158 protein-coding genes, 3 tRNA genes, 6 pseudogenes and 1 other annotated feature (1 of these 168 cut by a window edge) are annotated in these 175,828 nt (G+C 51.2%); of the genes and pseudogenes, 72 read left to right on the forward strand and 95 right to left on the reverse strand.

Going from position 1 to position 175,828, the window contains the following annotated elements:
- The 5 genes in view from surA to apaH are tightly spaced (at most 10 nt apart) and all read left to right on the forward strand, a layout consistent with a single transcriptional unit that may run on beyond the window.
- Nucleotides 1-976 carry the 3' portion of a peptidylprolyl isomerase SurA gene (gene surA / locus OGV75_RS05650; protein WP_016155672.1) on the forward strand. 311 nt of this gene lie to the left of the window's left edge, so the window shows 976 of its 1,287 coding nt (coding positions 312-1,287); the start codon falls outside the window, past its left edge; it ends in the stop codon at nucleotides 974-976.
- Nucleotides 976-1,968 (forward strand): 4-hydroxythreonine-4-phosphate dehydrogenase PdxA, encoded by a 993-nt coding sequence (pdxA, locus tag OGV75_RS05655; protein WP_053388876.1) that lies wholly within the window; start codon nucleotides 976-978, stop codon nucleotides 1,966-1,968. Before surA ends, pdxA begins: the two co-directional genes overlap by 1 nt.
- The gene (rsmA, locus tag OGV75_RS05660) at nucleotides 1,961-2,782 is read left to right on the forward strand and encodes a 16S rRNA (adenine(1518)-N(6)/adenine(1519)-N(6))-dimethyltransferase RsmA (RefSeq protein WP_003018865.1); all 822 of its coding nucleotides are present in this window, start codon (nucleotides 1,961-1,963) and stop codon (nucleotides 2,780-2,782) included. Before pdxA ends, rsmA begins: the two co-directional genes overlap by 8 nt.
- A 2-nt stretch (nucleotides 2,783-2,784) precedes the next feature.
- Nucleotides 2,785-3,162, forward strand: a complete 378-nt coding sequence (gene apaG / locus OGV75_RS05665; RefSeq protein WP_003018867.1) for a Co2+/Mg2+ efflux facilitator ApaG/CorD — start codon at nucleotides 2,785-2,787, stop codon at nucleotides 3,160-3,162.
- A gap of 10 nt (nucleotides 3,163-3,172) precedes the next feature.
- Nucleotides 3,173-4,021, forward strand: a complete 849-nt coding sequence (gene apaH / locus OGV75_RS05670; RefSeq protein ID WP_016151663.1) for a bis(5'-nucleosyl)-tetraphosphatase (symmetrical) ApaH — start codon at nucleotides 3,173-3,175, stop codon at nucleotides 4,019-4,021.
- 94 nt (nucleotides 4,022-4,115) lie between these two features.
- On the opposite strand, the gene folA is transcribed toward apaH, so the two are convergent.
- The 9 genes from folA to OGV75_RS05715 all read right to left on the reverse strand — a co-directional run bounded on the left by folA (nucleotide 4,116) and on the right by OGV75_RS05715 (nucleotide 12,407).
- Nucleotides 4,116-4,595: a type 3 dihydrofolate reductase gene (gene folA / locus OGV75_RS05675; protein WP_016151662.1), complete on the reverse strand. Its 480-nt coding sequence runs from the start codon at nucleotides 4,593-4,595 to the stop codon at nucleotides 4,116-4,118.
- Nucleotides 4,596-4,793: 198 nt separating this feature from the next.
- Nucleotides 4,794-6,656, reverse strand: coding sequence for a glutathione-regulated potassium-efflux system protein KefC (gene kefC / locus OGV75_RS05680; protein ID WP_094760780.1), 1,863 nt, complete (start codon nucleotides 6,654-6,656; stop codon nucleotides 4,794-4,796).
- Complete coding sequence (gene kefF / locus OGV75_RS05685; protein ID WP_016151660.1) at nucleotides 6,649-7,179, reverse strand: glutathione-regulated potassium-efflux system oxidoreductase KefF; 531 nt, start codon at nucleotides 7,177-7,179, stop codon at nucleotides 6,649-6,651. The genes kefC and kefF overlap by 8 nt, the downstream gene beginning before the upstream one ends.
- Nucleotides 7,180-7,282: 103 nt before the next feature.
- Nucleotides 7,283-7,516: a YgdI/YgdR family lipoprotein gene (locus tag OGV75_RS05690; protein WP_003018880.1), complete on the reverse strand. Its 234-nt coding sequence runs from the start codon at nucleotides 7,514-7,516 to the stop codon at nucleotides 7,283-7,285.
- A 90-nt stretch (nucleotides 7,517-7,606) separates the two neighbouring features.
- A complete protein-coding gene (locus tag OGV75_RS05695; protein WP_286480423.1) occupies nucleotides 7,607-8,950 on the reverse strand; it encodes an MFS transporter in 1,344 nt (447 codons plus the stop codon).
- Between the two features lie 109 nt (nucleotides 8,951-9,059).
- Nucleotides 9,060-9,347, reverse strand: coding sequence for a ferredoxin-like protein FixX (gene fixX / locus OGV75_RS05700; RefSeq protein ID WP_000203738.1), 288 nt, complete (start codon nucleotides 9,345-9,347; stop codon nucleotides 9,060-9,062).
- Entirely contained in the window at nucleotides 9,344-10,630 is a 1,287-nt protein-coding gene (locus tag OGV75_RS05705) for an FAD-dependent oxidoreductase (RefSeq protein WP_047358345.1), read from the reverse strand. Before OGV75_RS05705 ends, fixX begins: the two co-directional genes overlap by 4 nt.
- A gap of 49 nt (nucleotides 10,631-10,679) precedes the next feature.
- Nucleotides 10,680-11,621 (reverse strand): electron transfer flavoprotein subunit alpha/FixB family protein, encoded by a 942-nt coding sequence (locus tag OGV75_RS05710; RefSeq protein WP_075847944.1) that lies wholly within the window; start codon nucleotides 11,619-11,621, stop codon nucleotides 10,680-10,682.
- Nucleotides 11,622-11,636: 15 nt separating this feature from the next.
- A complete protein-coding gene (locus OGV75_RS05715) occupies nucleotides 11,637-12,407 on the reverse strand; it encodes an electron transfer flavoprotein FixA (protein WP_101700367.1) in 771 nt (256 codons plus the stop codon).
- Nucleotides 12,408-12,888: 481 nt separating this feature from the next.
- Between OGV75_RS05715 and caiT the strand changes: the two genes are divergently transcribed.
- The 6 genes from caiT (at nucleotide 12,889) to caiE (ending at nucleotide 20,019) form a co-directional block, all read left to right on the forward strand.
- Nucleotides 12,889-14,406: an L-carnitine/gamma-butyrobetaine antiporter gene (caiT, locus tag OGV75_RS05720; RefSeq protein ID WP_047417243.1), complete on the forward strand. Its 1,518-nt coding sequence runs from the start codon at nucleotides 12,889-12,891 to the stop codon at nucleotides 14,404-14,406.
- A 34-nt stretch (nucleotides 14,407-14,440) separates the two neighbouring features.
- Nucleotides 14,441-15,583: a crotonobetainyl-CoA dehydrogenase gene (gene caiA, locus OGV75_RS05725; RefSeq protein ID WP_003018898.1), complete on the forward strand. Its 1,143-nt coding sequence runs from the start codon at nucleotides 14,441-14,443 to the stop codon at nucleotides 15,581-15,583.
- Nucleotides 15,584-15,688: 105 nt separating this feature from the next.
- Entirely contained in the window at nucleotides 15,689-16,906 is a 1,218-nt protein-coding gene (caiB, locus tag OGV75_RS05730; protein WP_019078349.1) for an L-carnitine CoA-transferase, read from the forward strand.
- A gap of 62 nt (nucleotides 16,907-16,968) precedes the next feature.
- The gene (gene caiC / locus OGV75_RS05735; protein WP_286480424.1) at nucleotides 16,969-18,522 is read left to right on the forward strand and encodes a crotonobetaine/carnitine-CoA ligase; all 1,554 of its coding nucleotides are present in this window, start codon (nucleotides 16,969-16,971) and stop codon (nucleotides 18,520-18,522) included.
- Between the two features lie 54 nt (nucleotides 18,523-18,576).
- A complete protein-coding gene (gene caiD / locus OGV75_RS05740) occupies nucleotides 18,577-19,362 on the forward strand; it encodes a crotonobetainyl-CoA hydratase (protein ID WP_204566260.1) in 786 nt (261 codons plus the stop codon).
- Between the two features lie 60 nt (nucleotides 19,363-19,422).
- A complete protein-coding gene (caiE, locus tag OGV75_RS05745) occupies nucleotides 19,423-20,019 on the forward strand; it encodes a carnitine operon protein CaiE (RefSeq protein WP_095715620.1) in 597 nt (198 codons plus the stop codon).
- A gap of 42 nt (nucleotides 20,020-20,061) precedes the next feature.
- On the opposite strand, the gene caiF is transcribed toward caiE, so the two are convergent.
- The 5 genes from caiF to OGV75_RS05770 form a co-directional block, all read right to left on the reverse strand.
- Entirely contained in the window at nucleotides 20,062-20,457 is a 396-nt protein-coding gene (caiF, locus tag OGV75_RS05750; RefSeq protein WP_286480426.1) for a carnitine metabolism transcriptional regulator CaiF, read from the reverse strand.
- 273 nt (nucleotides 20,458-20,730) lie between these two features.
- Nucleotides 20,731-23,958, reverse strand: a complete 3,228-nt coding sequence (gene carB, locus OGV75_RS05755) for a carbamoyl-phosphate synthase large subunit (protein WP_047498316.1) — start codon at nucleotides 23,956-23,958, stop codon at nucleotides 20,731-20,733.
- Between the two features lie 17 nt (nucleotides 23,959-23,975).
- Nucleotides 23,976-25,124: a glutamine-hydrolyzing carbamoyl-phosphate synthase small subunit gene (gene carA, locus OGV75_RS05760; RefSeq protein WP_095715619.1), complete on the reverse strand. Its 1,149-nt coding sequence runs from the start codon at nucleotides 25,122-25,124 to the stop codon at nucleotides 23,976-23,978.
- A gap of 456 nt (nucleotides 25,125-25,580) precedes the next feature.
- A complete protein-coding gene (gene dapB / locus OGV75_RS05765; RefSeq protein ID WP_016151648.1) occupies nucleotides 25,581-26,402 on the reverse strand; it encodes a 4-hydroxy-tetrahydrodipicolinate reductase in 822 nt (273 codons plus the stop codon).
- 133 nt (nucleotides 26,403-26,535) lie between these two features.
- Nucleotides 26,536-27,543: a LacI family DNA-binding transcriptional regulator gene (locus OGV75_RS05770; protein WP_016151647.1), complete on the reverse strand. Its 1,008-nt coding sequence runs from the start codon at nucleotides 27,541-27,543 to the stop codon at nucleotides 26,536-26,538.
- Between the two features lie 187 nt (nucleotides 27,544-27,730).
- On the opposite strand from OGV75_RS05770, the gene OGV75_RS05775 reads away from it, so the two are divergent.
- From OGV75_RS05775 to OGV75_RS05795, 5 genes are read left to right on the forward strand one after another with little or no spacing between them, the layout of a single operon-like run.
- Nucleotides 27,731-29,476 (forward strand): class I mannose-6-phosphate isomerase, encoded by a 1,746-nt coding sequence (locus tag OGV75_RS05775; protein WP_286480427.1) that lies wholly within the window; start codon nucleotides 27,731-27,733, stop codon nucleotides 29,474-29,476.
- 4 nt (nucleotides 29,477-29,480) lie between these two features.
- The gene (locus OGV75_RS05780; protein WP_286480428.1) at nucleotides 29,481-29,909 is read left to right on the forward strand and encodes a PTS sugar transporter subunit IIA; all 429 of its coding nucleotides are present in this window, start codon (nucleotides 29,481-29,483) and stop codon (nucleotides 29,907-29,909) included.
- Between the two features lie 11 nt (nucleotides 29,910-29,920).
- The gene (locus tag OGV75_RS05785; RefSeq protein WP_003837349.1) at nucleotides 29,921-30,415 is read left to right on the forward strand and encodes a PTS sugar transporter subunit IIB; all 495 of its coding nucleotides are present in this window, start codon (nucleotides 29,921-29,923) and stop codon (nucleotides 30,413-30,415) included.
- A 10-nt stretch (nucleotides 30,416-30,425) separates the two neighbouring features.
- Nucleotides 30,426-31,226, forward strand: a complete 801-nt coding sequence (locus tag OGV75_RS05790; RefSeq protein WP_016151644.1) for a PTS mannose/fructose/sorbose/N-acetylgalactosamine transporter subunit IIC — start codon at nucleotides 30,426-30,428, stop codon at nucleotides 31,224-31,226.
- Nucleotides 31,226-32,044, forward strand: coding sequence for a PTS system mannose/fructose/sorbose family transporter subunit IID (locus OGV75_RS05795; RefSeq protein WP_016151643.1), 819 nt, complete (start codon nucleotides 31,226-31,228; stop codon nucleotides 32,042-32,044). The genes OGV75_RS05790 and OGV75_RS05795 overlap by 1 nt, the downstream gene beginning before the upstream one ends.
- Nucleotides 32,045-32,085: 41 nt before the next feature.
- On the opposite strand, the gene OGV75_RS05800 is transcribed toward OGV75_RS05795, so the two are convergent.
- The 9 genes and pseudogenes from OGV75_RS05800 to OGV75_RS05840 form a co-directional block, all read right to left on the reverse strand.
- Entirely contained in the window at nucleotides 32,086-32,868 is a 783-nt protein-coding gene (locus OGV75_RS05800) for a glucose-6-phosphate isomerase family protein (protein ID WP_047414458.1), read from the reverse strand.
- Entirely contained in the window at nucleotides 32,861-33,424 is a 564-nt protein-coding gene (locus tag OGV75_RS05805) for a glucose-6-phosphate isomerase family protein (protein ID WP_016151641.1), read from the reverse strand. The genes OGV75_RS05800 and OGV75_RS05805 overlap by 8 nt, the downstream gene beginning before the upstream one ends.
- A gap of 97 nt (nucleotides 33,425-33,521) precedes the next feature.
- Nucleotides 33,522-34,436: a ribonucleoside hydrolase RihC gene (gene rihC, locus OGV75_RS05810; RefSeq protein ID WP_047358352.1), complete on the reverse strand. Its 915-nt coding sequence runs from the start codon at nucleotides 34,434-34,436 to the stop codon at nucleotides 33,522-33,524.
- A gap of 66 nt (nucleotides 34,437-34,502) precedes the next feature.
- On the reverse strand, nucleotides 34,503-35,453 hold the full coding sequence (gene ispH, locus OGV75_RS05815) for a 4-hydroxy-3-methylbut-2-enyl diphosphate reductase (protein WP_286480429.1): 951 nt from the start codon (nucleotides 35,451-35,453) through the stop codon (nucleotides 34,503-34,505).
- A 1-nt stretch (nucleotide 35,454) separates the two neighbouring features.
- Nucleotides 35,455-35,904: an FKBP-type peptidyl-prolyl cis-trans isomerase gene (gene fkpB / locus OGV75_RS05820; protein ID WP_003018929.1), complete on the reverse strand. Its 450-nt coding sequence runs from the start codon at nucleotides 35,902-35,904 to the stop codon at nucleotides 35,455-35,457.
- A gap of 117 nt (nucleotides 35,905-36,021) precedes the next feature.
- Entirely contained in the window at nucleotides 36,022-36,519 is a 498-nt protein-coding gene (gene lspA / locus OGV75_RS05825) for a signal peptidase II (protein WP_003018932.1), read from the reverse strand.
- The gene (gene ileS, locus OGV75_RS05830) at nucleotides 36,519-39,335 is read right to left on the reverse strand and encodes an isoleucine--tRNA ligase (protein ID WP_286480430.1); all 2,817 of its coding nucleotides are present in this window, start codon (nucleotides 39,333-39,335) and stop codon (nucleotides 36,519-36,521) included. Before ileS ends, lspA begins: the two co-directional genes overlap by 1 nt.
- A gap of 37 nt (nucleotides 39,336-39,372) precedes the next feature.
- Nucleotides 39,373-40,311 (reverse strand): bifunctional riboflavin kinase/FAD synthetase, encoded by a 939-nt coding sequence (gene ribF, locus OGV75_RS05835; protein ID WP_016155656.1) that lies wholly within the window; start codon nucleotides 40,309-40,311, stop codon nucleotides 39,373-39,375.
- Between the two features lie 7 nt (nucleotides 40,312-40,318).
- Nucleotides 40,319-40,534 (reverse strand): annotated as a pseudogene (locus OGV75_RS05840) (DUF2575 domain-containing protein).
- Nucleotides 40,535-40,639: 105 nt separating this feature from the next.
- Between OGV75_RS05840 and rpsT the strand changes: the two are divergent.
- Together rpsT and OGV75_RS23625 are read left to right on the forward strand one after the other, a co-directional pair.
- Nucleotides 40,640-40,903, forward strand: coding sequence for a 30S ribosomal protein S20 (rpsT, locus tag OGV75_RS05845; RefSeq protein WP_003018940.1), 264 nt, complete (start codon nucleotides 40,640-40,642; stop codon nucleotides 40,901-40,903).
- A gap of 91 nt (nucleotides 40,904-40,994) precedes the next feature.
- A pseudogene (locus OGV75_RS23625) lies at nucleotides 40,995-41,081 on the forward strand (hypothetical protein); the annotation flags it as partial.
- Between the two features lie 114 nt (nucleotides 41,082-41,195).
- Here OGV75_RS23625 and nhaR read toward each other — a convergent pair.
- From nhaR to OGV75_RS05875, 6 genes are all read right to left on the reverse strand, one after another.
- On the reverse strand, nucleotides 41,196-42,095 hold the full coding sequence (gene nhaR, locus OGV75_RS05850) for a transcriptional activator NhaR (protein ID WP_016151636.1): 900 nt from the start codon (nucleotides 42,093-42,095) through the stop codon (nucleotides 41,196-41,198).
- Nucleotides 42,096-42,133: 38 nt separating this feature from the next.
- On the reverse strand, nucleotides 42,134-43,300 hold the full coding sequence (gene nhaA / locus OGV75_RS05855) for a Na+/H+ antiporter NhaA (RefSeq protein WP_049042495.1): 1,167 nt from the start codon (nucleotides 43,298-43,300) through the stop codon (nucleotides 42,134-42,136).
- A 156-nt stretch (nucleotides 43,301-43,456) separates the two neighbouring features.
- Entirely contained in the window at nucleotides 43,457-45,172 is a 1,716-nt protein-coding gene (locus OGV75_RS05860; RefSeq protein WP_046274470.1) for an aryl-sulfate sulfotransferase, read from the reverse strand.
- A 118-nt stretch (nucleotides 45,173-45,290) separates the two neighbouring features.
- Nucleotides 45,291-46,541 (reverse strand): IS1/IS1595 family N-terminal zinc-binding domain-containing protein, encoded by a 1,251-nt coding sequence (locus OGV75_RS05865; protein WP_286480432.1) that lies wholly within the window; start codon nucleotides 46,539-46,541, stop codon nucleotides 45,291-45,293.
- 24 nt (nucleotides 46,542-46,565) lie between these two features.
- Nucleotides 46,566-47,765, reverse strand: coding sequence for an anaerobic sulfatase maturase (locus OGV75_RS05870; protein ID WP_100250040.1), 1,200 nt, complete (start codon nucleotides 47,763-47,765; stop codon nucleotides 46,566-46,568).
- Between the two features lie 98 nt (nucleotides 47,766-47,863).
- Nucleotides 47,864-49,357 carry a sulfatase family protein gene (locus OGV75_RS05875; RefSeq protein WP_046275515.1) on the reverse strand — a complete coding sequence of 498 codons (1,494 nt, stop codon included), beginning with the start codon at nucleotides 49,355-49,357 and terminating at the stop codon, nucleotides 47,864-47,866.
- A 572-nt stretch (nucleotides 49,358-49,929) separates the two neighbouring features.
- Between OGV75_RS05875 and OGV75_RS05880 the strand changes: the two genes are divergently transcribed.
- Both OGV75_RS05880 and OGV75_RS05885 read left to right on the forward strand, forming a co-directional pair.
- Nucleotides 49,930-50,688 carry an outer membrane protein OmpK gene (locus OGV75_RS05880; protein WP_047414475.1) on the forward strand — a complete coding sequence of 253 codons (759 nt, stop codon included), beginning with the start codon at nucleotides 49,930-49,932 and terminating at the stop codon, nucleotides 50,686-50,688.
- Between the two features lie 110 nt (nucleotides 50,689-50,798).
- Nucleotides 50,799-52,370, forward strand: a complete 1,572-nt coding sequence (locus tag OGV75_RS05885) for a bifunctional metallophosphatase/5'-nucleotidase (RefSeq protein ID WP_103928890.1) — start codon at nucleotides 50,799-50,801, stop codon at nucleotides 52,368-52,370.
- A 64-nt stretch (nucleotides 52,371-52,434) separates the two neighbouring features.
- On the opposite strand, the gene OGV75_RS05890 is transcribed toward OGV75_RS05885, so the two are convergent.
- The 5 genes from OGV75_RS05890 to dnaK all read right to left on the reverse strand — a co-directional run bounded on the left by OGV75_RS05890 (nucleotide 52,435) and on the right by dnaK (nucleotide 59,649).
- Complete coding sequence (locus OGV75_RS05890; RefSeq protein ID WP_286480433.1) at nucleotides 52,435-54,147, reverse strand: aryl-sulfate sulfotransferase; 1,713 nt, start codon at nucleotides 54,145-54,147, stop codon at nucleotides 52,435-52,437.
- Between the two features lie 902 nt (nucleotides 54,148-55,049).
- Entirely contained in the window at nucleotides 55,050-55,373 is a 324-nt protein-coding gene (locus OGV75_RS05895) for a phage holin family protein (RefSeq protein WP_046275510.1), read from the reverse strand.
- On the reverse strand, nucleotides 55,364-56,317 hold the full coding sequence (locus OGV75_RS05900) for a LysR family transcriptional regulator (protein WP_052134130.1): 954 nt from the start codon (nucleotides 56,315-56,317) through the stop codon (nucleotides 55,364-55,366). The genes OGV75_RS05895 and OGV75_RS05900 overlap by 10 nt, the downstream gene beginning before the upstream one ends.
- A 190-nt stretch (nucleotides 56,318-56,507) precedes the next feature.
- The gene (gene dnaJ / locus OGV75_RS05905) at nucleotides 56,508-57,641 is read right to left on the reverse strand and encodes a molecular chaperone DnaJ (RefSeq protein WP_008786151.1); all 1,134 of its coding nucleotides are present in this window, start codon (nucleotides 57,639-57,641) and stop codon (nucleotides 56,508-56,510) included.
- An 85-nt stretch (nucleotides 57,642-57,726) separates the two neighbouring features.
- Nucleotides 57,727-59,649, reverse strand: a complete 1,923-nt coding sequence (gene dnaK / locus OGV75_RS05910) for a molecular chaperone DnaK (RefSeq protein ID WP_016151634.1) — start codon at nucleotides 59,647-59,649, stop codon at nucleotides 57,727-57,729.
- Between the two features lie 611 nt (nucleotides 59,650-60,260).
- On the opposite strand from dnaK, the gene satP reads away from it, so the two are divergent.
- Complete coding sequence (gene satP, locus OGV75_RS05915; protein WP_047358362.1) at nucleotides 60,261-60,827, forward strand: acetate uptake transporter; 567 nt, start codon at nucleotides 60,261-60,263, stop codon at nucleotides 60,825-60,827.
- Nucleotides 60,828-60,861: 34 nt separating this feature from the next.
- Here the strand turns inward: satP and OGV75_RS05920 are convergent, their stop codons facing one another.
- From OGV75_RS05920 to tal, 3 genes are all read right to left on the reverse strand, one after another.
- Nucleotides 60,862-62,169 carry an MFS transporter gene (locus tag OGV75_RS05920; RefSeq protein WP_016151633.1) on the reverse strand — a complete coding sequence of 436 codons (1,308 nt, stop codon included), beginning with the start codon at nucleotides 62,167-62,169 and terminating at the stop codon, nucleotides 60,862-60,864.
- Between the two features lie 124 nt (nucleotides 62,170-62,293).
- Nucleotides 62,294-62,881, reverse strand: coding sequence for a molybdopterin adenylyltransferase (gene mog, locus OGV75_RS05925; protein WP_200013939.1), 588 nt, complete (start codon nucleotides 62,879-62,881; stop codon nucleotides 62,294-62,296).
- 110 nt (nucleotides 62,882-62,991) lie between these two features.
- Nucleotides 62,992-63,945, reverse strand: coding sequence for a transaldolase (gene tal, locus OGV75_RS05930; RefSeq protein ID WP_016151631.1), 954 nt, complete (start codon nucleotides 63,943-63,945; stop codon nucleotides 62,992-62,994).
- Nucleotides 63,946-64,219: 274 nt separating this feature from the next.
- On the opposite strand from tal, the gene OGV75_RS05935 reads away from it, so the two are divergent.
- Both OGV75_RS05935 and yaaA read left to right on the forward strand, forming a co-directional pair.
- The gene (locus OGV75_RS05935) at nucleotides 64,220-65,650 is read left to right on the forward strand and encodes an alanine/glycine:cation symporter family protein (RefSeq protein ID WP_046275507.1); all 1,431 of its coding nucleotides are present in this window, start codon (nucleotides 64,220-64,222) and stop codon (nucleotides 65,648-65,650) included.
- A gap of 77 nt (nucleotides 65,651-65,727) precedes the next feature.
- The gene (yaaA, locus tag OGV75_RS05940; RefSeq protein ID WP_016155647.1) at nucleotides 65,728-66,501 is read left to right on the forward strand and encodes a peroxide stress protein YaaA; all 774 of its coding nucleotides are present in this window, start codon (nucleotides 65,728-65,730) and stop codon (nucleotides 66,499-66,501) included.
- 84 nt (nucleotides 66,502-66,585) lie between these two features.
- On the opposite strand, the gene thrC is transcribed toward yaaA, so the two are convergent.
- The 6 genes from thrC to yjjY form a co-directional block, all read right to left on the reverse strand.
- Nucleotides 66,586-67,872, reverse strand: a complete 1,287-nt coding sequence (gene thrC, locus OGV75_RS05945) for a threonine synthase (protein ID WP_019078326.1) — start codon at nucleotides 67,870-67,872, stop codon at nucleotides 66,586-66,588.
- A gap of 3 nt (nucleotides 67,873-67,875) precedes the next feature.
- A complete protein-coding gene (gene thrB, locus OGV75_RS05950; protein WP_053389003.1) occupies nucleotides 67,876-68,805 on the reverse strand; it encodes a homoserine kinase in 930 nt (309 codons plus the stop codon).
- Between the two features lies 1 nt (nucleotide 68,806).
- Nucleotides 68,807-71,269 (reverse strand): bifunctional aspartate kinase/homoserine dehydrogenase I, encoded by a 2,463-nt coding sequence (thrA, locus tag OGV75_RS05955; protein ID WP_049268609.1) that lies wholly within the window; start codon nucleotides 71,267-71,269, stop codon nucleotides 68,807-68,809.
- 23 nt (nucleotides 71,270-71,292) lie between these two features.
- Nucleotides 71,293-71,419 (reverse strand) — a sequence feature (Thr leader region).
- The gene (thrL, locus tag OGV75_RS05960) at nucleotides 71,349-71,414 is read right to left on the reverse strand and encodes a thr operon leader peptide (protein WP_032337689.1); all 66 of its coding nucleotides are present in this window, start codon (nucleotides 71,412-71,414) and stop codon (nucleotides 71,349-71,351) included. It overlaps the preceding feature by 66 nt.
- 206 nt (nucleotides 71,420-71,625) lie before the next feature.
- Nucleotides 71,626-72,312, reverse strand: a complete 687-nt coding sequence (locus OGV75_RS05965) for a tRNA/rRNA methyltransferase (RefSeq protein WP_016155643.1) — start codon at nucleotides 72,310-72,312, stop codon at nucleotides 71,626-71,628.
- A 399-nt stretch (nucleotides 72,313-72,711) separates the two neighbouring features.
- The gene (gene yjjY / locus OGV75_RS05970; RefSeq protein ID WP_042998021.1) at nucleotides 72,712-72,852 is read right to left on the reverse strand and encodes a YjjY family protein; all 141 of its coding nucleotides are present in this window, start codon (nucleotides 72,850-72,852) and stop codon (nucleotides 72,712-72,714) included.
- Nucleotides 72,853-72,947: 95 nt separating this feature from the next.
- Here yjjY and arcA point away from each other — a divergent pair, with 95 nt between their 5' ends.
- The gene (arcA, locus tag OGV75_RS05975) at nucleotides 72,948-73,664 is read left to right on the forward strand and encodes a two-component system response regulator ArcA (protein WP_001194359.1); all 717 of its coding nucleotides are present in this window, start codon (nucleotides 72,948-72,950) and stop codon (nucleotides 73,662-73,664) included.
- Nucleotides 73,665-73,724: 60 nt separating this feature from the next.
- On the opposite strand, the gene creD is transcribed toward arcA, so the two are convergent.
- From creD to creA, 4 genes are read right to left on the reverse strand one after another with little or no spacing between them, the layout of a single operon-like run.
- Nucleotides 73,725-75,092: a cell envelope integrity protein CreD gene (creD, locus tag OGV75_RS05980; RefSeq protein ID WP_047358367.1), complete on the reverse strand. Its 1,368-nt coding sequence runs from the start codon at nucleotides 75,090-75,092 to the stop codon at nucleotides 73,725-73,727.
- A 57-nt stretch (nucleotides 75,093-75,149) separates the two neighbouring features.
- Entirely contained in the window at nucleotides 75,150-76,574 is a 1,425-nt protein-coding gene (creC, locus tag OGV75_RS05985; RefSeq protein WP_019078322.1) for a two-component system sensor histidine kinase CreC, read from the reverse strand.
- Nucleotides 76,574-77,263, reverse strand: a complete 690-nt coding sequence (gene creB, locus OGV75_RS05990; RefSeq protein WP_080859397.1) for a two-component system response regulator CreB — start codon at nucleotides 77,261-77,263, stop codon at nucleotides 76,574-76,576. Before creB ends, creC begins: the two co-directional genes overlap by 1 nt.
- Nucleotides 77,264-77,275: 12 nt before the next feature.
- Nucleotides 77,276-77,749: a protein CreA gene (gene creA, locus OGV75_RS05995; protein WP_016151621.1), complete on the reverse strand. Its 474-nt coding sequence runs from the start codon at nucleotides 77,747-77,749 to the stop codon at nucleotides 77,276-77,278.
- Between the two features lie 211 nt (nucleotides 77,750-77,960).
- On the opposite strand from creA, the gene robA reads away from it, so the two are divergent.
- Nucleotides 77,961-78,830, forward strand: a complete 870-nt coding sequence (robA, locus tag OGV75_RS06000) for an MDR efflux pump AcrAB transcriptional activator RobA (protein WP_003837295.1) — start codon at nucleotides 77,961-77,963, stop codon at nucleotides 78,828-78,830.
- Here the strand turns inward: robA and gpmB are convergent.
- Nucleotides 78,827-79,474, reverse strand: coding sequence for a 2,3-diphosphoglycerate-dependent phosphoglycerate mutase GpmB (gene gpmB / locus OGV75_RS06005; RefSeq protein ID WP_016151619.1), 648 nt, complete (start codon nucleotides 79,472-79,474; stop codon nucleotides 78,827-78,829). The genes robA and gpmB overlap by 4 nt on opposite strands.
- Before the next feature lie 52 nt (nucleotides 79,475-79,526).
- Between gpmB and yjjX the strand changes: the two genes are divergently transcribed.
- On the forward strand, nucleotides 79,527-80,042 hold the full coding sequence (gene yjjX / locus OGV75_RS06010; RefSeq protein ID WP_016151618.1) for an inosine/xanthosine triphosphatase: 516 nt from the start codon (nucleotides 79,527-79,529) through the stop codon (nucleotides 80,040-80,042).
- Nucleotides 80,043-80,117: 75 nt separating this feature from the next.
- Here the strand turns inward: yjjX and trpR are convergent, their stop codons facing one another.
- Entirely contained in the window at nucleotides 80,118-80,444 is a 327-nt protein-coding gene (gene trpR / locus OGV75_RS06015) for a trp operon repressor (protein WP_019078321.1), read from the reverse strand.
- A 90-nt stretch (nucleotides 80,445-80,534) separates the two neighbouring features.
- A complete protein-coding gene (gene sltY, locus OGV75_RS06020) occupies nucleotides 80,535-82,472 on the reverse strand; it encodes a murein transglycosylase (RefSeq protein ID WP_286480434.1) in 1,938 nt (645 codons plus the stop codon).
- 408 nt (nucleotides 82,473-82,880) lie between these two features.
- Between sltY and ettA the strand changes: the two genes are divergently transcribed.
- Nucleotides 82,881-84,548, forward strand: a complete 1,668-nt coding sequence (gene ettA, locus OGV75_RS06025; RefSeq protein ID WP_003019019.1) for an energy-dependent translational throttle protein EttA — start codon at nucleotides 82,881-82,883, stop codon at nucleotides 84,546-84,548.
- Nucleotides 84,549-84,647: 99 nt separating this feature from the next.
- Here the strand turns inward: ettA and nadR are convergent, their stop codons facing one another.
- The 3 genes from nadR to serB form a co-directional block, all read right to left on the reverse strand.
- Nucleotides 84,648-85,877, reverse strand: coding sequence for a multifunctional transcriptional regulator/nicotinamide-nucleotide adenylyltransferase/ribosylnicotinamide kinase NadR (nadR, locus tag OGV75_RS06030; protein ID WP_016151614.1), 1,230 nt, complete (start codon nucleotides 85,875-85,877; stop codon nucleotides 84,648-84,650).
- Between the two features lie 65 nt (nucleotides 85,878-85,942).
- Nucleotides 85,943-87,325: a DNA repair protein RadA gene (radA, locus tag OGV75_RS06035; RefSeq protein WP_016151613.1), complete on the reverse strand. Its 1,383-nt coding sequence runs from the start codon at nucleotides 87,323-87,325 to the stop codon at nucleotides 85,943-85,945.
- Between the two features lie 83 nt (nucleotides 87,326-87,408).
- Nucleotides 87,409-88,377, reverse strand: a complete 969-nt coding sequence (gene serB / locus OGV75_RS06040) for a phosphoserine phosphatase (RefSeq protein WP_131347584.1) — start codon at nucleotides 88,375-88,377, stop codon at nucleotides 87,409-87,411.
- Between the two features lie 115 nt (nucleotides 88,378-88,492).
- On the opposite strand from serB, the gene OGV75_RS06045 reads away from it, so the two are divergent.
- Together OGV75_RS06045 and lplA are read left to right on the forward strand one after the other, a co-directional pair.
- Nucleotides 88,493-89,134 (forward strand): YtjB family periplasmic protein, encoded by a 642-nt coding sequence (locus OGV75_RS06045; protein WP_016151612.1) that lies wholly within the window; start codon nucleotides 88,493-88,495, stop codon nucleotides 89,132-89,134.
- A 20-nt stretch (nucleotides 89,135-89,154) separates the two neighbouring features.
- The gene (lplA, locus tag OGV75_RS06050) at nucleotides 89,155-90,171 is read left to right on the forward strand and encodes a lipoate--protein ligase (RefSeq protein WP_016155635.1); all 1,017 of its coding nucleotides are present in this window, start codon (nucleotides 89,155-89,157) and stop codon (nucleotides 90,169-90,171) included.
- Between the two features lie 84 nt (nucleotides 90,172-90,255).
- Here the strand turns inward: lplA and deoD are convergent, their stop codons facing one another.
- From deoD to deoC, 4 genes are all read right to left on the reverse strand, one after another.
- Entirely contained in the window at nucleotides 90,256-90,975 is a 720-nt protein-coding gene (gene deoD, locus OGV75_RS06055; protein WP_000224864.1) for a purine-nucleoside phosphorylase, read from the reverse strand.
- Nucleotides 90,976-91,174: 199 nt separating this feature from the next.
- On the reverse strand, nucleotides 91,175-92,398 hold the full coding sequence (gene deoB / locus OGV75_RS06060; protein WP_016151610.1) for a phosphopentomutase: 1,224 nt from the start codon (nucleotides 92,396-92,398) through the stop codon (nucleotides 91,175-91,177).
- Nucleotides 92,399-92,448: 50 nt separating this feature from the next.
- Nucleotides 92,449-93,771 (reverse strand): thymidine phosphorylase, encoded by a 1,323-nt coding sequence (deoA, locus tag OGV75_RS06065; protein ID WP_016151609.1) that lies wholly within the window; start codon nucleotides 93,769-93,771, stop codon nucleotides 92,449-92,451.
- Nucleotides 93,772-93,950: 179 nt separating this feature from the next.
- Nucleotides 93,951-94,730: a deoxyribose-phosphate aldolase gene (gene deoC, locus OGV75_RS06070; protein ID WP_016155634.1), complete on the reverse strand. Its 780-nt coding sequence runs from the start codon at nucleotides 94,728-94,730 to the stop codon at nucleotides 93,951-93,953.
- Nucleotides 94,731-94,991: 261 nt separating this feature from the next.
- Between deoC and OGV75_RS06075 the strand changes: the two genes are divergently transcribed.
- Nucleotides 94,992-96,542: a YjjI family glycine radical enzyme gene (locus OGV75_RS06075; RefSeq protein WP_095715613.1), complete on the forward strand. Its 1,551-nt coding sequence runs from the start codon at nucleotides 94,992-94,994 to the stop codon at nucleotides 96,540-96,542.
- Nucleotides 96,514-97,377 (forward strand): YjjW family glycine radical enzyme activase, encoded by an 864-nt coding sequence (locus tag OGV75_RS06080; RefSeq protein WP_286480436.1) that lies wholly within the window; start codon nucleotides 96,514-96,516, stop codon nucleotides 97,375-97,377. The genes OGV75_RS06075 and OGV75_RS06080 overlap by 29 nt, the downstream gene beginning before the upstream one ends.
- A 32-nt stretch (nucleotides 97,378-97,409) precedes the next feature.
- On the opposite strand, the gene OGV75_RS06085 is transcribed toward OGV75_RS06080, so the two are convergent.
- The 8 genes from OGV75_RS06085 to holD all read right to left on the reverse strand — a co-directional run bounded on the left by OGV75_RS06085 (nucleotide 97,410) and on the right by holD (nucleotide 103,920).
- Nucleotides 97,410-98,186: a metal-dependent hydrolase gene (locus tag OGV75_RS06085; protein ID WP_016155630.1), complete on the reverse strand. Its 777-nt coding sequence runs from the start codon at nucleotides 98,184-98,186 to the stop codon at nucleotides 97,410-97,412.
- Entirely contained in the window at nucleotides 98,183-99,256 is a 1,074-nt protein-coding gene (locus OGV75_RS06090) for a patatin-like phospholipase family protein (RefSeq protein ID WP_019078315.1), read from the reverse strand. Before OGV75_RS06090 ends, OGV75_RS06085 begins: the two co-directional genes overlap by 4 nt.
- A gap of 245 nt (nucleotides 99,257-99,501) precedes the next feature.
- Nucleotides 99,502-99,663, reverse strand: coding sequence for a DUF1328 domain-containing protein (locus tag OGV75_RS06095; RefSeq protein WP_003019081.1), 162 nt, complete (start codon nucleotides 99,661-99,663; stop codon nucleotides 99,502-99,504).
- Between the two features lie 127 nt (nucleotides 99,664-99,790).
- The gene (gene osmY, locus OGV75_RS06100) at nucleotides 99,791-100,408 is read right to left on the reverse strand and encodes a molecular chaperone OsmY (RefSeq protein ID WP_286480437.1); all 618 of its coding nucleotides are present in this window, start codon (nucleotides 100,406-100,408) and stop codon (nucleotides 99,791-99,793) included.
- Between the two features lie 306 nt (nucleotides 100,409-100,714).
- Nucleotides 100,715-102,304: a peptide chain release factor 3 gene (prfC, locus tag OGV75_RS06105; RefSeq protein WP_016151601.1), complete on the reverse strand. Its 1,590-nt coding sequence runs from the start codon at nucleotides 102,302-102,304 to the stop codon at nucleotides 100,715-100,717.
- A 92-nt stretch (nucleotides 102,305-102,396) separates the two neighbouring features.
- Complete coding sequence (yjjG, locus tag OGV75_RS06110; protein ID WP_286480456.1) at nucleotides 102,397-103,077, reverse strand: pyrimidine 5'-nucleotidase; 681 nt, start codon at nucleotides 103,075-103,077, stop codon at nucleotides 102,397-102,399.
- Nucleotides 103,078-103,091: 14 nt separating this feature from the next.
- Nucleotides 103,092-103,538: a ribosomal protein S18-alanine N-acetyltransferase gene (gene rimI / locus OGV75_RS06115; RefSeq protein ID WP_046275497.1), complete on the reverse strand. Its 447-nt coding sequence runs from the start codon at nucleotides 103,536-103,538 to the stop codon at nucleotides 103,092-103,094.
- The gene (gene holD / locus OGV75_RS06120) at nucleotides 103,507-103,920 is read right to left on the reverse strand and encodes a DNA polymerase III subunit psi (protein ID WP_046275496.1); all 414 of its coding nucleotides are present in this window, start codon (nucleotides 103,918-103,920) and stop codon (nucleotides 103,507-103,509) included. The genes rimI and holD overlap by 32 nt, the downstream gene beginning before the upstream one ends.
- Nucleotides 103,921-104,023: 103 nt before the next feature.
- On the opposite strand from holD, the gene rsmC reads away from it, so the two are divergent.
- From rsmC to OGV75_RS06140, 4 genes are all read left to right on the forward strand, one after another.
- A complete protein-coding gene (gene rsmC / locus OGV75_RS06125; RefSeq protein WP_047358379.1) occupies nucleotides 104,024-105,052 on the forward strand; it encodes a 16S rRNA (guanine(1207)-N(2))-methyltransferase RsmC in 1,029 nt (342 codons plus the stop codon).
- A 209-nt stretch (nucleotides 105,053-105,261) separates the two neighbouring features.
- A tRNA-Leu gene (locus OGV75_RS06130) sits at nucleotides 105,262-105,348 on the forward strand.
- Between the two features lie 28 nt (nucleotides 105,349-105,376).
- A tRNA-Leu gene (locus OGV75_RS06135) sits at nucleotides 105,377-105,462 on the forward strand.
- 31 nt (nucleotides 105,463-105,493) lie between these two features.
- Nucleotides 105,494-105,579 (forward strand) — tRNA-Leu (locus OGV75_RS06140).
- Nucleotides 105,580-105,618: 39 nt separating this feature from the next.
- On the opposite strand, the gene OGV75_RS06145 is transcribed toward OGV75_RS06140, so the two are convergent.
- Entirely contained in the window at nucleotides 105,619-105,894 is a 276-nt protein-coding gene (locus OGV75_RS06145; RefSeq protein ID WP_019078313.1) for a DUF1435 domain-containing protein, read from the reverse strand.
- Nucleotides 105,895-106,110: 216 nt separating this feature from the next.
- On the opposite strand from OGV75_RS06145, the pseudogene OGV75_RS06150 reads away from it, so the two are divergent.
- Nucleotides 106,111-107,186: pseudogene (locus tag OGV75_RS06150) on the forward strand (GGDEF domain-containing protein).
- A gap of 108 nt (nucleotides 107,187-107,294) precedes the next feature.
- Complete coding sequence (gene fhuF / locus OGV75_RS06155; RefSeq protein WP_047414505.1) at nucleotides 107,295-108,083, forward strand: siderophore-iron reductase FhuF; 789 nt, start codon at nucleotides 107,295-107,297, stop codon at nucleotides 108,081-108,083.
- A gap of 29 nt (nucleotides 108,084-108,112) precedes the next feature.
- On the opposite strand, the gene OGV75_RS06160 is transcribed toward fhuF, so the two are convergent.
- A complete protein-coding gene (locus OGV75_RS06160) occupies nucleotides 108,113-109,456 on the reverse strand; it encodes a PTS sugar transporter subunit IIC (protein ID WP_016151595.1) in 1,344 nt (447 codons plus the stop codon).
- A gap of 365 nt (nucleotides 109,457-109,821) precedes the next feature.
- Between OGV75_RS06160 and OGV75_RS06165 the strand changes: the two genes are divergently transcribed.
- A complete protein-coding gene (locus OGV75_RS06165) occupies nucleotides 109,822-110,280 on the forward strand; it encodes a YbaK/EbsC family protein (RefSeq protein WP_101700350.1) in 459 nt (152 codons plus the stop codon).
- A gap of 57 nt (nucleotides 110,281-110,337) precedes the next feature.
- Here OGV75_RS06165 and bglJ read toward each other — a convergent pair whose 3' ends face one another.
- Both bglJ and OGV75_RS06175 read right to left on the reverse strand, forming a co-directional pair.
- Nucleotides 110,338-111,015, reverse strand: coding sequence for a DNA-binding transcriptional activator BglJ (gene bglJ / locus OGV75_RS06170; protein WP_131405578.1), 678 nt, complete (start codon nucleotides 111,013-111,015; stop codon nucleotides 110,338-110,340).
- Nucleotides 110,976-111,701, reverse strand: a complete 726-nt coding sequence (locus tag OGV75_RS06175; protein WP_131405577.1) for a response regulator transcription factor — start codon at nucleotides 111,699-111,701, stop codon at nucleotides 110,976-110,978. Before OGV75_RS06175 ends, bglJ begins: the two co-directional genes overlap by 40 nt.
- Nucleotides 111,702-112,159: 458 nt before the next feature.
- Here OGV75_RS06175 and OGV75_RS06180 point away from each other — a divergent pair, with 458 nt between their 5' ends.
- From OGV75_RS06180 to opgB, 6 genes are all read left to right on the forward strand, one after another.
- A complete protein-coding gene (locus OGV75_RS06180; RefSeq protein ID WP_016155624.1) occupies nucleotides 112,160-112,936 on the forward strand; it encodes a threonine/serine exporter family protein in 777 nt (258 codons plus the stop codon).
- Nucleotides 112,927-113,400, forward strand: coding sequence for a threonine/serine exporter (locus OGV75_RS06185; RefSeq protein ID WP_016151589.1), 474 nt, complete (start codon nucleotides 112,927-112,929; stop codon nucleotides 113,398-113,400). Before OGV75_RS06180 ends, OGV75_RS06185 begins: the two co-directional genes overlap by 10 nt.
- A gap of 123 nt (nucleotides 113,401-113,523) precedes the next feature.
- Nucleotides 113,524-114,063: a primosomal protein DnaT gene (gene dnaT, locus OGV75_RS06190; RefSeq protein ID WP_016151588.1), complete on the forward strand. Its 540-nt coding sequence runs from the start codon at nucleotides 113,524-113,526 to the stop codon at nucleotides 114,061-114,063.
- A 2-nt stretch (nucleotides 114,064-114,065) separates the two neighbouring features.
- Nucleotides 114,066-114,803 carry a replicative helicase loader DnaC gene (gene dnaC / locus OGV75_RS06195; RefSeq protein ID WP_101700348.1) on the forward strand — a complete coding sequence of 246 codons (738 nt, stop codon included), beginning with the start codon at nucleotides 114,066-114,068 and terminating at the stop codon, nucleotides 114,801-114,803.
- A gap of 70 nt (nucleotides 114,804-114,873) precedes the next feature.
- Nucleotides 114,874-115,365 (forward strand): YjjA family protein, encoded by a 492-nt coding sequence (locus OGV75_RS06200; RefSeq protein WP_016151586.1) that lies wholly within the window; start codon nucleotides 114,874-114,876, stop codon nucleotides 115,363-115,365.
- 230 nt (nucleotides 115,366-115,595) lie between these two features.
- A complete protein-coding gene (gene opgB, locus OGV75_RS06205; protein ID WP_200013931.1) occupies nucleotides 115,596-117,887 on the forward strand; it encodes a phosphatidylglycerol--membrane-oligosaccharide glycerophosphotransferase in 2,292 nt (763 codons plus the stop codon).
- A gap of 105 nt (nucleotides 117,888-117,992) precedes the next feature.
- Here the strand turns inward: opgB and OGV75_RS06210 are convergent, their stop codons facing one another.
- Nucleotides 117,993-119,438, reverse strand: coding sequence for a tagaturonate reductase (locus OGV75_RS06210; RefSeq protein ID WP_286480439.1), 1,446 nt, complete (start codon nucleotides 119,436-119,438; stop codon nucleotides 117,993-117,995).
- Between the two features lie 13 nt (nucleotides 119,439-119,451).
- Nucleotides 119,452-120,474: a zinc-binding alcohol dehydrogenase family protein gene (locus OGV75_RS06215; protein WP_019078308.1), complete on the reverse strand. Its 1,023-nt coding sequence runs from the start codon at nucleotides 120,472-120,474 to the stop codon at nucleotides 119,452-119,454.
- 137 nt (nucleotides 120,475-120,611) lie between these two features.
- Between OGV75_RS06215 and OGV75_RS06220 the strand changes: the two genes are divergently transcribed.
- From OGV75_RS06220 to OGV75_RS06230, 3 genes are all read left to right on the forward strand, one after another.
- Entirely contained in the window at nucleotides 120,612-121,526 is a 915-nt protein-coding gene (locus tag OGV75_RS06220) for a GntR family transcriptional regulator (RefSeq protein WP_016151582.1), read from the forward strand.
- Nucleotides 121,527-121,738: 212 nt separating this feature from the next.
- Nucleotides 121,739-123,100 carry an MFS transporter gene (locus OGV75_RS06225; RefSeq protein ID WP_016155619.1) on the forward strand — a complete coding sequence of 454 codons (1,362 nt, stop codon included), beginning with the start codon at nucleotides 121,739-121,741 and terminating at the stop codon, nucleotides 123,098-123,100.
- A gap of 52 nt (nucleotides 123,101-123,152) precedes the next feature.
- Nucleotides 123,153-123,668 carry a GNAT family N-acetyltransferase gene (locus tag OGV75_RS06230; RefSeq protein ID WP_047358387.1) on the forward strand — a complete coding sequence of 172 codons (516 nt, stop codon included), beginning with the start codon at nucleotides 123,153-123,155 and terminating at the stop codon, nucleotides 123,666-123,668.
- Between the two features lie 39 nt (nucleotides 123,669-123,707).
- Here OGV75_RS06230 and tsr read toward each other — a convergent pair whose 3' ends face one another.
- Nucleotides 123,708-125,369, reverse strand: a complete 1,662-nt coding sequence (gene tsr, locus OGV75_RS06235; RefSeq protein WP_016155617.1) for a methyl-accepting chemotaxis protein — start codon at nucleotides 125,367-125,369, stop codon at nucleotides 123,708-123,710.
- A gap of 365 nt (nucleotides 125,370-125,734) precedes the next feature.
- Between tsr and btsT the strand changes: the two genes are divergently transcribed.
- Genes btsT through yjiA form a run of 3 tightly spaced genes read left to right on the forward strand, consistent with a single transcriptional unit; the run spans nucleotide 125,735 to nucleotide 129,098 of the window.
- Nucleotides 125,735-127,885, forward strand: a complete 2,151-nt coding sequence (gene btsT / locus OGV75_RS06240) for a pyruvate/proton symporter BtsT (RefSeq protein ID WP_003830033.1) — start codon at nucleotides 125,735-125,737, stop codon at nucleotides 127,883-127,885.
- Between the two features lie 49 nt (nucleotides 127,886-127,934).
- A complete protein-coding gene (locus OGV75_RS06245) occupies nucleotides 127,935-128,129 on the forward strand; it encodes a YbdD/YjiX family protein (RefSeq protein WP_003830038.1) in 195 nt (64 codons plus the stop codon).
- Nucleotides 128,130-128,141: 12 nt separating this feature from the next.
- Complete coding sequence (gene yjiA / locus OGV75_RS06250) at nucleotides 128,142-129,098, forward strand: GTPase (RefSeq protein ID WP_206165038.1); 957 nt, start codon at nucleotides 128,142-128,144, stop codon at nucleotides 129,096-129,098.
- A 253-nt stretch (nucleotides 129,099-129,351) separates the two neighbouring features.
- Here the strand turns inward: yjiA and OGV75_RS06255 are convergent, their stop codons facing one another.
- Nucleotides 129,352-130,722 carry a hypothetical protein gene (locus tag OGV75_RS06255; RefSeq protein ID WP_065554586.1) on the reverse strand — a complete coding sequence of 457 codons (1,371 nt, stop codon included), beginning with the start codon at nucleotides 130,720-130,722 and terminating at the stop codon, nucleotides 129,352-129,354.
- A 170-nt stretch (nucleotides 130,723-130,892) separates the two neighbouring features.
- Nucleotides 130,893-131,057 (reverse strand): DUF1127 domain-containing protein, encoded by a 165-nt coding sequence (locus tag OGV75_RS06260; protein ID WP_080859414.1) that lies wholly within the window; start codon nucleotides 131,055-131,057, stop codon nucleotides 130,893-130,895.
- A 177-nt stretch (nucleotides 131,058-131,234) separates the two neighbouring features.
- Between OGV75_RS06260 and OGV75_RS06265 the strand changes: the two genes are divergently transcribed.
- Nucleotides 131,235-132,647 (forward strand): aminotransferase-like domain-containing protein, encoded by a 1,413-nt coding sequence (locus tag OGV75_RS06265; RefSeq protein ID WP_047414541.1) that lies wholly within the window; start codon nucleotides 131,235-131,237, stop codon nucleotides 132,645-132,647.
- A 51-nt stretch (nucleotides 132,648-132,698) separates the two neighbouring features.
- On the opposite strand, the gene OGV75_RS06270 is transcribed toward OGV75_RS06265, so the two are convergent.
- A complete protein-coding gene (locus OGV75_RS06270) occupies nucleotides 132,699-133,190 on the reverse strand; it encodes an Rpn/YhgA-type helix-turn-helix domain-containing protein (protein ID WP_286480440.1) in 492 nt (163 codons plus the stop codon).
- 214 nt (nucleotides 133,191-133,404) lie between these two features.
- On the opposite strand from OGV75_RS06270, the gene OGV75_RS06275 reads away from it, so the two are divergent.
- The 3 genes from OGV75_RS06275 to mdtM all read left to right on the forward strand — a co-directional run bounded on the left by OGV75_RS06275 (nucleotide 133,405) and on the right by mdtM (nucleotide 136,484).
- A complete protein-coding gene (locus tag OGV75_RS06275) occupies nucleotides 133,405-134,220 on the forward strand; it encodes a helix-turn-helix transcriptional regulator (RefSeq protein WP_284201710.1) in 816 nt (271 codons plus the stop codon).
- A gap of 48 nt (nucleotides 134,221-134,268) precedes the next feature.
- Nucleotides 134,269-134,919: a LysE family translocator gene (locus OGV75_RS06280; RefSeq protein WP_103283450.1), complete on the forward strand. Its 651-nt coding sequence runs from the start codon at nucleotides 134,269-134,271 to the stop codon at nucleotides 134,917-134,919.
- A 323-nt stretch (nucleotides 134,920-135,242) separates the two neighbouring features.
- Nucleotides 135,243-136,484: a multidrug efflux MFS transporter MdtM gene (gene mdtM / locus OGV75_RS06285; protein WP_016151565.1), complete on the forward strand. Its 1,242-nt coding sequence runs from the start codon at nucleotides 135,243-135,245 to the stop codon at nucleotides 136,482-136,484.
- A gap of 92 nt (nucleotides 136,485-136,576) precedes the next feature.
- Here the strand turns inward: mdtM and metC are convergent, their stop codons facing one another.
- Nucleotides 136,577-137,767, reverse strand: coding sequence for a cystathionine beta-lyase (gene metC, locus OGV75_RS06290; protein ID WP_016155600.1), 1,191 nt, complete (start codon nucleotides 137,765-137,767; stop codon nucleotides 136,577-136,579).
- 30 nt (nucleotides 137,768-137,797) lie between these two features.
- Complete coding sequence (locus OGV75_RS06295; RefSeq protein WP_003019196.1) at nucleotides 137,798-139,030, reverse strand: dicarboxylate/amino acid:cation symporter; 1,233 nt, start codon at nucleotides 139,028-139,030, stop codon at nucleotides 137,798-137,800.
- Between the two features lie 219 nt (nucleotides 139,031-139,249).
- Here OGV75_RS06295 and OGV75_RS06300 point away from each other — a divergent pair, with 219 nt between their 5' ends.
- The 4 genes and pseudogenes from OGV75_RS06300 to OGV75_RS06315 all read left to right on the forward strand — a co-directional run bounded on the left by OGV75_RS06300 (nucleotide 139,250) and on the right by OGV75_RS06315 (nucleotide 143,408).
- The gene (locus OGV75_RS06300) at nucleotides 139,250-140,176 is read left to right on the forward strand and encodes a LysR family transcriptional regulator (RefSeq protein ID WP_016151563.1); all 927 of its coding nucleotides are present in this window, start codon (nucleotides 139,250-139,252) and stop codon (nucleotides 140,174-140,176) included.
- A 75-nt stretch (nucleotides 140,177-140,251) separates the two neighbouring features.
- Complete coding sequence (locus tag OGV75_RS06305; RefSeq protein ID WP_095715655.1) at nucleotides 140,252-141,532, forward strand: DUF445 domain-containing protein; 1,281 nt, start codon at nucleotides 140,252-140,254, stop codon at nucleotides 141,530-141,532.
- 97 nt (nucleotides 141,533-141,629) lie between these two features.
- A pseudogene (locus OGV75_RS06310) lies at nucleotides 141,630-142,816 on the forward strand (MFS transporter).
- A 190-nt stretch (nucleotides 142,817-143,006) separates the two neighbouring features.
- On the forward strand, nucleotides 143,007-143,408 hold the full coding sequence (locus tag OGV75_RS06315) for a hypothetical protein (RefSeq protein ID WP_286480442.1): 402 nt from the start codon (nucleotides 143,007-143,009) through the stop codon (nucleotides 143,406-143,408).
- 61 nt (nucleotides 143,409-143,469) lie between these two features.
- On the opposite strand, the gene OGV75_RS06320 is transcribed toward OGV75_RS06315, so the two are convergent.
- From OGV75_RS06320 to uxuA, 5 genes are all read right to left on the reverse strand, one after another.
- The gene (locus tag OGV75_RS06320) at nucleotides 143,470-144,507 is read right to left on the reverse strand and encodes a porin (protein ID WP_286480443.1); all 1,038 of its coding nucleotides are present in this window, start codon (nucleotides 144,505-144,507) and stop codon (nucleotides 143,470-143,472) included.
- Nucleotides 144,508-144,683: 176 nt separating this feature from the next.
- On the reverse strand, nucleotides 144,684-144,893 hold the full coding sequence (locus tag OGV75_RS06325; protein ID WP_016151558.1) for a hypothetical protein: 210 nt from the start codon (nucleotides 144,891-144,893) through the stop codon (nucleotides 144,684-144,686).
- Nucleotides 144,894-145,540: 647 nt separating this feature from the next.
- Nucleotides 145,541-146,314, reverse strand: coding sequence for a Uxu operon transcriptional regulator (uxuR, locus tag OGV75_RS06330; protein WP_029139754.1), 774 nt, complete (start codon nucleotides 146,312-146,314; stop codon nucleotides 145,541-145,543).
- Nucleotides 146,315-146,535: 221 nt separating this feature from the next.
- Complete coding sequence (locus OGV75_RS06335) at nucleotides 146,536-148,011, reverse strand: fructuronate reductase (protein WP_286480444.1); 1,476 nt, start codon at nucleotides 148,009-148,011, stop codon at nucleotides 146,536-146,538.
- A 78-nt stretch (nucleotides 148,012-148,089) separates the two neighbouring features.
- Nucleotides 148,090-149,274: a mannonate dehydratase gene (gene uxuA, locus OGV75_RS06340; protein ID WP_286480445.1), complete on the reverse strand. Its 1,185-nt coding sequence runs from the start codon at nucleotides 149,272-149,274 to the stop codon at nucleotides 148,090-148,092.
- 260 nt (nucleotides 149,275-149,534) lie between these two features.
- Between uxuA and gntP the strand changes: the two genes are divergently transcribed.
- The gene (gene gntP / locus OGV75_RS06345) at nucleotides 149,535-150,878 is read left to right on the forward strand and encodes a gluconate permease GntP (protein ID WP_046275099.1); all 1,344 of its coding nucleotides are present in this window, start codon (nucleotides 149,535-149,537) and stop codon (nucleotides 150,876-150,878) included.
- Between the two features lie 48 nt (nucleotides 150,879-150,926).
- On the opposite strand, the gene OGV75_RS06350 is transcribed toward gntP, so the two are convergent.
- Genes OGV75_RS06350 through OGV75_RS06360 form a run of 3 tightly spaced genes read right to left on the reverse strand, consistent with a single transcriptional unit; the run spans nucleotide 150,927 to nucleotide 153,769 of the window.
- Nucleotides 150,927-151,619, reverse strand: coding sequence for a LutC/YkgG family protein (locus tag OGV75_RS06350; protein ID WP_016151553.1), 693 nt, complete (start codon nucleotides 151,617-151,619; stop codon nucleotides 150,927-150,929).
- Entirely contained in the window at nucleotides 151,612-153,039 is a 1,428-nt protein-coding gene (locus OGV75_RS06355) for a LutB/LldF family L-lactate oxidation iron-sulfur protein (RefSeq protein ID WP_016151552.1), read from the reverse strand. Before OGV75_RS06355 ends, OGV75_RS06350 begins: the two co-directional genes overlap by 8 nt.
- 10 nt (nucleotides 153,040-153,049) lie before the next feature.
- Complete coding sequence (locus OGV75_RS06360) at nucleotides 153,050-153,769, reverse strand: (Fe-S)-binding protein (RefSeq protein ID WP_016155592.1); 720 nt, start codon at nucleotides 153,767-153,769, stop codon at nucleotides 153,050-153,052.
- A gap of 580 nt (nucleotides 153,770-154,349) precedes the next feature.
- On the opposite strand from OGV75_RS06360, the gene OGV75_RS06365 reads away from it, so the two are divergent.
- Nucleotides 154,350-155,903 carry an L-lactate permease gene (locus OGV75_RS06365; RefSeq protein ID WP_016151550.1) on the forward strand — a complete coding sequence of 518 codons (1,554 nt, stop codon included), beginning with the start codon at nucleotides 154,350-154,352 and terminating at the stop codon, nucleotides 155,901-155,903.
- Nucleotides 155,904-156,373: 470 nt separating this feature from the next.
- Here the strand turns inward: OGV75_RS06365 and pdxY are convergent, their stop codons facing one another.
- The 3 genes from pdxY to OGV75_RS06380 form a co-directional block, all read right to left on the reverse strand.
- Nucleotides 156,374-157,231, reverse strand: a complete 858-nt coding sequence (gene pdxY, locus OGV75_RS06370) for a pyridoxal kinase PdxY (RefSeq protein WP_115191035.1) — start codon at nucleotides 157,229-157,231, stop codon at nucleotides 156,374-156,376.
- A gap of 11 nt (nucleotides 157,232-157,242) precedes the next feature.
- On the reverse strand, nucleotides 157,243-158,508 hold the full coding sequence (locus OGV75_RS06375) for an aromatic amino acid transporter (protein WP_016151548.1): 1,266 nt from the start codon (nucleotides 158,506-158,508) through the stop codon (nucleotides 157,243-157,245).
- A gap of 188 nt (nucleotides 158,509-158,696) precedes the next feature.
- A complete protein-coding gene (locus OGV75_RS06380; RefSeq protein ID WP_016155590.1) occupies nucleotides 158,697-160,067 on the reverse strand; it encodes a tyrosine phenol-lyase in 1,371 nt (456 codons plus the stop codon).
- A 778-nt stretch (nucleotides 160,068-160,845) separates the two neighbouring features.
- Between OGV75_RS06380 and symE the strand changes: the two genes are divergently transcribed.
- Complete coding sequence (gene symE, locus OGV75_RS06385; RefSeq protein WP_286480446.1) at nucleotides 160,846-161,208, forward strand: endoribonuclease SymE; 363 nt, start codon at nucleotides 160,846-160,848, stop codon at nucleotides 161,206-161,208.
- A 57-nt stretch (nucleotides 161,209-161,265) separates the two neighbouring features.
- Here symE and OGV75_RS06390 read toward each other — a convergent pair.
- Nucleotides 161,266-161,484: pseudogene (locus tag OGV75_RS06390) on the reverse strand (type VI secretion system tube protein Hcp); the annotation flags it as partial.
- 304 nt (nucleotides 161,485-161,788) lie between these two features.
- Between OGV75_RS06390 and OGV75_RS06395 the strand changes: the two are divergent.
- Both OGV75_RS06395 and OGV75_RS06400 read left to right on the forward strand, forming a co-directional pair.
- On the forward strand, nucleotides 161,789-162,820 hold the full coding sequence (locus OGV75_RS06395; protein ID WP_286480447.1) for a DpnII family type II restriction endonuclease: 1,032 nt from the start codon (nucleotides 161,789-161,791) through the stop codon (nucleotides 162,818-162,820).
- Nucleotides 162,813-164,081, forward strand: coding sequence for a DNA cytosine methyltransferase (locus OGV75_RS06400; protein WP_286480448.1), 1,269 nt, complete (start codon nucleotides 162,813-162,815; stop codon nucleotides 164,079-164,081). The genes OGV75_RS06395 and OGV75_RS06400 overlap by 8 nt, the downstream gene beginning before the upstream one ends.
- Nucleotides 164,082-164,604: 523 nt before the next feature.
- Here the strand turns inward: OGV75_RS06400 and OGV75_RS06405 are convergent.
- From OGV75_RS06405 to OGV75_RS06415, 3 genes and pseudogenes are all read right to left on the reverse strand, one after another.
- Entirely contained in the window at nucleotides 164,605-165,552 is a 948-nt protein-coding gene (locus OGV75_RS06405; RefSeq protein ID WP_286480449.1) for a sce7725 family protein, read from the reverse strand.
- A gap of 18 nt (nucleotides 165,553-165,570) precedes the next feature.
- Entirely contained in the window at nucleotides 165,571-166,419 is an 849-nt protein-coding gene (locus OGV75_RS06410) for a sce7726 family protein (RefSeq protein WP_286480450.1), read from the reverse strand.
- Between the two features lie 224 nt (nucleotides 166,420-166,643).
- Nucleotides 166,644-167,718: pseudogene (locus tag OGV75_RS06415) on the reverse strand (tyrosine-type recombinase/integrase).
- Between the two features lie 399 nt (nucleotides 167,719-168,117).
- Between OGV75_RS06415 and OGV75_RS06420 the strand changes: the two are divergent.
- On the forward strand, nucleotides 168,118-169,557 hold the full coding sequence (locus OGV75_RS06420) for a DUF8370 family protein (protein WP_284882479.1): 1,440 nt from the start codon (nucleotides 168,118-168,120) through the stop codon (nucleotides 169,555-169,557).
- Between the two features lie 301 nt (nucleotides 169,558-169,858).
- Entirely contained in the window at nucleotides 169,859-170,464 is a 606-nt protein-coding gene (locus OGV75_RS06425; protein ID WP_286480451.1) for a hypothetical protein, read from the forward strand.
- 300 nt (nucleotides 170,465-170,764) lie between these two features.
- Here the strand turns inward: OGV75_RS06425 and OGV75_RS06430 are convergent, their stop codons facing one another.
- Genes OGV75_RS06430 through sid form a run of 3 tightly spaced genes read right to left on the reverse strand, consistent with a single transcriptional unit; the run spans nucleotide 170,765 to nucleotide 172,308 of the window.
- A complete protein-coding gene (locus tag OGV75_RS06430; RefSeq protein WP_284882476.1) occupies nucleotides 170,765-171,331 on the reverse strand; it encodes a phage polarity suppression protein in 567 nt (188 codons plus the stop codon).
- 18 nt (nucleotides 171,332-171,349) lie between these two features.
- Nucleotides 171,350-171,577 carry an ogr/Delta-like zinc finger family protein gene (locus OGV75_RS06435; RefSeq protein ID WP_135912512.1) on the reverse strand — a complete coding sequence of 76 codons (228 nt, stop codon included), beginning with the start codon at nucleotides 171,575-171,577 and terminating at the stop codon, nucleotides 171,350-171,352.
- Nucleotides 171,574-172,308 (reverse strand): capsid size-determining scaffold Sid, encoded by a 735-nt coding sequence (sid, locus tag OGV75_RS06440; protein ID WP_284882475.1) that lies wholly within the window; start codon nucleotides 172,306-172,308, stop codon nucleotides 171,574-171,576. Before sid ends, OGV75_RS06435 begins: the two co-directional genes overlap by 4 nt.
- Before the next feature lie 550 nt (nucleotides 172,309-172,858).
- Between sid and OGV75_RS06445 the strand changes: the two genes are divergently transcribed.
- The 7 genes from OGV75_RS06445 to OGV75_RS06475 all read left to right on the forward strand — a co-directional run.
- On the forward strand, nucleotides 172,859-173,125 hold the full coding sequence (locus tag OGV75_RS06445; protein WP_181509430.1) for a helix-turn-helix transcriptional regulator: 267 nt from the start codon (nucleotides 172,859-172,861) through the stop codon (nucleotides 173,123-173,125).
- Nucleotides 173,122-173,682, forward strand: a complete 561-nt coding sequence (locus tag OGV75_RS06450; protein WP_286480453.1) for a host cell division inhibitor Icd-like protein — start codon at nucleotides 173,122-173,124, stop codon at nucleotides 173,680-173,682. Before OGV75_RS06445 ends, OGV75_RS06450 begins: the two co-directional genes overlap by 4 nt.
- The gene (locus tag OGV75_RS06455) at nucleotides 173,675-173,974 is read left to right on the forward strand and encodes a derepression protein (protein WP_096879244.1); all 300 of its coding nucleotides are present in this window, start codon (nucleotides 173,675-173,677) and stop codon (nucleotides 173,972-173,974) included. Before OGV75_RS06450 ends, OGV75_RS06455 begins: the two co-directional genes overlap by 8 nt.
- Nucleotides 173,967-174,416 (forward strand): hypothetical protein, encoded by a 450-nt coding sequence (locus tag OGV75_RS06460; protein WP_155107262.1) that lies wholly within the window; start codon nucleotides 173,967-173,969, stop codon nucleotides 174,414-174,416. The genes OGV75_RS06455 and OGV75_RS06460 overlap by 8 nt, the downstream gene beginning before the upstream one ends.
- Before the next feature lie 72 nt (nucleotides 174,417-174,488).
- The gene (locus OGV75_RS06465; protein WP_052160487.1) at nucleotides 174,489-174,749 is read left to right on the forward strand and encodes a hypothetical protein; all 261 of its coding nucleotides are present in this window, start codon (nucleotides 174,489-174,491) and stop codon (nucleotides 174,747-174,749) included.
- Nucleotides 174,746-175,066 (forward strand): DUF5375 domain-containing protein, encoded by a 321-nt coding sequence (locus OGV75_RS06470; RefSeq protein WP_016151192.1) that lies wholly within the window; start codon nucleotides 174,746-174,748, stop codon nucleotides 175,064-175,066. Before OGV75_RS06465 ends, OGV75_RS06470 begins: the two co-directional genes overlap by 4 nt.
- Before the next feature lie 14 nt (nucleotides 175,067-175,080).
- Nucleotides 175,081-175,828: primase-helicase zinc-binding domain-containing protein (locus OGV75_RS06475; RefSeq protein ID WP_286480454.1), on the forward strand; the 748-nt coding region annotated here is incomplete at its 3' end.

Consider the following 175,828-nt stretch of genomic DNA (forward strand, 5'->3'; position numbering starts at 1 on the left):
CAAGCAAAACAACATGACGCTGGATCAGATGCGCAGCCGTCTGGCACAGGATGGCTTAAGCTATTCGACCTATCGTAGCCAGATCCGCAAAGAGATGACCATCTCTGAAGTGCGTAACAACGAAGTTCGCCGTCGCGTTACTATCCTGCCTCAGGAAGTGGATGCTCTGGCGCAGCAGGTCGGCAACCAAAACGATGCCAGCACCGAGCTGAACCTGAGCCACATTCTGATCCCATTACCGGAAAACCCAACTTCTGACCAGGTTAACGCGGCTGAAAGTCAGGCGCGCTCTGTTGTTGATGAAGCACGTAACGGTAGCGATTTCGGCAAACTGGCTATCACCTATTCCGCTGATCAGCAGGCGCTGAAAGGCGGCCAGATGGGTTGGGGACGTATTCAGGAGCTGCCGGGTATCTTTGCCCAGGCGCTAAGCACCGCGAAAAAAGGCGATATCATTGGCCCAATTCGTTCTGGTGTCGGCTTCCACATCCTGAAAGTCAACGATATGCGTGGTCAAAGCCAGAGCATCTCCGTGACTGAAGTTCATGCCCGCCATATTCTGCTCAAGCCATCGCCGATCATGACCGATCAACAGGCGCGTCTGAAGCTGGAACAAATCGCAGCTGATATTAAGAGCGGTAAAACAACCTTCGCGGCAGCGGCTAAAGAGTTTTCTCAGGATCCGGGTTCTGCCAACCAGGGCGGCGATCTGGGCTGGGCTGCAGCGGATATTTTCGATCCCGCTTTCCGCGATGCGCTGACCAAACTTCACAAAGGCCAGATGAGTACCCCGGTGCACTCCTCTTTCGGGTGGCATCTGATCGAGCTGTTGGACACGCGTAACGTTGATAAAACTGATGCGGCGCAGAAAGACAGAGCTTATCGTATGCTGATGAACCGTAAATTCTCGGAAGAAGCGGCAACCTGGATGCAGGAACAGCGCGCCAGCGCCTACGTTAAAGTTCTGAGCAACTAATGACTCGTATTCAACGCGTTGTGATCACTCCCGGCGAACCCGCCGGGATTGGCCCGGACCTGGTGGTTCAGCTCGCCCAGCGTGAGTGGCCTGTAGAACTCGTTGTCTGTGCGGATGCCGCACTCCTCAGTGACCGGGCAGCAATGCTCGGTTTACCGCTTTCACTCCTCCCATACTCTCCAGATACCCCAGCCAGACCGCAATCAGCAGGTACGTTGACGCTGTTGCCGATTGCTCTGCGGGCGCCTGTTATCGCGGGTCAGTTGGCGGTAGAGAACGGACAATATGTGGTGGATACGCTGGCTCGCGCCTGCGATGGTTGTCTGCAAGGTGAGTTTGCGGCGCTGATTACCGGTCCGGTACACAAGGGAGTAATCAATGACGCAGGCATCCCGTTTACCGGACATACCGAGTTTTTTGAAGAGCGCTCACAGGCGAAGAAAGTCGTCATGATGCTGGCGACTGAAGCGCTGCGCGTTGCCCTGGCAACCACTCATTTGCCGCTCAGAGCCGTTGCCGACGCCATTACGCCTGCTCTGCTTAAAGAAGTGATCGGTATTTTGCATCATGATTTGCGCACCAAGTTTGGCATTGCCGATCCGCATATTCTGGTGTGCGGTCTTAACCCGCATGCCGGTGAAGGTGGTCATATGGGAACGGAAGAGATAGACACCCTCATTCCGGTCCTTGATGAACTGCGTGCGCAGGGGATGAAATTAAACGGCCCGCTGCCCGCAGATACGCTGTTTCAGCCCAAATATCTCGACCACGCGGATGCCGTGCTGGCAATGTACCACGATCAGGGTCTCCCCGTGCTAAAATACCAGGGATTTGGTCGCGGTGTGAATATCACGCTGGGCCTGCCCTTTATTCGCACATCCGTCGATCACGGCACCGCGCTTGAACTTGCGGGTCGTGGGCAAGCAGATGTCGGCAGTTTTATTACGGCGCTTAATCTCGCCATCAAAATGATTGTTAATACCAATGAATAATCGAGTCCATCAGGGCCACTTAGCCCGTAAACGTTTCGGGCAAAACTTCCTCAACGATCAGTTTGTGATCGAAAGTATTGTCTCTGCTATCAACCCGCAGAAAGGTCAGGCTATGGTCGAAATCGGCCCGGGCCTGGCAGCGTTGACCGAACCTGTAGGCGAACGCCTGGACAAGCTCACGGTCATAGAGCTGGACCGCGATCTCGCCGCCCGCCTGCAAACACACCCGTTTTTAGGGCCGAAGCTGACTATTTATCAGCAAGATGCCATGACCATGAACTTCGGCGAACTCGCACAAACGATGGGTCAGCCGCTGCGCGTATTCGGCAACCTGCCGTATAACATTTCCACGCCGCTCATGTTCCATCTTTTTTCCTATACTGATGCCATCGCCGACATGCATTTCATGTTGCAAAAAGAGGTGGTCAACCGTCTGGTTGCAGGGCCAAACAGTAAAGCGTATGGTCGATTAAGCGTCATGGCGCAGTATTACTGCAATGTGATCCCGGTACTTGAAGTGCCGCCATCCGCATTTACGCCTGCGCCTAAAGTCGATTCCGCCGTGGTGCGTCTGGTCCCTCACGCGACAATGCCGTACCCCGTTAAAGATGTTCGTGTGCTGAGCCGTATTACCACTGAAGCGTTTAATCAGCGTCGCAAAACGGTACGTAATAGTCTTGGTAACCTGTTTAGCGTTGAAGTACTAACAGAGCTGGGCGTTGATCCGGCGATGCGAGCGGAAAATATCTCTGTCGCGCAATACTGCCGGATGGCTAACTATCTGTCAGAAAACGCGCCATCGAAGGAGAGTTAAACATGATCAATTCGCCCCGAGTGTGCATTCAGGTACAAAGCGTCTACATTGAGGCGCAATCCTCACCTGATGATGAACGTTACGTTTTTGCTTATACCGTGACTATCCGCAATTTGGGGCGAGCGCCTGTGCAGCTGTTGGGGCGTTATTGGTTGATCACCAATGGTCATGGCCGTGAAACCGAAGTTCAGGGCGAAGGCGTGGTTGGCGTTCAGCCCCACATCGAACCTGGCGAAGAGTACCAGTACACCAGCGGTGCGGTGATTGAAACACCGCTGGGCACCATGCAGGGTCATTACGAAATGATCGATGAACAAGGGATCGCCTTTACCATCGACATTCCCGTGTTCCGACTCGCCGTTCCTACACTCATTCATTAAAACAATAGCTATGGCAACATACCTCATTGGCGACGTTCACGGTTGTTACGATGAACTGGTAGCCTTGCTGCACCAGGTTGACTTTAATCCAGAACAAGACACCTTATGGCTCACCGGCGATCTGGTCGCGCGTGGGCCAGGGTCGTTAGACGTTTTGCGCTACGTTAAATCGCTGGGCGACAGCGTACGGTTAGTCCTCGGTAATCACGATTTACACCTGTTGGCCGTGTTTGCTGGCATCAGCCGTAATAAACCGAAAGACCGGCTCACGCCGCTGCTTGAGGCACCGGATGCTGACACGCTGCTTAACTGGCTACGTCGTCAGCCGCTGTTGCAGGTTGATGAAGAGAAGAAACTGGTCATGGCGCATGCAGGGATTACCCCACAGTGGGATCTGCAGACGGCGAAGGACTGTGCTCGCGATGTTGAAGCCGTGCTGTCGAGCGACTCTTATCCATTCTTTCTTGATGCCATGTACGGCGACATGCCAAATAACTGGACCCCGGAACTGACGGGGCTGGCGCGCCTGCGTTTTATTACCAACGCGTTTACCCGCATGCGTTACTGCTTCCCCAACGGTCAGTTGGACATGTACAGCAAAGAGTCGCCAGAAGATGCGCCTGCCCCGCTGAAGCCGTGGTTTGCCATTCCTGGACCTGTCAGTGAAGCCTATAGCATTGCATTCGGGCACTGGGCATCGCTGGAGGGCAAAGGCACGCCAGAAGGTATTTACGCGTTAGATACGGGGTGTTGCTGGGGCGGGGATCTCACCTGTCTGCGCTGGGAAGACAAACAGTACTTTGTACAGCCATCAAATCGCCATCTGAATCTGGATCCCGGCGAGGCCGTCAACGCCTGATAGTCGTCTGCCGGATGGCGGTGCTTACACCTTATCCGGCAAACGAATGTGCAATCTGTAGGCCTGATTAGCGCAACGCCATCAGGCATCCACATTAACGACGTTCCAAAATCTCGAAGCAGTAGCTGTGGGAGTTTTGCGCGTCAGCATCGTGGAATTCACTGAACACCGATTCCCAGTCATCCGGTTCGTAGTCCGGGAAATGCGTATCCCCTTCAACTTCCGCATCAATGTGTGTCAGATACAGTTTCTGCGCTTTCGGCAGGAACTGCTCATACACACGCCCACCGCCAATAACCATAATTTCAGGTTCATCGCCACAGGCCGCGATCGCTTCCTCAACAGACTTCACCCACTGCACGCGATCGTCGGTGCCAGGCTTGCTGCTGATGACGATATTTTTACGCCCTGGCAACGGTCGCCCGATGGATTCCCACGTGTGGCGTCCCATGACAACCGGCTTGTTTAAGGTATTACGTTTAAACCAGGCGAGATCGGCAGGTAGGTTCCATGGCATGGCATTTTCCATACCGATGACGCGATCTACCGCTAACGCCGCAATCAGACTGATCATTGAATGTTTCCCGGATACAAAAAAATTGTCGCCACTATACGGAAAGCGCAATCTTTCGTCGACTGGCGGAAAGAGGATGAGCATGAAAATTTTCCGTTCTGCTGGCGAACCGACCTATTTAAGGTGGTACGCCAGCATTACAGTAGTTCAAAAACAGCCAATTAGCAGTAAAGTTTGCAGAACATCACATTTTTTACCCTATACTGACGGTTTCACTTCCGGCTCATCGGCGACGTCGCCCGTATGCTTACCTTCATCCGTGCCTTGCCAGCCATGGCGTTGAATTAATGATAAGTGCTGACGATCTTCCGCAATAATTTCACTCAGCATTTCGCTGGTGCGTTTATATACCGCCGCGCGGGACGTTGCGTCATTTTCCCCTTTCACCATCTCCTCAACCATCAGCGTGTTGAAGCGGCGGAATACATCGGCCCGCTCACGCGCTTCATAGCGTCCAAGTCCAAGACCTTCCAGTGCCAAACGTCCGGTCTTCAGCGCGCCCTCAAAGGTTTCACGTTCCGGCATCTCCACTCCAGCCTGGCGCAGGCGGATGTAATGATCCACGTCGCGCGCACGGGCAATAATTTGCAGATGCGGGAAATACTGTTTCACCATTTCGGTCAGTTGCAGGCTGGTTTGCGGATCGTCAATGGCGTTAATAATAACTTCAGCTTTAGCCGCCCCGGCAGACTCCAGCAGATCCATCCGCGTCGCATCGCCATAGAAAACCTTCATGCCGAATTTACGCAGCGTTTCGATATGGTCCGGGTCATGATCAAGAACCACCATTTTGACCCCGCTCGACAACAACAGACGACCGGTTATCTGACCAAATCGCCCAAACCCGGCGATGATCACCCGAGGTTGTTCCTCGTCGATTTCATCTGCTTCCCGCTCTTCACCGGTCGCCGATTTTTCCAGACGCGTCAGAATTACCAGTAAAATCGGCGTCGCCGCCATCGACAGCGCCACCGCCAGCGTCAGAGATTTCGCCCAATCAGGATCAAGCACGTTTGCCATTTGCGCCGCGCCAAACACCACGAAGGCAAACTCACTGCCCTGCCCTAATAACACGGCAAACCATCTGCGCTGCTTGTTCGGCACCTGTAAGGGTTTCGCTATCAGCCACAGCATGACGGTTTTGATAACCAGGAAACCGACCAACAGAATGATAATGCGCAAGGGATTATCAATCAGCGTACCAAAGTCGATAGACATCCCGACGCCAATGAAAAACAGTCCCAGCAGCAGCCCTTTAAATGGCTCGATATCGCTTTCCAGCGCGTGACGATACTCAGAGCTTGCCAGCAGCACGCCAGCCAGGAACGCCCCCATCGCCATCGACAGTCCAACCTCTTCCAACAGCAGACCGAAGCCAAAAACGAGGAACAGCGCAACGGCACTGAATACTTCCCGCAGGCCAGAACGAGCGACAAAACGCAAGGCCGGACGCGTCACATAACGCCCCAGCAACACCACCAGCACCAGGGCGCTCGCCACCTTAAGGGCGGAGAGCGCAAACGCCCCAAGCGTTGTCGATGCGCCGCTCGCCGCAAGTAATGGGATCATCGCCACCAGAGGAATAGCGGCGATATCCTGGAACAACAGCACGGCAAACGCGCTGCGTCCCATTTGCGAAACCATCAGGTTTCGCTCATTCATCGCCTGCATAGCAATAGCCGTGGAGGAAAGCGCCAGCGTCATGCCGATCAGTTCCGCTACCTGCCAGCGCAGGCCGAGGAACATACAGAACAAACCAATCAGACCGCCGCAAACCACCATCTGCAGCGCACCACCACCGAACACCGAGGCCCGCAGTTTCCACAAACGTTGCGGATCCAGCTCCAGACCGATGACAAACAGCATCAACACCACGCCAATCTCGGCAAAATGCAGGATTGATTCAGCGTCGGTCACCATCCTCAGACCCCATGGTCCAATAATGCACCCTGCGATGAGATACCCCAGCACTGACCCTAGCCCCAGTCGCACGGCAATGGGGACAATCAGCGCCGCCGATCCGAGATAAATCAGCGCCTGTATTAGCGTATGGTTATCCATGATGAACCTCCTGCCACTCCAACAGACGCTGTTTGTAATGACGCGCCTGCGCCTGCAGAGTTTCATCATCACAGATAAACGTACAGTGCATCGCAAACGGCGGCAGCCATTTGAGGCCACAGTAGAGCGCCGTTGCCTGTAAGGGCTGGGAAAGCACATCAAATCCGGGATGGGAGCCAATATCAAAGTGGTTTTCGCCGCCGCCGGTCGTCACTGCCCACAGCAGATGTTTACCGTGGAGCGCAGTCCCGCCGTGGCCATATGCCCAACCGTGCGAAAGGACCTTATCCATCCACAGCTTGAGTAAGGGAGGAGTGCTATACCATTGCATAGGATGCTGCCAGATAATCAAATCAGCGCGCGCCAGCGCATCCTGTTCAGCGGCAATATCGATATTGAAGTCGGGGTAGAGCTGGTAGAGCGAGCGGATCTCCACGCCCTCCAGCATCCTTGCCTGTTCAAGCATCCGCTTATTCGCATGCGAGTGCTGCGGATAGGGATGCGCATAAATGATGAGGATCATGATTAGCCTGTTTCACTGCATTATTGTAATAACAGTGAGTTTAGTCAGTTAATCCGCAGGCTAACAGTCAATATTATTGAGTGGTTGAATGGAGAAAACTGAACTAGTTATCCAGTTCGCTCATATCTTTAACCTGATCGCGGTTAATTTGTTCCGTCTTACCCGTTTGCGCATTTTTGTACGACACCAGGCCTGTATCATCATCGACTTGCGGTTTGCCGTCGGTCACGATTGTTTTGCCATCGGTCGTTTTAACCGCCTGGTTCGAGGAGCAACCGGCAACGGTGAACAGTGCTGCTGCGGTAAAAATAGAGGTGATCAGAATATGTTTTTGCATGGTGTTCTCCCTGCTTTTCAGTCGTTTTCAGTGATATACCCGTTAACTGTAGGCTAACTGACTGAGTTGCAGGGAAAATACAGAACACTCCTAAAAACCCGTCCTGGTCACGGGTTTACTGCGGATCGTCATTTGGCTGGTTTGCGCCAGCGTCAGACCTCGCGTTTCCGGGGCGAAAGCGATGGACACGAGCAGGCCGATCAGCGAAATTCCCGCCCCCATCAACATGACATTACTGATCCCGTATTTGGTGATGAACACCGGCAGCGCCCAAGTTGAAACAATGGTGCCGATACGGCTTAAGGACATAATCACCCCGACGGCAGACGCACGAATATCGGTGGGAAACAGTTCGTTAGGGTATAGCCATTGCAGGTTTCCAGGTCCCCCAGAGAAAAACGCGTATACGGCAAACGCCAGCACCACCAGCCACGCGCCCATATCAGGGATTAACCCTAGCACGGCCAGCGCCAGCGTCATCATAATGAAGCTGCCAATTAACAGCGGTCGTCGGCCCGCGCTATTGAGCCAGAACATGGGAGGAATGCATCCCAACATAAAGCACAAGCTGATTACCACATTTCCCAACGCGGCGCTTTTCCCGGCACCAAGCCCCAGCAGCCCCACAATCTGCGGACCAAAGGTATAAATGGCAAACATCGGGATCACCTGACAAGTCCAGATAGCGGCGACAAACAGCACAAACGGGAAATGACGGCGATTAAATAGCTGAAGAAAGCGCGTCTCCTGCGGCGCTTCTTCGTCGAACACCACCGGTTCACCGAACAGTTTGATCATCATCTCCTCACACTCTTTCACCCGACCTTTACGCAGCAGCCAGCGCGGCGATTCAGGAAGATCGAAACGCCCAATCAGGATCAAAATGCAGGGGATCACCGCGCTGCCCAACATCCAGCGCCATCCGCCCTCAACATCATACAACCAGTAGCCGACCAGATCGGCACAGGTGGCGCCGACATACCACATAGCAGCGATAAAACCGATGGAGAAAGCGCGCTGGCGGGTATTGGAAAACTCGGTGATCATCGAGGTGGCGATCGGGTAGTCAGCACCAATCACAATGCCGATCAGCACGCGCATTACCAACAACTCAACGGGCGAGGAGACAAACATGGTTGCCGCCGATATCACGCCAATGGCGATAATATCGATAATGAACATTTTGCGCCGCCCGACCTTGTCGGAGATGTAGCCAAACAGCGACGTCCCCACAAACAGCCCCGCGAGCGTACCGGCGCCCAGCAGACCAATCCACTGCGCATCCAGTTTCAATGCTGGCGTGAGCTGTTCCAATGCCACGCCAATCATCACCAGCACATAACCATCCAGAAACGGCCCACCGCTTCCCCACAGCATTATCCGGCGGTGAATAGAGGTGAATTTGATGTCATCAAAGTTCCTGGGCTGCTGCATGGTTATGTCCTGTTTTATTTTAACTTAATGCCTGATGACGTTACGCTTATCAGGCCTACGCATTGTTCCTGTAGGCCGGATAAGGCGAAGCCGCCATCCGGCACCAGGTTTAGCCGTAGCGGAACTCCACGCCAAACGTCCCACGCGGGTATTCCCATTTTTCCAGCGCTGTATCCAGTCCGAGAATGCGGCACGTTCCGCATTCCAGGCATCCGGCATAATCAAAACGTACGCTACCGTCATCCTGCTTTTTATACAGGCCAGCCGGACAGGCCTTAATCAGCACCTCCAGCACCTGTTTATCAGGATCGGTTTTGAGAATGATATGCGGACTGTCTTCATCCACATTGAACTTATTGACGCCCAGTTTGACGTCCACGTTGACGGGAGATGTCATAATACGGTCACTCCTTTCAGGCCATCTTTCATCAGGTTGATGAAGCCCACTTTCTTCGCATGGCGCAGGATTTTTTTACGCATTGGCACCGGTGCCGAACCATCCACGGTGAACAGGTCGCGCGCAATACTGACCGCCATTTCCGGATAAGCGGTAAACATGCGTGGGTTATCAAGAAAAGCGGGTAGCTTTTGATACATGCGCATATCGCGCATCGGGCCTTCGTCCAGATGCTGACGGTATTCCCCCAGCGACTGCTTGCTAAAATCGTCGCGCTTCATTGCGGAAAGCACCGTTTTTGCCGCCGCTTCACCTGCGGATATGGCGAGATCCATACCGCGAATGGTAAAGCCGAGGTTCATACACATTCCAGCAGCGTCACCAGCAATCAATACGCCGTCCCCCACCAGTTCTGGCTGCATGTTGATACCGGCTTCCGGTACGACGTGCGCGGCATATTCCACCAGCTTGCCACCGGCGATCAGCGGGGCAACCGCCGGATGCTGTTTGAAATCTTCCAGCATTTGCGGAACCGATTTTTTCGCATCTTTCAGATGATGAAGGCCGCAGACCAGTCCCAGAGAAAGGGTCGTTTCATTCGTATAGAGAAAGCCACCGCCCATCAACCCATCGGTGGGCGATCCGGCAAACAGACAGGCAGCCCCTTCGTTCCCTTGTAACTGGAAACGATCTTCAATTACCGATTTCGGCAACTCGATCAGCTCTTTTACGCCGACGGCAACATGCGATGCCTCGACGCGCTTTGCCATACCTAGCTTTTCAGCCAACAGAGAATTCACTCCGTCGGCAAGGATCACCACTTTGGCTTCCAGAATATCGCCATCGGCTTCCACGCCCACGACTTTGCCCTCGCGCTGCACAACGTTATCCACGCGGATACCGGTGATGAGCTGAGCGCCCGCCTCTTCGGCCTGTTCCATCAGCCAGGCGTCAAATTTACTGCGTAAGACAGAGTAAGAAACCTGCGACGATTTGGCGTCTTCGCCGTTGCAATAGTCGATGGTCATCGCCCCTTTGTCGGTCATAAAGGCGAGTTTTTCGTGGGTGATGATGCGTTCAATGGGGGCCTGCTCAGCAAAACCGGGAATGATATTCTCCAGGCTATGCGCATACATGCGCCCACCGGTGACATTCTTCGCGCCAGCAGAATTGCCGCGCTCGATAACCAGCACCTGTGCGCCCTCCCGAGCCAGCACCAGCGCCGCAACCGAACCCGCCAGACCTGCACCCACGATGATGGCATCAAAGATATCTTCGGACATACGTACTCCTGTCAGCGGCAGGACACCTTCGCATCCTGCCCGAAATGGTTTAACGCGCTAAAGCAGCCGTCAGCGCAGGCAGGATCTTCAGTGCATCGCCAACGATGCCAAAATCCGCATACTGGAAAATCGGCGCATTTTTATCTTTGTTGATGGCGAAAATCGTCTGCGCGCCGTTGGCGCCGACCATATGTTGGATCTGCCCGGAGATCCCCACGGCCAGATACAGTTCCGGCTTGAGCATCAGGTTGGAGATGCCGACGTAGCGTTCGTGTTCCATCCACTTCTCGTTTTCCGCCACCGGACGGGAGCACGCCAGCTCGGCACCAATCGTCTGGCACAGCGCCTCCGCCAGCGAGATATTTTCTTTGCTGCCGATCCCGCGTCCCACGCTAACCACCAGACGGGCTTTGTCGAGGTCGACGCTGTTGCTCTGACGTGCCTGAGTTGCCGTACGAGTAACGGCTATAGCTGGAGCCTGCCATGACACGGTGTGCACCTCGCCGCTGCGGGCGGTATCCGGTTGCTGCGCGTCAAACGTTCCACTGCTGAGCGTTATCACGGCGAACGGTGAAGCGATTGTTTCTGCCCCCATCGCCAGGCCGCCATAGACCATATGTTTTACCGCCGCTTTTCCGTCCTGCACGGCGACTGCACTGGCGTCGTTGGAGACCGCTGCCGACAAGCGAAAACCCAGTTTTGCCGCTAACAGCTTGCCGCGACGCGTATTCGGCAGCAGCACCGCCCCGCCCTCGCTGTGCTGACGAATAGTTTCGGCCATCACATCAGCGTAGTCCTCAATCATACGGTCTTCTGGTTTACCGCTGAGTAACCAGACATCATCTGCGCCTAAATGGCATGCCGTCGCGCAGTCCGCTTCACTCAGCACAAACGTGTTAACTTTTTCACCTAAAGCCTGCGCACCATTCATCAGTTCCGGCAGACGAGAAGGGGTATCGCTGAATACCCAGATACTGGAAAATTTGTTCATAACATCCCCTGATAATTAAATGATTTTGCGAAGATTCTCGACAAACGCGGCAATCTGTTCTTCACCGTCACCTTCAATTACAACGCGCTGACGCTCGCGCTGCTTCGGTGCAGCAACGTGTTGTTCGGAATATGCCTGCGCGCTGTTCAGGCCAATGTCTGCCGGCGACCAGACCTGAACCGGTTTTTTCGCCGCGCCAAGAATGGCTTTCATGGAAGGGATTTGTGGGGTGTTGATGTCCGTTGAGACCGCGATCACCGCCGGAAGCGGAATGCTCAGAGTTTCGACTTCATCTTCCAGTTCACGCTCTACCGTCAAAGTGCTGTCGGTAAGAGAGAGGATTTTACTCACGCCGTTAATCGCCGGAATGTTCAGCGCTTCGCCCACCAGCAGACCAACCTGCTGAGCATAAAGATCGGAAGAACCGTCACCACAAATAAGCAGATCGAAACCTGCTTTTTGCGCGGCGGCAGCCAGCGCGCTGGCAGTTTGTTGCGGCAGCGCCTGCTCAAATTGCTCGTCAATAACAACAATCAGTTCATCTGGGCCACGGGAAAGCACATCTTTTCGCCCTTTTGCATTGGTCAGCGCTTTGCCGCCGACGCTCATGGCCACAACCAGGGCCTCTCCTGACTGTTGTTTCAACTGACAAGCCGCTTCGATCGCATTCAGATCATACTGGCTTATTTTGCCATCCGCTTTGCTGAAATCGAGTGAGCCATCAGCATTATTAATCGCAATATCCTGTTCATCAGGTACGCATTTGTAGCAAGTAATTATCTTCATTGCATCTCCAGAAATCATGAAGGAAACGTATTTATATCGGCAGTGTTAAATACAGATATCACGCTCTTTAATTCGGAAATAAAACCTTAATCACCAATATTGAAAATGTCACACATTGAAATTCGTAACTTTCAATAGTGTTATGCACCTCACCAATATTGAAAGAATCACGTCAAATATGAAAATTTTCAATATTGTCTGCGGGTTCAACAATATTGAACGCCAGTCACTTAAAAAAGTTAAAAAACCACAGCCAACAAATTGATTATAAACAAATAATATCAAATTTTTGAGCGAATTACTCAGCATAAAAAAGTGTGACGAAGATAACAGAACCACCCGATATGAATACTCATTATGGGTTACTCACTGAGGCGCTCCCAGAGGTTAAAAAGTTATCAACAAATCATTAATAATAAATAAACAAACGATCATGCACGGGCACGCTAAATAAGTTTCGTTTTCACACTGGAATTCACTTATGAAAAATGAAAAGAGAAAATCGGGAATTGAACCGAAGGTTTTTTTTCCGCCATTAATAATAGTTGGGATACTTTGTTGGCTAACTGTAAGAGATCTCGATGCCGCTAACGTCGTTATTAATGCGGTATTCAGTTATGTCACCAATGTCTGGGGCTGGGCATTTGAATGGTATATGGTCGTCATGCTCTTCGGCTGGTTCTGGTTGGTCTTTGGCCCGTATGCCAAAAAGAAATTAGGCGACGAAAAACCAGAGTTTAGTACCGCCAGCTGGATTTTTATGATGTTCGCTTCCTGTACATCCGCCGCGGTGCTGTTCTGGGGTTCCATCGAGATCTACTACTACATCTCCACCCCGCCGTTTGCTCTCGCGCCTAACTCTACGGCTGCGAAAGAGCTGGGCCTGGCGTACAGCCTGTTCCACTGGGGACCGTTGCCGTGGGCAACCTACAGTTTCCTTTCTGTGGCTTTCGCCTACTTCTTCTTTGTGCGCAAGATGGACGTCATCCGTCCCAGCTCCACGCTGGTACCGTTAGTGGGCGAGAAGCATGCGAAAGGGCTGTTCGGCACCATCGTCGATAACTTCTATCTGGTGGCGCTGATCTTCGCGATGGGTACCAGCCTCGGTCTGGCCACTCCGCTGGTAACCGAGTGCATGCAGTATCTGTTCGGTATTCCGCATACGCTGCAACTCGACGCAATCATCATTACCTGCTGGATCATATTGAACGCCATTTGCGTGGCCTGCGGCCTGCAAAAAGGGGTCAAGATCGCCAGCGACGTGCGTAGCTATCTGAGCTTCCTGATGCTGGGCTGGGTGTTTATCGTCAGCGGCGCCAGCTTCATCATGAACTACTTCACCGACTCCGTCGGCATGCTGTTGATGTATCTGCCGCGCATGCTGTTCTATACCGATGCCATCGGTAAAGGCGGCTTCCCACAGGGCTGGACCGTCTTCTACTGGGCGTGGTGGGTCATTTACGCCATCCAGATGAGTATCTTCCTGGCCCGTATTTCTCGTGGTCGTACCGTCCGTGAACTGTGCTTCGGGATGGTGCTGGGCCTGACCGCGTCGACCTGGATCCTGTGGACAGTCCTTGGCAGCAACACGCTGCTGCTGATGGATAAAAACGTTCTCAATATCCCGCAGCTGATTGAACAACACGGTGTGGCGCGCGCCATTATCGAAACCTGGGCTGCTCTACCGCTCAGCACCGCCACCATGTGGGGATTCTTCATCCTCTGCTTTATTGCCACCGTGACGCTGATTAACGCCTGCTCTTACACCCTGGCGATGTCCACCTGTCGTGAAGTCCGCGATGGTGAAGAACCGCCGCTGTTAGTGCGTATCGGCTGGTCCGTTCTGGTCGGCATCATCGGTATCGTTCTGCTGGCGCTGGGTGGGCTGAAGCCGATTCAGACCGCGATTATCGCCGGAGGATGTCCGCTGTTCTTCGTCAACATCATGGTGACGCTGTCCTTTATTAAAGACGCCAAAGTGCACTGGAAAGACAAGTAATTCTTATTAACCCAATTGATCAAGAGGCTGAAAGATGGATTTCAACTTAAATGACGAGCAGGAGCTGTTTGTCGCCGGTATTCGTGAACTGATGGCCAGTGAGAACTGGGAAGCTTATTTTGCCGAGTGCGATCGCGACAGCGTCTACCCTGAGCGTTTTGTAAAAGCGCTGGCGGATATGGGCATTGATAGCCTGTTGATTCCTGAAGAACACGGTGGTCTGGAAGCGGGTTTTGTTACCGTCGCTGCAGTCTGGATGGAACTCGGACGCCTGGGCGCACCAACCTATGTGCTGTACCAGTTACCGGGCGGTTTTAACACGTTCCTGCGTGAAGGGACTCAGGAACAAATCGATAAAATCATGGCGTTCCAGGGAACCGGTAAGCAGATGTGGAACTCTGCCATCACCGAACCGGGAGCGGGATCGGATGTTGGCAGCCTGAAAACCACTTATACACGTAAAAATGGTAAGGTTTATCTTAATGGCAGTAAGTGCTTTATCACCAGTAGCGCCTATACCCCGTACATCGTGGTTATGGCGAGAGATGGTGCATCGCCGGATAAACCTGTTTACACCGAGTGGTTCGTTGACATGAGCAAAGCGGGTATCAAGGTCAACAAGCTGGAGAAACTCGGTCTGCGCATGGATAGCTGCTGTGAAATCACCTTTGACGACGTTGAACTGGACGAGAAAGACATGTTCGGTCGGGAAGGTAATGGTTTCAACCGCGTGAAAGAAGAGTTCGATCATGAACGTTTCCTCGTCGCGCTGACCAACTACGGTACGGCAATGTGCGCTTTTGAAGACGCCGCGCGCTACGCCAATCAGCGCGTGCAGTTTGGCGAAACGATCGGCCGCTTCCAGCTGATTCAGGAGAAGTTCGCGCATATGGCGATCAAACTAAATTCCATGAAAAACATGCTGCTTGAAGCGGCATGGAAAGCGGATAACGGCACCATTACTTCGGGCGATGCAGCAATGTGCAAATACTTCTGCGCCAACGCTGCGTTTGAAGTGGTCGATACCGCCATGCAGGTGCTGGGCGGTGTAGGTATCGCGGGTAACCATCGCATCACGCGTTTCTGGCGCGATCTGCGCGTTGACCGTGTTTCTGGTGGCTCTGATGAAATGCAGATCCTGACGTTGGGTCGTGCGGTACTCAAGCAATACCGCTAATTCAGCACGATTCGTAGGCCGGATAAGGCGTTTACGCCGCCATCCGGCAACATGCCCGGTGGCGCTGCGCCTACCGGGCCTACAAAAAATGCCAGGAGCAAAATTATGAATCATTTACCAATGCCAACCTTTGGCCCACTTGCCGGGGTACGCGTGGTTTTTTCAGGGATCGAAATTGCCGGCCCGTTCGCCGGACAGATGTTCGCCGAATGGGGTGCTGAGGTTATCTGGATTGAAAACGTCGCATGGGCCGATACCATCCGCGTGCAACCTAACTATCCACAGCTCTCACGCCGCAACCTGCACGCCCTGTCGCTGAATATTTTCAAAGATGAAGGCCGGGAAGCGTTTCTGAAGCTCATGGAAACCACCGATATTTTCATTGAAGCCAGTAAAGGCCCCGCCTTTGCTCGCCGCGGTATTACCGATGACGTGCTGTGGGAACATAACCCGAAACTGGTTATCGCCCACCTTTCCGGCTTCGGCCAGTTTGGTACCGAGGAGTACACCAATCTTCCGGCATATAACACCATCGCGCAGGCGTTCAGCGGCTATTTGATCCAAAACGGTGATGTTGATCAGCCGATGCCGGCCTTCCCGTACACCGCCGATTATTTCTCCGGGATGACCGCGACGACAGCAGCGCTGGCTGCCCTGCACAAAGTACGCGAAACGGGTAAGGGTGAAAGCATTGATATCGCCATGTACGAAGTGATGCTGCGCATGGGTCAGTACTTCATGATGGACTACTTCAACGGCGGCGAAATTTGTCCACGCATGACCAAAGGCAAAGACCCGTATTACGCTGGCTGCGGTCTCTATAAATGCGCCGATGGCTATATCGTCATGGAGCTGGTCGGCATCACGCAAATCAACGAGTGCTTCAAGGATATTGGCCTCGCCCACATTCTTGGCACACCGGAAGTCCCGGAAGGCACTCAGCTTATCCATCGCGTGGAATGCCCTTACGGCCCGCTCGTGGAAGAGAAACTGGATGCCTGGCTGGCAACGCACACCATCGCCGAAGTCCAGGCGCGCTTTGCTGAGCTGAATATCGCCTGCGCGAAGGTACTGACCATTCCTGAACTGGAAGGCAACCCGCAGTACGTTGCCCGTGAATCCATTACTCAGTGGCAAACGATGGACGGCCGCACCTGCAAAGGGCCGAACATCATGCCGAAATTTAAAAACAACCCAGGGAAAATCTGGCGTGGCATGCCGTCACACGGCATGGATACCGCCGCCATTCTGAAAAACATTGGTTATAGCGAAGCAGACATAAATGAGCTGGTCGGCAAAGGCCTGGCCAGAGTTGAGGAATAAACGCGACGCGCTGACCCGCTGGTTGGTTAGCGCTCACGCCTGATTTCAGTGGATAAAGCATTATGGATATCGTTGGCGGACAAAACTTACGTCAGATGTGGGACGACCTGGCCGGGGTGTACGGAGATAAAACGGCGTTAATTTTCGAATCCTGCGAAGGAATCGTTCGGCAGTATAGCTATGCCTCGCTCAATGAAGAGATAAACCGCACGGCGAACCTTTTCCATTCCTTAGGGATCCGCAAGGGCGACAAGGTCGCATTGCATCTGGATAACTGTCCGGAATTTATCTTTTGCTGGTTTGGACTGGCAAAAATTGGCGCCATTATGGTGCCGATTAATGCCCGCTTGCTGGGCGAAGAGAGCGCCTGGATCCTGCAAAACAGCCAGGTGAGCCTGCTGGTCACCAGTGCCGAGTTTTATCCTATGTACCGCCAGATACGGCTGGAAAATACCACTCCGCTTAATCATATCTGTCTGATTGGCGAGCAGCTTCCGGTTGACGACGGCGTGAGCCACTTTACCCAACTACAAGCCCACCAGTCGACTAATCTGTGCTATACGCCTGCGTTATCCACTGACGATACGGCGGAAATTCTGTTTACCTCAGGCACCACCTCGCGGCCTAAAGGGGTGGTGATTACCCACTACAACCTGCGCTTTGCGGGCTACTACACCTCCTGGCAAATCGCTCTGCGCGATGATGACGTCTATATGACGGTGATGCCCGCTTTCCATATAGACTGTCAGTGTACGGCTGCCATGGCTGCCTTCTCCGCAGGCAGCACCTTTGTGCTGGTGGAGAAGTACAGCGCCAGGGCGTTCTGGGATCAGGTGCGTAGATATCAGGCGACGGTCACCGAATGCATCCCGATGATGATCAGAACGCTGATGGTCCAACCCGCAGCCCCAACGGACAGACAGCATCACCTGCGCGAAGTGATGTTCTATCTCAATTTATCCGAACAGGAAAAAGATGCCTTTATCGACCGCTTTGGCGTCAGACTGCTGACCTCCTACGGCATGACCGAAACCATCGTGGGCATTATTGGCGATCGCCCTGGAGACAAACGGCGCTGGCCCTCTATTGGTCGCGTGGGTTTTAGCTATGAAGCCGAAATCCGTGACGATCACAACCGTCCCCTGCCCGCCGGAGAAATTGGCGAAATCTGCATTAAAGGCGTGCCGGGAAAAACAATCTTCAAAGAGTACTACGCGCAACCCGACGCTACTGCCAAAGCGCTGGAACCTGAAGGGTGGTTACATACCGGTGATTCGGGTTACCAGGATGCGGACGGTTTTTTTTATTTCGTCGACAGACGCTGCAACATGATTAAACGCGGTGGGGAAAATGTCTCCTGCGTCGAGCTGGAAAATATTATTTCTGCGCATCCGAAAATTCAGGACATTGTGATTGTCGGTATTAAAGACTCGATCCGTGATGAAGCCATTAAAGCTTTTGTCGTCCTTAATGAGGGTGAAACATTAAGCGAAGCTGAGTTCTTCAGCTTCTGCGAAAACAATATGGCGAAATTCAAGGTTCCTTCTTTTATGGAGATAAGAACCGACCTGCCGCGCAATTGTTCAGGAAAAATAATCAAAAAAAATCTGAAATAACCCTTCCGGTCGGAATTCCTCCGGCCGGGAAACCTAATTATCTGGAGATGAACTATGAGTGAATCATTACATCTGACCCGTAACGGCCAGATCCTGGAAATTACCCTTGACCGGCCTAAAGCCAATGCCATTGACGCTAAAACCAGCTTTGCAATGGGGGAAGCTTTTCTTAATTTTCGTGATGACCCGGAATTACGCGTAGCAATTATCACCGGCGGCGGAGAGAAATTCTTTTCTGCGGGCTGGGACTTAAAAGCGGCGGCCGAAGGTGAAGCGCCAGATGCCGATTTTGGCCCAGGCGGCTTCGCTGGTTTAACCGAAATTTTCGACCTCGATAAGCCGGTCATCGCCGCGGTAAACGGCTACGCGTTTGGCGGCGGTTTTGAGCTGGCGCTGGCGGCGGATTTTATCGTCTGTGCGGAAAATGCCAGCTTCGCGCTGCCGGAAGCAAAACTCGGGATCGTGCCTGACAGCGGCGGCGTACTGCGTCTACCTAAACTGCTGCCACCAGCAATCGTCAACGAAATGGTGATGACCGGCAGACGAATGAGCGCCGAAGAAGCACTGCGCTGGGGCATCGTCAACCGCGTTGTCAGCCAGAGCGAACTGATGGATAGCGCGCGCGAACTGGCGCAGCAGCTGGTAAATAGCGCCCCGCTGGCTATCGCCGCGCTGAAAGAGATTTACCGTGCGACCAGCGAAATGCCGGTGGAAGAAGGCTACCGGTACATCCGCAGCGGTGTGCTGAAGCACTATCCATCGGTGCTGCACTCGGAAGATGCGCTCGAAGGACCACAGGCATTTGCAGAAAAACGCGATCCTGTATGGAAAGGTCGTTAATGTGCCTATGCCGGATAAGGTATTTACGCCGCAATCCGGCAATAAAACCGAGATAAGACAATGAGCTATTACGCCTTTGAGGGCCTGATTCCGGTGGTACATCCGGATGCCTATGTCCATCCCAGCGCTGTGCTGATTGGCGATGTCATTGTGGGGGCCGGGGTTTATATTGGTCCACACGCCTCATTGCGCGGTGACTATGGTCGCCTGATTCTGGAAGCCGGTTCTAACCTGCAGGATAGCTGCATCATGCACGGCTACTGCGACACCGACACTATCGTGCATGAGAATGGACACATCGGCCATGGCGCGATCCTGCACGGCTGCGTGGTGGGCAGAGATGCACTGATTGGCATGAACAGCGTGATTATGGACGGTGCGGTGATTGGCGAAGAGAGCATTGTCGCTGCCATGAGCTTTGTCAAAGCCGGATTTCAGGGTGAGGCAAGGCAGATGCTGGTTGGTTCACCGGTTCGCGTACTGCGTGAAGTCACGGACCAGGAGCTGCACTGGAAACGGCTGAACACCAAAGAGTATCAGGACCTTGCAATCCGCTGCCAAACAGGACTACACGAAACCTTGCCATTAACGCAGGTCGAAAAAAATCGGCCGCGCCTGAAAGGCACGACGGACGTAAAGCCAAAATCAGCACGGTAATTTATGCCGGAGAAGCGCTCACGCCGATCCGGCAAATCACCATTATCGACGCATGCTCTTGGAGAGCATCATCTGCCATTTCTGCTCACGGTTAAGCTCTGTTGGGGGAACCGCTGGCAGTCGCGGCGTTTTCGCCACCCTCACCTTTTTTTCCTGCAAATTGTGATTCAAGCGTCTGTAGAGATGAGAATCAATACTGATGACTTTCACCAAACGCTGGCACTGGCAGCCGCGGCCTGCAATTTGATTAGGGATCATCTTAACTTCACAAACAATTTCTCCCACTTCCGACAGAATATAAGAGAGCGTATTAATTGCTTTGCAGTGTTCAATATCAAAATGGCGGGAAATTTCCTTTGCTGTGATCCAACGATCTTCAGCCATCATCCAGTCAGCAATTAACAAATAAAGCGGTCTTTCAACATATTTTTCACACATAAGCACACCATTTCACAAATTAAAAATCTGGCTACGGCCTGTCCAAATTAATAAAAACTAAGCCATATTAAAATTGTGGATATAATGGATAGTATGCGACTTGAATGTTGATTAGTGTGAGCAACATCGTGCTTATTACATTGAAAATGTGGTTATGAAAGCGCGGTTGGCCAGGAATGACCTTATGAGAGATAAAAAAAGGGTTTCTTTACAGAAACCCTTTCCCAATTATATTGCAGGCCCGGTTAGCGCAATTATCACCGGGCCTTTTTTTTATGACTTTTTGATCTGCGCGTGCATTTCCTGAACCGAGGTCACCTTCTCGGTAGCATCGGCATTCAGTGCCATCGCCGTTGCGAAACCACCGTTCAGGGTGGTGTCATAATGCACTTTGTACTGCAGTGCGCTGCGGCGAATCAGCTTGGAGTCTTCAATCGCCTGACGGCCTTCGGTAGTGTTGATGATGTAAGTGTACTCGCCATTCTTGATACGGTCCTGAATGTGCGGACGGCCTTCATGCACCTTGTTCACCAGACGTGGATTGATACCGGCTTCGCCCAGCACAATCGCGGTGCCGTGCGTCGCATCCAACTCGAAACCAAACTTCAGCAGCTTCGCCGCCAGGTCAACCACGCGCTCTTTATCGCCTTCGCGAACGGAGAGCAGTGCACGACCCTGTTTTTTCATGGTGGAGCTGCTGCCGAGCTGTGCCTTGGCGAACGCTTCCGCGAAGGTACGGCCCACGCCCATCACCTCACCAGTAGAGCGCATTTCTGGCCCTAATAGCGGATCAACGCCCGGGAACTTGTTGAACGGCAGCACCACTTCTTTTACCGAGTAGTACGGCGGGATAACTTCTTTGGTGACGCCCTGCTGTGCCAGCGTTTTCCCGGCCATCACGCGCGCTGCAACTTTCGCCAGCGGTACGCCCGTTGCCTTGGAGACGAACGGAACGGTACGCGCCGCACGCGGGTTCACTTCAATCAGGTAAACTTCGTTATTCTTCACCGCAAACTGGACGTTCATCAGACCGCGAACCTGCAGTTCGAAGGCCAGTTTCTGCACCTGCTGGCGCATCACATCCTGAATTTCCTGGCTCAGGGTATACGCAGGCAGAGAACATGCGGAGTCACCGGAGTGCACGCCCGCCTGTTCGATGTGCTCCATGATACCGCCAATCAGCACCATTTCGCCGTCGCAGATGGCGTCCACGTCCACTTCTACCGCGTCATCAAGGAAACGGTCCAGCAGTACCGGCGCATCGTTAGAAACGCTGACCGCGGTCTGGAAGTAGCGACGCAGGTCGGCTTCGTCGTAGACGATTTCCATCGCGCGGCCGCCGAGAACGTAGGACGGACGCACCACCAGCGGGTAACCAATCTCTTTCGCCTTCTCAACCGCCATTTCAATGGCGGTCACGGTGGCGTTCGCCGGTTGTTTCAGCTTCAGACGGTCAACCGCCTGCTGGAAGCGTTCACGGTCTTCCGCACGGTCGATAGCATCCGGGCTGGTGCCGATAACCGGCACGCCTGCCGCTTCCAGCGCGCGCGCCAGCTTCAGCGGAGTCTGGCCGCCGTACTGCACGATAACGCCTTTCGGCTTCTCGATGCGCACGATTTCCAGCACGTCTTCCAGCGTTACCGGCTCGAAGTACAGACGGTCGGAGGTATCGTAGTCGGTAGAAACGGTTTCTGGGTTACAGTTGACCATGATGGTCTCGTAACCGTCTTCGCGCAGCGCCAGCGAGGCGTGTACGCAGCAGTAGTCGAATTCAATGCCCTGACCGATACGGTTTGGACCACCGCCCAGCACCATAATCTTGTCACGATCCTGAGTTGGATTCGCTTCGCACTCGTCTTCATAAGTGGAGTACATGTAAGCGGTGTCGGTGGCAAATTCTGCCGCGCAGGTATCCACGCGCTTGTAGACCGGGTGCAGGTTATATTGGTCACGCAGCTTGCGGATTTCCGCTTCGCGTACGCCGGCCAGTTTCGCCAGACGCGCATCGGCGAAACCTTTGCGCTTCAGTACGCGCAAGAAGTCAGCGTCGAGGCCGTTGATGCCAAGGTCTGTGACTTTTTCTTCCAGGCGCACCAGTTCTTCAATCTGCACCAGGAACCAGCGGTCGATGTTGGTCAGGTTGAACACGCCATCGACGGACAGGCCAGCACGGAAAGCATCGGCGATGTACCAGATACGCTCGGCGCCTGCGTCTTTCAGCTCGCGGCGGATTTTGGTCAGCGCTTCCGGGTCATCCAGACTTACTTTCGGGTCGAAGCCGGTCGCGCCCACTTCCAGACCGCGCAGCGCTTTTTGCAGAGACTCCTGCTGGGTGCGGCCAATCGCCATCACTTCACCGACAGATTTCATCTGGGTGGTCAGACGGTCGTTAGCGCCAACAAATTTCTCGAAGTTGAAGCGTGGAATTTTCGTCACAACGTAGTCGATGGACGGCTCAAACGAAGCCGGAGTCCGCCCGCCGGTGATGTCGTTCATCAGTTCGTCGAGGGTGTAACCTACCGCCAGCTTGGCTGCGACTTTAGCAATCGGGAAGCCGGTTGCTTTGGACGCCAGCGCCGAGGAGCGGGAGACGCGCGGGTTCATCTCGATAACAATCAGACGGCCGTTTTTCGGGTTTACCGCAAACTGGACGTTAGAACCACCGGTTTCAACGCCGATTTCACGCAGTACCGCCATCGAGGCGTTACGCATAATTTGATATTCTTTGTCGGTCAGCGTCTGGGCTGGCGCAACGGTGATGGAGTCACCGGTATGGATGCCCATCGCGTCGAAGTTTTCGATGGAGCAGACGATGATGCAGTTGTCGTTTTTATCACGCACCACTTCCATCTCGTACTCTTTCCAGCCAATCAGCGATTCATCAATCAGCAGTTCGTTGGTTGGGGAAAGATCCAGACCGCGTTCGCAAATTTCTTCAAACTCTTCGCGGTTGTAGGCGATACCGCCGCCGGTGCCACCCATGGTGAAAGACGGACGGATAATGCACGGGAAGCCGACGTCAGCGGCAACCGCCAGCGCTTCTTCCATGGTGTGAGCGATGCCTGAACGTGCGGTATCAAGACCGATTTTTTTCATCGCGATGTCGAAGCGACGACGGTCTTCCGCTTTATCAATAGCATCCGCCGTCGCGCCAATCATGGTCACACCGAACTCAGCCAGTACGCCCTGACGTTCCAGCTCCAGCGCACAGTTCAGCGCCGTCTGACCGCCCATGGTTGGCAGCACCGCATCCGGGCGCTCTTTCTCAATGATTTTGCGTACCACTTCCCAGTGAATCGGCTCGATGTAGGTGGCATCGGCCATTTCCGGGTCGGTCATGATGGTCGCCGGGTTGGAGTTCACCAGAATAACGCGGTAACCCTCTTCACGCAGGGCTTTACACGCCTGCGCGCCGGAATAGTCAAACTCACACGCCTGACCGATAACGATCGGACCCGCGCCCAGAATCAGGATACTTTTTATGTCTGTACGTTTTGGCATGGCTCTTTTACTCCTGATTATTTCGCGGACTGACGGTATTGCTCAATTAACTCGATAAAGTGGTCGAACAGCGGCGCAGCGTCGTGTGGACCCGGGCTTGCTTCAGGGTGCCCCTGGAAGCTGAACGCCGGTTTGTCGGTACGATGAATCCCCTGCAGGGTGCCGTCGAACAGCGACTTGTGGGTCACGCGCAGGTTGGCAGGCATGGAGGCCTCATCGACCGCAAAACCGTGGTTCTGAGCGGTGATCATCACGGTGTTGTTATCAATATCTTTTACCGGATGGTTGCCGCCGTGGTGGCCGAACTTCATCTTAATGGTCTTCGCACCGCTTGCCAGCGCCAGCAGCTGATGGCCGAGGCAGATGCCAAATACCGGAATATCGGTTTCGAGGAATTTCTGAATCGCGGTAATCGCGTAGTCGCACGGCGCCGGATCGCCAGGGCCGTTGGACAGGAAGATACCGTCCGGATTCATCTTCAGCACATCTTCAGCAGAGGTTTTCGCCGGCACAACCGTCAGGCGGCAGCCGCGATCCGCTAACATACGCAGAATGTTACGTTTAGCGCCGAAATCGTAGGCCACTACGTGGAACGGCAGTTCATCGGCGGATTTAGCTTCCGGCAGGTCACCGGCCAGAGTCCAGCTACCTTGCGTCCAGCTATAAGGCTCCGCGGTGGTCACTTCTTTCGCCAGATCCATGCCGTTCAGACCCGGGAAGGCTTTCGCTTTTTCCAGCGCCAGCGCCGCATCCGGGTTATCACCCGCGATAATGCAGCCGTTCTGTGCGCCCTTTTCACGCAGCAAACGCGTCAGCTTACGGGTATCGATATCGGCAATTGCCACAATATTATTGCGTTTGAGGTAAGAAGAGAGGTCTTCGGTATCGCGGAAGTTGCTGGCAATCAGCGGCAGGTCGCGGATGACCAGGCCTTGCGCATGTACTTGAGAAGATTCTGCATCGGCTTCATTGGTGCCGACATTACCGATATGAGGATAAGTAAGAGTGACGATTTGGCGGGAATAGGAAGGATCAGTGAGGATTTCTTGATAACCGGTCATTGAAGTATTGAAAACGACTTCCCCAACCGCCGAACCTGTTGCCCCTATGGCCCGACCGTGAAACTGGGTTCCGTCTTCCAGAACCAATAGCGCTGACTTAATCAAAACACCCTCCAGAGAATATTCACTCACTTTATTTGCATATTAATTCATTAACACCTCATGAATCAATGCAAATTTGCTTACCTATGGATTTCTGGCAAACGGCGGCATTCTAGAGATAGCCCACGTAAAAGTCTACCCAAAAGGGCATTTTTTATTATTATTTTACGCCACTGGGATAAAACACACGATTTAACAGGCAAAAAGATCAGCTAACTTGGGGTGGAAAACGCTTGCGGAAGATAAAGAGTGTAAAAACAGGAAGCGCGATTGATAAAAGTGGACCATTTGGTCAAAATTTACATTGAAATAACAAAATAACCCTGCAAAACACCAACAAACAGGCCATTAAATAAAAAATCAAATTAAAAAGCGAAAAAATAAAAGGGCAATAAAATATTGCCCTATGTAATCAAATAGTTATGATTACAATAACCACATCACGAAGGGTAATAAAAGTTATAAGCTGCGTAAATCAAGCACATCTTTCATATCAAAAAGACCGTTTGACTTTGATTTCAGCCAAATTGCCGATCGTACTGCGCCATTGGCAAAGGTCATGCGGCTGGAGGCTTTATGCGTGATCTCAATGCGCTCGCCAATATCGGCAAACATCGCGGTATGCTCACCAACGATATCTCCCGCCCGCACCGTGGCAAAACCGATCGTACCGGGTACGCGCTCACCGGTGTAACCTTCACGCGAATAGACGGCACACTCTTTTAAATCTTTATCCAGCGCCCCGGCAATCGCCTCCCCCATCGCCAGCGCAGTGCCTGACGGCGCATCCACTTTATGACGGTGATGGGCTTCAATAATCTCAATATCGGTGTAATCACCCATCACTTTCGCCGCCTTCTCCAGCAGCTTAAGCATGACGTTAACGCCAACGCTAAAGTTCGCGGCGAAAACGATAGCAATGTCCTGCGCAGCATCACGAATAGCCTGTTTGCCCGCGTCATCAAAACCGGTGGTGCCAATCACCATCCCTTTACCGTGCTGGCGGCAAAACGCCAGATGCGCCAGCGTGCCTTCCGGGCGAGTAAAATCGATGAAAACATCAAAATCATCTTTCACCGCCTCAAGACTACTTTGCACGGTAACGCCCGTTTTACCGGCTCCCGCTAATTCTCCGGCATCGCTTCCCAGCAAAGAAGAACCTTCGCGCTCCAGCGCCGCGCCGAGCTGTACGCCATCCATGCCAAGAGTGGCCTGAATCAACTGACGCCCCATGCGCCCTCCGGCTCCCGCGATGGCAACGCGGATTTGTGCATCATGCATAGCTATTCTCTTTTGTTAATTTTACGTAAATCGTTTTCAGATTAACCAGCACATCGCTGCGCCGCCAGCCGAAAACGTCGATAATTAGAATTTAATGATAAACAGGGAGAGATATCAGTAAAAGGCATGACGATCAGCGAAAACCACATGATTCTCTGACCACCAGCGCAGGTGGCAGAATAATGCGTTTCGGAGGTTCGTCATTTCCCTGAATGCGACTATAAAGTAGCTCCCCAGCCTTGCGACCTATCTCTTTTGCGGCCACCGACACGGTGGTGAGCGCAGGTTGTACCAGCGCCGCTTCGGTGATGTCATCGAACCCCACCAGCGCAAAATCGCGCCCTGGTTCACGCCCCATTTTACGTAATGCCTGCATAACCCCAAGCGCCACAATATCCTGATAACAAACGGCGGCGGTAATTTCCGGGAACCGCATAAGAAGCGACTCTGCCACTTTTGCGCCGTCAATCTGGCTGGCCTGCGTCGCCACTATCCATTGCGGATTCGGCGATATTCCCTGCTCCAGCAACGTGCTGGTGAATCCACCGATACGCTGTGCCCGGCTCCCGGAACTTGGGCTACCACCGATAAACGCAATATTCTTATGCCCCATTTTGACTAAATGGGTGGTGGCCATTTGCGTACCGAGAAAGTTATCGGTTCCCACAAAATCAAAATCAGGATCGCTAAGAGGGCGAACCACCATGATGGCGGGAATATTGCGCCTTTTCAGCGCCTCGAAGAAGGAGGTCGGTGTTTCGCGCGCCGCGCAGAGCACCATGCCGCAGGCATTATTGCGCATCAACGAGTCGACAAATTTTTGCTGCCGCTCCCCTGACTCTTCACTGTTTGCCAGAAACAGAAGCAGGTCATGCCGCTCCATCTCATGGCTTAGCCCTGCAGTCATCTCACCGTAAAAAGGGTTAGTGATATCGTGTAACAACAATCCGACCTGATTACTGCTCCGGTTACGCAGGTTGGCGGCGGTTTGATTATAAACATAGCCGGCATCGTCCAGCGCTTTGAGCACCCTGTCACGTGTGGCCTGAGAAATGCGCCCCCGGTTACGCAACACCATTGAAACGGTTGCCGTGGAGACTCCCGCGCGTTCAGCAACCTGCGCCAGCGTGACTGTAGTCATGATCTCTCCTGTTTATTTCAAAGGTTAATCGAATAACCGAAACATTGCCTTTTTACGTGTGATTCACATCACGCTAACGTGCTTTTTACCGCACTGGATTCTGATTATGGCGGGTTAATCGCGTTAACCACACTATGAAAATAAGGTTAATCGATTAATCTTAAATAAGCCAACACGGAGACAGAATATGCGTACAACCTATAATAAATTCCCTGAGGTTAACGTTCAGGGCTATGACAACCAGGCCTGGCAGGGTTGGTCGTCGATTCATTCAGTGCTTAACACCAGGGTTTCTACCGCCGCCAAAACCGTATTGATCGTGGATTGCTATCCGGGCGTGCGGCTAGACGAGCTGGAGCAACAGCTCGTTACGACATTAGATACCGCACTGGTGCTGAATATTGAATCCGCCCGCCGCGATGAGCAGGCCCTGCATGATTTACTGGCGCGTAACCTTACCGACGATCGCGTATTCGGCGTTCTCTCCTGTCATCACCTGGATGAATTTTTTGATAGCGACAAACTCAGCCAACTCCGCCAACAGATTGATGCCGTTACCGCAGGGCTGGTTGTGGTGTACGGCTCGGGCGCTGCGTTGGCACACCCTAGTGACGTACTGGTTTATGCCGATCTTCCGCGCTGGGAAATTCAACAGCGTATGCGTCATAACGGGCTGGGTAACTGGGGTGCAGAAAACCAGGATGAAGATATTCTTCGTCGTTACAAACGTGCTTTTTTCATTGAATGGCGGGTATTCGACAAACATAAAACGCCGTTACTCAAACGCGCCGATTATTTGCTCGATACCACGGTAGAAAATAGTCCCGCGATGGTCAGCGGGAACGCGTTACGCGCCGGTCTGCAACAAACCACCGAACAACCGTTTCGCGTTGCCCCTTTCTTTGACCCAGGCGTCTGGGGCGGGCAATGGATGAAACAACGCTTCGATCTCGATCCCTCAGCTCCCAATTACGCGTGGTGTTTTGATTGCGTGCCCGAGGAAAACAGCCTGTTACTGCGTTTTGGCAACGTGCGGATCGAGATCCCCTCTCAGGATCTGGTGCTGACCTGTCCCCGCCCCCTGCTGGGTGAAAAAGTTCACGCGCGCTTTGGCGCGGAATTCCCGATCCGTTTTGACTTCCTCGACACTATTGGCGGCCAGAATTTGAGTTTTCAGGTTCATCCGCTCACTGAGTACATTCAACAGCAGTTTGGTATGCACTATACCCAGGATGAGAGCTATTACATTCTCGAAGCCGAGCCGGACGCCGTGGTGTATCTCGGGACCAAAACCGGGATCGCACCGCAGGATATGCTCGACGACCTCCGGGCCGCGGGTCGTGGCGAAAAAACCTTTGATGATGAACGATTCGTTAACCAGATCCCTGCACATAAACACGATCACTTCCTGATCCCTGCCGGAACCGTACACTGCTCGGGTGCAGGAACCATGGTGCTGGAGATCAGCGCAACGCCCTATATCTTCACCTTCAAGCTGTGGGATTGGGGCCGCTTAGGGTTAGACGGCTTACCGCGTCCGGTGCATCTGGATCACGGTAAGCAGGTTATTGACTGGCAGCGCGACACGCAATGGGTGCACGACAACCTCGTCAACCGTATTGAACCCCTTGCTGAAGGGGAGGGTTGGCGGGAAGAAAGAACCGGAATGCACGAACGCGAATTTATCGAAACGCGTCGCCATTGGTTTACGGCACCGGTCACTCACCATACCCATGGCGGCGTCAACGTCCTGAACCTAGTCGAAGGAGCGCAGGCCGTTGTTGAAAGCCCGAGCGGTGCGTTTCCCCCGTTTGTCGTCAACTATGCAGAGACCTTTATCATCCCTGCCGCCGTCGGAGAATATCGTATTTCGCCGTTTGGCAAAGGCGTCGGTCAACAGCTCGCCACGATTAAAGCCTGGGTTAGAGGATAAGCGCATGATTAACGTAATTGTTGCCACCCATGGTCCCCTGGCGGACGCGCTTCTCGCCAGCGGTCGTATGGTTTATGGAGAATTACCGCATGTTTACCCCGTCACGCTGAGTGAACAGGCAGGTATCGAAGGGTTTAAAGCGACATTCTCTCAGGTTCTCACCAGTGCCGGAAAAGACACTGACGGCGTACTGGTGCTGTGTGACATGCAAAGCGGTACGCCGTGGAATGTCGCCTGCCATCATGCTTTTTCTTCACAAACGGTTCCTCCCGTTGCCGTCGTAGCGGGGGTCAATTTCCCGATGCTGTTACAAAGCGAGGAGATTTGCCATTTAACGGATGTTCACGCCGCAGCCGTCGAGCTGTTGGCGCTGACGATACCCACGCTGATTAAAGCCGCCCCGGTTTTATCCGTTCAGTCCGACGATTTTTAAAGGAAACCACTATGAGTATTTCTTTTGTACGTATCGATGACCGCGTAATCCATGGGCAGCTCGTGACACGTTGGGCCAAAGAGCTGCCCTGTGATGGGATCGTCGCTATAGACGACGCCGTCGCGGCCGACCCTTTGCTCTCTTCGGTGATGAAAGGCGCCGTACAGGACACCAAAGTTTGGTTGTTTGATACGGCCACCGCGATTGAAAAATTGCCAAAAGTCATTGCCAGCGAGAAACGTTATTTCGTCATTGGCAAATCACCCGTCACGCTCAAACGCATTGAAGAAGCAGGTATCAGCCTGAAAAATGCCAACGGCAAGATTAATGTGGGTCCGATGAGCGCGCGTGCTGATACCACCACCATCGGCCCGAATCAGTCGGTCAACGGGGATGAAATTGCCGCCTTTGACTGGCTGACGCAACATGGACATCTGGTTGAGTTTCGCCTGGTTCCTGATGCCAGTTGCTACAGCTGGCAGGACGCACGTCAGAAGCTGAAATAAGGAGCGCACGATGATTATCGAAGCTACGTTGATTGGCATACTTTGCTATCTCGGCGCCCTCAGCAGTCCCTGGCTTCTGGGACTGACCGGCGGCTGGTATCTGATCACCCGCCCGCTGATTTCCGGAATGCTGGTCGGGATTATTCTCGGCGACATTAAAACCGGGATCATGATTGGCGTCGCGGTTCAGGCGGTATATATCGCGATGGTAACGCCTGGCGGTTCGATGCCGGCCGATCTCAACTTTGTCGCTTACCCCGCAATCGCTTTAGGGATCCTTTCAGGAAAAGGCCCCGAGGTCGCGGTCGCGCTGGCTGCGACCATCGGTATCGCTGGAACCATTTTGTTTAACGCGATGATGGTACTGAACTCTTTCTGGAATCACCGGGCAGATGTGGCGCTGGAACGGGGCGACGAACGCGGTATTTACCTGAACAGCGCCATCTGGCCACAGGTGACAAACTTTGTCCTGCGTTTTGTGCCAACTTTTATTGCGGTTTACTTCGGCGCGCAATACATCAGCGGTTTTATGGACAGCTTGCCGAAAATAGTTCTGTCAACGATGAACGTACTGGGCGGCATTTTACCCGCCGTCGGGATCGCGATTTTGCTAAAGCAGATCATCAAAAACTACACCATGCTGATCTACTTCCTCGTCGGTTTTGTCTGCATCGTATTTTTAAAACTCAACATGGTCGCGCTGGTGATCGTCGGTTCGCTGTTGGCGTTGATCCATTACAACTACAAACCGGAACCGCCGCAGGCCGCGAATGCAAAGTCGGTAGCCGATGATGATGAGGATGAATTCTGATGGAAGAACGTACACTTACGCGTAAAGATCTTCGCCGCTGCTGGCGCGCATGGATGATGCACAACTTGTCATCGATGAGTTTTGAACGTCTGGAATCTTTTGGCTTTTGTCTGAGTATGCTTCCGGTGGCGAAAAAGCTCTATCCCGACGCAGCCCAACGTACTGAAATGCTGCGCCGTCATGCCTCGTTCTATAATACGGAACCCCAGATAGGCGCGATCGTAAACGGCATGGTGCTGGGGCTGGAGGAGAAAAAAGCGAACGGTGAACCGATCGATGGGGAGACCATCAATACCCTGAAGGTTGGCCTGATGGGCCCTATTGCCGGGATCGGCGATTCAATGATCCCTGGCATGCTGATCCCTATCCTGCTCAGCATCGGCATGGCCCTGGCGGCCGGCGGTAACATTCTCGGGCCGCTGTTTTATACCGTTGCCTGGCTGGCCATCATCATTCCCGGCTCGTGGTTCTTGTTCCTGAAAGGCTACAAAATGGGTTCTGGCTCGGTGGAAATGCTGGTGAGCAGCAAGTCTGCCCGTCTGCGTGAAGCGTTATCGCTGCTGGGTGTGTTTGTCATGGGGGGCGTGGCGGCCAGCTACGTTAAGCTTGGCACCGGGCTGGAGTTTATTACCAAAGATGGGGTGAATATCCATGTTCAACAGATGCTGGACGGTATCTTCCCACAGTTACTGCCGCTGATTGTGGTGCTTGGTACCTGGTATCTGATGGCCAAGCGCGGTGTATCACCAGTGAAAGCGATGATTTTACTGTTGATACTGGCCGCCCTCGGCGTCGCCACGGGCCTGTTTGCGGGATAACACACAGAAAACGGTACAACCGGGGCTATGCCCCGGTTTTTTTATGGATGAAAGTTTTGCCATAGCTCGGGGTGCTTGTCCGGGCGTGAGATAAATTGGAAACGCGCCGGGTCCTCGATGAATTGCTGATAAACAGGTGCGGAGGTAATCGAGAATTCCGTATATTGTCTGGGCGTAACGGCCTGCAGTCGTCCAGGGATGTAACGCGGATTATGCTGCCAGATAACGTTGTTGCCCTGCAGCAGCGGATACCATGCCAGTCCTTTATGCGCACGCACGGCGTCGTACTCAAAACCATATTCACGATCGCACCACGCGCCAAAGGTTAACGGTACATCCGGGTCTGCGGATATAGTCGCATGCCCCCAACCGGGTGGTACCAACACTTTCTCACCGGGTCCGGCAATTACAGCAAAACAGCGGCCTGGGTCGTCCTCAACATATTCCTGCATATAAATGATCGCTTTTCCCTGCCAGATTTCATAAAGCTCCGGCGGAGACCAGCCGCTGTGCTGACTAATACGATGAATATGTCCCTGACTACGCACCGGCTCTTCTCCCAGCCGTCCCGCCGCATAGGTCACCACGCCAAACAACAGCATCCGCTTTTTCAACTCTTCGCGATCCTGCATTCGCGCCACATCCATCGCTATGGCATACACCTCTTGCGGCCCTTCACAGTGCGGATCGCGCAGCGAGGCGCGAATCTGGTCAAGTTGACGAATCTCCGGCATCGGCCCGGTAACCTCATCCCCATAGCTAAAACCAAGCGGATGATGATGAACCGTCATATCCAGGCCGTAAGAATGCGCTAAGTCACCCATTCTGTACCTCCTTCGCCTGAACCGTCTTATTTTCCTCAAAGACCCTTATTCTGAAGCCGCTGGCGAGCGCTGCATAATCATGACCCGCAATCCCTGGCCATACGGCGAGCGCCGACAGAACCTCTTCCCCGGTGTTGATTAACCGATGCGCGGTAAAGCCGGGGATAATGTGGACAGATCCCGCGAACACTTTTTCCAGCCTCGCGTCGCCCTGCTCAGTTTGCAACAGCAGCAAACCGGTGCCACGCAGACCAAAATAGACTTCCCCCTGTTCGCGGCGCGCATGGAAATGCCCGCGGGTCATAAAATACTCACAGCCGACCCGGCCAGGGTAAAGATGGGTAACACCGGTGTAGAGTTCACCTTCAGCGGGAGAGGTATCCAGCATCTCGACGTCATACACGACCTGCTCGCCAGCCAGCTGTTGACGGGCGTGTTCATCGGCAAAAACGTCTGGAAGATCCTCAATACGGGTGGATTTACGCAATAACAGGCCATCAGCTAAAGCGCCGCTTGCCCACGCCACCTGCGGTGGCTGGATAAAAGAAAGGTTCATATGTGTCTCCGGCCCGAGGAGAACAACAGGATCAGAATAGCAGATTAATCGATTAACCTGCTATCGCTATCTGCATATTGCGGGCCGGATCACAGCCTCAAGGTGCCAGCGTCAGTACCTCTGCCACCCACTGCTGGAACCCCTCAACGTCCAGCCCCAGCGCGACCAGGGCATTTGCCGGATGCCCTAAACGCCCTTCAATGTCCACCACCGTCGTACCCGAGGTATATTCACCCTGGGTTTCAACCGCCACGAAGCACGGCTGCAGGGTAAACAGTTCCGGGCGCACCAGCCAGGCAATAGCGCACAGGTCGTGCATTCGTAGCCCCGTATTCATACTGCCGCTACGGTAATGGCTAAACAGCGCGTGCAGCATTTTTCCCGTCTGGTTAAGCTGCGGCAACGTCGCCAGATAGTCAGGGGTGAGCATGGCCTGATTAGTGACATCCAGCCCACACATCACAATCTCCAGCCCGCTCTGGAAGACTTTTGCGGCGGCCTCGGGATCAATAGCAATATTAAACTCCGCGTTTGGCGTGAAGTTCCCGCGCCCGGCAGAACCGCCCATAATCACCAGACGGTGAATGTTGAATATGCATTCAGGATAATGAGTCAGCAGCAGCGCAATGTTGGTCAGGGGGCCAATTGCCACCAGCGTCACAGGCTGCGGGGCATGCATCAACGCATCGCGAATGGCCTGGAAGGCAGGTTTTGCCATCACCTGGCGGTCATGTTCGACAAATTCATACCCTTCCATACCTGATTCACCGTGTACGGAAGCGGCATCTCGTAGCGGTCTCACCAGCGGCATCGATGCCCCCTGCGCCAGTGGAATATCCGCATTCCAGAAGTGCAGCAGTTGCAATGCATTACGGGTGGTTTTTTCCACCGACACATTACCTGCTACCGTGGTCATCAGTTGCAGATCCAGCTCAGGGGCAAACAGCGCGGCGGCAATAGCGGCAGCATCATCAATGCCGGGATCGGTATCAAGAATGATCGGTAAGCGCATGGTTTCTCCATAAAAAAATGCCAGACGTTAAGTCTGGCATCTTCTCATAATCGTAACCGGAAAGACTTACTCTACTTCACGAACATCCACACGCAGCTCTTTCGGTACTTCGAAAACGATGTTTTCTTCACGCCCTGCCAGCGGAATAGCTTCCCCACCGCCAAGCTCCTGCAGGCGAGCAATCACGTTTTGCACCAGGATATCAGGCGCCGAGGCACCGGCCGTCACGCCCACGCACCTGGCTTCTTTCACCCACGCTTCCTGGATATCGGTCGCATCGTCAATCAGATACGCCGCTTTCCCCATTCGTTGGGCCAGTTCAGCCAGACGGTTGGAGTTAGAAGAGTTTTTCGAGCCGACCACCAGCACAACATCGGCCTGCTCCGCCAGCGCACGGACCGCTTCCTGACGGTTGGTCGTGGCATAACAGATATCGTCTTTGCGCGGCCCGACAATTTTCGGGAAACGGCTTCGTAACGCGTCAATGACGTCAGAGGTGTCATCAACGGAGAGAGTGGTCTGCGTCATGAAGGACAATTTGCCTTCATTTTTTACATTCAGTTTCAGCACATCTTCAGGTGATTCGACCAGATACATTCCCCCCTGCAGGTTACTGTACTGGCCCATCGTGCCTTCAACTTCCGGATGCCCGGCGTGACCAATTAAAATTGACTCTTCACCGCGACGGCTGGCGCGGGCAACTTCCATATGCACTTTCGTTACCAGCGGGCAGGTCGCATCAAAAACCGTGAGGTCGCGGCCTTTGGCTTCGTTACGCACCGCCTGAGACACGCCATGAGCGGAGAAAATCAGGATCGCGCCATCCGGTACTTCGCTGATTTGCTCAATAAAAATAGCGCCGCGCTCGCGCAGGCTATCCACCACATAGCGGTTATGCACCACTTCATGACGGACATAAATCGGTGCGCCGTAAATAGCCAGCGCGTTTTCCACAATGCTGATAGCGCGGTCTACGCCAGCGCAAAAACCGCGCGGGTTGGCCAACAGGATCTGCATTTTACGCCTCCAGTGCCGGTTCGACTTCCAGCACTTCAATATCAAAATGAACGGTATGCCCGGCCAGCGGATGGTTGAAATCAACCGTGATCGAGTCACCATTGATTTCGCGGATCACACCAGGCATCTCACTGCCGTCCATTGCGGTAAAGAGCATGATAGCGCCAATTTCTGGCTCGCCCGCGTCCATAAATTCCCGACGCGAGAAATACTGAATTAAGTCCGGGCTGGACACGCCGAAGGCGGCATCCGGCTCCAGAGCAAAAGTGGTTTTATCACCTTCTTTTAACCCCAGCAGGTGTTGTTCCAGTCCTTCAGACAGAGAACCGTCGCCCAGGCGAAACAGCGCAGGCTTGCCGTTATTGCGGGTTGACTCTGCGGTGGAGCCATCGTCGAGCTTAAGGGTGAAGTGCACCAGCACCGCACTGTTACTCTGTACTGATTTAGACATGCAGGTTGCTCTTTAAAATTGCTGCCGCCTGTTTGCCCGATAGCGCTACGCTTACCGGGCCCACAAGAATCGCAGTATATTGTAAGCCGGATTAGCATAGCGCCATCCGGCATTTTTTTATGCGGCTTTTTTCTCTTTCGACGGTAAGAAGCCTTCAAGGACAATCAATGCCGCACCGATACAGATCGCCGTATCGGCAAGATTGAATGTCGCGAAATGCCAGTCACCGACGTAAAAGTCAATCATATCAACCACGAAGCCGTGCCACAGGCGGTCGAACAGGTTGCCCAGCGCACCGCCAATGATTAACGCATACGCGATGTTGTTTAGCTTCTGCGTCGCCTTCGAGCGATACATCATCACCATCAGGATAACGCAGATACCAATGGCGATACCGGCAAAGAACCAACGTTGCCAACCACCGCTATCGGCTAAGAAGCTAAACGCCGCACCATAGTTACGCGCGTAGTGCAGATTAAGCGACGGGAACAGCGACACCGTATCCCCCAGAGCAAAGTTCTGGAGGATCAGGTATTTGCTGCCTAAATCGATAATCAGCACGACTACCACCAGCCACAGCCAGCGTAGTCCTGTTGAACAAAGAGGCTTACTCATCAGGCAAACTTACGTTGTTCGCCATCACCGGCGATGTTGCTGACACAGCGTCCGCAGATATCTGCATGTTCCGCCACCTGGCCGACATCGGTAGTGTAATGCCAGCAGCGCGGACATTTCTCACCTTCGGCTTTGCTCAGTACGATTTTCAGACCTTTAAGCAGTTCGCTCTGCTGAGCGTCAGCAGGAGCCGCTGCATAATCCGCAACCGTCGCACCGGAGGTCAGCAGAACAAAGCGCAACTCTTCGCCCAGCGCGGTCAGTTTCGCCGCCAGTTCTGGTTCAGCGTACAGAGTAACCGCCGCTTCCAGCGAACCACCGACTTTCTTATCCGCACGTGCCTGCTCGATGACCTTGTTCACTTCGCCGCGCACTTTCAGCAACTCGTCCCAGTAGGCATCGTTCATCGCTTCGGTTTCGCCTAAGCCAAACAGACCTTCGTACCATTCACCGGTAAAGACGTACTTCTCACGATCGCCCGGCAGGTAACCCCAGATTTCATCAGCGGTGAAGGACATGATCGGCGCCATCCAGCGTACCAGCGCTTCTGCAATATGGAACAGCGCAGTCTGGCAACTACGACGCGCCACACTGTCCGCTTTCGCGGTGTACTGACGGTCTTTGATGATGTCGAGGTAGAACGAACCCATTTCTACGGAGCAGAAGCGCATCAGGCGCTGTACTACTTCGTGGAAGTCATAGGCTTCATAAGCTTTCAGGATCTCTTCCTGCGCCGCTTGTGCACAACCTACCGCCCAGCGATCCAGCACCACCATCTCTTCCGGTTTCACCATATCTTTTACCGGATCGAACCCGTTCAGGTTCGCCAGCAGGAAGCGTGCGGTGTTACGGATACGACGATAGCTGTCGGCAGCACGTTTCAGGATTTCGTCAGAAACGGCCATTTCGCCGGTATAGTCGGTAGAAGCGACCCACAGACGCAGAATATCCGCGCCCAGTTTGTTCATTACGTCCTGCGGGCTTACGGTGTTACCGATAGACTTGGACATTTTGCGACCCTGACCATCAACGGTGAAACCGTGGGTCAGTACCTGACGGTATGGCGCTTTGCCCTTCATTGCAGTGGAGATCATCAGAGAAGACATGAACCAGCCGCGGTGCTGGTCAGAACCTTCCAGATACATATCTGCCGCATGGCCTGCAAACTCAGGACGCACGTCCACAACGGATGAGTGGGTTGAACCGGAGTCGAACCACACGTCCAGCGTATCCGGGACTTTGACATACTGGTCAGCTTCATCGCCGAGGATATCTTTCGGGTCGAGATCCCACCACGCCTGGATGCCGTCAACTTCAACGCGTTTGGCCACTTCTTCCATCAGTTCGATAGCACGCGGATGCAGCTCTTCGGTGTCTTTGTGAACAAACAGAGACATCGGCACACCCCACGTACGCTGACGGGAGATACACCAGTCAGGACGGTTGGCAACCATCGATTCAATACGTGCCTGGCCCCAATCCGGGATCCATTGCACGCCTTTGATCTCTTTTAGCGACTGCGCGCGCAGACCTTTCTGATCCATGCTGACGAACCACTGCGGAGTCGCACGGAAGATGATCGGCGATTTGTGGCGCCAGCAGCACGGGTAGCTGTGCTGCATCTTCTCAACGTGCAGCAGAGCGCCTTTATCGTTCAGCAGCGCAACGATTTTGTCGTTGGCTTTAAAGACGTTCACACCGTCCAGATCCGGATAGGTACCCGCCAGATATGCGCCGTCCGGGCCAACCGGGTTAGCGATTTCCAGACCGTATTTCTGGCTAATGACGTAGTCATCCGGACCGTGGCCGCCGGCGGTATGGACCGCACCGGTACCCGCATCCAGCGTAACGTGATCGCCAAGAATAGCCGGCACGTCAAAGCCCATAAACGGATGGGTAAAGCGCAGCAGTTCCAGCTCGGCGCCTTTTACGGTGCCCAGAATAGTGTATTCAGCCGCACCAATACGCTGCATGACGCTTTCAACCAGATCCTTCGCCAGAATCACAGCCTGCCCGTCAATCTGCACCAGCGCATAGTCAAAATCAGGCGCCAGAGAGATTGCGCGGTTCGCCGGTAACGTCCACGGGGTGGTAGTCCAGATAACCAGTGAGATCGGGCCATTGACGTCAGAAACGCTAAATTTCGCTTTTACCGCGTCCTGATCGGCGGCGTGGAACGCAACGTCGATGGACGGGGAGGTTTTGTCATAATACTCAACTTCCGCTTCCGCCAGCGCGGAACGGCAATCAACGCACCAGTGCACCGGCTTCGCACCTTTGTGCAGGTGACCGTTACCGATGATTTTACCCAGCGCACGAATGATGTTGGCTTCAGTTTTGAAGTCCATGGTCAGGTACGGATGCGACCAGTCGCCCAGCACGCCAAGACGGATAAAGTCTTTACGCTGACCGTCAACCTGCGTCGCTGCATATTCACGGCATTTGGCGCGGAACTCAGCGGCGGTGAACTTCTCGCCCGGCTTGCCGTATTCCTGCTCTACTTTCAGCTCGATAGGCAGACCGTGGCAGTCCCAGCCCGGAACGTAAGGCGAGTCGAATCCCGTGAGTCCTTTGGACTTCACGATAATGTCTTTCAGAATCTTGTTAACCGAGTGACCAATATGAATGCTGCCATTCGCATAAGGAGGGCCATCATGCAGAATGAAGGTTTTTTTGCCTTTTTTGGCCGCACGAATGATGCCGTACAGGTCATCATCAGTCCAACGCGCCAGCATTCCCGGTTCACGCTTGGCGAGATCGCCGCGCATCGGGAACCCTGTTTCCGGCAAATTCAGGGTTGATTTATAGTCACTCATCAGATTCTCGGTTCCGTATTTAAAACTCGTATAGGCATTAAGCCGGTTTTGTTAGCCCAAAAAATTCACGGGCAGTCAACTCATCACGCGCAATCTGCGCTTTTAGTTCATCCAGCGAGGCAAATCGCTGTTCGCTGCGTATTTTTTTACGCAGTACTACATCTATATGGCGACCATACAGGTCCATTACAACGTCCAATAGATGCACTTCCAACTGTTGGCGTACGCCTGCTACCGTCGGGCGTGTGCCGATGTTGGCGACGCCGGGGAAAGGTTTATCACCCAGCCCCATTACTTCAACCGCATAAACCCCTTTCACCGGAGAGACCTGGCGACGAAGCGGTAAGTTTGCCGTCGGAAAACCGATAGTGCGCCCTAACTCGTCACCGTGAACTACGCGTCCTGAGATAGTAAAAGGATGCCCAAGCAGGCTTTCGGCCAGTTGCAGGTTATCTTCCGCCAGCGCCTGACGTACCGCGGTACTGCTGATGCGCACACCGCCTTCACAGAAGGTTTGAGTGCTGGTGATATCAAAACCATACTCAGCGCCCGCTTCCTGTAATAACAAGAAATCGCCCGCACGGCTAGCGCCAAAGCGGAAATCATCACCAACGGCAAGAAATTGTACACCAAGGCGCTTCACCAGCAGATCGCTGATGAAGGTCTGCGCCGTTAATGCCGCGAAGCGCCTGTCAAAACGCACGCACAGCACGTAATCAACGCCGCACTCCGCCAGATAACGCAGTTTTTCCCGCAGACGGGTGAGGCGCGCAGGTGACTTGTCCGTCGCAAACAGCTCCAGCGGCTGCGGCTCGAAAATCATCACCATCACCGGTAAATTGCGTTTGCGCCCTTCTTCCCGTAAGCCTTGCAGCAACGCACGATGGCCACGGTGCACGCCGTCGAAATTACCAATAGTCAGCACACACCCATGCGGGGCCTGACTGAGATTATGTATGCCTCGTATCAGCTTCATGTCTGGCTCAAAACAGTGAAAATCGTGAAAGTATACCCTGTACCGCGTTCAACGTTAACCGGCGATTGTTTCTACGAAACAGAAAGAGGATGGTTTTCATCGTTATGAAACAAATTGACGCCCTTCACGGGCACACCAATGCAATTTTTCTCGTGGAAAGGCTGTATTCACGCCCCGCAAGCTGGTAGAATCCTGCGCCATCACTACGCAACGAGTGCTGCAATTTAAACGGCGCTTATTTGCACAAATCCATTGACAAAAGAAGGCTAAAAGGGCATATTCCTCGGCCTTTGAATTGTCCATATAGAACACATTTGGGAGTTGGACCTTGGCTAATATCAAATCAGCTAAGAAGCGCGCCGTTCAGTCTGAAAAGGCCCGCAAGCACAACGCTAGCCGTCGCTCTATGATGCGTACTTTCATCAAGAAAGTATACGCAGCTATCGAAGCTGGCGACAAAGCTACTGCACTGAAAGCATTTAACGAAATGCAACCGATCGTGGACCGTCAGGCTGCTAAAGGTCTGATCCACAAAAACAAAGCTGCACGTCATAAAGCAAACCTGACTGCACAGATCAACAAACTGGCTTAATCGCCTGCTTGTTGTCGCTTTGTGAAAAAACCCGCGTAAGCGGGTTTTTTTATGCCCGTCGTTTGCAGCCGGATTCGACAGCAACCGTCATTCACTAGGCATTGAGCTGATAGTCTCTGTCTGGCCGAAGGTGGATAACCGCCCCAAGAGATATCGAGAGATGCGTGAAAACGGCTGGCCACGGAACAGAATTCCGGTATTTATCCGCGAAGGTGGTCAGTACCGGAATTTATTAAAGCAGTGGAATCCTTCCGGCTGTAGGCAACCACCGCAGCCGGAAGCATTACGACGATCAGGCTGATTGCAGCTTAAATAATGCCGAGTAGTCCGCATTGCAAATACGCTGCACCGCTGGATGCTGGATCATTCTTTCCGCAAATATGGCGTGATACTCCTCCATCACATTCTCTACGCGTCCAATTTCAACAATTGAATCATCGGCATAGAAATTGTGGGAATAAAGCGTAGGCGCAACAAAAATAGCGTTATGCGTTGCGCCGAACGCTTTCATCAGCGCGGCATCATCAAACTCGCCAAGGATTTCAACGTTCAGCCCTTGTGAGTTAATCCAGTTCAACAGCTTACGCCCGAGCATCGAACGGCGCCCTGGGATCAGCAATCGACGCTCTTCGAGGCAGGCCGGAAATGGTTTCTCAGGCAATGGCTGGGTGCACCAAAAGCTCACGCTGCATTCGCCAATCCGCACTGAGAACAACCCTTCCTGCTGCGTAGAATCGATCGGGCAGTCGGAGATAATCATATCCAGTTTATGCTGGCTGAGCTGATCCAGCAGCATCTCGTGCGTTGATTCAAAACAACGCAGATGGATTTGTTCATCTTCAACGACTGCAGCATTCAGCACGCTGCTAACCAGCTGTTTGGACAACGCATCCGCCACGCCGACATCGAACAGTAAATTCGACTCTTTGCGATAGTTCACGATATCCAGCATTTCCTGGCTTAACGTGAACATCTTATCCGCATAACGAAAAACCAATTCGCCTAATTCGCTGGGCTCCAGTCCACGCCCCTTCCGCTTGAACAACTTTCCCTGTAAGCGTTCCTCAAGCGCTTTAATCTGCCCGGTAATGGTCTGCGGTGTCAGATAAAGCGCCTCTGCTGCACCAACCACCGATCCTTCTTTATATACATGCCAAAAGTAGTACAGGTGGTTGTAGTTTATATGAGACATACACTCTCCCTGAAAATTGTCACGAAAGGGTTATCCCGTCAGGCTGCTGCATTCAACCGGGTGCGTAACCAGCAGTAACCTATTACCGCCGACAGCAAAGAACCGATCAGGATCCCCAGTTTCGCCCAGTTAATCAGCTCAGGATCGACGGTCCCAAACGCCAGGCTGGCGATGAAAATCGACATCGTAAAGCCAATGCCGCACAGAATACCGACCGCCATAATTTGCTGGAAATTCGTTCCCTCCGGCAATTGCGCCATCCTGAAGCGTAACGCCAGCCAGCAAAAGAGGCTGATACCCAGTGGTTTCCCGATTAACAGGCCAGCAATGATCCCCAGCGGTAACACCGAAGTCAGTCCATCAATGGTGACGCCCTGCAGTGAGACGCCCGCGTTAGCGAAGGCAAACAACGGTAGGATCAGGTATGCCACCCACGGGTGCAGAACATGCTCCAGACGCTTCGCCGGCGAACGCCCGTGTTTTTCCTTCAACGGGATGAAGAAACCGACGATCACGCCCGCCAGAGTTGCATGCACGCCAGACTTCAGTACGGCCGTCCACAGCACTACGCCAACCAGAATATAAATACCGGTACGTCTTACACCGCACAGATTCAATGCTGCCAGGATAAGGATCGCGCACGCGGCAACGCCCAGCGACAGCAGCGAGAGATCGCTGGTGTAGAACAACGCGATGATCACAATAGCGCCGAGGTCATCGATTATCGCCAGCGCCATCAGGAAGATTTTCAACGCCAGCGGGACACGGCTGCCCAACAGCGCCAGCACGCCTAATGCAAAAGCGATATCCGTTGCCGCCGGGATCGCCCAACCCTCACGGGTGATAGGGTCAGCATAGTTGAATGCCAGATACAGCAGCGCCGGGACAATCATGCCCCCGATAGCGGCAATGATCGGAAACGCCGCCTGGCGCAGACTGGCCAGCGAACCTTGCATTAACTCACGCTTCACTTCCAAACCGATCAACAGGAAGAACACCGCCATCAACGCGTCATTGATCCACAGCAGCATATTTTTGTTGATCTCAAGCGCGCCAACCCGCAGTTGAACGGGCGTTTCCAGAAAGGCGTGGTACCATCCACTGGTAACCCCGATATTTGCCATCAGCATAGCAACCACGGCAGCGATGATCAGAATGATGCCCCCCGAGGCGTCACTACTAAAAAAACGATGCAGATGTTTCACTTTTATTCTCTCTATTGGGTGAATACTTCGTAAATACTATCTTACACCTTCAGAAAGCTCGTTAAAATTAGATTATTCATGATGAATAGATCGGTTTTTACGAATAAAAAAGCCCGAACAGATGTCGGGCATAGAGCGCAAAACACTGAGACCTAATCAGGCATACAGTCCCATTTTATAAACGCGGAAACTGGTGATGTCATAGCGATAGCCTACGCCATTCACTTCCTCGTTTTTATAGTAACCAGAGGTCATTGTCGCCTCAAAAAGCACCGACTTGGTTACCGGTTCAATTTCTTGCAGAAGCAAATTCCCCAATGCTTCATTTCCTTCCTGCGGGTCAATAATGTCGCTATCCCCCGGCTGGCAAGAGATAGCTCGGCCATTTTCGTCAAATGTGCAATCGCCGAAATGCACAACGATGTTGCCATTCTGCAACACCTCTTTGGCGCTTACACAACTACTATAACCGCGAGCTCCCAACTCCTTACCGTATTCAAAAGGGCGCATTACCGTCATTGCGTTCAAATCAACGATAAAGTGTACAACCCGGCTGTAATTATCTGGTGGAAGCAGGCTTTTACTATCAACACGAGAGCGATAGTTACCATTGTCGAATACCATAAATTCGACCATTCCTGGTTCGTCATTAGCCACTTCCGTCACATTGTGTTGTCCCCACGACCAAAAATCACGGTTTGCCGCATCCACATCATCCTGATTGCTGAAGTCATAAAGAGGGACACCATCACTGTCGACCGGAGTCAGAAGGTAAGGCTTATACTCCTCGCTCCAATCTTCATGCGTGGACATAATAAACTGCAGCGATTCAGTCTCGAGGCTGATGCCAAAAACAGCGCTCTGATGACGCCCTGAAGCGATCAGCAAACTATTCGTTTCATTAACATAGCTTTGGTTGATATGCAGCCAGTCCTGAGCGGTCGGATCTTCACCAGGTGCCGTCCCCGTTGGTCTCGCTGTACGTGAGGTATCAAGAATAGCGGCCATGTCGTAATAGGCAATTTCCAGCCCGGTAGATAAATCCACAACTGAGACGCCATCTTCATTAGTCTTCAGTGAATCTGGTCTGCCCGAGGTATATTCGGAAGGCGCGACGATGGTATTACTGTCCCATTGCCAAATTGAGTGGTGGAATTGGTTATCCAGAATATAAAAAGTATACAGCCGTCCCATCATGTCGAACTCATACATCTCAAGGTAGGTGTTTTTAGCTTCTGATGTAGCCAAGAAATGACCGTTATCAATGCGCACCAAATTGAATGACGGGAAGTCCTGTGTCACGTACCAACGCACCACACCATCCTGATCCAGAGCATAGTTATAGCGGTCGAAATGCGTAATGAAATAGCAGCCCGGCGCAATCAGGTCGGCGTCAGTCACTGGTTGAGTCACATTGATAACAGGAAACCCTAACTGCACATCTGCAGAATCCGTTGCAGGTAAAGGTTGGGTTGCTATCGTATAAGTGGCGATAACGACTTCATCAACCAAAATAGCCAGTTGGTTATCGACATCTGCCACTAGGCCAAGTACAGGCAGCAGATTCGCCCCCACATTCAACGTAAAATCTTGCACGACTTGTATCGCGCTTTGCGCCAGATCCTGAATTTTCAGCGTTACAGTACGTTCTTCAGCACTCCAAACACCGGCATATGCACTTAAAGGGGCTGTACCATAAGGGTTTAGAACAATGACCGCATTTTCCAACGTATTCTCATCAGTGATCCGAGCCAGACAATCTTGATAAACAGCTGTATGACTGAGAACCATCTCATTATTGCTGTCAATCTCCTGATTAACAGCGGGACGAGGTGTAGGCAACTTAATATCGGGGGAAATAATCTTTTTCATTATGCGTGTCCAATTTATTCATTTCATCGTTCCACAGCGGAACAACAAAATAAATACACTGGGGATGTATCAATCAGGCAATCAAAAAGTATCAATTAATATCAATAAAAACATTCCGTTATCGCATTATATTTTTATTATATTCAAATTTTAAATAATTCAGTACGACCGTAACATTGGCAGGAGACAGGCGGCTAAGCTGAAAGAAAAACGGATGCGTATGCAAAAACTGAATAAATTTAGTGCTGCCCGTTAAGGTAGCGTAGCGTAGCATACTCGTTTTTTTATTTCCTGTGAGGTTACATACGGCTTTAGAGTAACCGCGTGTTGAGAAGGCTCGCCAGACATTATTACGTATTCCGCCACTAAGGAACACTCGATAAGGAAAGTCTTTATCCGGAGGTGAAACCCCCATTTCTCTTACAAATGATATATGACAACGACCTTGCCGCACAGATTGCAGATTAGCCATCATACATCCTCCTAATATAAAACACTCATGATCGATGTCGTGCTGAACATTGAGGGAGTGCTCATCCGTAAGCTCTTTGACCAGCTCAAAATGCCGGTACGCGGGAAGAACCGGTTTTACCAACATCCCGGGATCGTTTTTGTAAAGCGTGGCGGGACCATAGTCGATATCAAATAGGGTATTTCGCCGCATCGTCATGAGTTCTTTGCGTTGGACAAGGTGCGCTAACGTCCCAGGCGGCAGACGTTCCTCGTATTCAGAAATGTACTGATATTCGTTTTCGACAGGCTGCGTGGAATAATTAGTTGTCACAGCGATAACCCTGCCACTGCTCTCTTCTGCCGTAACCAGAGCATACAAACTGTTGTCGCCGCCATTAAATTTAACCCGAAAAGCGCACGTACTCATCGCCAGATCAAACGCAGGAAAAACGAACTCTCGTTCAGCCTCATTTACCTTGCGGGATAATTTTTGTAGCGCACGGTTTAGACCCGTGCTGTCTAATGAAAGTGTCGCTCTAATATCAGACAACGAAGCGCCTTCCTGGATAAGTCTGGCAAGGTTTTCCTGACGGATATCTGCCTTATTTTCTCCTGGGGAAACGAACGTTTTGTGGCACTCAAGGCAGTATAGTCGCGCCTCTCTTTGAGCGGAAAATCCATATTTTTTCAGTGATGAACTACCGCAGCCAGGACAAGCTTTAATCAATCCCTTCCAGGCCTGGTTTGCCGACTGACGGAAGAGATTGAGCGAGTACTCAGAAATGATGGGGAACAAAAATCCACATTCTCTACACAGAATCTCCTTCCCTTGGGTTAAATAATCCGGACTATTTAATATACCCATATTTTTACAAGTAGGTGTTTTACAGGCATCAACATTGATTCGAGAAAACATATTCACTCCCTGCGAATATTACTATCACACAAATATTGTTTTTATCTCTGCTGGCGAAATATTATTTTCATAGAGCGTTTTCATCGCCCCCATCGCTAGTGCAGTATGGGAAAAAAACAACTGATAACCAGCACATAAAAAGTTCTGATTCGATACTCCTGAGACTGAGGGGAGAAATCGGTGTTTAGGACATCCCCCATTGCAAGCAAACCGCCACTGACAGGAGTAACATTCTTGCGCCATGGTACGGCTTTTATCATTGCCGAATTGCCGATTTTGCTCACTATTGTTCATCGCACGCACCGTTGTATGCTGAATATTCCCTAGTTTGTACTGCGGATAGACAAAGTGATCGCAGTTATAAACATCACCATTCATTTCCATTGCGAATGCACTGCCGCACGTTGGAGAAAACACGCACACATGCGGAGGTAATCCGCACCAGGCAGCCAGCGTCTGCTCAAATATCTGTATGCCAATATTACCAATATCCTCACGGATCCAGATATCAAAAATAGCATTGAGAAAATGGCCGAATTCAAGTGAGTCAACGGACCACGGCATCATTTTCGTTTGTTTATCACAGGGTGCAGCCAACTCGGCATCGCTGTTGTCACTACGCCTCTCTACTAATGGAATAAACTGCATATACTGGCTACCAATGCTTTTCAGATATTGGTAAACCTGCAGTGGATGAGACATATTAGTGTGGTTAACCACCGTCAGCGTATTAAACTCAACCCCGTGACGTACCAGGCGTTTAATGGCCTGCTCCACTTTCTCATGTGTTGGTTTACCCGAACGAGTAACACGCCATTCATCATGTAGCGCGGCGTCACCGTCAACAGAAATCCCCACCAGAAAATCATTCTTCTTGAAAAACTCAGCCCATTCTTCGTCGATCAAAACACCATTAGTCTGAAAGGTATTTACTATGGTTCTCCCCTCAGCGTAACGCTGCTGAAGTTCAATCGCCCGCTGGTAAAACGCGCGCCCCATCAGAGTCGGTTCTCCACCTTGCCATGCAAAAATGACGTCATCCACATCCTGTGCGGCAATGTGTTGCTTGATGAATAATTCAAGCATTTCATCTGACATTTTGAAATTTGCTTTTCTGTCTGGATAGAGCTTCTCTTTTTCCAGGTAAAAACAGTATTTGCAGTCCAGATTGCATACTGATCCTGTCGGCTTAACCATTACCTGACAACTTTTCCTTTGCATCACGGAGGTCCATAAATAAAAGAACCCGGCTCAGCATAAAAACACTGAGCCAGGCGGGCATAGCCCTAAGTGGCATACTCTATTTTTTTGTTGTTATCCGATTAACCCCAGGTTACTGGCGTCGGTTTTTCACCTCGGGCTTTCATTAAGGAATCGTTATCAATATCCTTTTTGTACTTCAGGAACTTACCGTACAGTTGTTTTTCGATATCAGGCTGCTTGCCAATCTGATTAAGGGTTTCAAAACGATCTTTTTTCAGGTTGTAGAGGTATTTAGGTTTATTTTCGCGATTGATGATCATTTTCCAGTCACCATCGCGAATAGCCCACTCATCCGTTGGATCATCCTGGAATGGCATATCAATACCAAAAATGAGTGGCTTCTGACGCGCTAACGTTTTCTGTTCCAGTAATGGCACCAGAGACTGCCCATCGTAGGTACGATCTGTTGGCAGTTTAAAATCCATCATATTTGCCAGCGTCGGCATCCAGTCGAGACCATAAACCGGCGTATCCGTTACCATCCCCTGCGGAATATGTTTACCATACTTGATGATTGCCGGAACACGGATGCCGCCTTCCCACAAATTGTCTTTACGACCGCGAAGCCCATCCGTTTCGCCCGCCAGGTTCAGTTCATACACTTTACGAGCCTCGCGTGTGACCGGTCCGTTATCGCTGGTAAAAATGACAATGGTGTTATCTTCTTCACCCATTGCCTTAATCTTATCCATTACTTTACCGACCTGGGCATCCATATAGCTGATATTGGCGTAATATTCTCCCGTGCCGCGCCACGGTTTATCAGCCCAATCTCCGTAGAACAGATCCGGATGCTGTTTCTGGTAGTCGCTCATGTTTTGTGAATACATATCGAGATACTTTTTCGGCGATGCCAGTGGGCTATGAACTTCTGTGAAGGCGACGTATAAGAAAAACGGCTTATCATCTTTCTTATTGTCCAACCACTTCACGACTTCAGAGCTTACTAATTCTCCACTGAAGGTCTCCGCTCTGCCAATCGGCTTGCCATTACGCACAAAACCGGTTGGATGTACCATGCCATGACGCGGGCGCTCTGTTGCGGTATCTAAAGTTGAGTCCGTTACGAACCCGGCAGCATTCACCAGAGTGTAATCGAATCCCATATCGTTCGCTTGCGGCTGATCGGTGCGATCTCCTCCGGCATTCAGGTGTAATTTGCCCATTATCGCCGTGTCGTAGCCCTGCTCTTTCAGCAGATTAGCAATCGTCAATTCATTGCGCCCTAATGCGACGTCTTTCCCTTCAGGGATCCATGAGCGTATCCCGGTACGAAACGGCATACGCCCCGTTAATAAACCAGCACGAGAAGGAGAACACAGCGGCGCAGGTGCATAGTAGTCGGTAAATTTCACCCCTTCCTGCGCCAGCTTGTCGATATTAGGTGTTTGGACGATTTGATGGCCATAAGTCGCGAGATCGCCATAGCCTAAATCGTCTGCAAGAATGATGACTAAGTTAGGACGTTTATCCGTAGCAGCCTGCGCGGTTGACGATACGCTTCCGGCACATAAGGCCAGTCCGATCATACTGGCAACAACAGTTCTTTTCATTTCAACTCCTTTGAATTATCACATCACCAATTACGCAATAAACTTGCCAAAAGGCTTAATATTTTCGGTTGATTTCTGGCACTCACTATTACATCAGCATGCAATAAAGAGTGATTGAAAAAAAATAAAGAAACAAATACATTCACAGACGCTATATTAATAATTAAAGTATCATTTTTATTTATATAAACTTACCAGAAAATTCTATTAAAAAACTGCACAATAACAAGTGACGAAGATCCCAAACACCTCCCTCACCCTCTCTATATCTCGTTAATGTCAGCATATGTTGTTTTCTCGGCACTAAGTTGCTAATAGCGAATAAGTCATACAAAAAGAATATCAAAAGCATCGATAAAAAATATTCGCGTTACTCCGGTAACACGCCTTATATTCAAAAAAACATAAAGTTAGCATAAAAAAACAACACCTCCCGACACTTTCTCAAATTAATATTCGAACACTGGTATTTTTGCGACACCTATCACTCACAAACAAAACATCAACCAATAGACTTCCTTTTTTTCAAAAGCATTACACTTTATTATTTTCTTTACCTCACGGAGCTGAGCATGAACAAAAAATACATTAATAGTCTACTTGGTGCATGCCTTATCTTAGCCTGTTTTAATGGTCATTCAGCTGAACTAAAACGCGTATATGGGAAAATTAGTCTCGGGTATGGTGACTGGAATAAAGGTTTCGTAAACGTCGATCGTGGTGAAGTGTGGAAAGCGGTGGCTGATTTTGGCGCCGTTTTCGACAGAGGTGAATTTGCTTCATTTTACGAAATGAACGTTCTCAACCATCCAGTCGAAGGACGGAACCACGTTACTCAGTTTCTCGGACATTATCGTCCGATAGAAGGTTCTGATTTTACGTTGATGACCAAACTCTATATGTCGATGGAGAACACGTTTGGTGATGAATTGAATATGATGTATGGGGTCGGCTACCTTGGTCTGGTAGAAAAATCATGGTTCATTAAACCCTATGTGGCTATACACAATTTATCCAACGACTATACGTCAAAAAAATACGGTCAGGCTACTGGCCTTAACGGATATGTACTTGGTTGGGTTGCGGCATATAATTTTGAAATGTTTAACGAAAAATTTGCTGTTTCCAACTGGAATGAAATTGAAATGGATCGTAATGATGCCTATGCAGAGCAACAAGGTGGACATACTGGTCTGAATGGCGCAGTGACTTTCACATGGAAATTTATACCTAGCTGGACTGCATCGGTATCCTATCGTTACTTTAATAATAAATTAGGTTATAAAGATTATGGTGACCGTATGAATTATATGATTGGCTTCGAGTTCTGATTACTATCAAAATAAATAAAGAAGAAATAACCCAGTTTGAAACTCTGCATCCGATATATCAGATGCGGTGAGGTGTAATTGTCAATATATCGAATAAATGGAATATGAATATGAATGTGAAGAATAAATTCTCGCTGTCCCTCTTGTCTTTATGTATTGGTTTATCATCTGCTATAACCTTTACTGCAGATGCCAGAGACATTACCATTTACTACACAAATGATTTGCATGCTCACGTTACACCGGGGATTATTCCTTCTGTGTCGAAGACACGTGAGGTAGGAGGATTTGCTCCTATCTCTAAAATAGTTAAGGATGCCAAAGAAAAAGATAAAGATGTTTTTTTCTTTGATGCAGGTGACTATTTTACTGGCCCTTATATCAGCACCTTAACAAAAGGTGAAGCCATTATCGATATTTTGAATACCATGCCCTATGATGCCGTTTCGGTAGGAAATCATGAGTTTGACCATGGACATGAAAATCTAGTCACACAACTGAGTAAACTTAAATTTCCGGTACTGCTCAACAACGTGTTTTACAGCAATAGTGATAAACCATTAATTAAAACACCTTATACCATCGTCGAAAAAAATGGTTTGAAAATTGGTGTTATTGGGATGCACGGCGTTTCGGCATTTTATGAAGCAATTGCCGCAGGCGTCCGTGAAGGTGTTGACTGCCAGGATCCCGTACCGTATGTGAAGAAACAACTGGAAGAATTGAAAGGGAAAGTTGACCTGACAGTACTGCTCGCGCATGAAGGTGTACCGGGTCGTCAATCCAGCGGTGGTGATGAAGACGTTGCCCGTGCGCTGAAAGCTGACGTTGAAATGGCTAAAACGCTTGAAGGCTACGGGTTGAACGTACTGATCACCGGCCATGCCCATAAAGGTACTCCAGAACCCATTAAAGTCGGCGATACGTTGGTGGTTTCAACTAATGCCTACACGATTGAGTTAGGCAAGTTAGTCCTCGACTGGAACCCTGAAACCAAAAAAGTGGATAGCTACAATGGTAAGCTAATCACGATGTACGCAGATACCTATAAGCCTGATCCGCAAACACAGGCAAAAATCGATGAGTGGAACAATAAAGTTAAGAAAATTACCGACAGAGTCGTCGCCTACTCACCTGAGATTTTGACCCGTTCTTATGGTGAATCTGCTACTACAGGTAATTTAATTACTGATGCTTTGATGTATAAGGTACCTTACGCCGATGCCTCATTCTATAATGCTGGCGGTATTCGTTCCGAATTACCCAAAGGCAACATTACATATGGTGATGTATTGAGCATGTATCCATTCACTAATGATGTAATGAGTGTGGAGATCAGCGGTAAAGATCTCAGGTCAATTATGTCTCATGCCGCAGATTTGAAAAATGGGACGCTACACGCGTCAAAAACGGTACAGTTTAAATACGACAGCACAAAACCGTTGGGGCAGCGTATTGTTTCGTTTAATATTAAAGGAAAACCGGTAGAAGACAGTCAATTTTATACTATTGCTCTGGATTCTTTTATCGGGAAAGGCGGTGGTGGATTTAGTTTCACCAATAGTAAAAATGTTAAATACATTAAGGGATTACAAACCGCTCAGGCAATAATCGATTACATGGAGCATGTGAAGAACATTGTTCCTGATCACACAATGCGTGTTGACGATATTAGCAAATGATTTTTTAGTAAGATCATTTAATACATAATGCGGCCACAATCATGGCCGCATTCATTTTTACTTATCAAAATAATGGCAGTTTATAAACTCTGAAAGCAGAAATATCATAACGATAATCATCACCATTTACTTCAGCATTTTTATAATAACCTGACGTTACCGTCGCCTCAAAAAGAAGCTGTTTCGTCTGCTTATTGATCTCTTGTAATACCAACATCCCCAGCGCCTGACTTCCATCTTGCGGATCCACAATATCACTGTATCCCGGTTGGGCAGATAGAGGACGACCATTTTCATCCATGGTACTTGCACCAAAATGGATGACCAGATTACCATTGCTCAATAAATGCTTGGCACTTACGAAGCTGCTGTAGCCCCTGCTACCAACTTCATCTTTCCCATATTCATACGAGCGTGTTACCGTCATCGTGTTTAGATCAATTCTAAACTGAACTACCCGGCTAAAGTTATCCTTTGGCAACAAGCTCCTGGCATCGTCTCGAGAACGATAATTTCCATTGTCAAAAACTAAAAACTCCAGAATACCGATCTCGGCATTTGGAATCTCTACGATATTATGCTGCCCCCATGTCCAGAAATTACTGTTCGCTAAATCAATTCCATCTTGAGTAGAAAAATCAAACAGCGGATTACCTGACTCATCGACTGGTGTCAGCAAGTATTCCTCAAAGTCGGAGGCCCAGTCTTCATGATCGGCCATAATAAAACGCAGTTGGCCCGAGTCGACATCAACACCGAAGATGGCACTTTGGTGACGCCCTGATGAAACCAGCACATTATTGGTTGTGTTAATATAGCTCTGATTGATATGCAGCCAGTCATCCATCGTAGCCGATTGACCCGGTGCACTTCCTGATGGACGTGGCGAACGAGAATAGTCCATCACTTTTAACATGTCATAATAAGCAACCTCAAGCCCTGAAGTGAGATCGATAATGGAAACACCATCTTTACCTGTTGAGTAATCATCTGGACGTCCATTAGTATATTCCGAGGGGGCAATAGCCAGATTGTTCTCTAATGGCAGAATAGAGTGATGAAACTCATTATCAAGGAGATAGACTGCATATACTCTGCCCATTACGTCAAATTCGTACATATCCAGGCAGTGATTAATTCCTTGTGACGTAGCCAGGAAATGCCCGCTGTCTGTTCGGACAAAATTATAGGAAGGAATTGCCTGAGAGACATACCAACGAACGATGCCATTTTGATCAAAGGCAAGATTATAGCGATCAAAATATGTTGAAAAATAAAGGCCATCTGCAACTAATGAGGAATCGTCAACTGACTTTGTCACAGTGATGACAGGGAAGCCAAGACTGATATCAGCAGAATCCGATGGCGGCAATGCTGATGGGGTAACCGTGTATTGCCCAACAATCTGCGCACCTGAGATTAAGGTAACGACATTTTCCTCTCCGGCAACCAGACCCGAAACTGGAATCAGGTTTGCACCGGTCTGCATGCTGTAGGTCCAGGATACAGCTACCGTTATCCCCTTGCTATCCTGCACATTAATTTTGATATCTTCATTCAATTTCCCCCAAATACCCAGATATAGGCTTAAAGGTGCCGTACTATAAGGATCTAACGTAACTATGGCATTATCATAATCATTAGTTTCCACCACTGCAGAGAGGAGTGTTTGATAGATTGCATTATGCGAAAGCACCGTTGCGTTATCAACATCAATTTTCTGGTTAACTGGCATACGAGGTTCTGGTTGACTAATTTGTAATTTATTAATTTGCATATCTCTATCCTTTCACAAAAAGTTTTCATTTCCAATCGGCTATATAATCCCGATAGCTGGTAAGATAAACAGAACCGTAGTATTCGTACAAATAACTAGTAATAAAATAATCTAAAAAAACATCTTTATGAAGAAACAAAAAATTTATGTGACTATAAAACCATCTATTAATATGCTATGCCATATATCCCCAAATAAAAGTCTATAAATTGCCATTCAGCCTATGTCAAAAAACTCAATAATGCCTCCCTACCCCCCTAATGGCCAATTAAATAAATAACTCCTATTTAATTTAAAATTAATACAAACTAAAAATATCATAACTTATGTGACACGTATCGTTTTTACATGCAACAGGTATGCATATGTATTGAATAACAGAAAATTTGTATTTAATATTTCTGAACACATTAAACTAACCATGGTATATAAATGACCATTTACATTATTAAAAATAGTTGTATGTATGATAACGCCAGCCATGAATTAAAAAGTAAAGATGGGAAGCGAACTATAAAACTTACTCATATGCGTTCTAAATGTTTAAATTTCATCCTAACTCATGCGCAAGAACTGGTGATAAGGAAAAATCATATTGCGGAAGCATTATGGGAGGACAGGAGTACATTTATAAGTGATGCTAATCTGACTCAACTACTCTATCTGGTCAGAAAAGACCTGAGAATTTTTGGCATTGACAATTTGTTCATTACAATTCCACGTCAAGGAGTACAGATTAATGAAAACATAGAAATAAAATGCTTAAATAGCAAACATCATTTCCTGCAGAAACCGTTTCTGTATTATTATGCAATGATTTTATTTATTACAATAATTCTATATATCACACTAAGATTTTACTTGCTTTAAGTATGGTAATGCCCATGGACGGGCAATACAGCTCACTTAGCAAAAACCTGTGCCAGTTTATCTTTCAACATTTTCAGTACGGGCCCAGCAAAAACCCCTCCCAGCCCTGACAATATGAGTATCATATTTATACCAGCACCTTTATCAAGAGCAATGCCAGAGAGTAAAAAACCTGTAAAACATGAAATAATGACTTGTTTTAAACATCCTGCTATATTTTTTTTCTTTCGTCCCCGGGCTTCTCTCATGAGATAGCTAACGACTCCCCCCCAAGCACTCACGATAATAATCGCAAGAATAGTCTCTAGCTCTATAATATATTTTAAGGCAGGTTCTGAACTTATTATCACTGACATAAATTATCCCGATCATTTATAGATGAATATTTAGATTGCAGTATCACTATCCACTCTCTAAGCACAACATAATATTTGCTTTTTTTATATAAAGATGCATAAACAGGGATTGTTTTAAAAAATATTTCATCAGGCAGTGATAATATTTTAATATTATACCCTCTGGTATATTTAAAAAATGAAGCCAACTCAAGAGGTACAATGCAGATCATATTTGTTGTTTCTACTATATTGACTACCCCTAACATAGAATCGCTGCGATAACCTATTTTACGTTCTGTTCTATGATCAACGCTATTGGTATAAACCATTACTTCCGGAGAGAACATATCAGATTGATATACCGCATGTGAAAAAGTATAAAAATGGTGTAGCGTGATTTGTTCTAAGATTGATAGTGGATTGTCGTTGCCACAAATACAAACATATTGCCTAAAAACGTCAATAAGATGAACTTCAATATCAAAGTTTTTTGGTGGTGAAAGATTAATTAAAATATCACCCACTCCAGAAAGTAACATTTCAGCCAAAGTATCTTCGCTATTTTTATTTACTGCATAATGATTTATTTCATACTTTTCAATTAACTCATCATTCCTAATAAAATGATGGAGATAATAATTCTCTACAATATCACTCCCTAATAAAGTTATTGCTGGAGGATCGTAGTTAATCTTTGAAAGTGAATATGTAGCGTTGATTACATTCACAACATGGCTATAGGCCTTATGGAGTTCCAATCCTTTTTTCGTAGGCGTCAACCCTTTTCGGGTTCGTTCAAAGAGTTTAAATGAATAAATATTCTGTAATCGACTTAACGCCTGAGAAACTGCAGCTGGTGTTATGGATAATCTCTCGGAAGCTCGAGAAGCGTTTCCGGATTCCACAACGGCATTAAATATCTTAATTAAATTGAAGTCAAAATCATTTTCGCGCACAAGCATTTCACTCACCTTTTCTTCTATTAACTGAGCAAAAAATAGAAGAAAATCTTTATTTTAAAAAATCATTTCTCATCATTTTTCCTGAAGATTTATTCTTGATATCTAACTAATTATTTTTGTATTCGATACAAAAATAAAAAGCCCAGGATTCTTCAATCCAAGGCCTTTTAATTAATAAGACAGCTGTAAATTAGCGCGTCAAATCGTCAAAAAATTTCTTCACACCGTCGAAGAAGCTTTTAGAGCGCGGGCTGTTTTGCTCGCCGGTCGGGCCGCCAAAGCTGTCCTGCAGATCTTTCAGCAACTGCTTCTGCTTGTCGTTGAGGCCTACCGGGGTTTCAACCACCACACGGCACAGCAGATCGCCCTGTGCGCCGCCGCGTACTGACTTAACGCCTTTACCACGCATGCGGAACAGTTTGCCGGTCTGCGTTTCGCCCGGGATTTTTAACTTCACGCGACCATCCAGCGTCGGCACTTCAATCTCGCCGCCCAGCGCTGCCATCGCAAAGTTAATCGGCACTTCGCAGTACAGGTTATTGCCTTCACGTTCGAAAATTGGGTGCTGTTTTACCTGCACCTGAACGTACAAATCGCCTGCTGGCGCGCCATGTTCACCGGCTTCACCTTCACCCGCTAAACGAATACGGTCGCCAGTATCAACCCCAGCCGGGATCTTAACGGACAGCGTTTTGCTCTTCTCAACGCGGCCATGACCATGGCATTTGTTGCACGGGTCTTTAATCAACGTACCGCGGCCCTGACAGTGTGGACAGGTCTGCTGTACGGCAAAAAAGCCCTGACGCATCTGCACCTGACCAGAACCGTGACAGGTTGGACAGGTCTGGGGTTGCGTGCCCGCCTTCGCACCGCTGCCGTGGCAAACATCACACTCTTCCAGCGTCGGAATACGGATCTCTTTGGTGACGCCACGCACGGCTTCTTCCAGAGTGAGATCCATGTTGTAACGTAAATCAGCACCACGTGAGGCGCGCTGACGACCGCGACCGCCGCCAAAGATATCGCCAAACACGTCACCAAAGATATCGCTGAAGTCGGCCCCGCCGCCAAAACCGCCGCCGCCGCCCATACCGCCTTGCTCAAACGCTGCATGGCCGTACTGATCATAAGCCGCACGTTTTTGCGCGTCGGTGAGGATCTCGTACGCTTCTTTGATCTCTTTAAACTTGGCTTCGGCCTCTTTATCACCCTGGTTGCGGTCCGGGTGATATTTCATGGCCAGGCGCTTGTAGGCCTTTTTGATTTCACGCTCTTCCGCTGATTTGGAAACGCCTAAAATCTCGTAATAGTCTTGCTTAGCCATCTCTTTTTATCTGCCCCTAACATGCGTGCACGGGCGGAGAGGAAACCTCTTCGCCCGTGCCAGTAATTACCCGTTCAAAGGGCGATTATTTTTTGTCTTTCACTTCTTCAAACTCAGCGTCGACAACGTCGTCATCTTTCGCGTTGTTTGCAGAAGCATCAGCACCTGCTGCGCCAGCCTGCTGCTGTGCGTGCTGCTGCTGAGCGATTTCCATCAGTTTCTGGGAAACCTGTGCCAGCGCCTGCATTTTCGCTTCGATATCCGCTTTGTCTTCGCCTTTCAGAGAAGTTTCCAGCGCGGTCAGTGCAGACTCGATGGCAGTTTTGTCATCAGCCGGCAGTTTGTCGCCTGCTTCTTCAACCTGCTTGCGAGTGCTGTGCAGCAGGTGGTCACCCTGGTTACGGGTCTGAACCAGCTCTTCAAACTTACGGTCAGATTCTGCGTTCGCTTCTGCTTCACGAACCATTTTCTGAATTTCTTCTTCGTTCAGACCAGAAGAAGCCTTGATGGTGATCTTCTGCTCTTTACCGCTATTTTTGTCTTTCGCGGAAACGTGCAGGATACCGTCGGCATCGATGTCAAAAGTAACTTCGATCTGCGGCATACCGCGCGGAGCCGGGCTGATGCCATCCAGGTTAAATTGACCCAGATCTTTGTTATCAGCGGCACGTTTACGTTCACCCTGCAGCACATGGATGGTTACCGCAGACTGGTTGTCTTCAGCAGTAGAGAACACCTGGCTGTGCTTGGTCGGGATAGTGGTGTTTTTCGCGATCAGTGCAGTCATCACGCCACCCATGGTTTCGATACCCAGAGACAGCGGGGTAACGTCCAGCAGCAGCACGTCTTTCACATCACCGGTCAATACACCACCCTGAACGGCAGCACCGATTGCCACAGCTTCGTCCGGGTTAACGTCTTTACGCGGCTCTTTACCGAAGAACTCAGCAACTTTCTTCTGTACCATCGGCATACGAGTCTGACCACCGACCAGGATAACGTCCTGAACGTCGGAAACAGACAGACCAGCATCCTGCAGAGCAACTTTCAGCGGCTCGATAGAACGGTTAACCAGGTCTTCAACCAGGCTTTCCAGTTTCGCACGGGTCACCTTGATGTTCATATGTTTCGGACCAGTCGCGTCTGCAGTGATATACGGCAGGTTCACGTCGGTCTGCTGAGCGGAAGACAGTTCGATCTTCGCTTTCTCAGCGGCTTCTTTCAGACGCTGCATCGCCAGCGGGTCGTTACGCAGGTCGATACCCTGATCTTTCTTAAATTCGTCAACCAGGTAGTTGATCATACGGCTATCGAAGTCTTCACCACCCAGGTGGGTATCACCGTTGGTTGCCAGAACTTCGAAGGTTTTTTCACCGTCAACTTCGTCGATTTCGATAATAGAGATATCGAAAGTACCACCACCCAGGTCATAAACCGCGATAGTACGGTTGCCGACTTCTTTATCCAGACCGTAAGCCAGTGCAGCTGCGGTTGGTTCGTTGATGATACGTTTTACTTCCAGACCTGCGATACGGCCGGCGTCTTTGGTTGCCTGACGCTGAGCATCGTTAAAATATGCAGGTACGGTGATAACTGCTTCAGTTACCGGTTCACCCAGGTAATCTTCAGCCGTTTTCTTCATTTTTTTCAGCACTTCAGCAGAAATCTGCGGCGGTGCCATTTTCTGACCTTTTACGTCAATCCATGCATCACCGTTGTCAGCACCGATGATTTTGTACGGCATGATGGCTTCATCACGCTGCACTTCTTCGTCCTGGAAGCGGCGGCCAATCAGGCGTTTAATCGCAAACAGGGTGTTTTGCGGGTTTGTCACTGCCTGACGTTTAGCCGGCTGACCAACCAGAGTTTCACCATCCTGGGTATAAGCAATGATAGAAGGCGTGGTGCGATCGCCCTCGGCGTTCTCCAGCACACGTGCAGTAGTGCCATCCATAATCGCTACACAAGAGTTGGTAGTACCCAGGTCGATACCAATAATTTTACCCATCTAAACGTCTCCACTAAAAATTCGGTCATCATGTGGTTGTGAATCTGTAATAAGGGCGAAACGTGCGGTTTCAACTACCCTGAATCGTTTTTTTTCAGACTCACCACTGCGGTTGTCTACAAGATGGGGTCGTAACCCACGTCATCAAGGGGGGCATGAAAAATTTTTTTAGCCTTGTGGCAATAAATTCGCAGAAAAAAGGCAAAAAGAGAGAAAAATGAATAGTCGCCAACCAGAATTAATTCATAAAACCAATTAAATCAGGAAAGCCATTCACATGAAAATTGCAATAAAAATAAAAGATTACGAGCATGAATCGTTTTTATGACGACGGTAATCTGGTCTGAAGTCACACACTTTTGCAGCCGTCAAAGAGAAACTCCATGAAATCTGTGTTAACCCTTTCCGCCAGCCTGCTTATGGGCCTTCTGCTGAGCAGCACCGCCGTAACTGGCTAGTGTGATGCCCATCACAGGGAAAATAATTCATTTTCCCTTCGTTAGATCATAGACAGTGCCTTCTCCCCTGATTATCATGCCGCGCCCCGAAGACAGCGATCGTTATTCGGGGAAACTATTTCACCATTCAATCAATGATGATTTTGAGGAATTATGGGCAACACTAAGTTGGCTAATCCGGCACCGCTGGGCCTGATGGGCTTTGGCATGACCACCATTCTGCTTAACCTGCACAACGCGGGTTTCTTCGCTCTGGACGTTATTATTCTGGCGATGGGCATTTTCTACGGCGGTATCGCGCAAATTTTTGCCGGACTGCTGGAATATAAAAAAGGCAACACCTTCGGTTTAACCGCCTTTACCTCCTACGGTTCGTTCTGGCTGACGCTGGTTGCGATCCTGCTGATGCCGAAAATGGGCCTGGCGGATGCAACCAATAGTCAGTTCCTGGGCGCTTACCTCGGTCTGTGGGGCGTGTTCACTCTGTTCATGTTCTTCGGTACGCTGAAAGCGGCGCGCATGCTGCAGTTCGTGTTCCTGAGCCTGACAGTGCTGTTCGCCCTGCTGGCCGTGGGCAACATTGCGGGTAACGAAGCGATCATTCACGTTGCTGGCTGGGTAGGCTTAGTGTGTGGCGCAAGCGCCATTTACCTGGCGATGGGTGAAGTGCTGAACGAACAGTTTGGCCGTACCATCCTGCCGATTGGTGAAGCGCACTAATCTGATGCTATCCCCCCTGACGGGGGGATATTCCTTACAAGCGCTGTAACTCTGCCTGTACGCTCGAATCGCGATGATAAAGATCCTGTCGAAGCCAAATCCCCAAACCTAGCCCTACCAGCGATAACGCCAGCACATACCAGGCCGGAGCCATTGGCGACACGCTCATTAACATCGTGACGGCGATTGGCGTCAGACCACCAAAAATGGCGTACGACACGTTGTAAGAAAAGGATATTCCGGTAAAGCGGACTTCCGCCGGAAACGCGCGCACCATCACATAAGGCACAGCCCCCACCACGCCAACGCATAACCCCACCAGCCCATATAACAGGAACAAATGCTGGGGATGGCTGCCGGTCAGGTGATAGAAAAACCAGCTTGAACAGGCCAGCAGCAGGCTGCCGACAATAAAGGTTTTGCTGGCGCCGACCCGATCGACAATAAACCCGGCCAGCAGACAACCGACGCACAGCATAATGGTAGCGACACTGTTGGCTTGCAACGTTAGCGCCGGCGCAAAGCCATACTGCTTCTGCAACCAGACTGGTGACATCAGGATCACCACCACAATCCCGGCTGAAAGCAGCCAGGTCAGCAGCATTGAAATAACCACCGCTTTTTTATGTTTGCTCACCACTGACTTCACCGGTAGCTCTTGCGCCAACGCTTTACGCTGCTGCATTTCGAGAAATATGGGCGTCTCCTGCAGCCAGCGACGCAGGTACATCGCCACCAGCCCAAACACGCCCCCCAGCAAGAAAGGAATACGCCAGCCGTAATCATGCACCGCCTGCTGCGTCAGGCTGGTGTTCACCAGCGTCGCAACCACCGACCCCAGCAGAATTCCCACCGTCAGGCCGGCAGTCAGCGTTCCGCAGGCAATGCCGATGCGACGCTCCGGTACATGCTCCGCCACGAACACCCACGCGCCCGGAACTTCTCCGCCGATGGCAGCGCCTTGCAAAATACGCATCAGCAGTAACAGCAGCGGCGCAAGGATCCCCATTGAGGCGTAGGTAGGCAACAGACCAATCGCCAGCGTCGGTATCGCCATCAGCAAAATGCTCAGGGTGAACATTTTCTTGCGCCCGACCAGATCGCCAAAGTGCGCCATGATGATGCCCCCCAGCGGACGCGCCAGATAGCCGGCGGCAAAAATGCCGAAGGTTTGCACCTGACGTAGCCATTCAGGGATGTCTGCAGGGAAGAAGAGCTCGCCAACAACAGCGGCAAAGAAGACAAAGATAATGAAATCATAAAACTCAAGCGCACCACCAAGGGCAGCAAGCGTTAGGGTTTTATAATCCTGGCGATTCAGCGGTCGAGTGTGTTGTGACATAGCAAACCATGAGTCAGTGAAGTAATTGAATCTGTTTGTTGATATATGTAAAGCAAAAATTACTATATCGTAAACAATTCAATACTCCACTGTCATTGGCACTTATGTCACGATCGGGCTACTTTCAGGCTTTTGTATCGCGTATTGCGCTTTTAGGACGAAAAGATGCTACAACAGTCGCTACGGTTTCCACATACGGCCCATCTAATAGCTGTATACAATACGGTACACTTGCAAAAATACCCGGCACGATAACCTTACCGTCGGCATCTTTCACACCTTCCAGCGTCTCTTTGATCGATTTTGGCTGCCCAGGCAGATTCAGGATCAACGCCTGCTTGCGAATCACGCCAACCTGACGGGAAAGAATCGCCGTTGGCACAAAGTGCAGGCTTATCTGGCGCATCTGTTCACCAAAGCCCGGCATCTGACGGTCGGCTACGGCAAGCGTCGCATCAGGCGTTACGTCACGACGGGCCGGACCCGTTCCGCCGGTAGTCAGCACCAGATGACAACTCATTTCATCTACCAGCTCGCATAAGGTCTGTTCGATGATCGCCTGTTCATCCGGGATCAACCGCGTTTGCAGCTCAAAAGGGGTGGTAAGGGCTAACGCCAGCCACTCTTCAAGGGCCGGGATACCTTTATCCTGGTAAACGCCGCTGGAAGCACGGTCAGAAATGGAAACCAGGCCAATGCGTAAAGTATTCATGATTATTCCGTTTAAACAGTCTCGTTAAACAGAATGATACACTGCGAAGGGAAGGACAGACAGGTTTCAGAAGAGGTAGCGTGACCCATATCAGGGCCACGCACTAATGATTACAGCAGATCGCCGATCATTTTTTCCAGTTTACCCTGGTCTACAGCAAACTTACGGATACCGTCCGCCAGTTTGTCTACAGCCATCGGATCCTGGTTATGCTGCCACAGGAACTCAGCTTCGGTGATGCGTGCAGGGCGCGCTTTCACTTCGCCGGAGAAAGACAGTTTACGTTCGATAGCACCTTCGCTTTCCGCCAGTTCTTTCAGCAGTGCCGGAGCAATCGTCAGACGATCGCAGCCTGCCAGCTCAATGATTTCGCCGATGTTACGGAAGCTCGCACCCATAACTACGGTTTCGTAACCGTGCTGTTTGTAATACTCGTAAATTTCCGTTACGGAAACCACACCCGGATCTTCTGCCGGTGCATACTCTTTCTTGTCGGTATTGGCTTTGTACCAGTCAAGAATACGGCCAACGAACGGAGAAATCAGATATACGCCAGCTTCTGCACATGCACGTGCCTGCGCGAAGGAGAACAGCAGAGTCAGGTTACAGTTGATGCCTTCTTTTTCCAACTGCTCAGCGGCACGGATGCCCTGCCAGGTTGAAGCCAGTTTAATCAGGATGCGATCGTTGCTGATGCCAGCATCGTTGTACATTTTGATCAGGCGTTTTGCTTTAGCGATGGACGCGTCGGTGTCGTAGGACAGACGAGCGTCAACTTCAGTGGAGATACGACCTGGGACCAGTTTCAGGATCTCCAGACCGATATTTACTGCCAGCTTGTCGGTCGCGTCGACGACCTGCTGCGCACGGTCGTTGCTCTGCTGCTTAGCCCAAGCTACAGCGTCATCAATCAGCTTGCGGTATTCCGGGATCTGCGCTGCGTTAAGAATGAGAGAAGGGTTAGTTGTGGCATCCTGAGGCTGATACAGCTTCATTGCCGCGATGTCTCCGGTGTCGGCCACTACTGTGGTGAACTGACGAAGGGAGGTCAATTTGTCCGTCATGATAGCGATTCTCTTTAAACAGCTTGTTAGGGGGATGTAACCGATCTTCCCTGATGATAGCACGACGCACTCTCAGCGCAACCGCCTGGATTGTCCGACCAGCCGCTCAGCCCTGATTACGCATCGCCAAGCCTGTGATGCGCAATTAAGGGATATAACGATTGTTATGATAAACTCCCGCAATCAATCACCTTATAAGGTATATACTGGTCGATTATTGGTAGCGCTTACACGGGAATATTCGCGCTTACCGGCATCAACAAGAGGGATGTTAATGCCTGATTTTTTCTCATTTATTAATGAAATACTCTGGGGATCGGTGATGATCTACCTCCTGCTTGGCGCAGGATGTTGGTTCACCTGGCGTACAGGGTTTATTCAGTTTCGCTATATTCGCCAGTTTGGCAAAAGTCTTAAAAACAGCATCAGCCCGCAGCCGGGCGGTTTAACTTCCTTTCAGGCTTTATGCACCAGTCTTGCCGCACGTATCGGTAGCGGAAATCTGGCGGGCGTGGCGTTGGCGATTGCCGCTGGCGGCGCGGGAGCCGTGTTCTGGATGTGGGTCTCGGCGATCATTGGTATGGCGACGTCATTTGCCGAGAGCTCTCTTGCCCAACTGTATAAAGAGCGCGACAGCAAGGGACAGTTTCGCGGCGGTCCTGCGTGGTATATGGAGCGTGGGCTGGGCATGCGCTGGATGGGCGTTCTTTTTGCCATCTTTTTACTCATTGCTTATGGTCTGATTTTTAACAGCGTTCAGGCTAATTCGGTCTCTCATGCGCTGACCTTTGCTTTTGATATCCCTCCCCTCTTCACCGGTATCGCACTGGCAATAGTGTCATTATTGGCAATCGTTGGCGGCATTAAAGGCGTTGCCCGCCTGATGCAATGGTTCGTTCCGATGATGGCGCTGTTGTGGGTCGGTTGCAGCATCGTCATCTGTCTGTGGCATTTCGGACAGCTCCCCGGCATTATCATGACCATTATAAAAAGTGCCTTTGGCTGGCAGGAAGCCGCAGCCGGTGCCGCTGGGTATACACTAAGCCAGGCCATTGCCAGCGGCTTTCAACGCGGTATGTTTTCTAATGAGGCCGGAATGGGATCAACTCCGAACGCGGCCGCGTCAGCAGCATCCTGGCCTCCGCATCCTGCGGCACAAGGCATTGTGCAAATGATCGGAGTATTAGTTGATACGCTGATTCTCTGTACGGCCAGCGCGATGATTGTTCTGTTGGCGGGTAATGACGCCAGCTATGTACCGATGGAAGGCATCCAGTTACTCCAGAAAGCGATGGTTTCAGTAACGGGAGAATGGGGTGCCGGATTCGTGGCGTTAATTGTGATTCTGTTTGCTTTTAGCTCTATCGTAGCCAACTACATCTATGCGGAAAATAACCTCGTTTTCCTGAAGCTGGACAATATCCGCGTCGTCTGGCTATTAAGGATCGCCACCGTTAGCACCGTTATCGGCGGAACGTTAGTCAGCGTTCCGCTGGTCTGGCAGTTGGCGGACATCATTATGGCGTGTATGGCCATCACTAACCTGACGGCGATTCTGCTGCTTTCACCGGTTGTGCAGACTATCGCCTGCGACTATCTACGCCAACGCAAACTCGGGGTGCGCCCAGAATTCGATCCGCGCCGTTATCCTGATATCAGACAACAACTTGCGCCCGAAAGCTGGGATGAGACGCCGCGCGGATAGCGCGGCAATCGCAACCATCGATCAATTCTGTCGTTTTTTTTGCTAAAGTCGCAGTAAATTTCCTGCAAGGACTGGATATGCTGATTCTGATTTCACCTGCAAAAACGCTCGACTACCAAAGTCCGCTGGCAACGACACGTCATACATTGCCCGAACTGCTGGATCACTCTCAGCAGCTTATTCACGTGGCGCGCCAACTCTCTGCTCCGCAAATTGGCAAGCTGATGGGAATTAGCGACAAGCTGGCGGATCTGAACGCCACGCGTTTCCATGACTGGCAGCCTGATTTCACGCCGGAAAACGCGCGCCAGGCCATTCTGGCGTTTAAAGGCGACGTGTATACCGGACTGCAGGCTGAAACCTTCAGCGAAGCGGATTTCGACTTCGCTCAGCAACACTTACGGATGTTGTCCGGGCTGTACGGCGTTTTGCGTCCGCTGGATTTGATGCAGCCTTACCGTCTGGAGATGGGTATTCGTCTGGCCAATGCGAAAGGTAAAGATCTCTACCAGTTCTGGGGAGATACCATCACCGATAAACTTAACGAAGCGCTGGAAGCGCAAGGCGACAGCGTAGTGATTAACCTCGCCTCGGATGAGTATTTTAAATCCGTGAAGCCGAAAAAGCTCAATGCGGAGCTTATCAAACCGGTCTTCCTCGACGAGAAGAACGGTAAGTTCAAAGTCATCAGCTTCTATGCCAAAAAAGCGCGCGGCCTGATGAGTCGCTACATTATTGAGAACCGCTTAACGCAGCCAGAACAGCTGACCGCCTTTAACAGCGAAGGCTATTTCTTTGATGAAGAAGCGTCAGGAAATGGCGAACTGGTGTTTAAGCGCCAGGAGCAGTAGTAAAAAGGCCGGATGGCGGCGAACGCCCAATCCGGCCGACAGGTTTTGTAGGCCCGCTAAGCAAAGCGCCAGCGGGCACAACCGTTAACCGCGGGTCATCATCAGCTTGCGCAGTTCAGCAAAATCAGCAGGCAGGTGATGAGAAAGCAGCGGCAGGTCCGCGCGTTCCGCCAGCGCTTTTGGCAGCGCCAGCGTCAGGTCAAGAATCTCTTCAACGCTTTCTTTAAACTTGGCCGGATGCGCAGTACCGAGGAACAGGCCGTACTCGCCAGGGTTCAGTTGGTCACGCAGCGCACGGTAAGCCACCGCCGCATGCGGTTCTGAGGTGTACCCCATCTCATGCAGCTCACGCATCGTGTCCTGAGTAGTGGCATCGTCAACAGCGGCATAACCCAGCTCATTCAGACGCCAGATTTTACGGCGGAACAGTTCTTCCACCCGCGGCCAGTTATTTGGCTGGCTGACATCCATCGCATTCGACAACGTCGCCTGTGTCGCTTTCGGCGCCCACTCACCTTGTGCAAGAAAGCGTGGAACCGTATCGTTGACGTTGGTCGCCGCGATAAAACGCTTCACCGGCAAGCCCAGTGATTTTGCCAGCAGCCCGGCAGTCAGATCGCCAAAGTTGCCGCTGGGAACGGAAATAACCAGTTGATTACGCGCCTCTTGCGGCAGTTGAGCCACGGCCTCAAAGTAGTAACAGATTTGCGCCAGCAGACGGCTAATGTTGATTGAGTTAGCCGAATTCAGCCCCAAAGCCACCTTCAACTCTTCGTCATCAAACGCCTGTTTCACCAGCGCCTGACAGGCATCAAAATCGCCATCAATCGCCACGGTTTCAATATTGCCGCCCAGTGTACAGAACAGTTTTTCCTGTAATGGGCTAATCTTGCCGTTCGGATAAAGGATCACCACGCGCACATTTTTCAGACCATAAAAGGCATGTGCGACTGCCGCACCAGTGTCTCCAGAGGTCGCCGTCAGAATGGTGACCGGTTTGTCGCCGCTGATATGCGTCAGCATCTGCGCCATAAAGCGCCCGCCAAAGTCTTTAAATGCAAGCGTTGGGCCGTGGAACAGCTCCAGACAGCCGATATCCGCGGCAACCTGAGCAACCGGCGCTGGGAAGGCAAACGCCGCACGCACGCGCTGTTCCAGAATCTCCTGTGGGATTTCATCACCGATAAATGCGGAAAGGATCTTCGCGCTGCGGCTAACGAAATCCTGGTTCAACATCTCATCGACTTCTGACAGATTGAATTCCGGCAAATCGTGCGGAAAAAACAATCCCTGATTCTTGCCAAGCCCTTGCGTGACGGCCTGTGCAAAGCTGACCTGTTCGTTATGATCTTTCAGATTATACAGTTTCATTGATTATCCCAGTACCCGTGCGCCCGCCGTGTCCAACCGGCAAATATGAACAAAGCCTTCCTGATTTTGCAGATAATTTTTACCCAGCCAGTCTGCTACACGCTGCGCCGTATCCGGCTTGTCGCACAAAGCGAACAGCGTCGGCCCCGAACCGGAGATGCCGCTGGCCAGCGCCCCGATTTCCGCTACCGCCTGACGCGCCTGGGTAAAGCCTGGCAGCAGGCGGGTACGGTACGGCTCAGCAATGACATCTTTCATCAGCTTCGCGGCAAGCCCTGGCTGACGGGAATAGCAGGCATGGATAAACCCAGCCAGATGCCGCCCGTGGGCGATACAGTCCTGACGGCGATACTGCGCAGGTAAAATCGCCCGCGCTTCTGCCGTCGACACTTTAATTCCCGGATACGCGAGGACCCACAGCCACTCATCAAAGCCTGGCACCTGCTGGCTGATAATGCCGTTTTCTTCGATCATTAACTGCATGCCGCCCAAAAAGCACGGGGCGACGTTATCGTAATGAATACTGCCGGAGATACGCCCTTCCAGCTCACCCATTATCGCCAACAGGCGCGTATCGTTGAGCGGTTTACCGCAATGCTCGTTCATGGCGACCAGCGCCGCCACAACGGAACACGCGCTGGAGCCTAACCCGGAACCAATCGGCATATTTTTTTCCAGCGTCATCGCCACCGGAACGCTTTTACCCAGCTCCTGACAGAATCGCTCCCAGCACTGGTAGACAATATTTTCTCGCGGCTCAGGCGGCAGCTTATTGGCAAAGCGACCGAGGTTGTTGAGGCTGAAATGGTCAGCCGCCTCAACGGATACCACATCGCCTAACAGCGAACCGTCCACCGGGGTTACCGCCGCTCCGAGCACATCAAACCCGACGCTCATATTGGCGCTGGAAGCCGGGGCATAAACTCTCACCATGTCAGACTCCTAACTTCCATGAAAGGGTGCGTAGCAGGTCGGCAAATACGCCCGCCGCCGTCACGTCGTTACCCGCGCCGTATCCGCGCAGAACCAACGGTAGCGGCTGATAATAATGGCTGTAAAACGCCAACGCGTTTTCACCGTTTTTCACTTTGAACAGCGGATCGTTGCCGTCTACTGCTTCTATTTTCACGCGACAGACGCCATCCTCTTCAATATTGCCAACATAGCGTAATACTTTCCCCTCATCACGGGCTTTCGCCACACGCGCGGCAAAGGCGTCATCCAGCTGCGGCAATTTCGCCATAAACGCGGAAACATCACCGGAATCATCAAACTCTTTTGGCAGGACCGGCTCAATAACAATGTCAGAAAGCTCCAGCTCACGACCGGTTTCACGGGCCAGGATCAGCAGCTTACGCGCCACGTCCGTACCGGATAGATCGTCACGCGGATCGGGTTCGGTATAGCCCAGCTCACGCGCCATGGTGGTAGCCTCGGAGAAGCTCATGCCTTCATCCAGCTTGCCGAAAATAAACGACAGCGAACCAGAAAGAATACCGGAGAAACGTTGCAGTTCATCGCCCGCGCTGAGCAGATTTTGCAGGTTCTCAATTACCGGCAAGCCCGCGCCTACGTTGGTGTCGTACAGGAATTTACGACGAGACTTCGCCGCAGCAAAACGCAGCTGATGGTAGTAATCCATCGACGACGTGTTGGCCTTTTTATTCGGCGTAACCACATGGAAGCCTTCGCGCAGGAAATCCGCATACTGATCCGCGACCGCCTGACTTGACGTACAGTCGACAATCACCGGATTGAGCAGATGATATTCTTTCACCAGACGAATTAAGCGCCCCAGGTTGAAAGGCTCTTTCGCGCTTTCCAGCTCCGACTGCCAGTTTTCCAGATTCAGACCATGGACGTTGGTCAGCAGGGCCTTCGAGTTCGCCACACCGCACACGCGCAAATCGATATGCTTCTTTTTAAGCCAGGTTTGCTGACGTTTAAGCTGCTCCAGCAGCGCACCGCCCACGCCGCCAACGCCAATGACAAATACTTCAATCACCTGATCGGTGTTGAACAGCATCTGATGGGTCACACGCACGCCAGTGGTCGCGTCGTCGTTATTCACCACTACCGAAATGGAACGCTCAGACGAGCCCTGGGCGATTGCCACGATATTAATGTTCGCACGAGCCAGCGCGGCAAAAAATTTCGCCGAGATGCCACGCAACGTGCGCATACCATCGCCAACAACCGAGATGATCGCCAGACGTTCAGTCACCGCCAGCGGCTCCAGCAAGCCTTCTTTCAGTTCGAGATAGAATTCATCCTGCATGGCGCGTTGCGCACGCGCGCAGTCGCCCTGCGGGACGCAGAAGCTGATGCTGTATTCAGAAGAGGATTGGGTGATCAGCACCACCGAGATGCCTGCGCGCGACATCACGGCAAAAACACGCGCCGCCATCCCCACCATGCCTTTCATCCCAGGGCCGGAGACGCTAAACATCGCCATGTTATTGAGGTTAGAAATCCCTTTTACCGGCAAATCGTCATCATCACTGCTGGCACCGATAAGCGTGCCGGGCGCTTGTGGATTGCCGGTATTTTTAATCAGGCACGGGATCTGGAACTGGGCAATAGGGGTAATGGTGCGCGGGTGCAGCACTTTAGCGCCGAAGTAAGAAAGCTCCATCGCTTCCTGATAAGACATCGACTTCAGCAGTCGGGCGTCGGGTACCTGGCGCGGATCGCAGGTATATACGCCATCGACATCGGTCCAGATCTCACAACAATCGGCGCGCAAACAGGCGGCCAGTACGGCGGCAGAGTAGTCAGAGCCATTACGCCCCAGCACCACTAACTCTCCTTTCTCATTCCCGGCGGTAAATCCTGCCATCAGAATCATATGGTCCGCAGGAATACGGCTGGCGGCTATGCGGCGCGTAGATTCGGCGATATCAACGGTAGATTCGAGGTAATGACCTACCGCCAGCAATTTCTCTACCGGGTCGATGACCGTCACGTTGTGCCCGCGCGCTTCCAGCAGGCCAGCCATGATGGCGATCGACATTTTTTCACCACGGCAAATAAGCGCAGCATTGATGCTGTCCGGGCACTGACCCAGCAGGCTGATACCGTGCAGGACGTGCTTAATCTGTGCAAACTCTTGTTCAACAAAGGCTTTGAGCGGAGCCTGCGGGAAACCCGGTTGCGCGGCGGCAAGACCCACCAACAGCTCAGAGAAAATGCGTTCGGCGTCGCTGATATTGGCTAAAGCATCCTGACCACCGATGGTCTTCTCAATCATCGCCACCAGATGGTTGGTAATTTTTGCGGGGGCAGAGAGAACGGTCGCGACCTGCCCCTGTCTGGCATTGCTTTCCAGAATATCGGCAACCCGCAGAAAGCGCTCTGCATTTGCCACTGATGTACCGCCGAACTTCAACACTCGCATGGTTTACCTCATTGCCTTTGGTCGAAAAAAAAGCCCGCACTGTTTAGGTGCGGGCTTTTTCTTGTGTTTCCTGTACGCGTCAGCCCGCACCGTTACCTGTGGTAATGGTGATGGTTGTGGTAATAGTGATGCTGATGCGTTTCATGATGTTGTGTGCTCTGTAATTATTTATTATCTGTCCTGTATTCTTTTAGGGTTAAAGTATCTGCTGACCTAAGTCAATAAATTTTTAAATTGGTCACATTCCGAAACTTGTTCACGAGCGACTGCTTGCCCTTTTAGTTTCGACCAATACAGTATGTCACCCCTACTTGAATCCAGAGCAAAACACCACGCAACAAATGTAGGTCGATATTTTATTTCGTGATGCTTTTTTCTATATCATGTAAAAAACGGTGCAACATTGCCGTATCTCGCTGCCCTAACAGACCCATTCGCTGTTGCAGCCAGTCCGTCAACTTGATGTCGTCAGAAACGTTCAGCGTGGCTAATAAACGCAAAACGCGCGCGCGCAATGCCTGTAGCTGAAGCTCATCCGTCACCTCAATGTTTTTGACGGGTTGTTGTATTAAACCTGCTAATTGATAGCAATACACCATCACCGCCTGCCCCAAATTGAGTGAAGGATAGTCAGCCACCATAGGTACACCGGTGAGTACATCCGCCAGGGCCAATTCTTCGTTGGTCAGCCCTGAATCTTCACGACCAAAAACCAGCGCGGCGTGATCCATCCACGTTGATTTTTCCTGCAGCAGAGGAACCAGTTCGACCGGCGTAGCGTAGTAATGGAACTTCGCCCGACTACGCGCAGTGGTCGCGACGGTAAAATCTACGTCGTGCAGCGCCTCCGCTAACGTTGAAAAAACGCTAATATTATCAATAATATCGCCAGAACCATGCGCGACCCATCGCGTGGCGGGTTCCAGGTGGGCTTCGCTGTCAACGATGCGTAATTGGGTGAACCCCATGGTCTTCATAGCGCGGGCAGCCGCACCAATATTTTCCGCTCTGGCGGGGGCAACCAGAATAATTGTTAAACGCATTTCGATACTCTTTTTGGCCAGTCTGCAAGGAATAATGTGACGTGCTTCAACATATTACGCAGTGCGAATTTACATATTTTTAACAGAAATCACTGAAAAAGCATTTCGCATCCATTAAAAAATGCTAAACTATTTCCCGGGTGTACTATTGCTTTTTATGTTAACAAAAGTTGCATATCCCTCTGTTTATCCATGATAATTTAATTTAAAATGGATCGCACTGGTTGGATTCATTACATTTATTAATTTGCTCGTGCAACTAGTTGTAATATTGCAATTTTGTGATGAAAGCAAACATTTGGATACGTTGATTTCATCAAACTGTTAACGTGCTACAATTGAACTTGATATATGTCAACGAAGCGTAGTTTTATTGGGTGTCCGGCATGTCTTAGCCTGTTATGTTGCTGTTAAAATGGTTAGGATGACAGCCGTTTTTGACACTGTCGGGTCCAGAGGGAAACTACCCACGACCAAGCTAATGATGTTGTTGACGTTGATGGAAAGTGCATCAAGAACGCAATTACGTACTTTAGTCATGTTACGCCGATCATGTTAATTTACGGCATGCATCAGGCAGGTCAGGGACTTTTGTACTTCCTGTTTCGATTTAGTTGGCAATTTAGGTAGCAAACATGCAGACCCCGCACATTCTTATCGTTGAAGACGAGTTAGTAACACGCAACACGTTGAAAAGCATTTTCGAAGCAGAAGGCTATGATGTATTCGAAGCGACAGATGGCGCGGAAATGCATCAGATTCTCTCTGAATATGATATCAACCTTGTGATTATGGATATCAATCTGCCTGGGAAAAATGGCCTGCTGTTAGCGCGTGAACTTCGCGAACAAGCTAACGTTGCGCTGATGTTCCTGACGGGCCGTGATAACGAAGTCGATAAAATTCTCGGCCTCGAAATCGGCGCAGACGATTACATCACCAAGCCGTTTAACCCGCGCGAACTGACTATCCGTGCTCGTAACCTGCTGTCCCGTACCATGAACCTGGGTACTGTCAGCGAAGAACGCCGTAGCGTCGAAAGCTATAAGTTCAATGGCTGGGAGCTGGACATCAACAGCCGCTCTCTGATTGGTCCTGACGGTGAGCAGTATAAACTGCCACGCAGCGAATTCCGCGCCATGCTTCACTTCTGTGAGAATCCGGGCAAAATCCAGTCTCGCGCAGAACTGCTGAAAAAAATGACCGGTCGCGAACTGAAGCCGCATGACCGTACCGTTGACGTGACGATCCGCCGCATTCGTAAGCATTTCGAATCAACGCCGGATACGCCAGAAATCATCGCCACCATTCACGGTGAAGGCTACCGTTTCTGCGGCGACCTGCAGGATTAATTCAATCCTCACTGGTATAAAAACGGCGCTTTATGCGCCGTTTTTCATTTCCCTACTCCCCTATTTCCACAAGCGAAATTCGTCGCTCTGCGCAGGCTGAAGTTCTGGAAGTTCTGTAGATTTTGGCTTTGTTTTTGGCTGTGCCAGCGAGTGCCAGTCAAGATGACGCGTCAGGAACATGACCCCACAAAGCGCGAACAACAGCACGCCGGTTCCCAGCAGTAAAGAGCTATCCTGTGAACGTAGCAGCACCCACATCACACCATCCAGCCCCAGCAGCGCCACGGTGAACAAAATACTGTTCCGCCAGCCCTGCAATATCGCCTGCAGATACACACCGTTCATCAACGCCCCCACCAGACTTGCCGTTATCCACGCCGCCGTAAAACCGATGTGTTCTGACATTGCCAGCAGCAGCAGATAAAACATTACCAGCGATAGCCCCACCAGCAGATACTGCATCGGGTGCAGGCGCAGATTGGTCATACTTTCAAGGACGAAGAAAGACATAAAGGTCAGCACAATCAGCAGGATGGCATACTTTGTCGCCCTGTCCGTTAACTGATACTGATCTGCTGGCGTGGCGACGGCGACGCTAAACGCTGGCATGCCCAGCCAACCAATCTTTTCGTCGTTAAAGCGCTCGCCGAGGTTGTTCGCAAACCAGCTGCTTTGCCACTGAGCCTTGAATCCTGATTCGCTAATTTCGCGCTTAGCCGGGAGGAAGTCCCCAAGAAAGTTGGGATGCGGCCAGTTGCTGGTTAAGGTCATTTCACTGTTACGTCCAACCGGAACGACGGAGAAATCGCCGGTTCCGCTCAAATTAAGCGACAACGCCATGCTCAGATTTTGCTCAGCCCAGCTCGCATCGGGTAGCGGAATGTGGATCCCCTGCGCACGTCCATCCAGCCCTGTCCCAGGCTCAACGGCCAGCGACGTTCCATTGACCTGCGGCGCTTTTACCACGCCAATCCCACGCGCGTCCCCCACGCCAACCACAATAAACGGTTTGCCGATGCTGATATTTGGATGATTTAAATCACTCAACCGTTCGGCGTTAAACTCAGCCTTCACCGAAACATCATTGTGCCAGACCTGGCCCTCATAAATACCGATTTTACGCGCTTCAACGTTCTGATTCCCCTCAACTACCAACGACTCCGGCAGCCAGAAATGGATATAGCTACGCTTACGCTGGATTTCTTTGCCATCCTCCAGTGAGGTGTAAAGTTCCGTTAGCGGAATGGCTATCAACGGTCCTACCATCTTTTGCGGCCCGCTTGTGCTCTGTCGGATAGCATCTTCGACTTCATCGCGGTAATCCGATCGCTCCACGATGATCTGCCTGACCATCGTCAGCGGAATTAACAGCAGCAGTATTGCGCCACCTAAGGTGACTATTTTCCAAAACAGGGGTGATTTAAACATAGCGTTCTCCTTTGCAATATCAGCAAGGTAGAGCAGCTATGTGCGGAGAATTTGAAGTTATGTGAAGTGAGCGTGAAGCGTAAACGAGGCCTGTGCGCCGCCTTGTGGTCGGTTGCACAATGTCACCGTCCCCTCGTGCAGTCGCGCAACCTCACTGACAAACGCCAGCCCTAAACCGCTGCTCTTATGCCCATTTTCACGGGGCAGCGAATAGAAACGCTCAAAAATACGCGGCAACGCGAAGTCGGGGATTCCGCTGCCGCTGTCGATTATCTGCAACGTGACCAGTTCATCCTGCTGATGCGCGCTCAGCGTAATCGTCCCGTCCTGTGGCGTGAAGTCGATAGCGTTGTCGAGCAAATTCCCCAATGCCTGCTCCAGTAACGCAGGATCGGCGGCGACGCTAAGCGATGAAGGCATAATGGTAAGCGTGATGTTTTTTGCCGCCAGTTGCACGCTACGCGCCTCTTTGAGCTGAGCAAACAGCGCATCTACCGCCACTGGCGTCAACGTAATGTCCTGTCGATTCTCCAGCCGCGCCTGGCGTAACAGGGTTTCGACCAGCGCCTGCATGCGCGCATTTTGCGTCAGGATATTATCGGTAAAGCGCGCAACCACGTTCGGCGGCGGACCTTCGCGCAAAATCTCAGCCGCGCCGCGAATGGCCGCCAGCGGACTTTTCAGTTCATGCGTTAACGCATAAACATACTGCTCAATGTAGTTTTTGCCCTCCAGCTTCAGTCGCATACTTTCCAGCGCCTGCGCCAGTTTACGTAGCTCGCTGCTACCTAAATCAGGCAGTGGGACGGGGCGATTCTCGGTAACGGAGTCGGCATAGCGCGCCAGCCGGGCGATGGAGCGGTTTATCCACCATACCATCCCGATGCCAATCACTAAGGCAATGCCCAGCAATACGGCGCTGGCCCACAGCATCCGCCGTTCACTGCGTTTAATCACCGGCGCCATCGCCGCATTCGGTTTACCGACGCTAAGCACTCCGATAATACGTCCGCCGTCTACGATCGGCGCGGCCACGTACATCACTGAACTTTCCGGATCGTTCGGGTTTTGCGGCGTACTGCGGGCGCCATATTGCCCACGCAGGGTTAACCACACGTCGTTCCAGCGAGAATAGTCCTGACCGACAGCCTGGTTTGCGGAATCAAACAACACTTTACCCTGCGCGTCCGTCATGTAGACATGGTATTCATTACGGACTTTGTTAATGCCGCTGATATTGGCGCTGAATGGGCGGTTATGCAGTTGCGAAAATGCCTGCGCCAGCTTGCCGTTGGCGGGAGAGTCAGAGAGCAAGTCATCGCGCGCCAGCGCAGCCAGCAGCGTGGCGGTATCAATCAAAGTGCCTTCGGTTGCCCGGCGGACGCCTGGTTTAATTTCCTGTACAAAGATCGACAAAACGAACCAGGCGGCGACGGCAACAATCAGAAAATAGCCGAGCAACAAACGCATGCCAATGCGCATCAGACGCTCCTCAGGCTATATCCCATACCGCGATGCGTATTGATGGGGGAAAGCTCAGGGTTGATAGCCCGCAGCTTGGCGCGCAGCGTTTTAATGTGGGTATCGACCGTTCTGTCAAAGGTGTCCTGTGCATCGGCCCAGACTAAATCCATCAACTGCTGGCGTGAGTAAATGCGCCCCGGCGACAACAGCAGCGTTTTCAGCAACAGAAATTCATAGCGCGTCAGGTTTAACGGCTTGCCGAACCAGGTAATCTGCGCGGCCTGCTCATTAAGTTCAAAATCGCCGCAACGCGTCGTCGATGAAGGAGCAGAGAATTTCTGCACCCGCCGCAGCAGCGTACGCACGCGGGCGCACACCTCGCGCGGTGAGAAAGGCTTGGCAACATAGTCATCCGCGCCAATTTCCAGCCCCAGCAGGCGATCCACCTCATCGCTACGCGCGGTCAGAAACAGGATCGGCAACGCTGGATGCCGCTCCAACAGGCGTCGACACAGTTCAAAACCGCTGATATCTGGTAGTCCGACATCCAGAATGATTGCATCAGGACAACGCTGGCGAGATTTCTCCAGCGCAGGTAACCCGCGCTCAAACGCTTCCACGCTAAAACCTTCCTGCTGCAGCATGTAGATGAGCGTATCGGCAATGCCCTGCTCATCCTCAACCAACCAGATCAACGGTTGTTGCATTTTGCTTCCTTGTTATTCCCGCCACGGCATGATGGGCACCGCGCTGATGGCATTTTTGGGCGATCCATCGACCACTTTATCTGAATAGGCCAGATAGGCCAGGGCATTACGTTTCGCGTCGTAAAAACGCACGACCTGTAAGGATTTAAACACCAGCGAGGTACGTTTTTTAAATACCACTTCGCCCTGCGCTTTGCCGTTCTTGATTCTGTCGCTCAGTTCTACCGGCCCCACCTGCTGACAGGAAATGGCGGCATCGGAGGTATCTTCCGCCAGCCCCAACCCACCTTTGATGCCGCCGGTCTTCGCCCGGCTCACGTAGCAGGTCACGTTGGTAACATCTGGATCGTCAAACGCTTCGACCACAATTTTATGATCCGGCCCAAACATTTTGAACACCGTATCGACAGATCCAATCTGCTCCGCATGGGCGACCTGCGCTAACATCAGCAGAATTGAGGAAATGATTAAGCTCTTATATTTCATATTGTTACCATTTTTAAAAGTTACTCTGTGTAATTATTCGACATTCTAAGATAAAATGTATACAGATCACAGGATTACAATAATCACGCTTTCGAATGATCGAAAAAAGCATTTATGAGCAAAAAAAACACTGAATGCTAAAACAGCAAAAAATGCTATTATCCTCATACCTGACGTCAGGTACTCGTTGTTGAAAGGATGAGGATATTTTATGGATCAGGCTGGCATTATTCGCGACCTATTAATCTGGCTGGAAGGTCATCTGGATCAGCCTTTGTCGCTTGACAATGTGGCGGCAAAAGCAGGCTATTCCAAGTGGCACCTGCAGAGAATGTTTAAGGACGTGACGGGCCATGCTATTGGCGCCTATATCCGCGCCCGTCGTTTATCGAAATCCGCAGTGGCGCTGCGCCTGACTGCACGCCCAATTCTGGATATTGCGCTGCAATATCGCTTTGACTCTCAACAAACCTTTACCCGCGCGTTCAAGAAACAATTTTCCCAAACGCCTGCGCTGTATCGCCGTTCACCGGAATGGAGCGCGTTTGGTATTCGCCCGCCTATGCGACTGGGTGAATTTGCCATGCCTGCGCACGAGTTTGTCACGCTGGAAGATACGCAACTGCTTGGCACCACGCAAAGCTATTCCTGCTCGCTGGAGCAGATTTCAGATTTCCGTCATGAAATGCGAATTCAGTTCTGGCGCGACTTCCTTAGCCAGGCTCCTGCGATCCCACCGGTGCTGTACGGGCTGAACGAAACGCGTCCGAGCATTGAAAAAGATGACGAGCAGGAAGTGTTTTACACCACAGCACTGACGCCGGAACAGGCCAATGGTTATGTGCCGTCGGCACAGCCTATCCTGCTACAAGGCGGCGAGTATGTGATGTTTACCTATGAAGGGCTGGGGACCGGTGTACAGGAGTTTATCCTGACGGTTTACGGCACATGCATGCCAATGCTGAACCTGACGCGCCGTAAAGGGCAGGATATCGAGCGATACTACCCGGCAGAAGATGCCAAAGCGGGAGATCGCCCGATCAACCTGCGCTGCGAATTCCTGATTCCGATTCGCCGCTAGCGCTGCAGTTCGTCTAACGCAGGGGCGTCCAGATGTGAGATGTCCCCTGCCGTTTCAACTACCCATCCCGGCGCAAGCCACAAACTTTCCTGGTAATCGACGCGAGAAATAGAACAGTTGCGCAGACGCAGGCGACGTTCAGCCCATGCCGGTAATCCCAGAATCGTACTCACCAGGCAACCCAGTGCAATACCGTGACTGACCAGCAGCGGACGACTCCCCGGCGGCAACTCCAGACAGGATGCCAGCGCCGCGTGGACGCGATCGCTCAGTTCCTGCATCGATTCCCCTTCAGGAATACGCCCCTCCACCGTACCGTTCACCAACTGGCGACGCCAGCCCTCTTCTTCCGACGTCAGCGTATCGATATGGCGTTGCTCCAGCACGCCCATATTCAGCTCGCGCAAACGTGAGTCATAGGTGATATCACAGCCACAGGCCTGGGCGATGATTTCTGCGGTGCGTCGTGTACGACCTAAATCGCTACTGATGACATGCGTAATACCAAACGTGCGGGCGCGTTCGCCCACCTGCATGGCTTGCTGTTCACCTTTAGCGGTCAGTGGGCTGTCTGACTGGCCTTGAATACGTCGCTCGGCGTTCCACTGCGTTTCGCCATGGCGAACAAGGTATACCTGTAACATGCTTTTTTTCCGTTATACTGCGATGCGATGAATTTTCAAACTGAGCTTAATTATGCACAAGGTTATCTCTGCGACCACCAATCCTGCCAAAATTCAGGCAATTCTGCGGGCATTTGAAGAGATTTTCGGGGAAGGATCCTGCCATATTGAACCCGTCGCCGTCGAGAGTGGCGTGCCGGAACAACCTTTCGGAAACCAGGAAACGCGCACTGGCGCACGAAATCGCGTTGATAATGCGCGCCGTCTGCACCCGCAGGCTGATTTCTGGGTCGCTATTGAAGCGGGAATTGACGACGATGCGACCTTCAGTTGGGTGGTGATTGATAATGGCGTCCAGCGCGGCGAAGCCCGTTCAGCCACGCTGCCATTGCCAGCTGTCATTCTCGACAGAGTCCGTCAGGGCGAAGCGCTCGGTCCGGTGATGTCGGACTACACGGGTATTGATGAGATTGGCCGTAAAGAGGGCGCTATCGGCGTCTTTACCGCGGGCAAGCTGACGCGCTCAAGCGTATACCACCAGGCGGTGATTCTGGCGCTCAGCCCGTTTCATAACGCAGTGTATTTATAGCGTTGTGCCGGATGGCGGCTTCGCCTTATCCGGCCACAACCGCGCCACATAATTAGGCCTGAAAGCGAAGTGCCATCAGGCATTTTTTAGCAGCACCTGCTCCAGCCAATGACGCAGATCCACCGGTGCAGATTTAAGGCTGTTCGACCCCCGTGTAATGGTGGCGATCCCCGCCCCGAGCTCGTTTTTAAGCTCGCGCTGACTCATCTCGCCGCGCAGCAGCTCTTCAATGATACGCACGCGCGTGCCCAGCGCTTCGCGCTCATCCGGCGTTAACATCAAATTGAGCAGGGGCAGGTGTAAGTCTTGTTCATAGGCGTGTTTAAGCAGATCGACAAAACGTAACCACTCCTGGTGACGCTGTTCTGCCATCTCTGCCGAATAGGGTGATTGCTGAGTCATAAGTTATCGCCATCGTTGCGGGGGGAAGCGTGCTTGCCTCCCCCTTTTGTACTCTTTAACGAGTACGATAGCATAACACAACCGACACGATCAGTAACGACGTTGCCATTCTGCGTCGCTCATCAACTCCGGTTTGTCACCGAGGAAATAGCGATAGTACGCATCATAAGCCAGCACGTTCTTCACGTAGCCACGCGTCTCAGAGAATGGAATGCTTTCGACAAACGCGACAGCATCGATACGACCCGCGCTATTGCCAAGCCAGGTGCGAACGCGCCCCGGTCCAGCGTTATAGGCCGCCGACGCAAAAATGCGGTTATTGCCGAATTGCTGATAGACATACTGTAAATAGCTGGTACCAATGTTGATGTTGGTATCAGGATCCAGTAGTTGGCTCGGGCTGCTGTAACCTGGAATCGAGAACATTTTCACCGTATGCGTCGCCGTACCCGGCATAATCTGCATCAGCCCGCTGGCACCAACCGGCGATTTTACTTTCGGGTTCCAGGCGCTTTCCTGACGCGCTATCGCCATCGCATAGCTTGGCGGAATATCCTTGCCGCTGGTGTAGCGTGTAAACAGATCCTTGTAGGCCAGTGGGAAACGCTCTTCCAGATGATCCCACAGCTTACCGGCGATCGTCGCTTGTACGCTCAGATCCCACCAGTGATTGTTGAACGCGTAACGCGCCAGCTGAGCCTGCTCAGACTTCGTGCGACTGGTGACCAGATTCGCCCATTCACTGCGCGCGGTATTGTCCAGGTTCCAGTACATTAGCTCGCGCACACGTGCCATTTCCGGTCCCTGAGTCAGCGCAGAGTCAACGTTTGCCGGGGCTTTATCCACTTTCAGCTCGTACTCTTCACCCAGACGCTGTGCCGCCACCATCGGATAGAAACCGCGCTGCTGCATGAGTTGGTGCAGGATCTCTTTGGCTTCCGCCTCGCGTCCGCGCTCAAGCAGCAGATCCGCCTGCCAGTAACGCCATTCATCTTTCTCTTTTGCTTCCATTGGCAGACGCGCCAGCCAGGTATTCAGACCACGACGATCGCCGGTTCCCAGCGCCATGCGCACACGTCGCTCCACAAGCGAGGTGGAATTCGAGCGCATAATGGCGTCATCGCGCCATTTGGCCTGCTCATCGGTAACGTCATTGCCCATCAGACGCCAGGCGACGATGTCGCGCAGCTCCTGGGTTTGCTCGTCATTCAGCTGTTGCGCCTGCGCCAGAGACGGGATCATCAGGCGGGCGTTTTCCGCATCCTGACGCGCCACGCTGGAAAAAGCCACCGCCGCCATCTGTCGGGTGAAATCCGTCGCGCCAGTGGTGCGTGCAAAGATCATCACCGAATTCGGATCGTTGGCCAGCGCGATGATCGCCGAAGCGATAGTTTGGTATTGCGCGGGCATCTGTCCAGCCAACGCCGTGACCAGACCGGTATTCCCGGCTTTCATCGCCAGACGAATACGCTCCAGATACGCCAGCGGATCCTGAGTTCCTGAGGCGCGCCATACGCCGAATAATTTGTCACAGGCGTTCGGCTGGCTTTTCCCGCTCAACCACAGTTCTTTCGCGCCCTGCCAGGCCTCTTCGGTTTGCCCGGTGCTCCATTTCGCAAAGTAATAGTTGCATTGCGCTTCCGTGGTACCCGGTTTTTCTGGGCTGAACGCCAGTAGTCCACGCCAGTCCTCCCGTCGCGCCAGTTCATTCACGAAACGTGATTGCAGAGTACGCGCGGGGGGCAGCGTCGGGTTGGCGCGCACAAAATTGGTAACGGTAATGGTGGGCTGATTCATCAGATCGTCAGTAATCTGACGATATTCCAGATAAGGATACAGAGGATAATTCTTCAGGCCGGGCATCATCTGCTCTACGACATCCATCTGTCGGTTATCCCAGGCCTGTTTAATTTGCGCATAGCGACTGCGCTGCTCATCCAGGGAATCGGCTCGCGCCACTTGACTGACCGTCAGCAGACATACGCTGGCCGCCAGCAGGCGCCAGGTAAATTGATTGGCTTTGTCCACAAGCTCTTCCTCTTCTCATGTTACGTCTGTGCAGCATCATGCCGCTTAATTAGTTCATGCTAACCAGACATTGCAGAATGCGCCACGTCACGGACACTTTTTTACTTTTGTTGCGAGTGAGATCTGCTGGCTGGGATTGGGCAATGAAAAAGGCTACACTTCGCCTTTGATAACTATTTACCAATAATTAGCCCTAAATAATTCAAGTTGCAGCAAGGCGGCGAGGGAGTAAATCCCCTGAGCGTACAAAGTGCGTGACTGGGGGGAACGACAAATCTGTCAGGAACAGATTTGAACGCTGCGGAGCAGCGGCCCGCAAGGGCGAGGCTCATGGATGAGCCGAGTAACTCACAGCCAACGCATCTATAGCTTGAAGTATGACGGGATAAATAAAGAGGCGAGTCCAACGTGGCCCAATTTGTTTATACCATGCATCGTGTCGGCAAAGTCGTTCCGCCGAAACGTCATATTCTTAAAAACATCTCACTGAGCTTCTTCCCTGGCGCCAAAATCGGTGTTCTTGGTCTGAACGGCGCGGGTAAATCGACCCTGCTGCGCATCATGGCCGGCATTGATACCGATATCGAAGGTGAAGCTCGCCCACAACCTGGCATTAAAATCGGTTACCTGCCGCAGGAACCGAAACTGAACCCGGAACATACCGTTCGTGAATCCGTGGAAGAAGCGGTTGCCGAAGTGGTTAACGCGCTGAAAGGTCTGGATGAAGTGTACGCAAAGTACGCCGAGCCGGACGCCGACTTCGATAAACTCGCTGCGCAACAGGGCAAGTTTGAAGAGATCATTCAGGCGCACGACGGCCATAACCTGAACGTGCAGCTTGAGCGTGCCGCTGACGCCCTGCGTCTGCCGGACTGGGACGCTAAAATTGAGAACCTCTCCGGTGGTGAACGCCGCCGCGTCGCGCTGTGCCGCCTGCTGCTGGAAAAACCAGACATGCTGCTGCTCGACGAACCGACTAACCACCTGGACGCCGAATCCGTTGCGTGGCTGGAACGCTTCCTGCACGACTTCGAAGGTACCGTGGTGGCGATTACCCACGACCGTTACTTCCTCGACAACGTTGCGGGCTGGATTCTGGAGCTTGACCGCGGCGAAGGTATTCCATGGGAAGGCAACTACTCCTCCTGGCTGGAGCAGAAAGATCAGCGTCTGGCGCAGGAAGCGTCTCAGGAAGCGGCTCGCCGTAAATCCATTGAGAAAGAGCTGGAGTGGGTGCGTCAGGGCGCTAAAGGCCGTCAGTCTAAGGGTAAAGCCCGTCTGGCACGCTTTGAAGAGCTGAACAACACCGAATACCAGAAGCGTAACGAAACCAACGAACTGTTTATCCCACCAGGAGCACGTCTGGGTGATAAAGTCGTTGAAGTCACCAATCTGCGTAAATCCTACGGCGATCGCGTTCTGATTGACGACCTGAGCTTCTCCGTACCGAAAGGCGCCATCGTCGGCATCATCGGTCCGAACGGCGCGGGTAAATCTACCCTGTTCCGTATGATGTCCGGTCAGGAACAGCCAGACAGCGGCACCATCACGCTGGGTGAAACCGTCAAGCTAGCTTCCGTTGACCAGTTCCGTGACGCCATGGACAACAGCAAAACCGTGTGGGAAGAAGTTTCCGGCGGGCTGGATATCATGAAGATCGGCAACACCGAGATGCCAAGCCGCGCCTACGTAGGCCGCTTCAACTTTAAAGGTGTTGATCAGGGTAAACGCGTAGGCGAACTCTCCGGCGGTGAGCGCGGTCGTCTGCACCTGGCGAAGCTGCTGCAGGTTGGCGGCAACATGCTGCTGCTTGATGAACCAACCAACGACCTGGATATCGAAACCCTGCGCGCGCTGGAAAACGCCCTGCTGGAGTTCCCGGGCTGCGCGATGGTCATCTCGCACGACCGTTGGTTCCTCGACCGTATCGCGACCCACATCCTGGATTACCAGGATGAAGGTAAGGTTGAGTTCTTCGAAGGTAACTTTACCGAATACGAAGAGTACAAGAAACGCACGCTGGGCGCAGATGCGCTGGAGCCGAAGCGTATTAAGTACAAGCGTATTTCGAAGTAATTACCGTTAAGCGCCGGATGGCGGCGTTACGCCTCATCCGGCCTACGAGGTTAGTGCGACTTGTAGGCCGGATAAGCGCAACGCCATCCGGCATTTACGCTATCTCTGCTCGCCCATCAACTCTTTCACCAACTCCACGCAGCGCAGAAATCGACCGTCATAGTCGGGTTCCTGAACGTGCACAAAATTGATATTGTTTTCCTGCAGCATCTCGACCAGCAGCGACTGAAACGCTTTTCTGTCAACCGAACTGCCGAGACTGCGTAAGCCATCCGCCACCCATGGAGTGTTGTTCTCCAGCAGGATCACCAGGTCAAAGCGATACTCGTCAATCAGGGCCTGCACAAACGGGTGTTCACGCCCTTCATACTTTTTGCAGAAGGCCTGAGTGGTAACGAAATCGGTGTCGATAAACGCCACTTTATTGGCATACTTGACAGCAAAATCAATGTATTGGGCTTGTCCCAGGGCGATTTTATCGTAGTCGGAATACTGCAACGCCATCTCATCACCGCCCAAATGGGAGAAGACGTAATCACGCCCATATTCCCACGCACTGGTAGTGTTAAAGATATTGGCGAGCTTGTTCACCAGCGTCGATTTTCCGCTCGACTCTCCGCCGAGGATCGCCACGGTGCGCACGAAAAACGGCTTCACTTCTGTAGGAATATACTCCCAGTAGCGAAACGGGTTCTCACGGATTTGCCCGCCGCTGATGTTCATAAACGTTCGTTTGGGATCCACCAGCACGGTTTCGATCCCCAGATGTTCCAGATACTGCGGGGCATCTGACTCTTCAGAGGTGTAAATCCAGTTAGGTTGGATCCCTTTCTCCTGCATAAACGTTTTGATCCCGTTGCTCCACACATCCCAACCGTGTGGATACGGCTCCATACCCTCTTCGTTGAAGGCATGAATACGGATATTTTTCTGATACTTAAAGGTTTGCAGCAGCCAGCGTAGACGATCGGGCACCGTGGGCTGTTGCGACATAGCGCTGTCTTCAAACAGGCTGCGATCGCGCGTGTCGTCATATCCCATGATGATATGCAGTTCATCGACCTGACTACACGCGCGCTGGATAAGATAGATATGGCCGGTATGCAGCGGATAAAACTTACCGAATACCACACCGATATTCTTCTGCTGGCGCGGAAACTCCAGCCCGAGAAACCGGTGCAACGCCTCCAGCTTTTGCGCGCTGGGACTTTTAATTTTGGCATTCAGCAGTTGACTTAAATATCCCTTGGTCATGCCACTGGCATCTGCCACCTGTTGCAGGGTACAGCCCTTTTGCTTAATGGCAGTTTTCAGATAATCAAATGACACAAGAGCCTCCTGCTGTAAAAATAAACGTAATACCCAATACCGCCGGAAAGACGGCGGGTATTTTATTATAGGTCGTCAAACACGCTTAAAGCATCCGTAAGCTTCTTAACGCCAAAGACCTGCATCCCTTCCGGCACTTTTTTTGGCACGTTGGCGGCAGGAACAATCGCCCGACGAAAGCCGTGCTTCGCCGCTTCGGAAATACGCTCCTGGCCGCTGGGTACCGGACGGATTTCGCCCGCCAGTCCCACTTCGCCAAAGACCACTAAGTCCTGCGGCAGCGGTCGGTCGCGCAGGCTGGAAACCATTGCCAGTAGCAGTGCCAGATCGGCGCTGGTTTCGGTAACCTTCACGCCACCGACCACGTTGACGAACACGTCCTGATCCGCCATCTGCAAGCCGCCGTGACGATGCAGCACGGCCAGCAGAATCGCCAGACGGTTCTGCTCCAGGCCGACCGCCACACGACGCGGATTCGCCATCATCGAATGGTCGACCAGCGCCTGAATCTCCACCAGCAACGGGCGTGTGCCTTCCCAGACCACCATCACTGAACTGCCGGAGGTGACTTCATCGCCACGGCTTAAGAAGATAGCGGAAGGGTTGCTAACTTCACGCAGCCCCTGTTCGGTCATGGCAAAGACGCCCAGTTCATTCACCGCGCCAAAGCGGTTTTTATGGCTACGCAGAGTACGAAAACGAGAATCGGCGTCGCCGTCGAGCAGCACCGAGCAGTCAATACAGTGCTCCAGCACCTTTGGACCGGCCAGCGAGCCGTCTTTGGTGACGTGGCCGACCATGACAATCGCCACGCCGCGCGTTTTGGCAAAGCGGGTCAGGTAAGCCGCGGTTTCACGTACCTGTGCCACGCTGCCCGGCGAAGACTGAATGTCCGCCATGTGCATCACCTGAATGGAGTCGATAACCATCAGCCTCGGCTGTTCTTCTTCGGCAATCAGGCAAATTTGTTCGATACTGGTTTCCGACAGCATGTTCAGATTCGCCGTCGGCAGACCGAGTCGATGCGCGCGCATCGCCACCTGTTGCAAAGACTCTTCGCCGGTGACGTACAGGGTTTTCATCTGCTCAGCGAGCTTGCACAGCGTTTGCAGCAGCAGCGTTGATTTCCCTGCGCCGGGGTTACCGCCAATCAGGATGGCGCTGCCGGGCACCACACCGCCGCCCAGCACGCGGTCAAACTCTTTAAATCCGGTGGAAAAACGCGGCAACTCTTCAAGGCTGATATCAGACAGCTTCTGCACTTTTGCGATGCCCGCATTCCCGGCATAGCCGCTGAGCCGCTCGTTACGCGCCACCGTTGGTGACGCGGCAAGGCGTACCTCGGTAATGGTGTTCCAGGCCTGACAGGCGCTGCATTGCCCTTGCCAGCGCGGGTAATCGGCCCCGCATTCGTTACAAACAAAGGCGCGTTTTGGAGCTTTGGCCACGTTTTACCTCTTTCGTTAGCGCGTTTACCGGACAGCGTGGGCGCTTATCCGGCCTACGGTCACTTTGCCATCAGGCAATTAAATCATTTCTGGTTCATGCTACCAGAGAGAATGCAGAACACGCCCATCAGGTCAGCGTGACGGATCGTAATCTCCGTCTTTTCATTCACTTTGGGTTTGGCATGATACGCTATACCCAGTCCAGCCGTTTTGATCATCGGCAGATCGTTGGCGCCATCGCCGATCGCCACCGTCTGCGCCATCGGGATCTCATACTCCTGCGCCAGGCGGGTCAGAGTGTTGGCTTTGTACTGCGCATCGACGATATCGCCGATCACGTTGCCGGTGAATTTACCGTCCATGATCTCCAGCTCGTTTGCCACAGCCGCCGTCAGACGTAGTTTGTTACGCAGATAATCGGCAAAGAAGGTAAAACCGCCGGAGGCAATTGCCACTTTCCAGCCGAGCGTTTCCAGTTTTAACACCAGTTGAGTCAGGCCAGGCATCAGTGGTAGCGTTTCGCGCACCTGGTGCAAAATATTGGCATCAGCGCCCTTCAACGTCGCCACGCGGCTGCGCAAGCTGGCGGTAAAGTCCAGCTCGCCGCGCATCGCGCGTTCGGTGACTTCCGCAACCATTTCGCCGGTTCCCGCCAGTTTGGCAATTTCATCGATACACTCGATCTGGATAGCCGTTGAATCCATGTCCATCACCAGCAAACCCGGCGTGCGCAAATGCGGAATTTTACCCAGTGGCGCAACATCCAGTTTGGCATCATGCGCCAGTTTTGCCGCACGCGGCGTTAACGAGCCCGCCAGACGAATCACCTGATAATCCTCAACGCACCACGCCGCCACGATCACCATCGCCGCACCCAGTTTGCTCTGGTATTGCGTTAACCGTTTTTTATCCAGCCCACGACCGTACAGCAGCCAGCCACTGCGGCCCGCGTGGTAATCCAGCGGCATGACTTCATCACCGCTTAAAGAGAGAGGCAGACCTGGCCACAGAGAAACATCTTCAGGTAGATCGCACCAGGTAATGTTAGGCATTAAAGCTCCTGTAAAATCGTTCGGGTCGGAATCATCAGGGGAAAATAACGCATGAGGCTACCCTGTAACCAGCGCTTCTGGCAACATTAAGTCTCAAATTTTCAGCAGGTGGAATATGGCTCGCACAAAACTGAAATTCCGACTTCATCGTGCAGTGATTGTATTGTCCTGCCTTGCGCTGCTCGTTGCTCTGATGCAGGGCGCGTCCTGGTTTAGTCAAAGCCACCAACAGCAGCGTAATCCGCAGCTCGAAGAGCTGGCGCGCACGCTGGCTCGCCAGGTCTCCTTGAACGTCGCCCCGCTGATGCGTACCGAAACGCCGGATGAAAAGCGCATTAAAGCGGTACTCTCGCAGCTCACGGAAAGTAGCCGTATTCTGGATGCGGGGGTCTACGATGAACAGGGAGACCTGATTACACGCACCGGTGAGAGCGTCAATGTTCGTGACCGACTGGCGTTGGACGGTAAAAAAGCCGGGGGCTATTTTAACCAGCAGATTGTCGAGCCCATTCAGGGAAGAAATGGTCCACTGGGCTATCTACGCCTGACGCTGGATACCCACACGCTCGCCACCGAAGCCAAGCAGGTGGATAACACCACCAACATCTTACGCCTAATGCTGCTTCTGTCACTGGCAATTGGCGTGGTGCTCACCCGTACCTTATTGCAAGGCAAGCGCACCCGCTGGCAGCAATCCCCTTTCCTGCTGACCGCCAACAAACCGGTACAGGAAGAAGACAACGAGAAGAAAGAGTAATAACAGAAAGGAAATCGACCATGACGACACTACGCCTGCTTATCTCAGACTCTTACGATCCGTGGTTTAACCTCGCGGTCGAAGAGTGCATTTTTCGCCAGATGCCCGCCACGCAGCGCGTCCTGTTCTTGTGGCGTAACGCCGATACGGTGGTGATTGGCCGGGCGCAAAACCCGTGGAAAGAGTGTAATACCCGCCGTATGGAAGAAGACAACGTGCGGCTCGCCCGTCGCAGCAGCGGCGGCGGCGCGGTGTTCCATGACTTAGGCAATACCTGCTTTACCTTTATGGCCGGTAAACCGGAATACGACAAAACCATCTCTACCGCTATTGTCCTCCATGCCCTGAACGCGCTGGGCGTAGACGCCGACGCCTCCGGACGTAACGATCTGGTCGTGAAAACGCCAGACGGCGATCGCAAAGTTTCCGGCTCTGCTTATCGGGAAACGAAAGACCGCGGATTCCACCACGGCACGCTGTTGTTGAACGCCGATCTCAGCCGCCTGGCAAACTATCTCAATCCGGATAAAAAGAAACTCGCCGCCAAAGGCATCACCTCGGTTCGCTCACGCGTAGCGAATCTAACGGAGCTGTTGCCGGGCATCACCCATCAACAGGTCTGTCAGGCCATCACGGAAGCCTTTTTTGCCCACTACGGCGAACGTGTCGAAGCGGAAATTATCTCGCCGGACAAAACCCCGGATCTGCCGAACTTTGCCGAAACCTTTGCCCGTCAGAGCAGTTGGGAGTGGAATTTTGGTCAGGCGCCTGCGTTCTCGCACCTTCTGGACGAGCGTTTCACCTGGGGCGGCGTTGAGCTGCATTTCGACGTGGAAAAAGGTCATATCACCCGTACGCAGGTCTTTACCGACAGCCTCAATCCCGCGCCGTTAGAAGCGCTGGCGGGTCGTCTGCAGGGGTGTTTGTACCGTGCGGATATGCTGCAACAGGAGTGCGAAGCGCTGCTGGTTGATTTCCCAGGGCAGGAGAAAGAGTTACGCGAGCTGTCAGCGTGGATTGCCAGTGCAGTGAGCTAAACGCTGGCCTGAAAATGCCGGATGGCGGTCCGGCATACATCGATTGTAGCCCGGTAAGCGCAGCGCTACCGGGCATCACAACACTTACTCTTTATCGCCCAGCAGAACGGATTCCAGTGCGATTTTGATCATGTCGTTGAAGGTCGTCTGACGTTCAGCGGCAGTGGTCTGCTCGTGAGTACGGATATGGTCGGACACGGTGCAGATGGTCAGCGCTTTCGCACCAAACTCAGCCGCAACGCCGTAGATACCCGCCGCTTCCATTTCCACGCCCAGCACGCCGTATTTTTCCATTACGTCGAACATTTCGCCGTCCGGAGAGTAGAACAGGTCAGCGGAGAACAGGTTGCCCACGCGCGCGTCTACGCCCAGCGCTTTTGCCGCATCAACTGCATTACGCACCATGTCGAAGTCAGCGATAGCTGCGAAGTCATGATCTTTAAAACGGATACGGTTTACTTTGGAGTCGGTGCAGGCACCCATACCGATAACCACGTCACGCAGTTTAACGTCCATACGCACAGCGCCGCAGGAGCCTACGCGAATGATTTTCTTCACGCCAAAATCGGTGATCAGCTCTTTGGTGTAGATAGAGCAGGACGGGATACCCATCCCGTGACCCATAACGGAGATCTTACGGCCTTTGTAAGTACCGGTGAAACCTAACATGCCGCGAACGTTGTTCACTTCACGAACATCTTCGAGGAAAGTTTCAGCAATATGCTTTGCGCGCAGCGGGTCGCCCGGCATCAATACGACGTCAGCGAAATCACCCATTTCTGCATTAATATGTGGAGTTGCCATCTTCAGTTCCCTTTTGATTTATTGTTTTTGTCGGGGGGGTAGCACTGCCTTACCCAACCGACAAAACGAATTCAAATACCCTAAGGATTTCGCGTTGTAGGAAGGCGACGAATTCGGAACCCCCGGGAGCATAGATTACCTATGTGACCGGGGTGAGCGAATGAAGTCAACGCATCTACAGCGCGAAAGACAACGGGTATCACAGCATGTTTTTACCGTAGTCCATCGGCGATGTACCAAAGTAGCTCGCCAGCGTCTGGCCAATATCCGCGAAAGTTTCACGGTGGCCTAAAGAACCTGGTTTCACTTTCGGGCCGTAAACCAGCACCGGAATGTGCTCACGGGTGTGGTCAGTGCCGGTCCAGCTCGGGTCACAGCCGTGGTCAGCGGTCAGGATCAGAATGTCATCTTCACCCACCAGTTCCATCAGTTCAGGCAAACGGCGGTCGAACAGTTCCAGACCTGCAGCGTAACCAGCGATATCGCGACGATGTCCCCAGGAAGAGTCGAAATCAACGAAGTTAGTGAAGACGATGGTCTTATCACCCGCTTCTTTCATCTCTTTGATGGTGGCGTCGAACAGCGCGTCCAGGCCGGTAGCTTTCACTTTTTTGGTGATGCCACAGTTAGCGTAGATATCCGCGATTTTACCGACGGAAACCACGTGACCGTCTTTCTCGTCGACCAGTTTCTGCAGCACGGTCGGTGCTGGCGGCTCAACGGCCAGATCGTGACGGTTACCGGTACGCTGGAAATTACCCGCTTTATCACCGATAAACGGACGCGCGATAACACGACCGATGTTGTAACCACCTTCGGTCAGTTCTTCACGAGCGATTTCACACAGTTCGTAGAGTTTATCCAGGCCAAAAGTCTCTTCGTGACAGGCAATCTGGAACACGGAGTCTGCGGAAGTATAGAAAATCGGCTTGCCGGTTTTCATATGCTCTTCACCCAGTTGATCCAGGATCACGGTACCGGAAGAGTGGCAGTTGCCGAGGTAGCCCGGCAGGTTGGCACGTTTGACCAGTTTATCCAGCAGTTCCTGCGGGAAGCTGTTGTCATGATCGGAGAAATAACCCCAGTCAAACAGAACCGGAACACCCGCGATTTCCCAGTGGCCAGACGGCGTGTCTTTCCCGGAAGAGAGTTCATGCGCCCAGGCGTAGGCACCAATCACTTCCGCGTTACCGTCCATACCAGCAGCAATTTTACCGGTAGAACCTTCGTGAGCTTTCACCAGGCCCAGACGGGTCAGGTTAGGCAGATTCAGTGGACCTTTGCGACCCTTGTCAGCTTCGCCTTTCGCACAGGCTTCTGCAATGTGTCCCATAGTGTCTGAGCCTACGTCGCCAAAGCGATCCGCATCTTCAGTCGCACCAATACCAAAGGAGTCCAGCACCATAATAAATGCACGTTTCATCTTGTTCTCCAACATCTGCGCCGCAAAAAAGCGATCAGATCAGTATACAGTTATTCGGTAATACGACGATAGACTGTCGGTGTAATTTCTGGCGCTTTATCGTCAAGGCTAATTGCCGCTTTGACCGCTTTCGCCGCTTCCTGCCAGCTGGCTTCGTCTTTGGCGTGGATCACCGCCAGCGGACGCTGTCCGTCTACGCTGTCGCCCAGACGCGCCATGTCGCTAAAGCCAACGCTGTAATCAATGGTGTCCGAAGCCTGACGACGACCGCCGCCCATGGAAACAACCGCCATTCCCAGCGCACGGGTATCCATAGCGCTGACAAAACCTTCGGTATCAGCATATACCGCTTTGCTGAGCATTGCCGTCGGCAGGTACTTCGCATAATTTTCGACGAAATCGGTCGGGCCTTTCTGCGCCGCAACCATGCGACCAAAAATCTCTGCCGCTTTGCCGTTATCCAGCACCGCCTGCAATTTCGCACGGGCTTCGGCATCATCTTTCGCCAGATTGCCGGAGATCAGCATTTCCACGCACAACGCCATCGTGACGTCTAACAGACGTGGATTGCGGTATTCACCTGTCAGGAACTGCACCGCTTCGCGGACTTCTACCGCGTTACCTGCGCTGGATGCCAGTACCTGGTTCATATCGGTTAACAGCGCGGTGGTACGTACACCCGCCCCGTTCGCCACGCCGACAATCGCTTCGGCAAGCGCTTCAGAAAGCTCATAGGTCGGCATAAAGGCGCCGCTGCCTACTTTCACATCCATCACCAGCGCATCCAGCCCTTCCGCCAACTTTTTCGCCAGGATAGAGCCGGTAATCAGCGGGATGGAATCCACCGTCGCGGTAATATCGCGGGTGGCATAAAAACGTTTATCCGCCGGTGCGAGCGAGCTGGTTTGCCCAATAATCGCCACACCCACGTCTTTAATAATTTCACGGAAACGCGCATCGTCCGGGAAGATGTCAAACCCTGGGATGGCTTCCAGTTTATCGAGCGTACCGCCGGTATGCCCCAGACCACGTCCGGAAATCATCGGAATATAGCCGCCACATGCAGCGACCATCGGGCCTAACATCAGTGATGTTACGTCACCCACGCCGCCGGTAGAGTGTTTATCCACAATCGGGCCGTTCAGCTGCAGGCTTTTCCAGTCCAGCACGGTTCCTGAATCACGCATTGCCATGGTCAGCGAAACACGCTCAGGCATTGTCATATCGTGGAAGAAAATGGTCATCGCCAGGGCGGCGATTTGCCCTTCAGAGATGGTGTTGTCGCGAATCCCATTGATAAAGAAACGAATCTCTTCATCGCTCAGCGCATGACCATCACGTTTTTTACGAATAATTTCTTGTGCGAGAAACATGGTAACCCCCGATAAATCAGGTTAAATGCAGCGGAAAACCCACTGCAATGAATGATTACTCTAAACAATTCGAGTCGCAGGAAGCGGCAAGGAAGCTCATCCCCAGGCGCTTACTACAGTAAGTGACTGGGGTGAGGGAGTGCAGCTAACGCACCTGCGGCTTGCAGTATGACGAGTAATTAGTAGCTGCTTGCGCTCTTACCATCGCCGTGCCCCAGCGCTTTCAGCAGGCTCGCCAGCAGGCTGGATGCGCCAAAACGATAGTGACGGGAATCGGCCCAGTCAGCGCCAAACAGTTCGTCGGCAATCGCCAGGAACTGCTGTGCATCTTCTGCGGTACGCACGCCGCCTGCCGGTTTGAAACCTACAGTTTTAGAAACGCCCATGTCGCGGATCACTTCCATCATGATGCGTGCGCTTTCCGGCGTCGCATTTACCGGCACTTTACCGGTAGAGGTTTTGATGAAATCAGCCCCCGCTTTGATGGAGATTTCAGATGCTTTACGGATAAGACTCTCTTCTTTCAGCTCACCGGTTTCGATGATCACTTTCAGCAGCACGTTTGCCGCCGCACACGCATCTTTACATGCTTTAACCAGATCAAAACCAACCTGCTCGTTACCGGCGATCAGGGCACGGTAAGGGAACACCACGTCAACTTCATCCGCGCCGTAGGCAATCGCCGCGCGGGTTTCAGCCAGCGCAATCTCGATGTCGTCGTTGCCGTGCGGGAAGTTGGTCACGGTTGCAATACGGATGTCCGGAGTGCCTTGCTCTTTCAGCGTCTTACGCGCGATAGGGATGAAACGCGGATAGATGCAAATAGCGGCAGTGTTGCCTACCGGGGTCTTCGCCTGATGACACAGCGCGATCACTTTTTCATTGGTGTCGTCGTCATTCAGGGTGGTCAGGTCCATCAGTTTCAGTGCACGCAGGCTGCTTGCTGTTAAATCGGTCATAACATTCTCCAACGGCATCGCCGTATAAAATTTCACCTTGCGAGTTTGTTAGTATTCTAACATCCGCTCGCTATTACACTTCGATATACATCACAGTTAATGAAAACCACATACAGATTTGCATTACTCTAATGAGATCTACTTCAAATAAATCACCTTTCAAGAAGGGATGCGGTGGCATCAGGCGCATCCGGATCAAAGGTTGTGGCGGCGTTGCTTTCTACAATGGCGTTACACCTTCGGGATAAAAAGGAATCAACGATGCCCACTTCAAGCGAACTCGCGCTGCAACAGCGTTGCCAACAAATCGTGACCAGTCCGGTGCTCAGCCCTGAGCAGAAACGCCACTTCCTGGCACTGGAGGCTGAAAACGCGCTGCCTTACCCGCAACTACCTGCTGAGGCTCGCCAGGCGCTGGATGACGGGGTGATCTGCGATATGTATGAAGGTCATGCCCCGTTCAAACCGCGCTATGTTTTACCCGACTACGCGCGTTTTCTGGCTAACGGTTCCTCATGGCTGGAACTGGAAGGAGCCAGGGATCTTGATGACGCGTTATCCTTACTCACCATCCTGTATCACCACGTTCCGTCAGTCACCTCGATGCCGGTCTATCTCGGCCAGCTCGACGTTCTGCTGCAACCGTATGTTAGAATTCTAACACAAGATGAGATCGATATTCGAATAAAACGTTTCTGGCGTTATCTCGACAGAACCCTGCCAGACGCATTTATGCATGCCAATATCGGCCCCGCAGATACGCCTGTCACCCGTGCAATTTTACGCGCAGACGCAGAGTTAAAGCAGGTTTCGCCTAATCTGACGTTCATTTATGATCCGCAAATTACACCTGACGACCTGCTGCTCAACGTGGCGAAAAATATCTGCGAGTGCAGTAAGCCGCACATTTCCAACGGCCCCGAAAATGATAAAATTTTCACAAAAGGTCAGTATGGCGTCGTCAGCTGTTACAACTCGTTGCCGCTCGCCGGGGGTGGAAGCACGCTGGTCAGGCTCAATCTGAAAGCCATCGCAGAGCGCAGCACCTCTGTCGATGACTTCTTTACGCGCACCCTACCGCACTATTGCCAGCAGCAAATCGCCATCATTGATTCACGATGTGAATTCCTCTATGAAAAATCACATTTCTTTGAGAATAGCTTCCTGGTGCAGGAAGGGTTGATTGATCCCGAACGTTTTGTCCCTATGTTCGGCATGTATGGCCTGGCGGAGGCGGTGAATCTGCTGTGCGATAAGGCGGGGCAGAATGCTCGCTACGGAAAAGACGAGGTCGCCAATCAGCTCGGCTATCGCATCAGCGCCCAACTGGCGGAGTTTGTAGAAAGTACCCCGGTGAAATTTGGCTGGAAGCAGCGCGCAATGCTGCACGCACAGTCAGGGATCAGTTCTGACATCGGCACCACGCCGGGCGCGCGTCTGCCCTACGGCGATGAGCCGGATCCGATCACTCACCTGCAAACCGTCGCGCCGCATCATGCGTATTATCACGCTGGGATCAGCGACATTCTCACGCTGGATGAAACCATCAAGCGCAATCCTCAGGCGCTGGTGCAATTGTGCCTCGGGGCGTTTAAAGCTGGGATGCGTGAGTTTACTGCCAACGTGAGTGGTAACGATCTGGTCCGCGTCACCGGCTATATGGTACGCCTGTCGGATCTGGAAAAATATCGCGCCGAAGGTTCACGCACCAACACCACCTGGCTGGGCGAAGAAGCCGCGCGCAATACGCGCATTCTGGAACGACAACCTCGCGTGATTAGCCATGAACAGCAGATGCGCTTCAGTAAGTAAGATCATTCCTTTCTCCTGCGTCGACGGGCCGGGCAGTCGCCTGGCTCTGTTTCTGCAAGGATGTAACCTGCGCTGTAAAAATTGCCACAATCCGTGGACGATGGGACGCTGCAACGACTGCGGGGAATGTATCCTGCATTGCCCGCATGAAGCGCTGAGCCTGAGTGCGGGGAAAGTGAGATGGCAATCCGACGTATGTCAGCAGTGCGATACCTGCCTGCACATGTGCCCACAGCAGGCCACGCCGATGGCGCAAACCCTGAGCGTTGATGAAGTGCTGCAGCATATTCGCAAGGCGGTGCTGTTTATTGAAGGAATTACGGTCAGCGGCGGCGAAGCGACCACCCAGTTGCCGTTTATCGTGGCGCTGTTTAACGCGATCAAAACCGATCCGCAGCTGCAACACCTGACCTGCATGGTAGACAGCAACGGCATGCTGAGCGAAACCGGCTGGCAAAAACTACTGCCGGTATGCGACGGCGTAATGCTCGATTTAAAAGCCTGGGATAGCGCGTGTCATCGACAGTTGACTGGCCGCGATAACACGCTAATTAAACAAAGCATTACCTTTTTGTCCGGGCAGGAAAAACTTGCGGAACTGCGCCTGCTGGTTATTCCTGGCCACGTGGATTATCTACAGCATATCGATGCACTGGCGGCGTTTATCAAACGTTCAGGTGATGTACCAGTGCGGCTAAATGCCTTTCATGCGCACGGGGTGTACGGCGAAGCGAAAGACTGGCCGAGCGCCACGCCTGAGGATGTGGAGCAACTGGCGCAAAGATTGCGCGAGCGCGGGGTGGATAATTTGATCTTCCCGGCGCTGTACCTGTGATTGCCGGATGCGACGCATCCGTCGTCAGGCAATTAAAAATCAAATAACGCCGTCGTATTGCGATACAGCGCATCAGCGATAACATCCGCAGGTTCCGGGCGCAGCTCGCAGAGGACATCAAAGACTCTGACCACCTGCTCCGGGCGATTCGGCTGTCCCTGAAAGCCGTTGAGCGGCATATCCGGCGCGTCAGTTTCCAGCAGCAGTGAGTCCAGCGGCAGTTGCGCCATTACCTCGCGGGTTTTACTGGCGCGCGGATAGGTAATGGTGCCGCCCACGCCAATTTTGTAGCCCAGTTGCACAAAACGTTCGGCCTGCTGCACGCTCCCGGAAAATCCATGCACCACGCCGGTTCGCGGTAAAGCATGGCGTTTCAGGTGCATCGCCAGCTTGTCATGAGTGCGCCGCGAATGCAGGATCACCGGCAATTCGTAACGCTTCGCCAGCTTAAGCTGCGCTTCCAGCAGCCGCTCTTGCTTATCGAATTGCGGATCGTCCCGATAAAGATCCAGCCCAATCTCACCTACCGCCACCAGCTTTTGCGGACGCTTATCCAGCGCCTGCTGCAACTGCTCCAGGCAGTCATCGCTATGTTGCTCAATAACAATGGGGTGCAGCCCCAGGGCGGCAAACAATGGAGGGTAATTTTCCGCTAACGCCAGTACACGGGAAAAATTTGCCGCCTGGGTGGCCGGAACGATAATGCTTTGCACGCCGACGTCAGCCGCGCCCTGAATACTGGCAGATTCATCGCCCGTAAACGGCGGAAAATCAAAGTGACAATGCGTATCAATAAAACGATAACTCACGCCAAATCCTCATTATTAAACGTCGTGTCGTTAGCCTGAGGCGCATTGGTCACCACGGGGGCGTGAGCGTCGTTAGCCACCGGCGCAGGTGGAACCACGACCGGTCCCGGCACCATAATCTTCGGCGTCTGACGAGGCAACGGCGCATTTTTCGCCAACAGCTTGCCGACGGTTGCCAGGAAGTAACGACCACACAGGCGTCCGGTCTTGTAATCTTCCCGCAGCGCCGGAATACGGCTTCCTAATGCCATGCTATGGAGCGGTTTGGGCGGGTAGATCTCAAAGATACGCAGCTTGCCCGGCGGTTTCTCAATAAAACTCTGAATCGCGCGATAGCTGGCTTCATGGTGCTGGACCAGATTCAGCAGCGGTTGCAGGCTGCTTTCGCCCAGCCAGCGTTCCATACGCTTGAACCACTGCGGGGTGTAATACATTTGCGAAGGCACGGTGCGGATAACCACCAGCGTTTTTGCCCCCTGCTTCGCCGCTTCCTGCACGGGAATGGCGTCGCTGACTCCCCCATCGAGATAATTCACACCATCCAGCGCAACCCCTGCGCGGTAGAACCCGGGAATCGCGCTGGAGGCACGAATAAGATCGAGCCAGTTTTGCCGGTTCGGCGAAAAATAGCCAGGCGTGTAGTCATCGCCCCGACAGGCGCACATATAAAACGATTTCCCTGCGGCAAACAGGCGCTCGGCGTTATCCATCGCCAGTGGCATCTGAGACGCAGTCGAATCCACTAGCCAATCGAGATCGATTAAGTTTCCCCCGCGCACAAAGCGCACCGGGTCAAAAAATTCACGTCGGGTAGTGTAACGCATGATGACTTTACGGCCGTAACCCGGCTGGTTACAAAGATAGGCTGAAAGGTTTTGCGCGCCAGCGGAGGTCCCGTAGAAGAGATCAAAAGGATTGAACTGCGCGCGCATGAATTCATCCAGTACGCCAGCGGTGAAGATGCCTCTTTGTCCGCCGCCCTCACACACCAGCGCCATACTGCCTGGTTGAAACGGACGTAACGATAACGGCGCAATATTACCGAGCGTGACGGGTATTCTCTGCCCCACCTCTGCCTTCCTGTTGTTTTTGTAATAGAACAACAAAGTAACGCAAATTGCCTGATGCTAAAACCGTAAAAGCCAGTCCGGTGGACTGGCTTAGTAGCAAGTTATCTTTACGGTTAATCCCCAAAATAATTCGAGTTACAAGAAGGCGGCAAGGGCGTGAATCCCGATCTGCTTACTCTGGTAAGTGATACGGGCGAGCACGCGTAGCCAGCGCACCTTTAACTTGAAGAATAAAGGGGATGTCGCTAGGGCCGTTTACGACCTGTAAACAGGCTGACCAGAAACAGAATGATCCCCACCACAAAAACAATTTTCGCTGCGCCAGCAGCGGTACCCGCCAGTCCACCAAAACCCAGTGCAGCGGCAATTAACGCGATAACCAGAAATATGATGCCCCATCGAAACATGCGCTTCTCCTTTACCATAGTTAATGTCACCGCTTGATATGAGCACTCAGGCTGCCCATCGGCGATATTTTCAGTGTGGTGCACAACACGCCTCCCGACAAACGTCGGGAGGACGAATTAAGTCTAATTAGTGAGTTTTAAGATCGTTTTTGACGCTTTTCACGCCATCAATCGCTTTGGCGATGCTCTCAGCGCGATCGCTTTGAGCCTGTGATTCAACGGTTCCTGAAAGCTGTACCACGCCATCGGTGGTTTCAACTTTCACTTTGCGGGAAGGGACAATATCATCGGCCAGCAGCTTAGCTTTTACCTCACTGGTGATTGCCGTATCGCCCGCATAGCTTTTTACAGAAGTGTCTTTGCTATCACGTACGTGCAGTTTGTCGCTAACGGAGGTCACACCCTCAACGCCTTTGGCGACTTTAACTGCCTCTTCGGCTTGTGCCTGGCTTTCAACAAACCCGCTTAGCGTCACCACCTTCTGGTCGGTTTTAACGGAAATGTCGGTGCTCTTAATGCTATCGTGATCCACCAGCGCGGCTTTTACTTTCGCAGTGATGGTGCTGTCATCCATGAAATTACCGACTTTGTTCATGGAGCTATCGACTTTCTGCCCCGCACTTTCGACGCCGGATTGCGTTTTATCCGTCGTGGAGTTTTCTGCATAAGCAGAACCCGTTGCAACAGCGGAGGTCAGCATCACGGCCAGCAGCGTTTTAGAAATCTTAAGTCCTGTCATTGTCATCGATGTATTCCTGTATGTTTGCTAAAAGCTGCGCTCTGCCATAAAACGGCTTGAGCCAGCAACTAATCTTGTAAGTGGAATAAATATCAGCAATAGAAGCTGCAACAGGCAGCCTAAAAAGCATTTAACGCCGACATTTATGTCATCACATTGTTAAATATAGTTCAGGATTTCGTGATCGCAGCCCAGATTGACTAAAAAACGTGCAAACAAAAGAAAAACGAGAGGTTTTAAGAACATTCCGCAAGGGATTTAAAAGACAGGAAAAGTTGTAGGGCACGGCGGATACCGTGCCCTGAAGGTCGATTAGTGTTCGCGCGTTTTGCGGAACTGAACGTCAGGGTAACGTTCCTGGGTGAGATTCAGGTTAACCATGGTCGGCGCGATATAGGTGAGGTTATCGCCGCCATCCAGCGCCAGCTGAATTTCGTTTTTACGCTTGAATTCTTCGAATTTCTTCACGTCAGAACACTCTACCCAGCGTGCTGTCGCTACGTTGACCGACTCATAAATCGCTTCAACGTTGTATTCGCTCTTCAGTCGTGAAACCACCACGTCGAACTGCAGCACACCAACAGCGCCCACGATCAGATCGTTATTAGCGATCGGACGGAAAACCTGCACTGCGCCCTCTTCGGACAGCTGAACCAGCCCTTTCAGCAGCTGTTTCTGCTTCAACGGATCCTTCAGACGAATACGACGGAACAGCTCCGGCGCGAAGTTCGGAATACCGGTGAACTTCATCATTTCGCCTTGGGTAAAGGTATCGCCAATCTGGATAGTGCCGTGGTTGTGCAGACCCAGAATATCGCCCGGATACGCTTCTTCCACGTGAGAACGGTCACCGGCCATAAAAGTCAGCGCATCGGAGATAACCACATCTTTACCAATGCGCACCTGGCGCATTTTCATCCCTTTCTCGTACTTGCCGGACACCACGCGCATAAACGCCACGCGGTCACGGTGTTTCGGGTCCATGTTGGCCTGAATTTTAAACACGAAGCCGGTGAACTTTTCTTCTGAGGCTTCAACGACGCGGGTGTCGGTTTTACGGGGCATCGGCGCAGGCGCCCACTCCACTAAGCCATCCAGCATATGATCAACGCCGAAGTTACCGAGCGCGGTACCGAAGAATACCGGGGTGATTTCGCCCGCGAGGAACAGCTCATGGTCGAACTCGTTAGACGCGCCCTGCACCAGCTCCAGCTCGTCGCGCAGCTGCTGCGCCAGGTCTTCCCCCACGGCGGCATCGAGTTCCGGGTTGTTCAGACCTTTAACAATGCGCACTTCCTGAATGGTGTGGCCTTTACCCGTCTGGTACAGGTAAGTTTCGTCTTTATATAGGTGATAGACGCCTTTGAACAACTTACCGCAGCCAATTGGCCAGGTGATCGGCGCACAGCCGATTTTCAGTTCATTCTCGACTTCATCCAGCAGCTCCATCGGATCGCGGATGTCACGGTCGAGTTTGTTCATAAAGGTCAGGATCGGGGTATCACGCAGACGGGTAACTTCCATCAGCTTACGGGTCCGGTCTTCAACACCTTTTGCGGCGTCGATGACCATCAGGCAGCAGTCCACCGCCGTCAGAGTACGGTATGTATCTTCAGAGAAGTCTTCGTGCCCTGGGGTGTCCAGCAGGTTTACCAGGCAGTCATGATATGGAAACTGCATCACAGAGGTGGTAATGGAGATACCACGCTGTTTTTCCATTTCCATCCAGTCAGATTTCGCATGCTGGCTGGAGCCACGGCCTTTTACCGTACCGGCGGTCTGAATCGCCTGTCCGAATAACAGTACCTTTTCAGTAATTGTCGTTTTACCGGCATCCGGGTGAGAAATAATGGCAAAAGTGCGGCGTTTGGCCACCTCTTGCAAATAAGGAGACAACGTCATAGTCAAATCTTCTTAGGTAAGCACGGCAACAGGCCGTGCAAGTTGAATACGAAAAATTGCGGCTATTTTACCCATCAACGGGGGGGAGGCAATCAGTGTTTACACAGGAGCCGCTCCAGTTCACTTAATGACGCCACGGTCCAGGTCGGCTGAATGCCCGCTGGCTGCTCGCGGTGGTGCGTATTTAGCCAGCAGGTGGATAGCCCGGCGTTAATGCCGCCAAGAATATCGGACTCTGCGGTGTCGCCCACCATCAGTACGTGAGAACGCTCAGGATTGCCCGCCTGCTCCAGCGCATGGTCAAAAATACGGGGATCGGGTTTTGCCACGCCAACCTGCTCAGAAATCACCAGCAGGTCGAAATAGTCGCGCAGCCCCGTCCGCTCAAGGCGGATTTGCTGCAACGCCGTAAAGCCGTTAGTAATAATACCGATTTTTGTTTTATCACGAATCGCATTGAGCAGAGAAACCGCCCCTGGCAACGGCGAGCAGATCTCCGCCATCGCATTGATAAAGGCGTCATTAAGCTGGCCTGGCTCAACCTTCAGGCGTTCAGCCCAGCTCTGAAAACGAGCGTGCTGGAGTTGTAATGAGGTTATCGCACCGTTTTGATAATCCACCCACAGCGGTTTATTTACGGCCTGGTAGTCCTGAAAATCTTCAGCGGTAAAGGTAATGCTATAGTCGAGAAACATCCGCTGTAAGCCGGTAAACGAGTCAAACGTAAACAGCGTTTCGTCGGCATCAAAGAAAATCCAGTCCCACTTCTTCATCATTACACCTTGTCTTACATGCTGATTGGCAATGCCATTATAATGGCGTCTTCATGACCATCGGCCGTCGGATAGTAATTGCGCCGGATCGTCGCCTCGTTAAAGCCCAGGCTTTCGTACAGCGCGATAGCGGCAGCATTTGAGGCGCGTACTTCAAGCCACAGTGTCAAAATGCCACGCTTTTCCAGCTCATCGATCAGGTATTCCAGTAGCTCACGCCCCAGGCCCCGGCGCTGAAAGTCAGGATCGACGGCAATATTGAACAGCGTAGCTTCATCCAGCACGACCTGTGTAATCGCAAAGGCGGCCATTACGTCGTCAACCCTCAACTGAAAATTGAGGTAGCGATCGCCCTGGTTGCTGGCAAATGTTTTTTCACTCCACGGAAAAGCGTGAGCGCGTTTTTCAATCTGAAATGCTGCAGGTAAATCAGTCGATTCGAGGGAAGAAATCGTGTTCATATGCGCAGATTTGTTGCCATAACGCGGCGCGGGCCGCGGGGTTTTCCCGTAATTCATTAAACGCAGGACTCTCGACCTGAGCGCCCTCCAGCAGCAGCGGCTCTTCGGTTCCCAGCCGCCAGCTATTACAGCGACTGCCCTGCGGCAGCATGGCGACGCGGTCAGGCGTCAGTTGTAAAACCTGATCCGGGCTGACGGTTAATGCGCGTAAAATATCGCTCATCAACGGTTCAGTTAGTGCGGGTAATTGTGCAGCAACCATCACCAAACGGACGTGCGCAGGAATTGAAATCGCGATCTCGCCCTGCAGTGCGCCGGGACGACGCAATGACCACTGCGTAATGCCCAGTTGCTGTAACTGCCAGTCTCGTCGGGATGTCATAGCGAAACACTCCTGTCTATCAGGGGCGCAAATATAGCAAATTTGTCGAATCCGTGCCATCAAACAACTATAATCCCCCGCTGTACAATTTAAGGAGCACTCCATGTCTGCTTTTACCCCGGCAAGTGAAGTCTTGCTGCGCCACAGTGATGATTTCGAACAAAGCCGTATTCTGTTTGCCGGTGATTTGCAGGATGACCTGCCTGCCCATTTTGAATGCGCCGCCAGCCGTGCGCACACTCAGCAGCTTCACCACTGGCAGGTGCTTAACCGCCAGATGGGCGACAACGTTCGCTTTAGCCTCGTCGCCCAGACCGATGACGTTGCCGATAGCGATACGCTGATCTACTACTGGCCGAAGAATAAGCCGGAAGCCCAGTTCCAGTTGATGAACATTCTGTCGCTGTTACCGGTGGGCACCGATATTTTTGTTGTTGGTGAGAACCGCAGCGGCGTTCGTAGCGCAGAGCAGATGCTGGCCGAATACGCGCCGCTGAACAAAGTCGACAGCGCGCGTCGCTGTGGCCTGTACCATGGTCGTCTGGAAAAACAGCCGGTCTTTGATGCAGAAAAATACTGGGATGAATACCAGACCGAAAATCTGACCATCAAAACGCTGCCGGGCGTATTCAGCCGTGACGGCCTGGATGTTGGCAGCCAACTGCTGCTCTCCACGCTGACGCCGCACACCAAAGGCAAAGTTCTGGATGTCGGCTGCGGTGCAGGCGTACTCTCCGTCGCCTTAGCCAGCCACTCGCCAAAAGTGCGCTTAACCCTGTGCGATGTTAGTGCCGCCGCCGTTGAAGCCAGCCGCGCAACGCTTGCTGCCAACGGTATTGAAGGAGACGTAATCGCCAGTAACGTCTTTTCTGACGTGACGGGTCGCTTTGATATGATCATCTCCAACCCACCGTTCCACGACGGGATGCAGACCAGCCTCGATGCCGCGCAAACGCTGATTCGCGGTGCAGTGCGCCACCTCAACAGCGGCGGTGAACTGCGTATCGTGGCGAACGCCTTCCTGCCTTATCCGAAGGTACTGGATGAAGTGTTTGGCTTCCACGAAGTTATCGCGCAGACCGGTCGCTTCAAGGTCTATCGCACCATCATGACGCGTCAGGCGAAGAAGTAGAACGGCCATCCCATGCCGGATAAGGTGCCTGCACCGCCATCCGGCAGGGTTTGCTAAATGCGGGGTGGCACTTCGTTTACACGGCCTGCGTTTAGCGCCCATTTTTACATCAATTAAGCGCGTCCTGGGCAATTAACTATTGACGAAAAGTTGAAAACCACTAGAATGCGCCTCCGTGGTAACGATACTTTTTTGAGTGTCGATGGTATGCGAAGGTGGCGGAATTGGTAGACGCGCTAGCTTCAGGTGTTAGTGTCCTTTCGGACGTGGGGGTTCAAGTCCCCCCCCTCGCACCATAATCCACGTTGATATTGCTCGCACTGGGCGAAGGTGGCGGAATTGGTAGACGCGCTAGCTTCAGGTGTTAGTGTCCTTAGGATGTGGGGGTTCGAGTCCCCCCCCTCGCACCAACGAGGCGATATCAAAAAATAAGATGACTGTGCGAAGGTGGCGGAATTGGTAGACGCGCTAGCTTCAGGTGTTAGTGTCCTTAGGATGTGGGGGTTCGAGTCCCCCCCCTCGCACCAATTATCTTATTTCCCTCTTGATTTTCTTCCCTGTTTTGTTCATCCCTGATTCCCGTTCATCATCACCAGAACAATGCCGCCGATCAGCGCCGCACATGAAGGCAACAGGACAAAATGCCGCAAACGCTTGTGGTACAGCATGAGTGAAGTCAACAGTAATCCTAATACAATCATCGCCTTCCATACGTAGACCGACAGGTCGCTAAATGCCATCCCGGCAATCAGTATTCCCGGCAGCAGAACACCCCATCCACTGCCCAGCGTACGTTGCAACATGGTACCACCTATGACATTGATAATGATAACCAATATCATATGATAAATTTTCTCATTTGTCAGCTAGGAGGCACTATCAATTATATGAGTTTTACTTAACGATTGATGACATGAATAATTTAAGGTGATAAATTGCTCGCCGGTTAGCTTTTCAACTAAAAACAATAAAAACCTCTGCGAATGATACCCCGTTCGTTATTTGTTTTATTTACCAACACACCTTCGTACATTGCAGATAACTAACAATATTTACCTATGACAGTACAATCCTGGCGAGCTCTGCGCACCAAAAAATACCAACTCTCTTTACGATTATTTCTGCTGCTCAACGCAGTCTCCGCACTGTTTACGCTTTTTTTTCCCTGTTTGCCGTCAAAGCGTTGTCAGTACCGGCATTGCTGATTCTCGTGATGAGTACATTGTTGCTGGCATGGCATAGGAAATATGTGGATAAAAGAATTAATCTTCCTTTTATTTCAATCGTTTTTGGTTTGCTATGGGCATTACATATTTTCCTGAAATATAACGCTCTGGGTCATAATGATTATTATTTTCTATTAATCGCGCTTCTCAGCGTGCTGTTTATTGGTTCTATCGCTTTTGCCAATAATATCATCGCGTTTACGCTTCACTCATTGCCTTCCGTCGCCGTCTGTTTATGGCTGAATGGCAGCGAGCATGGTTTGCGAATTTTCTATTTTATGGCGCTACCCATGGCCGGGATCGCCATCCAGCATGTGATACAGAAGCGCTACGATGGCTTCGCCCAGCAGCTGATGTATAAACTGCTGGAAGAACGGGAAACCCTGAACGGGCTCAGCATGCTCGACCCGCTAACCGGTTTGTACAATCGTCGGGGGCTGCAACACCGACTCGATACGCTGTTGGCCTTGAGCAACGCGAAGCACTACGTCTTGCTACTGGATATCGACCATTTCAAAGCCTATAACGATCACTACGGTCATATGATGGGAGATCAGGCGCTGATCCGCGTCTCTGCCGCAATTCGTGACTCCGTGCGCTCCCGGGACGTGGTGGCGCGCTTTGGTGGGGAAGAGTTTATGGTTTTGCTGACCGCGGTCGATCCCCAGCAGGCCCAGGCTGCCGCCGAACGTATTCGCCAGAAGGTGTACGACCTTAAAATTCCTCACATGTTTAACGAGAGCGTGGCAACCAACGTAACCGTGAGTATTGGTATTGCGCCTCTGGTCGAGCAGGATATTGATGCCGCTGTTGCCCGAGCGGATAAAGCCCTTTATGAGGCCAAGAGCCTTGGGCGCAACAGTACGCTGGTCAGCGATGACCTGCGGGTAAACTGCCCTTCTGCCTGAGCTATCTGTGCGGTGTGGCCCGGGATGGCGACAAAGATCTTGCCATCGCTCAATGTCAATTATAGGATTAGCAATCATTATCATTAAGATTAACATCCTTATATCGACATGGCTTATCGTTCCGCACCGATCGTTGAAGATGTCATCTGGCGTAGCCCTCTGCCTGCAAAGATGCCCTCGCTGGCTGCTGCCGTACGCGCAACGATAGCCAACACCCGTGAGCACCTGCTGGACTTCATTCGTCTTGACGAAACGCCCGTGCCAGGTGCGATGACGCTACATGAATGGACGCAATCAACGACGCTAAGTTCATTGCTGGCTGTCTATTCAGACCATATTTATCGCAATCAGCCCACGCTGCCACGCGAAAATAAGCCGCTGATTTCTCTCTGGGCGCAGTGGTATATCGGCCTGATGATGCCTCCGCTCATGGTGGCCCTGCTGACGCAAAAAGAGGCCATCGACGTCTCTCCTGAACACATGCACGTAGAATTCCACGAAACAGGCCGTGCTGCCTGCTTCTGGATCGACGTGCATCAGGATCACCAGGTCACGGCCCAGTCTCCTCAGCAACGCATGGAAACACTGATTCTCTCGGCGCTGACGCCGGTTGTGCAGGCGCTGGAAGCGACAGGCGAGATCAATGCGAAGCTTATCTGGAGCAACACCGGATATTTAATTCACTGGTATTTAACGGAAATGAAGCCGTTATTAGGTGAAGAACTGCTGACCACACTGCGCCAGACCTGTTTTTTTGAGAAACAACTCTCCTGCGGTCAGGATAATCCCCTGTGGCGTACCGTTGTTCCGCGCGAGGGACTGTTAGTGCGCAGAACCTGCTGCCAGCGCTATCGCCTGCCCGATGTCCAGCAATGCGGTGACTGCACGCTGAAGTAAGCGAGGAGCCGTAGCCCCTCGCCCGTCAGTTACGCAACCTGCTGATTTTCTTCTTCTATACGCTGTGCTTCTTCTTTTTCCTGCGCTAATAGCTGCTTTTCGTAAACCTTAAAGAATGGGAAGTAGATAACGGCAGACACCAGTGCCAGCAGGACAACCAGAATGGCCGCACGATAGTCCCAGCCTAACGCCCACGCCGCGCCAACCGGTGCCGGGGCCGTCCAGGGAACCACTGAAATCACCCGCCCAATCAAATCCAGCTTCATCGCCGCCCAGGCCAGCACTGCGTTCACCATCGGGGCCAGCAGGAAGGGAATAAAGAACACTGGGTTCATGACAATCGGTGTACCGAAAATCACCGGTTCGTTAATATTAAAAATGCTCGGAACAACGCTCAAACGCCCGATCGATCGTAGATGGGCCGAACGGCTACGCAGATAGCAAATCACCAGCCCCATCGTCGCGCCGGAACCTCCAACCACAATAAAGAACGTCCAGAACGCTTCCATAAAGATATGCGGTAAAGGCGCGCCCTGCGCCAGCGCCGACTGGTTCATCCCGAGATTGGTGAGCCAGAACATTTGCAGCATTCCCGACACAATTGCCGCGCCATGTATACCCGCAAACCACAGCAGATGGCCGATCAGCACCGCCAGCAGTATCGCTGGCAGAGAATCCGCTGCAGACACCAGTGGTTTAAAGATGGCCATGATGGCCTGCGGGATCAGCATGTCAAACTGCGACTGAATCACCAGACTCAGCGGGTACAGCGTCAGCACCACCACCAGCACAGGGATCAGCAGATCGAAGGAGTTTTTGATCATCGGCGGCACCTGATCGGGTAAACGAATGCCGATGTTGTGCGCCTTCAGGAAGCGCATCATTTCAACGCAGTAAATAGCCACCAGGATGGCAGTGAAAATCCCCGTACCGCCCAGGCTATCAACCGGCATAGTGCCTTTGGTTTTCGGTGCAGCAATCAGCAAAAAAGCCATGATCGATAGCATCGCGCACATGAAAGGATCTAGCTGATGTGACTTCACATAGTGCTTGCCCAGGTTATAAGCGATAGCCGCACATATGTAGACTGACATGATCCCCATCGTCATATCAAACGGTGTGAGGATTTGGCCTTCAAACTGTTTCGCCATATCCAGCCACGCACGTGCAAACCCCCAGGTGGTATCCGGAGAAAAAGGTGGATAGGCGAAAACCAGCAGAAACGAGCCTACGATCATAAAGGGCATCGCCGAAATAAACCCATCACGGATAGCCATCACATGACGTTGTGAAGAGATGCGCCCGGCAACAGGGCTGACGTAATTTTCAACGAAGCGGAAAATCACATTAAACACAGCATGATTAGTAGACATAGCCGTTCTCCCGTTGTGCAAAACCCTGCAACCGTGCTGGTATCAACACCACCACGTAAAGCCCATTACTACTTTTCGCAACCGTGCCGGGAGGAACGCCAGCGCTACTGCATTTTGAGTTCAGTTTCATAGATGGCTCTTATTATGTAATACAGAGGAAGTGACAACTTCAGTATTAATCGCCATTTGAGCATTCTGCAACCGGTTACTGTAACCGGTTTCTTTGATTGTGAAGACGATCGAAAAACTGCCAATGTTGCCATGTTGTTACATTAAAATATTTACAGCGAGCTTGCCCCTATGACAAATTACGCCATGCGGTTTTCTGCTGGATGGAGCTGCCTGTAGGCGATTTGGAGAGAAGAATGAGTTTGCAATCAGTACGCCAATTTTTAGCGCAATATGCACCAGATATTGAGATTATCGAATTAGATCAGAGCACAGCTACCGTCGATCTGGCAGCGAAAGCCCATAACGTCGAACCAGGCCAGATCGCGAAAACGCTTTCGCTGAAGGTCAAGAACGACATTATTCTGGTCGTCGCCAAAGGTGATGCCCGGCTGGATAACAAAAAGCTAAAGAGCACTTTCGGTGCCAAAGCCCGTATGTTGAGTAGCGATGAAGTAGTGAACGCGACCGGCCATCCCGTTGGCGGCGTTTGCCCTTTCGGACTGGAAACGCCGATTTCGGTATACTGCGACGTTTCGTTGAAGCATTACGCTGAAGTGCTTCCCGCCGCAGGCGCCATCCACAGCGCCGTTCGTATCACGCCAGAAAGGATGGCTGAGCTGACTTCCGCCACCTGGGTGGATGTGTGTCAGTGATGATTCACGTTCCGTGCCGATAACGAAACCCGGCACGAAACGATCTAACATTACCCGCTAAGAAGCCGCCTGTAGAAAAGGTGCAGGTTCACCTGCACGCAGGTACAGCAGGATATCTGCAGCATCCAGCAGTCCGGCATCTGAGCTCACGCCCAGCTTGGACATCACATTAAATTTATGTGCCCGAATGGTTTTAATATTCCGCTCTAACTGAGCAGCGATCTGCGGCATTGAATAGCCATTCGACATAAAGCGCAGTATTTCTCGTTCTGTTGGACTGAGCATACGGCTTTGATTGATATACCAATGGTTTTTAGAACCTTCGTTTCCCCGGTTGGGGCCGTTCAATACCGTAAATAACGCGTCCTGCAGTACCGTTAATGAAGAAGATTTGCTCACAACGCCATCTAACGGCAACGGCGACAAAGAGCCGATTAATCGCGCTTCAGCGTCATCATCAGCAATCACCACCCGGCGAATACGCGGAAAATTTACAGCCAGTTCCGTCAGATAAGCTAACCCGGCCCTGCGATCGGTTCTGATTGCAGAGAGAGAGAAAATAACCGCCGAAAACGACGTTTTTAACATCACCTGACTAAATGCAGGCTGGCTCGAAAAGATATGAAGTTCGTATTGATTATCCGGCATGGTATTAAACAGGCTCTTAATACCGACGCTACTCATCGCGCACTTCTCTACCAGCGCAACGTTTCTTTTGATGCTTCGGCTTTCCATTCCGTGGTTTCTCCATAAACTGAAGGTAAATTCAATTCTCGCGATCCTTGAGAACTGTTTATCCAGGCGTACATTTCTGCATTGCTATGTATCGACAAGCGACGCATAGCGCTGTTCTTTTGGGCGCTGATCGTTTTATTGCTTTTCTTCAGCAATGTCGCAATCTGATTAATTCCCCAACCTTTTCCCAGGAGTCTCAGCACTTTCCTCTCCGAGAGGGTAAGTACAATTGAGCGGGCGCTATGGTCTGCTAATTCTGGCATCAGGGGCGGAGAGAGCAGAGACTTGCTAATTCTCTCGGCACGGCTATTTCCTGCGTGAATAATATTCACCAAACTTTCAATCGTCTCGGCATCAGATAACAGCGAACTGACAGGGCACATCAGCAATTCAATGGCCAGCGGATAAAAAACACGAGAAACGAGAAATATCCAATGAATATCGCGGTATTGAGATAATAAAGAATAATACTGTTCGCAGACTGAACGTGGATGATTACAGTCTCCGGATAAGTCAGCAATCACCAAATCGGCACAACGCAGCTGCAGCAACGTCAATTCTTCGACGGAGCGGCAGTAGGTAAGTTCATAATCAGCGAACTGCCCCTGCATTACACTTTTAAGTCCGGTTTGTACGATCGGTAATTTACTAATAATAATTGCGTTTTTGCAGCGTCCTGGCAACATATCTCCTCCACACTCACCAGTCCGTATTCGCACTTATTAAAAATCCCCTGATAAATTAAAAGTATTAATTAACAGGAAACCCTAAACAATAGACGAGGTGAATTGTTTATCCTTGGCTTTTATTTATAAACAAAGTTATACCGCTACAATCCCAGTAGCATCAAACTATTGAACCATCATGCCAATAATTACTCATGAATACACTCTTTGTACAATTAAAAGAACTACAATAGATCGTTAGCGTTGCTTACGTATTTTCCATCCTGATAAATAACATTACATTTTCATAAGTGCTGTCTTTATTGATAAGCAAGTGAGGTGTGCAAACGCATCAGACGTACGATCTGCATCTTTTTTCGACGCAAAGATTGATCTTAGCCAGAGCCAACAGGATCATGCTTCATGATAAAAAGAAGACATCCGCCACGCAAAGAGATCCTTTTCAGTCAGAGCGAGTCATGCAAACAGAGCAGTCGTCACAGCGAACGGTTACACGGTTATGTATTCAATGCGGTCTTTTTTTACTTCAGCATGGGGCAGAAAGTGCGCTGGTTGACGAGCTATCCACCCGCCTCGGGCTGGCGCTTGGCATGGATAGCGTAGAAAGCGCTATCTCCTCTAACGCCATCGTCCTGACCACCATTAAAGACGGGCAGTGCCTGACTTCAACGCGAAAAAATCAGGATCGCGGAATTAACATGCACGTCGTGACGGAGGTGCAGCACATCGTTATTCTGGCGGAACACAAACTGCTGGATGTTAAAGGCGTTGAGAAACGCTTTAGCCAGATTAAGCCGCTGCGCTATCCAAGATGGTTGGTCGCCTTTATGGTCGGCTTGTCCTGCGCCTGCTTTTGTAAACTCAATAATGGCGGATGGGATGGCGCGGTGATCACCTTTTTCGCCAGTATGGTGGCAATGTATATTCGCCAGATTCTGGCGTCCCGGCATTTGCACCCGCAAATCAACTTCTGCATTACTGCGTTTGTGGCAACCTCGATTTCTGGTCTGCTGCTGACCTTGCCGACGTTTAACCACACTCCAACCATCGCCATGGCCGCCAGCGTGCTGCTGCTGGTTCCGGGTTTTCCGTTGATCAACTCCGTCGCGGATATGTTTAAGGGACACATTAATACAGGGCTCGCTCGCTGGGCTATTGCCAGTCTGCTGACGCTGGCGACCTGCATTGGCGTAGTCATGTCGATGACCTTATGGGGGCTTCGCGGATGGGCGTGATCGATTTCATTTTGGCGCTAATGCAGGACATGATCCTGTCGGCGATTCCGGCGCTTGGCTTTGCCATGGTATTTAACGTACCACATCGGGCGCTCCCCTGGTGCGCGTTACTCGGCGCACTCGGCCACGGTTCACGAATGGTGATGATGAGCGCAGGATTTAATATCGAATGGTCAACCTTTATGGCGTCGCTACTGGTGGGCTGCATTGGGATCCAGTGGTCACGCTGGTATCTGGCGCATCCGAAAGTCTTCACCGTTGCGGCAGTAATCCCCATGTTCCCTGGGATCTCTGCCTATACCGCCATGATCTCGGCGGTAAAAATCGGCCATTTTGGTTACAGCGAAGCGCTGATGATCACGCTGTTGACCAATTTCCTGAAAGCCTCATCGATTGTTGGAGCGCTCTCTATCGGGCTATCCGTACCGGGATTATGGCTGTATCGCAAACGCCCGCGCGTTTAGCGGCACGCTTTGTTAGCTCTTCGCAGAGAGGGGAATCGCCCCCTCATCTGCTGCTCTCCTTCTTCTCTGTGTTACTATAAAAGCAGTCCCCTTCTCGGTTGTTGTTCAGTATTGAGAAACATTATGCCCAGCAAAATTTTGACGCCGGACGTCACTAGCATTGACGCCTTACTACACGATCACCACACGGTGCTGGCCAGGTCTGCGGGCGGCGCCGTAGCCGTATTCGCCAATAACGCGCCAGCATTTTACGCGGTGACGCCTGCACGACTGGCCGAGTTGTTAGCGCTTGAAGAGAAGCTGTCACGCCCGGGAAGCGATGTGACGCTGGATGCACAATTTTATGAAGAGCCGCAAACCGCTCCTGTTGTCGTGCCAATGGGGAAATTTGCGATGTACGCTGACTGGCAGCCCGATGCCGACTTTCAGCGCCAGGCCGCCCTGTGGGGCGTGGCGTTAAGAGAACCGGTCACCGCCGAGGAACTAGCCTCATTTGTCGCCTACTGGCAGGCCGAAGGCAAAGTCTTTCACCATATTCAGTGGCAGCAAAAACTGGCACGCAGCATCCAGATTGGCCGGGCCAGCAATGGCGGAATGCCGAAGCGCGATGTGAACAGTGTCAGCGAGCCTGACAACCATATTCCACCGGGTTTTAGAGGATAACGATGAAAAACGTTGGCGACCTGATGAAACGTCTGCAAAAAATGATGCCGGCTAATGTCGAGCCAGCCTTTAAAACGGGCGAGGAGCTGCTGGCATGGCAAAAAGAGCAAGGTGAAATTCGCGCCGCAGCGCTGGCCCGTGAAAACCGAGCCATGAAAATGCAGCGCACATTCAACCGTTCCGGTATTCGTCCACTGCATCAGAACTGTTCGTTCGATAACTATCGGGTGGAATGCGAAGGTCAGATGAACGCCCTGAGCAAAGCTCGCCAGTACGTTGAAGAGTTTGACGGCAACATCGCCAGTTTTATTTTCTCTGGCAAGCCCGGCACCGGCAAAAACCATCTGGCCGCCGCTATCTGCAACGAACTGCTGCTGCGCGGCAAGTCGGTGCTGATTATCACCGTTGCGGACATTATGTCAGCCATGAAAGATACCTTCAGCAACCGTGAAACCAGCGAAGAACAGCTACTCAACGATCTCAGCAATGTCGATTTGCTGGTGATCGACGAAATCGGGGTGCAGACCGAATCCCGCTATGAAAAGGTGATCATCAACCAGATCGTCGATCGTCGCTCGTCCTCTAAACGGCCAACCGGTATGCTGACCAACCTGACCATGGATGAAATGAATAAACTTCTCGGCGAACGGGTCATGGATCGTATGCGCTTAGGCAATAGCTTATGGGTAAACTTCAACTGGGAAAGCTACCGTAGTCGGGTAACCGGTAAAGAGTATTAACGTATTAGGACCACTCCTAAGACTGCCGGCGCTATACTGCGCTGAAAAGGCATAACACGAGTTGCATATAATGATGAAAACAACCAAACGTCTGCTGTGCTGTGCGCTTGCCGCCAGCACGCTCATCTCGACCAGCGTTTTCGCCGCCTCCTGGCAGGATTCGCTCTCCAGCGCGGCCAGCGAACTGAGCAAACAAAGCTCCGGCTCGCAGGGCGGCTCGTCGCTCTCTTCCCTGACCAGTCTACTGAATGGCAGCAATCAGTCGCTGACCTCCAGCAGCATGAATAACGCCGCCGGAATCCTGGAATATTGCGCGAAACAGAAACTGGCCTCGGTCACCGACACGCAGAACGTCAAAAACCAGGTGCTGGATAAACTGGGCCTCAGTGCTCCGGAGCAGAAACAAGACACCAACTATATGGACGGCATTCAGGGGCTGCTCAACGCCAAAGATGGTCAACAACTGGACCTGAACACAATTGGCAACAGCTCGCTGGCGAAGCAGGTAAAAACCAAGGCCTGCGATCTGGTGTTAAAACAGGGTATGAACTTCATTTCCTGACGCACGACATGCCGCGTATACCCTGCGCGGCATCAACCTGCTCCCCATAAAATTCACACGTCAAATAATCAGTAAATCCCCCGCAAAAAACACGCATATCTAAACCAATTCTGAATAACAACGTAATTTAATGTCACTACAATTGCAGCAATGCAACATCGCTATTACATTGTGCTTTCCCAAAATCATTAGCCTGCCTGGCGTTTGCCCGGTTTACTGAGGATCGATCGTTGTCAGAACTCATCTCCATTACTCTGTTTCTCGCTTCAGTGCTGATTTACGCCTGGAAAGCGGGTCGCAACACCTGGTGGTTTGCTGCCACGTTAACGGTGCTGGGGATTTTTATTGTCTTGAATATCACGCTGTATGCCAGTGACTATTTCACCGGCGACGGTATCAATGACGCGGTTCTGTACACGCTGACCAATAGCCTGACCGGCGCGGGAATTGGAAAATATATCTTACCTGGCGTCGGGATTGCGCTGGCCCTGACGACCGTTTTTGTCGCTCTCGGCTGGATTCTGCGCCGCCGTCGCCATCATCCGCATCATGTGGGTTACAGTCTGCTGGCCCTGCTGCTGGCGCTGGCCTCCGTAGACGCCAGCCCGGCGTTTCACCAGATAACCGAACTGGTAAAGTCGCAGTCGCGCGATGGCGATCCGGATTTCCCAACCTATTATAAAGAGCCGTCAAAAACGATTCCCAACCCGAAGCTGAATCTGGTTTATATCTATGGCGAAAGCCTCGAGCGCACCTATTTTAACAACGACGCGTTCCCGGATCTGACCCCGGAACTCGGTGCGTTGAAAAACGAAGGTCTGGATTTCAGCAATACCATGCAACTTCCGGGTACCGATTACACCATCGCTGGCATGGTCGCCTCCCAGTGCGGTATTCCGCTGTTTGCGCCGTTTGAAGGCAACGCCTCGGCATCGGTCTCCAGCTTCTTCCCCAACAATATCTGTCTGGGCGATATCCTGAAAAACTCCGGCTATCAAAACTACTTTGTGCAGGGAGCCAACCTGCGCTTTGCCGGCAAAGACGTGTTCCTGAAATCTCACGGTTTTGATCATCTGTACGGTGCGGAAGAGTTAAAAAGCGTGGTTGCGGACCCAGCCTATCGCAACGACTGGGGCTTCTACGACGATACCGTGCTGGATGAAGCGTGGAAAAAATTCGAAGAGCTTTCGCGTTCAGGCCAGCGCTTTTCACTGTTTACGCTGACCGTGGATACCCATCATCCAGATGGATTTATCTCACGTAGCTGCAACCGTAAACGTTATGACATCGACGGGAAGGCCAACCAGTCCTTCAGCGCGGTCAGCTGCAGCCAGGAAAACATTGCCGAATTTATCAATAAGATCAAAGCCTCACCGTGGTTCAAAGATACCGTTATCGTGATTTCTTCCGATCATCTGGCGATGAACAACACCGCATGGAAGTATCTGAACAAGCAGGATCGCAACAACCTGTTCTTCGTGCTGCGCGGCGACCAGCCACAGCAGGAGACGCTGGCGGTGAAGCGTAACACGATGGATAACGGGGCAACGGTACTGGATATTCTCGGTGGCGATAACTTTATCGGTCTTGGCCGCAGCAGTTTGTCGAGCGAATCCGTGTCTGAAGTGTTCCTGAACATCAAAGAAAAAATGCTGGCGTGGAAGCCCGATATCATTCGCCTGTGGAATTTTCCGAAAGAGATGAAAGAGTTCACCGTCGACCAGGACAAAAACATGATCTCTTTCTCCGGCAGCCATTTCCGCCTGCCGTTGTTGCTGCGCGTATCGGACAAACGCGTCGAGCCGCTGCCGGAAAGCGAATACTCGGCCCCGCTGCGCTTCCAACTGGCAGATTTCGCGCCGCGAGATAACTTTGTCTGGGTTGATCGCTGCTACAAAATGGCGCAGCTATGGGCCCCGGAGCTGGCGCTCTCCACCGACTGGTGCGTATCGCAAGGCCAGTTAGGCGGACAGCAAATCGTGCAGCACGTCGACAAAGCCAAATGGAAAAGTAAAACCGTGTTTAAAGACACGGTGATCGACATGGAGCGCTACAAAGGTAACGTTGATACGCTGAAAATTGTCGATAACGACATTCGCTACAAAGCCGACAGCTTCGTCTTCAACGTGGCGGGCGCGCCGGAAGAGGTTAAACAGTTTAGCGGCATATCACGCCCCGAATCCTGGGGGCGCTGGTCCAATGCGCAGCTCAGCAAAGAGGTGACCATCGAGTACAAGGCCCCGCTGCCGAAGAAATTCGATCTGGTCATCACCGCGAAAGCCTTCGGCGACAACGCCAATCGTCCTATTCCCGTGCGAGTTGGCCACGAGGAACAGACGCTGGTGTTAGGCCATGATGTCACTACCACTACCTTGCATTTTGATAACCCGGCAGATGCCGATACGCTGGTGATTGTCCCGCCCGATCCGGTCGCCACCAACGAGGGCAATATTCTCGGCCACTCGCCGCGTAAGCTGGGGATCGGGATGGTTGAAATCAAAGTGGTCGCTCAGGGCTCGTAACATGAAATGGCTGATGGCGCTTCGCTTATCAGCCTTACAGCCAGCCGCATTTATTGTCTGAAAAAAAACAGCGCCCAACACCACACCGGGCGCTGCATGGCAACCTTATTCCAGACTTTTCACTGCCTGGCGCATCCCCTGCACCAGAATCATTTCCAGGTTTGCCGTCACCTGCCCGGCAAACCCGGGCAGTAACGTCAAATCTTCCCCCCAGTGCGCCGCATCGCCGAGCACAGTATCCACCAGTTCACGCAGCGTTAAATCTTTGCCAACTCGCGGCCACAGACTGGCATACAGGCTAACCCACTGCTCATCATCCTGTATCGGATAGCGTTCTCCCTCCCGCTCTGCGCGATAAAACGCCAGCAGCGCCGCGAGGGCGAACGTTAACCGCACGGGCCAGCGCCCATTTTGCTGGCCCGCCAGCAGTTGCGGCAAAATGCGGGTACGGAATTTGGTCATCCCGTTAAGCGCAATGGCAAGCAACTGGTGACGAATGTAGGGGTTTTGAAAACGCCCGCTCACCGCGTCGGCAAATTCACGCAGTTCATCCGCCGGGAGATCCAATACCGGTATAATTTCCTCGCTAACCGCCCGCTCGACAAAATGGCGGACATCGGCATCCTGCATCGCTTCGCCGACGGTCTCCAGACCACACAGCCAGGCCACCGGCACCAACGCCGTATGCGCGCCATTGAGAATGGCGACCTTACGCTCTTTGTACGGTTTAATATCGCTCACTACCCGAATGTTCAGCGGGCACTGCGCCAGATTCAGCTCCTCGGCCAGCCACTGCGGCCCCTGAATCACAAACAGGTAAAAATGCTCCGCGGTATCGAGAAACGCATCGTGATAGCCAAGCGTAGCTTCCAGCGCGGCGGCTTCTTCTCGCGGGTAGCCGGTGACAATGCGGTCGACCAGCGTGGAACAGAAGGTGTTTGCCGTCGCCACCCAGTCGGCAAACGCCGGGGGAAGCTGCCAGTCCTGCGCATACTGCAGTACCAGCGTTTTGAGCGCCTCACCGTTATAGTCGATAAGCTCGCACGGGATAATGACCCAGCCCTTATCCACTGCACCCTCAAAATGATTAAAACGCTCCAGCAGCAGACGTGTCAGTTTAGCCGGAAAGCTTACCGGTGGCGCATCATCGACCCGGTCTGCCGCGTGATAGCTAATTCCGGCTTCGGTGGTATTCGAAAACACAAAGCGAATATCCGCATTGTGGGCCAGCGCCAGATACGCCGCGAAGTCCTGATACGGATTGATTTCGTTATTCACCGAACGGATCAGCCGCGCCTCGCTCACCGCTTCGCCCTGCGCGTTTAGACCGCGAATAAGCGTGGTATACAGCCCGTCCTGGGTATTCAGCGACGGTGGAAAATCGCTATTGATCGGGCGAACGATGGTCACGCCAGCGTTCAGAAAGGTTTGCTCGTTGAGGATATCCAGTTGCCAGTCGACAAACGCCCGCAGGAAATTCCCTTCACCAAACTGGATCACGCGCGTTGGGTAACTGGCACCCGGAAAATCACGTCGATTCAATGTCTTCATCACATTTACCCTCTCAGAACGTGATCACGCCTTTAATCAGTTCACGGTTGTTAATCACATCCCGTTCGTAGATTTCCGCCAGTGTGGCAAATGCGTAACGGTGCGTGAGCATCATGTCGGCGGTCAGTTTGCCTTCCGACATCAGGCGGCCCACTTTGGCAAAATCTTCCGGTGTGGCGTTGCGACTGCCCATCATGGTGGTCTCTTTCTTGTGGAACTCCGGATCGGAGAACTGCAAATCGCCTTTGAATAGCCCAACGAAAACAATGCTGCCGCCATGGCGAATCAAATTCACCGTGTTGTTCATCGCATGCTGATTGCCCGTGGCATCAATGACCTTTTGCGCCAGCGAACCGCCAAACTGGTCACGCAGTTGCGCATCAAAATCTTCAGCAGACGGATCGATAACCGGGAGCCCCAACCGGGAAACCACATGCTCCCGGCGAGCCGGACTGGTATCGGCGACCACCACCTGTGCGCCATCGGCTTTGGCAATCGCCGCCGCGCCCAGACCAATCGGACCGGCACCAACCACCAGCACCTGCTCACCCGGAGCCACCGCCGCCCGGCGTACCGCATGCGCGCTAATGGCATAAGGCTCAATCAGCGCCGCCGCCTGCGGATCAATTCCCTGCGCATCCAACAGGTTGGTGACCGGTACGGACAGGTATTCGCTGAAGCCGCCATCCTGATGCACGCCAATCACCGAAATCTTCTCGCAGCAGTTAGTGCGCCCGCTCAGACAGGCCGGACACTGCTGGCAGGCCACGTAAGGAATAACCGCCACCTGCTGACCATTTTTCAGATTCTGTATATTTTTGCCCAGCCCGACAATTTCCCCACATATTTCATGCCCCAGTACACGTGGATAGCTGAAAAATGGCTGATTGCCACCCCAGGCATGAATATCGGTACCGCAAATCCCGACTGATTTAATTTTTATTAATGCTTCACCCTCACCCGGAATAGGTATTTCACGCTCTTTCCAGACTAATTTTTTAGGTTCCTGGCAAATCAACGTATTCATCGTAGACATGATTCTGCTCTCCTGTTTTTTTGTTGCCTCAGATATCAACGAAAATAAAAAATCCGGAGAAAGCAGAAACACAATCTGTGAATCCCAGCGCATAAAAATGTTTTAAATCGGGTTTTAATACGCAAAAAGGAGAAGCCATGAGCCGTTCACAGAACTTACGCCACAATGTGATTAACCAGATAATCGATGATATGGCGCGTGGTCATATCCCTTCCCCCCTCCCGTCGCAAAGCGCGCTGGCGGAGATGTACAACATCAGCCGCACCACCGTGCGCCATATGCTGAGCCACTTAGGCGAGTGCGGCGTGCTGACCCAGGTCGGCAGCCACTATGTCATCGTACGTAAACCCGACCATGACGACGGTTTTGCCTGTACCACCGCCTCCATGACTGAGCAAAACCGGATTTTTGAGCAGGCTTTTTTCACCATGATCAACCAGCGTCAGCTACGCGCAGGGGAGAGTTTCTCCGAACTTCAGCTTGCCAGAGCTGCAGGGGTCAGCCCGGTGGTGGTGAGAGAATATCTTTTAAAATTCGAACGTTACAATCTGATCAAAAACGAAAAACGCGGCCATTGGAGCATGAAGCAGTTCGATCAGGCCTATGCGGAACAGCTGTTTGAACTCAGAGAGATGCTGGAAACCCATTCCCTGCAGCATTTTCTCAATCTGCCCGACGATGACCCGCGCTGGCTGCAGGCTAAAACACTGCTGGAGCGCCACCGGGTCCTGCGCGACAGCATCGGCAGCAGCTTTCGTATGTTCTCGCAGTTAGACCGTGAGTTTCATGCTTTACTGCTCTCCGCAGCAGATAATATATTTTTTAATCAATCACTTGAAATCATCTCCGTGATTTTCCACTTTCATTATCAGTGGGATGAAAGCGACCTCAAGCAGCGCAATATCATTGCCATTGATGAGCATATGACCATCCTCAGCGCACTGATTTGCCGCAGCGACCTGGATGCCACCCTGGCGCTCTGTAACCATTTGAATTCAGCCAAACAATCGATGATTCGCTCCATCAACCAAAGCCATAGCGCCGCTCATTAAGTACCGATAAAAAACAGCAAACCATTACCGGGAGCACGATTTTATAAAAATAAAAACGCCGGAAAAATACCGCTTGCCTATGCTCACGCTAAGTCGACTGCATTAAAAACTTTTGTGAGCGGTGATGAGCAAATTGATTCATCACTGGTATTTTTTCAATACTGCACAGCCCGGCTGTGTGAAAATAAATTATTGAGGTTCAGGAGTCCGGCGTGGAAAAAAATAATATTACCCTCGACCCGAGTTCTTCGTTTGGCACGTCGTCATCTGCGGATATTAACGTTCCGCCTGAGGGCATGGTGCAACGCAGTAGCCGAATAAAACGTATTCAGACCACAGCAATGATTTTATTATTTTTTGCTGCGGTGATTAATTATCTCGACCGCAGTTCACTGTCGGTCGCCAACTTAACGATTCGTGAAGAACTGGGGCTGAGCGCCACGCAAATCGGCGTACTGCTGTCAGTGTTTTCTCTCGCTTACGGTATTGCACAGCTGCCCTGCGGCCCGCTGCTGGATCGCAAAGGTCCGCGCATTATGCTGGGGCTGGGGATGTTCTTCTGGTCGCTGTTTCAGGCGATGTCTGGCATGGTTCACAGTTTCACTCAGTTTGTTCTCGTGCGTATCGGGATGGGGATCGGCGAAGCGCCCATGAACCCGTGCGGCGTAAAGGTCATCAACGACTGGTTTAACATCAAAGAGCGCGGTCGCCCAATGGGGTTATTCAACGCCGCTTCCACCATCGGTGTTGCCATTAGCCCGCCGATTCTGGCTGCCATGATGCTGGTGATGGGCTGGCGTTGGATGTTTATTACCATCGGCGTGCTGGGTATTTTCCTCGCCATCGGCTGGTACATGTTGTATCGCAACCGCGAGCAGATTGCGCTGAGCGCTACTGAACAAGCGTATCTGAACGCCGGTAGCGTCAATGCCCGCCGCGATCCGCTGAGCTTTGCCGAATGGCGCAGCCTGTTCCGCAACCGCACTATGTGGGGCATGATGCTGGGCTTTAGCGGCATCAACTACACCGCGTGGTTATATCTGGCGTGGCTGCCAGGCTACCTGCAAACCTCCTACAACCTGGATTTAAAAAGCACCGGATTAATGGCGGCGATCCCATTCCTGTTTGGCGCAGCCGGCATGTTAATTAACGGTTTTGTTACCGACTGGCTGGTGAAAGGCGGTATGGCACCGATTAAGAGCCGTAAGATTTGTATTATCGCCGGGATGTTCTGTTCTGCGGCCTTCACTTTCATCGTGCCGCAGGCCACAACGTCGATGGCCGCCGTATTACTGATCGGTATGGCGCTGTTCTGTATCCACTTCGCCGGCACCTCGTGCTGGGGTCTGATCCACGTAGCCGTCGCCTCACGCATGACCGCCTCCGTGGGCAGTATCCAGAACTTTGCCAGCTTTATCTGCGCGTCGTTTGCACCAATCGTCACCGGATTTATTGTTGATACCACCAACTCTTTCCGTCTGGCGCTAATCATCTGTGGCTGCGTCACCATGGTGGGAGCCCTCGCCTACATCTTCCTGGTGCGCCAACCCATCAGCGATCCGCGTAAAGATTAATCCTCATGATGCCCGATAACACCGCGCTTATCGGGCATGTTATGCTCGACAAATGAACATCACCTTACGCTCCACCACTCTGGCAGAAACTGCCGCTCTTCCCGCCATCGAACGATCTGCGGGGCAACGTTTTTTACTCATCCCCGAACTGGCGTGGATTGCTGACGACCAGATTATATCGGTTGACCAGCATCGGGCATTTGCCGCTGCTGGCATGAGCTGGCTGGCGCAGGTCGACGAGCATCCGGTCGGTTTTTTAGTTGCCGAAACACTGGGGTCATCGCTGTTTATTGCTGAACTTTCACTGCATCTGGAGTGGCAGGGAAAAGGTATTGGTCGCAGATTGATTGGCTATGTTGCCGAACAGGCGCGCGAGAAAGGTTATACATCGCTCACGCTGACCACCTTCCGTGATGTGCCGTGGAATGCGCCATTGTACGCACGATTGGGGTTTGAAATGCTGGCTGACGAGACGCTTCCTGCACTGCTGCGCCAGAAAAGAGAAGACGAAGCGGCGCACGGGCAGACGTACGAACTACGCTGCGCCATGCGCCTGATGCTGCGTTAATTGCCCGCGGGCGACTACGCCTTATCGGGCATTACCAACTTAGAACGTTTCCCAGTTATCCCCGGCATCCGTTACCGCAGCTTTTCGCGGCTGGACCGTTGAAACCGGTTTAGCGGCAGCAACGTCACGCGCGCGCTGTTGGTCATGCTGAATACGGAACACGGCAACGGCCTGGGTCAGGCGGCTGGCCTGCTCTTCCAGCGCCGCAGCGGCGGCGGCGGATTCTTCCACCAGCGAGGCGTTCTGCTGCGTCACACGATCCATCTCAGCAACGGCCAGACCGACCTGGTCGATACCGCGGCTCTGTTCATCAGAAGCAGAGGCGATTTCACCCATGATATCGGTCACGCGGGTTACCGCATTGACGATCTCATCCATGGTTTCACCAGCGCTTTCTACCAGCGTTGAACCCACATCCACACGGCTGACCGAGTCTTCAATCAGGCTCTTGATCTCGCGCGCGGCCTGCGCACTACGCTGGGCCAGGTTACGAACTTCACCCGCAACCACCGCAAAACCACGGCCCTGCTCGCCCGCACGCGCAGCTTCTACCGCGGCGTTGAGCGCCAGAATGTTGGTCTGGAAGGCAATGCCGTCGATGACGCTGATAATGTCGGCGATTTTCTGCGAACTGGAAGCGATGTCGCGCATGGTTTGCACCACGTTATCCACCACTTTGCCGCCTTTTTGCGCGGTTTCAGAAGCGCTTAGGGCCAGATGGCTGGCCTGACGCGCGTTTTCGGCGTTCTGCTTCACGGTCGCCGTCAGCTGTTCCATGCTGGCTGCGGTTTCTTCCAGAGATGCAGCCTGCTGCTCGGTACGCGAGGAGAGATCGTTGTTGCCCATCGCAATCTCGCTGGCCCCGCTGTAAATCGCGTTGGCACCGTTACGCACATCACCCACGGTGTTCATCAGCTCACCCTGCATGTGACGCAGACTTTCCGCCAGTTGGCCAATCTCGTTGGAACCTTCCACCTCAATACGCTTCACCAGGTCGCCGCTGGCGATATGACGAATGCTGTCGATCAGACGGTTCATTGGGGAGATAAGAGTCAGTTTGATGCCGAACCAGACCGCAATAATTGCCGCCAGTACGGTAATCAGTACACAGACCAATACCCACATCGCCTGGCTGTAAGAGCTGTTGTTATCTGCCACTGCTATGTCATACAGGCGATCGTTCTGCTGCATGTAGTTGATGTATGTCTTCTCAAAACCATCCTGATAGCTTTGCGTGGGTTGATCAAAGAACGCATTGATCTTCCCGTCACCCAGTAACTGGATCAGCTCCGCCAGCGCGCCGTGATAGATGTCATAGGTGCGGTTGATCTCCTGGAACGCGGCTTCACTTTGACGCGGATCGCGCGGGAGCGACTCGTAAATCGCCCAGTTTTTTTCCGTCAGTTTCAGCGCTGTGCTGGCTACCTGCATCAGCTCAGCAACGGTCGCACCGCTGCCGATATTGCTCTGATCCATCATGTAGCGAATACCCGCCCGGTTCAGGGTATTACGCGTTTGCAGCAGCTCAACCCAGGTGGCGTTAAGCGCAGACTGTTGCTGGCGAATGGTTTGCAGAACGGTAAAGTTCTCTTTGTCATTCTTAAGTGAGTTAAAAAACAAGCCGCCCGAGGCGAGCTGTAAAAGGCCAAATAGCGCCAATACCAGCAGTAAGCTGGTAACAATCTTCATACGTTTTAACATGTTTTCTCTTTCCGCTAGACAGATGTCAGAATTTTCGGCCTGGAAAGGGAAAACTTTATGAAATTTGTGCTAGTTGAATCGATCTCAGCATCGACGATTCGTCGATCCACGCCGTCTGCCAAAGCGCTAAGCGGGTTTATTAGTGATCTCAATCACATAAATATACCCGTTAGTCCCCATTGCTTACCGCTCACTGACACTTGGGACCGCTTAAGCTGACATACAACCGCTCACTTATTTACCTTACTTTACGCGCGTATTTCTCTGGCAAGATCCCCCCAACATAGCAGTCAAATTACCTCCTCAAACACAAGATCAAACCCACGCGGCTTCGGCCAATTATTAATTAGATACCAGGTTTTACTATGGATACGAAAAAGATATTCAAGCACATACCCTGGGTGATTCTCGGAATCATCGGTGCATTCTGCCTCTCGGTAGTGGCATTACGTCGGGGTGAGCACATCAGTGCCCTGTGGATCGTGGTCGCCTCAGTTTCTGTTTATCTGGTGGCCTATCGTTACTACAGTCTGTACATCGCCCAAAAGGTGATGAAACTTGACCCGACGCGTGCCACGCCGGCGGTCATCAACAATGACGGTCTGAACTACGTTCCAACCAACCGTAACGTCTTGTTTGGCCACCACTTTGCCGCTATCGCAGGTGCGGGTCCGCTGGTTGGGCCGGTACTGGCCGCGCAGATGGGCTATCTGCCCGGTACGCTGTGGCTGCTGGCGGGTGTCGTGCTGGCCGGTGCGGTGCAGGACTTCATGGTGCTGTTTATCTCTTCACGCCGTAACGGCGCATCTCTGGGTGAGATGATCAAAGAAGAGATGGGCCCGATCCCGGGAACCATTGCGCTGTTCGGCTGCTTCTTAATCATGATCATCATCCTTGCGGTACTGGCGCTGATCGTGGTGAAAGCGCTGGCTGAAAGCCCGTGGGGTGTATTCACCGTCTGCTCAACCGTACCTATCGCGCTATTCATGGGGATCTACATGCGATTCCTGCGACCGGGTCGTGTGGGCGAAGTGTCAGTGATTGGTATTGTGCTGCTGGTTGCGTCTATCTACTTCGGCGGCGTGATTGCTCACGACCCGTACTGGGGCCCGGCGCTGACCTTTAAAGACACCACCATTACCTTTACCCTGATCGGCTATGCGTTTATCTCTGCGCTGCTGCCGGTATGGCTGATCCTCGCGCCGCGCGACTATCTGGCTACCTTCCTGAAAATCGGCGTTATCGTCGGTCTGGCGGTGGGGATTGTTATCCTCAACCCGGAACTGAAAATGCCGGCAATGACTCAGTACGTTGATGGTACTGGTCCGCTGTGGAAAGGCGCTCTGTTCCCGTTCCTGTTCATCACCATCGCGTGTGGTGCGGTCTCTGGCTTCCACGCGCTGATCGCTTCTGGTACCACACCGAAGCTGCTGGCCTGTGAAACCGACGCGCGCTTTATCGGTTACGGCGCCATGCTGATGGAATCCTTCGTGGCGATTATGGCGCTGGTTGCCGCGTCCATTATCGAACCGGGTCTGTACTTCGCAATGAACACCCCGCCAGCAGGCCTTGGCATCACCATGCCGAACCTGCATGAAATGAGCGGCGAGAACGCCCCGCTGATTATGGCGCAGTTGAAAGACGTAACCGCACATGCGGCGGCGACCGTCAGCTCCTGGGGCTTCGTCATTTCGCCTGAGCAGATCCTGCAGACCGCGAAAGACATCGGTGAACCGTCCGTTCTGAACCGCGCAGGTGGCGCGCCGACGCTGGCCGTTGGTATCGCTCACGTGTTCCACAAAGTGCTGCCGATGGCTGATATGGGCTTCTGGTACCACTTCGGTATTCTGTTTGAAGCGCTGTTCATCCTGACCGCGCTGGATGCCGGTACCCGTTCTGGCCGCTTTATGCTGCAGGATTTACTGGGTAACTTCGTTCCGTTCCTGAAAAAAACCGACTCTCTGGTTGCGGGCATCATCGGTACTGCGGGCTGCGTAGGCCTGTGGGGTTACCTGCTGTACCAAGGTGTTGTTGACCCGCTGGGCGGCGTTAAGAGCCTGTGGCCGCTGTTCGGTATCTCTAACCAGATGCTGGCTGCCGTGGCACTGGTTCTGGGCACCGTGGTACTGGTTAAAATGCAGCGCACCAAATACATCTGGGTTACCGTTGTTCCGGCAGTATGGCTGCTTATCTGCACCACCTGGGCGCTGGGTCTGAAACTGTTCAGCACCAACCCGCAGATGGAAGGCTTCTTCTTCATGGCGAATCAGTACAAAGAGAAGATTGCTAACGGCGGCGAACTGACCGCTCAGCAGATTGCCAACATGAACCACATCGTCGTCAACAACTACACCAACGCAGGCCTGAGTATTCTGTTCCTGGTGGTGGTGTACAGCATCATTTTCTACGGGTTCCGTACCTGGCAGAAAGCCCGCGCCATCAACGGTCGCTCTGATAAAGAGACGCCGTATGTACCGGTACCGGAAGGCGGCGTGAAGACCTCTTCACATCACTAACCGTATTCAGCCCCGCTTCGGCGGGGCTTTTCGCTTATCAGGATTGTTTATGTTTGGTACTTTAGGTCAGGCAAAAAAATACCTCGGTCAGGCGGCAAAGATGCTGATTGGCATTCCGGACTACGACAACTACGTCGAGCACATGAAGACCAACCATCCCGATAAGCCGTACATGACCTACGAAGAATTCTTCCGCGAGCGCCAGGAAGCCCGCTACGGTAGCGGCGGAAGCAGTTGCTGTTAGAAGGAGAAATGAATGACCCCGATTGCAGTTACCCTACTCACCGGTTTTCTTGGCGCGGGTAAAACCACCCTGCTGCGCCATATTCTCAACGAGCAGCACGGCTATAAGATTGCCGTTATCGAAAACGAATTCGGCGAAGTCTCGGTGGACGATCAGCTAATTGGCGACCGCGCCACGCAGATCAAAACCCTGACCAACGGCTGCATTTGCTGTACACGCTCCAGTGAGCTGGAAGACGCACTGTTAGATCTGCTCGACAACCTCGACAAAGGCGCCATCCATTTCGACCGTTTGGTGATCGAGTGCACCGGCATGGCCGACCCCGGCCCGATTATTCAGACCTTTTTCTCCCATGAAGTGATTTGCGAACGCTACCTGTTAGACGGTGTGATTGCGCTGGTTGACGCGGTACATGCCGACGAGCAGATGAACCAGTTCACCATAGCCCAGTCGCAGGTGGGCTACGCTGACCGCATCCTGCTGACCAAAACCGACGTGGCGGGTGAAAGCGAGAAACTGCGTGAGCGCCTGGCGCGCATCAACGCCCGCGCCCCGGTGTATACCGTCACGCATGGTGATATCGACCTCTCCCTGCTGTTCGATACCAACGGTTTCATGCTCGAGGAGAACGTGGTCAGCGCCAAACCGCGCTTCCACTTTATCGCCGACAAGCAAAACGATATCTCCTCGATCGTCGTCGAGCTGGATTACCCGGTAAACATCAGTGACGTGTCGCGGGTAATGGAAAATCTGCTGCTGGAATCCGCCGAGAAGTTGCTGCGCTACAAAGGCATGCTGTGGATTGAAGACGAGCCAAACCGCCTGCTGTTCCAGGGCGTTCAGCGTCTGTACAGCGCCGACTGGGACCGCCCGTGGAGCGACGAACAACCGCACAGCCTGCTGGTGTTTATCGGCATTAACCTGCCGGAAGACGAGATCCGAGCCGCGTTTGCGGGGTTGAAGAAGTAACCCTCATTCTGGATTGCCCGATGGCACTCATCGGGCATCAACTCACTATTTCTTATTTTGCTCGCGCAGCATCGCTTCGCGCAAAATGGCATTAAGGCGCAGCCGCCATCCGACACTCATCCCCTACTCAATCGGTAATCACAAACCGCAACACTGCACAACAGTTCAGAATCCTTCGCACCAGAAAAAACATCGGCAGCATTGTCACCTTACGGGAAGACGGCATCTACGTTAATATCGACCTGAACCGCATTTACTCAGGAAGATCCGTCAGCGTATTTACGTCGAGCGGAATAGTGCTCTTACCTTTGAAAGGATGCGCAACCTCTCCTTGGCCTGTCAGGTCACGATGCATTGTTGGTTTTGCAATTACCGTCTGCTTTTGTGCCGCAGGCTTCACAGACGGCGGCCTTTCCGCAGTAGTATCCAGTACAGAGGGTTCATGCAACGGTGTGGAGGCCTCTACTGCCGGAATAAACAATGGGTTAAACGCGATAAATCCACTAACACTGCTGCTTATCGCACTGTAGCCAATGGCTATCGGATGTGGGAATGTTTGTACCATTGAAACTCCCATACTGGAAACGCTGGTGACGGTTCCCGAAGCTCCGGGGGCAGAAGGTGTCATTGACTGCGCCAGTTGATACATAGATTTTTGCAGAGCAGCAAGCTGGGCCTGTAACGACTGCCCATTTTGGTTCTCTGGTGCAGAGCCACTGGAGCCTCCACTGCTGCTACTGGCACCGACAGAGGGTTTAATTTTCACCAGTTCGTTTTCAATATCCTGTGCTTGTTTTGATAATTCTACCAGCCTGGCAACCGTTGCCGAGCCCTGCATGCTAAATCCTTTATCAGACGTGATTGAAACATTAATACGTCTGGTATAATAGACATCTGTTACAAAAACAATACCCGGTTTTAGATCTCTATATTGTGAATTACGCGAACGCAACCCATTAATTCTGGCGTTCATCACCTCTTGCAGATAATAAAGATCGTAAATATTATTAATTGATAATGAATGTCGATACTCACGATACTTTTGCAAAGCACGCCGCAGATCGATGCTGATCATTTCAGCATTAGGTACCGAATATGAGACAGTATAATTCGCTTTTCCTCCGGCCTCACCAGTTATGCCCCATGCTCCTGTCGGAACATTGATACCTAAAGCCCCTTCAGTTGAGGACGCAAATGTAAAACCAGGAAATGCCACAACACCATTAATACGCTTTTTGCTTTCGGGATAGGGGTAGAAAGGTTCAGGTATGCTCTTTCCTCCCTTGCCATCAGACATTGTTCCCGTCAGCGGCAATTCTATGACCTGCTGTTCATTACTCAGTTCTTTGCTCATATCTACGTGATCGTAGCGCAACGGTCTGATCATATAATACTCTGCAGGTAAGCGATTTATCGTTTTGTCGCCAGCAATCGGGACAATATAAATATCTCCGGGGAAGAAGCGTTCCCTTGGTGGATATAGCGGATAAATCCCCAACTGGCTGGTATTTTTTGACCACTCTTGCGCTACCACTCCCGGTTTATTACTAGTACAACTCGCCGCCATCATTACGGCACCAGACATCAATACAAAATATAAACCCCGCGTAATTTTTATTTTCATTTCCGCATTCCCCCTACGACTCTAAGGTAAGGTTAAGCGTTGAATAAACCCTTTTATGTCATAAGATCGTCTTGTCTTATTCTGGTAAATCATTCGCAAGTGGTATTTTTTAATGAGCAGGTTGAAAAAACATCTCAACCCGCTCCAGACATCTGTAAATTAGCAACGATTCACTCCACCTGATCGCGTCGCAGCCCGACGTCCCGCAGCCGCTCATTACTCATCTGTTGCAATACGCGCCGCGTTTGCGCCCGTAACCGCCACCCCTTATATGCCCGCCAGATCAGAACAAACCCAATAAATGGCTGCTTTGCTTTATTCTCATGAAATTCCATACCTTGCCTCCCCGCCTTGTCTGAGGCTTTATCTTCACGGATTTGGCCCTAAGCAATACAGACTCACAAAGTACTTTTATTTAACATACAGATTGGTTAAAAAGAGTTCTGCATCGCTTTTTTCACGCCAATCTGTACTGGTTTTTTAATCTGTATGATACCCATGAGGGATACAGCATGACGCGTTATCAACATCTGGCCAATCTGCTGGCCGAACGCATTGAGCAGGGGTTGTATCGCCATGGCGAAAAACTGCCTTCGGTACGTAACCTGAGTCAGGAGCACGGGGTCAGTATCAGCACCGTCCAGCAGGCGTATCAGATGCTGGAACAGCGGCAACTGATCACCCCGCAGCCGCGTTCCGGTTATTTTGTCGCGCCGCAAAAAGCGCTGCCGCCCGTACCGCCGATGTCACGCCCGGTGCAGCGTCCGGTCGAGATAACGCAGTGGGATCTGGTGCTGGATATGCTAAAAGGGCATAGCGATAAATCTGTGATCCCCTTCAGCAGCGGCGCACCAGATGTCAGTCAACCGAGCCTGAAACCGCTCTGGCGCGAACTCAGCCGCGTAGTGCAGCATAACCTGAAGGCAGTGCTGGGGTACGACAAGCTTCCCGGCAGCCAGGATCTGCGCCAGCAGATCGCCCGTCTGATGCTGGACAGCGGTTCACTCCTCAACGCCGATGATATTGTGATAACCAACGGGAGCCAGAGCGGAATGTCGCTGGCGCTGCTGGCGGTTTGTCAGCCAGGGGACATTGTCGCCGTTGAATCCCCCACCTACTACGGCACAATGCAGCTACTGCGCGGCCTGGGGATCAAGGTGATTGAGATCCCAACCGATCCGGATACCGGGATCAGCATTGAAGCGCTGGAGCTGGCGCTGGATCAGTGGCCGATCAAAGGCGTGCTGCTGGTTCCCAACTGCAACAACCCTCTCGGGTTCATTATGCCGGATGCGCGTAAGCGGGCGGTGCTCGCCCTCGCCCAGCGTCACGACATCGTCATTTTTGAAGATGATGTGTATGGCGAACTGGCCACAGAGTATCCGCGCCCGCGTACGATCCACTCCTGGGACAGTGACGGCCGGGTAATACTCTGCAGTTCGTTTACCAAATCCGTAGCCCCCGGACTGCGCGTGGGTTGGGTGGTTCCCGGTCGCTATTACAACAAACTGCTACATATGAAGTACGCCGTCATTGGTACTAACGTTCCCGCTACGCAGTTGGCAGCAGCCTCCTTTGTGCGCGAAGGTCATTACCATCGGCATATCCGGCGTATGCGCCAGATTTATCAGCGTAATATGGAGATCTACACCTGCTGGGTACGGGAATATTTTCCCTGCGGGATCTGCGTCACCCGACCGAAAGGCGGCTTTATGCTGTGGGTCGAGCTGCCGCTCCAGGTCGATATGGTCTGCGTCGCTAAGCAGCTCTGTCGCCTGAAAATCCAGGTCGCACCGGGATCGCTGTTCTCCGCTTCCGGAAAGTATCGCAACTGCGTACGCATCAACTGCGCGTTACCGCCAAACGAGAAGCATCAGGAAGTGATGCAAAAGCTCGGCGAGGCGGTAAAGATGGCGATAGAGTAAACCGGACCGCCCGGTGATTCCGGGCAGGCGATTATGCGATTTAACTCATATCTAATGACTTAAACCCTGAATATCTTCTGCGGAAAGCCGGGTAATTTTTTGTACCGTGCAGATATCAATACCGTCTGTCAGCATAGTGTGGGCAATACGGAGCGCCTCATCACGTCGCCCTTCTATAAGCCCTTCTTGTCGTCCTTCCTGTAACCCTTCCAGCCTGCCTTTTTGTAGCCCTGCCTCATGCAATCTGTCGGCGATCGTCATCAAATGCTCCTTATACTGCGGTGAACGTTCGGCAACCTCACGAATAAACTCACTGAATCGAGGTGCATCGCCAGTTCGTAAAATATAATTAAACAGCGTCTTTATCTGGCTGTCATTAGTCAGTCCGGTAAGTAGCAGGGAAACAATTTGCTCGACCAGCCCCATTAGGTCGCGCAGCGAAGCGGGAAGATGTATTTGTAAAAAATCCCGAGCTGTCTCAGGGTGGCGCAAAAAGGTTTTAAAGACCGCATCATGCGGGGTGGAAGTCGGTGCTTTGTTCATGGCGATCCATCACCTGACTGTAGCGCTGGTAAACCACACCCTCACCTGTAACTTTCTCTCTTTGCGAGGCGATTTCCGGGATAAAAACGCCCCTTTGTAACGTCTGCATTTGTCTGGAACGCATCACGCAGAATCACGACCTCAATGCACATTCCCGCTTTTTCACCGCAGGGCCTGTGCTATAACAAGTCATCACTTTCATGGAGGACACGATGTGACGCATACCCGAGATATTCCACAATCGTTCTGGCGTGATGAGCAACTGCCGTGGCTGGAGCTGCGCAGCACCTGGCGCAGCCAGCAGGCCTATAAGCGCCATCACCACTCTCAGCTCTCGATTGGGGCAATTCTCGAGGGAGGAACCTGCTGCCTGTGCGATGACAAGGAATACCATCTGAAGGTGGGCGATCTCATTGTGATCCCACCACTGGCACCTCACAGCTGTAATCCCGTCAACGGGCAATTTCGCAGCTATCACATGCTTTATCTTGATACCCGGTGGTGTCTTGCCCATCTGCCTGCGCTGAACAGCAATCAACGGCTTTGTACGCGCACTCCTGTTATCCGCGACCCGCAATTATTCCAGTGCTACATGCACCTTGTGGCGCTCATGCCGCAACGGCAAACGACGCAGATAACTGATGCTGCACAAGCATTGCTGCGCTCGCTGCCATTGCAGTCGGTAACACCGGAAAACCTAAGCGTCACCAGCCAGTATCTGCGCGAGCGGTTGCAGTCCAGTCTGCACTCCCCACCCTCGCTGGATGAGCTGGCAGATGAGTGTCACATGCGTAAAGAGACGCTGATTCGGACCTTTAAGCAGGACACCGGGCTGACGCCGGGAAATTATCTGAACATCATGCGGATTGACTATGCCCGTCAGCGGCTACGGGCCGGGGACGAGATTGTCGATGTCGGCTATCAGAGCGGGTTTGCCGACCAGAGCCATTTCCATCGCACCTTTGTTCGCTACACAGCAGCCACACCGCGCCAGTACGCACTGGGACGATCAATATCAGACAATAATTAGCGTTGCGTCAGGCGTACGCTGATCTCTGATTCATTTTCTGAGGTCGCTATGTCGCTGCTTGCTGAACTTTTTCCGTCTGCTTTTCCCGCGCTGGCGCTGGCGCATTTTGTTGCACTACTCAGCCCAGGGCCGGACTTCTTTTTACTGGTCGGTTACGCCGTACGTTACCGAATGCGCGGCAGCGCCGGGCTGTGCGTGGGGATCGCTATCGGCAACGGGCTGTATATCCTGCTGGCGATTATTGGTTGGGGGATCCTGCGCCAGCTTCCCCTGCTGTTTACGGTTATTGAGCTGCTGGGCGCGCTCTATTTATTATGGATTGGCAGCCTACTGATACGCAGCCGCCCGCAAACCCTGACCGGAGCAGACGCCCAGTCTACCTGTCCAGGATTTGGCAAACAGCTGCTGCTGGGATTAGGTTCGTCGCTGCTCAACCCAAAAAATGCGCTGTTCTATCTGGCGCTGATGACCGCCCTGCTCGGCCCGTCGGTGACGCTGCTGCAACAAACCATGAGCGGGATCTGGATGACCAGCGTGGTGTTGTTCTGGGATCTGCTGATCGTGATGTTCATCGGCTTACCGCAGATCCAGCGGCGGTTAACCAGAGGGATATTGTGGATCGAGCGTATCGCTGGCGGCGTGTTGATCATCTTCGGCAGTGCGATCGCGCTGCGTTTTCTGCAGAGCGTCACTTTCTGATAAGCGTGACGATTTTCTGCAAATAAAGCGGATAAACTCGTTTAATTAATATCCAATCCGCATTACACTTTGGGTGGCTATTATCCATTCAACCAATTCTTCTCGAGGTGCGATGTGCTGATTGTTACCTGTAATCGTTACGTTTTCTGACTCGAGTCTGAAAACGTTTCTCCTGTTTGCGCCTCGCGCAGGCAGCGTTTTTGATTACATGAAATTCAGTACATTTGCAGTCTGCTTTTTTCTGTCATCGGTCTGACGTCTCAAAGACGGTATTGAATTTCGCTATTCCCGTTGAGGGTTTTCTCCCGAAAAGGAGCTGTTTTATGCAACGGATTCTCGCGTTTTTCTCCCAACGCACCACGACGCTATTTTTTCCTGTCGCGTTGATTTTATATGACTTCGCCGCTTATCTGTCGACGGACCTGATCCAGCCAGGCATCATCAATGTGGTGCGTGATTTCAACGCCGACGTCAGCCTGGCCCCCGCTGCGGTGAGCCTCTATCTGGCTGGCGGCATGGCGCTGCAATGGCTGCTGGGACCGCTTTCCGACCGGATTGGCCGTCGACCGGTGCTGATTGCGGGGGCATTAATCTTTACGCTCGCCTGCGCTGCCACGCTATTGACCACCTCAATGACGCAATTTCTGGTCGCCCGATTTGTACAGGGCACCAGCATCTGCTTTATCGCTACCGTTGGCTATGTCACGGTGCAGGAGGCGTTTGGGCAAACGAAGGCCATTAAGTTAATGGCGATAATCACCTCCATTGTGCTGGTTGCGCCAGTTATCGGCCCGCTCTCCGGCGCAGCGCTGATGCACTTTGTACACTGGAAGGTCCTGTTCGCCATTATCGCCGCCATGGGGCTTATCGCCCTGATAGGGCTAGCGTTAGCAATGCCGGAAACCGTTAAGCGCGGCGCGGTGCCGTTCAGTGCTCGCGGCGTACTGCGTGATTTCCGCGACGTTTTCCGTAACCGGGTGTTCTTGTTTGGCGCAGCCACGCTGTCGCTAAGCTATATCCCGATGATGAGCTGGGTGGCGGTCTCGCCGGTGATCCTGATCGACGCTGGCGGTATGAGCACATCAGAGTTTGCCTGGGCGCAGGCACCGGTGTTTGGCGCGGTGATCGTCGCCAATATGGTGGTTGTTCGTTTTGTGAAGGATCCAACCCAGCCACGTTTTATCTGGCGGGCGGCACCCATTCAACTGAGCGGACTGGCGGTGCTGATTGCCGGCAATTTGCTGTGGCCGCACGTCTGGCTGTGGTCGGTGCTGGGAACCAGCCTGTATGCGTTTGGCATTGGTATGATCTTTCCGACGCTGTTCCGCTTTACGCTGTTTTCCAACAACTTACCGAAGGGTACGGTCTCGGCGTCGCTGAATATGGTCATCCTGACGGTGATGGCGGTTTCTGTCGAAATCGGACGTTGGCTGTGGTTTAACGGCGGCAGGATTTCGTTTCATCTGCTGGCGGTTGCGGCGGGTATTGCTGTCGTCTTTACCCTGGCAGGCTTACTGAAGCGGGTTCGCCAGCATGAAACAACAACGTTAGCCACTGAAAACTAACCTGCCGGATGGCACTGACGCTTATCCGGCCTGTGTCGTAGTGATAGGCCGGATAAGGTGCCTGCGCCGCATCCGGCAACCATCACATTGTCTTAAGCAATGCGCGCAAACCCTGCTTCCAGATCGGCAATCAGGTCGCCAATATCCTCAAGGCCAATATGCACCCTGACCAGTGTGCCGCTGAAATCTACCTCTCCGGCTGGGCGAATGCTGTTCAGCTCTTCCGGCTGATTCGCCAGAATAAGCGACTCAAATCCGCCCCACGAATAGGCCATATGGAACAGCGAGAAGTTATCGAGGAAATTCGCCATCTGCTCGTCGGTCAGTCTCTTTTTCAGCACAAACGAGAACAGGCCTGAGCTTCCGGCAAAGTCACGCTGAAAATACTCGTGCCCCGGGCATTCCGGTAATGCGGGATGATTCACCCGCGCCACTTCCGGCCTTGCCGACAGCCAGCGGGCAATATGGATGCTGCTCTCCTGATGCTGCTTAAGACGTACCGCCAGGGTGCGCAATCCACGGCTGCCGTTGTAGGCCGTATCGGCATCCAGCGTTTGCCCCATCAAATAGGAGTTCTCGCGCAGACGATCCCAACAACGCGCGTTGGACACCGCCGTGCCCAGCATGCCGTCCGAATGACCGATGGTGTACTTCGTTCCCGCCTGAATGGAAATATCCACGCCATATTCCAGCGCTTTGAACAGCACACCCGCCGCCCAGGTGTTGTCGATCATAATGACAATCTCCGGATTAACCGCGCGGATAGCTTTCACCATCCCCGGTACATCCTGGACTTCCATGGTGATCGAACTTGGCGATTCGAGGAATACAACTTTCGTTTCCGGACGCAGAAGATCAACGATACCAGCACCAATCAACGGATCGTAATACGTTGTTTCCACATTGAATTTACTCAGGATCTTATTGCAAAAATCCTGGGTTGGCTCGTAGGCCGCGCCCGTCATCAAAATATGATCGCCACCCTGAACAAACGCCAGAATCGCATTGGTCACCGCCGCAGCGCCGCACGGGTAAAGCGCGCAGCCAACGCCGCCTTCCAGTTCGCTCATTGCCTTCTGGAAGGCAAAGTGGGTGTAGGTTCCGCGACGACCGTAAAACAGCTCGCCATTTGCGCGATTGGCGGTGGCGAATTTTTTGTCTTTCACGGTATCAAACACCAGTGAAGAGGCGCGCTGGATAACCGGATTCACCGCTCCCTGGGTGTAGCGTTTGTCGCGACCCGCAACAACCAATTGCGTCTCAAGCTTCATTGCGTCTTTCATAACATCTCCTGTTCTTAATCCGTGTGAAACCTATACCACCGCAGCAGTAGAGTTTATTTCAGTGTTGGTCTGCTTTTTTCCAGCGAACCGTTCAACAATCTGCGCCGCATTCAAATCATGGATAACGTTAATCAGTGTGGCAGGCGCATCGGTAATCGTGCCCAGCACTACCAACATCGGGATCGCTTCCATTGGCAGGCCCAGCGTAGTGACGATAAAGATTTCACCGAGGAATGCCCCGCCCGGTACGCCGCCGACGATAATGGCGGAGAGCACCGCAATCAGCATGGTCAGGAAGAAGGTCTCGGTGGTGAACTCCATGCCCAGCACGGAATAGATAAAGACAATTTTCAGCGCGGCAATCATCGCCACGCCACCTTTGTTCAGGTTAACCAGTAGCGGAATGGAGACATCAACGATTTCCGGGTTAATCCCCATCGCCTTACCGGCACGCAGCGTCACCGGGAGAGTCCCCAGCGAAGAGCAGGTCCCCAGCGCAGTCGCAGACGGTTCAATCGCATTACGCCAGAAGGCTTTGACCGCCGGAATACCGCCGCCAATATACGAATAGAGAATCGAGCCAAAAACAAAGTAGACCAGCGTGGCCACCATGAACAGGCCGATGGCGCGAGCAAAGGTTAACAGCAGTGCAGAGTCCTGACTGGCCATAGTGGCAGCGAAATAGCAGCCCAGGCCAATCGGTGCGACCTTCATAATGATCGAGACGATCTTCATGATCACGGTATTGGCATCTTCCAGCAGCGACGCAATGCGCTTACCGGCCTGATCCGATTGACCAATCGCCACACCAGCAATAATCGCCATTACAATCAGCGCCAGAATATTGGACTTGGAAAACAGTCCGATAAAGTCGCTGGTCGTGATCATGCTGACAAAATCCATCTTACCGCTGCCCGCCTGCACCGACTGCGAAAGATCGATAGTGACGCCCTGCGCCGGGTTATACCATAGCGCCAGCGCGACGATCCCGGCAGCCGGAATAAAGGCCATTGCGATCGAAACAATAAAGATAATCGCCATAATGCGCCCCAGCCTTTTCAGGTCGGTCATACTGGCGATCGAAGACATGACGCTGATCCCCACCAGCGGCACAATAATCATAAATAGCAGATTTAAGAATATCTGGCCGATTGGCTGGAGTTTACTTGCAAACGAGGGGGCATAAATACCTAATAAGCCGCCAATCACCAGAGCAACTAATAAAATAATCGACGATCTGTAGGGTTCGAGTCGTGACCACATAATCGGTACCTTTAGAATAATATTTAATGAGATTAAATTCACAATGTGATGAGTTTCCGTTTCGCCTCCTTTTATTTTGTGACGTAACTCACCTAAGTTGTTATTTTTTCATTTTGCCAGCAAGTTGTTTCCTGTGATTCAATAGTTGCATGTTTAAAACGCGAATGTAACGGCCTATTCGTACCGTTTTTGCAAATCACTTGTGAATAAAAGGAAACTATGAGTACGCCGATTTCACTCAAGCATCTGGAGTTTTTCATTAAAATCGTCGACTGCGGAGGATTGTCAGAAGCCGCGGCGCAGCTCAACGTCTCGCCATCTGCGGTCAGCAAAAGCCTGGCGGCAATGGAAGATACGTTAGGCACGACATTAATTAAACGTACCACCCGCAGTATTACCCTGACCGATGCCGGGCAATATCTCTTTAACCGCGCCAATAAGCTTTTGAAAGAATTCGATGAAACGCTGAATACCACCTCCGGTTATTATCACAGCCCGCAGGGTGAATTACGCATAACCTGCTCAATTGCGTTTGGTTATTCCCGGCTGGTGAACCTGGTGGATAAATATCGTTCCCAGTTCCCAGATGTGAATCTGTATATCGATCTCAACGATAACTTCGTGAATCTGAACGAAACAGATTTCGACATCGCCCTGCGAATCTCCACCGCACCACCGCAGAACTACGCAATGCGCAAGCTGGTGCCTGTCCGCTGGGCGTACTGCGCCTCACCCGGCTACCTTGCCAAAAAAGGCATGCCCCAGCGTCGTAGCGATCTGGTCAATCATGATTGCCTGGTTTACCCAGGTCTTACGCCGGTGCTGAAGGTGGCGGATGAACAGGATCGTCTGCATCAGTTAAAACTGCATATGCCTATCCAGGCCAACAGCAGTCTGGTATTGCTGAAATCAGTGTTAGAAGATCAGGGAGTGGCGTATTTGCCCACCTATCTGATTGGCGATCATATTCAAAAAGAAGAGATAACGCCGCTGATGCTCGACGGCACCATCACCTGCGAAACCCACGCCCTGTATGCGCTCTATTTTCCCAGTAAGTACAGCAATCCGAAGGTGCGATCGTTTATCGATTTTCTGGTGGCGGAACTCGGCCCCTTACCCGCCTGGGACAACTGGATCCCAGAGTAAGCTTTGCACGTCTGAAAATGGGAGGCGCTCCACATTTTTTGCGCGATCCCCCCGTCTGGCTCTATCCTTAAGCCTATGAATAAAATTGCTGAACTCAAACGCGCCAAGCGACTGGCGCTCTCATTGCTGCTGATGGCCGCCGCTACCTTCGTCATCACGCTGTTTCTGCCGCCTAACTTTTGGGTGCTCGGGATCAAAGCGATCGCCGAAGCGGCGATGGTCGGCGCGCTGGCGGACTGGTTCGCCGTGGTGGCGCTTTTTCGACGGGTACCAATCCCGTTTATCTCGCAACATACGGCGATTATCCCACGCAATAAGGATCGGATCGGGGAGAATCTCGGTCAGTTTGTGCAGGAAAAATTTCTCGACACCCAGTCCCTGATCGCCCTGATCCGCCGCCATGAACCGGCATTGTTGATCGGTAACTGGTTCAGCCAGCCGGAAAACGCCCAGCGAATTGGCCAGCATCTGCTGCAGATCATGAGCGGTTTTCTCGAACTCACCGACGACGCCCGCATTCAGCGGCTGATCAAGCGGGCGGTGCACAAAGCCATCGACAAGGTCGATCTCTCCGGTACCAGCGCGCTGATGCTGGAAAGCATGACCAAAAACAATCGCCATCAGGTGTTGCTCGACACATTGATCGCCCAACTTATCGCCCTGCTCCAGCGCGACAGCTCGCGGGCGTTTATCGCCCGACAGATCGTGCACTGGCTGGAGACCGAGCATCCGCTGAAAGCGAAGATCCTGCCGACTGAATGGCTGGGCGAGCACAGCGCCGAACTGGTGTCTGATGCCGTTAATTCCTTACTGGATGACATCAGCCACGATCGGGCGCATCAGATCCGCCACGCCTTCGATCGCGCCACGTTTAAGCTAATCGATAAGCTCAAACACGATCCGGAGATGGCCGTGCGGGCCGAAAGCATGAAAAACTATCTGAAGGAAGACGAGGCCTTCAACCGTTATCTTGGCGAACTGTGGGCAGACCTGCGCCAGTGGGTGAAAACCGACATTAACGCTGACGATTCGCGCGTGAAGCAGCGCATCGCCAGCGCCGGACAGTGGTTCGGCGAAACACTGGTTGCCGACAGCGCCCTGCGCGCCTCACTGAATGGGCATCTGGAGCAGGCCGCGTATAAAGTTGCGCCGGAGTTCGCCACCTTCCTGACGCGCCACATCAGCGACACGGTGAAAAGCTGGGATGCGCGCGATATGTCGCAGCAAATTGAGCTAAACATCGGCAAAGATTTACAGTTTATCCGCATCAACGGCACGCTGGTCGGCGGTTCTATTGGGCTGGTGTTATATCTGTTGTCGCAAATTCCTTCCCTGCTGACGCTGGCGAATTTTTAAGGAGAAAGTAAAATCCCTGTTTTTATTTTACTTTTCATTATCATTTGCACATGTAATATAACAATTATCAACCTAACAGCGTGAAATGAGAGTCCGTATGTCCCAGGGAAGCCCCGATTCAAATCGTCATGCCATCAGCGTCGCGCTCTTTGGCATGCTGGTCTTAATGCTGGGCATGGGAATTGGACGCTTTCTGTATACGCCGATGCTCCCGGTACTGCTGTCGGAAGGCCAGTTTACGTTTGACCAGCTCTCCTGGATTGCCAGCGCCAACTACGCCGGATATCTGGCGGGAAGCCTGCTCTTCTCCTTCGGGCTCTTCCATCTTCCCTCACGTTTACGCCCGATGTTGTTAACTTCTGCGCTCGCTACCGCAGGGTTGATTCTGGCAATGGCAAGCGTTAAGCAGCCCACGCTGGTGATGCTGATCCGTTTTCTGGCAGGCATCGCCAGTGCCGGTATGATGATTTTTGGTTCGATGATCGTCCTGCATCATACCCGGCATCCCTTCGTGATCGCCGCATTGTTCTCCGGCGTTGGCGCAGGCATTTTGCTGGGCAATGAATATGTCATCAGCGGTCTGCATTTTGCGCTGTCATCACACACGCTCTGGCTGGGGGCAGCGGCAGCCTCCGCGCTGTTCTTTGTGCTACTCGTTATGCTCCTGCCATCTCGCGACCATGCGCTTCCCGCCGCCACACCGGTAAAAACAGAGCATCAGCCTATGTCCTGGTGGCTGCTGGCGCTACTGTATGGGTTGGCCGGATTTGGCTACATCATTGTCGCTACATACCTGCCACTGATGGCGAAAAGTGCCGGGTCGCCGCTGCTGACGGCCCATCTCTGGTCGTTGGTCGGCATATCGATTATTCCGGGTTGTTTCGCCTGGCTGTGGGCTGCCCGACGCTGGGGGGTATTGCAATGCCTGACGGCGAATTTACTGATCCAAAGTGCCTGCGTGGTCATGACGCTCGCCAGCGACTCCTTGCCGCTGCTGGTGATAAGCAGCGTGGGTTTTGGCGCAACGTTTATGGGGACCACTTCGCTGGTCATGCCGCTCGCCCGTCAACTTAGCGTACCGCGCAATATTAATCTGCTAGGCCTGGTCACCCTGACTTACGGCATTGGGCAAATACTCGGACCGCTATTAACCAGCCTGCTGGGAAGCGGCGCTCAAGCGATCTTAATGCCACGCTATGCGGTGCCGTCGCCTTGTTTATTGCGGCACTGATCAGCCTCACACAATTATACAAACAGCATTTCGCCTCCCCCAAAAGGGTATAATCGACAACCTTATAAACAGGTATCTTAGGATTAGTCCGCAATCAAATGTCAACATTTAATAAACCACAAATAATCGGCAATTACCCGCCAGACAATTTATAATCCCCGGCTGTTCATTTATAAACTCAATTTAAAATGCGTAAAAATGGACATATTAACTCAGCATCAACACTATCTTCGGGAAAAGTACATGTCATGGTTAAAAAAAATACTACTGGGGTTAATTATTTTGGTGGGTTTAATTGGCACGCTAAAGGATTATAAAGACTTTGGCCTGTTTGGCGCGTTAGGATTGTTTCTTATATTCCTGTTAACAACAACATTTTTATGGCAATGGGCCTCTGGCAGGTTACCAGAGATAACCCAGCTTCAGGCCGTATTTATTTTACTGGCCAGCGCGGTAGCCTCAATTTTTGTTATCAATATGGCAATTGCCGGAAATTTGCATGTGGATTTAATGGAGGTCATGTACGTTACCATTACGCATAATCCACTTTTTTACCTGATTCTCTGCGTGGTCGCATGGGTAAAAGTGGGCATCTGGCAATGGCTGTTTAGCGGTGGACAGGTCAAAGAGAGTCAGCCAGTTTAAACACGGCAGAGGTAAAAAAGGCGTCTTAACTAAGACGCCTTTTGCATATCAGAACAAAAACTTAGAACTGATAGGTCAGACCCGCAACAACCTGGTTGTCGTCGTCTTTGCCGTCGAGCAGGTTAATTTTGTAACCCACATCAGCCACGATGTTTTTGTTGAAGTAGTAATCCGTGCCCAACGCTACGTATTCAGTCAGGTCATTATTGTTGTTGTCACGCGCGTGAACGTAACCCACGTTCGGACGCAGACCAAAATCAAACACATACGCAGCCATTGCTTCAAAGTGCTCAGCTTTATCCGCATCCTGAATCAGGTTGTGGGACTCGCCGTACATGGTCGCGACGTAGATGGCATTAGCATCATATTTCAGACCCGCGCCCCAGAACTCTGCGTTTTCGCCATCCCATTTACCGTCTTTATTGCCTTTCTTTTGGGCTGCTGTGATTGAACTATTTGTGTAGGTCGCAATAGCAGACACGCCGGAATCCGCAATGTTGTCATAGCCCAGGGAGAAGCCGTAGCCGTTACCGTGCTGCTTAGTCAAATTAGGTTTTGTCGGGTCTTCCGAGTTGGCATCACCTTTACCCTGGTATTGCGCACCAATGTTCAGACCATCAACGGCTCCAAAGAGATTTTTGGTGCGGAGTGTTGCAACGCCAGCAGTACGTGTAGTAAGGAAGCGGTCAGTATCTTCAAAGGAGTCGCCGCCGAACTCTGAAAGAGTGTCAGTGTAAGCTCCCACGTCATAAGCAATACCGTAGTTACGACCGTAGTCAAAGCTAACGTCATGGCCATAATCCAGGCCAGCAAACGCCAGACGTGTATTGACGCCATTCTGAGAACCTTCTGCTTTAGAGGCATCAAACTGACTTTCAAATTGGCCATAACCGGTCAGTTGATCGTTGATTTGTGTCTCACCGCGAAAACCCAGACGCGCGTATGTACCGTCGGCATCGGTGCCGCCAGTCCAGGAATGGACCGCTTTTACTTTGCCGTACAGATCCAGTTTGTTGCCATCTTTATTATAAATTTCCGCTGCATGAACGGAGGTTACCCCTAATACCATTACAGCTAATGCCATTGCTGACTTTTTCATGTTATTACTCACTTTTAATTGTGAATTTTGCTATCAACTTTGTTATGAAGGCAGAATACCCGCATAAAAAAGCCCCCTATGGAAAAGGGGAAAACCTCTAACACACCAATGAAGGTAATAATAAAGTGGCAAGACACATATCATTTGGGGTTAAATAAAACCCGAACAGAGAGTAATTACTTGGATTCTTCGTTTACGCTCTCATTAACAGAGCGATATAACATTATTGCTTCGGCAATAATATCTTGTTTACTTTTACGGGTTTCAAATGCCAGCGTACGAACATATTCCCACAGAGAGGTATCGACACGGGCACTTAAAAGAACCATATCTTTTGAACGGGTACCCCTGGCCTTTCTAATATCGGGGTAATCTCGAGAGGGCATTATCATCTCCTGAACGCAAACACGCTTATGGCGATGAAATATGCAGTCAGTGTAAAAACATGTCAACGGCAAAATACAGTGACAATAGTAATGAAACTGTTAATAACGGACAAAAAACTGGAACAGCATTTCAAATGAAAGATAACTTGATTATAGAATAATGTGTAATTTTAACTTTACATATATTCACTTTTATTCATTTGATTAAAAAAGCCAGAACTATTGACAATAAACATGACCTCAAATCAAAACATCATTACAGCCAATAAGTTACATGCCGTTATTAATGTCTACATTTCCGTGAAGCGCCTGTTTTTATGCACTGTTATTCCGGGCTGCCTCGCTCTGACCACCGCGTAAATCAGTTTGATTCTCACTTAACACAGGCCCGTTTTGTCTAAAAATAAGCACGGAAAGGTAAAAATAAGGTAAACAATGCATTTTTTCGCATGCAAAAATAAGTTGTTTTTAATTGATATAAATCAATTTTCACCGCGTAACGACGGAGGAAAAATCATCATCTGAGGTGATGGAAACCTTTTTTTACGTGACATTCATGACGAGAAAAAAGCGTTGTTATGCAATAAACTTTTGTGCTGAAAAGTGTCGCGCGGGCTGCAACAGCCCGCATGGGAGAGGAAGGAAAATCAGGCGTTAACTTTATCCAGCGGCCAGGAATCAAACAGATAACCATCAAAGTCGATGTCATCAACATTTGAAAACTCCAGCAGGCGCTGTTTGACGTTTTCCAGATGCTGCCACATTGCCAGCTTGGCTGCGCGGGCATCCTTTTTGATTAATGCCGCCAGGATCTGTTTGTGGTCACCCATCCACTCTTTACGGTAATGGGTATCGTCAAGGTGGCTATGGAGCTGGATCCACATCGGGTTGTTTTCACGCCACTGCCATGACTGGCGAAACAGCTCCACCAGCATGCTGTTATGCGTGGCTTCGGCTATGGCGAGATGGAACTGCATGTCACCGCTTTCAGAACCGTTCGCTTCGCTGGAGGCCAGCTCCCGCTCTTCCAGCTGTAACGCCTGGCGCATTTTAACGATATCTTCACGCGTAGCCTGCAGCGCGGCGAATTCGGCGATATTGCTTTCCAGCAGCTGTCGCGCCTGCAGCAGCTCAAACGGGCCTGCGTCATTGCAATGATTGACATCCGTACTGTCGATGGTCTGCGCATCTGCATTGTCGAGTACGTAAATCCCGGCGCCGCGGCGCACGTCCACCAGACCTTTAATTTCCAGCATAATTAACGCTTCGCGAACCACCGTGCGAGTGACATTGAGCATCTCAGCAATTTCACGTTCCGGCGGCAAACGCTCCCCGGGCTGGTACGGCGTCTGGACAATCAGATCGCGGATCATTGCACCCACTTCCTGGTAGGGTCTTTGTTGAGAAGTGTTCGATTTCATCGTGTTATGTCCGTCAGATGCGTCAATTCAGATCCGTAGGCCGGATAAGGCACATGCGCTGCCAACCGGCACCTGTGCCATTGGCTGATGGCGACGCTGACGCATCTTATCAAGCCTACAAAAAACGTTTTTTCGCCTGAACTATAGCATTTGCGGGAAGCCAAAAACAGAAAACGGGTCAACCAAATCAGCATTTTGATTGACCCGTCATACTTCGGGGATTATGCGTCAGCGCTTAACGCCGCAACGCACTCGCGTGCGCCGTGTTCACACAGCTGTTGATACGTCGCGATAATTGTCTCAACAAAATCAGCGTTTTCCGCCAGATCATGGCCAAAAATGCCGCTCAGCCCCAGCAGCGCCGTCACGCGTTCGGCCCCTTCGTACTGTTGGTTAATGCGCTGGAACTCAGCCAGCAAGGGGTCGACAACATCAATGGCCTGCCCCTGTTCATCCACGCCACGGGTGTAGCGCATCCAGCCCGCCACGCCCAGCGCCAGGTGACGCCAGTCGCTGGCGTTTTGCAGATGCAAACGCACCGGATCCAGCAGGCGCTGCGGCAATTTCTGGCTGCCGTCCATCGCAATCTGCCAGGTGCGGTGACGCAGTGATGGGTTGCTGAAACGCTCGATGAGCAGCGTCGCATAGGCGTTAAGATCGGTGCCTTCCGGCATCGACAGCGTCGGCGCTTGCTCCTGCATCATCAGCGCGAACGCCGCTTTGCGGTACGCCGGATTTGTCATGGTATCAGCGATAGTTTCATAGCCGCCGAGATAGCCCAAATACGCGAGGAAAGAGTGGCTGCCGTTGAGCATACGCAGTTTCATCATTTCAAACGGCACCACATCGGCAACGAACTGCGCACCAACGTTATCCCAGTCAGGGCGACCGTTGACAAAGTTATCTTCGATAACCCACTGACGGAATGGCTCACAGGCGATAGCACACGGATCGTACACGCCCAACTGGTCGGCAATCTCTTGCAACGTTTCTGGCGTCGCCGCCGGAACAATGCGGTCTACCATGGTGCACGGGAAAGTGGCGTTAGCCTCAATCCACTGCGCCAGCTGCGGGTCGCGCGCCTGCGCCAGACCCAGCACCGCGACTTTCGCCACATGACCATTTTCACGCACGTTATCGCAAGACATCACGGTAAAGGCCGCAAGCCCTTGCTCACGACGCAGATGCAGCGCCTGTACGATGTAACCAATCGCCGATTTCGGCGCGCCTGGATTCGCCAGATCGTGTTTAATCAGCGGGTTATTGAGATCTAACTGACCGCTGGCAGCATCAGTGCAGTAGCCTTTTTCCGTGACCGTCAGCGAGACAATTGCCGTCTGCGGGCGCGCCATAGCCTGTAAAATACCATCACAGCCGTCAAGCTCCGGGTGCAACGCTTCTTTCATCGAGCCAATCACTTTCAGCACGGTGTTGTCCGCGCCTTTTTCCGCCACGGTATACAGCAGTTGCTGTTTGCGCAGGTTTTCAATCAGCACGCGATCGTTACCCGGCATCAGGTTAACTTCACAGATCCCCCAGTCGCTGTCGGTGGTTTCCAGCAGATGATGGGTGTACAGCGCCTGATGCGCGCGGTGAAATGCGCCGCATCCCAGGTGAACAATGCGGGATTGCAGGCGCGAGCTGTCCCATGCAGGGCGAGCAACCGGCAGGTTGCTATTGGCAATTGTCGTTGTCATCGTGAACTCCAGAACCCGTTGAATGACCAACGGAAGAGAAAAGAAAAAGCCGGCCAGACAGGTGGCCGGCAACTCGCTTTAGCGGCTAAAGAAAGCGCGCTGGATAGCCATCTCAACGCCACGCACTTCCGCCAGCCCTTTCAGGCGACCAATCGCGGAGTAGCCTGGGTTGGTTTTCTTTTTCAGATCGTCAAGCATCTGATGGCCGTGGTCCGGACGCATTGGGATCAGGTCCTCTTTACCCTCGGCTTTACGGCGCTGCTCTTCCTCAACGATCGCTTTCACGACTTCGTACATATCGACGTCGCCGTTAAGATGCGCCGCTTCATGGAAGGTTTTCGGGTTATCTTCACGCAGCGTGGAGCGCAGGTGGGTGAAGTAAATACGTGGGCCAAACTGTTTGATCATGTCGACCAGATCGTTGTCCGCCCGGACGCCGTAGGAGCCGGTGCACATGGTAAAACCGTTCGCCATGCTGTTGACCGTATCGACCATCCATTGCATATCTTCCACGGTGGAAACAATGCGCGGCAGGCCGAGGATTGGGCGCGGCGGATCGTCCGGGTGTACCGCCATCCGCACGCCGGCTTCTTCCGCCACAGGAATAATTGCTTTCAGGAAGACGGCAAAGTTCTCACGCAGTGCGGCTTTATCGATATCTTTATAACGCGCAAGATGCTGGCGGAACTGGTCAAGCGTATAGCCCTCTTCCGCGCCTGGCAGACCGGCGATGATATTGCGGGTCAGACGCGCTTTGTCTTCATCGCTCATGGTGGCAAAGCGTTCATTCGCCTGAGCAATCTCTTCGGCGGTGTAATCCGCTTCCGCGCCCGAGCGTTTGAGGATGTGCAGCTCAAAGGCGGCGAATTCAATCTGGTCAAAACGCAGCACTTTGGAGCCGTCCGGCAGGACGTATTCCAGGTCGGTACGGGTCCAGTCGAGAACCGGCATGAAGTTGTAGCACACGGTACGAATGCCGCACTGGGCCAGGTTACGCAGGCTTTGCTGATAGTTGGCGATCCACTGCTGATAGTTACCAGAACGGGTTTTAATGTCTTCGTGGATCGGTACGCTTTCGACGACCGACCAGACCAGGCCCGCCTGCTCAATAATGGCTTTGCGTTTTAGGATCTCATCAACCGTCCACACTTCCCCGTTCGGGATATGGTGCAAGGCGGTGACCACGCCCGTGGCACCCGCCTGACGTACATCCGCTAAGGTGACCGGATCGTTAGGACCATACCAGCGCCATGTCTGTTCCATCTTTTATTCCTCATTTACGTTATGGACTCGACGATATGGCACATAAATTCCTCCTTTTGGTATGACATGTCAACCTGAAGGAATAAATTGGTTAACCAAATCACGATTTTTGCTGATTAGATCGCCATTTTTCTGCCAGGAAGCGCAGTAAAGATGTAAACATGTAACGCAATGTGACATTCATCGCATCAATGGTTAACCAATACAGATAACATCTCAACCAAAATCATAATAGTTCAACCAATAAAGGTAGACGTTATATGCATGTTCTCAATATTCTGTGGGTCGTATTCGGCATCGGTCTGATGCTGGTGCTCAATCTAAGATTCAAAATAAACTCGATGGTCGCGCTGCTGTTGGCGGCGCTCTCGGTCGGCATGCTGGCGGGTATGGACTTAATGGCGCTGCTGCACACCATGAAATCCGGCTTTGGCAGCACGCTGGGTGAGTTGGCGATTATCGTGGTATTCGGGGCAGTCATCGGTAAGCTGATGGTCGATTCCGGAGCGGCACATCAGATTGCTCATACGCTGCTGGCTCGACTTGGGCTGCGCTATGTGCAGCTGTCGGTGATCATTATTGGTCTGATTTTCGGCCTGGCGATGTTCTATGAAGTGGCGTTTATTATGCTGGCGCCGCTGGTGATCGTCATTGCCGCGGAAGCGAAGATCCCGTTCCTCAAGCTGGCGATTCCTGCCGTTGCCGCCGCCACCACCGCCCACTCGCTGTTCCCGCCGCAGCCAGGTCCGGTCGCGCTGGTTAACGCCTACGGCGCTGACATGGGTATGGTCTACATCTACGGTATTCTGGTGACTATTCCGAGCGTGATCTGCGCCGGGCTTATCCTGCCGAAGTTCCTCGGCAACCTCGATCGCCCGACGCCGTCATTCATGAAGGCCGACGTACCGGTTGACCAGAACAATCTACCGTCTTTCGGCGTCTCTATTCTGGTTCCACTGATCCCGGCGATCATCATGATCTCCACCACCATCGCCAACATCTGGCTGGTGAAAGGAACGCAGGCGTGGGAAGTGGTCAACTTCTTAGGCTCCTCGCCAATTGCGATGTTTATCGCCATGATTGTCGCCTTCGTGCTGTTTGGTACCGCGCGTGGTCACGACATGCAGTGGGTGATGAACGCCTTTGAAAACGCGGTGAAAAGCATCGCCATGGTGATCCTGATCATCGGCGCGGGCGGCGTACTGAAGCAGACCATTATCGATACCGGCATCGGCGATACCATCGGCATGCTGATGTCGCACGGCAATATTTCTCCATACATCATGGCGTGGTTGATAACCGTGCTTATTCGTCTGGCAACCGGTCAGGGCGTGGTCTCAGCCATGACGGCGGCGGGGATTATCAGCGCAGCCATTCTCGACCCGGCAACCGGTCAACTGGTGGGCGTCGATCCGGCGTTGCTGGTACTGGCGACGGCGGCAGGCTCCAACACCCTGACCCATATCAACGATGCCTCGTTCTGGCTGTTCAAAGGCTACTTTGACCTGTCGGTGAAGGATACGCTGAAAACCTGGGGTCTGCTGGAGCTGGTGAACTCCGTGGTTGGTCTGATTATCGTGTTGATCATCAGCATGATTGCATAACATCGATACCGCTCTGGCCCCCAGCGCCAGAGCGGTTCTTCTCCTGCCTTAACAATCCTCAATAATCAGATACACCGCCTTCACCGGGCCATGCACCCCAACCACCTTGATAAGCTCAATATCCGCCGTCGAGCTGGGTCCACTGATAATGTTAATGCACGACGGCATACGCTCACCGGCCTGCGCTTTCTGATGCAGTTTTTCTGCCAGTTGCGCCACGCGCGGCAGGATGGTGCTTTTACGCAGCACGAAAATCGAGGACTCCGGCAACAGGCTCAAAGAACGCCCGCGCTCCGGCGCGGAAAACAGCACCACACCGCCGGACTCGGTCAGGCCATACTCGGCATACACTACGCCGACTTTCGCCTGCTCGGCCTCGGTAATATTTTCGCTGCCTCGCGCCGGATCCCAGACCACGGCGTTGCATTCCTGCTGCAAACGTTCGGTGATGCCCAGCGCCACCAGTCGGCTGTCGCCGCTCAGCACTACCGGCTGACCCAATTCTTCACACAGGCGTAGCGCTGCTTCTGCGGCTTGGTCCTCGCGAGTCAGTTCACAGCGGGCCAGCATCACTTCACTGGCGAACTGGATAAACGCATCGCAGCGCTGCTGCGGGCTAAGTTCGGTCAGGCGCTCGTTGGCATAATTGTTAACCGGCGCGGCATCCGCTTGCGGTTCGAAACGCGGCGGGCGACCCAGCGCCTGGGCGATGGTGTTTAAAAACGCGGTACGGTTATCCATTCTTTTTCTCCTGCGCCTGATGTTTCTTAAACCAGCTGCGGAAGCTCTCGCCGTCAGCATCAGGCAGATCGCGCGCCTCCATCCAGTCACCAATCGCGCCAACCTTGAGCGGGGTTTTCCCGCCATTGATAAACCAGCTTGCCGCATGCGCGCCCGCCATCATTCCGACTTTCCACAGCCCCGGATGGCTATTGGCATAAGCGAACATTTTGATCGCCCGTCGCTCGGCTTTCGGGGTAATGCCCTCCTCGGCCATCACCCGACGATGACGCAGGATCAGTTTTGACAGCGGAATACGCACCGGGCAGACGCTGTCACAGGCCGTGCATAAAGAACAGGCGTACGGAAGGTCTTTAAAATCTTTATAGCCGCCGAGCAGCGGAGAAATCACCGCGCCGATAGGTCCAGGATAGATAGAGCCATAGCCGTGTCCGCCAATGTGGCGGTACGCCGGACAGGTGTTCATACAGGCCCCGCAGCGGATGCAGCGCAGCACATCGCGAAACTCAGAGCCCAGCACCTGCGAGCGACCGTTATCGACAATCACCAGGTGGAACTCTTCCGGTCCGTCCACGTTATCCGCCTCACGCGGGCCGGTCAGCCAGGTGTTATAGCCCGTCAGACGAGCGCCCACGGCGCTGCGCGCCAGCATGGTGATCAGCACATCCACATCGGCAAAGGTTGGCGCGATACGCTCCATGCCCATCACCGCAATGTGCGTTTTCGGCAGCGTGGTGCACATGCGCGCGTTGCCTTCGTTGGTCACCAGGCATACTGAACCGGTTTCCGCCACGGCAAAGTTACAGCCGGTAATACCGATTTCGGCACTCAGGAAATCCTCGCGGATCTTCTGGCGAATGAACAAGGTCATGGCTTCCGGGGTTTCCGGGCCGTCATACCCCAGACGCTCGTTCAGCACGCGGCGGATCTGATAGCGATCTTTATGAATAGCCGGGACCACGACGTGCGAAGGCGGATCCTGATCCAATTGCAGGATGTATTCCCCGAGATCGGTTTCGATCACCTGGATTCCCGCATCCTGCAGGACATGGTTGACGCCGATCTCCTCGGTCACCATCGACTTGGACTTCACCACCTTCTTCGCGTTTTTGCTTCGCGCGACCTGCAGAATGTAGGCGGTGGCCTCTTCTTTGGTTTTGGCGAAATAGACGTGGCCGCCGTTTTGCGTCACTTTCTCGGAGAGTTGATACAGATAAGCGTCGAGGTTGCTCAGCACGTGATCGCGGATCTGGCTGGCACGATCGCGCCAGTCTTCCCAGTGGCCTAACTCATCGACCATTTTTTGTCGATTTGCGCCAATACGTTCCTGCGCATTGGCCACGGCTTTGCGCATGATCGGATCTTCTATCTGCTGACGAATGCGCAGTTTAAATTCTACATCGCTGGTTTTTATCGACATCTCTTTCCCCTCAGCGGCTCATCAGCACTTCAGCAATATGCATCACTTTGACCGGCTGGCCTTCCCGTTGCAGTCGACCGCCAATGTTCAGCAGGCAACTGACGTCTGCGCCAATCAAATATTCCGGCTGCGCATCCATCAAATGTAAGACTTTCTCTTTCACCATCTCGCCGGATATCTCGGCCATTTTGACCGAGAACGTCCCGCCAAAGCCGCAGCAAGTATCCTGATCGGCAAACGTCAGCAGCTCCAGCCCGCGCACGTTTTTCAGCAGCGTGAGTGGCTCTTCCTTCACCCCCAGCTTCCGAGTCAGGCTACAAGAGGGATGATAGACAGCGCGGCCCTGCAGGCTCGCGCCGACGTCCACCACGCCCAGCTTGTTGACGATAAAGGAGGTGAGATCCTGCATACGCGCGGCGACTTTTTCGGCACGCAGCGCCCATTCCGGTTCATCGGCCAGATACGTCGGATAGCTTTTTACCGCGTAGGTACAGGAGCCTGCTGGCGAGATAATCGGATCGTCGTTGTCTTCCAGGGCGGCGATCAGGTTTTTCATTCCAGGGATCGCCTCTTTGATGTAACCGCTGTTGATGGCTGGCTGACCGCAACACCCTTGCTTCTCGGGGAAATTAACGCGACAACCCAGTTTTTCCAGCAGCAATACGGAGTCTCGTGCCATCCGTGATTTCAGTGCGTCACCAATGCAGGTAACAAAGAAATTTACATTCACAATAACTACTCCATTGCTTCATTTCTGTTTATTGCGCTTGATATCGCGATATTAAGCAAAGGTTCAGCCGTATTTCACGCCCAGTTTTTCTGTTTGCTGTTTTTACTAATACCTGGGTTCATGGTGATGCTCGGGTCGTTTTCCTTTGATGCCGACTCTCCGCTTCTTAAGTCAGGACAGTCGCATATGTCAGTATTTTCATTTGTATGACAAAACCAAATAATCCCCTAATCAACCCCCATATGCAACAACCAGGTTTATTTCTTTCGGTCTCGCTCACATTTTTATATTTAAAACCACAGCGTTATGAACACCTTAAAAACAGTTTCAGGTGCTTACTATTCTCATCACCAGCATTATTAAAAAGGTTATCATATAACTATTTATAGGTATTCAGCTTACTCTTAAGTATATTTACCTGGCATTGGATTTTAATTAAAAGATTACAATAGTTACAAAACCACAAATCATAATTACTTTATTCACTGAAGCGATTCAGTTTACATACTTTATTAACCCAGCAATGTAGCCTCCCCACCATAAATATAAATCAGGTTTAATGAACCAATCAGGAATAGCAATGAACGAATATTTTATGTTTGCCCTGGCACTCTCTCCTTTACTACTGATGGTATTTTTAATATTGAAATTGAAAATGCCCATCCATTATTCCGTGTTGATCTCTTTGGTATTCACTGCCGCGCTGTCGGCCATATTCTGGGAAATGCCCGTACAGAATCTGAAAGCCGCGATAGGCTATGGCGCCCTGAAGGGGTTATGGCCGATTGTGATTGTGATCCTCGGCGCCATCTTCAGTTATAACGTCATGCAGGCGACCAAGGCGCTGGATATTCTGCGCGATATTCTCGCCAGCATTAGCGAAGATAAGCGTATTCAGGTGCTACTGATTTCATGGTGCTTCGGCGGATTCCTTGAAGCCGCGGCAGGTTATGGCACGGCGGTCGCCATTCCGATCGGCATTCTCATTGCGCTGGGATTCAACCCGCTGAAGGCGGCAATCGCTTCTCTCGTGGCGAATACCGTTCCCACCGCGTTCGGCGCGGTCGGGATCCCGGTTTCTATTCTGGCGGAACAGGTTAATCTGCCGGTGTATACCTTAGGCGGAACCATTATTCTGCAGCTCGCGCTGTTTAATATCCTGCTGCCGTTTGTCATTGTCTGCATTATTGGCGGCGGCCTGAAAGCCATTCGTGGCGTATTTCTGATCACGCTGATTTGCGGCATCACCACGCTGGTTCCGCAATATTTTGTCGCCATCCATCTTGGCGCGGAATTGCCCGCCTTTGCCGGTAGCCTGGTCAGCTTGTTTGCCGTGGCGATGGTCAGTCGCCTGCGCAAAGGGAAAACCGATCCCGAGTGGCGCATTGAGGTCAGCCATACCCGCGAAACCACGCCGCGCTCGGCAAAAGTGTTGTTCCGCGTAGGCTCTATCTATCTGTTTATTTTTGTTTTTATCCTGCTGTGCTCACCGCTGTTCCCGACGATCAAAGGCGCGGCGTCCCAACTGGCCTCGGTGCTGCATTTCACGCTCGCCGACGGCAACACGCTGGCGCTGAAAGTTGAATGGGTGACCACGCCGGGGATGCTGATCATCTTTGCGACCCTTATCGGCGGTTTTATTCAGGGAGCGTCCGCACGCGGGATGCTGGAAGTGTTTATCAAAACCATTTTCCAGCTTAAAAATTCCATTGTGGCGATTATGGCGATTGTCGCGCTGGCCACGGTGATGGATCTCAGCGGGATTATCTCCACGCTGGCCCAGTCGATTGTCGATCTGACCGGCAGTTCCTACGTCTTCCTCGCCCCGGTGATTGGCGCGCTGGGCACGTTTGTTACCGGCAGCGATACCAACTCGAATATTTTGTTCGGCAAACTGCAAACCATTGCCGCCAGTAAACTGCATATCGATCCCAACTGGCTCGCGGCGGCGAATACTTCTGGTGCAACGGGGGGGAAAATGATTTCGCCGCAGAGTATCGCCATTGCGGTTTCAGCCACCAAAATGGACGGACAGGCCAACCAGATAATGTCTGGCACCATGAAATACTGCTGCGCCTATATTGTGATCCTTGGCCTGAAAGTCGGTCTCTTTTATTACTGGTTTATGGCGTAATCCATTGTCAACCCCGTCAAATTCACGGCAACCGTATTTGACGACGCGGTGACCAAAAAGGTTTACACCGCTTCAGGATCGAAACGAAGCGACTGGCTTTACGATTTGTCGGCGCTGACTAAAATAGCGCCGATGTTTCAAATCGAGGATTGTTGTTATGTTGTTCTGGAAAAAGATGGTGAAGAAGTTCGACGCCTTTTCCGCGTTGATCCCACCACGCTACTTCCGCGTGTAATGCCTGGCGCTAATGCCTGATGGCGCTTCGCTTATCGGGTCTACGTTTCACGCTCATTTGTAGGCCGGATAAGGCGCAAGCGCCGCATCCGGCAGCAGAGAAAATGTTCTCCCCTTTCACTTACGCAGCCCGCACGCTCTTAACACCCTGACCCACAGACGAAGCCATGCAAAACGGTAGATCAGCGGATGCTGAAATCGTAGCAGTGTCAGAAACATAGAGCCTCCTTGCGGCGCTACAGCACCGTTGCCTGATAGCGAATTTGCGGCTCCATTATCTGGTGACGCGCGTCTATCAGCCGCAGTTCATACGAGTCGCGCTCTTTCGTCAGCCGCATCACCGCGTCGACGACACTGGTGGTCCGCTCCAGCGCCTGCTTGTCCTCATAACCGTTGAGCAGTGAGGCCAGCATCACGCTGCAAATCAGATCCCCAACGCCCACCGGCATTTTGGCAAAGGTATACAGCGGCCGGGCGATGTGTAATGTCTGTTCCGCCGTCACCAGCAGCATTTCAAACGCCTGTTTGTCGCGCGAGCAGTCGCCGAGATGTTTCACCAGCACCTTCTTCACGCCCCACGCCACCAGCTGCTGCGCCGCTTCCACCACCTCGTCAAAACTACGTAGTTGTCTGCCCGTCAGCACGCCCAGCTCATAGAGATTCGGCCCCATCACATCAGCCAGTTGAATGGCGTCATCGACAAAAAAGGACTCCACGCCCTGCGCGACAATGCAGCCTTTTTGCGGGTCGCCCATCACCGGATCACAAAAATAGAGCGCCTGGGGATTACGCTGGCGAATGGTGGTGACCGCGAGCTTCACCTCTTCGCAATGGCGTTTGTCCCCAAGATACCCGGACAGCACGGCATCGCATTGCGCCAGTTTTTGCAGGTCATCCAGCCCGCTGATGATGGCGCTCAGCTCGCCGTGCGGCATCGCCATGCCCTGCCACATCCCGTACTGGGTGTGGTTGGAAAACTGTACGGTGTAAAACGGCCAGACATCGATCCCCGAGAGCTGCATCGGCAACACGGCGGCTTTATTTCCGGCATAGCCATAAACGACTGACGACTGAACAGACAACACGTTTTTCATTTTGACTCCGTCTAGCGAAACGTTGGCAGCAGACCAAATACGTCCAGAACAACCGTCAGATAGACAACCGCCCCACAGACAATGACCAGATTGAGCACGGTGTTATTACACGGCGCGGTATAGCTGGCGGTCGGAAAACGTTTCCGCGCCGCTTTCACCAGGAACGGCGGCAGGATCACGCTCCAGATGGTAAAGGCCAGACCGGCGTAACCAATGGCGTGCACAAACCCGTTCGGGAAAAAGAAGCACACGGCGGCTGGCGGGAAGTAAGTCACCAGCGCGGTTTTCAGGCGACCCATGCCGTCATCCGGGAAGTGAAACAGGTCGGCGATGTAATCGAACAGGCCAAGCGTCGCCGCCAGCAGGGAACTGGCTACCGCAAAGTTGCCGAAAAAGGTCAGGATCAGATCCATATAACGGCTGGTGAACAGCCCGCTGATAGCCTCGACAAACACGTCGATATTGCCGCCTTTGGCGATAATTGGCGGGAACGAGGAACGACTGATGTTGCCCATCGTGACGCCCAGCCAGAAGATATACAGCAGCAGGGCAAACAGCGTGCCGATGATAATCGAACGCGTAATATTTGAGATCCCGCTCGTGCCATACAGCTTCACCAGGCTCGGCACGTTACCGTGAAAACCAAACGAGATAATGCAGAACGGCAGCGTCATCAGGATATACGGCAGGTACTGCGAATTGGGCAGCGCCACCGCCACGCTGTCGACGAGTTTCGCCACTTCGATATGACCCACCAGGCCAGAGAAGGTGGCAAAGAACGCGATAAACTTACCGATGATCAACACGGTAGTAATACGTCCAACCAACAAGGAGCTGTACCAGGCAATCGCCCCGACCAGCATACTGACGATCACCACCGAGATATTCGCCGGAAAGCGCACGCCGCTGTATTTGAACACGGTTTGCGCCATCACCGCCGACGAACCAGAGATATAGGCATAGGTCAGAATATACAGCACAAAGCCGAAAGCGATACCGACCACAATATTCCACTTTCGGCCTAATAAATCCTGAGTAAAGGTATTAAAACTGGCACCGGCGCCATAATGCAGATTAACTTCGACCAGCATCAGACCGGTTAATAACATCATGATGGCGATAAACAGAAGAATAACTGACGCACCGGGGAACCATACGCCAGCCATCGCAATCGGCAGGGAAAACATCCCTCCACCCACTACGGTCGCGATAACCAACATGGTTCCGCTAATCAGTCCGGGGGTACTACTCTGTCGCTCAATGGCATTAATATCCATGATAAATGTTCCTGTAGACTATTCGTTATAATTACAGCTGTCATTTGTACATCATGCGGATAATAAAAATGTCGGAGTCAGGGTTTACTTTTGTAGTTATGTCACGGTAACGGGCACCGCAAAGGCTTCCTGTTCATGGAAAAGAAATACAAAAAAGCCCCATCCTGAGATGGGGCCATAATTATTATTTAGATATAGTCAAAGCGTGCAGTAAAGAAACGGAGCTGCTTCGGCTCGTAAATAAACTTCAGCCCGCGAATATCTTCTTTGTGCTGGTAAAGTTTAATAATACCGTCAGCCACTACATCCATATGCGCGTAAGTATAAACGCGGCGTGGAATAGTCAGACGCACGGTTTCCAGTTTCGGCCTGTGGTGTTCACCGGTCACGTTATTACGGCCCGCAGAGATAATTCCGCGCTCCATACTACGTACGCCGGTTTCCACATAGATACTGGCAGCCAGGCTTTGCGCCGGGAACTCGTCCTGCGTCAGATGCTCGCAGAAGCGACGCGCATCAAGGAATACCGCGTGACCGCCCACCGGTTCAACAATCGGTACACCCGCGGCTTTCAGCTTGTCGCCCAGATAGCGAACCTGCTTCACGCGGTGCTCGATGTACTCATACTGCATGGCTTCGCGCAGACCAATCGCCATAGCTTCCATGTCGCGTCCGGCCAGGCCGCCGTAAGATGGCATGCCTTCGTAGACAACGACTAACTCTTTGGCAGAAGAGAACATTTCGTCATCGTTCATGCACAGGAAGCCGCCGATGTTCACCAGACAGTCTTTTTTACCACTCATGGTGCAACCGTCGGCGTAGCTGAACATCTCATGCACGATCTCTGCGATGCTCTTGTTCTCAAAGCCCTGTTCTTGCTCTTTGATAAAGTAGGCGTTTTCTACGCAGCGGGTAGCGTCGTAGAACACTTTAATGCCGTGTGCTGCAGTCAGTTCACGCACCGCGCGCATGTTAGCCATGGAGACCGGCTGCCCGCCTGCGAGGTTAACCGTGACTGCCAGGCAAATATAGGCAATATTCTCGGCGCCTTTTTCATCAATCAGTTTTTGTAATTTTTTAAGATCGATATCACCTTTAAAAGCAATATTCAGACCGGCATCGTGCGCTTCGTCACGAACGATATCGACAAACACCGCACCATTTTTTTCCTGGTGATAACGGGTGGTAGTGAAATACATATTCCCGGCAACATATTGCCCCGGTTTAATTGCCAGCTGCGATAACAGGTTTTCTGCGCCGCGCCCCTGGTGAGTAGGGACAATATGTTTAAAGCCAAACAGTTCCTGCACGGTTCTTTCCAGATGATAGAAGTTTTCGCTGCCCGCGTAGGCTTCATCACCCATCATCATTCCGGCCCACTGCTTGTCGCTCATTGCGTTAGTGCCACTGTCTGTCAGCAGGTCAATATAAATATCTTTCGAATTTAACAGGAAAGTATTGTATCCCGCTTCCTGCATTTTCTTAAGGCGTTCATCACGCGGGATCATAGATACAGTTTCAACGCTTTTAATACGGAAGGGTTCTGCCGGATAATTCATTTTGTTTCTCCAGTAACAGTGGTCATGTACGTATTAATGTGAAGTAAAGCATACCTGGTTCATCAATAAAGTCTGATGAAATATAACTATTCGCCTCCTGAGTCAGGGGGAGAAATAATGTGGAGGCACTATGCAAGATTTAATTGATTATGGAAATAGCCTGGTCAACATTAATCACTGGCAATAATTTAAAAAGCTGTAAATGTAGGTGATGCAAATCACACGTCATTTTTTTACCCGTTCATATTCAACAAGTTTTTTTTTGCGTGTTGATTTGCCATTTGCGATGGTGCCCCCGTGGAGAGGGGAAATACTGAAAACTTAACTTTCCAGTCTGTGCTCATACTGTATTGCTGAATGAGTACACCCCATTTTGTGAGAGTCGGATCACTTCACGGGTTTATATTTGTGATTCACATCACTAAAAGTGTAAAGCAAAGTGTACAAAACGGCGTTGTTTCAGAGTTTGCTATTTGCTTCAGTGAGTTAGATCGCATTTTTGGCCTGATACAGATGGGCGTTATTTTCTGGAAATGGCCGGTATCAGGAGGATGGGACAGGAATGAATTTATACGGTGAATAATACTATGTTTATTGGGATAGAGAGGATTTCTATTTATTCCGAAAGCGTGCTAATCGCGCTTATTTCATGTTATTTACATCTGGACTTCCCGCCAATTACTGGGGTAATTTACAGGGGTTTTATTAGCGCGATGCGAAGGTGCGCCAACACCTCCGCATCGCTAATCACAGTAACTATTTCACGAGAATAGCCATCATGACTGATACGCATTGTATTGCAGTTTTATTTGATCCAGAAGTGTACGTCGCAGATAACCGTTGCCTGAAGGTGGGTTATGCGAGCGGTTATCCTGATTACAGCCGTTTGCCGGTGAAGTATGTCCAGTTTCCGTCCATCGTGATGAAGGGCCAGTGGCTTAAAGCCGCCGGATTCGACACCGGCACCCGCGTCGATGTGCGCGTAATGCAAGGCTGCATTGTGTTAACCGCCCGCACGCCCGAACCCGAAGAGTCAGAACTGATGAAATCCCTGCGCGCCGTGGAAAAGCTCTCCGCGCGTAAGCAAAAGCAGGTGCTGGAGTTTATCGGGGTGATTGCGGGGAAAGCGGTGAAGGGGTAACGGTCTTGCTAAAGGCGCCTGTGGGCGCCTTTATTAGGATGTATTGCGTCATCTTTGTTATGCCGTAGTACGTTCGTTCCAGGCGTCGGTATATTGAATATTGCCATCTACAATACACCAGGTGATTTTTTCATAGCGCAGTTGTACGCTTTCCAAATGCCCGGTTCCCGTTACCGTACGTGTGTCATGCACGATTGGTGTCACTGATACAACTTTTACACCTTCAAGCAGGGTATTAAAGTATTCCACTTCCTGGCCTGCGTCGTTTATGTGATAGTGTAAGTATCCCGCATAATCGTGCCATCCATATTTAGAGATCTTTCGGCATAATCAACCTGCCAACAAAGGAGATCGCTATGTATAAATTTAGATAAAACCCGTCACCATATTTAAATATTTCAGCATCCATTATCCGTTCACTAATTCATTAATCTTCAACTAACTATCTATAACATATACTAATTGATTTTTATCATTCTATAAAACACCACCTTTGCACATAAATGCTTTAGTAAATAAATCTTAATGATTTTTTTATCATAAAATGATAGCATTACAAATAAAATAAGAGGATCAAATAATGTACCAACGAAACATTGAACAATTAAGAGAGCATGCTGTGAACTGGTGGCCTCAAAATATTGTAGAGAAACAATCTTCTACCAGCATAATCCCGCAGCTAGTAGCAAGTCAGGATGATTTTATATCCATATTGTCGCTTTACAAAGATCATAACCCTAAGACATTATTTACACTGATTGAATCAAGTGGTATGCCAGCAAATCTTTTCCTAAAACATTTATGTGTCATTTTAGATTATGGTGGAGAACCAATTCAACGATTAGGAAGAGAGCTTGATTCAATTTTTGACAAGGATGGGATGTCAAATAAATATAAAATGATTATATCTCTTGATTCGCAAGAGATTGAGTACCTCTTTGAAGCATTACCGGTAAAAGCGCTAAGTAATGTAAGGCTGAAGTTAGATGGTGAAAGCCTAATGACACCTCATAAATTAAATCCACTCTATAAAGATATGATCATGATTTTGATGTATGGCGCGTTTAGTTCATCATCAGAGCATGCAAATCTTAACGCATGTGACATGGCTGCAAGGGTAGGTATGAAAGATGTTTTAGACGAATACATCAAGCAACGCTATATTTATGTAAGTAAAATTACTGGCGGAGCAAAGGCTAATACTAGCGGTCAACTTTTACAAAAATATGTCAGAAGTTTTATTTCAGAAAATTTAGGTCAAAACTATTCTGTAGTAAGCAACGGAAAAATACTTCTCCATACAGCATCAGGGGACATAAAGAGCCCTTTTGATATAGTAATAAAAAAAGGTAGTAAAATTATCGGAATTGAAATAAGTTTCCAAGTTACCACAAACAGCACTATTGAACGTAAAGCTACTAGCGCTCATAATAGAATGGTTGAGATGCATAACAATGGATATCAAATTGCCTATATTATTGATGGCGCAGGAAATTTTCAGCGGAAAGCTGCTGTATCAATGATCTGTGAGTATAGTGATTGTACTGTTGCATTTTCAAATGAAGAATTATCACTATTATGCAATTGGGTTAGAGAGGTTTTAAGTGATTAAATTTATTGATCTTTTTTCTGGGACTGGTGGGATACGGTTAGGTTTTGAACAAGCCTTGGACCAGCTTTCCATAAAGCATAAATGTGTTTATAGCTGTGAAATTGACAAAAAAGCTTGCCTCTCCTACCAATTAAATTTTGGTGAAAACCCTTACGGGGACATAACCAAAGTTGAAGCTAGTTCATTACCTGATTTTGATTTTCTTTTAGCTGGATTCCCCTGCCAAGCATTCTCACATGCAGGGCAACGAAAAGGCTTTGAGGACACTAGAGGAACTTTGTTTTTTGATGTTGCAAGAATACTCAAAGAAAAACAACCAAAGTTTTTTTTACTAGAAAATGTTCGTGGTTTGATCAGTCATGATAAAGGTAATACTTACAAAGTTATTGAAAAAACTTTGAAAGAATTAGGGTATGGTGTAGACTTTCTGTTACTTAATAGTAGTTCTTTCTCTGTACCTCAAAATAGAGTACGAATTTATATCTTTGGTGTACTTAATTCAGCCCCCAAGATGACACTTAGTACTAATCTTGGTGCTACAGATTCACATGACTTTAAAAATAAAATCAATGATTTCAATAATGTAAAATATATTAAAGATATATTAGATCCTATCGTTGATGAAAAATACATTTGTAGTTCACATTTCCAAAAAATGATCAACAACGCTATTCCTGATCTTAACGAAATCCATGGATATCGGCTAATTGACTATAGAGGAGGAAAATCTCTTCATTCTTGGGAGTTAGGGATAAAAGGAAAGTGTTCGTCTAAAGAAATTGAGTTCATGAATTTGCTAATATCAAATAGGCGTAAAAAAATATTTGGAACACACAAAGATGGGAAAAGTTTATCAAAAGAGCAAATAATGACTTTTTATCCATATAATGATTTTGATAAAATTACAGACTCATTAATTTTAAAAGGTTATTTATCAAAGAAAGATGAACTATATAACCCAGTATGTGGGAATATGTCCTTTGAGGTTTTCAAATTTCTCGATCCTGAAAGTATTAGTATCACATTAACAGCTTCAGATAGTAATCGGCTAGGGGTTTATCATAACAATATTTTGAGAAAGATAACCCCAAGAGAATGTGCAAGAATACAAGGTTATCCTGAGTCGTATATATTACTAGATGATGACAATGCTGTTTATAAACAAATGGGAAACGGAGTTTCAGTCCCCGTAATTAAGGCAGTAGCATTAGATTTTATTGAAAATAATATTTCAAACTTATCTATCAAAAGGGCCATATAAAATATAAAACACTCCAATTAATCAAAAAATATTTATAGTGCAACTACATATTATGTAAGAAAATAGTAAGGAGGTAAGTAAAACCTCCTCCTTACTTTATATTTTATTTTGTAGAAATATTTATTGGATAAATCAAATTCTTGCTGAGTTGAGGATTAAAAACATCACTGGTACAGCCATATCGGTGTGGCGAGGAGAGCATTGCGTACCAATGGTAAACACTGCATTAATAATATTTCATCTTTAATCCTAAAAATTAACGACATGGAAAAAGCATTAAGTAAACCATAGAGCTAACGATTACAATTAATTTCATATTTTTTATCCCCGCTTTTAAAAGAACAATTTTTAAGAGATAAAATTAATTTTGACATTAACAAATACTTAAATCTTTAAAAATTTAAACATGCTTTAAAAAACAGAAAGAAATGAAAAAAAATAACGATAAGAGAAAAGTAAGTTATGGAAAAATAATCGCTAAAATATGAATAAAAAAAGAGGCGTTTAATACGCCTCTTTAGATTTACAAAATATCATGCATTAACTCAAAATGGTGTTTTATGGACATTTTCTTGATATATGCTAAGTTGGTTCTTCCCCCTGGAGTGTTATAAATATCAACCAGTTCTCTACAAGCAGTTGACCAATTAAGTATGTCAGGCCGCTGAAAACTAAGGAAAGCATCCAATTTCTCCAAAGCTTCATCAATTAAAATTGCAACATCCTCAACTACAACTCTAGGATCTGAAAGGAAGTGATGGACTTGAATTTCTGTTCTATCCATGTTCTCATAAGTGACGTGGATTACAGCCGTTATGGCTTGCCCCCCACCTTCTGCGAAATGATTTCCAACAATAGAAAAATCACCAAACCCATTAAAACCTAGTTGTCTATAATTTAAATGTAAATCAGAGAAAAATTCGATAATATTATTTGCATACCCGGCATTGGTTTGGGTACGATTTAAACCATCACGAATTAATACTTTAGATGTGGAATTGAAATTTGAAATATATGTTGCGCTGCATGTACCATCAATAAAGATATTATCTTTAAATAAATTATCTGAAGATTCTAATTGAAGAAGTTGCTGTGTATTAGCATATCGACCATTATGAACGATTGATTTTTTTTGATTTTGATAAATATTAAAAAAATTAGTCAATTGTGATGAACTAGTTGTATCGTCAACAATGTAACCTAATTCGATTTGAGGATTTATTTCAATTGCACCATTAATTAACGTTTCAGAAGCTCTCTCATTCCCTTCAAGCTCCCCACATTTAGGATTAACAATCAAAATAACTCTCGCATTGTTATCACGAGCATCTCTTAAACAACTGTATAAATCCCTATCACTCTCTCTAACTGGTTCAATAATAACAACCATATTTTTTTGAACGATCTTAGTTAGGCAAGACCTAACAGCTAATAGCTCATATTGTTTTGCTCTCAAATAACAGTAATACATGCTGTGATTCCTTATCAGTTAACATAATGTTTCTGTCATGTTTTCCCTAAGTGTCATTAAGTTTTTTTGATTCAATCGCAAATTTAATAATGTTGCTAACAATGATTGTGGGAGAGAAAGAAAATAGTCCTTTTCAAACCCCTCAAGCTCTCTTGCTGTTAATACCTTTAGCATTTCCTTATGCGCTTTTTTTGTATCCAATTCTAAAAAAAGATTTCTACATTGTTCTTTAACATCCGCAGCCCTTCCAAAAGTTTTTATCCCTGTAACACTTTCATAAAAGAACATATATTCTGAGGGTTTAAAACAATTGAACATTTTATCTTTGGAAAAGTACTCTAGATTCGAAGTAGCTAATCGCTCATAGTTTAGGGCATTCTTTCCGTTTAGAGTGATAATCCCAGTAGTCTCATGAGCTACTTTCATTGCCTGATTTAGTTTTTCAGCGGGGACGACCATGTACACAAACTCAAAAACATCTTTGTATACAGACAGTTGGTCATCTAATCTTTCAAAAGAATCTAACTCTGTCTTTATTTCATACGCAGTTGACGTATCGTTAAATATTGCAACATCAGCTATACATCCGTTTATTTTAAACTCATTAACATAGCTAACCTTGTTAAATCTATGAAACCCTTTGACAATTTTTTTCGCAATTTCATTCTTGTAGATATATTCATTTCTGTATTTTTTCTTCAGAAGCAAATATAATTCATCATAAATTTTCGCTATGGACTTATCAGTTGAGCTATACGCAGGGCAATTATCCATAACGATGCTCCTGAACAGCTCAGATCTATTTTTTTTTGCTATTTCCAAAACCACATTACGACTAAAAATTTTACTTATAGCCTGATAATTCATTTTCCATTCTGCCAAAAAATCAAGTACTGTTTAAATAACCAATACTATGGAGGAATCCCCCATATTTAAAAACAAACTTAAATATGATAAAAACAAGTCATTTTGTCAAACAGTAATTATTCCATCATAAAAAATCAATAAATATCAATCAGTAACCACAAAAAAATACTTACCTAGTTGTTTTATAATTGCTTAGCAAAAACATAAGGTGTAACATAATACACTTATCGGTTAATATATAGATAATCAGCCCGCCACTGAACCATCGATCGGCGCTCATCCAAATGCTCAGATGTGTGAATATATGCAGCATGTACATTATTCCGTTCTGAATGGCTTAACTGACGTTCTATAGCGTCATCGCTCCATAAAACTGACTCACCCATCGCACCACGCGCCATCGTTCTGAATCCATGCCCGCAAACTTCAGTTTTCGTGTCATAGCCCATCGCACGCAATGCGCTGTTTACCGTGTTTTCACTCATAATCTTTGTTGCGTCATGATCCCCCGGAAAAAGTAACTCTTTATCACCACTAATCTGCTTGAGCTGCTCTAACAAAACCATCACCTGCCGACTGAGAGGAAACATATGCTCCTCTTTCATCTTCATGCCCCGGTACGAATAACGCACGCCTTTGATTTCTTGTCGTTTTGCAAGAACACGCCACAGAGATTTTTCGAAGTCGAATTCATCCCAACGGGAAAAGCGTAACTCACTTGAACGTACAAAAGTTAATAGGGAAAGCTCGACCGCAAACGGCTAGAAGGTAGCGCTGGGTAATAGCCGTGACACGCTGCTGAAGCCGCTTCGCGACGTCATGCTTGCCACTGGCATCAACCTTTTTAATCGGGACTAACAGGTGGCTGGTTTTGAGCTGGCGAATGTCGGGCGAACCGATATGAGGGAAGATATAAAACTCAAGATAGCGAAGAAGGCGCGATCGATGGTCTTCACTCCAGCGCTTGTTACCTGCATGCCATTCACGAGCAATGGTTTCGAAAGTGTATGCCCCAGATTCCTCGGCCTGAGTTTCTTTCTGTTCTGCTTTTGGGTCAACGCCTTGCACTAACAGCTTTTTAGCTTCATCGCGCTTTGCTCTTGCCTGAGCAAGCGTCACAGTAGGCCAAACACCAAAAGCGAGGCGATCCTCTTTTTTGTCTGAGGGGCGTCTGTATTTCATACGCCAGTATTTAGAACCCTTAGCCGAAACCTCCAGATACAAACCGCCACCATCGGCCATTTTATAGGTTTTGTCTTTTGGCTTTGCGGTCTCGACCGGTCTGGCGCTGAGCTTCATTTGGGGGCACATTTCTAATCGAAGTTAAGATGCCCCCAATTATGCCCCCAATGACATCCGGATTTCAACGGACAACCTCGGACGACTCAGGACGTAAAAATCGCTGCAAGCATTGATTTTAAAGGGATAATTGGACTTTCTCGGATGGTCTTGGAAGTACTAATGGTGCGAAGGCCGGACTAGAAAAAACACAATATACCTATGAATTATAAAGAAAATTATATAGTAAAAACACTTACTGACCACCAAAATGACCACCAATGCATATACTATTGATTCAAATAATTTTTCGAACGAGCGCACTTATCGAAACTTTTTTGTTTGACTAAATATCAATCAAGAGGTAAATGATTAATGTAAACCAAAAACCAGATAAATCTTAATTACAGGGAGTTGTAAATGCGTATCTCCAAACGATTCTCCTTAGGTAAAAGCCAATTTGAACTCGATTTTATTGATATAAATACGAATAAAGACACCCCTTTATTTATTGACCCATACTTTTTATCCATTCGAAAAGATAAATGGTCAATGGATGCATCTAGAACACTTAAGAACTTTTTTGAGACTTTCATAGATTTAATCCGAAGGGGGAAAGAGGAAGATGCACGAAATTTATTTTCCTTCCTCCATGAACCAAACGAAACAAGATTAGGCTTATCCCGTGGTAAACCAAGAGGTAACGGCATGGGAGATGGAGATGCCGATAAGTTATTTGAAAGTATCAAGACAAGTAAGGCTGTAAATTCGGGATTGGTTGAAGACCTTGAAGATTTTAAATTTTTCATACCCGGCATTGGGAAAGATAAAATATCTGATATGTCAACCAATATAATTAGACGACATCTTTTAGATTATACTAAACAACAATGTATTTTGTGGAACATCCCATTAACAAAAAACATTAATGTTGGACACTGGTGGGATAGAAAAACCAGTAAATGGATAACCAATTATGATGACTCCCTAGTAATTAAGGACAAACATATTTTATTGGTTCCTAAGGGCATCGTTTCATTTTGTAAACATACTACTGCTGATAAGTACTTTAATAAATTTGTTTTGGAATTTCTTCAGCATGAACATTTAAAAATGGGTTCTGTATTTGTCAAACATAGAATTGATGGAACTCCTTATGTAACAAAACAAGACCTTAAAGAAAAAGCGGTAACTTATTCCAAAGAATACTTACTTGAATTCTCTGAAAAACATCCAGACGTTTTCAAGGACTACAAAGAATGGATAAAAAAACATACTGTATCCATAGAGAATGAAGAATTCGATGACAATCTTAATCGCATACAAGTTGTAGATTACCTTTTAGATAAACTTTCCACAACATTACCTGGTTCTGAGCATGCCTCTGAATACCATAGACTCACAGTGGGCATTCTCGAACTTCTGTTATATCCAAACATTTCAGCACCAAGTGTCGAACACGAAGTTAACTCGGGGAGAAAAAGAATTGATATTCTCTTTGAAAACTCAGCAGATAATGGTTTCTTTTATAATTTACACATGATTCATAAATATCCTTGCCAGTATATTTTCGTTGAATGCAAAAATTATAAAAACGATGTTAAGAACCCAGAGTTAGATCAGTTATCAGGCCGATTCTCACCTAATAAAGGTAAGTTCGGAATGTTACTATGCAGAGATATAAATAATGAGAATTTATTCTTAGAGCGTTGTGCTGACACCCTAAAAGATGACCGAGGGGTAATAATCCCAATTACAGATAAGGACTTGATTGCCGCCTTACATAAATACAAATCTGGCGAGCAAAAGCACCTAGAAATAATCCTTTCTGAAAAAATGAAAAAAGTGACATTTAAATGACAGTAAATTAGCTCTGCGTCATTTAAATGCCTTGTCAATATTTAAAAGCGCGAGAGACCATCTCGCGCAAAACATTGCATCAGAGGCCTCCACACTACATTATCACTCACCACAAGCCAACAAGCCAACAAGCCACGCCATTATCTCCCAGCTTCTACTCAAGTGGTCCTGATATTTTAACTTATTCGCTACTATCTAATAAAACACACCTCTTTAAGACAGGTTACAATTGATTTTTGTATTGGATTCATAATCACCTCATAGTATTCTTGAGTTACTCTTAAGTGTCTAAGGATAGTAAATGGATCTCACTTCGGTTAATGGTTTTTTTGATTTAGCTAAAGGCGCAATTGGTGTTCTAGTAGCATTGCTTGGCCTTCCCTTTTTAAAAAATATTAATTTCCATAGAAACAAATCAAAAAAATTGAAAAATGTTTTTGATGAATACAAAGAATTCTTATCTGAGAGCGATAAAAAATTAATTGAGAATGAAATCAGGGAAGACGTAATGCTTTCATTAACAAAAGTGCGAAACATTAAATACCGAAATATAGCCATATACATAAGGACACACAGCATAATAAATCTACCATTATGGAAATGGTCACATTTACTCCCCCACATCAACTATAAAAATAATAGGCTTTACATACGTTATAATGGTAAGTATTTAAAATACAGAATCTCAAGTAAATTTGTTTCAATATTTTACTTCGCTGCAGGCGTATACTACTGGCATGTGCTAAATAAAACTGACGAGAGTTACGGCCCAATATCAGGATTGATTATTGGGTTAGTATTTATCACATTCTCGATTGTAGTTTGGAATATATTCCCATCAGAAAAGGCAATTGCTAAAATAAATCGTTCATTAATTGCTATCGATACAAAAGATTTGAAACTCTAGCTTCCCCCTTCATATGGCGGTAGTGGTTACGAGAGGAACTCAAAAGCAATACGCCTCATCAAATTATAATTTTCTTCGTAATTAATTTATTTTTTCGTGCTGCGCGCAATGCTCTCCCCGCCCCGCCTGCCCGCTTAAGAGGTCGCTTTGAATGCAGGTGCATGAACGACCTCCGACCGTGCCAGAGCAGGCGATGGCAGGTGAGGACGGGGCGGGATAACAAATGCAAAACCATGCACCTTACGCATGCATGGCTTTTTTCGGTAAAAATGGCGGGATTTACGGGGATTTTCTGACGTACTACCGCGCGGCAAGTTCTGCGCGTTTACGGCTGTAATTCTGGTTTTGTGCCGGAGTGAATTTCTCTCGATTATCATCCCGCGAAGCCGCGTCAGGCCTGAATCCGATGGCTGTTAAAATGTCATTATCCTGTGCGGAATAATTAATTTTTTCACCAGCGACCAGCCAGACCAGTAACGCGTCACGCAGATAATCGATCGAATGCTGCATCAGGCAGTTTTTTACGGCGGGATGCCGGGCGTTATATTCCATCAGCTCGGGAGCCAGTGCGGCGGCCAGCTCTGCACCGTGTGCCTGCATAAAATCATGCAGTCTGTTACGGATACTGATGCGCTGCACGTCCTCATGCGAACGGATATAGCGACCGGCAGATCGGTTAATTTCCCATTTTTTCACGTCGATAATATCGCGCAGTGTTTGCAGACTCCGGGGACAGTTGTCATCGCCGGTGATAAGCCCTTCGCGGTATTCCTGTTCAGCCTCTGCAAGTTCAGATTTGCGGCTCAGCCAGGTGGTTTTATTGTTCTGGCAGGCTTCAAAAGCCTGCGCCAGGGTTAATGTTGTCATCAGGTGTCTCCGTGGTCGCTACAGGTTTTGTTTCCGGACTTTCCCGGAATGAGCCGCGATAAATTCATCCCCCTCTGCATCAGTCACTGAGGGAGGCTGAATAACCGAGTCGACCGACTCCATGGTGCGGAACGTGGCGGAGCACAGAATATTCGTGCACTGGTAATAGAGCTGTTTCACGGTTTCAGACAGATAACGGCTGGTTCGGGTATGTGCCGGACTCTTGCAGAACGGACAATGCATCATGACAGCAGCCCCCGCGCTTTCAGGTCAGCCTCGCGCACACGCAACTGGTCAAAAAAAACCTGACGCTGACCGGCGGTCACCGCGACGCCGTAATTCATATGCGGCAGGGTTTCAGCCGACAGCCCGGTTTTGTACAGCACCGGCTCATCTGCCAGACGAATATGACGGTCGTTAACCGCACGCTCAAGCCACGCCGTTACCTCCTGCATGACCGCCTTATCCGGTTCAACATAGCCCTGAATCCCGACAGTATTCGCCAGCGGATTACCCAGCGCCTGCATTTTTAATTTCATCGCCCGGACAAGTGCGCCGCAGGTATCACGCAGCGCATTATCCAGCTCCTTTCCGGCGTACTGGCTGAGCACGTTATGATGTGCCTGACGGTAGGCTCTGGCTGTGCCGTCACAGGCGGCTTTCAGGCGGTCACATTCAAAACCGAGCACCCCGGCCAGAGAGTCACATTCCTGCGCCAGTTCGCGGGAGGCCACCCGTGCCAGATGCTGTTTTTTCAGCTCATCCGTCAGCAGTGCCCCACCGGCACGAAATGCCGTGCGCCACTCGCTGGCATCACTGCCGCTTTCATGTTCCAGCTCAGCTTTTTGCTGTGAGGTCCGGGCAATGGCCGTGGTGGTGTCATCCATCAGACGGGCGTTTTCCAGATGGGCCGCTCTGGCCGAATCCAGATGCTTTAAAGCGGGTTTCAGGTAATCAGGGAAGGTGGTATCGGTCATGCTATGGCTCCTCAGCGCTGTCAAGTTGAGGAGATTCTGCACCGCCCGGCACAACAACACGATTCATTGCAGTTGTGGCAAATATGGCACAAACAGACCTTAAAAATCCGGCTGGCCAGAGAAAGGTCGCAGGAAACCCCCTCTCTATGTTTGTTTTTTTACATATAACTATTCACTACTGTTCACTAAGAATAAAAATATAAGTAAAACAATAAATTAAAGAGTGAACAGTTGAGAGGAAAGTGTTCACCAACTGTTCACTACTGTTCACTGGTCTGAACATCCCGAATGTAAATTTCATGCGGTATATCCTATTAATTCATGCAATTACAGTGATTAAAACAATTTGTATTTCACTGTTGGAATTTCCAGTGGCTTATAACTGCTCTCAGTGTTTTTAAATGGTCCTGAGTAAAAAAACAGCACCCGTTGTCCCGGACTTTGTACAATTTCCCGCTGTTGCATTGAGAAAAAATATTCACACAATAGAGCGCTACCTGATACCGGACGGATACGTCCGGATCTCTGCGGATATTAACGAGGTAGCGTTATGCACACGGTTTCATCAGTACCATCTTCCCCCACTGGCACGCACCCGATGCCGGTTTCAGCCCCGATTCAGGAACGTTTTTTACGTCTCCCGGAAGTCATTCATCAGTGCGGTCTGTCCCGCTCCACGCTCTACGATTTAATTGCCCGCAATGCTTTCCCGGCGCAGGTTTCCCTCGGGGGTAAAAATGTCGCCTGGCTACAGTCTGAAATCACGGCGTGGATGGCAGAACGTGTAGCGCACCGCAACCGGAAATACGACGCATGAATCAGAGCCGATTTCACAAAGCCCCTTTTTCTGGCTTGCATCCGTTGTGTGTTTCCTGGTACAGTTTTATCGCTGTCGCAAAATCGACAGCCGGAATTGGCGTTCCGTGTAACTCAATGGCGACAACAGACGCGCTATGCGTCTTTTTTTATGTCGTAGCTCAGACACACCCATTTTCCGGGCTGTGGTGTTTATACGCACACCGCGGTTCCTGTCAGATAATGGTAGTCCGGGCGGGGCAGCCTTCGGGCTGGCCGGTATTCATTGAGGCCGGTTACGCCAACCCCGTTCGGGCTGCCACCAGTGAAATTGGCGTTTCCGGTGGTAGCAGCAACCGCTACTCAATGGAGATTGCCATCATGGCTACGACCCTCACCCCGTCACACCCTCAGTTTGTCTTTGTGTTTGCCGCCGTCCGTCGCGCAGACCGTAAGCCCCGTATCTGTATGCTCCGCACCGTTGCCGGTGACGAACTGGCCGCCCGCCGCACCCTTGTCCGCGAATACGTGCTTTCCCTTGCCGCCCGTCTGCCGGTTGTGGAGGTGTCACATGCATAATAAAAACACCCCTCAGACCGTCTCAGCGCGTCGTGATGACCTCAACGCCATCAGTGAACACCTGAGCCTCGAATCATTCCATAAACTCAACCGTGCCTGTGAAACCCTGCAGTATTTCGGCAGTGATTTACGACGCCATGAAATCAACGGACTCAGCCAGCTTTATACCCCGCAAATCCTGAGTTATGTGCATGAGGACATCAGCCATGTGCTCGAAGAACTCAAGGCCAAAGGCCTGTGCCGTGACTTTCTCGCCACGACGTCGGGAAACGGAGGGGAGCACCATGTTTGATTTCCCTCAGCCGGGCGAAACATATCGCTGTACAGGATTTCCTGATGTGGTGGTGTCGGGCGTGCTGGCCGATGGTATTCCGTGGGAAATGCCGTACCGCTGTCCGGGGCTGGTCTGGAATCCGTACCGGCGCACCTACACCATCCTCATTCGTATAATTGCCGGTGGCCGTATGGCAGAAATTCCGCTCGGTCGTTTTTTGCGGGACTTTACCTGTGAGCATCCCGATGTATTTAAGCGCAACCCTGAAAACCGCCACGTCGTATTACGCGAAATAGCGGCTGACCCGGCATTACAGCAATACCGGGCGCGGAATATCGATAACTATCCTGACGATATTCCCCCGGTTAAACGCCCGGCGCCGGTGGCGCATAAATGGCGGAATAATTTCAGGCCGGAAACGGAAATAAAACCGGATAACAGCTACCGCCATTATCTGTAATTAAAAATGACACCCAAAAAATAAAATGTGCGTATCTGCGCAGGGATACGCACGTCCTCAGGAGACGAAATAATGCCTGTTAACAGTACGGAACGGCCGCAGAATATAAACCAGCCCACCATCAGCCGGGCAGACCTTGAATGTCTCGAACATCTTCGCAATGTCGGCCAGCTTGTCGGCGACCTGATGCAGGTGCAGGGCTGCACCTCTTTGCGCCACAATCCGGCGCAGCAGCTACAGCTCACCTCGGTGATTTACCTCATGACTGCCCGGCTCGACGGCGTGGTCGACCGCTGCAATCAGCGCTGGCTGACCGGGGAGGGCAGTGTATGAAAACCGCATTATCTCCCGTTCTGCGCGCTGCACTTTACCGCCGGGCGGTCGCCTGTGCCTGGCTGACCCTGTGCGAACGTCAGCACCGCTACCCGCAGCTCACGCTCAGTACGCTGGAAAGCGCCATTGCCGCCGAGCTGGAGGGCTTCTATCTGCGCCAGCATGGCGAGGAAAAAGGCCGCCAGATTGCCTGTGCGCTGCTCGAAGATTTAATGGAAGCCGGACCATTGAAAGCCGCGCCGTCGCTGTCCTTTCTCGGGCTGGCCGTGATGGATGAACTCTGCGCCCGTCATATCACCGCACCGGCACTGCACTGAGGGAGAAAGTAACGATGAAAATGAACGTAACGGACACCGTAAAACAGGCGTGCGGCCACTGGCCGCGCATTCTCCCTGCGCTGGGTGTGAAGGTGATTAAAAACCACCATCAGGCCTGTCCGGTGTGTGGCGGCTCCGACCGCTTTCGCTTTGACGATAAAGAGGGGCGCGGGACGTGGTTCTGTAACCAGTGCGGCGCGGGGGACGGCCTGAAACTGGTTGAGAAAGTGTTCGGCGTGACCCCGTCAGAGGCGGCCGGGAAGGTGAACGCCGTCACCGGCAACCTGCCGCCGGTTTCCCCGGCGGTGACTGTGGCCGCAGACGCTGAAACTGAGGCCGACCGCAAAGCCGCCGCCGCGCTGGCCGTAAAACTGATGGAGAAAGCCCGCCCGGCCACCGGCAATGCCTACCTCACCCGCAAGGGCTTCCCCGACCGGGAATGTCTGACGCTCACCACCCTGCATAAAACCGGCGGTGTGACGTACCGCGCCGGGGATGTGGTTGTCCCGCTTTATGACGATAGCGGCGCACTGGTTAACGTCCAGCTCATTAACGCTGACGGTCTCAAGCGCACCCTGAAAGGGGGGCAGGTGAAAGGGGCATGTCATATTCTCGACGGGAAAAAAGAGGCGGGAAAACGGCTGTGGATAGCGGAGGGCTATGCGACCGCGCTCACCGTGCATCACCTGACCGGGGAAACCGTCATGGTGGCGCTGTCGTCGGTGAACCTCCTTTCTCTGGCGAGCCTTGCCCGTCACAAAT

Origin of the sequence: Citrobacter sp. Cb028 (genome assembly GCF_030336705.1) — a bacterium.
Lineage (GTDB): Bacteria > Pseudomonadota > Gammaproteobacteria > Enterobacterales > Enterobacteriaceae > Citrobacter > Citrobacter braakii.

Bases quoted from the DNA above. Each gene is read 5' to 3' on its own strand.
- pdxA (WP_053388876.1), top strand. From the start codon at position 976: ATGACTCGTATTCAACGCGTTGTGATCACTCCCGGCGAACCCGCCGGG.
- rsmA (WP_003018865.1), top strand. From the start codon at position 1,961: ATGAATAATCGAGTCCATCAGGGCCACTTAGCCCGTAAACGTTTCGGG.
- apaG (WP_003018867.1), top strand. From the start codon at position 2,785: ATGATCAATTCGCCCCGAGTGTGCATTCAGGTACAAAGCGTCTACATT.
- apaH (WP_016151663.1), top strand. From the start codon at position 3,173: ATGGCAACATACCTCATTGGCGACGTTCACGGTTGTTACGATGAACTG.
- folA (WP_016151662.1), bottom strand. From the start codon at position 4,595: ATGATCAGTCTGATTGCGGCGTTAGCGGTAGATCGCGTCATCGGTATG.
- kefC (WP_094760780.1), bottom strand. From the start codon at position 6,656: ATGGATAACCATACGCTAATACAGGCGCTGATTTATCTCGGATCGGCG.
- kefF (WP_016151660.1), bottom strand. From the start codon at position 7,179: ATGATCCTCATCATTTATGCGCATCCCTATCCGCAGCACTCGCATGCG.
- OGV75_RS05690 (WP_003018880.1), bottom strand. From the start codon at position 7,516: ATGCAAAAACATATTCTGATCACCTCTATTTTTACCGCAGCAGCACTG.
- OGV75_RS05695 (WP_286480423.1), bottom strand. From the start codon at position 8,950: ATGCAGCAGCCCAGGAACTTTGATGACATCAAATTCACCTCTATTCAC.
- fixX (WP_000203738.1), bottom strand. From the start codon at position 9,347: ATGACATCTCCCGTCAACGTGGACGTCAAACTGGGCGTCAATAAGTTC.
- OGV75_RS05705 (WP_047358345.1), bottom strand. From the start codon at position 10,630: ATGTCCGAAGATATCTTTGATGCCATCATCGTGGGTGCAGGTCTGGCG.
- OGV75_RS05710 (WP_075847944.1), bottom strand. From the start codon at position 11,621: ATGAACAAATTTTCCAGTATCTGGGTATTCAGCGATACCCCTTCTCGT.
- OGV75_RS05715 (WP_101700367.1), bottom strand. From the start codon at position 12,407: ATGAAGATAATTACTTGCTACAAATGCGTACCTGATGAACAGGATATT.
- caiT (WP_047417243.1), top strand. From the start codon at position 12,889: ATGAAAAATGAAAAGAGAAAATCGGGAATTGAACCGAAGGTTTTTTTT.
- caiA (WP_003018898.1), top strand. From the start codon at position 14,441: ATGGATTTCAACTTAAATGACGAGCAGGAGCTGTTTGTCGCCGGTATT.
- caiB (WP_019078349.1), top strand. From the start codon at position 15,689: ATGAATCATTTACCAATGCCAACCTTTGGCCCACTTGCCGGGGTACGC.
- caiC (WP_286480424.1), top strand. From the start codon at position 16,969: ATGGATATCGTTGGCGGACAAAACTTACGTCAGATGTGGGACGACCTG.
- caiD (WP_204566260.1), top strand. From the start codon at position 18,577: ATGAGTGAATCATTACATCTGACCCGTAACGGCCAGATCCTGGAAATT.
- caiE (WP_095715620.1), top strand. From the start codon at position 19,423: ATGAGCTATTACGCCTTTGAGGGCCTGATTCCGGTGGTACATCCGGAT.
- caiF (WP_286480426.1), bottom strand. From the start codon at position 20,457: ATGTGTGAAAAATATGTTGAAAGACCGCTTTATTTGTTAATTGCTGAC.
- carB (WP_047498316.1), bottom strand. From the start codon at position 23,958: ATGCCAAAACGTACAGACATAAAAAGTATCCTGATTCTGGGCGCGGGT.
- dapB (WP_016151648.1), bottom strand. From the start codon at position 26,402: ATGCATGATGCACAAATCCGCGTTGCCATCGCGGGAGCCGGAGGGCGC.
- OGV75_RS05770 (WP_016151647.1), bottom strand. From the start codon at position 27,543: ATGACTACAGTCACGCTGGCGCAGGTTGCTGAACGCGCGGGAGTCTCC.
- OGV75_RS05775 (WP_286480427.1), top strand. From the start codon at position 27,731: ATGCGTACAACCTATAATAAATTCCCTGAGGTTAACGTTCAGGGCTAT.
- OGV75_RS05780 (WP_286480428.1), top strand. From the start codon at position 29,481: ATGATTAACGTAATTGTTGCCACCCATGGTCCCCTGGCGGACGCGCTT.
- OGV75_RS05785 (WP_003837349.1), top strand. From the start codon at position 29,921: ATGAGTATTTCTTTTGTACGTATCGATGACCGCGTAATCCATGGGCAG.
- OGV75_RS05790 (WP_016151644.1), top strand. From the start codon at position 30,426: ATGATTATCGAAGCTACGTTGATTGGCATACTTTGCTATCTCGGCGCC.
- OGV75_RS05795 (WP_016151643.1), top strand. From the start codon at position 31,226: ATGGAAGAACGTACACTTACGCGTAAAGATCTTCGCCGCTGCTGGCGC.
- OGV75_RS05800 (WP_047414458.1), bottom strand. From the start codon at position 32,868: ATGGGTGACTTAGCGCATTCTTACGGCCTGGATATGACGGTTCATCAT.
- OGV75_RS05805 (WP_016151641.1), bottom strand. From the start codon at position 33,424: ATGAACCTTTCTTTTATCCAGCCACCGCAGGTGGCGTGGGCAAGCGGC.
- rihC (WP_047358352.1), bottom strand. From the start codon at position 34,436: ATGCGCTTACCGATCATTCTTGATACCGATCCCGGCATTGATGATGCT.
- ispH (WP_286480429.1), bottom strand. From the start codon at position 35,453: ATGCAGATCCTGTTGGCCAACCCGCGCGGTTTTTGCGCTGGCGTAGAC.
- fkpB (WP_003018929.1), bottom strand. From the start codon at position 35,904: ATGTCTAAATCAGTACAGAGTAACAGTGCGGTGCTGGTGCACTTCACC.
- lspA (WP_003018932.1), bottom strand. From the start codon at position 36,519: ATGAGTAAGCCTCTTTGTTCAACAGGACTACGCTGGCTGTGGCTGGTG.
- ileS (WP_286480430.1), bottom strand. From the start codon at position 39,335: ATGAGTGACTATAAATCAACCCTGAATTTGCCGGAAACAGGGTTCCCG.
- ribF (WP_016155656.1), bottom strand. From the start codon at position 40,311: ATGAAGCTGATACGAGGCATACATAATCTCAGTCAGGCCCCGCATGGG.
- nhaR (WP_016151636.1), bottom strand. From the start codon at position 42,095: ATGTCTCATATAAACTACAACCACCTGTACTACTTTTGGCATGTATAT.
- OGV75_RS05860 (WP_046274470.1), bottom strand. From the start codon at position 45,172: ATGAAAAAGATTATTTCCCCCGATATTAAGTTGCCTACACCTCGTCCC.
- OGV75_RS05865 (WP_286480432.1), bottom strand. From the start codon at position 46,541: ATGTTTTCTCGAATCAATGTTGATGCCTGTAAAACACCTACTTGTAAA.
- OGV75_RS05875 (WP_046275515.1), bottom strand. From the start codon at position 49,357: ATGAAAAGAACTGTTGTTGCCAGTATGATCGGACTGGCCTTATGTGCC.
- OGV75_RS05880 (WP_047414475.1), top strand. From the start codon at position 49,930: ATGAACAAAAAATACATTAATAGTCTACTTGGTGCATGCCTTATCTTA.
- OGV75_RS05885 (WP_103928890.1), top strand. From the start codon at position 50,799: ATGAATGTGAAGAATAAATTCTCGCTGTCCCTCTTGTCTTTATGTATT.
- OGV75_RS05890 (WP_286480433.1), bottom strand. From the start codon at position 54,147: ATGCAAATTAATAAATTACAAATTAGTCAACCAGAACCTCGTATGCCA.
- OGV75_RS05895 (WP_046275510.1), bottom strand. From the start codon at position 55,373: ATGTCAGTGATAATAAGTTCAGAACCTGCCTTAAAATATATTATAGAG.
- OGV75_RS05900 (WP_052134130.1), bottom strand. From the start codon at position 56,317: ATGCTTGTGCGCGAAAATGATTTTGACTTCAATTTAATTAAGATATTT.
- dnaJ (WP_008786151.1), bottom strand. From the start codon at position 57,641: ATGGCTAAGCAAGACTATTACGAGATTTTAGGCGTTTCCAAATCAGCG.
- dnaK (WP_016151634.1), bottom strand. From the start codon at position 59,649: ATGGGTAAAATTATTGGTATCGACCTGGGTACTACCAACTCTTGTGTA.
- satP (WP_047358362.1), top strand. From the start codon at position 60,261: ATGGGCAACACTAAGTTGGCTAATCCGGCACCGCTGGGCCTGATGGGC.
- OGV75_RS05920 (WP_016151633.1), bottom strand. From the start codon at position 62,169: ATGTCACAACACACTCGACCGCTGAATCGCCAGGATTATAAAACCCTA.
- mog (WP_200013939.1), bottom strand. From the start codon at position 62,881: ATGAATACTTTACGCATTGGCCTGGTTTCCATTTCTGACCGTGCTTCC.
- tal (WP_016151631.1), bottom strand. From the start codon at position 63,945: ATGACGGACAAATTGACCTCCCTTCGTCAGTTCACCACAGTAGTGGCC.
- OGV75_RS05935 (WP_046275507.1), top strand. From the start codon at position 64,220: ATGCCTGATTTTTTCTCATTTATTAATGAAATACTCTGGGGATCGGTG.
- yaaA (WP_016155647.1), top strand. From the start codon at position 65,728: ATGCTGATTCTGATTTCACCTGCAAAAACGCTCGACTACCAAAGTCCG.
- thrC (WP_019078326.1), bottom strand. From the start codon at position 67,872: ATGAAACTGTATAATCTGAAAGATCATAACGAACAGGTCAGCTTTGCA.
- thrB (WP_053389003.1), bottom strand. From the start codon at position 68,805: ATGGTGAGAGTTTATGCCCCGGCTTCCAGCGCCAATATGAGCGTCGGG.
- thrA (WP_049268609.1), bottom strand. From the start codon at position 71,269: ATGCGAGTGTTGAAGTTCGGCGGTACATCAGTGGCAAATGCAGAGCGC.
- OGV75_RS05965 (WP_016155643.1), bottom strand. From the start codon at position 72,312: ATGCGTTTAACAATTATTCTGGTTGCCCCCGCCAGAGCGGAAAATATT.
- yjjY (WP_042998021.1), bottom strand. From the start codon at position 72,852: ATGACTAAAGTACGTAATTGCGTTCTTGATGCACTTTCCATCAACGTC.
- arcA (WP_001194359.1), top strand. From the start codon at position 72,948: ATGCAGACCCCGCACATTCTTATCGTTGAAGACGAGTTAGTAACACGC.
- creD (WP_047358367.1), bottom strand. From the start codon at position 75,092: ATGTTTAAATCACCCCTGTTTTGGAAAATAGTCACCTTAGGTGGCGCA.
- creC (WP_019078322.1), bottom strand. From the start codon at position 76,574: ATGCGCATTGGCATGCGTTTGTTGCTCGGCTATTTTCTGATTGTTGCC.
- creB (WP_080859397.1), bottom strand. From the start codon at position 77,263: ATGCAACAACCGTTGATCTGGTTGGTTGAGGATGAGCAGGGCATTGCC.
- creA (WP_016151621.1), bottom strand. From the start codon at position 77,749: ATGAAATATAAGAGCTTAATCATTTCCTCAATTCTGCTGATGTTAGCG.
- robA (WP_003837295.1), top strand. From the start codon at position 77,961: ATGGATCAGGCTGGCATTATTCGCGACCTATTAATCTGGCTGGAAGGT.
- gpmB (WP_016151619.1), bottom strand. From the start codon at position 79,474: ATGTTACAGGTATACCTTGTTCGCCATGGCGAAACGCAGTGGAACGCC.
- yjjX (WP_016151618.1), top strand. From the start codon at position 79,527: ATGCACAAGGTTATCTCTGCGACCACCAATCCTGCCAAAATTCAGGCA.
- trpR (WP_019078321.1), bottom strand. From the start codon at position 80,444: ATGACTCAGCAATCACCCTATTCGGCAGAGATGGCAGAACAGCGTCAC.
- serB (WP_131347584.1), bottom strand. From the start codon at position 88,377: ATGCCTAACATTACCTGGTGCGATCTACCTGAAGATGTTTCTCTGTGG.
- OGV75_RS06045 (WP_016151612.1), top strand. From the start codon at position 88,493: ATGGCTCGCACAAAACTGAAATTCCGACTTCATCGTGCAGTGATTGTA.
- lplA (WP_016155635.1), top strand. From the start codon at position 89,155: ATGACGACACTACGCCTGCTTATCTCAGACTCTTACGATCCGTGGTTT.
- deoD (WP_000224864.1), bottom strand. From the start codon at position 90,975: ATGGCAACTCCACATATTAATGCAGAAATGGGTGATTTCGCTGACGTC.
- deoB (WP_016151610.1), bottom strand. From the start codon at position 92,398: ATGAAACGTGCATTTATTATGGTGCTGGACTCCTTTGGTATTGGTGCG.
- deoA (WP_016151609.1), bottom strand. From the start codon at position 93,771: ATGTTTCTCGCACAAGAAATTATTCGTAAAAAACGTGATGGTCATGCG.
- deoC (WP_016155634.1), bottom strand. From the start codon at position 94,730: ATGACCGATTTAACAGCAAGCAGCCTGCGTGCACTGAAACTGATGGAC.
- OGV75_RS06075 (WP_095715613.1), top strand. From the start codon at position 94,992: ATGCCCACTTCAAGCGAACTCGCGCTGCAACAGCGTTGCCAACAAATC.
- OGV75_RS06080 (WP_286480436.1), top strand. From the start codon at position 96,514: ATGAACAGCAGATGCGCTTCAGTAAGTAAGATCATTCCTTTCTCCTGC.
- OGV75_RS06095 (WP_003019081.1), bottom strand. From the start codon at position 99,663: ATGTTTCGATGGGGCATCATATTTCTGGTTATCGCGTTAATTGCCGCT.
- osmY (WP_286480437.1), bottom strand. From the start codon at position 100,408: ATGACAATGACAGGACTTAAGATTTCTAAAACGCTGCTGGCCGTGATG.
- prfC (WP_016151601.1), bottom strand. From the start codon at position 102,304: ATGACGTTGTCTCCTTATTTGCAAGAGGTGGCCAAACGCCGCACTTTT.
- yjjG (WP_286480456.1), bottom strand. From the start codon at position 103,077: ATGAAGAAGTGGGACTGGATTTTCTTTGATGCCGACGAAACGCTGTTT.
- rimI (WP_046275497.1), bottom strand. From the start codon at position 103,538: ATGAACACGATTTCTTCCCTCGAATCGACTGATTTACCTGCAGCATTT.
- holD (WP_046275496.1), bottom strand. From the start codon at position 103,920: ATGACATCCCGACGAGACTGGCAGTTACAGCAACTGGGCATTACGCAG.
- rsmC (WP_047358379.1), top strand. From the start codon at position 104,024: ATGTCTGCTTTTACCCCGGCAAGTGAAGTCTTGCTGCGCCACAGTGAT.
- OGV75_RS06145 (WP_019078313.1), bottom strand. From the start codon at position 105,894: ATGATATTGGTTATCATTATCAATGTCATAGGTGGTACCATGTTGCAA.
- fhuF (WP_047414505.1), top strand. From the start codon at position 107,295: ATGGCTTATCGTTCCGCACCGATCGTTGAAGATGTCATCTGGCGTAGC.
- OGV75_RS06160 (WP_016151595.1), bottom strand. From the start codon at position 109,456: ATGTCTACTAATCATGCTGTGTTTAATGTGATTTTCCGCTTCGTTGAA.
- OGV75_RS06165 (WP_101700350.1), top strand. From the start codon at position 109,822: ATGAGTTTGCAATCAGTACGCCAATTTTTAGCGCAATATGCACCAGAT.
- bglJ (WP_131405578.1), bottom strand. From the start codon at position 111,015: ATGGAAAGCCGAAGCATCAAAAGAAACGTTGCGCTGGTAGAGAAGTGC.
- OGV75_RS06175 (WP_131405577.1), bottom strand. From the start codon at position 111,701: ATGTTGCCAGGACGCTGCAAAAACGCAATTATTATTAGTAAATTACCG.
- OGV75_RS06180 (WP_016155624.1), top strand. From the start codon at position 112,160: ATGCAAACAGAGCAGTCGTCACAGCGAACGGTTACACGGTTATGTATT.
- OGV75_RS06185 (WP_016151589.1), top strand. From the start codon at position 112,927: ATGGGCGTGATCGATTTCATTTTGGCGCTAATGCAGGACATGATCCTG.
- dnaT (WP_016151588.1), top strand. From the start codon at position 113,524: ATGCCCAGCAAAATTTTGACGCCGGACGTCACTAGCATTGACGCCTTA.
- dnaC (WP_101700348.1), top strand. From the start codon at position 114,066: ATGAAAAACGTTGGCGACCTGATGAAACGTCTGCAAAAAATGATGCCG.
- OGV75_RS06200 (WP_016151586.1), top strand. From the start codon at position 114,874: ATGATGAAAACAACCAAACGTCTGCTGTGCTGTGCGCTTGCCGCCAGC.
- OGV75_RS06210 (WP_286480439.1), bottom strand. From the start codon at position 119,438: ATGAAGACATTGAATCGACGTGATTTTCCGGGTGCCAGTTACCCAACG.
- OGV75_RS06215 (WP_019078308.1), bottom strand. From the start codon at position 120,474: ATGTCTACGATGAATACGTTGATTTGCCAGGAACCTAAAAAATTAGTC.
- OGV75_RS06220 (WP_016151582.1), top strand. From the start codon at position 120,612: ATGAGCCGTTCACAGAACTTACGCCACAATGTGATTAACCAGATAATC.
- OGV75_RS06230 (WP_047358387.1), top strand. From the start codon at position 123,153: ATGAACATCACCTTACGCTCCACCACTCTGGCAGAAACTGCCGCTCTT.
- tsr (WP_016155617.1), bottom strand. From the start codon at position 125,369: ATGTTAAAACGTATGAAGATTGTTACCAGCTTACTGCTGGTATTGGCG.
- btsT (WP_003830033.1), top strand. From the start codon at position 125,735: ATGGATACGAAAAAGATATTCAAGCACATACCCTGGGTGATTCTCGGA.
- OGV75_RS06245 (WP_003830038.1), top strand. From the start codon at position 127,935: ATGTTTGGTACTTTAGGTCAGGCAAAAAAATACCTCGGTCAGGCGGCA.
- yjiA (WP_206165038.1), top strand. From the start codon at position 128,142: ATGACCCCGATTGCAGTTACCCTACTCACCGGTTTTCTTGGCGCGGGT.
- OGV75_RS06255 (WP_065554586.1), bottom strand. From the start codon at position 130,722: ATGAAAATAAAAATTACGCGGGGTTTATATTTTGTATTGATGTCTGGT.
- OGV75_RS06260 (WP_080859414.1), bottom strand. From the start codon at position 131,057: ATGGAATTTCATGAGAATAAAGCAAAGCAGCCATTTATTGGGTTTGTT.
- OGV75_RS06265 (WP_047414541.1), top strand. From the start codon at position 131,235: ATGACGCGTTATCAACATCTGGCCAATCTGCTGGCCGAACGCATTGAG.
- OGV75_RS06270 (WP_286480440.1), bottom strand. From the start codon at position 133,190: ATGAACAAAGCACCGACTTCCACCCCGCATGATGCGGTCTTTAAAACC.
- OGV75_RS06280 (WP_103283450.1), top strand. From the start codon at position 134,269: ATGTCGCTGCTTGCTGAACTTTTTCCGTCTGCTTTTCCCGCGCTGGCG.
- mdtM (WP_016151565.1), top strand. From the start codon at position 135,243: ATGCAACGGATTCTCGCGTTTTTCTCCCAACGCACCACGACGCTATTT.
- metC (WP_016155600.1), bottom strand. From the start codon at position 137,767: ATGAAAGACGCAATGAAGCTTGAGACGCAATTGGTTGTTGCGGGTCGC.
- OGV75_RS06295 (WP_003019196.1), bottom strand. From the start codon at position 139,030: ATGTGGTCACGACTCGAACCCTACAGATCGTCGATTATTTTATTAGTT.
- OGV75_RS06300 (WP_016151563.1), top strand. From the start codon at position 139,250: ATGAGTACGCCGATTTCACTCAAGCATCTGGAGTTTTTCATTAAAATC.
- OGV75_RS06305 (WP_095715655.1), top strand. From the start codon at position 140,252: ATGAATAAAATTGCTGAACTCAAACGCGCCAAGCGACTGGCGCTCTCA.
- OGV75_RS06315 (WP_286480442.1), top strand. From the start codon at position 143,007: ATGTCATGGTTAAAAAAAATACTACTGGGGTTAATTATTTTGGTGGGT.
- OGV75_RS06320 (WP_286480443.1), bottom strand. From the start codon at position 144,507: ATGAAAAAGTCAGCAATGGCATTAGCTGTAATGGTATTAGGGGTAACC.
- OGV75_RS06325 (WP_016151558.1), bottom strand. From the start codon at position 144,893: ATGCCCTCTCGAGATTACCCCGATATTAGAAAGGCCAGGGGTACCCGT.
- uxuR (WP_029139754.1), bottom strand. From the start codon at position 146,314: ATGAAATCGAACACTTCTCAACAAAGACCCTACCAGGAAGTGGGTGCA.
- OGV75_RS06335 (WP_286480444.1), bottom strand. From the start codon at position 148,011: ATGACAACGACAATTGCCAATAGCAACCTGCCGGTTGCTCGCCCTGCA.
- uxuA (WP_286480445.1), bottom strand. From the start codon at position 149,274: ATGGAACAGACATGGCGCTGGTATGGTCCTAACGATCCGGTCACCTTA.
- gntP (WP_046275099.1), top strand. From the start codon at position 149,535: ATGCATGTTCTCAATATTCTGTGGGTCGTATTCGGCATCGGTCTGATG.
- OGV75_RS06350 (WP_016151553.1), bottom strand. From the start codon at position 151,619: ATGGATAACCGTACCGCGTTTTTAAACACCATCGCCCAGGCGCTGGGT.
- OGV75_RS06355 (WP_016151552.1), bottom strand. From the start codon at position 153,039: ATGTCGATAAAAACCAGCGATGTAGAATTTAAACTGCGCATTCGTCAG.
- OGV75_RS06365 (WP_016151550.1), top strand. From the start codon at position 154,350: ATGAACGAATATTTTATGTTTGCCCTGGCACTCTCTCCTTTACTACTG.
- pdxY (WP_115191035.1), bottom strand. From the start codon at position 157,231: ATGAAAAACGTGTTGTCTGTTCAGTCGTCAGTCGTTTATGGCTATGCC.
- OGV75_RS06375 (WP_016151548.1), bottom strand. From the start codon at position 158,508: ATGGATATTAATGCCATTGAGCGACAGAGTAGTACCCCCGGACTGATT.
- OGV75_RS06380 (WP_016155590.1), bottom strand. From the start codon at position 160,067: ATGAATTATCCGGCAGAACCCTTCCGTATTAAAAGCGTTGAAACTGTA.
- symE (WP_286480446.1), top strand. From the start codon at position 160,846: ATGACTGATACGCATTGTATTGCAGTTTTATTTGATCCAGAAGTGTAC.
- OGV75_RS06395 (WP_286480447.1), top strand. From the start codon at position 161,789: ATGTACCAACGAAACATTGAACAATTAAGAGAGCATGCTGTGAACTGG.
- OGV75_RS06405 (WP_286480449.1), bottom strand. From the start codon at position 165,552: ATGTATTACTGTTATTTGAGAGCAAAACAATATGAGCTATTAGCTGTT.
- OGV75_RS06410 (WP_286480450.1), bottom strand. From the start codon at position 166,419: ATGAATTATCAGGCTATAAGTAAAATTTTTAGTCGTAATGTGGTTTTG.
- OGV75_RS06420 (WP_284882479.1), top strand. From the start codon at position 168,118: ATGCGTATCTCCAAACGATTCTCCTTAGGTAAAAGCCAATTTGAACTC.
- OGV75_RS06425 (WP_286480451.1), top strand. From the start codon at position 169,859: ATGGATCTCACTTCGGTTAATGGTTTTTTTGATTTAGCTAAAGGCGCA.
- OGV75_RS06430 (WP_284882476.1), bottom strand. From the start codon at position 171,331: ATGACAACATTAACCCTGGCGCAGGCTTTTGAAGCCTGCCAGAACAAT.
- OGV75_RS06435 (WP_135912512.1), bottom strand. From the start codon at position 171,577: ATGATGCATTGTCCGTTCTGCAAGAGTCCGGCACATACCCGAACCAGC.
- sid (WP_284882475.1), bottom strand. From the start codon at position 172,308: ATGACCGATACCACCTTCCCTGATTACCTGAAACCCGCTTTAAAGCAT.
- OGV75_RS06445 (WP_181509430.1), top strand. From the start codon at position 172,859: ATGCACACGGTTTCATCAGTACCATCTTCCCCCACTGGCACGCACCCG.
- OGV75_RS06450 (WP_286480453.1), top strand. From the start codon at position 173,122: ATGAATCAGAGCCGATTTCACAAAGCCCCTTTTTCTGGCTTGCATCCG.
- OGV75_RS06455 (WP_096879244.1), top strand. From the start codon at position 173,675: ATGCATAATAAAAACACCCCTCAGACCGTCTCAGCGCGTCGTGATGAC.
- OGV75_RS06460 (WP_155107262.1), top strand. From the start codon at position 173,967: ATGTTTGATTTCCCTCAGCCGGGCGAAACATATCGCTGTACAGGATTT.
- OGV75_RS06465 (WP_052160487.1), top strand. From the start codon at position 174,489: ATGCCTGTTAACAGTACGGAACGGCCGCAGAATATAAACCAGCCCACC.
- OGV75_RS06470 (WP_016151192.1), top strand. From the start codon at position 174,746: ATGAAAACCGCATTATCTCCCGTTCTGCGCGCTGCACTTTACCGCCGG.